This is a genomic window from Aquimarina gracilis, assembly GCF_035285365.1.
Classification (GTDB): domain Bacteria; phylum Bacteroidota; class Bacteroidia; order Flavobacteriales; family Flavobacteriaceae; genus Aquimarina; species Aquimarina gracilis.
The window spans coordinates 542,022-718,999 of sequence record NZ_JAYKLX010000001.1 but is presented as its reverse complement, the minus strand read 5'-3'; the positions used below and the strand labels follow the sequence as shown (position 1 = coordinate 718,999).

Sequence of the window (176,978 nt, the reverse complement as noted above, 5' to 3'; positions counted from 1 at the left end):
TATCATAATGGGTTCTTCAATGCTTCCATCGATATTTTGATCAATCGATAGCATGAATAACTCATTAGGTAATGATCCTTCTACCGATACCGGGAAGGTATAATTGGTATGTTGCCCCTTGATAGAAAGATGCTTTATTTTATCAATATAAATAGAGACCCCGTTATCTTTAATTTTGTTTATACTATGCACACTTTTTGTTGGCATTTTACTCTTCAAATTTGACATGATATCAGGAATCTCTTCTTTGGAAACAAAACCTTTTTTATGAAAAATCGAGTTTTGGGGGGTGACTGTTTCGGTTACTTGTTCGGTTTCTTCTAGTAACAATTCTTCTTCTTGACATCCTGTAAAAATTGTCAAAAATACCATAGTTAGTGTTGTTAGGGTATAGCCTTTAAAGTAATGTTTCATAATGATTTGTGATTTTTTCTTTATTACTTAATCTGTTTTACTAGTCCAACACAAACATAAAAACAACACTATGATACAATGTCCAGAATATTGTTCAAAACAAAATATTGGACAAACTTATTTATGGCTAGAGCGAAAGGCTGATGGTGTTTTTTGAGTTTCTTTTTTAAAGGCCATATAGAAGTTAGATTTAGAATTGAAGCCCGATTCGTAACCTATCGCTTCAATTGTATAGTTTTTATATTCCGGATTAAGAAGTATTGTTTTTGCATTTTCTACTCTTAACTGATTTATGAAATCTGTAAAGCTTTGATTGGCATTTTTATTAATAATTTTAGACAAATGACTTGTACTTACATCAACTTTTTTAGCCACAAAATCTAAATTCAAATTAGGATTGAGGTATAACTTATTATTTATAATTGAGTTTTTAACTTCAACAAAAAGATCATCTGGGACTTGAGATACTTTTAACTCGGAAGGAACTGTTTTAATAATATCATTTCTTATATCTAATCTTTGATTAAATATTTGTGTTTCAATAATTCCCTTATATACTATCCAGTATACCAAAAGAGAAATAATAATCCATAATGGATAATATGTACTTAGATCGTCTTCGAATCTAGCTATATCATCTTTGATTACAAATACCCATGAAACACATACTATTATACCTATAATCAAAGCTTGTTTTAACCATTTGGTTTTTGCTTTTATCTTTAATAAATCATAACTAGACTTTGATTTTTCATATTTATGGATTTCTAACAGAATAATAGCAATCATTACAATAGAAAAAACAAGGGATACATATTCTTCGACGGTAAGTAGAAGATGTATAGAGACATCGGTTAATGTAATTAAATTGAAAGTTATTATTGCTCTGAATAAAAAACTCAATATAAAAGGTAGAAAAATGAAACTAAGTATCTTCTTCGAAGATTCTAGTTGCAAATATTTATCTACAAAAATGTAAAACATTGGCATTATTAGAAATTCAAAAGGAACATGAAAGAATAGTTTTTCTACCAATTCAACATCAATCAACCAATATTGAAAGTTATTAAGTGAAAGTGCTAATGCCGTAAACACTAGAAAGAAGTTTGCCTTAAATCTAAAGTTTCGATTTAAAAATACAATGAGACCAAAAACCGGCCCTTGAAAAATCCCAATGAGAATAATGATATTAAATATATTGAAGTTTAAATCTTGGCTCGCCACGGAATAGGTTTTAAGTTATAAAAATATAAAAGACTAGTTAATAGCCAGATTAAGCTTTAGTTATTTTGACTGAAAACTTAATTGTTATATTTTGTTTTACAATAATACTAAGCCCCAGTTTCATTTTTTGAAACTCGGGTTGTTGATACTGTTATTGTTGTGTTAAATATATTATTAAAGCATAATGAACGGTGTTCCCAATACGAGATTAATAAATATTGTATTCCTATATCTCATTGCATTCCCCATACCATGGCGCCCCGTAACCAAATTACCTCTCCACAGCAATTGATCAAGCCTTCCCGTAACCTTACATACCCGTCCCGGGAGGTATAATACCTCCCTGGGAGGTTGCCAGGTAATTTCTGGGGCAGTACATAGGCTTCCCGGGCTCCGGGAACGACTTTGAATGCTCCGGGAAGGTGCTTGCAAGTGCTGTGGGGCACTTTTAAGATGCTGGGAGACCAAATAATTGATACGGGAAACGTATAGCGAGCTCCGGGAAAGCGGTTGTACCCTACGGGAAGGTACTCACATATGCTGTGGAGCCTACAGAAGGTTACAAAGACACTATTTTAAGGACCAAAATGAAGAAAAAAATCCCGGGACCTTTACATTAAGTCCTGGATTGTGATTGTAATATACAGGATGATGATTTCTATGCTCGGGAGGCATATTGTTTTCTAAAATATTGACTCATATAGCCCTTAAAACGTTCTGGATCGTTTTTTGAAACTAGCTCATTTTTTCTCAAAAATATTTGGCAACTATGGAAACCCGTAAAAATAATTGAGAAGAATTGTTGATTTTTGGGAAGAGAGAGGTGATTTAAGTATGTATTTATAAATGGAAAGTAAAGAATATATATCCTTTATACACTTGTTGGACACAATATGGAAAAAATGAAAATCAGAAATTCTAAAGATGCATTACTCTTTTTTTTAAGTGAGAAAAAAAAGACTCAATTCTTAGTGAATGAATTGGGAATAATAATGCTTATGCTGAGCTGTCTTCTTTGGCTCATATTCTTTTATCTTGGTTACCAGTTTTTATTTTTCACGATAGCAATCCAAATTTCTTTATTATTTATTGGCTTTAAAATGATTTCTACAGAAAAGGACAGACAGACAGAAGCGGAATATATGGTTCATAAAATATATAAAGAAAATGAAAAGAGAGGGATATATTACCAAAAAAGGTTTGAAAGACTTTTCAGAAAATACTTTTCTAAGGGAGAATATTTTGCAGATAACCCAAGAAGGCAGGTAGAAGTAATATTGGAAGAATTAAATAGTCAAAGACTTGACAAAAACGAAAAAGCAGAATTAATTGATATGTTGAACTATTTCTTATACGAATATTATGTTGAATAGTATCGTCGCATTTTTCAGTAGACGACCAAATTTGGGACGAATTAAAATAATATTATTTCCAGTATTGGTTGGAGGTATAAGTTTTGATTGGTTAGTAGGCTATAATTTTGCTAGCAAACAACTTGAAGTATCATCAGGTACGGATGAAATTTTGATTCCAATTTTAATGGTTAGTATTTTTATAATTATGCTTTTTGCAAATCTTTGGGATAGACATCGAGAAAGGAAAATTATCGAAAAAAAAATAGAATTACTTGACAAACCAAGTACAACTGAAGCAATGAAAATGGAAATATTACGTCAAATAGACCAATAAGTACTGTGCCCAACAAAGAACTGAGTTAAAAAACAAGTCTTTTTACGCTAATTTTGAAACAAAATTCTCATCATAAGACAATACCCCAACAAAAAGCGATAGGTCTTTTAATTTTTAAAAATACGTTTCAGAATCCTTAATACTCATCATCATCCCCGCCGGGGGATCCACAGTTGCGATCAAACAAACAGGAGATGGCGAATTGAATATCAATAGTGATGGGTTGGCAAAAGGAACGTATTTCTATACAATATATGTAGGGAGCAGAAGAATAAATACTAAGAAAATGGTGATCGAGTAATAAGGCTATCCATTTTGTTCGCGATTACAGAGGTTGGGAACCGAAATGTATACGATACCCGCTTAATTATTTGAGTGGGTATTGATTTTGATATAAGCGTTGTAAAAAAATCATTATGGTTGAAAAGATAATATGATGTATTTTTGGGAAAAGACCAGCTAATTCCCAAAAAATTATTTGTTGAAAATAACTTTCGTATATATAAGTGCCTTTTTACTATCCTTTTCGATGTATTCGCAATCTCACGATAGTATCGCAAATGTTTTGAAGGATAAAATCGAAAAAGCAACTACCGATTCTGCTCGAATTGGTTATCAAATCGAATTGGTAAAACAAATGCACCGATTTGATGTAGATACCTCGAGGATAATCCTTAACGAGGTATTTGCATTTTTAAAAGAACAAGATAAAAATGAGTATTATCAAAAAAGCGAAGCACAGGCATTAAATTATTTAGGCATATTAGACAGCAAACAAAGTAATCCAGAAAATGCGCTGACCAACTATTTAAAAGCACTTGGTATAAGTGAGATCATTCAGGACTCTGTTACCATTGGGTTGACGTTGCATAATTTGGGAATGTTCTACAGACGCCAGAAAGATTTCAAAAAATCTAAACAATATTTTAAAAGTGCGATTACAATTAAAAATAAGTTAGCCGATGTGGAAGAGCTTGCTTTATCACATCATATGTTAGCAGTTACTTACTATCTCAATAAACAAAATGATTCTAGTCTTATTCATATTTCAAAAGTAAAAGCCTTGCCTTGTTCTAAATCCAGAATAGCTAAGGCCAATGGTGGTTTAGCTGCCATTTATTATAGTAATAAAGAGTTTGATAAGGCTATTGCGATTTATAAAGAAAATGTAGGGATTTCAAAGAATATAAAGGATCAAAGTGAATTAAGTGTAAGTTACCTAAATGTTGCCGTATTGTATAATGCACTTAACGAATATGATAGAGCACTACCTTATTTGGATAGTGCTATAACAGTCGCTAAAAAGCTAAAAAATAAAGAGTTATTACTCAAGCAATATTATAGCAGAAGCAATCTTAATGAAACGCGGAAAGAGTATCAACAAGCATTAGAAGATTACAAAATTTACAAAGTGTATAATGATTCGATCAATGATACAGAAAAGGTTAAACGCATCACAGAATTGGAACTCAATTATAAATTTGAAAAAGAAAAACAAGCCGATCAATTACGTTTAGAAAGTGAAACTGCCAAAAAACGATTGTATCTTATCTTATTGGCTATAGCACTTGTTTTAGGAGGTATTATTTTTTGGTTAACTCGTAAAAATGCAAAGCATCGCATCGCCTTATCGAAAAATAAGCTAGAACAAGAACAGCTAGAGAAAGTGAAAGCCGAGCTTGCTCTGATAACTCAGGAAAAAGAACTTAAAAAAGTAGTGGTTGATAGTTCAATACGTCAAGAAGTACTCAACAAGACCTTGGGTGATATTCGCGAAATTATTCGGCTTGAGAATGAAAAAGAACGTGTTAAGGCATTACATTCACTATCTGCTTCGTTACTTTCAGAAAAAGCTACCAAAAAAATAACCACTGATTTGCAATCCTATCTCAATAAAGTAAGTCGAGATTTTAAAGTGATTTTGGATAAGCACTTCCCACAATTAAAAGAAAAAGAAAAAGAATTACTGAGTTTGATGACTTTGGGACTCAATTCTACCGAGATAAGCAAACTTCAAAGTACTACGGTTTCGGCCATAAAATCTTCCCGCTCACGTATCCGCAAAAAAATAGGGGTAGACTCCAAAGAAGATATTATAGCGTTTATTAAAAAAACCAAAATATAATATACGAACCTTGAGCCTGTCGAAGGGTGATATAGTATTATTTACTTCCATCAGTATAACAAGGTTTTTGTACGCTTATTAAACACTTTTAACGCTACGATGGGTAGATTGCAACCCTTTTGCAACCCCTTATAATCAATACTTTTCTTAAAATAATCTTAATTTTGCCCACGATTTTTATAAGAATCGAACAACTCAAGTTGCTCGTATTTGATCAAAAATCACGCTCAAAATCTAGTATAACAATAACATACCCCTTATGAAGCACTTTTACATTGCACTATTTTTTATGGTCAGTTTTGTGAACTTATCAAACGCGCAAAACGAATTTATTACCACCTGGCAAACCACTACTGCCAATGAAAGGATAACGATCCCTACTATCGGTTCTGGATATAACTATACGGTAGATTGGGGAGATGGCACAATCGAAACCAGTCGTACCGGAGATGCCACTCATGAATATACGACTGCAGGAACACAGACCATAAAGATTAGTGGTGATTTCCCTAGAATATATTTTAACAATAATGCAGATGCTGATAAAATACGTACTGTTGAACAGTGGGGAAACATTGCCTGGACAAGCATGGAGAATGCATTTAATGATTGTAATAACCTAAGAATACCAGCTACAGATGCTCCAGATCTTTCTAATGTAACTAGTTTAAGAAATGCCTTTAGAGTATGCAGGTCATTAAGTAACGAAGATTTTTCATATTGGGATGTTTCAAACATTACCAATATGGGTTTTGCCTTTTTTGCTACTAATTCTTTTAATGGAAATCTAGATACTTGGGATGTAGGTAGTGTTACCAGTTTTTTGGGCATGTTTTCTCAAAGTGCATTCAATCAGGATATTTCTAATTGGAATATTGGAGAACGTGTTACCGGAACTATAAGGATGGGAATTATGTTTCAGCTAAATAGACAGTTTGATCAAAACTTAGGCGATTGGGATCTGGGTAAGGTCACATCTATGAATAACATGTTTTCGAACACTTCACTTTCTACAGAAAATTATGATGCTACATTGATTGGTTGGGCAACAGATTCTAGTGGTGTCTCAAATGATGGAGTTGATGACATTCCTTCAAACATCGATTTTAATGCAGGTTCGAGTACCTTTTGTTTAGGAATAGAACCAAAAAACACGCTAACATCAGCACCCTACAATTGGACTATTACTGATGGAGGTACCACATGCGCGGCAACAGATTTCTTTATCACCACTTGGAGCATAGCTAGCAATAATGAAGAAATAGCACTTCCTATTGTAGATACGGGACTTGATTTTGCAGTAGACTGGGGTGATGGTATTATTACTAATGAAACGGAAGAAGCCTATCATACCTATGCAAACGCTGGTACATATACTATTCGCATTTCTGGTAATTTTAATCAGATTCGTTTTAATGGTAATGCAGATAGTAGAAAAATTCAAACGATCGAGCAATGGGGAAGTAACAAGTGGACCTCTATGGAAAGTGCATTTAAGGGTTGTGGATCCTTAGAAATAAATGCAACCGATGCTCCTGATCTTAGCGATGCAACCTCCATGGAGAGTATGTTCGAAGATGGTTCCTGTATTGATAATGGTGGAAATATAGGAAATTGGAATGTAAGTGCCATTAGCTCCATGAACAGTATGTTTCGTAATGCGTTTATGAATGAGAATATCAATACCTGGAATGTTAGAAGTGTAAAGAGTATTGATCATATGTTTCAGGCTTGTGAAGATTTTAATTATACTTTGGATCAATGGGTTACTACGAATCTAGAATCAGCAATAGAAACTTTTGCTGATGCGAAGTCTTTTGATCAATCATTAGGGGACTGGGATATTAGTAATGTATCAGATTTTACAGATATTTTTACTAATGGTACGGGCATGTCTGATCAAAATTATGATGCTACACTTATCGGTTGGGCGACGTTGGAAAGTGGAGAATCTCTTTCTTTAAATGTTTCCTTTGGAGCTGGAAATCTAAAATTTTGTTTGGGAGAATCAGCTAGAAATCTATTAACATCATCAACATATAACTGGTCAATTACTGATGGTGGTTTTGGATGTGATTTTACAAATGCCTTTATCACTACGTGGCAAACTACGACTGCAAATGAATCGATTACTATACCAACTACAGGTAGTGGATACAATTATGCAATAGATTGGGGAGATGGTATTATTGAAAGTGGATTTACAGGAAATGCGACGCATGAATATGTTAATGCCGGAACTTATACAGTAAGAATCATTGGTGATTTTCCTAGAGTTTTCTTCAATGATAGAGGAAATAAAAATAAAATTTTAACTGTAGAACAATGGGGTACTATAGCCTGGCAGTCTATGGCACAAGCCTTTAATGGTTGTGCTAATCTTAAATTAAATGCCACCGATACTCCTAATCTTAGCGCAGTAACAACTACCCGACGGATGTTTGCAAAAAACACCAATTTTGAAGATTTACAAAATGTGATAGGTGCCTGGGACACCGGAAATGTAGAAGATATGAATTCGATGTTTATCGAGTCCGGTTTTAATCACGATATCGGAAATTGGGATGTATCTAACGTACGAAGTTTTGATGGGATGTTTTATGTATGCCCTAATTTTGATCAGGATTTAGGGAGTTGGGATATTAGTGAAGCCGTATCCATGAGATCTTTTATCGGAACAAATAGTTTGGCTACTAATAATTTTTCTACAGAAAATTATGATAAAACATTAAAAGGATGGGCAACATTGGATGCGGGAGAAACCAGAATTCCTCGTGATGTATATGTATCTATTGATCTTACCCGATATTGTGATGCTTTTGTGGAGCGATTTCAGTTAATAAATGACTATAATTGGAGAATTTCTGATTTGGGAGTAGGGTGTCCTGAAGAGGAGAAATTTATTACCACTTGGCAAACTACTACGACTAATGAAACTATTACGATACCAACTTTTAGTGGAGAATCCTATCGTTATGTGATTGAATGGGGAGATAATACGGCAGAAGCAGTAACCACGGATACAGCACCATCACATACCTATAGGAATGCTAGGGCTTATACTATAAAAATTACTGGTGATTTTCCGAGAATTTATTTCAATAACTCGGGAGACAAAGAAAAAATCTTATCCGTTGAACAATGGGGAGTACAACCATGGACTTCTATGGCAAATGCTTTTAGGGGATGTACTAATCTGAAATTAAATGCTGATGACGCTCCGGATTTGACTCTTGTTACTTCTTTATATAGAACATTTTTGGATTGTACAAATCTTGAAGATTTAAAAAATAATATAGGTACTTGGAATCTAGAGAACGTAACTACGATATCCAGCCTATTTGAAGATACACCGTTTAACGAAAACATCAACGGTTGGAATGTAAGTAAGGTTGAGGACTTTTCTAGTATGTTTAAAAATAATACGGAATTTAATCAACCTTTAAATAACTGGAATACTGAGAAAGCGAATGATCTAACCAATATGTTTGATGGAGCAACAGCTTTCAATCAACCTATTGGAATGTGGAATGTAGCTCTGGCGCAATATTTTGATTTTATGTTCCTAAATGCAACTACTTTTGATCAAAATCTTGCAGCATGGGATATAAGTAATACAAGCAGGGATTCAATGGATGGTATGCTTATAGGTTCGGCAATGTCTCAAACAAATTACGACGCTACGCTGATAGGTTGGGCAACCTTAGAAACTGGAGAAACAAGAATTCCGACAGAGGTGAAATTAGATGCTAGTACTTTTTATTGTTTAGGAGAAACTGCAAGAAACACCCTAACTAGTGCTCCATATAATTGGACAATAAACGATGCAGGAAAAGGTTGCCCTGAAGATTTCTTTATCACTACCTGGCAAACTACTGCGGCTAATGAATCCATTACCATACCTACTACAGGGAGTGGATATGATTATACAGTAGATTGGGGAGATGGTACGGTGGAAACTGGATTTACAGGAGATGCAACCCACCAATATGTAACCGCTGGAATCTATACTGTAAAAATTATAGGAGATTTTCCCAGGATTAGTTTTAGATTTAATTTTGAAAACCAAGAGAAAATCTTATCCGTTGAACAATGGGGAGTACAACAATGGACTTCTATGGAAGGTGCTTTTTCACGTTGTAGTAATTTGGTAATCAATGCAATTGATGCCCCAGATCTTAGTTTGGTAACCAGTATGCGATGGATGTTTGAACAAACTACTGCTTTGGTAGATAATGGTGGTAACATGAGGAATTGGGATGTGAGCACTGTTGAAATGATGACTTCATTGTTCAGCCGCTCAAACTTTAACGAAAATATAGATTCATGGAATGTAGCCAACGTAAAGAATTTCTCATCTATGTTCTTTAGGAATGTTCGTTTTAATCAAAATCTTAATTCCTGGAATACAGCTATGGGAGAACGTTTCGGTTCTATGTTTGATGGAGCAACTGCGTTTAACGGTACTATCTCAAATTGGGATACAGGCGAAGCAACAAGTTTTGCAAATATGTTTAGAGATGCTATTGCATTTAACCAGGATATCAGCGGATGGGATACCAAGAATTTAGGTAATATCAATAATACTTTTGAGAGAGCCACAGCTTTTGACCAAGATTTGGGGGGTTGGGATATTAGTTCTTTGGTAGAAAATACGAATTCGATTCAGCATATGTTTAGTAATTCGGGTATGTCTACTGAGAACTATGATGCTACGTTAATAGGTTGGGCTAGATTAGATGGTGGAGAAACTAAAATTCCGGTGGGAGTAATTTTTCATGCAGAAGGAATACCGTATTGCGTAGGAGAAACTGCTAGAAATACCCTAACGAGCACCCCGTATAATTGGACAATTACAGATGCAGGAAAAGGTTGCCCTGAGGATTTCTTTATCACCACCTGGCAAACTACTACAGCTAATGAATCGATTACCATACCGACTAAAGATTCAGGATACAATTATAGGGTAGACTGGGGAGACGGAACTATTGAAAGTGGTTTTACTGGAGATGCTACCCATCAATATGCAACCGCAGGAACGTATACTGTAAAGATCGTTGGAGATTTTCCTAGAATCAACTTTGATAATACTGGAGATAAAGACAAAATAAGATCGATAGAACAATGGGGAAATATACAATGGTCTAGCTTTAGAGAAGCCTTTTATGGCTGTGAGAACTTGAAGTTAAATGCTGATGATATTCCAGATTTTACACAAGTTACTGAATTAACCAGTATGTTTGGAGAATGTACAAATTTTGAGGATCTTAAAGATACTATTGGTTCCTGGGATATGTCTACCATAGAGTATATTCATGGTATGTTCTATGAGTGTTCTATTTTTAACGAAGATATTAGTGGTTGGGTATTTACGAATCTTTTAAGAACTGATTCTGCTTTTGAAGAAGCATTAGCATTTAATCAGGATATTTCTAATTGGAATATGGCTACGGTTACAGATATGGCATATATGTTTTATAATGCTACTTCATTCAACCAACCTGTTGGTAATTGGGCCTTAGGAACTGTAGAATATATGTATGCTATGTTTTACGGAGCTACTTCATTTAACCAGGATTTAAGTAATTGGGATTTTAGTCAGGTTCAGGATATAGAAGAGTTATTTTGGGGAGCATCCTCCTTTGACCAGGATCTATCCAGTTGGGATATTTCAAGTGTAACAAACATGAGTGAAATGTTTACAGGTTCTGGAATGTCGCAAGAAAACTATGATAATACCTTAATTGGATGGGCAACCGTAGAAACAGGAGAAACCCAAATTCCTGCAAATTTAACGTTAGATGCCGATGCTACCTATTGCCTAGGTGAAGCAGCAAGAAATACATTAACGAGTGCTCCTTATAATTGGACCATCAACGACGGAGGACTAGGTTGTATACCACCTGTAATTATGCTACTAGGCGATAATCCACAAATTATAGAAAAAGGTACACCTTATATCGAGTTAGGAGCAGAGGTAACCTATGGTGCTACAGTAACCATTACGGCTACATCGGTAAATACTAATCAAGTGGGTAGCTATACTGTTACCTATGACGCAGTTAATCCCGTATCTGGTATTTCTGCAGACCAAGTAACAAGAACTGTTGAGGTTGTAGATACCACAGCACCTGTAATTACTTTAACCGGTGCCAACCCACAAATCATAGAGAGAGGAGCAACCTATACTGAGTTAGATGCTACTACCGATGACGGTAGTACTGTCATTATTGATGCTTCGACAGTGAATATGGATGTAGCAGGAAGCTATGAAGTGACCTATAACGCTACGGATGCATCAGGTAACAATGCCGTTGAGGTAATTAGGACCGTAAATGTAGTGGATACTACGGCTCCTATAATTACTTTAATGGGAGACAATCCACAGACTATTGAGTTAGGGTCAGGGTATACCGAGTTAGGTGCTACCATCGATGATGGAGTAACCAATGTAATCATCAATACTTCCGATTTTGTAGATGCTGTAGGTAGCTATACAATACGCTACAATGCTACGGATGCTTCAGGCAATGTAGCTACCGAAGTTGCCAGAACAGTCAATGTAGTAGACACTTGTCCGCTGGTAAGTTTACCTGCCAACAATTTTGGGATTACTACCGCTAGCGAGACTTGTTTGGATAAGAATAATGGTATGATCAACATCACTGCTGCTAACGAGTTAGATTACATAACGACCATTGATGGTATAGAGCATAACTTTACTTCCTCATTAGAAGTTAACAATTTGACGCCAGGTACCTACCCAGTATGTATCACAGTAGCTGGATTTAATAATTGCGAACAATGTTTTGAGGTAGTGATCGAGGCCGCCGAGAGTCTAGAAGGTAAAACGAGCCTACAAACCGATACCTCGACCAGCAAAATGTTGGTAGAAATCGCTACCGGAACTGTACCATATACGGTAATGATCAATAATGAAATGGTAGGAACGTATACCACCAAGAGTTTTATAGTGGATGTACAACATGGCGATGAACTTGAGGTTTCTTCAAGTTTGGCTTGTGAAGGGAAGCTATCTACCAAAGTGACTCTAATCAATGAAGTTAGTCTAGCTCCAAACCCAACGAGAGGTAATGTTACCCTTAGTCTTCCAGATAGTAAACTCCAAACGATCGATGTATCGATTTATAATGGACTGGGTGTTGAGGTTTCTTCAAAAGAGTATACGATTACTTCAGGACAAGTGATGTTACCTATGCAAACCTTACCACAAGGAGTGTATTTTGTAAGACTTGAAGCAGGAGCCACTTTTAAAATTGTAAAACAATAAAACGAGAACAATGACGAAAAGTATAAAGATATATATCGCTTTATTGAGCACAGCACTAGTACTATCTTGTAGTGGCGATGATGATGGTGGTCCGCAGATAGATCTTTCGAATGCCGATCCTACGATCCCAAGTTTGATATTTCCAACTAATAATTTAACGTGTACCAATATAGATTTAACATTTTCATGGAATGCTGCTACCGATAGTGATGGGGATACGATTAGTTATGTGATCGACATTTCGACAGATAGTAGTTTTGATACGATCGCCTTTACGGTAACCACGACGCAACGTAACAGGACATTCAACCTAGACAAGGGAGTAACCTATTTTTGGCGTGTAAAGGCCATGGACAATAAAGGGAACGAGAGTGATTATTCGGCCACCCAATCGTTTTTCACCGAGCCAGATGCAGCTGTAAATACACTGCCTAATGCTCCAGAAGTAGTAAGCCCAGAGATTGGATCTCGAGTATCGGAAACAACAATTACTTTAAATTGGAATGCGAGCGATGCTGATGGAGATACACTAGTGTATGATGTGTATTTTGGAGATACAGATTCCCCAGCATTGGTAGCCGAAGCTATTGACGTATCTACATTGGATGTATCGGTATCCTCGGGTACTACCTATTACTGGAGAGTAGTAGCAAAAGATCCAAACCAAAGTGCCACCATGGGACAGCTTTGGAACTTTAGAACAGAGTAAATAGTACCCAAATAGGGAAGGATTATGGAGGTAAGGGGCCATAATCTGCTTTTGTATAAACCACTCAATACTATTGGGTGGTTTATCTAAACCCCTCAGGGAAACCCGCAATTTCTATGTCCCATACCAATGGTAATATATAATAAATCAATACAGTAGCTACCAAAATAGAAACGATATTCATCCAGAATCCTGCTTTCATCATTTTTGGGATGGTAAGTAAGCCTGAGCCAAAAACAACGGCATTGGGTGGAGTGGCTACTGGTAGCATAAAAGCACAAGACGCTGCTATGGTTGCTGCGATCATCAGGAAATAGGGATGTACATCTATGGATAATGCAAGGGCAGCCAGTACAGGCATCAACATTGCTGCTGTAGCGACGTTAGAAGTGATCTCGGTCAAAAAGTTGACAACCGCAATAATTGCCAAAATCAATAATATCGCAGGAAGAACTTTGAACAGCGTTAATTGACTACCGATCCATTGCGCAAGGCCAGAAACTTTGAATCCTTCGGCTAGGGCGAGTCCTCCTCCAAACAATAATAAAATTCCCCAAGGGATGGTTTCTGCGGTTTGCCAATTGATAATGCCTATTTTTCGTTTTTCTCCCGAAGGAAGAATAAATAAAGAAATCGCTCCGGCAATGGCAATTAATGTATCATTAATTCCGGGAAGAATCTTTTTTAATACAAATGGGCTGGTGATCCAACATAAAGCTACGACAATGAACACGAATAATACCGATTTTTCTTGATAGGAGATTTTACCTAATGAGGTTAATTGCTCTTTGATGGCTTTTTTACCGCCCGGAATTCCTTCGATAGTAACTGGAAACACTACTTTTGTTAAGTAAAACCATCCAATGGTAAGCATCAAAATAGAAAACGGCAACCCCAACATCATCCATTCTGTAAACGAAATGGTTTGTCCATAAATCTCTTCAACAATACCAACAAAAATGACATTTGTTGGTGTTCCAATAATGGTGGCAACACCTCCTACAGAGCAACCATAAGCAATAGCCAACATCAATGATCGTCCCATACTTTTTTTTACCTCTCCTTCAGCTTTGATCTGAGAAATAACAGCAAGACCTATGGGAAGCATCATCACTGCCGTAGCGGTATTAGAGATCCACATACTTAAAAAGGCTGTTGCCATCATAAAACCTAGGATCACTTTGTTCCAATTACTACCAATTTGATAAATGATGGTAAGGGCTATTCGTTTATGAAGATTTGTCTTTTCTATAGCTACTGCCAGAATAAATCCGCCTAGAAATAAAAAGATCATTTGGTTGGCAAAAGCACTTGAGACCCCTTTTACGGTCATAACGCCTGTTAAAGGGAAAAGAACGAAGGGGAGAAGGGCGGTAGCCGAGATTGGAATAGCTTCGGTAATCCACCAAATGGCAATCCAGGTCCCAATGGCAAAAGTGGCAATACCTTCCTTTGATAATCCCTCAGCCCTAAAAAAGAGCAAAATAAGTATGAAAAGAATAGGGCCAGCAAAAAGTCCAACAGTCTTTGCCTTCATTTAGTATTGGTTTTAGATCTTTATTTTCAGAACAGATATTGTGAATTTACTGTAAATATTCGGATCTGTTTTAAAAAGATATGTTGAATTGTTCACTTTGTGCTATGTGGTTGTAAAAAAACGGCTCTTTGTTAGAAATGTAAGAACCGTTTTTCGACGTAATTAACTCAATTATAAAATAAGTCTTAGAAGGTATATGAAACTCCAAACGAGGACCTAAATCCATAATAACTTATATCCCATACCCTGGATTCATTGCCCAAGTATTCAATTTGGGGTGCATCGTTAATGTTCTGAATTTCAGCATATATTCTCCATTTTTTCTTTATAGTATATGAAGCATTGGCATCCAATTGAAGTCTTTCGGCTCGTATAACATCGCTATCACCTGGACTTAATCGATCTCCGCCAATTTGTTCAATACGCTCATCCTGATAGTTTGCCGTAAAACGGGCAGATAGCCCGCCTTTATCAAAGGTGAGTGCAGCATTGGCTGTATGAGGAGACTGCCCCGGTAACCTACGTCCATCAACTCCGTCAATAGTAGCGTCACTATCGGTATAGGTGTAGTTAAGATAGATTCCAAAGTTACTTAAGAAACCAGGTAAGAATTTAAAATTACTTTGGATATTAACTTCAGCTCCTAGCACTGTAGCACCATCGCCATTATCCGGTTGAAATACTAAAAATCGATCCCGCTCTTCCTGTGTAAATATATCTGCTCCTGGAAACTCATCTCCTGTTTGGATCTGAAATACGCGAACAAAACGGAAATCCTTGATATCTTTATAAAATACACCTCCCGATAAAATTCCTACAGTCCCCAAGTATCTTTCAAATAAAAGATCAAAATTGTTTGCCGAAGGTGGTTGAAAGTTAGCGTTTCCAACTTCAATTTCATCATTTTCGTCAAAAATCTGTAAAGAGGGGATAACATCATCAAAATTAGGACGCGAATACCCTTTGGTATATGCCAGTCGTAAATTAGTGAAATCATCAAGTTCATATTTTACTTGAAGATTTGGTAAAACAAAATCATAGGATGATCTATCTGAAACAGGGGTAACTGTTAAACCGCCATCTGCGTTTGGATCTTCATCTCTTACGATATTAGCGTCATAGTCAAGGTTTACTGATTCGTATCGCACCCCAGCTAGGATGTTAAATTTGCCTGTTCTAAGTTTACCCATGAAATAAACTGCGTCTGTATTTTCATTGGCAGCATATAAAAAGTTACTTGTTTCTTGGCGTCCTTGCTCTTCGTTTAACTCAAAATCCCCTATATTTGCAAAGTAAAAGTCTGAAAAAAGGCCAGGATCAACAGAGGCTCCGTAGTTATAGTTTCCATCTAATAGGCCGGTACGCACTAATCCTGGGGTGTTAAACTGTGCTATTGTTATGTCTTGATCTCCTTCATATTCGAAAACATTAGTGGCACCACTTCTGTTTAGTCTTGTAACCCGGTTTTTATAACCTGTTTTAAGGGTTAAAAGAGAGTTGTCTAAAGTGATAGGAAGTTCAAAGTTAATTTTTGCTGTACTGGCGGCATTTTTAACGATACGATTATAAAATTGAATATTCCTATAATCATCAAATAAATCATCATCAAATTGATCTCCTGGTTGCCCTCCAACAGGGAAAATTTGTGGAAAATCTGGATCTGCCAGACTTATTTGCATATCTACATCGGTTCCATCGGCACGAATTTCACCTCGTGTTCCATTTTCATCTCTTTGTCCAGTAGAAAATGCATACCCGGGTACGATTTCTAAATTACCAACTTTAAATTGGGCATCGGCATTTAAACTTATAGTATATCGATCTACGACACGATCTCTAAATCTTTTACGGGCTCTCGCTTCGGTACTAAGGTCTGGTGCCTCACGTTCGCCATTTCTAGGTCTAAATTGTGTTCTTTGTCTTAGTTCATCTTCTCGTAAAAAACTGTAGAACCCCTTAACTACGATAAAATTATCATTGTCGAATTGATAATCGCTCGTGAGTGTTACACCTATCCGAGACCGGTCGCTAGCAAGAGGTCGTAAATTAAGGTCACTTAGATAAAACTGTTCACCATTACCATCATCAAAATCCCGTGTTCTCCATCTTCCTTCAATACGGTCTTCACCACCTTCTCTTCTGTAAAAAGAGACATTACCCATTAAACCAAAAGCTCCGTTTGGATTCTTGTCATTTACTGCAAAACGCTGGTCAAGCTTGAATTTTCCTATAAAGTTTACTCCTTCAGTTAAATCTACATAACCACCACCCAATTCGGCTTTTACACCCAATTTTGTTCTTCTTGCTTTTGGAGAAGAAAGATTAACCGAACCTCCAATAGCATCACCATCCATATCGGGGGTGATTGTTTTGGTAACTTCAATTTGACTTAATTGATCAACAGGGAATTGGTATAATCCAGAAGTACGATTATTACTTGTACCCGTATTTTGAAGTTGCTCACCATTTATTGTTACTGTGGTATAATTTTGTGGAGTACCGCGAATTGAGATGGCGTCTCCTTCCCCTTGATCAAGGTCTATATTTACACCAGGAACTCTTTGCAAGGCATCAGAAACGTTTAGATCCGGAAAACGACTTATAAGATCTGTCGAAATAACATTTTTGATATTATCTGCTGCTCTTTGAATGTTTAAGGCCCTTCTTTGCCCTTCAAGGTTGGCCGAGATTACAACTTCGTCTAATCCAAAGGTTGATTCCTCAAGCATTATCGTAATATTGTTAGGGTCGCTGTAATCTGATACATTAACTTCTCTGGTTTCAAAACCTAAATATGTAATAACTAATACTGCAGATGAAGGGTTGTCATATACCAAATTGAATTTACCATCAAAATCTGTACTTGATCCTATTGAGGTGCCCTTTATCACAACTTCTGCTCCAGGAAGAGGCAGGTTATCGATATTTTCCCGAATTGTTCCCGAGATTGTTTGTGCCAAAACTCCAGAAGAACAAAGTAGGAGTAATGATAAAATCGGTAAAAAACGTTTTTTTGATTTCTGGATAGTTTTTTTCATACGTGTTTGGTTTTGATTATTTTTTGAGGGTAGTGTCTTTGTTGTTTTTTAGTCCTAATAAGGGTAATTTAGTTTCTTTTCAAAATAATTGATGCAATCGATTGCATAATGTTATTTAAGAATAATCCTTAGAATAGCAACCATTTTTATGATTAAAAAAGTTACACAAAAGAGAATTTGGATGTAATCGGGGTATTTTTTTGTTAAATATGAACAATCGATTGCACAACATAATAAATGGTTTAATTTATATGAACACTAATTCACTTGTCTAAATAACAAAAAAAACCTCAATTATTTGATATTATGATTATTTAAGTGTTAATTTTTACGAAAAAAATAATAAAAGTATATTTTACGATAAAAAATAATCAATAAAATAAAGATTTTAGTTAGAAAAACATAAAAAAAGAAAGGTTAATCCATAACGGAAATATATCATAAATGACTAAAAAACAGAAGTTTTACATGAAATCTATTATGAAACTCTATATTTTTTTATTAGAGCTGGATCCGGATCCATCCCTAAACCAATTTTTGAAGGCGCATCTATATATCCATTCTGTATAGGAAAAGCTTCTAAAGAAGGATTAAAATCACGAGCTTTTGCCGGATATGTTTCAAGTATTAAGGCGTTTGAAATGGAAGCTACTGCATGTACATTCATATGGGCGTATCCATGGGGTGCCACGGGAATATGATAGGCAGAGCACAATGCAGCTATTTTTCTCATTTCTGTTAAGCCACCTCCTTTAATGGTATCGATATTTACAATGTCGCATGAATGATTTTCTACCAAATCTCGGGCACCCCATCTTGTATATTCGTTCTCACCGGCTACAATGGGAATATCTAACTCTTCACGCACTTCGGCATTGCCTCTCCAGTCATCGGGGGCAACAGGTTCTTCGAACCAGTAAAGATCAAGATCTTCAACCAAGCGTCCAAATCGGATAGCTTCATAGGCCGATCTATAGCCATTATTGGCATCTACCATTACTCTTGCATCTGTTCCCAATGCTTTTACTACTGCTTTTACACGTTCTGCATCGGCTTTGGCATCAAGATAACCGATTTTCATTTTCACGATTTTGTATCCTTCTTTTACATATTCTTCCATTTCCTTTACAAGCTCGGGAATGCCTTTGTTGTCAGCATAATAACCGCCAGCAGCGTATACGGGTATCTTTTCTCTATACGTACCCAATACTTTATGTACGGGCAGATTAAGCGCTTTGCCCACAATGTCCCAAACACAAAGATCTACACTACCAATAGCATGTATTTCTTTTCCTTTTGCGACAGGTTTTCTGTTGTGATAGAACATATGATCCCAAATCTGCTCGGTATTCATAAGGTTCATTCCCTTAATTTTTTTTATAAAACTTAGCACATCTTTGCTAGCTCCTTTTATAATAGCGTATCCCGTTATATTCTGATGGGTAGTTATTTTTAAGAATGTGGTAGAAGGTGGTTTTCCTCCGGATTTTTTAATTGCGTTCCAGGATAGGGGAGTCGCTTTGTCGAATTTAAGTTTAATAATTTCAGCATCTTTAACCGTAATTTTGGTTAATGCCGTTTTAGCAGAACTTTTAAGAGGGGTATCTATTTGCGACAAATACCGTTCACCTGCAATCAAAGGGCTTGTAGCAAAAATTCCCAATCCTGCAGTTGTAGTCTTTAAAAAATCTCTCCTTTCTTTCATGATGTTTTGTTTTAAAATCATAACCAAATTCGAGATTTATGAATGAAGTCAAAACAGATTTCATTTGGTAGTTATCACTAATTATGATTATGATAGATGTTTATTTCCTTAATTATTTCATCCTTGAGTGTTGGGATCTCACTAAGATTTTTACCCCAAAGCATTTCGTTTTCTAATACTTTTTGAATAGTTATATCAAGGTCTTTGTGTTGCCAAACTTCAGAAAAGAAGCTTAGTATATTTTGATCATCCTGTAAAGGAATGTCCTGATTTTCAAAATTTTTGCCACGATAAAATAAGATTAAGTAGGCTAATGACCGTACCAGGTTTTTGGGGAGTTTTTGATTGAGTTCTATATATTTTAGAAGAGAGGGCAGTACCCGAACTTTGAATTTCGAAATTGAATTCAGAGCAATACTTATCAATTGGTGCTTTACAAATGGATTTTTAAATCGCTCGATCACAGAGTTGGCAAAAAGAATTAGTTCTTCTTCAGGGAGGTCCAGAGTAGGTATAATCTCATCAAATATAACTTCATTTACAAACGGTGCAGTTTTGAGGTGTTCTAAAGTTTCTTTTACAGTTTGCATGCCACTAAGATATCCAACAGGAACCATTGCTGTGTGTGCTCCATTAAGTATTCGTACTTTTCTGGTTCTATATGGTGTTAGATCTGAAACGAACTTTATACTTAATTCAGCCTCTTTGGCCGGGAATTGATTTTCTATTGATTTGGGAGACTCAATGACCCACAAATGAAAAGGCTCTGTTTTTACAACCAGATTGTCTTTGTACCCAATCTTTTTTTGGATTTGTTCAATAGTATCATGCGGAAACCCGGGAACAATCCTATCTACAAGGGTATTGCAAAATACTATACGATTTTCCAACCATATTGTAAAACCTTCAGGCAACTCCCAAAGTTCTATATATTTTAAAATGGCTGATTTAAGCTTGTCACCATTGCGATCAATTAATTCACAAGGAAGAATGGTTAACGGTTTACTTTGAACATCTTTAAAATGAAGGAACCTGTAGTATAAAAGAGCCGTTAATTTACCTGGAAAAGTAAGAGGTAAGGTTTCGAAGCTCTTATCGTTGGGGTCAAAAATAATTCCTGCCTCGGTAGTATTTGAAACTATAAATTCTAAATCCTTATTTTTTCCTAGTTTTAAAAAAGCTTTGTAATCTTCAAAAGGATTAATGGCTCCTCTCACACATGAGATTAATTTGGTGTATTGAACTTTTTCACCATTTTGTAACCCTTCAATAAGAACATGGTATAGTCCGTCTTGTTCATTAATAAGATCACCAAGCCCAGTTTGTATGGGTTGAACTATCTGTATATCTCCATTAAAATCTGTTTTTTCGTTAAAAATTTCGATAATCCAATCCACAAACCCGCGCAGAAAATTCCCTTCACCAAATTGCAGTACTTTAATGGGCCTTTGCGTTGTAGCTTTATATGTTGTTCTGTTCAGGATTTTCATAATACTTCATTAAAAACCAAAATATTCTTTTGCGTTATGATAACAAATGTCACTTGCAATTTTTCCCAGCCATTTTTCATCTGCAGGTAATTCTCCATTAGCAACATCGGCACCAATAAGGTTACAAAGAATACGTCTGAAATATTCGTGACGAGGAAATGATAAAAAGCTACGAGAATCGGTAAGCATACCAATGAAACAACTCAATAAACCAAGATTCGAAAGGCTGTTAATTTGTTTTTCCATACCATCTTTTTGGTCCAGGAACCACCAGGCAGAGCCAAACTGTATTTTGCCTTTTATACTGCCATCATTAAAATTTCCGATCATGGTAGCCATAACTTCATTATCTGCAGGGTTAAGATTGTATAATATGGTTTTGGTTAATTGGTCACGACTATCCAAAAGGTTTAGAAATTTACTTAGACTGACGGCCTGGGAAAAATCTCCTATAGAATCAAATCCGGTATCCGGGCCCAATTTTGTAAGCATTCGCTGATTCGTATTTCTAAGGGCACCAAGATGAAATTGTTGTACCCAACCTTGTGCATGATACATTTTGCATAAGTGCCATAAAGTCTCAAATTTGAAATAATTTATCTCTTCAGGGGTAAGTTCTTTTTTGCTCTTTAATTTTTGGAAAAGAGTTTCAATATCATAAGTACCAGGTTCAAAAAAGAATAGCTGTTCTAATCCATGGTCAGAAAGCCTACACCCATGTTTATGAAAATATACGATTCGGTCATTTAGTGCATCGATCAGATCTTGATATTGCAGGATTTCGATGCCACTTGCCTCGCTCAAGGTTTCAAGATATTTAAGATATTCTTCGGGATGGTGTATGGTATATGCTTTATCTGGCCTAAATGTGGGTAATAATGTCAATGCTATGTGGTTTTTATATGCTTCCTGATGATGAATTAGGGAATCTGTAGGGTCGTCTGTAGTACATACAACTTCTACATTCATTAAAGAAAGTATACCTTGGGTGCTATGACTTTTTTGTCGGAGCATCTCTGAAGATTTTTCGAAAACAGCTTTCGCATTTTCGGAAGATAAAAGGTCATTAATTTCAAAGTGTCTTTTTAGCTCAAGGTGCGTCCAATGGTACAAAGGATTTCTTAAAGTATAGGGAACAGTTTCTGCCCATTTTAGAAACTTTTCTTCGTTAGTGGCGCCACCGGTAATATACTTTTCATTAATTCCAAGTGTGCGCATTGCCCGCCATTTATAATGATCGCCTACCAACCATGCTTCAGTACAATCTTGAAATTGAATGTCATTTGCAATGTTTCTTGGAGATAGGTGACAATGGTAATCGATAATAGGCAAGTCCTTGACAATATCATGATAAAGCTTTTTTGCAAACTCATTCTGTAAGAGAAAATTTTCAGTAATGAAGCCTCTTTTTGAATAATGCAATCGATTGCTCAGTTTGTTGGAATCTATGTTCATATTTTCATTCATAGCAGTTTAATTTACTTCCCTGATTTTAAGGATGAATCCCGAATAATCAATTCGGGTTGCAATACCGTTTTTTGAGGAATAAATTTCTTTTTCTTAGCCTCTAGAATTTCAAAAAAGGATTCGGCTGCGGCTTGTCCCATTTCAATCGGAAACTGGCTTACCGTAGTAAGTGAGGGGTCAGTGAACGAAGTAAAAGGCTCATTACTAAACCCAACAAGAGCGACATCTTCTGGGACTTTGACTCCATTTTCTTTAAGTATTTGCAGGGCTCCAACAGCTGCATAATCACTCGCCGAGAAAATCGCATCAAACTTTTTATGACTTGCTAACAATTGTTCGGTGCAATTGCGACCATCGACTAATTGCATATCGCTTTGGTAGACTAGCGACTCGTCAAATGGAATATCGTTATCTCTCAAAGCTTCAAGGTATCCTCTATATCTTTCTTTGTAGATATTTACCTGTTTAAGATTCGTGAAATGAACTATTTTTTTACACCCTTGCTTGATTAGATGTTCAGTTGCTAGGTATCCTCCAAGATAATCGTCGATAACTACCTGACTTGTTCCTACTTCATTGGTAGTCCTGTCAAAAAGAACCAGAGGAATTCCTCTTTCCATCAAATCCTTATAATGTTCAAATCGATCGGTGTTTTTTCCTATAGACACCAAGACACCATCCACTCTGGCGTTTAATAGGGCATTAAGCGTAGCTATTTCATTGTCGACATCCTCATTAGATTGACTTACAATTACCCTGTAGTTTAGTTTATTGGCAACTTCTTCTACCCCCCTTATTACTGAGGAGAAGAAAGATCTATTTATGGTGGGTACAATAATTCCAATAAGTTGACTTTTTCCTTTTCTTAAAGCGGCGGCTAGGTTATTGGGTTGATAATTTAGGTCTTTGGCCATGCCCAAAACAGCTTTTTTTGTCGCTTCACTTATTCTGGGATTATTATTTAATGCACGTGAAACAGTAGAAGCCGTTATATTGAGCTCCTTTGCGATATCGTGTATTGTTGCTTTTTTAGATGCCATACTTTTATAGGATACAAATATCAGGTTTGAAATCCTAAAATGAAAATTATCGTTTGCATATTTGATTTAGCAGAACAAATATCGAAAAAAAGATGTAATCGATTGCACTAATATTTAGGTTTTTTATAAATTATTTAAAATAATGATTGCGTTTTATGCAAAAAAATGCGTAATTCGTAACAAATTATTAATGCAAACGATTGCACAAAATAATATTTATTTAGATACTTTTAGCAGTTCAATAATACTCAATAGTACCCTAAACAAATTATTTGCATGATTTTATTGTCTTAGAAATAGCATAACAAATAATATGAATTAAATAAAAGGGAAAAATGGGCTTAGAATATTTTTTTAAACGAATTTCACTAATTCTGATGAGTATTGGATTTTCGCAAACAATTTCTGCAATAGAAAATGTTTGGAGTATTAATACAATAGAAACAAGAATACAACAAGAATATGCAGTAATTAACGGAAGAATAATCGGGCCGGAAAATGATGTGCTCCCAGGAGCTTCAGTAATCATTAGATCTTTAGGAATAGGTTCTTCTTCAGATTGGGATGGATTATTTACTCTAAATAGAGTTCCTCTAGGAAGACACATAGTTGAGATCTCATATCTAGGGTTTGATACGTTTACTAAGGAAGTACAGATAACCGCAGGAGGAACATTAGAAGTTAATTTAGGAGATATAAAGTTAGCACCAACTACTAATCAACTTGGAGAAGTTATTGTAACGGGCAGTATTGAAGGGCAACAGAAAGCTTATAATTTACAGCGTTCCTCGGATAATATAAAAACGGTGGTTTCTGCGGATCTGATTAACAGATTTCCAGATATCAATGTCGCAGAGGCAATGCAGCGTGTCTCAGGGGTAAGTATCGAACGTGATGGAGGTGAAGGTTCCATCGTGAAAATTAGGGGGACCCCTCAAAATTTTACAACAATTTCGATTAATGGTGAACAAATACCCCCAACTGATGAAGAAGGTGCTCGATCTGAATCTTTAGATTTAGTATCCGCAGATCAGTTGGCATCCATGGAGGTTAGTAAGGCGATCACTCCAGAAATGGATGGGGATGCTATAGGAGGGGCTATTAATCTAATTACCCCAACAGCACGAGGAGAAAAGGCACAATTTAGGACTACCATAGGAGGGGGTTATAATAACTTATTTGATAAAGGAAGTACCACTCTCAAGTTCAGGTATGATCAACGTTTTGCTGACAATAAATTTGGTGTTTTATTTGGGACAAGTTATTATAATACAAATAACGGAGACGAGCGTTATCAAGCTACTTATCGGTTTAGAAGGATCGGTGATTCAGATGATCCGAATTCTTTCGAGGATTGGGTGATTGATGATTTTCGTTTGCGTCCGGTTCAAAGAGAAAGAGATCGCATAGGAGCAAACGCCACTGTAGACTATAAATTCAATAATAACTCTAAAGTATTTGCAAAATTGATCTACAGCAAGCTGGATGATCGAACCTTAAGAAGGCGAATTCGATTCAGACCCAGAAATAATTACGATGACCCTCTAAACCCAGGGGTCGCTAATAATATAGAAGTACGAAGAGATGTTAATGACAAGATAGTGGACCGAGAGAATATCACCTTTTCTTTTGGCGGTGATCATGCACTGGGTTCCCTTGCTAAATTAGATTATGGCATTACCTATACTACTTCGCAGAGAGAATTAGAAAGTTTTCGATATACATTTCGACAACGCGGATTAACAGTGAATTTTGATCGTAGCGATTCCGATTTTCCGGCAATTACTGCTTTAGAAGGTGATCTGCAAGACGATAGTGCATTTGATTTTTCTTTCCTACAACGGGATATTCCAATCATAAACAAAGGTAAGAATACCTCTGCTCAACTAAACCTGGCATTTCCTATTCAGGTTGGGAATAACCAAGGTGAAATAAAAGTAGGGGGTAAATATCGAGGAATTGAAAACATAAGAAGAAGAACTCTTGTTCAGTATGGTTTTGATGGAGATTATACTCTTGATGAGGTGTCAGATGGATTTAGTGGAACAATTTTTGACGATCGGTATGAAATGGGAAGCTTTCCCGAAGCAAACGCATCCAATCAGCATTTTGTCGATAATTTTCAAAATTATGAGATTAATGAAAGAATAACAAGAAGCAATAGTGATAGGTTCTTTTATAATGCCAATGAAGATGTTTTGGCGGCCTACGCGCAAGGGAAAATGCAATTCGATAAATTTCGTATTCTGGCCGGAGTGCGATATGAAAGTACAGAAGTAGAGTATGATGCTTTACAAATTATTGAAGACGGGCGTGAGCCTTCAAGACCTATCGATGGGGGGAATGATTTTGATTTTGTATTACCCATGGTACATCTAAAATATGCATTTACAGATAGGACTAATCTTCGTCTATCATATACCGAGTCCTTTGCACGCCCCGATCTACAGGATCTGGTACCCAGACAAAATTTAAGCTTTGAAAATTTGGTTATTTCTACAGGTAATCCAGAGCTAAACCCAGCCTCGGCCCAAAATGTAGATTTGTTGTTTGAACATTATTTTAGAAGCGACGGGATCATATCCGGAGGCTTGTTTTATAAAAAGGTAGAAGACTTTATATTTGATCAGGTAAGTGATATTGATGATCCTGGAAATCAATTTGATGGCTGGAGGCAAACCAAACCAGTTAATGGTGATGAGGCTAATCTGTACGGTGTTGAAGTAAATCTAGCAAAAAAGTTCACTTTTCTATCGGGATTCTTATCGGGCCTTGGAGTGAATCTTAATTATACCTATGTGCAATCTGATAGTAGTTTTGATTTTTTTAATGAAGATACCGGAGAAACTAATACCAGAGAGGATGTTCCATTTATAGGACAGGCAGATAATCTATGGAATGCCGCCTTGTATTATGATAAAGGAGGATTTACCAGTAGGCTATCCCTAAATTATAATGGAAAGTCATTACTGAGTTTTACAGATAACCCAGAGCTTGATTTTTATGTTGAAGAACGATATCAACTAGACGTTAATGTTTCTCAAAAAATAATGAAAGGGTTAACCGTATTTGCTGAATTTGTGAATTTATTGGATGAACCGTCAATAGAATATCAGGGGTTAAGAAGTAGAGTGACAAATTATGAATCTTATGGTTGGTTTTCTAGGTTTGGGATCAACTATAATTTTTAATACTCTTAAATTATAATAGGTTATTTAAGTTATACATAGAAATATCCTAAGATTAGATTTGTTAGTTTGTTTATTGTCTTATTCGGTCCATGTTGATTTCATGGACTGATTAGGACTAAGTTTTAAAGTAAATTAGGTGAAATTAATTAGTCCAAGATACCATATGGAGATAAGAATTTTAATACTTCTAATACCATCTGCAATAACTATGGGTTTTGCGCAAAACCCAAAATTAAGGCTAGATGAAAATTATAAATCCAAAATAGAAGTGTCTCTTAATCAGGCCATCCAACACACAAGTGAAGCTATGCTTGATGAAAACGGAATGGCCAAAGGTGACTATCATATCATTACCGGAGAATGGAAAGCATATGAAGCCGCTTGGCATACGGGACAAGCCATTTATGGTTTATTAGAGGCGTATCAGGTGACAGGTAATCAAAAAGCACATGATGAAGCTATTCGAGCGGGAAAATGGTGGGTAGGTTTACAGTTTCCCAAAGGGCATAACCTTGAAGGTTACTTAAATGCCAAACACGGAAACAAATTAGGAGATTTAATCAATACTACAACCATTGCAGATGGTACTCCGGGTTTATTTAACCTAAGCGATATTACAAAGGATAAAACATATGCCGATGTGGCTACCAATGCAGGCGCTTGGATTTTGGATCATCTCTATATTCCCGAAGAACGACTTAGCTATAATATCGTAGATGGAAAAACAGGAGAGATCTGGAAGGATCGTAGCCCGCATGAGCAACATCAAAACTTGCCTTTTAATATCAAACATGTAGCCCGCCCCAACGCCGAAGGATATCTATGGAAAGATATGTATGTTCATACTGGAGAGGAGCGATACAAAGATGCATTTCTTGAGATTTGTGATAAACTTATAGATGATCAATCTAAAAATGGTTGGTGGATGGATTTTGAACCTAATGATCCAACAACTGGTAAAGTGCATGGTCGTTTTAATACCTGGAATGCCGAAGCATTGATTGAGGCCTATACACTTACTAAAGAACAAAAATATTTGGATGCAGCTTTAAAAACTGCCAAAGCACTAGCCAAGGTTCAAGATAAAACCGGAGTGATATGGTACAGCAGTTATCTAAACGGAAACCACGACAAACGCAGTCCGTGTGGTAGCGCAGCCAGTTTTGCTGGTATTTTGTGGTTGCAGCTATACGAATTTGGAATCACTGATTTTGAAGAAAATATAAAGAGAGCATTAAACTTTACGCTAAAAAATCAATTTAGTAAAGACCATAAAGATCCAAACTTGGCTGGAGCGTATTATGAGATTAGACAAAAAGCCAAAAAAGACGGTACGTTTCAGTTGTATTATCGAGATATAGCTACAAGTTTTGGAATGCGATTTTTAAGTAAAGTATATCAAAGTGCATATAAATAAAACATTTGAATAATGAATAAACTATTTCCTATACTTATTCTCATAACTGCCATCGCTTGCAAAAAGAACCAGAGTGAGCAAAGTAGTTTTGATGAAAGTTATGCACGTGCCAAAATTGTTACCGCCTGGAATGAAACCATGCCTAATATTTTGAAACAAGTTATTTCTCCTTCATTTAAAGATACGACATACTCAATTTCTGATACGTTAAGCTTTAGAAGTACTCTTAACAAAGTAATCGAACAAATATCGGTAAATGGTGGAGGAACTATTAAAGTTGCACCGGGTAATTACTTCGTAAAAGGTTCAATTTTCATGAAATCTAATGTTAATCTTCACATTTCTGAAGGTGCAATTTTAAACTTTTCTCCAAACCCTTCGGATTATTTACCTATGGTAAAAATGCGTTGGGAAGGGACTTTTATTATGAATTATTCTCCGTTGATTTATGCTATTGATCAGGAAAATATAGCCATCACTGGTAAGGGAAAAATAGATGGGAATTGTGAAGAGGTTTGGGCGTCCTGGAAAAAAAAGCAAAGGCCTGGTAAGATGCGTGCCCGTCAAATGGGAAATGATCAAATACCTATAGAAGAGCGTGTTTTTGGAGAGGGATACTTTCTACGTCCTCCGGGAATTCAGTTTATCAAATGCAAAAATATTCTTCTTGAAGATTTTACTATCAAAAGTACCCCATTCTGGACGATCAATCCAATACTTTCTGAAAATATTACAGTTCGACGCCTTAGTATTCAAAAAGGAACTACCAATGACGATGGGATTGACCCCGAAAGTTGTAAAAATGTATTAATCGAAAACTGTACAATTAATACACATGATGATTGTATTGCAATCAAGGCGGGTCGCGATCAAGATGGGTGGAAATATCCTCCCTCAGAAAACATTGTGATCAGGAATAATGATTTTACCAATATTGTGGGTAGTGGATTTTGCATTGGCTCAGAAATGTCTGCCGGGGTTCGCAATGTATTTGCTGAAAATAATACCCTTCGCGGGAGTGATAAACATGCTTTTCAATTTAAAAGTAATCCTGATCGTGGAGGGTTTATCGAAGAAATATATATGCGAAATATGAAAGTACTGAACCCCGTAAAATATGGTTTCGAATTTACTACAGACTACAAAGGGTGGCGGGGTAATGCATATTTTGTAAAGTACAATAATTTTTACTTTCAGAATATAACGCTCGAAGAAGCTTCAGCAATTTCAATCAAAATCAATGGTCGTTCAGAAGAAAACATTCAGAAAGTATTTATGGAAAATATTACCGTAAAAAGATCTCCAGCTCCAGTAATTGCAAATTTTACCCAAGACCTATTATTGAAGAATATTTCCGTTAACGGGAAAATGATTTCAGATAAAGATATCACCACAACCACAGAAAAGAAATAAGTTATGTTGGATAGACGTAAATTCCTTAAAAAAACAGCAACCGTTGGAGCTGCAGCAGCTACACTTCCTATAATGGCTTGTGCAGAAAATCCAAAAGAAAAAGCTGCTACATCAGAACAAATAAAAACTAATGGATTGTATGTTCCCAAGAACATAGAAGAAGAAATTAGTTCAAGGGTGAAAAATAAATTGACTTCTCCGGTGATTATCGATAAAATCGAAGTGGTCGTGGCGCGTAAACGTTATTTTACCCGTATTACCGATAAAGAAGGTAATCAAGGAGTGGCTGCCATGAATTCAGGTCGTTTTAAAAGTACAGAAACGATTTTTAAAAAACTTGCCGCAGCCAATTTTATTGGTAAAGATGCTAGAGAAGTAGCGCATTTGCCGAATGATATTCTTAAAGTCGAGCGTAATTATAAATTTGTTGGATTACCTTATTGGAATGCTATCGGTACCATCGAAATTGCCATTTGGGACTTATTGGGTAAGCTTACGAATAAACCCGTTCACCATTATTTAGGAAAACAGATTAGAACAGAATATCCAGTATATATTTCTAGCCTTGAAAGAGAAAAACCTTTTGAAGGAGAAACTGAACGAATTCAAAAAACAGTTGAAATCACAGGGGCTACGGCAACAAAAATCAAGATCGGTGGTCGTATGAAAAATATTGAACCTTTTATCACCCGAACCAATCAATTTGTACCTCATGTGCGCAAAACCTTTGGAGATGATTTTACCATTTATGTAGATGGTAATAGCTCGTATACTGCAAATGAAGCGATCGAAGTACTAAAAATGTTGGAGAGTTATGATGTAAAGTTCTTTGAAGAACCCTGTTACTGGCAGGATTTGTGGTCTCATAAATTAGTCAAAGGAGCATCAACGACCTGTGCCATTGCAGGGGGAGAACAGGACAGCAGTTTTGATCAATTTAAACTTATGTGCGAGATTAAAGCCATGGATATCCTACAGCCAGATGTCTACTATCACGGTGGAATTGTAAGAACGCTTAAAATATCTCATATGGCTGCGCATTATGGTGTCGGTTTTACTCCGCATTCACCAAAGGCAGGTCCCATGGCCGCAGCACCAAACCAGGTGTTTGCCGTTTGTCCTGTCTTAACAGCACATCAGGAATATCGAGTTGGAGGTGAAGAAAAACAAAAAAGCTGGCACACTCCTGTACTGCCAAAAAATGGTAATATCTCAATTTTTACAGCTCCAGGATTAGGGATCGAGTATGCCAATGATCTTTGGAAAGAAGAAAAAATATACTGGACTTCAAATGATGCTTAAAATACAAATCAAATGAGAAAAAATTCGACTTTTTGTCCAACTAATAAAGGGCTGCTACTATTTTTGTTTTTGGCAGTTGCTTCTTCAGTTTTTGCCCAGACACCATTATTACAGAATGTATACAATCGTAAGAGCACTTCGCTTAATGGAAATTGGAAATATGTAATTGATCCTTATGAGACGGGATATCGAAATCATAGAAATTGGAAACCTTTTGATCAAATGGAATCTACGCGTAACTCGGCGAAACCCTATTATACTGATAAGGTTATTACCGAACGATGGGATCGAGTTGAATACAACTTTAATACTTCTGCAGAAATCAAAGTTCCGGGCGATTGGAATTCTCAAGATAGGATACTATTGTATTATGAAGGCTCACTTTGGTATCGAACCAAATTTGATTATACGATTGGGGATAATAATAGACTCTTTATTTACTTTGGAGCCGCAAATTATCAAACCGATGTATATGTAAACGGACAAAAAGTGGGGCAACACCTTGGAGGCTTCGATCCTTTTAATTTTGATATCACCGATGTTGTTAAACCTAAAGACAATTCTTTGATGGTACGTGTAGATAATCGAAGAGAAAAACACAGAGTACCCAATTATACTACAGATTGGTGGAATTACGGAGGAATCACCAGAGATGTGAAGCTGGTAGAAGTACCTTCAACGTATATTCAGGATTATTTAATTCAATTGGATAAGGATAATCCCAAAAATATAAAGGGATATGTGCAATTAGCCGGGAACTCTTTAAAAACCAATGTTTCTATTAACATTCCAGAAGCCAAAATCAACTTCTCTGCAACAACAGATCAAACAGGTCGGGTATATTTTGACATTCCAGCGAAAAAAATAAAGAAGTGGTATCCTAAACGACCAAAATTATATAATGTAAAGATTCAGGCAGATATTGATACACTTGATGATCAAATTGGTTTCAGAACTATTGAGGCTAAAGGACCAGATATTTTGCTTAATGGCAAATCTATTTTTCTTCGAGGGATCAGTCTTCATGAAGAAAATCCAATAAAAATTGGTCGAGCTAGATCTATAGAAGATGCTAAAATGCAAATGGGTTGGGCAAAAGAGCTAAACTGTAATTTCATTCGGCTGGCGCATTATCCGCATAACGAAAATATGCCAAGACTAGCTGATAAACTTGGCCTTTTGCTTTGGGAAGAAATTCCTGTGTATTGGGGTATTGATTATGAAAATCCAGAGGCTTTTAGCCAGGCTAAAAGTCAGTTAGAAACTATGGTGCATCGAGATAAAAATCGAGCGAGTGTGATTGTTTGGTCGGTAGCAAATGAAACTCCCGATACCGAATCAAGATTAGAATTTCTTCGTCAGCTTAAAAAAATAGCTACCAATATTGATAATACTCGTTTCATCAGTGCGGCCTTAGAGCGCAATGAAAAAGATGTGCAGGATGTCGTAAAAATCCCAGATCCTTTTGCCGAAGATGTAGATATGCTGGCATGTAATGAGTACATTGGTTGGTATTCTGGATTACCAGAAAAATGTGATAAAGTTACCTGGCAATTGCCAGTGGATAAACCTTTTTTTGTGAGTGAATTTGGCGGGGGAGCACTTTACAATCATCACGGAGATAAATTGACCAGATGGACCGAAGAGTATCAGGAATATTTGTATCAGGAACAGATTAAAATGCTCAAAAAAATATCAACACTTCGTGGAATGACTCCTTGGATATTGGCAGATTTTAGATCCCCTCGTAGAAATCTACCCATTATTCAAGATGGTTGGAATCGAAAAGGGTTAATTTCAGACGGAGGGTTTAAAAAGAAAGCGTTCTATGTGTTAAAAGCGTATTACGATGAGATGGAAAAGAAGTATGCCTATCAAATAAAAGATTAAGTTATTTATGATCCCACGATTGGTCATTCTGGTAATGGTTTTAGGTTTCTTTTCTTGCCAAAAGGAAAAGAAGCAAGAAATTACTTCTGGAAAGTCTCAGAAACCAAACATTATTCTCATTCTAGCTGATGATATGGGTTGGTCGGATTTAGGATGCTATGGTAGTGAAATTAGTACTCCAATTTTAGATAGCTTGGCCTATAATGGGCTTCGATTTACTCAGTTTTATAACACTTCAAAATGTTTTCCGTCCCGAGCTGCTTTGCTCACAGGTTTATATGCACAACAAGTAGGTGCGGGGCGTACCTGGAAAAATCCATGGGTCAATAATACTACAATTGCAGCCTCATTAAAAAAAGCGGGATACCTAACCTGGATGTCGGGTAAACATCATGGTATAGATGTGCCAACCGATATTGGATTTGATAAGTATTATGGCTTATTAAGTGGTGCAGCTAATCAATTTAATCCTGGAAACCAGCGTCCCGGAGAAGCTAAACCCGCAAGAAAACGTATTCGACCTTTTTATATTGATGGGAAACGACATGAACCCTATACACCAGATAGTACCTATTATTCTACTGATGCGTTTACAAATGCGGCTTTGAAATGGATAAATGCTTCGGCAAAAGAAACAAAACCATTCTTTTTATATCTTTCTTATACCGCTCCTCATGATCCTTTGATGGCATGGCCAGAGGATATTGCCAAATATCGTGGAAAATATATAGTCGGGTATGATGCAATAAGAAAACAACGTTTTACCAGGCAAAAAGAACTAGGTTTGATTCCCGAAAACTTCAAAATTTCTGCTCCTACTCACATGTTCTGGGAAGATCTCTCTGAAGAAAAAAAGGATGAGGAAGACCTGAAAATGGCAATTTATGCAGCTATGATAGATCGAATGGACTATAATATTGGTCTGGTGATGAATGCACTTAGAGAGCAAAAGAAACTTCAAAATACGATTGTGCTATTTCTTTCAGATAATGGTAGTAGCGCCGAAGTTGTTAAAATCGATGGTGACGGTAAAATAGGAACAGTAGGACAATGGACCTCTTTGGGTAGTGATTGGGCCAATGTGAGTAATACTCCTTTCAGAATGTATAAAAACAATAGTTACGAGGGAGGAATCAATACTCCGGCAATTGTGAGTTGGCCTAAAATTAATGAAAGAGGAAAAATAGATGATACATTCTATGGACACTTTATAGATATTTTTCCAACACTTTTGGATGCGACCGGACATAGTTACCCCAAAACTGATAGTATTTTGCCTTTAGAAGGGAAGTCATTTGTAGATCGATTAGAATTAGCTTCTGGTGACTCGAAAAAAAGACATAGTCGACCATTGTTTTTTCAGTGGAAAACCGGAGCCGCTATGCGTCATGGTGATTGGAAGATCGTTCGTGAAGGTACTGAACAATGGGAATTGTATAATCTGGCTGAAGATGCCGGAGAAACTCATAATTTGGCGCAACATATACCAGAAAAAGTGGCAGAAATGGACAATGCATTTAAGGCTTGGCAAAAACGGGTAACAACAGATGATTAATTTAAAATAGATTAAAAAATAGCTCGATAACTCCTATTTGTTTTGTAAAGTCTTTCTAATAACAGTCATACTTTTTTCTGGAAGTTCAACATTGGCAGGATAGTCAAAATAACAGAACATTTTCGGTTTTTTTCGGAAAAGATTTTCAATTTCCAAGGTTAAACTTTCTGTACTTTCTTTAGTATAATTTCGATGATCCAAAATTTGAATGTCATGTGTTATATATCTTAATCCTTTAATATTGTTTGTATTTAAAGAGGTTGAATCCGTATGGTACCAATCTATTGTTTTTTCAGAACCAAAATGATCTTTTATGTAAAAATGTAATCCAGAAAAAAACTGTTCATATTTTTCTTTTGAAATAAAACTTTGGTGTAGTTTACACTGATACCATAATATGCCATCAAACGCAAACCCTTCAAAACATTCTTTCAGTTTCTTTTTTAGGTATTCGATAGTTCTTTTTTCCAAAATAGAAGCTACAGGTCCCAAATTAGTAATCAGGTGTTTGCTTTCAGAGTTTTTCAAACAAGAATCCATATTCTTTACCGCAAAAACACTTGGAAACTGTGAAACACCTCCTAAAACATTACACCAACCATCAGGCAAAACGTATACCTTGAGACCATGTTTTTGAGCAACAGAAATTACTAATACAATATTTTCTTTGGCGGCTTTATAATCTTGTTCGATAACATTTAATGTAATACTATGTGCTCCTGTGCTTTTAATACGAAGTATATCTTCTTCAATTTGCCAGGGGACAAAGGTATATGCATACTTACCGAAGTAGAAGCAATTGATTTCCATGTTTTAAATAGTTATTTGTTTCTGGATGCTTCAGGCGAAGTTTGATCCTTTTTGATGCCTTTATGTCGATTTTTGTTAAGATTTGGATCTTCACCCATCCATGTCCAAAGTTTGATTAACCCATTTTGATGGGCACTTACCAAGAAACTTCCATCTTTATTGAAATCAATGTATTCTGCATGATCACCGGCCCATACCTGCGCGGCAATTCGAATTTGATCGACACTATACCCTTTTATATCTGAAACTCGATAAAGAAAAATATGCGGATCATGCCCTGTAAAAGCAATGTATTGCCCATTGGGATGCCAGGCTACGGTTTCAATTTTTTTACCCATGTGCGAAAAAGACTTTTTGATTTTACCTTTTTTCCAGTCGATAAGATGAATAGTGCCTTTTACCGGTTTATTTTGAGCGGCAATTATATATTCTCCATCTGGTGAAAAGCCTCCTGCGGTAAAGACGACATTTTCATTGGTGAAAAATTCTTTTTCCAACGACCAATCCGAAGTGTTATACACCTTTACCCCGGCATGTCCTAATGCTATGATATACTGATCATCTTCAGTAAAAAATAACTCATTGATTGTGCTTCCATAATCTATATTGGCCACCTCTTTACGGGTATTCATATCATATACGCGAAGAAAGCCTTGTTTTTTGCCATCTTTGTTATAACTGTATTCTTCACCAGTGGCCAGTAACATGCTGTTATTGGACCAAATAAGCCCATCAATACCTTGATTGTGTTCTAAGGTTTCTACTACTTTTCCTGTCTCAGCTTCATAAATAGTAGTCTTGAAATCTTCACTACAAGCAGCAACATATTTATTATCGCTAGACCAACCCACTCGCTCAATCTCTGCAGGGTGATAAGCTCTCCATAATTCGGCTCCATCGCTAGTTCGCCACATGACAACACTATAGTCATATTTGGTACCACTTACAATGAACTTTCCGTTGGGGGAGAACTCGGCACTTTCTACAGAACCAGGCTCACCTAGAGCATCTGCTACTCGCGACCACACAGGCTCAAGACGTAGTTGATAATCTAGATAAGGTTGTTGCGCAAAAGTGATTACTGAAGTCAATAAAAGAAGAAAAAAATTTGCTTTCATAAGGATAGTTTTACAGATGTTTTTTTAAATAACTTGTGATTAGTTGCATTGCCTTGTCGGGTTCGTTACAACTTCTGGGGTAATAGTAATAGGCAAATTGATCGGCCATGGCAATAATAGTGTTCAAATATTTTTCGAGAAGGGGGTATTCGTTTGGTGTGGTTTTAAAATTTTCAATAAGCACCATGCTTTTTAACCCTTTTTCATGTGCTTTGGTTACATATCGATGCCCCACATTGCCTTGGCCTAATATGAATTTTTTGCCTGTATATGTTTCGGGTCTTTCGGTATTTGGATAAGCTCGACCATCGGCTCCATAGTAGTCAAGATGCCTGATTTCTGAAGCTTTTTCGATGAAAGAATCTGTTAAATAGGGATAGGCAAAAAAGTTAATCGTTTTACCGCCATGTTCCTTGCGAATATGATCATTTAACTGTGAAATAAATTCGCAATAATTTGCTTCATGGGTTTCAATCACAGGATTTGTTCCCAGTGCTTCTGTGGCCTTTGGCGAATAGTCTAGCTGGTAGGCTTTAGGTTCATCCCAAACAATGCCATCAAGATCCCAGGTCGCGAAAGTTTTATTCAGATATTCAATGAAAAAATCGAATACCTCGGGATAGTAGATGCTACAAATTGGACCAGAACTATGGAAATATGGCCTTCCTTTCTTATTTAACGACCATGTATGAGGGTTTTTGGCTGCAAAAATACTGGGCATTTTTGGAGCCCCGGCAAATACTCCTGCCCATCTACTAGTAACAAAAAAAACTTTGATTCCTCTTTTGTGCGCTTGGGTAACTATAGCTTCTATATTTCGTTCTGAAGTGCCAAAATCTACTTCAGAAATTGCCATGGTTAGGGCATTGGTGCCGTGATCGGCCATCCATTGCATATCTGTCGCTATATGTGATGGATTATAATGGAACGTATTGGCCCGATAATAGAGGTTATTGATCAAACTAGGTTTCTTTCTCTTTTTTGAATCCATGCTACAGCCATAAGGAATCCCAAGAATTGAAGTTCCAATGGTTCCAAGGGTTGTTATTTTTGCAAAATCACGTCTTTTCATTAGTGTATTTTTCTAACAGATGAATAGCTAGCCTTGCGTCATAAGGCCGTTTAACCCCTTCAGTCTTATTGGCTAATTTTTTGAACTTATCAATGAAGATTTCTGGAATATCTTGCATAGTCTCCATGGCATTAAGTGCTTGAACCCGGATCATTAATTGTTCATGATCCAAGACATTCAATAAATACTCATACGCATACTTTTTTTCATTTAATCCATATAGAATTTCTGCAAGGACAATACCTACAGATGGTTTGGTTTTAAAAATGAGTTGTTTGATTTCTGGAACTGCTGGAATTGCAATATGCTTAAGGTTTTGTAGCCCAATAGCGGCCCAGTATTGCTTAATGGGGTGGCCACTTTTAAGAGTTTCTATAAAGTGATTCAGGTTGTCTTGTTCTAGTGACCCAGCTGCTTCAGCTAGCGCTATAATTTCTTTTATTGGATACGAGTACGAGGAGTGTGAATAGTTGTTAATAAGTGTGCTATCATTTATTTTCTGAAGGATAGCTTCTGGAATAAATCCCGTATCGCGATTTTCGATTTGCCAATTCGTTAGTGCATCAGATAATTTGGTTTTTGCTTCAAGAAGCGATGGTTCTTGCGCCAAGTTTTTTAACTGATATGGGTCATTTATAATGTCATATAATTCTTCAAAGGGTCGTTTTTTAAAAAATGAAGATTGGGTAGGGTTTGTTTTGTTATCCAAATAGGCCTTATACCAACTTTGCATCCCTTTGGATTTCCATAGGGTTCGAATATATGTGCCATAGGGTTTATGAGGTAAATAATTTCGAGTATATCGATAACGACCATTGGTAACAGTACGAACCATATTGATTCGCTCATCCATTCTTCCTGCAAATCCGAACGCCAAGTTTTTTTTACTTTCCGGATCCAAAAAAGAGTTACCTTGGAATTGCTCGGGAATGTCTTTACCAATGAGTTTCATCAAAGTAGGGGGAAAGTCGATAAAACTTACAGGCCTGCTAACTTTATCGCCCGCTTGATACTGAGTTAGATGATTAAATTTTTTGGGAACTTTAACGATTAAAGGAACTTGTAATCCTTGTTGAGTAGCAAAACGTTTTGTTCCGGCTACAGGACCACCATGATCGCTATAATAAAAAACAATAGTATTTTCTAAAAGCCCTTCATTATCAAGTTCATTCAAAATCATTCCAACTTGGGTATCCATATCTTGTAATCGATCATAGTATACGGCATAATCCGATCGCATTTCCGGAGTATCAGGATGATATGGATATAATTTTACATTATTAGGTTGATGGTTTCTGGGGATACTATCTCGGTGTAAACGACTTTCATGTGAATCATGAAGATTAAAGATCGCAAAAAATGGTTGCCCCTTTTTTCTGTTTTTATACGTTGCTCTTTTACTACTCTCATCCCAAGCTTCAGTTTGATCGTTGGTATTGTAATCTTTTTTTGCATTGTTTGAAGTGTAATACCCTGCTTTTTTCAGAAATTGAGGATAAAACTTTATACCATCGGGAATCTTATAAGTGGATCGCATATGTTGAGTTCCTAGACCTGAGGAATACATTCCGGTAATAAGAGTGTTTCTCGATGGGGCACAAACCGGAGCATTGCTATAGGCATTTGTAAAAAGAATTCCTTCAGAAGCCAGCTTGTCAAGATTGGGTGTAGTTGCAATATTATCTCCATAACAACCTAACCATGGGCTATTGTCTTCAGAAACTATCCATAAAATATTAGGTAGTTCTTTGGACAGATGGGATATGCTTTTATCTCGTTTGCATGAGCTTAAGAAAATGAAACAAAAACTGATATATACGCAAGTTTTTTTCATAGGTTATCTTTTTTATCGACCAATACCGCAAAGCTTACATGAATATTACCGGTCATGGGATCTACAATCAATTCACGTTTTCTGTTGGTACCATCACAAGTGTTTTTATTACATAAATAAGAGCCTCCAGCCAGCCTTATCTGTTGCGAGTTTTCAGGGGTTGTTATCTCCCATACATTTCCTATCAGATTTACTGTTTTGGCAGGTAAAATACTATCGAAAAAAACATTGATACGTCGATGATCTTTTGAAACAATTTTCCAATACTCATTATATGTTGGTAAACGAGTTCCCGACCATTGGCAATAGGCTACTGCATCATTATAACTTACTTGGGTAACAGGATTTTCTATCTTTGCGGGGTGAGTGCCATCTGGTAGTCGCCAAGTAGCCTTAGGAACAGTTTTAAAATCATATACAGTTTGTTGAACAATTGACCAACCAAATTTTTCAGCATCGGTTATATATCCTGTTGCTTCAACAAATTTGGAAAAATCTTGTACCGTAACGGGGTATAATATTTGTTCGTTTTCACACGAAATTTGGAAAAGCCCAAAGAAGATAAACAGTATTTTAAGAGTAACTTTCATCTTTTTATATCATTTCATTCCGCCAGCAATCCCTAGTTCCAAACCACGCAGTTCGGCAAGGCCTTTTAATCTTCCTATTGCGGTATAGCCTGGGTTACTTTTTTTGTTAAGATCATCAAGTATTTGGTGCCCATGATCAGGACGCATAGGAAGGGATCTTTTGATTTTTTGTTGCATTAGTAAGAGTTCCCTCATTACTTCATACATAGGTACATCACCTTCTAAATGATTTGCTTCATAAAAGTTACCTTCTGGATCTCGTTGGGTACTTCTTAAATGCACAAAGTGAATATGGCTTCCGAAATCTCGAATCATTTGAGGAAGATCATTATCCATGCGCACACCAAAAGACCCAGTACAAAAGGTGATTCCGTTATAGATACTAGGGTTTTGGCTAATAATTCTCCGTACATTTGATGAGGACCCTACAACTCTGGGTAATCCAAATATGGAAAAAGGAGGGTCATCAGGATGAATAGCCATATAGACTTTGTGCTCTTCGGCAATTGGAATAATTTCATCATGAAATAATTTCAGATTTTCAGAAAGAACATAATCATCAATTTCTTTGTATGTGTCCAGAGTTTGTTGAAACTGTTCTAAGGAATACCCTTCTTCAGCTCCTGGAAGCCCGGCAATAATGGTTTTGGTTAACACGTCTATTTCTTCATTTGAAAGTGTTTCATAATAGGCTTTTCCTTTTTCTAGTTGCTCTTTGGTGTATTGAGATGTTGCTTTGGGACGTTTTAAAATAAAACAGTCAAAAGCAACCAAAGCTTGCATTTCAAAACGTAAAGTCCAGGCACCATTGGGTAATTGATAATTAAGATCTGTTCGCGTCCAATCTAATACGGGCATAAAATTGTAGCAGACAATGCGAATTCCTTCAGAGGATAAGTTTTTTATGGTGTCTTTGTAGTTTTCAATATAACTTTTGAAGTTCCCTCTTCTTGTTTTAATGGCTTCATGAACAGGAACACTTTCCACAACAGACCATGACAGACCTGCATCTTCGATGATCTTCTTGTATTTACGAATTTCTTCAATACTCCAGACTTCTCCGTTAGGAATATGGTGCAATGCTGAAACAACACCAGTAGCTCCCGCTTGTCGAATATTGGATAAGGAAACTGGATCCTTTGGGCCGTACCATCGCATGGTTTGTTCTAGATGTATCATTCTTTCATATGTTATTGTTCGTTAAACTCCCGAATAGGCGTTAAACCCGCCATCAACTGGTATGATCGTTCCGGTCACAAATTTTGAAGCCTCACTGCTTAACCAATGCAGGGTTCCTAATAATTCTTCAGGTTTTCCGAATCTTCCTATGGGGGTGTTATCTACAATTTGTTGTCCTCTTTCTGTTAAGTTTCCATTCTCTTGGGTTAATAAAGTTCTGTTTTGCTCTGTTAAGAAAAAACCTGGAGCGATTGCGTTAACGCGAATGCCTTCTCCATATTTTTGACAAAATTCGACAGCTAACCATTGCGTTAAATTGTCAATGGCAGCTTTGGCTGATGAATATCCCATTACTCGGGTAAGGGGTCGTTGAGCAGACATTGAAGAAAAATTAACGATGATTCCTTTATTTTCATTTAGAAACAAGGGTAATAGTACTTTAACAGGTAAGAAAGTTCCTAAATAATTAAGCTCTATGACTTTTTTCAGGGATGTTGTATCGCTATCTAAAAGCGTTTGATCTGGTGTTATAATAGCACCAGACATATTACCTCCGGCAGCATTGATAAGTACATCAATTTTTCCAAACTGTTTTTTGAGTTGCTGTTGTACTACATTAAGTTGGTCCTCGTTGGTGACATCTGTAAGCATAGGAATTGCAATTCCTCCTTCTTCTTTTATTTCATTGACCAAACTATCCACTTTAAGTTGGTTTCTTCCCAAAGGGATAATTTTGGCACCTTGTCTTGCCAAATATTTTGCGATTACTGAGCCCAATATGCCTGTTGCTCCGGTAATAACAATAATTTTGTTTTGTATTGAGAATAAGTCTGACATGTATTTATTTTAAAGAGATATACCTCGTTTCCAAGGGATAAAATCATCTTGATCTAGCTTTTGTGCTTTTGTTTTAATAGTTCCACTTGCTACCTGGATAACAAAATTCAGTAATTCTTCGCCCATTTGTTTAATCGTTTTGGTACCATTTATAACTCCACCTGTATCTACATCAATAATGTCAGGCATTCGTTCTGCAAGTGAAGAATTCGAAGATATCTTTATTACAGGTGCAATTGGGTTTCCTGTAGGTGTTCCTAATCCAGTAGTGAATACTATTAAGTTTGCTCCTGATCCTGCCAGTGCTGTAGTGCTCTCAACATCATTACCAGGTGTACATAGTAAGTTTAGTCCTGATTTTTGAGCATATTCTGCGTAGTCAAGTACATCTACTACCGGAGAGGTTCCTCCTTTTTTGGCTGCTCCCGCACTTTTCATGGCATCGGTAATAAGACCATCCTTAATGTTACCGGGACTTGGGTTCATATCAAAACCAGATCCTACAGCTTCTGCAGAAGCTGCATAAGACTGCATGAGTTGAATAAATTTATCGGCAATCTTTTGATGGGTACATCTATTAATTAGCTCTTGTTCAACTCCACAAAGTTCAGGAAACTCAGCGAGCATGGTTTTTCCTCCTAATGCAACCAGCAGATCTGAAACTTGACCTACAGCCGGATTAGCCGATATCCCCGAAAAACCATCAGAACCGCCACATTCTAATCCAATGGTAAGTTTTGAAAGTGGAGCAGAGGTTCTTTCAATTTTATTGACTTCTATGAGGCCCATAAATGTTTGTTGTATGGCTTTGGTAAGCATTTGTTGCTCTGTTCCTTCTTGTTGTTGTTCTAAGATGAACAATGGTTTTTCAAGATTTGGATTTATACTTTCAAGCTTATCTCGAAGGATAGAAATTTGTGCATTTTGACAACCCAAACTCAAGATTGTAGCTCCAGCTACATTGGGGTTATTAATATATCCTGCTATTAGTGCGCATAACATATCAGAATCTTGCCGAATACCACCACACCCTCCTTGATGCGTTAAAAACTTGATTCCATCAATATTTTTAAGAAGAGGTTCAGGCTCTGGAATTTTGTTAGCAAGATTCAAATTTTTAATATCATGGGGTTGACCATTTTTATAGAGTGAAGCCATCTGGCGAACATAACTCTTGTATGGATTTGGTTTTGAAAAGCCTAATTCTTCAAGAAAAGCTTGTTTCATAGTTTCTACATTTCGATTTTCGCAGAAGACTAATGGAATTACAATCCAATAATTAGCAGTTCCTACTTGACCATCTTTACGGTGATATCCTAAGAAGTTTTGATCTTTCCATTTATCAATATTTGGTGGTGCCCATGATTCAGTTTTTAATTTGCCGGAATAAGTATTAGCATGATGTGATACATTTTGAATGGTTAATGCAGTTCCTTTTTTTATTTGAGTAGTAGCCTTGCCAACCAGGTTGCCGTACATAATAATTTCTGTTTCTGCGGCAATAGTATTTTGAGCAAACTTGTGTTTTGCTTTAATGCTCTCTTGTAGTATTACTTCATCACCATCATGTTGTATTTTATCTCCTTTTTTGAGATCGGTTAATGCTACAAGAACATTATCATGTGCGTGTATTTTTAGAATTTTATGATTCATTATAAATTAAAATTACTATATTGCGCAATCGATTGCACAATTTACATAAAAAAGTACAATTGAGAGCAAGAAAAAGTTAAATTTTCTAAAACTGTACCTTTATAAGAAACTCTCTTACAATGAAAAAGAGGATAATTACTATAGGAGAAGTATTGATGCGTTTGGCTACTACTGGTCATAACCGCTTTTTTCAGGCGGATGATTTTAAGGTGCATTTTGGGGGAGCAGAAGCAAATGTTGCGATTTCATTGTCATGTTTTGGACAGCAAACTTCACATATAACCGTTTTTCCTGATCATGATATTGGCAAAACAGCTTCAAATTATCTTAAGAAGAATGATGTTGATACCTCGAATGTAAAGTTTTTGGATAAAGGAAGAATGGGATTGTACTTTCATGAAAAAGGAGCTATGCAACGTTCTTCTAAAATTATCTACGATCGCTTTAATTCTTCTTTTTCTTTTATTGAAGCTATGGATTTTGACTGGGATGCTATATTTAGAGATTCAGATTGGTTGCATTGGACAGGGATTACTCCCGCAATTTCTGCTACAGCAGCCAAATTTTGTAGTACAGCAATAATGAAAGCAAAGGAACACGGTTTAACCATAAGCGGCGATATAAATTATCGAAGAAACCTTTGGCAATATGGCAAAACACCAAAAGATATAATGCCAGAACTTATTGCTAATACTCATATTATTATAGCAGGTTTAATAGATTTTGAAAATTGTTTGGGGATTAAAAAAAACAGTTTCGAAGAGGCTTGTTATGTAACCTGCGAGAAGTTTGCCAATATTCAGAAGATTGCGACAACCCGACGTAAATCGGTTTCGGCATCGGCCAATAGGTTATCTGGGGTTCTCTATGATAACGGAGATGTGTATTTATCTAAGGAGTATGAAATGTTACAAATAGTAGATCGCATTGGAGGAGGAGATGCTTTTATGGCCGGATTGATATATGGTTTGTTGTATAAAGGAAATCAAGACGCTTTAGAGTTTGCTATTGCGGCTTCGGTATTAAAACATTCGATATCTGGTGATGCAAATATGGCAAGTGTAGAAGAGGTAGAAAAATTAGTTCGAGGAGAAAACATAGGTAGATTATTAAGATGATAAGAGTAACAAAAAAAGAAGATATTATTTTAATAATGGAAAGTACGGGAATGATACCTGTATTTAATCATGATGATATTGAAATCGTAAAACGGGTTTTAGACATATCATATCATGCTGGTGTGCGCATTTTTGAGTTTACAAATAGAGGAGATAATGCCCTTGAAGTTTTTACTGTATTGTCAAGGTATGCCCATAAATATGATGATCTTATTCTAGGTATTGGAACTATTTTTGATTCGAAAACCGCACTAAAGTTTTTAAACGTGGGGGCCCAATTCATTATTTCTCCAGCCTTGGTATCAGAGTTGGCGGATTTTTCGAAGGGAAATAATGTCTTGTGGATACCTGGTTGTAGCACCGTGTCAGAAGTATATCGGGCTACAAAATTAGGGGCTCCATTGATTAAAGCTTTTCCAGGTAATATTTTGGGACCTGCTTTTGTTAAAGCAATTAAATCTGTATTGCCAAATGTGAAAATTATGCCTACCGGAGGGGTTGTTCCTTCTAGAGAGAACCTCGAAGCCTGGTTTACTGCTGGAGCTAATTGTGTAGGGATGGGATCACAACTTTTTAAGAAAGAGTATTTAGAAAAAGAGAATATGGATCAACTTTCATCGATGATACGAGATACCTTTCTAATGATAAACGAGATTCGAAAGTAATATGAGATTTAAACGATTGATAGGGGCTTTTGGTTTGCTATTCCTTTTTTCTTGTCAACAAGACAATGATGTAAAAGTATTGCGTTTGGCACATGGGTTGGATACAAATCACCCTGTACATAACGCTATGATAAATCTAGGTGAAAATGTAGCAGTAAAATCTGGCGGAAAGCTCATTGTAAAAATATATCCAAGTGGGCAACTAGGAGCAGAACGAGAATGCCTGGAGTTATTACAGATAGGAAGTCTTGATATTACCAAAGTTTCTGCCGCTGTGTTAGAAAATTTTGTAACAGATTATAAGATATTTAGTATTCCTTACATTTTTAGAGATAAATCACATTCTCACAAGGTATATGATAGTGCGGTTGGGAGAGAGTTTTTGCTGAAAGGAGAACCGTATAGGCTTCGAGGATTATGTTTTTATGATGCAGGAAGTAGAAGCTTTTATACCAAAGAAAAAATGATCCATACACCAGATGATCTCAAAGGCCTTAAAATTAGGGTACAAAAAAGCAATATGGCAGTATCTATGGTCGAGCAGTTAGGAGGCTCCCCTACACCTATATCCTGGGGAGAGCTATATACAGCATTACAACAAGGAGTAGTCGACGGAGCAGAAAACAACCTACCCAGTTTTCATTCTTCAAAACATTATGAAGTTTGTAAATTTTATAGTTTGGATGAACATACGGCTGTTCCTGATATTTTATTAATAGGTACCGAAAGTTGGAATCGTTTAAGCCAACAAGAACAAAAATGGCTTCAGGAAGCAGCTAATCAATCGGCTATTTATCAAAGAAAAGTTTGGGAAGAAGCAGAACAGAGAGCTTTAAAGGTAATTAGAGATGCAGGGGTAGAGGTGGCATATCCCAATAAAACTCCTTTTGTAAGAAAAACCAGGAGTATCAAAGATATTTTTAAGGAGAATCATGAAGCAATGCGATTAATTGAAGCGATAAAATCTATTAAATAATGAGAGGGATAATAGACAGAACTTTAGAACGGTTATTAATTTTAATTATTTCGGTTATGTTAATTGCTGTAATTTGGCAAGTGATTTCAAGATATTTAATAGGAACTCCTAGTACATTAACCGATGAAATTGCGAGCTTTTCCTTGATATGGTTAGGTCTTTTTGGAGCGGCTTATGCAACGGGTAAAGAACTTCATTTGGCTATTGATCTAATTTCGGTCAAGACAATTCAAAAGTACCCAACACTATTTTCTGCTATTGTAACCTTTTCGGTATCCATATTTGCATTGTTTGTGATGGTTATAGGCGGACTTCGGTTATGCTGGATTACATATACTTTGGACCAACGGTCTGCGGCTTTAGAAATTCCGCTAGCGTACATTTATTTAGTGGTACCGGTAAGTGGATTGTTAATCGTGTATTACAGTCTGGATATTTTTGTTAAGAAACGCAATCTGGCGAAATCCTAAAAATATGGAATATACAGAAGCTTTATTATTGGTTATAAGTTTTTTAGTTTTTCTGTCATTGAGGGTGCCTATAGCATATAGCATTGGTCTTTCGGCATTGTTGACTTTAATAATTTCAATGCCATTTTTACCTTCGGTAACTACCCTGGCACAACGTATGGCAACTTCATTAGATAGCTTTGCTTTATTGGCCATTCCTTTTTTTATCTTGGCAGGGCAGGTTATGAATCGAGGAGGTATAGCACATCGTTTAATAGAGTTTGCAAAGGCAATTGTGGGACCTCTACCAGGCGGATTGGCTTTTGTAAATATTATAGCCTGTATGCTATTTGGAGCAATATCGGGTTCTGCCGTGGCTGCAGCTTCAGCAATAGGAGGGTTTATGAATCCTATGATGGAAAAAGAAGGATATGACAAGTCTTTTAGTGCGGCGGTAAATATTACAAGTGCTACCACCGGCTTAATTATTCCGCCGAGTAATATTTTGATTATTTATTCACTCGCAAGCGGAGGTGTATCTATTGCCGCCTTATTTTTAGCAGGTTATATCCCTGGAATTTTAATTGGTTTGGCTTTAATGATAGTAGCGGGGATTTATGCTTTTATCAAAAAGTACCCTACAGAAAAAGCGGTGGGATTTAAGATATTTATAAAAAGATTTCTTGATGCATTACCAAGCTTATTACTGCTTGTTGTTGTCATTGGTGGAATAGTCGCCGGAATATTCACGGCTACCGAAGCTTCGGCAGTAGCAGTGGTCTACACATTTGTATTGGCATTTGTTTATAAAGAAATAACAATAAAAGATGTACGACCAATTTTATTGGAAACTACCAAAACTACCGCTATTGTAATGTTACTTATTGCTACTTCAGTAGCCATGTCCTGGGTGATGTCTTATGAAAACATTCCACAAGAGATTAGTGCGGCGCTACTAGCAGTAAGCGATAATCCTATAATTATTTTAATCATCATTAATCTTATTTTATTGTTTGTTGGAATATTTATGGATATGACTCCGGCGGTATTAATTTTTACCCCTATTTTTCTACCAATTGTAACCGATATAGGAATTGATCCAATACATTTTGGGATTATTATGATTATGAACTTATGTATAGGATTATGTACACCACCCGTTGGTTCTGTTCTTTTTGTGGGCTGTGGCGTTGCAAATTTGAGTATTCAAAAAGTAATACGTCCTTTACTTCCTTTATTTATTGTAATGATAGTAGTGTTGGTGGTAGTTACGTATGTGCCAGAATTAAGTTTGTGGGTACCTAAATGGTTTGGTTTCTAGTATTACAGCTTAATTTCTGTATCTGTTTTTGCGGCTTTATAGATAGCTTCTACAATTCTGATATCTTTCATTCCTTCTTCTCCTGGGACCATAACAGGGGTATTATTTAAAATCGATAACGCATCATCATCCATTTGTAGAGCCTGCTGATTTCTTACCGGAATATTAAGTAAGGTACCATCGCTGGCTTTTCCCTGCACTCCTGCATACATCGAAAAAGGAGCCAGTGTATACCACCCATTTTCACAATCAACATAGAGCTCGTGCATAGATTTTCCCACACTGGTTTTACCAAAGGCAATAGCTCCTGAAGGAAATGTAAGCGTAAAATGAGTGGTCTCATCAGTTTCAGTAAAAATATCAGGTCTGGTAGTCATTTGTTTTGCCGAAACCGAAATGGGTTCCTCCCCGGTAGTGTATCTTGAGGCATTAAGGGCATACACACCCAAATCATACATGGTACCGCCTCCTAATTCTGAATCAAGCCGCCAGGTGCGTGCTGGATTGCCAACATTATACCCAATTTCTGCTCTAAGGGTTTTTATATTTCCATAGGGTTTTGTCTTAGCCCAGCCTATAATAGTTTTTGTGTTGAGCTCATGCTGCATACGATACCCAATGGTAAGTTTGACCTTGTTTTTTTTACAAGCTTCAATAATAGACAGACATTCGACTTCGGTTTTTGCCATTGGTTTTTCGCACCATACATGTTTTCCGGCATTGGCGGCTCTAATGGCATATTTGGCGTGTAATCCTGTTGGAACCACAATATAGATTACATCAATCTCAGGATTATTTGCAATCTCATGCATAGTGTCATAACTATATACATTTTGATCAGGAATACTATATCGTTTTTGCCATTTGGGAATTTTCCAGGGACTTCCGGTTACAATTCCAGTAAGTTTACAATGTTTGGTGATTTGTAAGGCTGGAGCAAGAACGGTAGAACTGTAATTTCCTAAACCAACTAAGCAAACACCAATCTGTTTTTGCCCTGAGTTCGAATATAAATTTGAAAGGGGTAACAAGCTATAACCTAAAGCCAAGCCTGTACTTTTTATAAAGCTTCTTCTGGTAATACTCATAACGGTTGAGTTTTATTGATAATTTTCTTAACCTTCCTTTGGTGACTATACTATTGAAGTTAATATCTAAATGTCAATATATTGAGAAACAGTTCGTTCACTTTTTATCTCGCCTGTATGTTTTGTGCTTGCTTTTTCGAATAACAATACATGCACTTCTTCTCCATCTTTGGTAGAAGGGCAATGCTCTACTCCTTTGGGAACAACGATAAGCTCTCCAGCTTCAATTTTTACAGTTTTATCCCTAAATTTCATATACAACGTTCCCTTTACTACCTGGAATAATTCATCTTCATCATCATGTTTATGCCAGACAAAGTCTCCTGATAATTTGGCAAGGTATATTTGGTTATCATCTACCATGGCAATGCGATGTGGATGCCATTGTTTGTCAAACTTTGAGAATTTCTCTTTGATGTTGATCGCTTCCATAAAAATTGAAAATTTTAAAAGAAACAAGTTACTTATTTCCTTTGTGATGCGGATACTCGTTAACGTTTCTTTAAACCGTAAAGCAGGATTAAAGGGGATTAAAAAATAAAATTATAAGTCTCATTTTCAGTATTTTAGTGTAAACTTAAAACCTGATATTATGAAATCTTATACAAGTATGTTCATCAAAAGACTACATTTTGTTTTATGTGGTTCATTCATTTTTTGCACAGTAACGGCACAGACCGTTTTTGAAAATGTTTCTGATCAAATTCCGCAGTCGGTTGTAACTGGAACCGATACTGTAGATGCCGATCTAATGGATATAGATGGTGATGGAGATCTCGATATTTTTATTGTCGAAGGAACCACAGGCTTTGAAGGCCGTTATAACCGACTCCTATTGAATGATGGGAATGGAGTTTTTACAGACGTATCAATCAGTAATTTGCCTTTTTTGCCTAGACCGGCGAATAGCTTAAGTTCTGATTTTACCGATATTGATGCCGATGGAGATGTAGACATTGTTGTGGCAAATTTGGGACCAACACAATTATTGCTCAATGATGGTAATGGCAGGTTTGTCGATGCAAGTAGCAGTAGACTTCCTGCCCCGCCACCTAATATTCTTAACGACATTTCTACCGAAATTGGTTTTAATGATGTAAACCAAGATGGAAGATTAGATGTTTTTGTAACCAATGAAATACCTCCAATTCCTGATATAGGACCAGGGGGAGCTCAAAACTTTCTATACCTTCAGAATGAAGATGGGACCTTCATGGATGCCTCATTAGATCGTTTGCCTAATGTAAAAAACCAAAGTGCAAGCTTTGCTTTTGGAGATATTGATGGGGATTTGGATGAGGATTTGGTAATTGCCAATGTGGGGCAGAACCAAATTTTGATTAATGACGGCAACGGCTTTTTTACTAGTGAAACCGACTCCAGAATTACTCAACAAAACACAACCAGTAGAGCGTTAATTTTAGTAGATATAGATGGCGATAATGACCTGGATCTTGTTGTGGCCAATAGCAACCTTGAGCAAAATCAAGTTTTCATTAATGATTCAAAAGGCGTTTTTGAAGAAACCACTCAAATAGCATTACCTATTAAAAATGATACTAGCAGTGATGTAAAAGCTTTTGATATCAACTTTGATGGTCATTTAGATCTTGTTTTTGCAAATTCTGTTCCGAATCCGAGTGGCCCTGCAACTGGAGGCCATCCATTGGCCCCAGCACCAAATATTGTTTATCTAAATAATGGGCGAGGTGTTTTTAACGATGCCTCTTCAGAATTTTTACCCATGAATAATGATATTAGTTTTGATATTGAAATTGGAGATGTAAATGGCGATCGGTTGGACGATATTCTAGTGTCGAATGCCAACGATGGTGAAGAGCAGTTGTATGTGCGAGGTTTACTGCCTCCAACAAGTTTTAATAGGATTATACCTTTTCTAACATGTGTTACCCAAAAGGGAAACGGTGTGTTTACGGCAACTTTTGGATATGCTAATTTTAATGAGGAAGCAATATACATTCCAGATGGCCCTAGAAATATGATAGTAACAGATATGGATCAAATATCAGAGTTACCTCCAGTCGTATTTTTACGGGGTATTATAAAAGAAGCTTTTGAAGTAACCTTTAAAAATGGAATTACCTGGAATTTAAACACCAAAAGAGCGACTGCAAGTCCATTTTCTTACCCCTGTAATAATGATGGAAACGATACTTATAATGGCCGTAGAGAAGTGGTTAAAGATGTAAAAAGTTATCCTAATCCGTTTTCTAACCAAACCAGTATTCAATTCAATTTAAGTCAAAAAGGTAATATAAAAATTGTGCTATATAACCAATTTGGAAGAGTTGTTAAAACCATAGCAAATACTAGTTTTAATAAAGGAAAGCATATTTTAGGATTGGATGCCAAAACGTTAGGACTTACTCCAGGAGTTTATTTTTACAAGATAACAGCGGGATCATATGATACAATAAAATCTCTTGTTGTTATGTAAGCTAGTACGATAAATACCGATAGGTTATACTAACATCTATCGGTATTTAATAAAATTATTTCTCGGCCTGGAATAGAGCACTTATTTCTTCTGTAATACGTATGGGTCTTAAAGTTTCTTTGTGTAGTAAGCACCATGTGGTTTTTGCAGAAACGAGCGTTTTATTGGATTTGGAATTAATGATTTTGGTGTGTCGTTCACTTTTTACCCCTTTGTGATGGTCAATCCAGGTTTGTAAAGTGATGATATCGTCTTCAAAAGCTGGATTGTGATACTCTATAAAATGATTAAGTACGACCCAGACATATGTGTTTCTAATAACATCATTGGCTTTGGATTCCCAATGTTTTTTTGCAACATTTTGTACCCATTGTAAATAGACAACATTATTTACATGGTTCATATCGTCTATTGCAGATTTGGTAACTGTAAATTGATATTCGAAGATATTGGATTTCATAAATAAGGAGTACTTTAAAATTAAAGATACTTGATATAAAATTTAGGATTCTAAATAAATCCTTAAAAAGGTTAAAGTTGTTCTTTACAAGTAAAATTAATTATAAATTTATATTTCATTAACCATCAAATATATTATATGAAAAACAATCTTCTAAACATCGTTGGTGTAACCATTTTGTCTAAAGATAGACAACGTATGGTTACAGGAAAAGCAGGAATTGATTTATCGTTATGCGGTTGTTCCTGTAGTGGATCTGTAACTGGTCCAAAGTATTGCGAGGACTTCATTGCGTGTCCGCAAGTACATACTTGTTAAGGCAAGTTAGCTGTAAAGAAACTTTTATACCTTAAATTAATAAAGCCTGTTTAACTTTATAAATGGGCTTTTGGTATTTTTAAAGTTAGAACCCTAAAATAAGCTTAGCGATATAAAAGAATAAGAATATTCCAAATATATCGTTACTGGTAGTAATAAATGGACCTGTGGCAATGGCTGGGTCAATACCTCTTTTGTCTAGTATAATGGGTACAAAAGTTCCTATAAGGGCTGCAACAATAATTACGCATAGCATTGATATGGCAATGGTAAAACTAAACAGTAAATCCATCCCGTCGAGCAACCCAAAAAGAATTACCAAAACACCTAATGTTACTCCGCTAATTAAACTAAGTCCAATTTCTTTAATTAACCTGTTAAGCAAACTACCTTTTACATTATCATTGGCCAAACCTTGTACAATAATTGCGCTAGACTGCACACCTACATTTCCTGCCATAGCTGCAATAAGAGGTGTGAAAAAGAATAGTTCTTTATACTTGGCCAAAGCTACATCAAAACTTTCCATGATAAAAACACTACCCAGACCACCAAAAAGACCCAAAACCAACCATGGTAATCTTGCACGAGTTAATTCCCATACACTATCATCGGCTTCGACATCCTGCGAAATACCCGCTGCTAATTGATAGTCCTTTTCGGCTTCATCTTTAATAAAGTCTACGATATCATCAATGGTAACTCTTCCTACCAATACACCTTCATGATCAACTACAGGAATCGCTTCGAGGTCATATTTTTGCATTACACGAGCTACTTCTTCACCTTCAGTATCTACATTTACATAGTCTACTTTGGGAATATATACATCACTAATATGAGCTTTCGCTGGAGCAGTAAGCAAATCCTTCAAAGATAATCTTCCCTTCAATTTATCTTCTTTATCTACCACGTAGATAGAATGAACTCGGGTAACATTTTTTGCTTGTCGTCGCATTTCTCGAACACACCCGGCAATGGTCCATGTTTCTTTTACACGTACCAATTCTTTTGCCATTAATCCTCCAGCAGTATCCTCACCATAAGAAAGGAGTTCTTTGATATCCTCAGCATGTTTTTCATCTTCTATTTCTGCAATTACTTCTTCTGCAAGTTGATCTGGAAGCTCTGCTACAACATCGGCAGCATCATCGGTATCCATTTCTTCCAGCTCTTCGGCAATCTCTTTGGCAGAAAGATTCTCTAAAATTCGTTCTCGAAAATCTTCTTCAAGCTCCATTAAAGCTTCAGAAGTTTTTTCACTTTCCAGTAATTTAACCAGATAAGTGGCTTCGGTAAGATTAAGTTCTGAAAGTACTTCTGCAACGTCGGCAAAGTGAATTTCGCTCAGCATTTCACGCAGTTCTTTATCACCTTCAGTCTTGATAAGGTGCCTCACCTGTTCTATAAGATCATTAGAAACCTGAAATTGCATAGCGTGATTGTTTGGTGAACCGTTGTACAAACGCCCACAAAGATAACCAAAGAATTTAATTGGGCTTTACGATCCCGTTAAATCAATTTATCTTCTTGATTTTTCTATTATAGTTGACAATTCGATAAATGAATTAACCGATAATTGCTCAGGGCGTTTATTGAAGATATCCATTGATTTTATTTCTTCAGAAAGATTCAGCGTTTTTAAGCTATTTCTTAGCGTCTTGCGCCTTTGCCCGAAAGCTGTTTTTACGACTGTAAAGAATAATTTTTCGTTACATGATAATGTGTATTCCTCTTTTCTAATTAGCCTTAAGACACCACTATCTACTTTTGGAGGTGGATTAAAAACGCCTGGCGGAACAGTAAACAAGTACTCTGCATCATAAAATGCTTGAGTAAGTACTGATAGAATACCATAAGCTTTACTGCCTTCTTTTTCGCAAATTCTTTGCGCTACTTCTTTCTGAAACATACCGGTAAACTCAGGAATACGATCTCTATGTTCGAGAGTTTTAAAAACAATCTGAGAGGAAATATTGTAAGGGAAATTACCGGTAATGGCAAATTGTTCATTAACAAACAAGGTATCAAGATCAAATTTTAAAAAATCGGCCTCCAGGACTTTGAAGGAGTTGTCTCCTTTGATAATTTTGCTATACTCAAGACGGAAGTTAGTGTTGAGGTATTCGATGGATTCTGTATCAAGATCCATGGCAATAAGATTTACCTCTTTTTGAAGTACATATTTGGTAAGGACTCCCATTCCTGGTCCTATCTCTATAACGTTTTGATATCCATTCAAAGTAAGAGTGTCTCCAATTTTTTTGGCAATGTTTTCGTCTTTCAAAAAATGCTGACCGAGATGCTTTTTGGCTTTTACGGCAGTTTTTTCTGAATTTTTATGAGTGTTAGATGGATATGTTTTATTCTTTTTGTGTTTAGTCATGTTGTTCACTCACAATTTCTAATTCAGTTCTGAACGCCACAAATTTACCCTCAAAGCGTTTTGATTTTGACCTTAACGACTCGGCATCTTCATCATAATACTTCTGTAAAGTCTCTTTATTTTTTGTAGTGTATTGAATAGAGTAGGTTATACCACCCATTTCTTCTTCAACCAAAACTTTGGTCATTAAGGCCTTACTGAATTTTCCGGTAGAAAGCATTTCTGGGATATGCTCATTTTTCATCCAATTGAGCCATTCGCCGTGCACGGTTTCTTCTATATTAATGGTTACGTTGTATATGTACATATCAGTTATTAGTCTGTAGTAGTTAGTTTGTAGTTTTTCTTTTTAATTAGTTATGATGTTATTTCGGTATGAATTTTACTCACTATTTGTTGGACTTGTTTCTTGTATTTATCTTCATTTAATTCATTGGGATTTGGGTAGTTAAAGCAACTGTATCTGCAAGACTTGAGGAATACTCATAAACATCTGTTACAGATACTCCATACCAAATTGGTAAAACTATTCTTTCCTTTATTAACATTTCATGAGTGACGATTGAATTAAATTCTTTAGCTGTCCAACCTGGATTATTCAAAAATTTGGTGCTAAAATAAGAATGCATTTTTTCATGTTCGTTAAGATACTTTCATGACAATTAACACACGGCTAACAACTATAGACTAATAGCTAACAACTAATTAATGGCGTCTCCACGCAATGTTCGGTATTTTTTTCGTGAATCCACAAAATAAATACTATCGGCATGATTAAAAATTACTTTTTCATAAAGCTCTTTAGCTTTTTCAGGCTCTCCGAGCTCATTTACATATAATTCGGCCAACCAATAATAAGCATCATCAACCAAGATGTCATCACCATAAAATTCTATGATTTTTAGGTAGTTTACCTTGGCTTTTTCATATTGTTTTTCTTTTTCGAATAGCTTTGCCTGTCGCAAAAAAGCTTCATCTTCTATTTTCTCGCCTCGGTGCTCATTTAGAATCTTTTGATAAGTCGCTATAGCTTCTTCATTTTTATTTTGGAAAGAAAGAAGATCGGCTTTAGCGAAAACCTTAAGTGCAGTTTGGGTCGAGTCCTCCAGAGAATTGTCACTTATAATCAGGCTCAGTTCCATGGCATCATTGGCAATAAGTTGAGATGTAGAGGATTTTAAGACATCGAGTTGTGTTTGTGCCCATTCGAAATCACCTTTATAATAACTGGTTTTTGCAACTTTGAATCGAGCATCCTGCGCCAAGAAATTGTTTTTTAATGCATTTTGAACCTGGGTGTAATAGATTAATGCCTGATTAAACTTTTGATCGAGAACAAGAATATCGGCAATTTTCATTTTGACTCTTGACGATTGAAACCTGGAAAGTCGTTCTCTTTTAATAAGATCTTTTAGAAACCGAATTGCTTCCTGTTTTCGATCCATATTAAATGCCAAAAAATGGGCATAATCTACTTGTAAACCTATAGTTTGTCGAGATTTTCCGTATTCTTCAAAGACAGAATTATATTTTTCTACGATAGCTTTATATTCTTTTTTATTTGCATTATCAACTTTGGCTTTTAGAATTATTTTGTGAGCGGTGAGCTTCATATCTTTGGATACCGGGGTTTCAAGAATATAATCAAGAATCTCTGTTGCCGATTTGGTATCCTTTTCTGAAATTGCAATTCTCGCCAAATCAATAATCCCTTGTGGTCCTACATCATTACGCTTGTAAATGGCTTTTTCATGAATGAAAGCTTTTTTAAACTGCTTTTGTTGTATGAATAACCAACTTAGCATTTCATTATATAAAATATCGGGGTTTTGTTGTAACCTTTTAATCAATAATTTTCTGAATATAATATTAGCCTCGTTGGAAGGATCTTCTTGTATATAGTCACTAAAATTGCGTTGTACAATATTAACATAATTGGGCTGCATTTGTAAAAGTGAAAGGTAGCTATCAAACATTTTTTCTAGCTTTCCTTGTTCGCCATAAATTTTGGCGAGCTGTACATTAAAATTTGCTCTGGGGTTATTTTGCATGCCCAATTCATAAATCTGAGCAGCCTGATCCAACAGGCTATATTTTTCAAAAGCCTGTGCCAAAGAATAGGCATGATTTGCATCATTGTTTTTATAGGCTGTAACGGCTTTATCATAATACGTTTTTGCCAATTCGGATTTTCCTTGTAGATCAAAATGATGCCCTAATTCTACCAAAAGTTGAGCATTATTGGGGATTTGCTCGATTCGTTTTTTTAAAACACTTTCGGCCTCTTCAAACTGTTCAAGTTGTTGATAAGATTCCACTAACCCAAGTAAATAACTAGTCCGACCGGGGTTTTTATCATATAATTTTTGATAAATAGATAACGCTTTTTCATATTGCCCCTGTTGTGCATAGTTTTTTGCAAGTTGCTCGGATTGTCCCACAACCGAAAAAGTCACAAACAAAGTGATATAAAAAAGGATAAGACGCATTTTGCAAGTTTTTATGTAAAGATAGCAAATAGTCTTTAGTAGTTGGTTTATAGCGGTTAGTAATTCATAAAACTAACTATTATTACGATTAGTCTATCCATTCGAACCCGCAATATGGAACCAATACGTCTGGTATTTTAATGCCCTTGGGAGTTTGATAATTTTCTAAAATACCGGCTAGTACTCTTGGTAGTGCCAGAGAACTTCCGTTAAGGGTATGTGTTAATTGTTTTTTTCCATCATTATCCTTGAAACGTAATTTTAAGCGATTGGCCTGGAAAGATTCAAAATTAGAAACAGAGCTAATTTCTAACCATCTATCCTGGGCCGTAGAAAACACCTCAAAATCAAAGGTAAGAGCCGACGTAAATCCAATATCACCACCACATAAACGTAAAATTCGATACGGTAACTTTAGTTCCCTCAAGATGCCTTTTACATGTTCTACCATGCCATCAAGAGCTTGGTAAGAATTTTCTGGTTTTTCGATACGCACAATTTCTACCTTATCAAATTGATGCAGACGGTTTAATCCACGAACATGAGCGCCATATGAACCGGCTTCTCTTCTAAAACATGGAGTATAACCTGTACAGCAGATAGGAAGGTCCTTTTCTGTTAATAGATCACCTCTAAACATATTAGTTACTGGGACTTCGGCAGTTGGTATTAGATATAGGTCATCTCCCGTAACATGATACATTTGCCCTTCTTTATCGGGCAATTGTCCTGTGCCAAACCCTGATGCTTCATTCACCAAATGAGGTACCTGATATTCTCTATACCCCGCCTCGGTATTTTTATCCAAAAAATAGCTGATTAGTGCTCTTTGTAATCGCGCTCCTTTTCCTTTGTAAATAGGAAAACCAGCTCCGGTAACTTTTACTCCCAACTCAAAATCAATGATGTCATATTTTTTTGCAAGTTCCCAGTGGGGTAGTGCTCCGTCTTCAAGTTTAGGGATATCTCCTTCTATGAAAACTTCTTCATTGTCCTCATCACTTTGGCCATCAGGCACAGTATGATGTGGAATGTTAGGGATTGTATATAAAAGTTCAGAAAGCTCATTTTGTATCTCTACAAGTTGTGTAGAAAGCTCTTTTGAAGTTTCTTTTAGTTGCGCAGTTTTCTCTTTTAAAAGATTTGCTTTTTGCTGTTCTCCATTTTTAAACAACATTCCAATTTCTTTGGAAAACCTATTAGAATCTGCTAGTACATTATCCAATTTTGCTTGGGTTGCCCGTCGATTTTCATCCAATTCGATTGCTTTGTCCAAAACCGGAGCAGCATCAAAATTACGTTTTTTTAAGGCTTTGATATAAGCTTCTTTATTTGCTATGATTTGTGATACTACTAACATGATTTCTTTTTTTTGTAGGTTTTATCGCAATGAAGGAGCAAATTTAAATAAAAGTGTGGGTTTAGCGTAATTAAAAAAAATGAATTTAAAAGAATTTGATTTATTCTGAATCATACTTCAATATCCAGGGATTGGTTTTAAAATAATTCCAAGGTACATTGGCAAGATCCACTTCGGGGTCAATGAATTTTTTACGTTTTTTCCCATTTACAGATACGCTACTTTTTACATATACCGATATGTCTTTTCCCTCTTCGGCATATTTTTTCTTAAGATACTGGGCAAATTGCCACATAAAATCAGGTTTTGTGTTTACCGAGCGAATTTGCTTTTTTGAAAGGTATTGTTGCTTGTTGATGTATTCTTTTTTTGCTTTAGGGTCTTTATTGTCAATTAAATAAAAGTTGGTAATGCCAGATCTGCCGCGAAGCATCATACGCCAGCTTAAACGATGCCCTTCTTCAGTCCAAAGTACATCTCCCGGAATTGTCCAATGACGCAACGGCAAAGCAATTTGAATAACAAACCAAACAATAGATAATGGGATTAATACTTTTTTATATGACGGGACTATAATTTCGTTTTTATCATAAAACACTTTCTTTTTCATAAAAACCCTATGTATTTTCTCTTTTGAAAAGAAAAATACGGTAAATGCCAATGACAGATAAGGAAATATGCCTATTTGAAAAACAATTGAATTGAACAAGTGAAAGAAAATACTGAAACAAAATGCTGCGAACCGGGTCCTTTTCCAAAGTAATAAAGGGATGATTAATAAATCAAACAAAATACCAAAGTAAGCGACACTTACATGGGCCCAGTGACCTTGCAATATTGGACCAACTATAGGGTAATATGCTCTCCCGGCCATCAAATTTTTCGCTACTGTAAAATCAAGCCAATCTGGATATAGTTTTGCGACAGAGGCATAGGTATAAACAATCCATAGCTGTGCAATGATTGCCAAGACAATCCACCGTGGCATTGAAATTTTTTTCAGTTTTGAATTTTGTTTTACGTCTATAGAAAAATAGTTCCCCGCGGGCAAGATACTCATGATAATACAGAGCAGTAGTAATAAGTAATAATGATTGTTGTATGATGATTTCTGCATAAAATATACACCTGCCCACATTAAGGTATATCCTATCATGCTCCAACGGTATTTGTACCCTGCCATAACCAATAGACCGAAGATTCCCATGATAGCAAAATAGAAGTACATACCATTTCCCGGTAAAGGTTGTAAAAAATCAAACCCTATAAAATTGAAGGTAAATTCAGGTTCTATAAGCGTACGTTTTACCCAGCCTGTAAAGATCGCTCCAATAGCCTCTGCGGCAATTAGAAAGCCAAAAAAGACTCTAAATATGATTAAGGAACTGTTATCTATGTGAGTGAACAACCAACGATTGATCATACCAAAGAGTTTATGTATTCGCGAGAAAAATCTTCATCTTGTTGCATGGCTTCCTGTAATTGATCTACAGAATCAAATTTTTTCTCATCTCTAATTCGTTTTAATAGCTCAATTTGAATTTTCTTTTCATATAGATTAAATGAAGCATCAAAAAAGTGAGTTTCGATACTTTGTTGTGTGCCATCTACGGTAGGATTTGTACCAATGTTCATCATTCCAAAATATAATTTGTTATCGATTTTAGATTGTACAATATATACTCCATTTTTTGGAATAAGCTTATAATCTTCTTTGATATGTAAATTGGCTGTAGGATAATTTAGTTTGCGACCTAACTCTTTTCCTTTCACCACTTTTCCGGTAAGCATAAAGTTGTATCCTAAATAAGTGTTGGCTTTGGTAATGTCTCCTTCTAATAGAGCTTCCCTTATTTTTGTAGAACTTATAGCTACGTCATCGATATCTTGCTTGGATATTTCTTCGACAGTAAAGTTATTTTGAATACCGTATGAAGCAAGGTCTGTGATATTCGAGTTACGATTGCGCCCAAATCGGTGATCATATCCAATAATAACATGTCTAACATTAAGGTGCTCTACAAGCATTTGATCTACATATTCTCCTGCCGTAAGTCTAGAAAATGGCTTGGTAAAAGGATGGATTACCAAATTATTTAAACCTGTTTTTTCAAGAATCTGGGTGCGTTCTTCTATAGTGTTAATAAGTTTAATCCCAGAGTCTTGTTGAAGTACCATTCTGGGATGAGGAAAAAATGTAAGAATTACAGATTCCAAACCGTGGTTTGAGGCGCTCTCAACCAAACGTTCAATAATTTTTTTATGACCTATGTGTACACCATCAAAAGTACCTATGGTAACAACCGATGGCACTTCATTATCGTATGTGTCTGCACTATGATATAGTTTCAAGAAGTGTTTTTTTTGAATTATAAAATTACGGAAATGTTGGGATACATTTCTTTATTTTCCGTTAAAGATATTCATAGTATTCGCAAGACCAGCTGTAGTAAAGGACTTTATAAGCTCAATTCCTTTCTCTATTCTTTCTGGCATAGCGCTTTCTTCATCGTCATTCCATTCACCAAGCACATAATCTACTTGTCTGCCTTTGTTGAATTCAGCGCCTACACCGAATCGAAATCTGCTATATTTTGATGTGTTTAGCTGCGCTTCGATATCCTTAAGACCGTTATGACCGCCTGCACTACCTTTTGCTTTTAATCGTATGGTGCCGAAAGGAATATTAATATCATCTGTAACCACTAACAAATTTTCTAAAGGCACTTTTTCTTTTTCTAACCAATATCGAACTGCTTTCCCACTTAGATTCATATAAGTATTGGGTTTTAGCAGAATAATAGTGCGTCCTTTAAACTTATAAGTGGTAATATCTCCAAGTTTTTTTGTTTCGAATTTTAGATCTTCTGATTTTGCTAAGGCATCAAGAATTCTAAAGCCAATATTATGACGGGTATTGTGATATTTGGGACCTATATTTCCCAAACCTGCAACAAGAAATTTTTTCATAGAATCTTCCTGGGTTTCCTTTTTTTCTTTTGAGAATAATTTTCTGAAAACAGAAAGCATATTGTTTATGTTTTGCGTGAGGGATAGCAGCGGCATACTTTTTTGCTTCCTGAGGTTTCACATTGAGTTTATCGAAGTGCTCTCGAAGGATGCAAAAAAGATACAGCGTATAGCCCGACCGCAGTGTAACGAAGGGCACGCCCTCAAAAATCTTTGTAAAAATAAAAAAAGCATTCTGAATTGAGGTCAGAATGCTTTTGTATTATACTAGAGATGTAAGATTAAGCTTCAGCTGGAGCTTCTGCTGCTGGAGTTTCTCCTTCTGCAGCTGCTTCATCTTCATCTTCATCGTCTGCAACAGCAGTACGAGATGTTTTAACCATACAAATTACAGTGTTATCTGGGTGTAGGATAGTGAACTTGTCACTTGCTACATCGGTAACATATAATTTGTTTCCTATCTTAAGTTGTGTAATATCTCCTTCGATTACATCTGGTAAATCTTTAGCAAAACCTTTTACTTTAATACGTCTAAGGTTGAAGCGTAGTACACCACCATTTCGAACACCACGAGAGTTTCCTACCGTTCTGAATGGAAGTTCAACGGTGATTGGTTTATCATCGAAGATTTCAACAAAATCGATATGTAAGATTTTGTCTGTTACAGGATGAAATTGGATATCCTGAAGGATTGCGTTTATTTTTGTGCCATTATCTAACGCTATTACCACGGTATGAACGTCTGGAGTGTACACTAAGTTTTTGAAAGCAATTTCTGGAGCTGCAAAGTGTACAATAGTGTCTCCACCATAAATAACACAAGGTACCTGTCCAGCATTACGTAGGGCTTTAGTTGCTTTCTTGCCCACGCTTTCTCTTTGAGATGCGTTGATAGTTAATGATTTCATTTTAAAATTTATTAATTATTAATTTACATTATAAATTTAGAGCTAATAGACTCATTGTGATGCACTCGGTGCATTACATCTGCAAATAAATTTGCACAGCTTACCACTCTAATTTTATCACTTTTTTGTTTTAGAGGAATGGAGTCGGTAACAATCAATTCTTCTAATTTTGACTGCTCTAATTTTTCATAAGCGTTTCCAGAAAGAATAGGATGGGTACATATAGCACGTACACTTTTTGCTCCTCTTTCTATCATTAGATCTGCAGCCTTGGTTAAGGTCCCGGCAGTATCTACCATGTCATCTACCAATACTACATTTTTACCGGTGACATCCCCAATTAATTCCATATGCGAAATCACATTGGCCTTGGCACGTTGCTTATAACAAATTACAACGTCGCTTTTCAATGCTTTAGAATATGCATATGCTCTTTTAGACCCACCCATATCTGGTGATGCAATAGTTAGGTCTTCGAGGCCTAAAGATTGCAGATAAGGTAGAAAAATAGTTGATGCAAATAAATGATCTACCGGCTTTTCAAAGAACCCCTGGATCTGATCGGCATGTAAATCCATTGTAATAATTCTCGTTGCTCCTGCTGTTTCCAGCATTTTTGCAATCATTTTTGCCGCAATTGGCACCCTAGGTTTGTCTTTACGATCTTGGCGAGCCCATCCATAATAAGGCAATACCGCCGTAATATGTCTTGCCGAAGCTCTTTTTGCCGCATCCAACATGAGCAACATTTCCATAAGGTGATCAGAATTAGGGTGGGTAGACCCAATAATAAAAACTCTAGATCCTCTTACAGATTCTTCAAAAGAAGGTTGAAACTCACCATCACTATATGTTGATGTAATTACATTGCCCAGTTTGGCGCCGTAGGCAGCTACGATTTTTTCTGCTAGTTCGGTACTTTGACTACATGCAAAAAATTTTGCTTCGGTAACTCCAGTTGGCATAAGGTAAAATGTTGTATTGTAATGAGTTAAAACTTATTTTTTGAAAACAAGATGCAAATTTAAAAATTTATTTCAACTCTAGCTTGTATTTTATTACTTATTTGATGGTTTGGAATAAATATTTTTTTTATTTTGCCGTCCAATTCAATAAGAAATGCTCAAGTGGCGGAATTGGTAGACGCGCTGGATTCAAAAGTTTACGTGTTTTTAATTGGAAATATTGTTTATATATTTGTATTTCAAATCGTTAAAGTAGGTGTTTTGCAACTTGATTTTTTTGAGGTTAAATATAGGTTAAACAATGGATATTATGCTCGAGTGGCGGAATTGGTAGACGCGCCGGATTCAAAATCCGGTTCTTTCGGGAGTGTGGGTTCGATTCCCACCTCGAGTACTAGAAACCTCTAAAATCGTTTGATTTTAGAGGTTTTGTTGTTTTTTAGGGCAACGAATGGGGCAACTTTTGAATTGGATAATTTATCTTGATGTTAATTAAAAGCAGAAAAAAAGAGTTAAATGTAAGTCATAAGACTTATATTTGATACATGAATGCAAAAGTAGTTTTTAATAAGCTAATTGAGAAAATAACAGGAGGTAACAAGCGGCAATTTGCAAATATTGTCGGTAGAAATAAGCAGCAAATATATGATTGGAGTAGTGGTAAAAGAAACCCTACTTTAAATAATTTTATTGACATGCTGCTTATTTTAAGAGAAAAAAAATATGATTTGGATTTAAAAACAATTTTTGAACATAATAATATAAAGATGGATAAAGGAAACCTTAGAAAAGTAGAATTCCCAAAGGAAATAAAAGGTGTTATAGACTGTGGAGGAAAAGGATATTTTCATATGTGGGTTATTAGGAACGAAGAACCAATCGCCTTAGTAGAGGCGGAAGATGGTACTTTGAGAGAAATACATGCAAGAAATATAACTTTTGTTGACTACTTTACAGAGTGGAAAGAAAAACAAGCTAAAGCATTAGGTGTTGATGTGGAAAAGTTTAATTCTATGTATGGAAATTAAAAAAATAGTTTTTAACTCCATAAAGGCTCATTCCGCCAATTAGGTTTCATTCCAAGAGCATCTGGATCTACGTTAGGATGTTTTTTTAACAGGGCATCTAATTTTGATGCAAAGGTATTGCCAGGCTGTACTGTATTTAACAAATACTTCATTAAACACAGATGTACATATAGTTTATTAAATTGTCTTGGTACATTTTCTATTTCAAGTATCCAGGGATTAGGTGGTTTTGGCAACAATTTTGGAGCTCCAGGTAAATTCCTGTTCCAAAGTCTGGAATGATGTGCACAGTAGTTACGTATTTGTGCTATGGATTGTAACCAACTAGGCAAGAAGGTGTGATTTACAGTGCCATATTCTTTTGCAATTTTATCTTTGGCTTTTACGGTATTTTTTAAATTTCCATAAAGCTTAGATAAAGCACCAAAACTAGTTTGTTCTAGGGATTTCCAAGCAGGAGGGAAGCGTAAATCATCCCTATGTTTTTTCCTATGATTTTTGATGGTTGGATCTTTAGAACGTGATAATTCTTCCTCAAGATTGGATAGCGTTTTCACAAGTGCCATACTATCGGTAAATAAGTCAAAGTTTTGAAACCACCAGGGATCTACCTCGTGCGATAAATGATAAATTAGTTTAGTCCTTAAGCTTATTTCTATTTTTTCGATAACATCAAAAAGAAGAATTCGTAATTCTCTATCGAAATTATAGAGTGCAATAACATCAGAAAAACGACTATTTTCCTTAAAAAGATGTTGCTCTTTGTCATATTGCATAGAATGCCAATATTCGCCTAATCTATAATAACTTATATGAGAAAGGTAGTGTTCAGCGTTATCTTCGGGAGTAATATTTAGACCTCTGTCCTTAAGCTTTTGTATCTGTTCTTCTATTGTGGTTGGGTCTTTTTTAAACATACTGATGATAAATGGGAAAGGTCTATAAAGCAAAAGACACACCCTGGGACGCTGTTCTTATGATGTAGCGTGGTGTGTACTGTTATTGCAAATATATACTTTTTATATCTTTTTTTGTCGTTTTTAACAATATTTTTTCTTTGCCTACTTATGTAAATCTAACAGATAGTCTCTGCAAATTCAATTTACCTACGCTTTTCCTAGCTTTCTTTCTTGTTTTAATTTTTTGTTCTTCTTTCAACAGATCTTTTGCATAATCTACAGACATACAACAAATATTACCAAAAGAACCCTCTCCATTAGCTTGTAATTTATAGGCATTAATGAAATTATGATAAGCTTTAATCGCTTTTCGACTGTTCTTTGCTTCTAACAGAGTTCTGTACGAAGATACTCGATATTCTTCAACAAAGATATCATTCACAGATTCTTCCAGCATTTTGTCTGATATAGAAACTCCTTTGTTAAGTTTTGAATTAAATTCTTTTCTTCTTTTTCTAGAGTTCGTTCTATCAATAACATTTCTTAAATCTCCTTTTTTGTATGCAATATAATCTTGTTGATTTTTTGCAGGACTAGCACCTAGTGAATCTCCATTTTCATCTGGATGGTATAACCAAAAACCTTTTTTAAGTCTTTTCTTTGTTTTTCTTGGTAACCTGAATTTTTTAGTCATAAACTTTTAATATTTGTGCTTGAATTGTCAAGCGTACCAAAATACACGTATTTTTTCAGCAAGCGCAGCCCCAAATCTACCAAAACTAATACTATGAAATGAATGGAAACTTTTAGAATGGAGGGAACATATGATCTTCTGGATCTTGATCTGCTTCATCGAAAGGATTCATCTTTTGAGTGAAATTAATGAAATGGAACATGGCTTCTTGACAATCAAAAATGCCTCAAAAATGCCTTCGGGTTGTTCAAAAAAGTTTTTGTTATAGAGTAATGTTCGGTATCTTCCAAAGCTGTCTGTTGCATCCCTACTTCTGTAATTTCATAAATACATGCATCTGGATAGGCCATTAGCATTGGAGAATGCGTAGCTATTATAAATTGAGACATGTGTTGCTCTAAATGATTTTGTAAAAAATAGATAAAGGCCAATTGCTTTGCTGGCGATAAGGATGCTTCAGGTTCATCGAGTAAATAAATTCCTGGAGTAGTTACCATTTCTTGCATAATATGCATATACGCTTCGCCATGTGAAAAAGCATCTAGTTCTTGTCCATAATTCTTTCTTACCCGACGTAACTGATAATTAGCATTATCTTTCATTTCTTGAATTATGTTTTGAGGCACTTCGTCTTGCAACTCTAACATCTGATTATGCAAGTTAACATCTTGCCTATGAACACTATTAAGGTAATCCCCAAAGTCTTCTGCTCTAAAGAAAAATCCATTAGCTCGTTGAATAGTCCAATTTATTCCTAAAAAGGGTGTTAACTTTCTTGCTGCATCAAAGCATTTCTTATCATAAGTATATCCATCCATATGAGGTAGTTGCAATCTATATGCAATAGTCTCCAGTAAAGTTGATTTACCTGAGCCATTTTCTCCAATTAAAAATGTTATAGGATTCGTAAAGTCAATAGCCTTGGCATGCTTTACTGCGGGAATGTCAAAAGGATAAGGATATGTCCTTTCTGTATTGAGCTTTATGGATGATAGGTATGGCAACGGATTACGATATTTTTATGGTAAAGTTAATATTTAAAACGAGACTAAACCAAGTTAGCGAAATGAAACAAGCAAAGATTTGAGATAAGGTAGCGTAGCGGACTTAGTGAGAATTTTGCGCAGTTGAATGAGATAAGCTTGGTTTTATTGACCTAGAGCAATGAATGTACTTACTTGTATTAAAAAAACCGTTTCAAAAGAGCTTTAAACTTGTTTTAATTCTCTTTTGAAATGAAATAAACGAAGTGCGTTAGATTTATAAAGAGTTTAGATTTTTCAATTAAAGGGGGTGTTTACGGCAAGCATAGCGTATTCGCAACAGTACTTAAAACTAATCAGAAGCTAATTCTTGAAGTCTCCTTAAAATATAACCTTTATCCAACCCATTTTGTTTTGCCCAAGTAATAATCATATTAATGCGAGGTGCGTTAATCGAATCGTTGACAAAATCAAATATGCCTGTTTTCTCTAATTCATTAACCCAAATGTTGTAATCTTCATATAATTTATGGAACATATGTATATATCCTCTATTTAAATGACTTCTTGATTTACTCTTTATCTTTCTGTCACTGCCAAAATAGCGACCTCCCCTGACATTCGAATAACCATAATTTTTAATATATCTTAAAGTAACCAAATCTTCAACAATTAGGGCTTCCTTCATTCTTTTAGTATTAGTTTCGACCTCTTCAATTACCTTGATAGGCTTGTATTTTTTACACCAATTTGCACCTTGATAATCTTGCCCTTGATGTTCTTCAAATCTTCTTCCTATTTCGGTGGTTATTCCTATATAATATTTATCATTTTCTAATAACAAAACATAAACAAACCATACAGCTTTAGCTATTCTGTTTATTATTTTTCCAGAATTTAATTGATTAATTGATTTTTCCATTCTAAATCAATTTATCTACGCTTTTTCCTAGCTTTCTTTCTCTTTTTGAGCAGTTTTTCTTCTTTCAACAAATCTTTAGCATAATCTACAGACATACAACAAATATTACTAAAAGAACTCTCTCCATTAGCTTGTAATTCATATGCATTGATGAAATTATGATAAGCTATAATTGCTTTTCTACTATTCTTCGCCTCTAATAAAATTCTGTACGAAGATACTCGATATTCTTCAGCGAAGATATCGTTCACATATTCTTTTAACACTTGATCTGATATCAAGATTTCCTTATTTAGCTTACTCCAAAATTCCTTACTCTTTTTTCTAGAATTTCTTTTGTCAAACAAATTTCTTAATTCTCCTCTTTTATATGCATTGTGATCCTGTTGATTTGTTGCTGGTCTAGCATTTAGAGAATTTCCTTTTTGATCAGATGGATATAACCATAAACCTTTTTTTAATTTCTTTTTGGTCTTTCTTGATAGCCTGAATTTTTTAATCATATTTTTAAGGTTTTAATATATTACCCTTATGTCAGTTACATTTTTTGCTTATCCTTTACAAACATTGAAGGTTGCTTATACCATTTTATTTTTTCCTGATATACCAGACAAGTTAAATTCTTGATAGAAGCTTTATATTTTTCTTTAATGTCCCAAATAATTTCCCAATCTATGGCAGTTGAGTTTTCGAATAATTCTAATATTTCTCTCCTAAGATTCTGATTAACTTTCATATTTCTTAAATCACGAATCTCATGCTTCCCATCGGTTATCAAAAACCCCATTCCATTTTTCTTACAGTAATGTTTCATTGCCTTCCATTTTGACCAATTTAAAAAAAGTCCCATTTTATTTAACTTTTTCACCTCTCCTAGTACACATGAACCGTTTTTTAACTGATAATAAAAATCAGGGTAATAAGGATAAAAATAATCATTGAACTTATACTCTATCTTTAATGGCTGGAAACCAAAATCTATAACATCACTTGATAGTTCTAAAGAAGTAAAAAAATCAAACTCTAATTTTGATTCATAAAATATACGTTTATTACATTTTGGGCTAAAATAAGATCCCGATGTTCCATGTCTTTCTTCTGAAGATTTATTTAAAATTATCCTTCTAGTTGGATTCTGAAAATCTGTTGGATCAATCTTAGTATTGGGAATTGATAACCAAATAGCCTTTTCCAATATTTTGGTAGAAACTTTATTTATAGTTTTTCTCATCTTCAGAAATTAAGAGTTGGTATTGAAAAATTAATAAATTCCCCTAAAAAAATCAAATTTCAGTACAACATGTCGAATTGTACTGAAGTTCGCTAGGGTTCATTCCTATTTTTTTATGATAGTTCTTACTTCCTCATAAGATATAGGATAAAAATCATGACAATCTACACCAACATCTAGTGATTTCTTTCTATTAAACCCTTTCAATGTTCCGTGAGAGTGACCGAACAAATGAAAGGAGCCACTATATTTTCCTTTCCAGGACATTAAAGGATAATGCATCATAACAATAAGCTGATTATTTGCTGGATCTGGATCAGGTAATTTTAATTCATAATAATCTTTTATCCACTCAAATCAATCTTTACAATTTCGATTTAGATCATCATGATTTCCTTTGATTAAATGAATTTTACCATTTAGGCGTTCCAAAATTTCTAATAGTTTCCCTGATGCCATTAATCCGATATCGCCTAGATGATAAACAATATCATTCTTTTTAACCTTTTCATTCCGTCTTAGGATCATAGTTTCGTTCATTTCTTCAACTGATCGAAAAGGGCGTTTGGCATGTTTGATTATTCCTTTATGTCCAAAATGATGATCAGAAGTAAAGAATATAGTACTCATAGTAATCAAGATTCTTTTGTAATTGATATTGATTTAATCTTTCCGTTTAACTTGTTCTTAGGGTTCTCCTTGCAGTTTCCTATATGATTTCGATAAGCACTAACTGATTTCTGCAATTGTCCGCAATGAGGACAGGTAAGTTTTTCGTTGGCTTCTTCAAGACTACTTATAGTCCTTTGTAGGCTTTCTTTAGTCTTGGATAGTTCTTCTTTAGACTGTTGGAGGACTAAGTCGGACTTATCCAGGTCTTTGAGTATACTTTCATTTTCATCTTTTAGTTTTTCGTAGTCTTGTTGCTGCAGTTCTAGGTTATAGATTTGATTATACTTTTTTACAAATAGATCTGCATATAAATAATCAATTAGTCCTAAAAGCAGGCACATAAACACTGTGGTCAGATACCAATTGAGTGGTTTTATCTCTGCAGAAAAAACATCAAAGAATAGCAAAGTCATAAAGAAGCTACAGAAACCAAAGATTTCTGGGAAACCTACTTTGTATTTGTGTTTTAATAAATTGGAATTTACACTCGTTAATAAAAGCGGAAAGGCCACAGCAATCCCTAGCATTATAGAAGCAAATAACTTTAGGTTTTCATTCATATACTCTGGTAATACTCGATAAAACAGAACTCCTGCGTCTACAATGAATGCAATAAGTAATATGAGCATTGGTATCAATATAGCTTCTAATGAGTTCAAGAATTTTGCAATCATTTTTCTAAATTTTTATTCTGCTTGAGTAAAGTCTGCAGATAATTAATAATGGCATCGTTGAAGTTTATATTTTCTATAGGATAATGATGTTCTTCGTAATCTCCGATAAGCTTAGCTAATTTCTCTAGCTTTTCAGTTTCTTTTTCATCTTCGGTGTCAAATATCACCTCTAGTCTTTGAATACATTTAACATATTCTTCTTTGGTTATTATTCTTTTCATCTCTATTATTTTTGTAATTGATTTTTCTCCCTTTTCACGCAATGCTGTGTTAGTGTTTTCGGAAGTATGGAGAAAAGCACTAACGCTGCACATCTTTCGATCAGCTCTTTGGATTCATCGAGGTACGAGTGAATACAATGTGCTGATTGAAAACATGTATACTCTATATTTTGCTTAACGAAGTGAAGCAAACAAAGATTCCTGGTAAGTGCCTGTATAGGCCTTAACAGGAATTTTGTGCAGTGGATCGAGGTAAGTGAAATATAGATTCCGTTTTTACAGTTTACCAAATAGCACCAAACTAGACCGATCTTGGTGCTTGAAATTGGAGTTTCTACCTGATGTTTTGTTAAATTTCAGATGAGTTATTTGATACTGGTCTAAAACTTTATCCAGTTTTGCGGTCATAGTTGCTGATCCCATAAAGTCATTCTTATCCTTATGATATAGAAAATCAAAAGAGAATACTATTTCATAGGCGTTACCTTGTTCCTCCCAATCTTTAACTGACAAGACCTCATGTATTCGTATATCTAAGATCTTTTTGAATTTTAATTTTCTACAGTAGTTTGGATATTGATCACATCGTTGATAGAACATATCTTTTAAATTATCCGAAGCATTAAATCGTTCAGGAAAAGATTTTATGATTGATTTATGAATTAGACTTTGTACATTATCGTACTTTAAATCTTGAGCTCTTAATATCTGTGATATACTTATTAAGATGTAGGTAATTACTATTATTTTTTTCATTTTTTAATACTTTAGTTTATTACTTATTTGTGATAATCAACATTGATAGATTTTTCATATGTAGCTCCGTTAGAATCTCTAAAATGAAAGGTTACTATACCACTTCTAGGCGAAACAACACCTAGTTGTTTAAGAATGCCTTTATTAGAAATTCTATTGCCAATAGACCATTCAAATCCTTGAGCGATGTTGTCCGCACTACCACTCATATTATACATTAAGTCTCCTAAATCCATTGATGTGATGTACAAATAATATTCGATTTCTTGTTCTAGATTTTCTGGACGTTGAACGAAGTAGGTGAAATTTAAGTCCCATAAATAAAAACCAGCCATTGGATCTGGTGTCATTACTACTTCAAAATCTGTGAGTAACGTTTTAAAATTGATTGTTTGAGATCTAACGATTCCGTTAGAAGCTTCAACCACAAACTCTATATCATCTTCTTGAACAAGAGTTCCTTTAAATTCTCCAAATGTTATTCCTTCCTGTACTTCAAATTTTCTATTTTGTAGAATCAATTCATCTTGATTATTAAGTTTTATTTCGCCTTCTACATTTTTGAAATAAGCTTTGTAGGTTAGGCTATCTAACCCTTTTTTCTCTATTTCGATATTAAAAGAAGTAGTTTCATTAATATAGTTTTCAGTTTTATCAAATAAGATTTTGAGATCAAAACCTACTTTTTCAACAACTATGGGAATAGAAACATTCTTTGAAACACCATTTGAAGCTTTGACTTCAATAGTTATAGCTCCGGATCCTATTTGATGTCCTTTGTATTTGATAGTAGTAAAACCTTCTTGTATATTGTCTAGAATCTCCCCTTCTGAATATACATTTCCATTAACGGAAAGCTCGCCTTCAATTCCGTTTTCAAATAACTTTAGCGTATAAGTAAGTTGTTCAGTAATTGGTTTAATGGTTTCTATCAACAGGTTAAACTCTATTGTTTCATTTATGATTGATGATTCCTGGCTTGAGTAGATAGTAACCTTAAAGTCTGTGGGTTCTAATTTTCGTATTTCAATTTCTGTTTCTTCGCACGATAAAATTGATATCGCTAAACAAATTAAGATGAATATTTTTTTCATGATTTTAAAGTTTAATGATTAGACCTGCTCCTAGTAAAAATTTGGTTTTTCCTATTTCGCTATTTGGATGATAGAAATGTGTATATCGCACAATGACTGATAAATGCTTGAAAAGTTTTATATCTGCTTCCATTGCTCCATATAACCCATATACAGTTCCATCTTTTGTAGAAATCGATTCTAACGGTTGTAATTGAATTTTGGATTCATCGATAGATTCTTGCCCTATAATTCCACCAGCACCAATAGAAAATTGAAATGCGTTTGTTTCGCTGCTTAAGTATGGAACACTAATGAAGTAACCAAGGTTTAAGGAAAAGACTTCAATAGGAATATCGTATCCCGTCTTATTCTCTTCTATAAAACCTGCATAACCACTTATCTCATAGTGTCGATCTAGATTTTTGTTTGGAAAATATTTGAAGCCAGTAAGTAATCCATACCCATTTTCTGCATATCCTCCCAAAGCAAAGAATCCATTTTTTTGTGATGCTTTTTGATCGCTTTTATCAAGATTTACAGAAGAATTATTGGTGCTTTGTGCCAAAACTATGGAACAGCAAAATATGAATGCCATAGATATTAAAATCGTGAGTTTTCTCATTTTTTCTTTTTTTTAAGTATTAGTAATTTTCGTTTTATTTAGGATATAGTATCCCCTCTGTAGGCTCCCTATCTAATAGGTTTCCTACCATGTTATTTTCTTTATTTCATGGATTTTTAGATAATTATAGAGTTATTGAAGTCTATTTTCCGCTAGTAAAATTTTTATAACTGTTTCCCAATTTTTACATTGTTTTGAGCCATAATGCAAAATTCTTCCTTCAAAATTTTCTTGCCCTTTACCAGACTTATGATCATCTACTAAATAGTCACCCTTTAGGAGAGATTTATTGGAACAAATGATAAGTTTTGAAACAAAATCAAATCCTAGATATTCTTCAATCCAGATTCGCTTTTCAGTATAGGATAGTGGATTGTTTTCTGAAGGAGCTGTAAGGATATAAATTTGATAATTATTTTGGTCCAGAACCTGTATGCCTTCCAAAGCCCCATAAATAGGTTTTAGTTTTCTGAAAAAATCAAATTGAGATTGTGGATAATGATTTTCGGGATTACGGCTCAGAGCTCTTCTATGAGCTTCTGTGTAATTACAAATAACATCATCCATATCAATGTATACTATTGGTTTCATTTTAGTACTGGATTAAATTGGTATTCTCCCCTGAATTCTGGATTTTCAAAATGCTTCGGCTTTCAGCAATGATGTTGTGATAGTTTTCCTTGTTTAATCTCTCAGTAGTTCTTAATTGAAATTGATAGTCAACATCAGTATTATGGTCACCTGCAAATTTTGCCTTCAAAATTTCTTTCTTGTTACCTTCTGCAATTACCCCATAGAATTCACCTGGCTGTAGATTCATAACATCAGTGACTTTCACTCGATCTCTCTCCTGAAAGCTTTCGCTAATATTATTACTAGATGAATTACCGTGATCCATTAATAAGCCAGATTTGTAACTATTACCTCTGCTTACGGTTGCGTATTTTTTGTCTGCTTTTCCGAATAATTCTGATACTACTTTCGCAGAATTTTTATTGACAACACGTCCGTAAAACTGATTCCCTAAGTTTGATATCATTACTTGTGCTTTCTCGTGGCCGTATTTATCATAAAGCTGATGTATGTCTTGAGCGCTATAAACGGTAGCAACCTTATTTGAACGAGCTGTAGCCGGAATTTCTTCAAAACCCTTGATGTAGAGCGTAGGAGCTTCATCGAGTATTATTATAGATTTATGTTTATTGGGCTGGTTCATCTGTTTGGATGCTACTGAAATGATTAGTGAAATTACCGGAGCATAGGTTTGAGATAAGGTGCTTTCATTTACAATAGAAATAAATTTAGGATCCTCCGGATCATTAATATCCAGATCAATATCATTTCCCGAGAGGATCCAAAATAAGTCAGGGGTATTTAATTTTGATAAATTTGCTTGTAGTGTGCTGATTACACCTGCTACTTGTTTTGCAGCATCATTTTTTAAAGCTTGGCGCACACTAGCTACCATTCCTGCAGTTTCATCATTTTGTGCAACTACATCCAATATTGGAGTAATATCATTATTTAGAATAAGGCTTACTATATGAGGTAAGGTGCAGAATTTAGGATGTTCTAATTTTAAATACCAGATTAAACCCGTTAAAACACTTTTGGCATCCATCATGAAGTAACTTTCATTTTTAATACTTGCAGGAGATAAATTGTACATTAAAGTTTGCGCATATTCATGTGCATATGCGGATTTTTTCATTAAGTCAGGGTTTAATGGATTAACTCTGATACTCCTAGTTGCATCTTTGAAATTAATTAAATAAGGAGTAATATTCTCGCATGATTGGTAATGATGAAACGCATAGCCCCAAAGATCATCTTTTAAATCATATAATATTCCTGCATAACGTTTTTGGGCACATTGCGCGATCATTGGAAACATGAAAGATTTACTCTTGCCGGCACCGCTCCCCCCTTGGATGTAAATTCCCCTGAAAGGGTTGGAAAGAATAAGATCTCCTTTATTAGTATTGAAAACAAATGCATTAGACATATCCTTATTTACCGTATCATTTTTCTTTTTTTCGGACTCTTGCGATTTTCTCTTTTTATAGATTTTGACTCCCCAGGTAATCCCATATATTAATCCTACGATTATGGGAGAAATCAATAAGGTAAGTATAAGACTTAGAAAAAATCTAATATTGAATTTCCTGCTCAAGTATATGGCGGAAAATAAACAACCGAGTCCATATGCTATTATGTGTATTCTGTCATATGATATTTCCATTTTAGTATGATATTTGATTAATATTATCTCTCTGATTTTCTTTTTCTATCAATGATTTCATTGCAATTTGCTCTTCGATACACCCGTTTTTTAAAATTCTATGGGTTTCAAACTTTTCTTCCAGACTTCTTGAATAGCCAAACATCTTGTCAAAAGAATCTTCATTGAGCTGTTTCCAGTTTGATCGATCAAACCCTCCGGAACGTTTTATTCCGTTTAATGTCAGCTTGTCACTTTTTCTAGCGTTAGTTCGAGGACTTAGGTTGATTCTTTGATATTTATGCATTCTGCTCACTGTGATATGCACATGAGTTTGTAAACCGGGTTTAATAGCACCACTTTTTTCTTTTCCTTTTATTACTTCATCTTCATAGCCTTTGTATCTTCTTTGATGTTCAACCTTTGCAAACCAAGAAATATCTTTGTAGGTTATATTTTTATTGAAATTCTTAGCATAATTCATCATACATTTTCGAGAATAGGATCGTATTGCTTGATTATATTTTTTATACTCTTCTTGGTTTAGATCTTTTACATCCCTGATTTCTTTGCCAGATACCAATTTGGCGATATGCTTTAATTCTTTTTCGCTTAGATTGATCGTTAAGGTGAAATACCTATCTACATTTTTCCGTAACCCTTTACCTTTTGCATTTGTGTCTATCATATCTATGGCTTTTATGGTTGATATTTTGTCGTTGTCTTGGTTAAAGAAGAACTGTTGTCTTTCATGTTGGTTCTGCTTTATATATTCTTGGTTTTCCTTGTTCAAGTAGAAACCATACTTTGTGCAACTGCCTTTATTATCACCTGATGTTTTATGTACAATACTAACCGGCATCTAATACATTTTGAATTGATCGTGCTAATCCACTTCGATCTTTGTCCAGATATTCAGCCAAGACCAAAAGAGCATGTTGTTGTATTTCATCTTTCTTTTTAATCTTTGAAAAAATGGTGTTTAGATCATTAACTAATTTGCTTAATAGTTCTTCAGATTTTTTTCCATTTTCAAGAACTTTTGTTTGTAGCGGATATAAAATTTCTGATTCTTGTGTTTTAAAAAATGAAACAATTCTCCTATCAACCACCTTTATCATTTCTGAAGCGCTCTTACCTTTTATGGCTTGGGGATCTGTTCCCGTTTTTTTGAAAAACAGAATCATATCAGCCGTAAAACTTCCAATACTTCTATTGTGTTCATCTGCCAGTTTTTTAAGATCTCTATGACTTGTGCTATCTATGATTATGCTTTTCTTTTTCATGTTAGAATGATATGTTTTATGATAATTGATTTTGATTATCAGTGATTTACGGGGTGTCTTATAGTTTTTTTATAAACCGTTATAATTCAGAAAATATCCACAATCGCAGGCTCTGCCTGCTTTTAGCCTGCTGCAGGCACGAGCGGAATCATGCGTTAGCGTGATTCCTGCTCGCTATTCTGAAAAAGAACACGCTTCGCCTTCGCGTGGTCTTTTTTGGAATCTTGTGGCGAGGGAGAAAAAATTAAAATCTCTTACTTTCTCCACCAAGTTCAAGTACATTGAACATCTGATAGAAACGATCATACAGTCTGGTTCCGTACCGGTTTTTTATATCCTCAAAATTGAGGTTTGATGTTACAAACGTTTTGGTTCCTTTCTGCAAAAATTGATTATATCTCAGTTCCATTATTCTTCCAAAAATGTCTTCCTTTCCAAAATTCGAAGCTTCTTTTTCCGCTCCTAAATCATCAAACATAAATTTGCCTTTTGAAAAATATTGGATTACATAATCCGTTTTGCCACTTTCTGCCAGATTAAATTGCTCTACTACTTTTTGCGTATAAACTATTGGAGTCCAAACTTGTTTTAAACTATATTCTTTGGAGACGTTTTGCATGATTTTGAAAGAGGATGTTTTCCCTGTTCCTTGAGAACCAAATACAAATAATCCTTTCCGTAATTCACCTTTATGGCTAGTTTCAAAATCTGGGTCTTGAGAAAAATATTTACAAAAAATGTTAAGGAAACTCTTATTATCTTCATTTACAATAAAATTTCTATTCTCCAGTAAATAGTATTTCTTTGCTTCGGTATTGAATAATTCTTTTAATTGTGCTGTCATAATAAATCTTTCTTTTTTTGGCGGAACTTTTTTTCTTTTTTGAAAGGTCAAAGTTGAATTATTAATTATCTGATATATTGATTTTGGCTCCATTTTCTCTCCCTTAAAATCACTTGATAATATTCCCTCTTTTGTTGTTTTTTTTCTTTAAAGAATTAAAGTCTTTCTTTTTCTTATGTATAGTATTAGTAAACTCTTTATTACTAAGTGTCGGGTTTTTTCCGTCACCATTTTTTACCGTACCCGTATTTTTCCGACACGGTAAAACTATTTGCGGTTTTGAATACAGTATGTAAGTATTTGCTGTGAATTTTCCTGATATTCTTTTTTGTTTTTCCTTTACAACCCATCCTGTTTCTACAAGCTCTTTTATGTATTTCCTTAAAGTGTCTACTGAATACCCTAAGGCTTTCGATAACTGATAATTGTAAAAAGTCCAGTCTGATGGCTTAGAGGACATATACACAAATAGAAATCTCGCCCGATCTGAAATATTATTATTGTTTATCAGTTTATTAGGAGATATTGTAAAGTCCTTTTTTATATTATTTAAAATACCATTCATCTTACAGGATTTGACTCAGTTTTTCTATTGCCTATCTGCGACTTGATTGAATTAATCCAGGATTTTTTCTAGCCAGCTTCAATAACTCTGACTTTGAAAAAAAGATTGATCTACCTATTTGATAGTATGGGACTTTGCCTTTTTTCTTCCAGCTTATAAGACTAGTAACAGAGATGCCAAGGAACTTGGCAGCTTCTTTTTGAGTTAAACGATCCTCTTCTGGACTAATCGATAAATCATCTATAGTTTCAGTTTTACGAATTTCGTTAAGGATAAGACGAACAGCTTTTACCAAGTCATCTTTGCTGTGGGTATAAAAAAGTACATTGCCCATAGTTATATTTATTTAAGTTTAACTAGGGCTAAATTCTGATTAAATACCTTCAAAACTTATTTACCCAAACGTTTGGGTAAATAGCGGTCAATATTTAAAAAGGATATAGTAAGTAAAATTTTAGGCTTTAGGTTTTCTTGAAGTAGTTGAGGGAAGCTTGAATTTCTTTTGCCAACTCAACCTGACTATTAGAAGACAATTGCTTTCTGATGGTTTGGTAACTTATTTGCGTTTCGAATGAGAAGTAATCAAGAATAACTCTAGTGATTTTTCTATCACTATTTATTTTTCGAGAATTGATCAATATATCATTGTTCTTTAAATATTTGAATAGTCCTATTAAATCCTGAACTTCTTCTTTTGAGAGAGTGTGATCTATTTTTTTATTGCTAAGTTTATTTTGCAGATAATGGTCGTCAGGCATTTCTTTTTGATAAATAACATTTGTGGTTACAAAATGACTCATATTAATGTTTGGAAACCATTTTTTCTGATAAGACGATAACAATTTTAACAAATCTCGCTGCTTATAAATAGAATTTAAAATGAGTTTAGTTTTATTCATTTTCTGAACATTATATTCCTGCTCAATATTGTCAATACGCTCAATGCTATTAGCTTTTCTGTATTCATTCAATTTTGAAGTGTCCATGCTCTCAATAAAATTCTCATATTCCTGAAGTGGAACTGAAAAATCTAAAGAAGATATCAAAAATTCATTATTAGAAATACTTATTCCCCTTCCTGTGCTTTCATTTACATAAAACCTCATATGAGTATTACCATTTTCATCCGTTTCAAAACCTGCAAAAGGATCCTCCAGAAAATCAAAATCTGGGAAATCGGAAAAATCAATTGTATTTTTCTCTAAAATCACTAATGGAAGTTGTCTGATACATTCTAAGTAATAGTTAATTTTAAACTCTATCTCTGAATCCTCGGATAAGGATAATTCATGTAAAATGATTTCCTCCCAAAGTTGTTTTTCAATGAAAAGTAGGCTAATTTCTATCAGATTATACTTGTCTAGAATAGGAATTCTACTATTTATTAGACTCTTATATGAATAAATAGAATATTTTTTTCTTAAACGATGAATACACATTGAGAACGATCTACTTACAGTTAATTGCAATTCCAGATCATTATCAATTTCCATCCAAAATTTATTTATGTATTTGACTATGAAAATCAGTTTATCTTTGCCATTGTAATTTCTTAAATCAGATATAAAAATATCTGCTACACTTTCTTCTGTCATAGCTATTTGGTATTATTAACTTTATCCCAAGTATTATCCATTTCCTGTCGTTTCAGATCCTCAGCAATTTTTACATATCGCCTGAACGATTCTTCTTTCTTATGACCAGTAATATTACGTACCACCATTTCCTTCATACCAAGTGCAAGGCTATTGGTTACAAAGGTCTTACGAGCCGTATGGCTCGTGATTAGATCATGCTTTGGAACCGTTTTGTCAATTCGTTTTTGCCCAACATATCTTGTAATTGTAATAGGAGTATTGATTTCAGCCTTCTCACAACACTCTTTTATGTACTTATTGAATTTCTGTTGTGAAATAATGGGCAACGGCTCACAAATTGTATCTTTATACTTTTCAAGAATAGCTTTAGAAAATCTATTTAAAGGAATTCGGGTATTATTAGCCCTAGTTTTTTGAATAGTTAGTGTAATTGCATTTTCAGAGATATTAGAAGGTTTAAGTGAGCTAGTATCACTTATTCGTAATCCTGTAAAGCAATTGAAACAATATACATCTCTTACCTGGCTTAATCTGTTTGATTCGAACTCATGATTGTAGAGTGCCATTAGCTCATCCATTGTTAGGTAGATGATCTCTGTTTCATCAATCCTAACTTTAAACTTTTTGAATTTGAGATTGTCATGATATTCTTTGTCATATGACCATCTCATAAAAGTGTTCAACACTTTTATGATAAAAGCTAAATAACTGTTCTTGTTTTTTCGGTCTAGAAAGGTGTAATCCTGTATTTTTTCAAAGAAATTATTATCAATAGATTCAAAGGTTAACTTATATCCGGTTGACGTTTCAAAATCCTGTAAAAAATTGCGAGTAGTAATGTAAGATTTAATAGTCCTAGGGACTTTTACTGATTTACTTGTTTCTATAAATTCTTCAAAAGAAGGGAAGAAAAAGTGCGCGAGTTCAACCTTTTCAATTCCGGAAGCAAGTTTTTCCAAAATATATTCTTTAGTAGGAACAATGTTATTCAGAAGAACATATCTACCAAGCTTCTTTACATTAGCTTCAAGCTCATCAATAATCTTGTTGTATTCTATGTAGTTATTGTATTCTTCTTTTTTCTTTTGGGCTTTAATTCTTTCTTTTCTGGCATCCCAGTTGCTTTCAGAACATTTTACGCCTTTTACAGCTTTAAAAATTTTAAACCCATTAGTGGCAATGACCATCCTAATAGGGGCAAGTCCTGCTTTACCGATTTTGTCTTTCCTTAAATGAAATGAAACTTGCATTCGTATTTAGTTTGATATAAATATACTAAATAGGGCAACAAAAAGGGCAACTTTTTTGAGTAAAAATTGATTTTATTTCGTTTCAATTTATTTCAAATATATTATATATATTGGTATTTAAGGGTTTAAAATGATTTAAGTGTGATTAAAAATAAAGGTACTCCCACCTTGAGTACACAAACCTCTTGAATTTTCAAGGGGTTTATTTTTTATAGTTCAATTGCAGAAGTGAATCTTAAAGAGATATTTAATTATATAGCGACTTTTATTCCTTAAGAAGTTGATGAAATAAATCTGCTAATCTTATCTCTATAAACTTGACAATGTGTTTGTTAGGTTTTTGATTTTGATACATTGAGAAAACTTTTGAAGCACTTTGTTTTTTTAGATTCTTCATTTCTCCTTTAGGATTTTCAACATCTTCTAGCTTTAAGTTCCACTTTAATAAGGATTGCAAAAGTTTATTATGTGATTCGTATCGCTTTTCAAGTATTTTTTGCCGTTCTAAATCTTCTATATTTTTTTCTTCTGCACTATTAATTTTACCACTCACGATAGTATACTCATCACGAATCTGTCGATCTATTTCTCTTGCTTCTTGGATTAATTTAAGATACGCTTCATATATTTTTTCATTATAGAATGTTGCAAAATCAAAATACTCATTTAAAGCTTTAAGGTAGTTTAGAGCTATTTCTTTATATACTTTCTTGTCTTTTTCCTGTGTTTCGATCAACTGGTCTGCCAATTCTGTAAGCTTGCCCTTATTATCCTTAACAAGATGAGCAAAACCTTCATTTTCTGGCAATATCAATAATTTTGGGGTAATTGCCTTTGGTACATTCTCATATTTATACTTTCTGTATTGAATTCTAATTGTATCGTTTTCTTCTTTTGGTTTTTTGGTTCTCTTTTTGAAATTAAGTTTAGGCTTTTTTAACCCAAAAGCATAATTGTAGGCAAAAGTTGCCGTGAGTTCACTCAAATTACTGGTAGTATTACTCTGTCTAAATAATTGAATAGCATTGAGACTAAAGTTATGTTTTTCTTTAAGAATATAACTAACCGTGCCTCGAAGATTTATAATACTTACGTTTGAAGCTTTACTTGTTGTATTATTATAGCTTGCAGAAAATCTTGTATTCAGTGTTTTTTTAAGGTAACGTTTGCCAATACCTATGGTTGGTCCCCATGTGGTAGACTCTTCTCTACCAATAGTGTTATAAGTTCCGTTAACTGAAGTATTAATAGTCAGGTTTCTTTCTGAAAAATTTATGGTATGCCCAATATTCATGTTATGAAATGTAGATGCGTCCCCTAATCGTACAATGCCTCCTTGCTCATTAAAAACATCATTTAAAGAATAGTTTGTTACTAGATTTTGACGAGCCGTTTTTTTTGTGGAAAGAAGGTAATTGACTGTTACTGTTGCGGTTTGTGATAATTGTCGGTAATCCAAATCTTCGATTTGCTCATCAAAAATATCACTATCGTTAATTTCGTCAAATTGATTGGGTTTGATATTCGTAAATGTACTGAAATTAGAGTACGAGCCTGTTATATTTAATCTTTTTGATAATGACAATGTTGCATTTAATGATCCGACGGTGCGATTGGTATTATTCGCCTTTAGATTATCGAGATCATCTCTTTGGTATCCAATATTAAGAGCCAAAGCCAGTTTGTTGTTAAAAAACGTATTGGTCGCATCAATAGTGATATTTTCAAAGTCATTATTGAAAAAATAGGCACCCAGAGTTTCATATCCCGGATCGATACGTTCATATCCAATACCAAGGTTTACCTTCCCCAATACATAGCCCAACCTAGTTTTGAGAGCGCTGTAATATTCTGTTGAAGCACGGTTATTAAAGAAAAGGGCAATAGGGGAGAAGGCTGAGGCGTCAATTTTTTCGGCTCTTGTGTCTTTTGTAATTGCGGTATTTGCATATTCTGCCTGTAGATCAAAGTGTTTTCCGAGTTTTGCCTTACCTTCTATACTTATTACCAAGTTTTCTTTGGGCAGCACTCCTTTTTCTTCTGGAATCACAGATAAAGAATTGATGTCGTCTTTTGCATAAAAACCTGTAAGCCCAAGCGTATATTCATTTTTTTGAAATTGAGTTTTAATACCATATCCCATACGATTAAATGCCGGTACTGTTCGTGTATCTTCATCGTCTTCGGTAGCTTTAAGTAACCGACCAGACATAGCACTTATTTTGAGTGTTCCGGAAGGAGTAAGATCAATACCTGCACCTGTAAACTGATGCCCATTAAGTGTATAAGGCGAAAATGTCATGTTCACATTACCAATATGCCCGGTAATCCATTTGTATTTTGGATGCAGACTAAGTCGATTAAAGTTAAAAGGCAATTGATATCCTAAATTTTCTCCTTGATTAGAAAAACTATATGAAATAGGTATCGAAAAGCTATAAATGTTTACGTTCAAAACTCCTTGCAAAAAGTAAGTGTAGGGCTCTCTACTTTGGTTAAGGTTGGAATTATAATACACTCCACTGGCAGACAATTGACCACTTAACTTAAAAGGTTTGGCACCAGTAATTGCATCATAATCTAGGGATTGCGTATGGGCAATAGAAGAGATAAGCAACAGTATGTATGCTAGCTTTTGCAAGAGAATAATAATTTTCTGTGTTTGTTAATTTAGATACTTCAAGTTCAAAACATTCTCTATTTTGCCAAGTCTTTAGGATAATATTGGTGGTCTCTAAAATTACTATCATTCAATGCCATGATTTTGGTAACTGCTGCTGATTCGAAGCTCCAATAGCCGTAATATAAGTCAACCTTGCTCTTATGGGCATCATAAAACCCTGTGTGTTTGTGGTAAAAGTCTTTTTCTAAAAACTGACCTACATACTTTGTTGCCTTTGATAGATCACTTTGTACAACTGCTTCGTGTAAGTTTTTATACACTTTAAAGACTACCGATTTTGGGGCATACCCAGCATCTTTTTTTTGTATGCGATTTGGAAGGCGCACCTTGATGATAAACTCATAGAGGTTATCTCTAATATTATCTCGATCAATAATACCAACTACTGTTTCAAAATCGGTGTCTGAAACATCTAAAAGGTATGCAAGGGATAAAATACGAAGCATTCTTTCATATGGCTCTAACATATATTGATCTAAATAGACTATTTCTTTACCAACCTTTTCTTTGACTTTTGTATTTGTTGGGCCCCACTCGGCTGGTAAATGTTTAATAATTTCACTAATTGACTCTTTCAAATTGACTATGGGGTCACCTTTGGAATATTTAGCTACCAAAGTTTCAAGCCTAAAACCAAAGTTTCTGAATTTTGCTCTTTCAACCTTATTTTCTGTAACTTTTCCTGATAAAAGAGCTTGCTCATTAAGTGCTATAAGATCATTTTTCTCTATTATGAATTTTTCAAAGTAGTTTATATCTTTCACTATATCTCTCATAAAACCTCTATGGATTAAAATTTCCTATTCCTCCCATAATTACATAACCCTCTTCGTCTATCAGCCTATAAGTAACCGTACCGTCAGGTGCTACTCTTGCCAGAACCCTCTTATAATCACTATTGAGAATAGTTTGGGCTAGTTGTTGATTACCGATAGCATTTGCTAACTCGCCTGGACGTTCAATCCAATCATCACTCATCTGTCTGGGTAACCCTGTACTTGGGTTGGCACTTTCTAACTTTGCAGAACCGTACTTTGCCTCTACAATGATATAGCTACCATCTGGAGCGCGGTAAACACCATCAATACCATTATGACCTGGAGCATTTATATTATTAATTCTAATTTGTAATGATTCATAGCCTTTTATATTCAGGTCTAAATCTGCTCCGACCTCTCCAAAATTTCCTTTTCTAGATTGTGATGCCGAAGCAATATTATGCGCATATTTATTTATAATGGAGCTTTGAACTATGTTTTCAAGGTTTCTTCTCGCTACATCATCAACGCCTAAATCATCTAACCTTTTCCATCCATCTACAAAATCGGCATCAAGATTTCTACTTTGTGAAGGTAAAAGATTTCCGAAATCCCTTGTAAATCGAACGGCTTGACCACCAGCAAAGTCCGACATTTTATCTTTAACCGCATCAGGAACTCTCGCATAAAGATTCAAAATATCGCTGTTGTTTCTTATAGTATTTGCGCCTACCGAATCATAGAGTTCCTTAAATTTTATGAAACCATTGTCGTCATTTGTGATAAAAGATCGGAAGGGTTCATGGCTAGATCCCTGCATGATGCCAGCTAAATCATCTAGCCAGCATTCCTCTTGTGCATAACTTTGCCCAATGCCTAAGAGCATTAGCAAAATCAGTCCGTATTTTTTTAGTTGATTTTTCATAATTCTTTATAATTATCTACAACGAGTAACTCTATTATTGGCAGGATTACTTCTAAATTTTATATATCCTTCTATAAATTCATCATTGACATTATCCAATATGTTTGGGTTAGGAAAGTCAAGCCTAAAAATCTCATGAAGTTCCTCTGGAATTTTATCAATAATGTTAGGATTTCTGATAACTGTAGTTGTTGCCCGGCCATATGAAGTTTGTAATAACCTTAGATCATTTTCACTTATTCGACCACCATTATATAGCGCAGTTAAGTCTTCATCAATGCTGCTTCTCAATGTTGCTAATGCTTCAGGGCTTGGGGTTTTTACAAAAAATGCTGGGAATGAAGTGAGCATAGAGGTTATCTGTATTCTAGAGCGTAACACAGGATCAATTGCGTCACTATTTAAGGCTGTCACTAATGCACTAGCACTTGAGGCAGCAATCTCACTGGCCAGTATAGTTTTAGCAGCATAATGACCTGATAAACGGAATACCCTAACAGCACCGTTTACAAATGGAAAAACTACTGATACTACATCGAGAGTAAGAAAAGCACTATTCCAAATTACGGTACGTTGATTACTTTCACTCATCGCATAGGCTTGTATGGCAGGAATCATTAAAATTTCACCCTGCCTTTGGCGTTGCCCTAAAAAGTCAAAACTACCGCTTACATGTACCAATACAATATCATTATAATTGTATACATCATTTCTAAAAGTTGCTCTACCTCTTCTATTTGTGCTTACAACATTCTTTATTACAATTTTGTTTTGATCAAGTTGAGCGCTAAAATTTTCAAATTCAAAAATATTAGCCTCCAATTGAAGCATTTGAGATGGATCAATAAAAGGGATTTCTTGCTCTACGGTAATAACTCCTTCTGGTAATTTGACCGGTTTTCCTTCACCTGTTGCCATGATTTGCATTCCCAACCAAATTGAAAAATCATTAAAAACTTTTGGTTTAAGTCTATCTTTTATAGTGGCAAGACCAATATCTTCTAGAACTCTGAAAATAGAGGTGTCGGTAGCGTCAAAACTGCCCAACATTTTCATTAAACTATTATCGACATCAACGATACTTTGTGAAGTACTATCTGTTCCTTGTGTATCTGAATAATTACAATCTTGATTGAAATAAGCTGATATAAAAGAGAATCTAACCTCTTTATTAATATTCTTTAATGTTTCAGTATTTTCATTTTGGTTGATATGTTGAATAACTTCAGCAACGTTACTACAATTAACTGAACCAATTCGATTCCAAAATTCGGAATTGTTTTCGCCACTAATGTTGATGTAATAAAGAAATTGCTCGTAAAATATCTTTAAGAAATCATCAATATTAGATCTTAAATAGATTTTATCCAGATCATTCGTTAAGGCATATCTATGCCAAGTACTTCTATTGTATAAATAGTTATCTTCGATAATAAATTCTCCATTTTTGAACAAGATGTAGTTTTTATTAATATGATCTTCAAAGTCTAGTGAGGGTAATATCCATGATATTGTGTTATTTGGTAGTGATATATTCTGTGAGTTATGATCGGAGTTGACAGGTGTCGTACTTATATAATTTGGATTCCTAATAAGAGTTAGGTAGTCAGCTACAGTAAATAGTGCAAATTGCTCTCTATATTGGTTTCTAACAGTAGCGATCTCATAAACAATTTTAAAATCATTGATGCCTGCTGTCATGTCTGGATCCCTCAGCATATCTATAAATAAATTTAAAATGCTAGGTATTTGCACCTTTTGATTATCAGTGATCCCATCTATAGAAATCGAGACATGTTGTAAGGCTTCCAAAACAACTCCTTCTAGTCGATTGAATTTATTTTTAACGATCAGGTTAAAAACTTTCCATTTTTCATCATTGGATAACTGAAAAACCATTTGTGATAAACGATAGATAAAAACACTATCCTTACTTTCTGAAATTTCAGGAAAACCTTCATTAGTAGTTTTTGCAATGGTATTGCCAATAGGTAGTCCCTGATTGATACTGAAGAGTTGCTTCATTAAAGCCTCTTCTTGATCGGTGGGAACTAACCGCAGCAATTTCACTATTGCCCTTTCTGTTTGCTGAGGTGTGCCAAAATCACGCTGTAACATGGCAGTTGTAAGTAGTTTTGATATTTCTTCATAGGCTAATTCCTTTAGGGCACATTGATTAAGGTTATTTATATATGCAATGAGATCAGGAGTTGAAACCAGTTGCATATCATTAGAAATGGTGATCTCTTTAGCCAGGTTTTGCAACAAAAACACCTCTGGAATAGCAATGTTGCCACAGTCGTCATCTGTACAACCTGCTTTGCCAACATAAGAGATCCCTTGTGGTAAGTCATCTTTTGATACATTAAGATTTAATTGAATTTGATTATTGATTAAATAGTTCTGCCTTATGTTTGCGAATGTTGTTTGATAAATTTCATTATTCTCACAACTACCTTTATGCCAATATAATTGTATCGCTGCGCCAGTTGATGCTTCACGTACATTAGGGTTTCTATTGCCTTCGAAAAAGTAGTCTCCTTTAGTGGCATCCCATTCGTATAACCTATCATTTTCAAAAATGGCAAATGCAGCTCCATTACTGTAAGCTGGGATTTCTTCGGTAAAAACAATACCTCCTTCACCTTCATAAGTGATAGGATATCCGTTTGGTGCTAACATTGAAACCGTCAAAGCAGCGTCCTCTTCATCCTGAAATAAATACAACCGAAACTCTGGGTTATGAATTTGCGACCAATCTATATGTGATAGGCGCATTCCATTTCCATAATCCATCAACCAATCTGTGCCCGATTGGGTTGTGTTGAGCTTTTTAAAGGGGTGTTGTAAAGCAAAGGCTCCGTGCCCTAATTCGTGTGCTAAAGTTCCTGCCAAGGATGATTTCCCTTCTTCTTTTTGAGAGAGATTACCAGAAAACACAAAACCAAATTGACGTTTCAACGGCATAAATCCGGCAACGCTAGCTCGGCTAGGGCGTATGTCATTACCAAAAACAAATACATAATACGATTTACGGTCTACAAGGCGACTTGCCTTAAATTGGTTGATCAGCGCTTTTTGATCGCTTGTATAATTGGAAAGATTTCCTGTTTCACCAACGCCAATTATAGTTTTATCGATATTTATACTTCCGGCAATATTGACGTTAAGCGTAACTGAAGCTTGTTTGAATATTTTGTTTATCTGTGATCCTAGCACGTCAGCTCCAGGTAATGCAGCTCCATTAACCGGTATAAATGTTACATTCACGTTCTTGTTTGCCAAATGCCACTGTGAAAATACCCCTGCAATTTTCTGTTTTTCACTATTGTTTTTGGGTTGAAGAGTCGCATAAATATTTTCATGCTCAAAAGTGTAGTATCCTTTTAGCCTAAGCGTGATTATATTGTCATCATAAATTTCATAATCTACTTTTTCTCCATGAATGGTTTTTATGACCAGATCATTGATAGCAAGATTTGGGTCGGTTATAGTAACCTTGGCGCGTACAATGTCGGTATCCCCATTTCCAACCGATTTATTGATAATGGTATATGGGTTGCCTTGTGCATCTTTAATTTGCTTATAATATTTACCAAGTTTAGCTACTTGACCATTTGGGATTCTATCAAAACCATAGGCATAATCATCGTACTCTAAAAATTCAACTTTGATGCCTTGGGCGGTAAGTTCAATTACTTCACCAGTACTATTTACACCAGCAGTATTTTGTGCACTTATTGGGCCTCCGGGGGCCATTTGTCCTCCTTCTCTAATATTACCATCGGCATCCACATGAAAAATGTCTCTTGAACCGTCGGGATTAGTATCCATGATGGTCACATCATCACCTCCTGGATATTCTATCGTGGCACCACTAGTAGGGTTAGTAATTACAATACTGCCATCGTCTGCTATGCTTATATGTTCTATGGTGATATCATAATCCAGATTAATGTTGCGGAGATCATTATCTCCTTCAAAAACATCAAGTATTTCGTTTACCGAAGCTAATCCACCCCATTTTTTATCATAATCGGTCTCTACAATACCATCGATTAATTGATAGTCGGTATTAATTTTGATATTTTCGAAACTCACTTTAATTCGAGTATCATTGAGATAGGGTACCACAATATACCCCCAACCAGAGAATGTTTTTTCTTGATTTCCTGATGTGCCAAATTCCTCTTCGGGGGTATTTTCTTCATCTTCATTTTCTTTTGGTGCTTTTGGTATTGTACTATTGTAAGTGGCGTTTCCTTGTGTTATTTCTTTGACTGTTACGGGGAAATCTCCTGCAGTAAAGGTTTCATTAATGACCAATTGCTGAATGCATTCTTGATTTGCAATTTCGATTTCAGGGGTGATTCCACAATTGTAAACCGTATCACTATCCGAATTGGGAAGCGTAGTAGTAAACTCATAAATTTGGGAGTAGGTGTAGGGGCCGTTTTCTATACACTGACCACCAACTCTAAATTCGTAGGTGGTACCAGGTTCTAGATTGTAAATTGTTGTGCTTTCATTTTGTGTTCCGGCATTAAACCAATTTCCACTTCCTGCATCTTTTTTTCGGTATTGTATATCGTACAATCTGTGACCTACACCTTGCCAATAAATCTTTTCGGTAGTATTGTTTTTAGACTCTGCTATAATGAGTTCGGGTTCTGCACAACTTCCTGTATATGTAAAATGATGAATTTCACTATATCCGTCATTTTTAAAAACTGAAGTTTCACTGATTCCATCGCTTACCATGGCTCTTACTCTCCAACCATAGTTTTTATCGGGTAGCAAAGCAGGCTCTGCAGGACCATACAACAGCGTAGTGGCAAAAGTAGTAGTCTGGTATAAGGGTCGCCCGGCCAGAAAAGCTGCTTGTGGATCCATTTGGGTGTCCCATAATTCGGTAAGTGTAAACTCATAAGAAACATTGGTTGCATTAAGATGACGAGGAGTCCATTGAAAAATGATATTTTGTGGTTCTTTAAATAAAACTTGTTCTCCTCGACTTGGTAGATTTAAAAATGGGGGATCATTAAGAACTAAATACACCGGAACACAACTTTTGCGAGATATTCGTCTTCCTGAAAAAACATCGTATACTTCAAAACAAAACTGATACAAACCTTCAGGCAAAGGAGTATTGTATTGCTGAGGAGATATCCCAATTAAATTTTGTAACAAAAAATTAGCTTGTAAATCTATATTTGATAAGCGTAGAGGCACCCCACCATCTAGAAAAATAGGATTACTTCCTACTACGACATCATTATTTTGGACGGCCAGTCCTGCATTGTTTTCCAGGAAGAATTTGAGCCGGACTTGTACATTAGACTCATTAATATCGGTAAGTAATAAATTAACGATTAGTTTTTCGGTGCTTGATGTTGCGTATTCTGAAAGTTTCAAGCTATATGGGGGTAAAACCTGTGGGCTTACCTGAACAGGAAATACCTGTGCATTAATCCATATCGGAATAAAAAGTAAGAGAATTAGAGTTTTATATGAGTATGGTTTCATATGATTGCGCTTTTCTTCTATAGATTTGTGGATTCCTTTTGTACTTTTATATCAACAATGATATATGAGTTTTGCCCATCGCGGACAAACTGCTTTATCTTAATGGCACCTTTCTTACCTTCTTGTGTTTGAAAAAGCACTACTCTGGGTGCTTCAACATTATCAAAACTTTGCAACCCACCGGGAGTTTCTTCAATAGTAAGGTCCCGTAACCTAGCATCGTTCTGCAAGGCATCAAACTCTTGTGCCGATAGTGAAGCTATACAATTACATAATTCTTGAGAGTTAATGAATACCGTATTCTTTGGATTTTGTAAAGGTTCAAAAGTAGTTTCAGATAGCCGATCCGGACTAACAAACCTATTTCTGGTGAACTCCTCATTTAACCCAAAAAATACAAGGTCAATAGTTTTTCCAATTTCATTATTGATTTCATTGTTTGTATAGGTCTCACGGTCTGCAATGCTAAAAAAACTTCCTATTGTGTTAGATGTATGTGCGGTGTTGATACCAAGCCTAACATCTGTAAAGGTTCTAAGATTTGTATTGGCAAAAACCTCTATTGTTTTTTCGGTAGTTTTACTATCTTTTCCATTCGAAGAAGTTAATGTTATCGTTTGTATCCCAGGATCTGTGAAGATAATCTCTGGATTTTCATCATTAGTAGTTGATGTTGCTGCACCTGTAAAGCTCCATTGAAAAGAAGTAGCACTAATCGAATTATTCTCGAATTGAATACGCACCGGAACTTGGTAATCGTCATCTTCAAAAGCTGGTTGATATCCGAAGTCTGACAGTAATAATGGTGCAACTGTAACTGTTTTTTGAAGGTCATACGTTTCCCTTCCGTTGCTTACTTCTAACATAACTTGATGCTCTCCCGGATTAACGAAAACGACTTCTCCAGGATCTCTTTCTGAAGAGGTGGGTGGAGTACCCTCATCAAATGTCCATGAATATGTTGTTGCTCCAGTAGAAGTATTAGTAAACGTATAAACAGCCGGAGAAAAATTATCTACCAGGTTATTGATTTCAAAGTCTATGACAACAGGTTCATCTATTCGTATTTCTATCAATTTACTATCTCTTGAGCCGTCCTGATTGCTTCCTATAAGTTCGATTTCGTATGTGCCTTGTGATTCATATTGTATTACTCCTGGATTTCGATTTACCGATCTTGATGGTGATCCCCCTTCAAATCTCCATTCGTAATCTTCAGCGCCTTGGGTTCTATTAAAAAACACAATTTGCACAGGGACAGAAAAATCATCGTTGAACACCTCAAATTCAAAATCTACAACAACAGGTATGGCTTCCTCTTTTACGCATCCACAAATACATCCAAGGATTAAAAAGCTCATTATTTTTTTCATAATAGTTTATAATACACTAATCTATTTGGTTACAATCTTTTAAAAATCAGTATTACTTATCTGAATATTAATTTTCGTGTTTCTGACCCATTAGGAGTTTCTAATAACATGAGGTAGACCCCTGTGGATAATGAAAGCGAATAATCCAGCAAGAATTCTTTATCATCACTTTCTTTCCGCTCGTGCATGGTGGCTCCAGATACCAGGTCAATAATTTTGACATTGATGTTGGAGTTATCTTTTAAACTAATTTTAGTTTTGAAAGCACCTGTATTAGGGTTTGGATATAAGATGAACTCTTCGATAAAGTTTCTTCTAATACTTTCTGAAGATTGAGGTGCTTCAAGACCAGGTTGAACCAAAATGTTCTTTTCAAAATCCTGATAACACTCTCCTTGGTACGATCTCATGTTAATAGTATATGCTCCCTCATTTTCAAATCTTAGGACTAATTCTTCGTCTTTTTTTGAAATGATTTCTGTTCCTTCAGGAACACTCCATTCTACAATTTCTCCTATGGGATTACTTACATTAACAAGAATGACATCTTCATCGGTATAGGCCTGAGTCGTGATATAAAAGTTTGAGTCTATAGGTCTATCAAAAGCCTCTACGATTACTTCTCCAATTCCTGTGCAGCCAGATCCCGTAGTAACTGTGGCTGTATATGTTCCTGTTTCGGTTAATGAAACAATGTTGTCCGAACTAGTGAAACCATTGGTACTGGTCCAGGAGTACAAGGCCTCGGGATCATCGATGCTAATATCAAGTACTAATGATTGATCTCCACATAACGCACGATTTCCTCCTAGATTCACTTTTACAGGTTCTGGATTGCTTAATGTTTCTTCGTAAAACGTCCTGCATCCGGCAGCATCTATAATTTCGACTCTATATGTTCCTGCAGATAACCCTTGTAAATTGTTAGAAGTAACACCCGTATTCCACAAATATGTGTAAGGAGGCATACCTCCCGTAACATTTATACCGATTTGTCCGTCATTACCTTCAAAACATGATGGAGGAACTACTATTGTAGGTTCTATTACAATATCATTGGGTTGTTCAATTACAGCAGTACCTTCTATTTGACAACCGTTGGCATCAGTAACAAAAACGAGATAGGTTCCTGCAATCAGGTTGTTTATGGTTTTAGTCGTTTTTCCATTACTCCATTCATAAACATAAGGAGCAACACCTCCAGTTACTATAGCTTCTAATGTTGCATTGTCCCCACTAGAACACGTAACATTACTTTTCATAAACTCAATCTCCAAGACTTCTGGTTGTGGAAGATATTCTACTACATCGATGGTTTCTGATATAGTGTAGCTTTGCGAACCATCTGCATTAATAATAGGAAGATAAGTCCCTAACCTGATACCATTCTTATCTGTAACATTTAAGGAATAGTTGGTTGCTGTATCTAAAAAGTCTATATAAGCATCATTGTTCGAAATTTCTTGCCAGGTCCCATCAGGCAATTGTATTTTCCAATCATAAAAATAGGGCACCAGTTCTCCTTCGGCATTTGTAGGTACAGGAACACTATAATCTGGATTTTCTATATCGAAAGGAACTCCTCCTGTTACAGTCGCTACAAGGACCCCATCTTGAAATTGATCTGCAACTCCATCATAATTGGTGTCTATGTTATCACTATATGTATTGGTGGCATTACAGGATATCGGAACGACTCGAATGCTTATTTCTATTGGTGGTGGTTGCAGTAACGTGATAGATTTGCTGGTCATGGTACACCCTTCTTTATTAGTTGCAGCGCTATAGTTTGCATCGCGCGCAACTATGGTATATTGACCGTCTCCTACACTATGTAAAGTGACCAAATATCCTTGCCCTTCGTTATAGATAGCATTTGTGGTGGTAATGACATTGTTATTTTCATCCCTCCATTCAAACTCATAACGATCTCCATTAATTGCGGTACCACCGGTTATTGTCGCTAGAATTCTACCATCTTCAAAACCATGTGCGGTTGGCGCATTTAAAATCTCTGTAGTCACAAATAGTGGTGCTTCTGGCTGAGAAATCACTACACGTTTAATGATTTCTTCTCCTAGAGTTATTTCTCCATTTAGGGTAGTTTGTCTTTTTGCCACACACTCATTGCCATCTCTAATTTTGATATAATATGTGCCCGGAAAAAGGTTTTCTACAATATGTTGCGCGGATTCAGCAAAAGAAGTCCACTCATTTTCGTCCCAGGCTTCATCTTCTTTTCTTAACAAGTATTCATAATCACCAATTCCTCCAACGGCATTGATTGTTATTGAACCATCTTGCCCCCCAAAGCAGAATACATTTGTAGTATGATCGGCCGGTTCATCAACAAAAGCAACAGGATCTGGTCTATTAATTACAAAAGTCGCCGAGTGGTTTGGCGCTCCGGTAAAATAGGTTTCTCCGTAATAAGTCCCTAAAGCTTCAATTAAAAAGTTTGTAGTACTAGGCGGGAGATTGTCTATTGTAAGTTTATTTTCACTATCGAAAGCACTAATATTGTTTGCATTGGCAATTATATCTCCATCTGGATCGGATTGGTCGGATATACTAAACCCAAACAAATCTCCCTCACGAAGCGGTCTATTAAAAGTTAAGGTTACCTCTCCGTCTTGGGCATCATAACAACTTACCGGTTTAGTAGCCACATCGATAATGTGTGGTGCTGATCTGCGAATTTGATAACCTACTATATTCTGTGTACCTTCATTATCACAAGCAGAGGTTCTAAAGAAGATTTCTTTTCCGATTACTGATTCGTCGAATATGTCTGCTAAAATAATTTCGAGAGTCGGGCTGGGTACTCCTGGTAAATCAATCCATTCAAACGGTGGTGTTCCTTCTAAAAAGCTGTATTGCCAATTATAAACATTATCATTAAAACCTTCTTGTGCACTTAGCGAGGTAACGTCTTCATATCCTATAATATTAGATGCCGTAGGTCGTATCACTTTGGGCATTGGTGTAACCTTATAATCAAAAGAAAGTGTTAATCTTGTGTCGCCATTTCTACTTTCAATACTTTCGTAAAAGGTGCCGCTATTGCATGGTATTTGTTCATCTGGATATATATTAAAAGTTCTTCGGGCTCGGTTTCGACTTCGCCCAAATCTACATCCTAATCTGCTCGCATCCCTTCCAAACATACGGACTTCAATTCGTTCTAAATCACCTTCTAAATAAAAAACCCTGCTTTCGAACCTCTTTGCTCTTCTTGCGCTATTTCTCTCTAATGTTTTTCTTGAACCGTCTTTCATGATTGCAGTTACTCTTATACTACCAGCACATCTACCATCTCTGTATCTGGGATTTCTGAAGAAATAATCACTTATATTAATCTTGGTCATTTGATTGTAGTCTCGAATACGTTTGCTAATTACATTTGACGTGTCGCTAGCGTCACAAGGCGCTACCCTAAAAAAAACTTCTCTACCAATTACAGATGCATCCAGAAAATCTATCATTCTAATATTTAATGTATGATTGGGCGCTCTAGGTATGTTTATCCAATCATCAAAACCGTTAAAACCATATTGCCACTGATATATGTTTTCATTAAAGTCTTCGTCTGCAGATAATACAAAAGACTCTTCATAACCAATGACATTGTCCTCGATATTAAAGGTGCCATCAATATCTATTTGAGGATCTGGAATCACTTGATAATTAAAAGAAAAGGATTGCGTTACTTGATCAGTGTAGTTATTGGCATGGGCAATAGAGCTCATAAGGCAAGCATTTGGGTCGACAGGTATTTGGTATGTTTCTCTTATGATCTCATTACCATTTCTACATCTAGTAAAAAAATTACCCGGTACTTGATCTCTTGCATATACAGAAACATCTAACCTATTAACTACTCCTTGCAAAAGGTATTCTCGGTCTTCAACATTGGTAGTGCCAGAGTAATCTATAAAAGTCCTGGAAGGTTCTCCGCTACTAAAATGTGCTGTTACTCGTAAGTATTCATCACATCTACCGTTATTAAATGTAGAATTATATTGATAATCACTAATTTTTATCCTTGTTTGCTGTGCGAAAAGAGTGCAAGAGAATATGATAAAAAGAAATCTTAATGAATTTTTGCTAATTGTTTTCATAATTTAAAATTCTATTTCTTTGGTTTTTATTTCAGAATGATCACCATTGGCTGTAATTGCTTTAATGTGATACACGTATACATTGTTTGGAGAGACCGATTTGTCCTGTATTTTATTGATCGATCCCGAAATTTGTTTCCACAAAACTGGCTGTTCTTCTTTTTTGGATTTGTAGATTAGTATCTCAACTATGTTTCGTGATGTATTTCTCCAATTTAGGTCTATTGCATTATTGGTTCGATCGGCTATTGCAGAGAATCCTTTTATTATGTTAACATTTGGAGATGTGTTTTTATATACTACGGTAACTGGTGTAGAGGGTTCAGACATAAGCTTACTAGTATCTTGTGCAAAAATGGCGTACCTGTATTTTGTGTTTGATTCAACGTTGTTGTCTACAAAAGTTGTTTCGTTTTTGGTTTCAAATAATAATTCCCAACCTTTTTCTGATTCTTGTACGTTTTGCCTGTACAACTGATGATATAAGACATCACTGCTACTACTTTTTATCCACTCAAGAAAAACTCCATCCCCATTTAATTTGTAATCTTTAAAAACAGGAGATGAAGGAGGTACAACATCGGGTTTTTTAAGCTTTATCTTTTCCGAATACTCAGAGGTATTAAACCTTTTATCTACAGCAACCACTTGATAAAAAATGTTACTATTTAAAGACTTAATTTGTACGGTATCTCGAAAAGTATTTTGAGGTATTGGAGAAATTGTGATTTGCGAAACTTCTTCGTTTTCCAAATTGCTTCTGAAAACCCGATAACCTAATAAATCCTGTTCAATGTTGGCTTGCCATTTTAAGATTACAACGCCCAGAGAATCAATTACTCCTGCCAAACCGGTCGGAGGCTTAGGGGGAGTTTCGTCTATGGTTTGTACAAAAGTTGATAGTGATTCTTTTTTTTGATTATTTTTTCCAATGGCAGTAACGGTAAAGTAATTAGAGGAGGTTAGGTTTAGGTATCTTGTTTTTCTATCTCCGGGTAAAAGCTTTTTTACAACTTGAAAGGGTGCGTTTTTGCTTTTAGACCAGTTTAGTTCAAACCCTACGATCTCTTTTTCTGCTTCTTTTGGGAATTCCCATTCTAAAACCACTGAATCAGAACCCTCTAATTCATATTTCAAAATTTGTGGTGTAGCGGTCAATTTTTTGATACCTTTTGCTGAAACCACTTGTGATGGCTGGCTTTCTTCTCCAAAAGGGGAGATACCTTTTACTCGATAGTAATACGCTTTGTTATTTTGAGAAAGTGTGTCAATATATTGCATACGCAGTCTATCACTTTGTGGTGTTTTATTAAGGTTTACCAAGGGTACATCTGCGAGTCGCTTAAAATCAATTCCGTTCTCTGATCGTTCGATATAATATGTGGTAAATAAGGATTTAAACATCTCATAATCCCAGGTTAATAAAATGATTTTATCATCTGGAACTGCAATAAGGTCCAATGGGGCAGGTAGTGGTTCTGGTGTTATGGATTTTATTACAACAGAACCTGGGTTGATATTTTGCAACTCTTGTGGCACTGCCGCTTTAACTTTATAAAGATATTCTTCACCTGGAACGATAGATGTATCTTCATAAGCCAGGGCCGCCATTTTTGCTGCTTCAAAATTCATGTCTGCAGCAAAAAGTGCAAACGAAAATCGTTGTTCTACTTCTTTTGATTTGTTTACAATTTGGGCTAAGGCTCCTTCATCTTCCATTCCGTCGACTTCGAAACTTTCTCCGTATAAAGCCTGAGCTAAAATTGCGGCATAATCGTTATTTTCTGCTAAATCCTGCCATGATTCTAGTGGTTTTGGAACCAAAGGTTCCTGTGTAAGTACTTTTTTTTCTGGAGGTGAAAGCAATGCCCCATTTCTGGAAATAGTAAACCGTTCTATCTGGTATCCATAAGTATTAGCTTTTATCCATGAAGAGGGTGTTGTAGTGGCCCATCGCAATAAAGCTTTATTATTTTGAACCCTGGCAATTGCCTGTACACTGTGGTTCAGAGTAACACCCTGAGTAAATACAGTTGAAGATAATAGAGAGGTAACCAAAAGGCAAAGACATTGAAGTCTTTGTAGTTTGTTTAATGTTACTTTCAATATTTTGTTTTTACACCACATTTTATGAGTCTTTTGTACGTGTTAATTACCTTAAAGACAAAGGGTTCTTAAATCTATAATTAGCAAAAGAACCTCTTATTCCTCCTGGTAATACGTATTGTAATTTCACTGTATACTTGCCAAAAGGCATCAGTTTATAATCTTCATTTATTATACTAAGCTCTGGGGCATCACTATTTAGTATTCCGTTTGCATAATCATTTATTACTCTGTCTCGAATACTTATGTAGTCATTATAGTAAGCATTCGGGAGGTTGTATCGATATGGAAATCTTGTCGTTCGCCAGGAAAGATTTGTGTTATTTTCAAGGCTTGTTACATAATTACTTAAAATTGGTAAAGCTCTTTTAGGTCGAAACCCTAGAACATCAGGATTTCGATTTATACTGTAAGTGCTTCCGATAGGGAATTTTTGATATAGTATTGGATCAATATCTTCTTTAAAATATACATCATTAAGATCAGACTCTATGGTTACCAAGGCCTTGTTTTCGGTGTAATTTGTCCCTTTTAACTCAACTAAATCAAACCCTTCATGAGTATTGATCTTGGAGGATAAAAAAATCACCTCTGATGAAATTTTCCCCCAATTATCTTCTTTAACATCTATACTTTTTATTTTATCGGCAAACGTTTTATAAGCGCTGGCGTAAAAGGCGTAAGTAAGTCGTTCGATTTCTCCTTTTTTAGTTACATCTTGAGCGGTATTTCGTTTAATTTTGATAGTATTTCCCTCTTCAAAATCTTGTTGTTCTACTGTTGTTTGATCAGTATTTTGACTATTGTCAACTCTTGAAGAACTTACTACTACCAGTTCATAAAGTTCATCTCTATTAATAGCTGGTAAATCGTAATGTATTGTATTATCTGCTTTATTATAATCAAGTTCAACTTTTTGTGTATCTCCGTTTTGACCATTAAATTTTACTGTGCTTTTCCATTTTTCATTTTCAAAGAGGTAATCCTGCCCTTGTTTTAGTTTGATATAAGCTTTATTGTATTCATTGCTATAAAAATGTTGCTGATCAACCACTGGATAAGAATATTGTATATTGTGTAGCGGAATATGATTGGGGGCTGTTCCTGTTGTAAAATTGCGCTCTTCCGTTTCTAAAGCTTTGTTTCCATTATCTAGTATCGTTTTAAAAACGCCACCAATTTTTTCTTGGAAACTAACTTCTACTATTGCTTTTAACTTTGTGTTTGGCGGTAAAATATCTTGAGGAACAAAAGTTACGCGATCACTTCCTGATCCCCAATTTAATGTTCCTTCAATTTTTTCTTGTGCCTCATTGGTTACTATAAATTTCTCGAGAATTACTTTGTAAGTTTTGTCACCATCATCTTCGGGAATTATTATTGGTCGATTTACTTTTAGGGCAAATGTAGCTTGAGGTGACGTAAATACATCTACCTCTTGTTCATCTTTGATAGGTGAAACATCTGTGATCATTTTAATACCATCGATAGGAGATTCATCTTCGAAATCACATTTTTTACCAATGGTTACCCTAAATCTGAAACGTCCACTTACCAATCCGCCCAAAACATCAAAGTCACCCGACATGTATCCGCGCATCCAGAATGGATTAGGGAGCTTGGCTTGCATCAAAACGGCTGTTCCTCCTTTAAATATTCGTATTTTCTTTTTCTTGAAAAATAATTTGACACGAATACCCACTTCTCCCTGTAAATAGGCATAGGCCTGCCCATTGGTATACCATCCGTTGATCCCAACTTTTCTTCCTGTATTTGAACAACGTGCTTCTCCATAGTTTTTCATCATTAGATCAAACCCTATTCCAGCACGGAAACGTGCATAAAACATTAAAAACTTAATGTCGCCAGTATCTACATGAAGATCTGAACCAAAAGCAAAACCACGACCTTTGCCCAAAGCGTTTTCATCCCGCATATAGTCTAATGAACTGGCTTCAACCCCTAGTATTTCTGCAACTACGGCAGGTGGTGGTGGGCTGCCTAGTATCTTAGACCCGGTCATGAAATATCCTCCCACACTTGCAGAAATAGGACCAATTCCCATTTTGAGGCCGATGCGGTCTTTGGGAGTTCCCAAATACATATACCAATCGTTTTTGTCTACATAAATTTCAGCCCATCCCGCTCTTCCATCACTTCCTCTACCTCGAAGAACACTTCCAATGTTCACATATGCATCGGCGATTGCATGAAAAGCATCATTTGCAAAATCAAATTCGATTCCTATATATCCACTAATGGCTCCGTCATCAACATTGGTGCTTCTAGGATATTCTTGAGTAGCTTTGTCAAAGAACGTCTTCGTAACCTTATGATCCTCTATTTGATTAATAGCTTCATAATCAACAACTTTAGCTAATTTCCCTTGCATCCATGTCATTGGATTATCATATTTAAAAGCTTTCATCATTTGAGCTTCTCCATAAAACCCAAGCTTGTTTACTCCTCCATTTTTATTAAACTCAATTTCGAAACCCGCGCCTATTGATATTGTATTTGGATTGGCGATCGCGCCAAAAGTCATTGCTTTGACTCCCAATCCCGAGTTTTTATTTGGGATATACGATAATCCAGAAGGAGCGAATACTTTTTCGGTGCCCGGTGCTCTGGTCATTCTATAAAATGCACCTCCTGCAAATCCATTAATTTCAAAAGGAGCTACAACAGGAATTTTAAAACCGTGTACGGCTCCATCTACATACCAATATCTAAATTCTTTTTTTCCGAAAACGGCAGTAGATTCAACGGGACCAATTCCACCAAATTTGGCTTTTACAGTACCACTAAAGCCATTACCATATGTATCGTCATTATCTCTTATATATAAATCACCTTTAAAGGCAACTCCCCCTAGATTTACATCTAACTCGATTCTAGAATATTCTATACCATCGTATTTCCAGTTTTGTCTACCTGTTGATGTTTCATTCTTGGCAACGATTCCCAAACGTGTTGTTGAACTAAACCCTTTATCCGATTCTCCCATCAAATTGATCATTAGATCAAAATCCAATTGCGCATTACTGTCGTTTGCAGTTAGCTCGATATCATTAATAGAAACTGGAAAACCAGCTAATTCTACTTTGTCTTTATATCCAAAATATTCGACTGAAATAAGTGGTGTTTCGGTTTGTAGCATCAAACCTCTAAACTCGATGCCTTTAAACTTTACTACACCGTCACTTCCTTCTATTTCTTTACCTTCATCTATTAAGGATTTTTTCTGGCTTGCAGAGATGGCCATTCTTCCGTTCAGAATTGCTCTCGGTCTAAACTCATCATCAACAACAGCAAGCTCTATTCTAGAATCTTCTAATAGTTGCGCTTTGGCACTAAACACATCAAAGTCAATTGTTTTTCCAGTAGCTACCGACATCATAAATTCTTCCTCAGAGATAAGCCCCCGATATTTCAATCCTATTTTGGCATTTTGTACACTATCTTGTTTTTGAATTTGTTTTATTTCTTTGTCTGAAATAGGTAAAACTAATTGTCCTTCAAAGCCAGCCCCGGCCAGGTGATTCGAAACCAGTTCTATTGTCATCTTGTCAACAGAGTAGGCCCAACCATTTTGATCAGAGGTTACTCCCTCATCCAAAGGAATTAGGTTGTTGATAGAGAACTCTCCAGACACACCATGGCTATCCAAGATTAAGTGAGCGGCCTCAAATGATACTCTCTGATCACGTTCATTTCTGTTTTTAAATGCTTTTGGGAGTCCAATTTCAAGAGATTCTATATACACACCTCGCCAAGTATTAGGATTAGGTAATAGCCATCCTTTATCATGATATACCTGAGGAAAACTCACATTTTCTGTTCTCAAATCACTAAAATCGAAAATGGCTTTGTTGGCAGAAAAGGTGAACTTATCTTTTTGATTGGCAATAACAAATGGGGTAAGGTTAATTTCAACTAGAAAATCATTCCAACCTGATGCAACTGCCTTAAACTTACCTCTAACTCTATTTGGTATTTGTATGGGTTCTTTAAGTGCTCCTTCATACTTTATGGTTTCTTGAGTGTCCAACTCACCATTTTTTAAGGGCAATACTATATTTCTTGAAAACTGCACTTCTCCTTGGATTTGCATTTCTTCAACTCCATTACAATTAATTTTGATGTAAGTTTGGTTTTCAACATTGGCTGTTTCATAATCGAATCCTCCTTTGAGCATCATCAACCAATTTCCCCCACTGAAAGGGATAAAAATATCTCCTAATAACACTAAACTACCACCTTCATAAATACCTCCTTCATGGGATAATTTTACATTATTTGCACCAAAAAACAACTCTACTGGCAATCCATCTTTATCCGTTTGTGGTAGAATAACTTTAGCAAAAACTAATAACTCAGTATAATCTTTCGTAAAAGAGGCTTTCATAAAACCAATTTGATATTCTATCTCATTAATTTTATGCTTAATTCCGACAGGTAGAACTTGGATATCGTCATTTGAAAATGATGAGATCCACTTTCCTGTACTGTCGATTTCTTTAAATCCTTCAGCCGCTTCTGACCTTGCATCATTTACACTCGCAGACATTTCATAAAACCCTGGTTCTATGTTGTCATGACTATTTTTTTGGATAGTATGTCTGTTCAGGTTTTTCTTTACAGGAAATTTTTTATCTAATTCGGGGAATTGAAATAATGTTGGGATAGATTTTTTGCCTTTCGTAACTGTAATTGGCTTGATTGTTTTTATCGATAAGGAGTCTCCTGTCGATCCACAACAAAGTATGGGTAATAGAAATATGAAGATTTTAAACAATTTTGTTTTCATGGGTTTGTTTCGATTTGTGAAGAATAGGATTTGGACGAAAGAAAATCTATGATCAATCAAAAAAGAAAATCACTGATCTATGAACAATAGAAAAGACATGGGTTTTTTGGTTTTAGAGTTTTGTGCCTGAAAATTAGCCAGGAATTTCAATAAAAAAGGTTCAAATTATAATTTGGCACATGTAATTCTCAGGAAATAGAAGCAATAAATATAGTTTCTACACATTATCCAGAAGTAATAAAGCGGTCAAAGACTTTGTAAACGCAAAGAATAACAGAGAGAGAGATTGATTAATATTTACTAGAAATAAGTTCAAATCAATATTTTTGGTTTCAAATTATTGACTTGTTGAAAGAGAATTTTTTTTCTGAAATTCTGACGGAGTAAGTCCAACCAGATTTTTAAATACCCTGTTAAATGATGTTTTGCTAGGAAATCCGGCTTCATATCCAATAGCCAGGATTTTGTAGTTTTCGTATTTTGGATTTTTTATCATTTTTTTTGCCGTATCAACTCGATATAGATTGATAAAGTTGTTGAAATTCTTTTGAAAGCAAACATTTAAAATTTCTGAAAAAAGATGTACGCTCATGTTTAAGTTATCTGCAATATCAGATTGTTTAATCTCATGATTCAAAAAGGGCTTTTCTTTTTCCATATAATTTAAGATAAGCTCCATATATCGTTGTTGATCTTTTTGAGGAATTGAAGATTTTTTGGGCTGTGTAGTTGTTTCTTTTTCTGGTGTTTGCTGTTTTTGAATCTTTACAGCCAGAGCATTTAGTTTATCTTTTAGTGCTTCGTTTTCGTTTTGCAATAATAATTTATCTCCTTGTAATTGTAAAGACTCTTGAGCAAGTTTTTGGCGTCTTTTATAATAAACAACCGAGGATACAATTAATACAATGATTAAAACTACTCCTGCAAAAATGGATGCCCTTTTTTCCTTGCTTAGAAATAGTATAGATTCTTTTTGTTGAGATATTATGTCAGATTTTATTTCAGATTCTTTTTCTAGTTTTAATCGCTGGGCTTTGGAAAGCGTTTTTAGGTACTTCCCTCGGGTTTCAGTATAGGCTTTCTGTTCTTTTAATGAGTTTTTCAAATCATTTAATGACTCATATACTTTAGATAGGTGATCATGCGAGTCCATTTTTATTTTTAGAAAATTTCCTGCAATAGCAATTTCTTTGGCTTCCTTTAAGGGGGCCAATGCTCGAGAAGGTTTTTTTAAGCCGATAAATGCATTGGCAATGGTCAATTGGGTTAGGGCTTTACTTTCTATTGATTCTTTGGCAGTAATAAGTCCTAAAGTTTGGGTACTATTCTCAATTGCATCCTCGTATCGATTTAATTTTATATAACACTCTGAGATGTTAATCATTGCCCGTATCAAATTGTCATTACGATCCATTTTGATTGCCAAATCTTTTGACAGTTCCATATACTTTAAAGCATTTTGAAACTTTTTTTGATGTAGATATGCGGTCCCCAATACACTATAAGCAACATTATAAAACGGAACCGGATCATCTTGATTTTTGGCCAACTCGATCACATTTTTCATGGTTCTTATAGCCATTTCATCATTGCCTATCGCTATATGCAGGTTCCCTAAATTAACCGCTATTAGAATTTTCACATAAGAATCTTCCGGTAGTGTTAGGGCTAGCTCTTCGGCTTGAAGATAGGTGTCTAAGGACTGCTCATATTGATCCGTTTGTTGATAATAAATTGCGATATTGACCAGCGTACGAATTCTTGTCTCTTCTAGATGATTTGCTTCAGCTATAACCAAAACAATGTCACTATAATCTTTAAAAGCTTTTAAATCCCCGGCTCTATAAGCTTTTCTGGATAAAGATTTATACTTCGCAACACTATCTTCTACAGCAATAATTTTTTGATTATATAAAGAGCGATCATTGTTAATTCGATCCTGAGCAGAAGTTATAGAAAGTGGAACTAGTATATAAATTATTAGAAACAGGAGCTTTTTCATTTAATTTGAACCTTGTTAAGACGACATTGTTTTATGCAAAATAGATTAAAGATACTATTTTAAAATAGTTCTTAAGGGGTTTTCATCGTTGTTCTAAAAGGTTTTAAGTTAACGAGTAAATTAACATAAAACCTAAACGTTTAAACCATAGCTGTAAACAAAGTGTTGTATGGGTAATACTAAAAATATAGGGATATACACCATGTTTATGCAAGATTTTTTAGCTTTAAACTAGTGTGTAAACAGTTACTTGTTTACAGGATTATTTTAATAGGTAATCAGCGATATCCGGTCCTTTTTTTCGCAGTTTATAGCTCGTAAAGCGATAGGGTGTTTTGCATCGTATCTTTTCTTGCTTCGGTAGAAGATTACTTTTGCAGATACCATATTCTCTATATTTTCGACAATAACTAATTCAAGTTAAACATAGGTGTAAAAAATATGATCTTATACATACTTTATTATATATTACTAAAAACGCTCATGTGTTATAAATAAGGTATTTATAGAAGTTAAGGATTACTATGGTTTAATAAAGTTTATAATACGCTGGATTCAAAATCAAGTTCCTTCGGGAGTGTGGGTTCGATTCCTGCCTTGAGTACAAAAACCTTCTAAATTAATTTAGAAGGTTTTTTTATTAAGCGTTTCTACTGAATTAATTTGATGCAATAAGGTTACTTTTGATAACTGATCTTGCCTTGGTCAAAAAAAATCATTGATCAATAAAAACCTTAAATACGTTCTCCTTTTTATCCATATTGGTGCTAATTTTAAGAAAGTATACTTCTTTTTTTGCGAGAATTGGTAATTCTAAAGCGATATTACCATTGGTTACATTTTGGGCTTTTGAATCATAAATTCTTGCACCGGTTATAGCATAAAATCTTACGCGTGTTTTAGCAATCTGATTGTTGTTGAAATTTATAAAAAGTGTAGAGTTTTCAATGCGGTATTCCAAATTAAGAGATGTTACATCAATAAGTTCTGGTTCTTCTATAATATCAGGAGTACCGGTAGGTGGAGGGAGTGTGCCTAATTCATACCATGTAGGGCCATCATTGGTTACATCTATGGCTTGAGGCTTCTCGGGTAAAGAGGTTAATTGTTTTGGGGACTCTATAGGGTCGTATCCTATTCTTCCTTTGGTCGAAGCGATACCTTTTTCGAACTCTATTACCGCACTTCCTTTTGTTTCATGTTTAATGGAAATCAAAAATGTAGTATCAGTTTCTTGTAAATTGGTTGAAATTTGGTGTTGATCTTTTGTGGCTTTGGTTTGAATAACATTTAAAAAGTAAACGATCCCTTCATTACTATTTTCGATTTGAATTCTATGGGCATCATCCTCTCTATCACGACAATGTCCACATCCTTCTACCTGAGTTTCATTAATTATGGATATTTCGCGATTTGTGGGTAATAAAATATCAATAATTGCTTCGTGATCATTATTAATTACCGAATATCTTCTCTGTGTTAATTGAACAGGAGCTCCCTGAGTGTGTAATAGTGATGTTTTTATTTGATTTTCATTTTCAACAGATTCGGTTCTATCAAAGACTACAAAAGTTTCTAGAGGCTTAATGAAAATGGTTTCGCGCTCAAACTTTTTAACGTTTACATTACTACTGAAAGTAGGATTGTCATAGTTTTTGTAAGCTGGAGTTAAATCATTTGCAGCATAGAAAAAATAATCATGACTCATTAATCGATCAACATTTTCAGTAGTATGACCTGCTGCGGTTGAGCCTTTTTTACCAAATAAAATTGTGTTTTTGGCAAGTGTGTTTTGAACATCAATACCTTGAGTCCTATCTCCGTCATAATTAGGTATCTTCCAACTACTGCCGTAACCTCTACCGCTAGGAGGGATAATTAAATAACGATTACCTCTTGCAATTGTAAATGAACCGGCATCCATATGCTCATGCCCTCCTAAAGGTGGTTTTCCCAATTGGATATGAATCGCCGTAGCATCTTTTTCCCAGGAATTTCTCGTATATCCATAAGGTGTATGTCCTCCATATGGAGCAAAATAGTCAAGAGGAAGTTCTGACAAACTAGCCTTTGGAAGATCACTTGTAACAGCTTCTACGAATTTATACGGAGGATAATTATAATTAAAAAATTCCAGTTTATCTACCCAGGCTTTGGCATATTGCGATAATTTACCATCATCCTTTCGAATTAAGGCTTGTAATAACATAAAATGGGCATAGCCGTTTCGATAGGTTTGGCTCCATTCGTTGACATTCATAAAGACTGCTGCATCTCCGTATGGAAAAGGTAACCAAAATGAATCCTCTTGTGACGCATTAGGGGTAACATATGCCCTATCGGGAGCTACATTATATAAATTAAAACCAATAGTTCTTCTAAAATAATCGGTTTCTCCAATATAATCATACCCGGCATTAATCAATGAAACACCTGTATATAAGTGGTAACGTTGAATTGCAACATTATAAGATGTACCTTCCGATTGAATTCCGCTAATTCCTCCTTGGTTAGCATAATTTTTGAAAACATTCCATCTGTCAATTAATCCGTGATTAAGCATGTCTATAGCAAAACTTCTATTCTCATGATATAGCAGAATCCCGGCATATATAGAGTTTCTGGTATAGCCATGAAAGAAATTGCTTCGGGGTTGATCAATCCCTCCCCAGTCTGCAGTATTCCAAAGAGGAATGAAATCTATTATTGACCTATAAAACTGATTCCACTCTTCGTTTGTTAATTCTGCAAAACACCAATCTAGAACCAGAAACAAGCCATCACCATACCATCTACAGCGATTACATGTGCCTGCTCCATTTTCAAAATTTTCAGACTCAATTTCCTGAAGCGCCAATTTTGCCCATTCAATAGCTCTTCTGGCATAGTCTCTTCGTTCGGCATCAGATTTCATGTTTTCAGATACCAAGTATGCAAATGCTAATTCTATGGCTTGCGATCCATCATATATCGAAAGAACTTCTTTTCGGGTAGGTTCAAAAGGGTTTTGCAGATACCAGTTTTTTGCTTTTTCTAATAACTCAACATTCCAAAATATTCGTGGATGTGTGATTGAGATATCCAGATCATCTATGGGTTTATTTTGTGCTTTTAAACTATTTGATAGTATTAAAAAAAGAATAAGTAAAATAAATTGCCCTGTGGGTTTTAAAAAATAGAATTGAGGTTTCATAGTATAACATATAAAGTTAAGTGACTTAAAAAACTAAGAACATACCTTTTGTATGGTATTTTCGATAGTACATAAATGTAAAACCCCTTTGGAAAGCATTAGTCCTAAAACTTCATAATACTAAAAATTAATACTCTCCTAACACTTACCTATATCCAATTAAAAATGAGGTTATGTTTTTTTAGATCTAAAAAAATCACTCAATAACTCTTTTAATGGTTTACATCATTTGGATAACAGTTCCAAAATTTTTGCATGTAAACTGTAATTAATCTTGTTTACTATATTTTTGTTTTAATGTTTTGATATTCAGCACTTAATGAATTTATTGTTTACATAATTCAAATTTTTAAGCTTCGATTGTCTACCTAAATAGTACATCTGGTTCACTTTTAATTTAAGAGCTGTTCACGTAGAGTGTACTGTGTTTTCTACTCCCCTGGTTATACCTCTTATTAATTTTGTCGAGTCACCAAATCGGAACGCTTAATTTTTTAATACCTGAAAAGTTGGAATTTGTTTTAAACATAATCATATACACTTTGCACCTAATAAAAATGGTAGCTCTTATTATAGTTCTTTCTGTAGCGGGATATGTGTTTTTTATTATTCTCGAGAATAATAAAAAACAAGGTGTGCCCATTGGAAGAGCTTATTTTAGTTTTCATCCTAAAACTATATTGACTCTTTTATTTGTATTGCAGCTAAGCATTGTGTTTTCAGGTATGTACTTCGTTATAGATACGGAGGTAATACATTTGAGTTGTTTTTCATATCTGTTGGGAGCAACCTTAGTTTCAGGTTTAAATTTTATCTATTCTAGAAGACTTTTCTATAAAAATCAATCGGAATTGGAGATCCTGAAATATAGAAAACAGGTCGATAAGGAAGCGACCAAAGAAATTGGAATACAAAATCCAAAGATATTCCCATATAAAGAAAATGCCGTTTTCAAAAAGTTTATGACCCTGATAACTGAAGAAAAAATATATACCGATGCGTTGTTAAGCCTTGACAAAACAGCAAAAATGCTCGGTATAACAGCGGGGTACTTATCAAATATCCTCAGTGAAAACTCCAGTAAAAATTTCTCAGAAATCATCGGTTATTACAGGACAGAAGAAGCAAAAAGGATGTTAAAGGATGAACGATTTGATAGCTATACTATACTATCCATAGGCTACGAATCAGGATTTAATTCTAAATCTTCTTTTTATAAGACTTTCAAGAAAAATACAGGAATGACACCTAACCTGTACCGAAAGAAAAGGAAGTTTAGGAATCTTGTATTAACGCTGTTTTCACTTGGATAAATCTTAAAATATATAACAAAACCAATTTTAATATTAATGATATGGATTTTAAAAAAAATCTTGAAATGAAGCTGGAACATTTAAAGAACGAATATTCCTTAGGAGAAAAAAGATTAATCGAGCTCGACAAAGAAACTATGAACCTTAAAAGTACTATGCTTCGAATCAGTGGAGCGATTCATGTTATTGAAGAAGCTTTTAATACACAAAAAGAAGAAGGTTCAAGCAAAAAGTCAACATCCAAAAATCAAAAATCAACAAAATAAAATGCAGTCAATTTTCTGCATAAGTATTGATACTAATAACTATGAGTAATTCACCTATTTCAAAAATACCAATTCTTTTACTTCCTTTAAAACTAGAGACCAGGTTTATAAACATTGGAAATAATAGAGTCCAATTGTGGATACGAGTTTTTCCAGATCAAATTTTCTTAGAAAGTCATGAGAAATTACTCAATCCTCAAGAAAAAACAGATGTATTGCATTTCAAAACTCTCGAAGACGATGCTTCAAAAAGACTGTTTTGGGAAGAACTGGTTGCCAAATATGGAGTATATCGGGCGTCTTGGTTAGTCCAAATTACAAATGAGGAGTTAAATAGCCAAGAACCTTTAGAAAATCAGGAAACTATTTTTAAGTTTAATTGGTTACCCCGTAAATTTAATTTCTATTTATATAAAAAGGGGGATACAACCAATTTACCAACATATACAGATAATGGATCATTGATAGATCAAAATGGATTAACAGCGCTTGGACAGGGGGATGAATGGATACAAGATTTTGATCTTGCAGTTGAACAGGGAATGGGAATCAGAATATTGTTAGACCAAGGAGATGATTTGGAATTTGAAAGGATTATCGTGACTGGATTTAGGTCAAATGATAATACATCAGTTCAGGGTCAAGGACTTTCTAATCTATTAGATAATCACAGATATACTGAAGGGTTCTCTTTCTTAGAATTTGGCACGCCAACCAATAACTCTGAAGATGTAAGTAGTGGGCATTCTATACGTGAGGAGTTTGAAGTAAGAGATAGTTATGAGTATGCCGTAGAAGGATTGGAGTTAGAACCAGATAATTCGCAACATATCGAACACATTCAAATAGCATCTGCAGGGAAAAATTTGGCTACAGCTTTAGGTTTTGATACCAGTAGTATGGAGCATGTAAAAAATGCAAACTCATCCCCGGATACTCTCGAAGAATTATATCAAAAAGCTACGTGGTTTGCTATGGGAGCGCAACCCTTGTTCATGCTATTTGGAGAGCAGATTTCGAATGAAACACATGAATCTGTCTGGAAACACTATTCTAAATACGTAAAATCAAAAGGAATATATCGACCTATAAAAATTGGGAATCAACCTTACGGTATTCTTCCGATAATGAATGTTAGTGAGATTGACATCCCCGTGCCGGATAATCTTTTTGATAAGATGACCAAAATATTTGCGCAACTTTTGATAAAATGGATAGATATGGTACATCATGAAGAGCATAAAGTACCACGGTTAACAGGAGATGATACCCAGGAAACTGTTCTTGAGATTTTAAGTATGCAAGAACATTCTCATCAATTTCAAATAAGAGCGCTTAAATACAATGCTTTTAGGGGTAGAGCCTATGAATTACTAACAGAGAGACCAGATAATCAATCGATTACAGAGTATTTGGAAAACCTTGGCGAAGAGTATAGTATAGTACAGGATAATGTGAGTTCTTTTTCAGAGCTGATAGGCCTTAATAGCGAGGAGCTAACTACAGAAGTGGATAAGATATTAAGAGCACCTATAGTTAGTTTTACAGAGTTAGATGCCAAAGTAATAAAATTTAATGAGGGTGAAGCTATGGTATCTACAATCGAGGGATTAGAACAAGAAACTCAAGATACTTTCTCTTTGGTAGATCAGGATCTTTCAGGTTTCCAAGAATTAATAAATGATTTGATTGCCGAAAATCACCAAGGTTTGGTTCAATACAAAGGAGAATTAAACTTGTTTGTGGATCTTTTTCTAAGAAGTTATAGCAATGCTATGCAGCTTTATCATAGAGATGTGGTGTTTGATCTTCCTTTTTCTGAAACAGCTCAAGATGCAATATATACTTTAGGGGATATAAAAGAATCCGTAGGGCAGGAAGTAAGTAAAGGTGATGTAGTTCTTGAGATACTTGATAATGAAGGAAGTAAAGTTGCCGATATTAGGGCTCCATTTGACGGGGTTATTAAAAAGCATTATTTCAATCAAGGTACAAATGAAGAAATTAAACCGGGGACTATTCTGTTTACTGTACTAAACGAGGAAAAGCGTAATGAAATTAAGGCTTTATTTATAGAATTAGGCCAAAAAATAATAGAGGTTAGTAATCAAATTCCGGAAGGTGAAGAGAGGTTCGAAGCACAGGTAAATGCAATTCGCAATGTTATCGATTTAAATAGTTATCGCGTTGACGCATGGATAACTTCATTAGCAGCTTCAAAAATTGAATCCTTGCGAAAAACTGCTAATCATGATAGAGGAATATATTTTGGAGCCTATGGATTATTAGAAAATTTAAAAGTAAATGGTAATGTCACATCTTTAGAATCAATGACCGATGTAGATAATAAATTGGGAGGTATAATTCATACGCCCACTACTGCCCAAAATATCACTTCCTCGATTTTTAAAAACCTATTTTTATCTCATGAACATGAGGAAGTAAGTAACCCCTTTACTACCAATTTAACTTCCGACAGAATACAAAAGGGAGAAAAATTACTCGAGGGTATTCGACAAGATCAACAATTGGAAGCACTTTTGGGGTATCAATTAGAAAGACATCTACAGGATGAAAACCTACATAGTGAAATATATAACCTTAGGGAAGAGTTTCCATTGTTTCAAAATGTAACAGATGGCGATAAAGGATTTGTAAACCTAAGTGTGATCGATGGGTTAAAAGCAATCAGAAATAAGGAAAGTCTTCCAAATTCAATATCAGATCAAAACAAAACTAGGGTTATAGCACTTATAGAAAGACTTGAAGATACCTTGGATGCTAGTTTAGATATGTTATTCTATGAGGCAGGTTATCAAGTAACACAAGGTAATTTAAGTCAAGCAGCTGCGGCTATCGATGCAACCAAAGGAGAACTAGAACCCCCAGAGATTGAGTCTATAAAAACCCGTATACCTGGTACAGCAATTAATCATAAGTTAATTATGGTGCTTCCAGAAATTAGTGATGAATATACTATTGATCATCCTCGGGCACTTTTAGAACCTTCTATAGAGAAGTGGTTAGAACAATCTATAGGAGATATGAGTAGTATTCATTGTTTGGTAGAGTTGTTCGACACTGTCGAAGAGACCAATACTCCAATACAAACTATAGAAGTGGCTTTATCGGATCTTGAAATAAGTTATTTAGATTTACTTTCGGTAAGTGATGAACCTATCTCAAATGGAACAAGTGAGTTAGAACTTAGAATCCATAGGTACGTTAAAGAACAACTTCCAGATCTACCCGAAAGTATTCAATTTGTAATTACCAATAATGAACAGGATTTCAGGTCTTTGAAGAATGCCCTGCAAGTTATCCACCATTCCAAAAAGCTATTACAAAACAGTAGATATTTAGATATAAATGATCTAACTACTGAAGATGAACATATTTTAATTAACAGAGAAGCGCTTGATCATATAAAAACAAACAGATTAGGGGTACTATTACAATCCCTGCAAGAAATAGTAGCTGCAGATAATATTGATGCAACCCAGTTGATGTTTCTTTCAAAATTTGATATTGAAGAAGCAAAAACGGTTCTTGTCGATGTAGATAAGGTTAATCTAGTGCAATTAAAAGCGGTTATACAAGAAAAGATAGATTCTATAAATTCATTACTTGATAAGTATGAAACCGAGGAGGATTTCTTAACTGCTTTCAATTATTTAAAACAGTTGTCAAAACTTCTTTTCGGAAATGATTTCAAATTGCTCCCACCGGTAGTAGCTTCAGATCATTATAAAACTGGAGTTAATTCGGAAAATCAAAAATTTCTAATAGGAAGAAAGGAAAATAATACTACTAGTCAAGTATGGGGATATGAGCGTATCTTTAATTGGATACAAGGTTTGGCTCAAGTAAAAGAAAACGTTGAGTCTTTTGAAGAGTGGTTGATGGTTCATTCAACATGGTCAGGTGTTTCAAATCATACCTACAAAATCCTTCAAAATCCTTCACAAGTCAATTATCCCTGGGTTGGACTTTCAAAAAAAGAAATAGATGGACTTCTTGATCAGGAGTATGAATCTTTACCAACGTTTGTAGATCCGTTAACTGGAGAATCTTACCCGCTAGCCAATGGTGATTATTATCCCGATAATACAGATAGTAGCATTCTTTATATGTCAGAGGGAGAAACATTACAAGCATCTGTTTTCGGGTTAGTAATAGAAGAATTTGCCGAGCATATTCCAAATGAGCAGGCAAATACTGGATTAAGTTTCAATTATGACACCCCTAATAATGAACCTCCACAAGGGTTATTATTGGCGGTACATCCAAGAGCAACCGAAAATGATGTGTTTGACTGGGAAGAGTCCCACTTAAGAGATATTCTATACGATACAATGGATTTATACAAAATACGAATGGTAGATATAGAAGGGATAAAAGAGTATGGGTATGTATTACCTATGACATATTGGTTTAACATATCGTCAAAAAAATAAAATAATGAGTTTATATCACAAGATAAAAAGAAACCTGTTTCCTGTAAATGAAGGTCCGGTAAAATTTCCTCCGCAATTCAGAATCGAGGGTAGATCTCGGGATGCAAATAATAAATCCGGATTAGAAATGAGAGTGGCAGACCCACTTTGGATGCTAGGCAGACAGTGGCAATTCGGAGAGTTTAATGCCGAGGATAATGGCTCGCCAATAAGTGCACAGGCAAATTTCAGAAAGCAACAAATTGATGCGTATTCCTTTACCGGATTCCAAAATCCAAAAAGTTTAGAAGGGGCACCTTTAGAGCCCAAAGTTGAAGCAGTCAAGATCAACCCTAATGATTTAAGAAGTAAAGTAAGAATTGGTCAAAAAATAGCGTCGTTGATTAAGGATATGATACCTTTTGATGAGGCCAATGATTTAATCGCTGGCCTACAAGTAGAGTTTCCCTTACAACCATTAGGAGAAATGGATCAGAGATCTTCAAAATTCTTTGATCTTATGTCAGTAAAGGTTATTGATGGCGGTCAGTTATTAAGTGCTATTGAAAATGAAACTCTACCATCTGATTATGCAGCACAACTTTCTGAAGTTATTGATCGATTGAAGAATTGGTATAAAGAGTTGCATGTAGAGCCCGACGAACATTCTTCTTGGAACCCAAAACATCTTGCTCATGAGTTTAAGGTACATGGGCCCGATAACACTTCGATAAAAGCACCAGATTATCAAAACGGTCACTTAGACTGGTACTCTTTCGATAGTGCAGGCGTAGATATAGACCCTGATGAGCAGACACAAAATACCGAAAATTTTATGCCAACAAGGGTTTCGTTTGCTGCATCTCCAGATAGGCGATTGTTTTCTTTTGAAGATAACATTCTTCAACTCGATGAAATGGATATGGATGAATCCGATTTTGTAAAACTTCTCATATCCGATTTTACACTTACTTCAGATAATGACTGGTTTACTATTCCATTGCAAATGAAATTAGGAGAAATGTGTTGGGTAAATCACATTGATGTAAAAGATGTCTTTGGGATAACCACCAGAATTAAGAATAACGAGCAAACTGTACGATTAAATGGTAATGGACTTAAGGTGTGGGATGCCTTTAAAATACGTAAATATGATGCTTTAAATGGCCGTTTACCAGGAGAACCGCTTTTTAATAAAAAAGAACACTTTTTGTACTTACCCCAGGTAACTACTTTCAAACAAGAATCAAGACCACTTGAAGAACTTCTGTTTTTGAGAGACGAATATGCCAATATGGTATGGGCTGTAGAGAAAACAGTTTCTAATGGCATGGGTAAACCTACAAACGGATATGATTTGCACCTTGAATTAAACGGTCCTTTTGTGGGTTCAGGGATAGAAGAACAAAATAATAGTAGTATTCCAAGATTTAGATTAGGATCACCGGTTCCTTCCAATTGGATTCCATATTTACCTTTTCATATAGAAGATAATGTAAAACACATTGAGCTCAGAAGGGCTGTAATGGTTCGTAATGATATAGATACCGAATTGGCTGATATCAACCCTATTTCTAGTCTGGCCCAAAATGATATTACTACTATTCGTGAAGAGGCAATACCGCGAGAAGGAGTACGAGTACAACTCACCAAGCAAAGAGCAAGAGCCGCAAATGGAAAAACATTTGTTTGGCTCGGCAGAAAAATATCTGTAGGAAAAGGAGAAGGAAGTAGTGGTTTGCAGTTCGATAAGATTGAGAACCGATAATGACGCTTTAATTTTTTAAAAAAGTAAACAATGGCAAAAAAAATAAACTATTTCAGGTCGCATGTACGACAGGGAATGACTACCATAGCAGACCATGATAACACTGGTAAAAGAAGCAAAATAAACATTAACCTTAAAGTAAAAGAGACCAACCTGAAAGATAATACTTCTGCCAATTTACAGATAGATAAAGAAGTATCTATATTAGGCCCTGGAGATGTAACCGGGTTAAATACCAAGATTATTTCAAAGGCTTTTCCAAATAAAAACACTAGTAATTTTGAACCCTCTCAGGTGCCTTTTATAGAGTTTTCTGAACCTGATTTTGTCTGGAGGTACAGTTGCAAAACAGTGAATGAAGGTCAAAACTGGATTCCCTGGTTGTCTTTGATCGTATTGCAATCTGGAAACAATGAAGATGCAGAATTTACAGAAGAAAGAAGTACATCAAAGGATCTTCCACCGAGAATAAGAATAAAAAGCAATGCTGTGTTACCCGATTTAAACCAGTCCTGGAGGTGGTCTCATGTCAATACAATTCAAACAGAAGGATTAAGTCCGAAGGAGCTTGAAAATAAAATCAAAAACGCCCCGGATCAAGTAATCTGTAGACAAATATGTGCCAGAAGATTGAAACCCAATACTGCATACAGAGCTTTTTTAATTCCAACATACAAAATAGGAGCAGAAACAGCCCTTGGCAACTCAAATGAAGACATCGATAGAAGAGCTCTTCTTTGGGACGAACCTTCTGAAGCAATAGGATCAGTAATGCCATATTTCTATGATTGGAAATTTAGAACAGGTGATGAAGGAAATTTTGACACTTTGGTTAAAAAAATAGTGCCAAGAGAAATTCAAAATCTGGGCTCAAAAACTATCGATTTTAGTAATCCAGGGTATGGAATAGATGAACCAGATTTCATTTTATCCATCGAATCGGCGCTTACAGGAATAAATGGACAAGAGGGTAACGACCCTATGCCAGTTGAGAAAAAACAACAGTTGGCAGAGCTTTTTAATCGAGGTATTGAACATAATAATGAAGAAACCATCCTACGAGTTACCCCACCAGTTTATGGAGAATGGTATGCAGGCAAGCAAAACAGTTCAGAAAAAGTTAATGTAGACCGTAATGAGTGGTTGGAAGAGGTAAATCTTGATTTTAGATACAGAACGATTGCCGGATTGGGTGTAGAGTTTGTTAAGAAAAATCAGGAAGGCCTAATGAAATCTGCCTGGCAGCAATATAATAAAGTTAAAAAAGTAAATCGGGAACTCAATCTAGGAAGGTTTGGTAGAGAACTTTCTGGATGTATGAATAAAAGGTTAAAAGAATTACAACCTCATAATTATTTTAAATTGTCGCTACCTCTACAAAACAAAGTCTTGATCGAGGGAGAAGGTAATGAACCAAATACTACGATAGCACCATACCTCAAAGCCAGCCATATAACAGATCATTTAACTCATAAAAAGGTTAGAAAATATCTCAATAAAAGGAAAGGGATTCGTACAGGGGACGCCTTGGTTCAAGTAAAAGATAGTCATTTAGTGAGTAAAAGTTTTAGGGTCGAAGGGGTGAAGCGATACACCCATCAAGGAACTCCTAGTAATTTCTATCAAAAAAGTGAGGATTTTCTTGAAACAGAATGGGTAGATAACATTGTTGAAAAAACCAAAGGAGCAATGGATCCCAATAAACATATTGTGGATAGAATCAAACAAAGAACAAAGTCGTTTAGAGGGCGCGAGAAATTACTGAATCAGTTGTCTGATAAAGAGGACGAGCTTAGACCAGTAAAATGGTATCCAGAATTTCATCAACCCATGTATCATTATCTTAAGGGGTTGTCTGAAGAATATATCCTTTCGGGATTAGAGAATATACCTATGAATACGGTAGGATTGCTACAATCTAATCGAAAATTTGTCGAAGCTTTTATGCTAGGGTTAAATCATGAAATGGCGTCAGAGCTGCGGTGGAGAGAATTTCCAACCGACATGAGGGGGAGTTATTTTAGAAGTTTTTGGGATACCACAATATATTCTTTGGATCCTGAAGAAAAACAAAATTTTAGGAACACCAATTATGGCCAACAACTTTTACAACAGCTTACGATTCAATTTGGGAATGCTTACAACACTTTTGAAGAAATAGAAGCTGCATATGTCGAGCCAAATCCTGATAGTACTCAAAAACAAGTAGCAACTCTATATGAAGAAGCTGTAGAAAAATGGTTGTTAACGCGTGATGAAGATAAAGATATCGCGCAGATTTCAGAGTGGAGTACGGCTTCAAATTTAGGAAACCACCCTGTTGATGGTAAACCCAATGCCAATCAAGAAAATCAAAATCAGACGGTCATTTTATTACGAGCAGAATTGTTGCAAAAGTTCAATAATGTACTCATATACCTTGTTCCTAAAAACGCAAATGGAAAACCAGATTTCACAAATTCTGAAAACCGAAAGTTTCCCATTTTTGAGGGAGAAATAGGAGCAGATATTGTATTTCTTGGATTTGACTTAGTAAGTGCTGATGCCGAAGACTATTTCTTAATTTTTGAAGAACGTATCACAGAGTTGCAATACGGTTTGGATGTAACAGGTGATGCCGAAAATATTGGATGGGAAGATTTTGCTGGCCATGAAGAAGGGGAATATTTAGACGGTAAATTACCTGGTGGTGATAGTAACTGGAATAATCCCGCTTTTATAGGGAATGTAATGACTAGAAAACAGACCCGAGTAGCGGTAAAGCTATCTACACTAATATAGTAATACCAACTAAATCACCCAAAACAAGAAACCTTTTTAAATAGAAGATAAGTTAAGTGGAGATAAGCTGCTTAATGCTTCAAAATATATTGAAAATGAGCGTTATACCAATAAATATTATTAGAGGCGAAAGAATTTTTAATAATATACAAGAATACCCTTTACCATTAAAAGATGGAGTAAAGGATTATTTAATAAATCTTACGTCACCCTCCGATGGTTATGGAATAGCCGGAGAAGCTTTTTTTGATTTATTCTACCCAAACCATGTGGTGCATCGAGTGGCAAATCTCGAAGATATGATTGATTTTTTGTTTGATGAGATTCAATCAAAAAATATTAATCAAATTCGTGAACTTGTAATACTTGCACATGGAAATCGAACTACATTAGCGTTACCCCTTATCAACAATTTAGGTGGAAAAAACAAAAAATTTAAGTATTTCTCAGCGGGGTCAATAAAAAATCTTCAAGTAGCTTTTTGGGAGGGTGCACCAGAGTTTAATGATTTCAAAAATAAAAGAAACGAAGTAATCAAGAAGTTTTTAGATGATTCTTGGATTACTATCAGATGTTGTCGATTTGGATATGCCTTTGATGCAATGCATGGATTGTATTCTTTTTTTGGAGGAAGGGCAAATGTATATGCGCCAATGGAATATCAGTACTTCAGTTCTCACGAAAGAATTGGACAAGATAAAAAATTTACTTCGAGGTTTGATTTTTTTGATCATTTGCAATTGCAAGGATTGATACCTAGAAATGAGAATTATTCCTTTACAAGAACTCAAAAAGTATTAAATGAATTAATAACACCCGGTAAAGCAGGAGAGCCCTTCATTTTATCAAATTATACGTTGCAAGGAAATAATGTTACCGAAGGTAATAAGGTTGAATATGATTCTTTGATAAATTCGTTTAATGATCATGTTTTACCTGACAATGTTAGGAAAAAATTTCAACTAAAGGACTTATCATTATCAGAAGATATTGAAATTAGAGTACATCGTAATCATTGGTTGATTTTTGACGGGATTACCTTAGAAGTTGAGCTTGAAGGTGAAGTTTTTGAAGAGCATATTTATAATGTATTATATAGAATTGAAGATGAATATCACAATTTTATAAATGATGAAAACTATACTAGAATTCTAAAGGTATATTACAAACTTATTGATAACGCCACATTACCATCTGTACCGTATCAGTTTTTTGCGAATGAGCATCAGGATGAAAAGTTGAGAGGTAAGCTTTTTGAATTAGGTTCCTATTTTATTGACCTTGAAGAAGGGGAATTAGAAGACGTAAATGAGTTTGAACGATATCAAAGATTTGTGGAACTTCTTGATGGGCTTCCCTCGCTGGAAATAGAAGGAGAAGAGCCTATTAGTCTACTTGATGAATTTCAAAATGAAGGTTACCCTTTAACAAACCCTATAATACGACGAATTCAAGAAAACCCTCCAGTCTGGAAAATTACTCATGATAAAAATGAAAATAACAATATAAGTGAGTTCTTTGTTGAAGAAAAAGTAGAAAACTTTCTTTCATCTGCAACTAGACTGATTGTTCGGGTTTCGTTAACTGAAAAACAGATAGATTCTCTTTTAACTTATTATTCTACAGATTGTAACACGCCAGGAACAGAGTTATTGGCATATTTAGATAGGCATAGTAAAGAAGAACTCCTTGACTTTATATATTATTTGCGATCATCCTATAAAAAAGGAAATGCATTTTATTTACGCAAAGCTCAAGAAGCTTTAATGAGAAAGTTAGATTTTTTTCATTTTTTTCAAGAAACAGGAGAGTTTGAAAAAACAAAATACGATTTGCATCATCCGTGGGTTTCATTGACTCCTTTAGAAGTAAAACATAGTACAGAGAATGCATATCCTCCTCATAACGTTTGGAAAGAAGTAAAATCTTCGACAAAGCATGATAAAGATTTTGAAACAGATCTTTTTATGGAGAAGGAACTTCCATTTGGAGAAGTAATACAAATAGAACTTAAAGCAGGGCCAGAGGATTCTAGATTTATAGATCAAAATAGTCCTCGAGATAAACCAATTCCAACATTTAAATTTTTAGAAAAAGAAGATCTGAATTTTGTAGAACTAAGCGATGAAGGAATGCTGAGAGAAATAAATTGCGAAACGTTCCAACAATTTATAGATGTTTTGGTAGAAAATCAAGATAAGACCAGGGAGGAGCTTATGGAGATATTAAAGACGGTTTATATAGAAGATAACAGCACAATATACGATTATTGGTCTTCTAACTATTATTTTGCCACGTTCGAGTTCGCTTTTCAGATCATTGATATGACAGTTTCTTTTGGTAGAGCAACCGGTGTTGGTTCGTCAATTACAGTAACAGTTTCCAGAGCGACCGGAATAATGTTTGGACTCGGACTTGCGTTTAATTTTGTTGGTGGTTTTTTGATGTTTAAAGATTTGGCTACTGCTATTCAAGATGGTCAGGAGAGATATGAGAAAGTTGGCGTTGTAACAGGGGTTCGAGAATCTGCCAGAATCATAAATGCGATTGGTTTTGATATGTTAACCAAAGGAGAATCTTTCCCTGACGATTTTAACATGCGAGTTTTAGCATATGAACCTGAAAATGCACATGATTATCATTTAAAAATTAAGATTAGAACACCATTTCCTTCTTGGATTTCTTATTTCATATACGGATATGCAGCAGGCTTGGATTTGGGACAGAAAATTGTGCTCGAAGAATTGAAAAACTACAAGGCGATATTCTCAAAACTTCTTGCAAAAAAAGGTCTAGGACATTGTCAATCAAAAATTTTGATTGATTCTGGTTTGGTAGATGATAATAAAATGAAAGCTGTTGTTTTATTGGCGTTAGGTAAAGCTATGATGGATCAAGCCACTTATAGCAGTATTGACATTTTAGCTATTCCAGAATAAACTGAACTATAAAAAAGAACAAAATGAAAAAGCAATTAGAATATTTATATATATCCCTTGAAAAAATATTAACGCCTTTACAAGAAGATATAGGTTCTCTAGAAGGTCTAGAACATCTGTTTTATTCTTATGGATGGGATATAGAATTAAATGACGAAATTCATAATAGGATTGACCAAGTATTGGTGTTTAAAGAACCACTCAATGAGTTTATAGAAAAGGCCAGGGAACTAAAAACAAAAAAAGAAGAAGATACTTTAGAGCTTTCGGATATAAAATCGTTGGCAGAACAAGGCAAAGATATCTTACAGTTAATTTCTAAATTTGAAATTGGCGATTTTACGGAATTTGAAGGACCTTTGGCGGAAAGTGATTTTTGGGGTAGTATTGCCGATCATTTGCTGGATGATCTTATGGTAAGTTACCTAAAGCAGTATGTGCCTATAGCTTATGCATTATTCCAGTTTTTTAGAATTATTCGTTTTGAAGAAAGAGACCCTCAAGAAGAGTTTAGAATTCCTTACACCAAAACAATACTTGATTGGGGTCAATTGGTAAAACTGGTGACCAACCCATTGCAAGCTTTTAAACAGTATTATCAATGGGGGCAACAGCCCGTTGGTTTAAAACATTTAGAATTACTGCAAAATTTACAGCAAACACTAGAGTTTTTTAAAGTATCTTCAGATGTAATAATACCTTCAGACGAGTTTTTAAATAATCCAGAACATAATCCTACAGAAGGCTATAATAGGGTGCATGGTGTCATGGAATTGTTTGTTAATGTATTTCACGGGATCAGAACAGAGTTTTCCTCAGAAATTCCAATAGAACTGCCTCCTAATATTCCTGAAGAGGTTTCAGTAATTACAGAATTAGGTTTGGTCATAACACCGATTCCAGAAATAGGATCTAATGAGGCACCTTCTGGATTTTTAATTAAACCTATATCAAAAGGAGAGGTAGGGCAAGAAATTATATTGAATGAAGATTACAAATTAAACTGGCGTTTAGGAGCGGATACATCTGATCTTCTTACCTTCAAGGTTTTTCCTAACCAAGCTGGATTGGAAACAGGTGAGTTGGATGTAAATGCCGGTTTTGAGATTAAAAGTACATTTTCAGAACCTAAAATTATTATCGGTCAGAAGGATTCTACCAGGTTAGAAGTTAGGAATATAAACCTGGATTTTAATGTAGAAGGATCTCCGGATGATCTGGAAACCAAATTAGAGGTAAGCTTTGAGGGTAATCCAGGGTTAAATGCAGTTATAGATTTTGAAGAATTAGATGGATTTTTAGGTAGTTTCATAAAAAGTAGTCCTATCGAAGGCGGTTTTTCTCCTGAAATTATATGGTCAAATAAAAAGGGAATACGATTTAATGGAAATCCTTCTTTCGATACAAAAACAATTTTGAATAAGAAAATTGGCCCTGTAGATGTAGATGATTTTAACTTTTCATTGGACCAGAAAGAAGGCAATAATCAGGTAAGCCAGGCAAATATGGGCTTCGGGCTTTCAGGAAGTCTTGGTCCAGTTAATTTCACAATTGAAGATATTGGAGTGTCTTTAAATGGTATTCCATACAACAGACAAGAGCTCATCGATCAGTCATTTACAAATCCTTCAGTAATTTTCGGAAACCTAGGGTTAGACTTAGACTTCAAACCCCCTCATGGCATTGGGATAAACTTAGACTCGTCAATTATAAGTGGCGGTGGTTTTTTAGAATACGATCAAGATAGTGGTGATTATTCTGGAGCGATTAGTGCGAGATTAGGTTTAGATAGTTTAGAAATCGATGTTGCAGCAGTAGGCTTAATTAGCACAAAGCTTGCCAATGGTCAGGATGGTTTTTCGATGTTAGTGAGCTTAAGCGCTTTATTTACACCTGGGATTCAATTGGCTTTCGGTTTTGTACTCAACGGAGTTGGCGGTTTACTAGGGATACATCGCACTATGAAGGTAGATGTACTGCGAGATAAAGTTAAAAGCGGTAACATAGATAATATTGTGTTTCCGAAAGATGTATTAAAAAATGCATCCAAGATTATAAGTGATCTACGGGGGGTATTTCCAGAGCAAAAGAATCATTATGTAGCAGCTCCTTTTTTTAAGATTGGGTATGGTACACCCACAGCTTTAGAGTTGGATCTGGGTATTTTGGTAGAATTACCATTTAAAGATCGTGTTATTTTATTAGGAAGCTTGGCAGTATACTTGCCCAATAAACAGGCAAATAAACAACTAGGTGAGTTACATGCCGATATTTTTGGAGATTTTAATTTTGGTGCCTCTTATGTATTGATAGAAGGAGTTTTACGAGATTCTCAGATTGTAGGTATTCCATTATCGGGTGGTTTTGCTTTTATGTTAGATTGGAGTGATACTCCGCAATTTTTAGTATCGCTAGGAGGGTATCATCCTCGATATAAACGACCAGATCGTTTTCCAGATGTTAAACGTTTATCAGCTTTGATTAAGCGTGGCGATATATTTAGGCTAAGTTGCGAATATTACCAGGCAATTACTTCAAATTCGTATCAGGTTGGATTAACGGCAGATGCGCTGTTAAAGAAATCCGGAGCCAAAGCTGTAGCTTATTTAGGCTTTAATGCATTATTTCAGTTTGATCCATTTTATTTTGAGAGTGATATTCGCCTTTCGGCCGAGTTGAGCTACAAAAGAAGAACATTTGCAGGAGTCGACCTAAACTTTTTGCTAAGTGGTCCCCGCCCTTGGAAAGCACAAGGTTATGCCAAAGTTAAAGTGCTATGGTTCTCCTACAAATTTAAGTTCAATGAGAGCTGGGGAGGTAGCCAGGATCCTGTTCCGGCACTCATGAGTCCAGAAGATCTGGGAGAAAAGCTAGGCCATGAGTTACAACAGCCTAGTAACTGGAGTAGTAAATTACCAAAAGATGTATCGACTTCAGAAAGTTTACGCAGTTTTGAGGAACTAGAATCCGAAGGTGATGTATTCTTATACCCTTCAGGTCATTTAGAACTACGCCAAAAGTTGCTTCCGTTCAATAAGGATATTAGCAAGTTTGGTAGTAGTTATATGACGGCTAGAACGAAATATGTAATTGAGAGTTATTCGTTTGCAGGAGGTGATGATATAGCGGTAAGAGACCAAAATAATTTAAAAGAATATTTCTCAAGAGGTCATTTTGAGGATTTAAATGATCAGGAAAAGATTGCTCATCCAGATTTCGATTTAATGCCGGCAGGGGTACAATTGTTTATCAAGGAGGCATCATATGACATTTCTAACCAGGGATCTGAAGGTAATTTTAACATCGAAGTTATAGAGTTGAAAGAAGGAGCAGGTGTCGCCTTAGAAGACGAGTCGATTCATTGGCAACAAGAAGGTGTGCAGAATATGGCTTTATATAGTAAAAAGAAGCGCAGGAAATCATGGGATACTTTTGAGATGATCGAAGAGCTACCCACATTAAAAGATAGAACGTACAGAATCCTATCAAAAGATGAATTACTCCCTCCAGAGAGTATAAGTGATAGATATTTTGATAGCTATACAGAGGCGAATGATTACTTAAAGAACAATTGGTCAAAGACCGATCAATACTCATGGCAGATATTAGAACGAGTACCAGAAGATGGCCAACAGGCCACAACATAGTAATAGAAAATTAAAATAATAATAAAAAATAGAAAAGATGATAAATTTTGATGAATTAGAAATTAGTGGTGAAGGCGATGATACGTTCTTGACATCAGAAAAATGGAATGGCTTATTGAGAGATGTAAGAAGTTTTTTTGATGCAGAAAATGATATTAATCTCGGGGATCATAAGCTATCCTTAGGATCTGGTCTTGCCGATACAAAACTTGCTCTTTATAAAGGGGGTACCGTTTATGGATTGGGGATACAATCAAATCGATTTACCTTTAATTTAGGACATAATGGGGCAAAATATGCCTTTTATAATAAAGATTCGGATCCTAAGACTGAGATTTTTACTATTGAAGGCGAAGGTAACATTGGTATAGGAGATTCAAATCCAAACCATAAATTGTCATTGGGTACAGATTCTGCAGATGTTAAAATTGCTCTTTATGAAAACGGAGGAAATGTATATGGGCTTGGATATAATAGCAGTAAGCTTACTTTTAATATAGGATCTAGTGGGGGGCGTTATGCTTTTTATAATGATAATAATGGTACTTCAAGAAAAGAAATTTTTACAATCAAAGGAAATGGTCATGTTGGTATTAATCATACAAACCCAGGTGTACCTTTGGAAGTTAAAGGAAGAATCTTCGGGGACAACATAGGTGCATTAGATTTTATGGATACTCCCCATATAAAAACAAAAAAAGTACAGTCGCACAATAATATTCTTCAGATTAATCCTGAAGGAAATCCAGTTCAAATAGGTAGGAATAGAGAGGAACTAGCTCTGGATATTAGAGGGCATGTAAGAGTATTGGGGGAAACTCCAATACAAATTCATAGAATTACTGGAGTCCAATCAGGGGTAGATAAATTGATAAAACATGGTACAAAATCATTTAATGATAGTGAATATAATGCCTGTGTTGTAGGTTATAAATCCAGTATTCATAATGGAGAAATTAGTGTTCTTAGAATAAAAAGAAAAAGTGGCAAGTATTATATAGAGTCAGTTTATGGTGGTAACCATACTATAGATGTCGATGTAATGATAACAAGATTTGGGATAAGTTTTGCCACGGGAAACTAACAAATTTAAAGAATTAAATAGTTCAGTTTTTGTTTGATTAAGTTGATCAAAAAGGAATCGGCTGGGTGACGGGGTTAATATTTTATAATTAAGTTGATTAATGTGAATCTTGTTTACATAGTCCCCGGCTGGTAACCTTTTTGTAATCCAATTTCAAGAAGCATATCCAAAAGGAATGTTTAGAAAATATTGATTACCCCTTTTTTTCCTACTTATCTTTCAGAAAACAAGAAAAGAGGAATAGAGTTTCCCCAAGTTTTATCCCCTGGCCTCTGAATATCTTTAAGATAGTACTCCCATAACATTATCCAATAAGATACCACGGGCCAGAAGGGAAAAATTTGTATAAGGATTAATTCTAAATCAAAAATTAAAAAAGGAAAAAATGAGATATCGGATACATCTTCAAGTTTTAAAAACTAAAATGCACATAATTTTTATAATAATTTCTTTACTGCTGGCAAGATGCTATAAATCTAACAATAACTCCATAAAATTGGCAACGTATCAATATGCGACAAATGATCGAGTTAATAATTTAGAGCCATTATCTGTTGAGATGGAAAATACTTTAAATAGAAAAGTTACAATACATAGTTATCCCACTGTTGATTCTTTGATCAAAGGTATTACTGCAAATGAAGTAGATGTTGCCTTTATCAATACCCTAGGATACTTAACACTTTTTCAGGAAAAACAAATTATGAAACCTGTAGCTTCTTTTAAAATAAAAGAAGATGCTATAAATAACTATAAATCAGTTTTATTAAGTAATAACGATAGTATTACTAGACTAGTTGATATTATTGATAACGCAAAAAACCTTTCAATCTCTTTAGTAAAGAAAGGGTCAACATCTGGAAATTTTATTCCTAGAGTTCTATTTAAATCACTTCATCTAAAATCACTGGAAGAAGAGTTTAAGTCTGTTTCTTATGCAGGTAATCATACTGCAAATTTTGAAAAATTGCTCGAAAAGAAGGTGGATCTATGCACCATTGGAAGTAATGAATATTTCAAGCAAATTGAAAATGATTCAACTTTGAAGCACCAAGTAAAACTTGTTTGGATTTCAGGGGAAATTCCTTTAGGTCCAGTTTTGGTAAATAATAATCTTGAAGAAATTGAAAAGGAAAAAATAACCAGAACTTTATTACAGCTTCATTATAATAATGTAAAGGCATTTGAAAGAATAAAATCTGGTTGGTCTGAAGCAAAGCAGGCAGATCGTTTTCATCATGTTTCTCAAGAATACTATAATGCTTTTTTTGCCCAATTTAATATAGGTAATGATCAAGAAGTTTTTTGATATTATAATACACCAGTATATTCGTTTTGCGATACGTGTTTTTACATTATTATTAGTAAAATAACTCGTAAGCTTAAAAAGCTATCCTCAACATACTTGTTCTTTGTATCACAATAAAAATCATTCTAATTGACACCTTTTTACATGCTTAGTTTCTAAAAAGCATAACAGATTGGTTATAATTTTTAGTTAACATATAAATCTAATTTTTATGAAAGCAGTTTTTCAAACATTAATACTTCTATCAATATTAATAGTAAATGCTCAAAAAAGTGATGATTCAAATATCGTCTACAAAAATAAAAATGGTGAAATTATGACCAAAGAAGCTGTAGAAAAACTTTTTAAGAGCGGCCCTGTTAATATGAAAACCATCTCTAAAGAAAATGGTGAAAAGGAAGTTACACTTTCAAGAACAGATATAGAAGAGCAAAAAAAACTACTTAAATCAAGGAATGAGACTATAAAAAAGCTTTACTATACAGTTTTTCCAGATTTTGATTTGGTTACTACCGCAGGATTGAGATTAAATCAAAGAAATCTAAAAGGTAAGATTACGGTAGTAAATTTTTGGTTTACTACCTGCGGCCCGTGTGTTAAAGAAATACCTTCTTTAAATTACTTGATGCAAAAATATAAAGATGAACCAATAGAGTTTTTGGCATTTACATTTAATAAAAATAACGAAGTACGGAAGTTTTTAAAAGAGAATGACTTTAGTTATAAACAACTGCCAGATGCAAGAAAAATCATTAAAGAATTAAAAATTACTATTTATCCAACCCATATGGTTCTAGACAAAAATGGAATAATTCAAGAAGTCATACTGGGATGGAAAGAAGATGTTGACAAAAAAAATACGGCGACAATAGAACATATAAAGAAGGAACACTAAAATTAATCGATTTTGTCCTTTAACTAAACAAAGCCAAACATTTTAGCTTTGTTTTGATAATAAAATATTTAGATACATACAGGAATAGCAAATTTCAAGCGATTTTTGGTCTTAAGTTACCACCTGGATAAAGCCCAACATAGATCAAGTCATTTTTTAGTATTGTTATTGTACCAAAACACATTTGTCTTTCTAAAATAATTTATGAAACATATTTACTTGGTTTTATTTTTCAACTATTTGGGATTTTTTTAGACAAGCAAGCAATTAATCTATCAATAATTTAATTTTAATTATCATGAAAATTACGAGAATCATTTTTTTAATCATCATTACATTATTCATTTTAGCTTGTAATAATGATAACGACTATTCCGATCTATCAGAGTCAGAAACTATACTTTTGAAAGTCATCGGACGTGGCACGGTATTAGGTCAACCTAAAACTATTGTACACCCAAAGACAGAAGAAGAATTAGAGGCCAATTGCTTTTTAATGGATTTGGTAGACCCCGATACCGAAGAGATAATAGGGACTCTTCAAGATTGTGTGCTAAGCATGCTGGTGCCCAGTGATGGGACCATAACATCAGAAGTCATTACTTCCATAAACATTAACCAACGAGGAACTATTCAAGCAGAGAATTTAGTATTTCATGAAGTACGATCTCCAATATTAGAATTTAATTTTGATACCTCATTTACGCCAACCGAAAATAATGTTATGAGCACAACTTTGGAATTTGAAGGTATGAAAGGAAAAGTTTCTTTGGAAGGAGAGGCAAATCTTTCACAATTACAAGAGGGTATAATTACTTTTAATAATCTTTTCACAATTGAACTCGAGAAATAATAAATAACGAGACTGGGTTATCCAGTCTCGTTAATTTGTAATTTAAAGATTTCTCCCTTAGAAGAAAAGACACCCCCCGTTACCTCCAACTCCAGTACATCTACCAATAGCACAAAATTCGCCTCCAGGATTTTGATTACAACACTTACGACCTCTTTGAATACATCCATAACCAGCAGCTCCTGCAATGTTTTGTTGTTCTTTTTTACTCAGGTTTTTCACACCTTTTAAATCTAAAATACTTTTCATTTGTAAATATTTATAGTTAATAAATTGTGTAAAGGGTTTTCCTTTACAATCGTGAAGTTATATCATCAGGTTTCATCAAGGTCTCAAAAATGGATGTTTCTTATAAATTAATACCATTATCTTATAATATGATACTAATGTTACACTTACTCTTTGCAAATGCTTTTTTTAAAGGGACACTGGATATTAAAATCTCCATTTTTTATTGAATATGTATAATCAATTAATCTTATAGTGCTATGTTAATTTTTGTTTAATGAATTAAATAAATAGTTAAACAATTTTGTAGCTTTGAATTGAAAGAAATTAAAATTGCTATGGAAATTGAAAATGAAACGCAAATAATGATTAACGGAAATACCCCCGAATTAAATGGATTTACTTATGATGAGATAGGAGACGATCATATGTCTACAGGCGTCGATACACCTATGAAACAAAATGCTTTCGATATGTCTGATGACGATAAAAAGATTCGCATCGCCGAATTATTTGCAGAAATTATGGACGTTATGGGGCTGGATTTAACAGATGATTCCTTAAGAGGTACTCCGAATCGTGTTGCAAAAATGTATATCGATGAAATCTTTTCTGGGTTAAATCCAAAAAATAAACCCAAAGTCGCATTGTTTGATAATAAGTATCAATACAATCAAATGCTTGTTGAGAAAAATATCACGTTCTATTCTAATTGTGAACATCATTTTGTTCCTATTATTGGTAAAGCTCATGTAGCCTACATTTCTTCGGGAAAAGTAATAGGACTATCCAAGCTTAACAGAATAGTACAATACTTCGCAAAACGCCCGCAGGTGCAAGAGCGATTAACGAATCAAATAGCTTTAGAATTGAAGAAAATCTTAAATACCGATGACATTGCTGTAATTATTGATGCCAAACATTTATGTGTATCATCAAGAGGGATAAAAGATGACACCTCTGCAACAGTTACTACATATTATGGAGGTGCTTTTAATAGCCCAGATAAAATAGCCGAATTACAAAACTATATTACTCAGTAAACTGTCTTTAATTTTTTAATTAGAAAATTATGTTTGGATTATTCAAAAAGAAAAGTGAAGTAGAAGTGCTTCAAAAAAAATATGAAAAAGTAATGGGTCAGTGGCATAAACTATCCACTGTCAATAGGGCAGAAAGTGATAAAAAATATGCCGAAGCCGAAGAAATTCTAAGAAAAATAGAAGCTATTAAAGCGAAATAATTCAGAACTTTAGGTTCCTATAAATTAATAGTTTTATGAACTTCAAGTATTTTCTCGGGGCCTTAATTTCGGTTCCTCTATTACCAGTCATGTATTTTCAAGGGGTGCAAATTCGGAAAAATGTCCCCATTCTGCCCGAAGCGAAAGGAACTGAAGGCTTAAATCTGCAGAGTTCTCAAAAAAAACTTAGAATACTTTTTATTGGCGAAAGTACTATTGCAGGAGTAGGTGTCAAGACGCACCAAGAGGGGTTTGCAGGCACATTGGCAAACGAGTTGGAAACAAAACTTGATGTAAAAATTGAGTGGAAGGTTTATGCAAAAAGTGGGTATACTGCCAAAAATGTTACCAGAAAAATCATTCCGAAGATAAAAGAAAATGAAGTCGATGTCATAATAATTGGTTTGGGAGGTAATGATACTTTTACGTTGAACACACCATGGAAATGGAAAAATGACATTCGTGATTTGATTAAAACGTTGCAATCCAGATTTAAAAACGTAAGTATTATCTTTACCAATATGCCTCCTATTAAAGAGTTTCCGGCTTTTACAAAGCTAACAAAATTTGTACTCGGAAATTTGGTAGAGATTTTAGGAGAAGAACTTGAAGGAGTAGTTTCTAATTTTGAAAATGTTTTCTATTACTCTCAGACAATTACTATAGAAAATTGGATCAAAAAAATGAACATTGATGCAAAACCCCAGGATTTTTTCAGTGATGGTGTCCATCCTTCGAAGCTTACCTATCAAACCTGGGCAAAAGACTTTTCTAACTTTATATTGCATGATATAGCGATTAAAGGGAATCTTGAACAACGAATAAAGATATGAAATGAGTATCCAGCTGGCCAGTTTAGTTTTTGATTTTGGAATGGTTGTACTAATTTGGATTGTGCAATTGGTTGTTTATCCTGGTCTTAAGTTTTATCAAAAGAATGATTTAATACAATGGCATAAAAGATATATTATCAAGATTGCATATGTGGTAATGCCTTTAATGATAGGGCAGTTAAGCTTGGCAATTGTTAAAGTGTTTACAATGTTTAGTCCGGATCATCTGATTATTTTGGCTTTAATTACATTCGTTTGGATTTCGACATTTTTCCAGTTTTTGCCAATGCATAATCAAATTTCATTTGGGGATTCAGATGATTTAATTTTAGATCAATTAATCCGAAAAAACTGGTTTAGAACTGTTTTACTAATCTTGGTTTTTTTAGGAAATCTTTATGGCTTTATAGGTTGACCTACTTAATTAATTTCTTTAAAATTAAAAATGAAAACTCCACTTCTTGTATTTAATACAAAGGGTATATACTGTCAAGCGGCAGATGTATACATTGATCCATGGAAAAGAGTGAATAATGCCATTATTACCCATGGGCATGCAGACCATAGCCGATGGGGGCATAAAAAATACATTACTCATCATACCAACATTCCAATAATCAAACATAGGTTGGGAGACATCAATGTAACCGGAAAAGAATATGGAGAAACTTTTATGATCAATAATGTAAAATTCTCATTGCACCCCGCGGGTCATATTGTAGGAAGTTCGCAAGTTAGAGTAGAACATAAAGGCGAAGTATGGGTGTTTACTGGGGATTACAAAATTGAGAATGATGGTATTTCGATTCCCTATGAGTCAGTTAAGTGCCATACTTTTATTACCGAATGTACATTTGGATTACCTGCATTTCGATGGGTACCTCAAGATGAGGTTTTCTATGATATCAATTCCTGGTGGGCCTCAAATCAGGTCGAGGGTAAAACGTCAATTTTGTTTGGTTATTCGCTGGGTAAAGCACAACGATTAATAAAACACCTTGATACTTCAATTGGTAAAATATATACACATGGAGCGGTAGAAAATATGAACAATGTAATTCGGTCAATAATAAATCTACCCAAAACAACATTGATTACAAAGGATACATCAAAAGAAGAACTCAAGGGTAATATTGTTGTGGCGCCCCCAAGTGCTCATGGTACTACTTGGATACGTAAAATGGTTCCTTTCGAAACTGCTTCAGCCAGTGGTTGGATGACTTTTCGCGGTGCTCGTCGTAGAAGAGCCATAGATAAAGGTTTTGTATTGTCTGATCATTGTGATTGGCAAGGGTTACTTTCGGCCATAAAAGATACCGGGGCCGAAAAGATTATAAGCACACACGGTTATACTGAAATATTTTCAAGATACTTAAGAGAAATAGGTTATGATGCCCGAACCGAAAAGACGCAATATGAAGGAGAATTAAACGAATTGGATACTAGTAAGGAAAGCGAGGTGAGTACTTGAAGCGATTCGCAGATTTGATCAAGAAATTAGATAGCACCAACAAAACCAACGTTAAGGTCGATGCATTGGCTTCTTATTTTCAAGAAGCTCCCGATACCGATAAAGTTTGGACCATTGCAATACTCTCACATCGTCGTCCACCAAGGCCAGTAAATACAACATTACTTCGTACATGGGCTTCCGAGCTGTCGAATATTCCCCTCTGGCTGTTCGAAGAATCATATCATATTGTTGGGGATTTGGCAGAAACTATTGCTTTGGTAGTGCCAACTTCAGAAAAAAAGACAGAAAAAAGTCTAACACAATTCTTACAAGAAATAATAACCCTTAAAAAGAAAGCCGAAACAGAAAAAAAAGAATATTTACTTGAAAATCTTAAAGAGCTTAATTACTATGAAAGATTTGTATTTACCAAGTTGATTACCGGTGGTTTCAGGATTGGGGTAAGTCAAAAGTTGATGACCAGGGCTTTATCCAAAGCTACTCAAATAGATGAAGATGTTTTGGCTTATAAATTAATGGGGAATTGGGATCCCAATACGATTTCTTTTCATGACTTGATAATTGAAGAAAAAGCTTCCGATTTTTTATCCAAACCCTATCCTTTTTACCTTGCTTATGCTGTAGAAAATGAAATTTCAGCATTGGGAAATGTAAATGATTGGAGTGTAGAACATAAATGGGATGGTATAAGAGCCCAGGTGATCGTTCGGGAAGGTAATTTGTTTGTTTGGAGCCGTGGAGAAGAGCTGGTGACCGATAAATATCCAGAATTTTATCAATTTGTAGATCAAATAGCGAATGGTACCGTGATCGATGGCGAAATTTTACCCTTTCCCAATGGAGAAATAGGTACTTTTAATGATTTGCAAACCCGAATAGGAAGAAAAACAATCTCAAAAGCATTACTTACCAAAACTCCCGTAATTTTAAAAGCATATGATGTATTAGAATGGGATGGAAGGGACGTTAGAAATTTGCCCTACGATAAAAGACGAGAATTACTTGAGAAGTTATATGAAAATTATCTTTTAAATCGGATAGCATCCGACAATACTACGCTTCAGTTATCAGAAAAATTCTATTTCAATTCCTGGACAGAAGCAGAAAATGAAAGAGCCAAGTCTAGAGAGCATCGCAGTGAAGGCTTGATGCTGAAACGAAAGGATTCAGCGTATCAAGTTGGACGTAAAAAAGGAGATTGGTGGAAATGGAAAGTAGATCCCTTAACTATAGATGCTGTCCTTACCTATGCCATGCGAGGACATGGGCGCCGATCAAATTTATTTACAGATTACACCTTTGCACTTTGGGATCAGGGACAAAAAGAATTGGTGACTTTTGCCAAGGCATATTCTGGATTAACCGATGAAGAATTTCGGCAAGTAGACGCTTGGATCAAAAAAAATACAATAGAACGTTTTGGTCCCGTGCGTAGTGTTACTCCAGAATTGGTTTTTGAAATTGCTTTTGAAGGCATTGCCCTTTCCAAAAGGCATAAAAGTGGTATTGCTACGCGATTTCCAAGGATTTTGAGATGGCGACAAGATAAAAAAATACAAGACGCAAATACTTTAGAAGATTTAAAAGCAATGATTCCTTCAAAAGATAAAGGGAATGAATAGAAAAGAACTTCAACAAATAGCAATGGGTTGGTTTGAACAGCAAGGCTGGGCTCCTTTTCCGTTTCAGAAACAAACATGGATCGCTTTTTTACAAGGAAAACATGGATTGCTTAATGCTCCAACAGGAAGCGGAAAAACCTATGCCCTTTGGGTGGCTATTGTTCTAGAATACATCAAAAGAAATCCTGAATATTCTACCAAACATAAAAAAGGATTAAAAGCTGTTTGGATAACCCCTCTTAAAGCGCTTTCTGTAGAGATTAAACAAGCTGCCGAGCGTTTTGTAGAGGGCATTGGAGTACCACTTACCGTGGGAATACGAACTGGTGATACAGATCAAAAAGAACGAGCGACCCAAAAACGAAAAATGCCCGATTTGTTGATTACCACACCAGAGAGTCTTCACCTTCTGTTATCTTCAAAAGGATATGATGAGGTATTCCAAGATGTTTTTGCTATTGTAGTTGATGAATGGCATGAACTTTTGGGTAGTAAGCGAGGTGTCCAGATGGAACTTGCGCTATCCAGATTAAAAACAGTGTCGCCAAGATTACGAATTTGGGGAATTTCGGCAACCATCGGTAATTTGGATCAGGCTCGAGAAGTGCTTTTAGGACCAAATTCGAATACTTTGCAAAATTCGGTATTGATAAAAGCCAATATCAATAAAAAGATCAAGGTAAAATCAATTCTGCCCGAGGCTATGGAAACCTTCCCGTGGCGCGGTCATTTGGGCCTGCATTTGTTGGATGAGGCGATTCCGATAATCAAAAATAGTCGATCCACCTTGCTTTTTACTAATACCAGAGCACAATGCGAAATTTGGTTTCAGAAAATCTTAGAAAAATACCCCGAATTTGCAGGTGAAATTGCTATGCATCATGGTAGTATAAATAAAGAAACTCGACTTTGGGTAGAACACGCTATTCGTGATGAAACGCTAAAAGCAGTCGTATGCACTTCGAGCCTTGATCTGGGAGTCGATTTTGCACCTGTAGAAACAATTATTCAGATTGGAGGCCCTAAAGGGGTTGCCCGTTTTATGCAACGTGCAGGGCGCAGTGGCCACCAACCAGGTAAAGAAAGTGTAATCTATTTTCTACCTACGCATGCCATCGAACTTATAGAAGCTTCAGCACTGCAAAAGGCAGTTCTAAAAAATGAGATCGAAGACAGAATACCTTATCTTAATTGCTTTGATGTTTTGGTGCAATATCTTACCACTTTGGCGGTGTCCAATGGCTTTTATCCAGAAGAAATACTTCCCGAAGTGCAAAGTACTTTTTGTTTTCAAACATTGACCCGCGAACAATCTCAATGGGTGCTTAATTTTATCACTATTGGGGCGCAAAGTTTGCAGTCGTATGATGAATATAAAAAGGTAGAAATTGAGGCCGATGGAAGATTTAAAGTGAATAGCAGGGCCGTAGCTATGAGGCATCGACTTCAAATAGGGACCATTGTAAGTGATGCAATTATGACGGTAAAATACCTCAAAGGGGGATATTTGGGATCTATTGAAGAATGGTTTATCTCAAAATTAAAACCTGGAGACGTATTTACATTTGCTGGGCGAAATCTTGAGCTTTTTAAAGTAAAGAACATGCAGGTTTTGGTTAGAAAATCAAATAAAAAAACCGCAAAAGTACCAAGTTGGATGGGTGGCCGAATGAGCTTCTCTTCAGAAATGAGTGAGTTACTGCGTGAAGAATTATATATGGCCAATGCAAAGACAGGGAAATCAAAAGAATTAAAGGCCTTATCACCTATTTTTGATCGTCAACAAGCAGAAAGTATCATCCCCGGGCCCAAGGAATTTTTGATTGAAACATTTAAAACTCGAGAAGGGTATCATGCCATTTTTTATCCTTTTGAAGGACGATTTGTGCATGAAGCGCTAGGAAGTTTATTGGCGTATCGTATAAGCTTGCTATCGCCGATTACTTTTTCACTGGCTTTTAATGATTATGGATTTGAACTGCTATCCGATCAGGAAATTGATATGCAACAAGTTTTGGATAATGATCTTTTTACCACGCAATTTTTGCATAGCGATCTGCGTAAAAGTCTTAACGCTACAGAAATGGCCAAAAGAAAATTTCGCGATGTTGCAGTTATTTCTGGACTTGTATTTACTGGATATCCCGACAAAATGCTTAAAAGCAAACACCTGCAGTCGAGTTCGCAGTTGTTCTTTAATGTTTTTAGGGATTATGAACCCGATAACTTACTGTTTCAACAAGCTTTTACCGAAACTTTTGAACATCAGTTAGAGGAGGGAAGATTGCAAAAAGCCTTGCAACGCATTGAAAATCAAAACATAATTTGGAAACCCTGCAAGAAACCCACTCCCTTTTCTTTTCCGATTATAACCGATCGATTACGAGAAAAACTTTCATCAGAAAAATTGGCAGATCGTATAAAAAAAATGACCACACAATTAGAAAAACCTTAGTTTTAAGTATATTGCAAGGACAGATTTACATCTGAGGGGGGTGAAAACAAAAATAATTAAAAATCATAGACAGACCTTTGAGCTGCATCCGAGTGGTGCTGCATATTGGCATGAATTTAACATGCTTTTAATTGCAGATGTACACCTGGGTAAGGTGACGCATTTCAGAAAACACGGAAGTGCTGTACCTCAATCTGCAATACAACACAATTTTGACCAATTAAATACAGTACTTCAACATTTTCAACCTGAAGTATTGTGTTTTTTGGGAGATTTGTTTCATAGTTACTTGAATAGTGAATGGATTATATTTGCAGAATGGGCCAACAAGATAGAGTCCAAAATTATATTGGTGAGTGGTAACCACGATATCATTTCACCCATTAAATATGAAGAATTAGATATTCATGTTACCGATGCGTGGAAATTAGGATCCATATACCTTACGCATGAGCCCAAAACCGAAGAAAACTTCTTTAATGTTTCGGGGCATGTACATCCCGGGGTTCGATTACGCGGGACTGCAAAACAATCACTTAGTATTCCCTGTTTTCTTAAAAAACCCAACCAAATGATTTTGCCTTCTTTCGGTACATTTACAGGTAAACATATTGTTACTCCCACCGAAAATGATCAGATTTTTGCAATTGCCCATGATGAAGTAATTGAAATAATATAATGTCGTAACTTTATTGAAAAAGACAATTTGATGAAAAAGAAAAAACCAGATCATATTGTGTACGATGAAGATAACGAAAGGTACGATGCGGGTTTAAAACCTTATGCTACAGATTTGGGCGCTCCTGCAATTACGACAAATGATACTGCCGCGTGGAAAAATGCTAATATTAATAAAGTAAATAAACAGATTAAGGCAAAGTATGAAGAATTAAAGGCAGAATACGATGCTTTGATCACCAAATTTGAATACAACAATCTGGTGTATAGTGCCAAATTTAATTTTGAGCCTGTAGTGGGAGAGGTTTATCATCTATATAAGAATAAAGAAGAAAGACCTTTTCTATCAATAATTGCACCTACCGAATGCTCCTTTGAACATTTGGGAAGTTTTCGGCTTAATGCAGAAAAAATGTGGGAGAGTTTATGATAAGATTTTCAAACTCCTAAATTATTCTCATTAATTTAATGCGGTCAAACCAAAATCAAGACACATGGCAAAAATAGTTACTGAAATTAGTGATGAGTTAAAAACATTTATTGCCGAACAAAAAATTTTCTTTGTGGGCACCGCAGCCGAAGAGGGTAGAGTGAATGTTTCACCAAAAGGAATGGACACGTTGCGTGTTTTGAGTTCTAATAAAGTGATATGGCTCAATCTTACTGGAAGCGGAAACGAAACCGCAGCGCATTTACTAAAAAAGAACAGAATCACCATCATGTTTTGTGCTTTTGAAGGAAAGCCAATGATTTTACGTCTTTACGGAACTGCAAATATATACCATGATAGAGATAAAAAATATCATGAATATATTGATCTCTTTCCTAAAATTGTTGGAGCAAGGCAAATCATAGAATTTGAGGTAGATACAGTACAGACTTCTTGTGGATATGCCGTGCCTTTAATGGAGTTTAAAGAAGAGCGCGGTGTTCTTAAGTCTTGGGCCGAAAAACAAGGCGAAGAACGACTTAAAGAATATCGTAAAGAAAAAAATAGTCTCAGTATCGATAATTTTGAAACGGGAATTTAAAAAACCAGGGTTGTTTTATTCTAGTTTTACAAAGAAACGCCAACCAAAACTCCAATTCCAACACCACCTAAAGCAAAAAGTACTTTTTCAAATGCACTTTTCCTGCGTTGACGCTTGGTGTTTTTTTCGATTAATTCTAAGCTATTATTCGCTTTTTCAAGACTATTTATTGTATAGTCTAAGGCGCGTTGCGTGTTTGATAATGTGGCTTGAGTTCTCTTGTAGATCTCCAAATCGAGACTGTCTGAAGCTTTAAAATTAATTTTCAATTTGCGCTCGAGATCAATGTTTCGACTTAATGTTTTGGTATATTTTTCAATTAAATCTTTGGTCATTTTATCCTGATTAAGCGTGCTAAGGTAGACCTCTCTAATTGCCGAAAAAGATTTCTTATTAATAAGATAAATATCTGGGGTTCGAAATATATATAAACTGTCCTTTTTTACTGTAGGAGCCTCTCCTTCATAATCTGCAAATGATGCCGGGATTTCAATAATTTTTAATGAATCAAGATCCTGGCTATATGTGTACGAAATAATAAAGGTTAAAAAAAAGAAAAAATATTTTTTCATAATGTTTCAATTGAGATTGAATTATAATTTACTAATTGAGAATTTAAAGATTTTGAAACCTATTTATTTACCCCCAAAGCCTTACCCGCTATTAATCGATCTTCGATCAATTGCTTCTTATTTAATCGTATAGAATCTTTGATGCGTTGTAGCTCATCCCAGTCTTTGGCATTTTTTCTTCTGAAATCCAGGATTAGCGAATCGCGTTCATGAATGAGGATGTCTTTTCTGATTTTCATTTTTTCGAATTCCTCCTTAGATTTTTTTAACTCGGCTTGCGTGTTTTTTAAGGTCTCTTCAGATTCATTTAATTTTTCCTTGGTTTCATTTATTTGTTGTTGAACCACTTTCCAATTGGACCCGGAACTAAAGCTCATATATCCAATTATAACCAAAAATAAAAGAGCCACAATCTGTAAGATTGTATTGGTGTTGATGTTTTTCATTGGTCGTTTTTTGCGTTAAGACTTTGTTTAAAAGCTGGTCAATGCTAGATGATGAGTAAAAGTAAGTATTTTATTTTTTTTCTGGGCAGGGAATAAACCCCTAATCCATGTAATTTCAGTATTTATTGGTCTAGAGTTCGAATCAAATGTTATAATTTATTAAACTTGTGATAAGATTTTTCATCAATTTTATTGTTGTAGGATTTAATTGTACATTAGACCCAACCTCAAAAACCCTAAAATATGTCAGAATTTTGGCTTTATGTAAAGCTTGGCTTTGGTCATGTGTTGGATTGGACCGCCTATGATCACATCTTATTTTTAATTGTCCTCACAGTAGGATATACTTTCGATAATTGGAAACGAATATTGATACTGGTAACCTTGTTCACATTGGGACATACCATCTCATTGTTTCTTGCCGCCTATAATATCGTTTCGGTAAATTCAAGGTTGATCGAATTTTTAATACCTCTTACCATTCTTGCCACAGCAGTTTTTAACCTGTTAACATCTAAAGGTAGTTCTAGAAGCGGCCGAATTGGAGTTTTATATGGCACAACAATCTTTTTTGGATTAATCCATGGATTGGGGTTTTCAAGTTATTTTAATGCTATTAGCAGTAATGTTAGTTCCAAAATTTTACCATTAATAGAATTTGCTTTGGGTATCGAACTTGCACAGATTATCGTAGTTGTTATTGTGGTGCTTTTAAGTTTTGTGGTACAAACATTTTTCAGGTTTTCAAAACGAGATTGGATACTTGTAGTTTCTTCGATTGTTATCGGAATGGTGATCCCTATGTTAATAGCAAATAAAATTTGGTAATTATCTGGTATTTTCAGTTGTATTTGCCACATGGTAATAATATATTCGTACTTTGATTGTTAAGATAATATTAGTCATTCTACCCTATGTCCAAAAAGAAACAACTTAAGTATGATAAGGCCTATTTAAGAATTGCAAGAGAATGGGGGAAACTATCGCATTGTAATCGAAAAAAAGTTGGTGCGGTTATTGTTAAGGATAGAATGATAATCTCTGATGGGTTTAATGGAACTCCAACAGGTTTTGAAAACCCATGCGAGGATGAAGAAGGATATACAAAGTGGTACGTATTGCATGCCGAGGCTAATGCAATTTCTAAGGTGGCGTCGTCTACGCAATCCTGTAGAGGAGCAACCTTATATATAACGTTATCACCATGTAAGGAGTGTAGTAAATTGATTCATCAGGCCGGTATAAAACGGATTGTGTATCAAACAGCATATAAGGATAACTCTGGACTGGAATTTCTTGCCAAAGCCGGAGTTGAAATAGAACAGATTACGGATTTAGAAGATTAATGGGATATTCAAAAAAATACTTACCGTTGTTTTTGGGATTGGCAGTAGGAGTTGGAGTGTTTTTAGGTAGTAAATTAGACTTCAGTAACCCTTCGGCCAAGTTGTTCTCTTCGAATGCCAAAAAAGAAAAGCTGAATCGGCTTATCGATTATATCGACTATGAATATGTAGATGATATCAATACCGATAGTATTGTTGAGGTCACCGTAAATAGAATTTTAGAAAATCTGGACCCACATTCGGTTTATATTCCGCCAGAAGAGCTAGAAGGGATTACAGAAAGTATGCAAGGCGATTTTATTGGTATTGGGGTAACTTACTATCCCTATAGAGATACTATATCGGTTATAAATACTATTAAAGGCGGTCCCAGTGAAAAATCTGGAATCAAAGCCGGAGACCGAATTTTAATGGCCGATAACGACACACTGTATGGAGAAAGTTTGCTGAGGGATAGATTGGCCGATAAACTTAAAGGAGAATTAAATAGCCAGGTACAACTCAAAGTATTTAGAAAAGGTAAAGGGATATTTGATGTTCTGGTTAAAAGAGGAAGGGTTCCCCTGCAAAGTGTCGATGCCAGCTATATGTTGGATGAGAATCTGGGCTATATAAAAGTCAATCGGTTTGCAGAAACCACCTATAAAGAATTTAAAAGATCGTTGGATTCTCTTAAAAGTGAGGGAGCACAAACAATGGTTATAGATCTTAGAGATAATGGAGGTGGATTTATTGCTCCTGCCCTAAAAATGGCAGACGAATTTCTTGAGGACGATGTCTTGATTATGTTTACTAAAAACAAAAAAGGTTCCATAGAAAATAACTTTGCAACGCATAGGGGAAACTTTGAAGAAGGTAAAATTTATGTATTAATAAATGAAAACTCTGCTTCGGCAAGCGAGATTTTTGCTGGTGCTATTCAGGATAATGATCGGGGAGTTATTATAGGAAGAAGGTCTTATGGTAAAGGTCTTGTACAAAGAGAAATGGCTTTGGGTGATGGCAGTGCAATACGATTAACCATATCTAGATATTATACCCCAACGGGTCGCTCTATACAAAAACCATATACCAATGGTAATAAAGAGTACTTTAATGAGTATATGGAGCGCTATAAAAATGGAGAATTGCAAAATGCAGATAGTATTCAGGTTGCCGATTCTTTAAAATTTAAAACCCCCGGAGGCAAAACCGTATATGGTGGTGGTGGAATTATTCCGGATATTTTTGTAAGTAAAGATACTACCAGAGTAGGAGAGACCTTGAACTATCTTTTACGTTCTGGTAGAATGAGCCGATACGTTTTTGAAGAATTAGATAAAAGACGAAGCTTTTATAATGCACTTACCGAAGAAGAATTTAAAGAAAAAGTAGTCATCGATAATGAGTTTGCAGAAGGCTTTATAACGTATGCCCGAAGATTGGGAATGGAGATTTATTTGCATAATTATCAAGAACAACTAAAAAAGTATCTTAGAGCTACTATGGCTCAGCAACTTTTTGGAACAAATGCTTTTGAAAAAATTATAAACAAAGATGACCCCATGATAAGCAGGGTTATAAAAATGTCTAAAGAAAAGTAATAATTACCCCACATATGTCAGAAATACAAGAATACTTGGTTGCTATTGCAATTTGTTCACCTCTTTTTTTCTTTATTATTGCAGTCGCATTTAGATTACTTGATAATAGTGCTGCAATTTTTTTAAAACACGATATTCTCGTAGAGACTTCTTATGTGTCGGCAGATGTAATAAGAGAACATATCAATAGTTCTGAAGATCTTAAACTCAAAAAAGCATTAAAACGAGCATTGGTATTTAGAAAATTACATAACCTATTTATGATCTTAATGGTTATATCTATTCCTCCAGTAATTATAGCGTGTTTTTTTCTCTTTTAAGAAAAAAACACTTTAGTAGCTTTATTTTCCTTTTTTCTTCTGCTGAATTTTCTTGGAAATCAACAAAATTGATAATAGCATAATAACACAAGCCGGAGCAAGAACTCCTATAAGTGCCGTTTTGCTCTCTTCGGCTAGTATGTCATCAAAATTAAGATGTGTCGCGTTATAAATCATTAATCCCGTTGCGATAACCATCAATGTGTAAATGAAATATTTCAAAATAATCTACTATTTATAAAGTTCAGAAGGTTAAAATAAACCTTTAATATTGGTTGCAAATAATTTTACTGCTATTGCCAACAAAATTACTCCAAAAATCTTTCTAATGACATTGATCCCTTGCTTCCCCAGGAATCGTTCAATTTTTCCGGATGATTTTAGAACAATATATACAAAGATGATATTAATAACAATAGCTACTACTATATTTTCGGGATGATATTCTGCTCTTAACGATAATATTGAGGTCATTGTTCCCGCGCCGGCGATCAAAGGAAATGCTAATGGTACAACAGCAGCCGTTTCAGGTTCGTCATCCCGATATAGCTGGATACCCAGAATCATTTCTAGTGCCAAAAAGAAAATGATAAATGCACCGGCTACAGCAAAAGAATTTACATCGATTCCGATAAGATTAAGTATGTTTTTACCAACAAAAAGAAAGACAATCATCAATATGGCTGCTACAATTGAGGCTTTCTCGCTTTGTATGTGTCCAACCTTTTTTCGTAGATCAATAATAATAGGAATGCTGCCTACAATATCAATTACGGCAAAAAGAATCATACTGGCGGTAAGGATTTGAGTAACGTCAAAGTTCATGAGTTGATGGTTTCAAATTTGTGCAAATGTAAGCGACTTTATGTAATAAAGGTATTATAAAAAGCTGAATAAATTGTAAAAATATATTTGTTAAGAATTATCTTTGCCTAATGTTTCAACTTGGAAAGACTATAATTTCTGAAGAGATTATTCAAAAGGATTTTGTGTGTAATCTCTCGGCTTGTAAAGGAGCTTGCTGTATCGATGGTGAAGCAGGAGCGCCTCTTGAAGAATCTGAAATTCAAAAACTCGAACGGGTGTATCCTATGGTGAAGCCGTATTTGCGCAAAGAGGGGATAGCCGCAATCGAGAAACAAGGTGTTTACATAAAAACCGATACTGGTGAGCTCGAAACTCCTTTAATCGATGGGGCAGATTGTGCTTATGTGATATTCGATGATAGCGGAACTGCAATGTGTGCTATTGAAGAGGCTTATAACCAAGGCGAAATAGATTGGAAAAAACCCATTTCTTGTCATTTGTATCCTGTTCGAGTACAAAATTATACCGAGTTTTCGGCTGTAAATTACCATCGTTGGGATATTTGTGATGATGCATGTACATTGGGAAAAGAACTTCAGGTTCCTGTTTATAAATTTGTAAAAGAAGCACTTATTAGAAAGTTTGGTGAAAATTGGTATGCCGAACTAGAAAAAGTGGCCCAAAATCTGAAAAAATAGATTGCTCTATTAGTTAAAAGCACATTTTTTTTACCTTTTTTTTGTTAAAATTTATGTCAAAAACGAATTACGGTTTAGCCGTAATTTGCTCGTTAATGACCACCGCGTTTTGATATTGAAAAAACGTGTGAATAAGTGTGAAATAAGGTGCTGCGAGGGTTGCTAACATAGATGTTGATATCTTTTGTAAACTTGATTAATGATTTGATAATCAGGTGGTTAAATTGTTATTGTGGTTTTGTAAAATTGACCTGCCAATTTTCTTCGTGTTGAAAACTTTGTTGAAAACGTTTACTAACTTTCAGTAGAACTTCTTTTGTATTTTTTGATCTTTGTAAGACCCTTTAGAAAGAAAAAATTCTTAAAAAAAACAGCTAAAAAAATTGAGATGAGTGCCGTAGAACCTATTTTGCAAGAAAATAAAGACCGATTTGTAATTTTTCCAATTCAACATCACGATATTTGGGAGTGGTATAAAAAATCGGAAGCAAGTTTTTGGACTGCGGAAGAAATCGACTTACACCAGGATATCACAGACTGGTCTACAAAACTTACCGATGATGAGAGGTATTTTATCAAACACATCTTAGCTTTTTTTGCAGCATCTGATGGAATTGTAAATGAAAACCTTGCCGAAAATTTTGTTAATGAAGTGCAATATAGTGAGGCAAAATTCTTTTATGGTTTCCAAATTATGATGGAGAACATTCATTCTGAAACATATTCGTTATTAATCGATACCTATGTTAAAGATGAAAAAGAAAAAGATAAACTTTTTAAAGCAATCGAGAATTTTCCGGCAATCAAGAAAAAAGCAGATTGGGCACTAAAATGGATCGAATCGGATTCTTTTGCAGAACGATTAATTGCTTTTGCAGCGGTTGAGGGAATCTTCTTTTCTGGTGCATTTTGTTCTATTTTCTGGTTAAAGAAAAGAGGATTAATGCCAGGGTTAACATTTTCAAACGAATTAATCTCAAGAGACGAAGGAGTTCACTGTGATTTTGCAGTACATCTTCATAACAATCACTTGGTAAATAAAGTGCCAAAAGAAAGGATTCGCGGGATTTTGGTGGATGCACTTAATATTGAAAGAGAATTTATTACAGAATCACTTCCCGTAAGTTTGATTGGTATGAATGCAAACTTGATGACGCAATACCTAGAGTTTGTTACCGATCGCTTATTAGTTGAATTAGGTTGTGAAAAAGAATACGGTACTGCAAATCCGTTTGACTTTATGGATATGATCTCGCTGCAAGGAAAAACCAATTTCTTTGAAAAACGAGTTTCAGAATACCAAAAGGCAGGAGTGCTTAACAAAGATACCGAAGACAATAAAATAAGTTTTGATGCAGATTTTTAATTGACTTGTCATTCCGGCGAAGGCCGGAATCTCAAATTAGTGCACAAAATTTATGATATATTCATTCTGAGCTAGTCGAAAACATTTCTTCTGTTTAATTCAGGTTAGCTCAGTTTGATAAAGCTTTGAAAAAAGCAATACAGAGTAAGGGATACGAAAGTCAAGTTGTTGTATTTTACTTGTAGAATCGACCTAGCTTTAAAGTTAGGGGGTTTCTTTTTAGTATGTATTTTTTAGGGAAATAAAATGCAAATGACTGATTTTCAGAATACAAAAAATTAGTAACACGAATTAACATCAACTTCTTCGTAAGAAGAAAATTTTAAAACCAAAAAGACGTATGTATGTAGTAAAAAGAGATGGGCGCAAAGAACCAATAATGTTCGACAAGATTACCGCAAGGGTAAGAAAATTATGTTATGGGCTTAACTCACTGGTCGATCCTGTAAAGGTAGCAATGAGGGTGATAGAAGGACTATATGATGGAGTAACGACTAGCGAATTGGATAATCTGGCTGCAGAGATAGCTGCAACAATGACTATTACACATCCTGATTACGCAAAACTAGCCGCTCGTATATCTGTTTCTAACTTACATAAAAATACCAAAAAGACATTTTCTGAAGTAGTTACTGATCTTTATGAATATGTGAACCCACGAACTGGGAAAAAAGCACCTTTAATTTCAGACGAAGTATATGAAGTAATCCAGGCCAATAAAGAGAAACTGGATTCTACCATCATCTACAATCGCGATTTTGGGTATGATTATTTTGGTTTTAAAACATTAGAGCGTTCTTATTTACTTAAAATTAATGGGAAAATTGCCGAGCGTCCACAGCATATGTTGATGCGAGTTTCTATTGGTATCCATCCTAATGATTTGGATGCAGCTATAGAAACCTATGAGTTGATGTCTAAAAAATATTTTACACACGCTACGCCAACACTATTTAATTCGGGTACACCAAAACCACAAATGTCATCTTGTTTCTTGTTAACAATGAAAGATGACAGTATAGATGGTATCTACGATACGTTAAAGCAGACTGCCAAGATTTCACAATCCGCAGGAGGAATAGGTTTGTCTATTCATAACATACGTGCAACTGGGTCTTATATCGCTGGCACAAATGGAACTTCAAACGGAATTGTACCAATGCTTCGTGTATTTAATGATACAGCGCGTTATGTAGATCAGGGTGGAGGAAAACGTAAAGGGTCTTTTGCGATCTATGTAGAGCCATGGCATGCTGATATTTTTGATTTCTTAGACCTTAAAAAGAATCACGGTAAAGAAGAAATGCGAGCACGTGACCTGTTTTATGCAATGTGGGTGCCAGATTTATTTATGAAACGGGTGCAGGATGATGCCGAGTGGACGTTGATGTGTCCTAACGAATGCCCTGGACTGTTTGATATGCATAGTGATGAGTTTGAAGAAACCTACACACGATATGAAGCTGAAGGAAAAGGACGCAGAACCATAAAAGCACGTGAGCTTTGGGAAAAGATCTTAGAATCTCAGATCGAAACAGGAACACCATATATGCTGTATAAAGATGCTGCAAACCGCAAGTCGAATCAGCAAAACCTGGGTACGATCAGATCGTCAAACTTATGTACAGAGATCTTGGAGTATACAAGTGAAGATGAGGTTGCAGTATGTAACTTGGCTTCGATTGCGCTACCGATGTTTGTAAAAAACGGAGAGTTTGATCATAAAGAACTTTTCAGAATCACAAAACGTGTGACCAAAAACCTGAATAGAGTTATAGATCGTAATTACTACCCAGTAAAAGAAGCAGAAAATTCAAACATGCGACACCGCCCCGTTGGATTAGGTGTGCAAGGATTGGCAGATACATTCATCCAATTGCGCTTACCATTTACAAGTGATGAAGCAAAGAAACTGAATCAAGAGATTTTTGAAACATTGTATTTTGCTGCCGTAACTGCTTCTATGGAAGAGGCCAAAGCAGATGGGCCATACGAAAGTTACAAAGGTTCTCCAATATCAAAAGGAGAGTTTCAATATAACCTTTGGGGAATTAAAGATGAAGAATTAAGTGGTCGCTGGGATTGGGCAAAGCTGCGTAAACAAGTGATTAAAAACGGAGTACGTAACTCGTTATTGGTAGCGCCAATGCCGACAGCATCTACATCTCAGATTTTAGGAAATAATGAAGCGTTTGAGCCATATACAAGTAACATCTACACCAGACGTGTACTATCTGGAGAGTTTATCGTAGTAAACAAACACCTTCTTGAAGATCTTGTGAAGTTGGGGCTATGGAACGACGAACTTAAAGATGCGATAATGCGTGCCAATGGATCGATCCAAAACATTGATATCATTCCGCAAGACCTAAAAGATCTTTACAAAACCGTTTGGGAAATGAGTATGAAAGATATTATCGACATGTCTCGTCATAGAGGATACTTTATCGATCAGTCGCAGTCGCTTAACTTGTTTATGGAGGGCGCTACGATGGCAAAATTAACCTCGATGCATTTCTATGCATGGAAGAGTGGATTAAAAACAGGGATGTACTACTTAAGAACAAAATCTGCGGTAGATGCAATCAAGTTTACACTTAAAAGTGAAAAGAAAGAAGCACCACAAGCAGAAAAGGTAGCGGTAGCTGCGGCACAAGTAATGGAGGCACAAGCAGCCAAAGAACAGCCAAAGCAAGCACCTGTTTCTCCAGAAGGAACTTCATTAAGCCCCGAAGAGCTTAGAGCATTAATCGCTCAATCAAAAGAAGCCGAGGGAGACGATTGTTTAATGTGTGGGTCATAAGACCTAGATTTATATAGGGTAAAAGGGAAGCATCGTTAAGAGCTTCCCTTTTTGTATATTCGAATTTTGACAAAAAATGCTAAGAATATAAAAACTAAAATGCTAAAAGTTGAATTTGGATGAAAGTAAATGATTTGTGATGTTCAATGTTGCATAATATTATATTTATCAACATGTTTGTTAAGAACTATGCTAAATAACTATATTTGTTTTTGCTAAGTATTGTGAAATTTGGAAACTAAAAAATTTAAACGATTTGATTTAAAATTACCTCAGCCAAAATTTGGTGGTGAATTGACTTCGTTAGTGCTAGAACTTGAACACTTAAGACGGTTACAATTAGAGGGAACTACTAATCCTTACATTTTTTTTCAACTAAAAAAACTTTTTCACACCTTAGAAAGTATTGGTTCTGCTCGTATTGAAGGTAATAATACTACGATATCTCAATTTATTGAAACTCAATTGGAAGATAGACCATTTGTTAATGAAAAGGTTGAAGAAATAAGGAATATCGAAAGAGCGATGCGTTGGGTTGATGAAATAGTTAATGAACAAGAAATAAATAGAGGTTTTATAAGTGAATTGCATAAAATAATTGTTAGCAATTTGACCCCACCTCCTGATGGAGAGGGAGACTACAATCCAGGAAATTATAGAAAACACCAAGTAGAGATTAATGGAACCGATCACATACCTCCACCGGGTTATCTAGTTGAAGAATTGATGGATGAACTTCTTGAGTTTATTAATAAAGATGTACCTGCACAATATGATTTATTGAAAATAGCAACCGCTCATCATAGATTTATGTGGATTCACCCTTTTGGAAATGGTAACGGAAGAACTGGTCGTTTGTTTACATATGCTATGCTTGTTAAAACCGGATTTCAAGTAAATATTGGACAAATATTAAACCCTACGGCAGTATTTTGTATCGATAGAGACAAGTATTATGAACTATTATCAAAAGCTGATACGGGAAATGATTCTGATATTGAGAATTGGTCGATTTATGTTTTGAGTGGTTTGAAAAACGAAATAGAAAAAATAGAAAAACTAACTGATGAACAGTTTGTTTTAAATAACCTGTTATTACCATCATTAAGTTATTCATTGAAAATGAAATATATAGATGAAGAAGAATTTTCAATATTAAAAACAACAGCACAAAAGAAAGTAATTCAGGCAGGAGATTTGAAATCAATACTAAAAGGAATACATCAGACAACGATTTCCAGAAAAATAAGAAGTTTGCGAGACAAAAAAATGCTTGAAGCAGAGTCTAAAAATGGAAATAAGTATCATTTGAACTTTGTTAATAATTTTCTGATAAGAGGAATGATAAATGCACTTGGGAATGAAGGCTATATTCCTCTTAATGAGTAAATAAGTGCTTATTTTATAATATAATATGATGAACTGGGAACAACTCCTATCGCTAAAAAGATATGGAGATAAGAATAAAAGATTACGTATAGAGCAAGATGAAACACGGCTTGGTTTTGAAGTAGATTATGACCGAATTATCTTCTCGTCGGCATTTAGAAGCCTGCAAGATAAAACCCAGGTGATCCCACTGTCCAAAACCAGTTTTGTACACACAAGATTGACCCATAGTTTAGAAGTATCGGTTGTGGGGCGTTCTTTGGGTAGAGCAGTAGGGAAACAAATTCTAGAAAAACACCCACATCTTTCTACCATACATGGATATCGTTTTAATGACTTTGGAGCCATCGTTGCGGCCGCGGCATTGGCACATGATATTGGTAATCCTCCTTTTGGGCATTCTGGAGAAAAAGCGATAGGAGAGTACTTTAAAACCGGAAGCGGAATTCGATATAAAGACCAACTAACCCCAAAGCAATATCGAGATCTAGTCGATTTTGAAGGGAATGCCAATGGTTTTAAAATTCTTACCGAATCCAGAGAAGGGATCGAAGGAGGTCTAAGGCTATCATATGCTACTCTGGGAGCTTTTATGAAGTATCCGAAAGAATCCCTGCCTAAAAAACCAACAAAACATATTGCTCACAAGAAATTTGGATATTTTCAGAACGAAAAAGATTTTTTTGAACAAGTAGCCAAAGAGGTAGGATTATTAACTCATAAAGTAGGTAACGAAGTTACCTACAGCAGGCACCCTTTAACTTTTCTGGTCGAAGCAGCAGATGATATTTGTTATACAATCATAGATTTTGAGGACGGTATCAACCTGGGATTGATAGAAGAAGAATATGCTTTGGAATACCTAATCAAGCTGGTAAAGGACACTATTAACACATCAAAATACAACAATCTGGTTACTACTGCAGATCGTTTAAGTTACTTACGATCATTGGCCATTAATACGTTGATACAAGAAGCGGCGGGGATTTTTATCGAAAACGAAGAAAAAATACTGTCTGGCCAGTTTGATACAGCTTTGATTGATAAAAGTAAATATGATGCTCAGATTAATGATATTATCAAGATTAGTATCGATAAGATCTATCAAAGCCAAGAGGTGATTGAAAAAGAAATTGCAGGATATGAGATTTTGGCTACTTTATTGGATCGATACTGTATAGCAACAGATAATTATAGTCTTGATAAGGCTTCAAATTATGATAAACTTATTTTAAAAGCCGAAGGCGATAATTTTGATTATACCAATGAAGATTTGTATACAAGATTGATTGGTGTGTGTAAATATGTGGCCAGTTTAACCGATGGCAATGCCCTTTTGAAGTTTCAAAAAATACGTGGATTACAGGTATAAAAAAACTACCTAAGAGCTTTCTTAGGTAGTTTTTTAATTTTCTTAAAAGCTATTTAATTATAACTTTCTATATGTTTCTGTATATACGGTTATTTCACCAGGAGTTTCTTCATCTCTATATTCGATCATTAATGTATCTCCATTTAAAGTAGTGATTGTAGCAGTTTCTGTTTCTGTAACAGTTCCTCCGTCAAAAGTAAAAGTAAGTGTTTCTCCAGATAAAGACCACTTAAATTCATCTGTATTAGGACCGTTACAAATTGTTTGACCATTTGTTACTGTAGAATTGTAAAATATGCTTACTAATGTACCGTCTGTTCTAAATTCATAAGTGTCTTGTAAGTCACACTCATCAAGCGTTTCTGGGGTTCCATTTTCTGCAGCGGCAGTCCATTGCCATGTTCCGATAAGATTGGCTTCAGAGATCCCTGGGGCATCATCATCGCTGCTACAAGAAGTAAAAGTCGCCGCAATAAGTAAAATAAATACACTTAATTTTTTCATAATAAATAGATTATAAGGGTTAAAACGACTGCGAAATAACAATTTTTAAATTTGAATGCCAAAAAATTACAGCGCTTTGTCCTGACTTTCCGGAATATCGGCCTTTTTAACCCTGATATAAGCTTATGAAATAGGTATTTAAATGCAACTCACAACAGTTTTTTAACGGTCTTTGCAATTTTCTCTGAAGAAATACCGCAAATATCCTGTAATTCTTCTACGGTTCCATGTTGAATAAAATAATCTGGCACCCCAAGGGTAACGATTTTATTTTTGAAATCATTTTGGTTTGCAAAGTCTATTATGGAGCTGCCAAATCCTCCATTTATAACTCCGTCTTCGATTGTGATAATGGTTGAATATGTTTTAAGAATTTCTGTTAGCATTTGTGTGTCCAGAGGTTTAATAAAACAAAAATGATAGTGTCCTATTCTTTTTTCTGAGGCTATAGATGCCAAGGCTACAACAACATTATGAGCTACGGTTCCGGTAGACATAATGGCAATTTCGTCTCCTTTTTTAAATTGTTTTGCTTTTCCAATTTCAATAGATTTAAAAGGAGTTTTCCAGTTTGGGATATGGCCTCGTCCCCTGGGGTATCTAATTGCTATTGGATGTTCTAGCTTCAAAGAAGCGGTATACAAAAGATTACGCAACTCAATTTCATCAGATGGAGCGGCTACAATCATATTGGGTATGCAGTTAAGATATGCAATGTCGAAAACACCATGATGGGTTGCCCCATCGGCACCTACAATTCCTGCTCGATCAATACAAAATATCACCGGTAGGTTTTGTAGGGCTACATCATGAATCACCTGGTCATAAGCTCTTTGCAAAAAGGTTGAATAAATGGTGCAAAAAGGCACCAAACCTTGTGTCGCCATGCCTGCGGCAAGGGTTACGGCATGTTGTTCTGCAATACCAACATCAAATGCCCGGTCAGGCATTTCCTCCATCATATACTTTAATGAACTACCCGTGGGCATGGCAGGAGTAATACCAACAATGTTTTCATTGGATCGTGCAAGTTCTAAAATGGTATGTCCAAATACATCCTGAAATTTAGGAGGCAGTCCATTATTGTTTTTAGGGATTAAATCTCCTGTTGAGGCGTCAAATTTGCCGGGAGCATGATATTTTATCTGGTTTTCCTCGGCCTGTTTTAGTCCTTTTCCTTTGGTTGTGATTATGTGTAAAAGTTTTGGGCCCGAGGTGTTTTTTAATTTTTCTAAGGTGTCTAATAAGGATGGTAAGTCATGTCCATCAATGGGACCGAAATAATTAAAATTTAAGGATTCAATGATGTTATTTGTTCTGGGTTTGACTCCCACTTGAGCTTTGGTGAGGTATTCTTTAAGAGCTCCAACGCTAGGGTCGATCCCTATAGCATTGTCATTAAGAATAACAAGGATGTTGGTGTCAGTGACTCCGGCATGATTAAGCCCTTCAAAAGCCATTCCGCTGGCGATAGAGGCGTCTCCGATTACGGCGATATGTTGTTTTTTGCTATTTCCTTTAAGTTTTGAGGCAATGGCCATACCCAATATTGCCGAGATAGAGGTGGAAGAGTGCCCCACACCAAAAGTATCGTACTCGCTTTCATTTCGCTTTGGGAAACCACTAATGCCATTCAATTGTCTGTTGGTGTGAAAAACATCTTTTCGGCCTGTAAGTATTTTGTGCGGGTATGCCTGGTGTCCAACGTCCCAAACCAAAAGATCACTAGGCGTGTCAAAAATATAATGTAATGCTATGGTCAGTTCTATTACGCCCAGACTTGCTCCCAGGTGTCCTTCTTTGGTGGCAACGATGTTGATCACAAAATCTCGCAATTCTTTGGCCAGTTGGGGTAACTGGTCTCGAGATAGTTTTTTAAGATCTGATGGATATTGAATATTTGAAAGTAAGGATTGCGCCATACCACAAAAATACTATTTTGGTTGGGTTCTTAGTAAACTTTTATTTACTAGCTTTACTGGATAATCGAGATTTAAATACATAGGGCAAGCCCTGAGTATAATTTACCTTAAAATCACTTTTATGCTGAACCCTCTAGATGACACCTATTACATGAGAAAAGCCTTGCAAGAAGCAGAGTTGGCGTATGAAAAGGATGAGGTGCCTGTCGGTGCTGTAATTGTAGTTGCCGATAGGATCATTGCCAGAGCACATAATTTAACAGAACTGTTAAATGACGTTACTGCTCATGCCGAAATGCAGGCAATTACGGCAGCTTCAAATTTTTTGGGCGGCAAATATCTTAACGAGTGTACACTTTATGTTACGCTAGAACCCTGCCAAATGTGTGCAGGTGCACTGTATTGGAGTCAAATAAAGAAGATTGTATATGGAGCAGTTGATGAAAAAAGGGGGTGCACTGCGATGGGAACAAAACTTCACCCCAAGACCGAAATGATCGGAGGAGTATTAGAAAAGGAATGTAGTGAGATTATAAAGCGTTTTTTTATTGAAAAACGGAACCTTAATTAAAAGTCTTTTCTAGAAGTATGAGGAATACTATTGCAGAACGAATACAAGATTTTCTTAAGCAATTTCCACCTTTTGATATGCTTACAAAAAAGGAGTTATTGTCTGTTTCTGCTCAGATTCGAGTCCTGTATGTCGAAAAAGGAGATTATATTTTTAAGCAAGATACCTCATGTCACGATGAGTTTTATATTGTAAGAGAAGGAGCTGTTGGGCTTTATCGAGAAGTGAATACCGAAGAGAATCTTGTTGATGTTTGCGATACTGGAGATTTGTTTGGACTTCGAATAGTTATTGTAAAAAAGAATTATCGCATGTCTGCAAAGGCCGATGAAGAGGCTATAGTATATGCGATTCCGGCAAAGGCTTTTGAACCGTTTATCGAAGAAAATAAAGAAGTAAATAGATTTGTCTTAGGTACTTTTGCTGCGCATGCACGCAATTATTATACAGAAACCGAAAAGGGAAAAAGAATAGATAATACCATTTCTCTTGAAGTAAAAAATGATATTTCTGAACTTAGAAGCATTTCATATCACAAAAAACCCGTGACCTGTTTACAAGAAGATGCCGTGGTTGATGTTGCCAAAAACATGACCAAAAAAAAAGCTGGTTATGTCATCGTGGTTGATCAAAACAAGTATCCAATAGGAATTATTACCGATGAGGATATAAGAGCCAAAGTAGCTACAGGTTTATTTTCTTTAGAATCTAGAGTTTCTGAAATTATGGTTGCCCCGGTATTTACATATTCCAAAAAACTTACTACTGTTGAAGCACAGGTTGCTTTGATTAAGCATGGGATAAATCATTTATGTATTACCAAGGATGGCACTCGTAATTCTAAATTAATTGGTATTCTTTCAGAACATGACCTTCTTGTTTCCTTTGGAAAAAATCCTTCGGTTTTGATCAAGGAAATTAAAAGAGCAAAGAAGATCCAAAGACTTCGATATATACGGAAACAAGTAGAAAAATTGCTTAAATCCTATTTAGAACAAGATATACCCACACCTCATCTTCTTAATATCATATCAGAAATCAATGAAGCTTTGGTAGTGCGTATTGTCAAACTATCTTTAAAAGAAATGAATGCTAAACCCCCGGTTAAGTTTAGTTTTATGGTATTAGGGAGCCAGGGAAGAAGAGAACAACTATTGCTTACCGATCAGGATAATGCGTTGGTTTTTGAAAATGTAGCTGAAAAAGATTATGAGACCACACAACGTTATTTTCTGGAGCTGACCAACAGGATTACAAAAGGATTGCACACGATAGGATATGAATATTGTCCGGCCGAAATGATGGCGAGTAATTCAAGATGGTGCATGTCGCAGGCCAAATGGGAGGACCAATTTAAAAGCTGGATGACTACTCCTACTGAAGAAGGTACGTTATTGTCATCGATATTTTTTGACTTTCAGTATGTGTATGGAGATTCTAATTTGGTTGATAGATTGGCCGAGGTAGTCTTTGAAGGCGTTAATAAAAGTAATCGATTTTTAGGACTTTTGGGAGTTAGTGCTTTGCAGAAACCTTCGCCTTTGGGGTTTTTTAAACAATTTTTGGTAGAACAAAATGGCGACCATAAAGATACTTTTGATATCAAAACCAGAGCCATGATGGTTTTGATAGATGCCGCCAGGATTTTGACACTTTACCATAATCTGAAAGGAGTAAACAATACATTACAGCGTTATCAAAAGCTTGCTGAACTGGAACCAAAAAATGCAGCGGTGTTCGATAGTTGCGCCAAAGCGTTTAGGGTGCTTATAAAATTTAGAACAAGACAAGGATTGCTTCAAAAAGATTCTGGGAGGTTTATAAAACTCAATACGCTCAGTAAAAAGGATAAGTTAAGGCTTAAAAGATGTTTTAGGCCTATTCGTGATATACAGGAATTGTTACGGGTTCGTTTTCAACTTAAGTCATTAATGTAAATGCAACTTTGGTCAAAAAAAAATAATAAGAATTCTCCCGATTTTTGGAAAAAATATAGTGCTCTTTTTGATGGGAAAACAAAACAAAAATCTTGGGAAGAAACGCGTTTTGTGGCTTTTGATACAGAAACAACAGGTTTTGATTTTGAAAAGGATCGTGTGCTGTCAATAGGAGCCGTTGGAATTAAAGACAATAGCATCAATGTAGCAGATCAGCTCGAACTGTATCTTAAACAGGAAATCTTTAACCAGGATACTGTAGAGATTCATGGAATTCGTAAAAATGCAGATTTAGATCAGATTTCAGAAGAAAAAGCATTGCAATGGTTCATAGAATTTATAGGAGATTCAATTTTGGTTGCGCATCATGCAAGGTTTGATACACAAATGATTGATAAAGCCTTAAAACGAAATGGTTTAGGTGCCTTGAAAAATAAAGTTTTAGATACAAGTACGCTTTTTAAACATACAAAACACCAAGTCTATCGTAATGATTTCAATAGACCTTACAGTCTTGAAGAGTTATGTAAAGATCTTAAAATTTCTGAAAGTGATCGGCATACCGCATCCGGGGATGCATTTATTACAGCCTTGGCTTTCTTGAAAATTATCTCAAAACTCAGAAGAGATAAAAAAATACAAAAGCTAAAAGACCTTTTTGCCTTGAGTAGTTAGTGGTTGTTAGTAGTTAGTAGTTGTGTGGCACCCGAAACCCAAAACCCGATACCCAAAATGAGTAGTCAGGAGTCGGCAGTCAGCAGTCAGGGGTTGAGTAACACCCAAAATCCGAGACCCGAAACCCGATACCCGATACCTAAAACCTTAACACTTTGCAACGCTTATAAGCAGGATGCGTCCTTTATTGGTAGGATTCCTATTATTTCTAAATGCAAAAAATTACGCTATTTCTTTTTCTATTTGTTGTAGCCTTGGCACATGCACAAGAGGCTTCAATGCTTGGGGGTAGGATAATGGCTGATTCGCTACAATCGGATGCTATACATGTAATAAATAAGACAAAAGAGATAGGAACCATAAGTGATGCATCTGGGTATTTTGAAATAAAAGCTACAAAAGGAGATACATTGGTGTTTTCTTCTATTCAGTATGCTTTAAAACAGCATATCGTTGGGGATGACGATTTTATATCGAATACGCTAAAAATTAAATTAGAGCCCTCGGTCAATCAATTGGACGAAGTTTTGGTTCGACAGTATAGTTTAACGGGAAAGTTAGAAGACGATCTTCAGGAAATACCAACGTATACCGAGAATTTACCTTTTTGGAATGCAGGAGAACTGGAACAAATGGGTGTGTCGGGTTTCAACGATGCACAATCTCCTGTAAAAAACTTAGTTCTACAGGACGAGATGGAGGCAACCCCAATAAACTTAATGAGCCTGGTAAATTTGGTTGCAAAATCCCTGAAAGGAAAAGGGAAATTGACAACTCCGAATTTTGAGATTGTTGATTTTTATGATGAAAAGTTCATTGTTGAAATACTTGAAGTTCCTGAAACCGAATATTATAATTTTATTGATTTTGTAAATGAGGATGCCCGAACAGCTTTTGTGTTAAAGATGGACGACCAATTAAAAATTCTCGAATATTTGATGCACCAACGCGATGTTTTTATTGAAAAGTATACCCTCAAAAATTAAAAAATATCTCAGTTTCAGAAAATGAAACCAGGATATGAAAGTATAAGGCTTCATTTAATTTAATGATATGAGCAAAATATTTTAGCGGTACTTTCTTAAGACCAGCTTTTTTGATTTGTGCCCCGAGCCAAGTCGAAGGATTCGGTGATAGAAAAAAGAAAGTAAGGGTCAAAAAGGTAGGTCCAATAGGAATAATGGTACTACCAATGCGTCAACATAATAATGCAAAGGATCATTTTGATCCTTTGATGTACTAACCAAGGTAAGTTGGGTTGTCAAAAAGGTAGGTCCAAGAGTCCTAGAGGTACTTCGAGACGGTAACAAGGTAACTCGAAGCGTTAAAATCACAGCTCGAAGCACCTATGCAGGTGGTTCGAATCATCAAAAAGGTAGTGCGAAGCGATACTGAGGTACTTCGAACCACCTTTTTTTGGATCGGCACTCATCTGTCTATCAAAAATAATCGATAAAACATCGCCTCGAAGCCGCAATTTATCAAAAACAAGGATCAAAAGATCAAAACGAAGCGGTAAAGTATCGCGTGCAAGTACCAAATTATCAACTCGAACCACCTTGGCACGGCCTCGACCCCATATTGAGGAGGGGGTCGACCTTTGTTTGGTTAAAGAATGATCGTACTTCAAAAAGTATATGTCTCAATTTTTTGAAGCTATAGAATGGAATTTACGTTTCTCCTGGTGGCGCTGTTCGTTTTTCTACTATTTCTGTGTAATTAGACATACGGATACAATATCATTATTCATTCGAGAATTACAAAAGATTAAGAACTCTATGAGTAATTTTAATAAAACTTATTTTAAAAGTTTTACATTTATCAAAAAGAAATCTTGATGAAAATATTCGTTGGACTACTATTATTGTTCGGTACAATTAGCTGTACCCAAAAAAATACTAAAGACCTGGATTATGTAATCAACAAATTCAATGAGAACGCTAATCAAATTAGGAATGTTGAATACAAAATACACAGAATTGATACTTTCCCTAGAGCAGGATTGGTTTGGGATAATAGTGGATATGCGTATGCGGAAAAGCAAGTTGAAGACACCATTTTTGGAATATCATTTTATGCCAAACGATTTGATATTAATAAAGAATACATTTATAAGAACTCTATAGGTTATGAATTTGATGAAGAAAAAAAAGAGTTTAAAAACGAAAAAGGAGCTATTGGATTTTTAGGAAAACCTGGAGGTCAAATGATTTCTCTGAATATTTTTAAATTAGATTCAATGTATTCAAATATTGAGTTATCAACTAATCCTTCTTACTATGTTTTAAAATATGAGTTTGAAGACGATACTATTTATAATGTTACTCAAGTAACAAAAACACTATACTTAAGAAAAAAGGATTTTTTTCCAGTAAAAATTATTCGAAGATCAAAAGTGTTGGATAATAGTTCTGCATCATATTTGACTTTTTCAAACATCAAAGTGAATACAGGAAATAATCACAAAATCGACAGCTTAATTGAAAATAAAATAGTTACCTATAGTAGGATAAATGAAAAAACTAAAAAACGTAATCGTATAATTGGGAAACCAATCTCTACTATTTCACTTCCAAATCTAGAAAATGATACTCTAGTTCACCTGGAAGTAAACAAACCTATTTTATTAGATTTTTGGGAAACTTGGTGTGGCCCGTGTATTGCTTCATTGCCTAAAATAGAAGAACTGGCTATAAAATATTCAAACGACATACAAATTATAGGGATCGTGAGTGAAGATAGGGAAAATGCACGCAAACTTATCAAGAAAAAAAATATAACTTTTTTGAATGTATTAGGGAACAATAATCTTCTGAAACAATACAATATTAACAGTTTTCCAAGGTATATTTTGATTGATAACAGCGGAATCATTCAAAAAGAATACTTTAGTTTTTCCAAGCAAATAGAAAAAGATATTAATAAACTAACTTCTATTGAATAATGAAGCTCAAGTTTAGACAACTGGCCTTTTTGCTTTTGTGTTGTTTATCAATCGTGTTTTTAGTTTGGTCTAAACAATGGATTATTTTTTCAATTCTTATATTAATTTTTGATTCACTTACAACTAAATTCATACCTAGATTTTTAATAAAAAAATTTAATGTTAAAGTAAATGAAGTATTAAAATACTTTTGGTATCTATTTGTAATCATTTTCGTAGCTATATTTTGCCGAGTATTTTTCTTTGAACTGTATTTTATTCCTTCCAGTTCAATGGAAAAAGAATTATCTCAAGGAGACATTGTTATTACTGAAAAATTGAGTTTTGGACCAATTCTACCAAGTAATAAAAGTGAAATACCATTTGCAAAACTTTTGTTCAAGCTTGAAATTATGACAAATAAACCTAACCAGAGACTTCGAGGCATCAGTGAAATAAAAAGAAATGATATCGTTGTTTTTAAAAGAAAAAAGGGAAACAGAACTTACATAAAACGAGTCATAGGCATGCCAAATGATACACTTCAAATAAAAGACAGTAAGGTTTTCATAAATAGTAGTTTACTGCCAGAAGATAAGAATTACACTTTTGAATATAAATTTAGAGATAATAATGTCATGAAACAGCTATTCTTGCTTTCTAATGAAGAGTATCAAAAATTTGGCTTGAAAAATAAAATAAAACGAAATATTTACCCTCATTTTTCTGAAGTAGAACACATTTTTCCAAAAGAAAAGATATTTGACTGGAATAGAGATAATTATGGTGGTATTTGGATTCCAAAAAAAGGAAAAACGGTACTATTGAATAAAGATTCCTTCTTATTTTATAGGAGTATAATTGAGCAAGAAACAAATAAAAAAATTAAATACATTGAAAACTCGAATTCTTTTTTGTTTGATGACAAAAAAATAGAAAAGTATACTTTTAAATATGATTACTATTTCATGTTAGGTGATAATAGACATTTTTCTAGAGATTCAAGAATGATTGGCTTTGTTTCAGAAAATTTTATTCAGGGAAAATTATTATTTAAAATTTAAATAATTTATAAAACTTAAGATGAGCTCAGTATATAAAACTAAATTCGACAAAAGAAAAACGAAAATCCTTTTTTGCTCATAATCCGGTAATCCCTGTGTATCCATCTGAGTAACTACGTTATGATTTTTTCTTGATATCCAAGTAGTAGTTCTTCCAGTTTTTGGGTATTGTGATCAGGTAATTTTTCTAAGGTTTCCGCTAGCTTTCAAAATCACATATAACTTTCCCTTCGTCCCTTTTTCAATCAGTTTCAGCACTTTTTTTAGAATAAATGATGTATTAAGAATAAAATTTGAAATAAACTACCTCTGGAGTGAAGCTTACGAGGCGTTCATTGGAAACAAATTTTCAATTTCGAGGTTAGCTTCAGCGTTATTATACCCTTTATGTGGTGCCAATAAAAGTAAGTCTAAGCCTAAAAACATAAATTATGGAGCGTTGTACAATTCAATTGACAAATACTGAAAAGTGTTTTTTAAAATTATCAGTTCTCAATTGTGCTGAACAAAATATCGCAGATTTCCTATCGCTTGGAAAGAATGATTTAGGCTTTATTCAAAGAACACTAAAAAAAATCAACACTTAGGATTGGATGTTTTTAATACAAAAAGCGTTTGACTTGGAATTTTAAAAGAACATGATTATGCTGATCAAACAGCATTAGGATACATAAAACAGAAAATACTATCCTATTCAAATTTTAATAGTATGTTGATTGTTTATGATACGTTACAAAGCGGTAAAATAGATTCGGTATCGGTAAAATGAAATGCTAAATGAATTAAAAGTATCAAATATTACTTACTATAGTTTAACTTAAAAAAATGAATAAACAAATTTTAAAATTTTATACATTATTTGTTGTTGTATTTCTCTCTTGTAATGTGGATAAAGCAAATAATAAAATAGGCAAGAAAGAAATAGTAAAGCTCAATATAACAGAAGAACCGAAATCAATAGAAGGTGAATTGATTGCAATAGAAGGCTTTGTGTCTCCTAATAGAATGAATCTTCAAGATTCAATTTTATTTGTCAAAGATTCTAGAGCAGAAAAATACATTCACCTGGTGGATTTAAAAAATAAAATGAGATTAACATCCTTTGGGATTAAAGGTAAAGGACCTGGAGAATTGCTAAGTGCATCGTCTATGGATTTTTATGGGAACAGGTTATGGGTTCATGATTTAACTCTAGGCAAGTTTGTTTCATTTGATAAAGATTCTATCTTAAATAATTTAGACGGCTCATATAAATATACTGACGAAATTCAATTTAAAGAAAAAGCACGTCAAAATCACAATCCTACTTGGTTGAATGACTCCACTACTATAAGCACTACATTTTCCGAATCTATGAACAGATTAATTTTGACAAATAGTCAAGGAAAAGTGTCAGACGAAGTCTTTGAAATGATTCCTCCTCAAAAAAAAGATACCCCAAGAGCTATTCATAACCAATCTTACCAAGGGAAAATTCAAAAACATCCAAGTCAAAATAAAATCGCTGTTGTTAATAGATATTCTGACCTATTAGAAATTTATGATTTAGAAAACGAAACATCAAAATTGATTAAGACGCATCAAAATTTCACACCTATTTACGAAGTAATCAAAGCTGACGGTAACTTAATAATGGGGCAGGATGAAACTACAAGATTTGGTTGTATTGATATTTCTGCAACGAATGATAAAATATTTACGCTGTATTCTGGAAGAAAAAGGGGTGAAGGTTTTGCAAATTATGCCAATAAAATATATGTATACGACTGGAAAGGTAATTATTTAAGCTCCTATCGAATACCCGATTTGGCTATTGGTATTCTTGCCCAAAATAACAACACTCTTTTGACTCTTGAATATAATAAAGATGGAATGGGAATGCTAAAAAGATATATATTAAATGAAAAATAAGATATATACTGTTTTCACTATAATACTACTTACAGCAACTATATTTATAGTCTACTCTAAATTTAATTCAGTCCAAAAGAACAAACAATTAAATGAGGTTTTATTGACCAGGCACTATAGTGTTCAAAAGCTATGGCAAAACAGAGAGTTGAAATTTCCTAAGCTATTATATAATTTAAGAACCCAAGCAAAACTTGAAGACTTTTTAAGTAAAAATAAAAAAGAGTTTACAATCATATCCTACTTGAATGCAGATTGCTCCAATTGTGTGACAGAATTAAATAAATGGACATCTTTTTTAGACTCCAACCCTGTATTATCTGAAAGGACTGATATTGTGTTCATCGCATCAAGTTCAAATATAGAGCTGTTTAAATACCAAGTTTATGATAAAGCAAAATTTGAATACAACATTTTCTTTGATAAAAAAAATGAATTTGTAGAATTGAATAAAATTTCAACAATCAAAACTTACCAAACATTTTTACTCAAGAATGAGAAGATACTTTATCTCGGTTCACCTATTAGGGATAAATTGTTTGAAGAAGAATTAAAGCAAATAATAATTAATTATTAAATCAATAAGTTATGAAAAAAGCATTTTTAACAATTTCTACTGTTTTTACTTTGACACTTATGTTTAGTGTTAATTTTCGAAACAATGATTTAGTACAGAACTCTGCCTTTGCTGATGGGATCTGTTGTTCAGAATCAGGGTCAATATGTATAACTTTACCAGATTATATCTACATGTCCTCAGGTTCTCCTTGTGGTTCTTTTGATACTGATGTTTGATTTTTGGAGTATGGAGGTTCATTTAGACATTAGCTATAATACCTAAATAATTATAAATCTTTAAAACATAAATATATTATGAAAAAAGTGTTTTTAACAGTTTCTACTGTTTTTACTTTGGCACTTATATTTAGTGTTAATTTTCAAAACAATGATTTAGTACAGAATTCTGCTTTTGCAGATGGGACCTGTTGTCCAGAAGAAGATTCGTTATGTCGATTAAATGGTGAATGGAATAGGGATTATTACTACAAGACATCGGGCTCCTGTTCGGGTGATTCTGATTTTTGATTTCTACTATTGAGCTCAACTAGGGCATTAACTTTAGTTACTTAGTAATTTTAAATATTTAAAACATAAATTATGAAAAAAACTTTTTATTATACGTTTATTCTTTTTGGCTTTGGTCTTACGTTCTCATTAGATAGTGAAGATTATAATCTAGTAAAAAAAGAAGCATTTGCTGGACATACTTGTTGCCCTGAAGATGGCTCAACTTGCCCAGCCGGCTCTTCAACTTTAACCGATTATTACAAAAAAAGCGAAGGCTCTTGTAATTCTGATGGTGATAGTGATTATTGATTTTTTTAGTATTGAGTACAATTAGGGTATTACTTTAGTTCGCTAGTAATTTTAAATCCTTTAAACATAAATTAATTATGAAAAATTTATTTTTTAGTTGTTGTATAATTTTGGTTTTGACTCTCATGTTTTGCCTAAAATATGAAGACAAAAGTATTACTAATAACTTAGCCTTTGCCGAAGCAGGCTGTTGTCCAGAAACGGGATCCATTTGTGGTTATAATGGTAAAAACACAGAAGATGAATATTATACAACAAATACTGGAATCTGTTCTACTGATTCTGATTATTGATTTTTTTAGTGTTGAGTTCAATCAGGGGCATTGACTTTAGTTATTCTATAATTATAAATCTTTAAAACATAAATTATGAAAAAAGTATTTTTAATAGTACTAGGAGTTTTCTCCTTATCTTTATTATTTAGTCTTAGATTAGAAGATTCTAAAATAATCAAAAATTCAGCATTTGCGGATGGAACTTGTTGTCCTGAAGATCACTCTTTTTGTGTTGTTGATGGTGATTCTGCAGGTAGGCATTATTTCAAATCCTCTGGAAGTTGCAATGATGATGAAACCGATTTTTGATTTTTCTAGTATTGGGTTCAGTTAGAACATTAATTCCTAAAAAATTATAAATCTTTAAAACATAAATCATTAAAAGTTTTTTTAATAGCAATGGAGGTTTCTCCTACTGTGATTGTTAGTCTTAAGTTTACAATTCTGAAACAATCAAAATCTCGCTTTAGCAGACAAAAATTGATGTGCTGAAGACTTCTGTCAGTGGTAAGTATAATGATGATGTGTTATATCCAATCATTACTTCAAACCTTCTAGAAGTTTTTCTGATGGCAGTACAACATACATAGTTAATTTGGTAACTATTTTTTAGACAAATTAAAATGCTATTATATCAATAAAGAAATGTATGATAGCATTTTTTTACATTTATTTTCGTTATGATTAAATCCAAATGTATTGTTTTATTAATTTTTTTACTCTCAATTTCTTGCAAACGGAACAAGGGTTCTGGAGGTACTGATAATCTTGAAGCGAAAGAAGAAATATTAAAAGTTGAATACAATAAAGTAAAAACAAAAAAGGTACTCTACAAAGATTTTAACTTAGGTCTTAAAACTAGAGGTAAAGTCTTTGCTCAAAAGAAAGTGGGTTTAAAATTTAAACTGGATGAAAAAATATCTAAGATTTATGTTAGTAATGGTAAAAAAGTTTCTAACAGTCAAATAATAGCTCTGCAAGAAAATACTACTTATAAAAATAAAGTTATCAAAGCAAAAGAGCAATTAGAAAGAGCCAAAATCGATGTAGAAGATATCCTAATTGGCTTTAATTATGCTTTAAGAGATTCTTCTAATATTCCAAAACCTATCTTGGAAATGGCAAAGAACAGAAGTAATTACAATACAGCTATTTCTAATTTAAACGAAGCGAACATAGAGTTTGCATCAACAATATTAAAATCACCAATTAACGGCATTGTAGCTAATTTAGAGACTAAAACTCACAGTTATCCGGATAATACCGAGCCATTTTGTATTATTATTGATAATTCTGTTTTAGAGGTAGAGTTTAGCATAATAGAAGATGATTATGTTTTCTTAAGTAAAGGACAACCTATTGAAATCTCAACGTTATTAGACGAAGAAGTGTTTAAAGGAGTTATCACTGAAATTAATCCTATGGTCGATGAAAATGGTATGATTAAGGCTAAAGGAGTTATAAAAGATGTGCCTAGTTATATTATTGATGGGATGAATGTAAATATCATCATTAAGAAGGTAATTCCAAATAAATTATATGTGCCTAAAGAAAGTGTAGTTTTAAGAGATAATAAAAAAGTAGTTTTCACCTATAAAGAAGGGAAAGCAATATGGAATTATGTAGAAACGTCCTTAGAAAATTACGAATTTGTTGTCGTTGAAAAAGGTTTAAAAAAGGATGATGAGGTTATTTACTCTGGTAATGTAAATTTGGCACATTACTCTAACGTTGTTAAACAGAATGAATGAATGGCGTCAAAATTTTCTACGACTCTCTTCTTTTTCTAAAATAATATTATTCACTGTTTTAGGATTAATAGGGATTACGTTTATTTCTTTTCTGTCTATTAGATTACAACCTCAACAAAACATTCCTGTAATATCTATCGATTATTCATGGGTTAATCAAAATCCTAGAATAATAGAAAGTGAAGTGACCACTAAAATTGAGCGATCCATATCCAAAATGGATAATCTAATTAATGTTAGTTCAGTTACTTCAAAAGGACAAGGGAGTATTCGCTTAGAATTTTCAAAAGACACAGATTTAGACAAGGCATCACTTTATATATCTTCTATTGTTCGACAAATATATCCTTCTTTTCCCGAAGGAGTATCTTTTCCTAATATTAGTAAGCACGGAATAAATAAAACGGATAAAGAAGTGTTAATGTCTTTAGCTATAAGTGGCGATCTCTCTAAGAAAGCGTTAAAGACTTATACGGAAAACATTATTACTCCCCAATTAGTAAAAATTAAGGGAATAACTGAAGTAGAACTGTTTGGCGCACCCAAATATAGCTATGTAATTACATGCAGAAATTCTAAAATTGAAAAATTTAACCTTAATATAGACAATGTTAAATCGCTTATAGTCAATTTTTTAAAGAGATATAATTTAGGAGTAATCCAACATAAAGGTATAAATACTAATATTCAAGTAGATTTTGGTCAAAAGAACAATGACATTTATGACATATTAAATATCCCTATTATTACTAAAAAAAACGAAAGCATACTATTGAAAAATATCATTACTATAAGTGAAAAAGAAGATAAACTTCAGGGGTACAAAAGATACAATGGGTACGATGCGCTAACTATTTACATATCTACTGAAAAAAAGGAAAATCAATTGACGATTTCGAAAAAATTACGAAATAATATTGAAATTCTTAATGAAATATTGTTAAAAGATAATGTGCAAATAAGCATTCTCTATGATTCAACAATAAAACTAAAAAGCGAACTAAATAAGGTTTTATATAGAATTTCATTTTCACTCGGAATACTTCTTATTTTCGTTTTTTTTATCAATCGCAATTTCAAATATGTTTTTCTTGTTTTAACAACGTTAGTTTTAAATATTTTATTTGCTGTTATTTTTTATTATACATTCTCTATAGATATTCACTTGTATTCTTTAGCTGGATTAACAATATCTCTTGGAATTATAATAGACAATACAATTATAATGATAGACCATTTAATTAACAGTAAGAATAAAAAGGTATTTATCTCAATTTTGGCAGCAACCATAACTACTGTTGGCTCATTAATAATGGTTTTTTTTATAAAAAAAGAGTATCAGCTCTATCTTTTGGATTTTTCTTGGATTATCATTATTAACCTTATAACTTCATTATCAGTTACTTTCTTTTTAGTGCCTTCACTAATTGAGAAAGTAAGACTTAAAAAGAAGTCAATTAATTTTAGCAAAAAGCGTAAAATCTTTAAGCTAACAAATAGATACAAAAAAGTTGTTGAAATATTAGTAAGAAAACGCAAGCTAGTATTCATTTTTTTTATTTTTTTATTCGGCCTGCCCTTATTTTTATTGCCTGAAGAAATTCAGGAAGATACCAAACTTATTAATTCGTTAAACCTTATTTTGCAAAGTGATTTTTATAAAGAAAAGTTATTCCCAAATTTCAAACATTTAGGAGGTACATTATACACTTTTTTGAAGAGTACTGAAAAGAGCTCATTTATAAGTTCACCAAAAAGACTTTCAATAAAAATAAGAATTTTTAATCCTGAAGGAGGTACTATCAATCAATTAGATAAGGCTGTAAAATCTTTCGAGAAATCACTTTTCAGTTTTAAAGAAGTAGATTTTTTTCTAACCGAAGTTGAAGATGTTAATAATGGGTTTATCAAGGTTTTCCTTAAAGAAGAATATGAAAACACAGATGTACCATATACCCTGAAGAACAAGTTAGAAGCCATTGCTATACAAATTGGAGGTATGGATTGCTCAATTTTTGGTGTTGGTCAACCATTTAGTAATAGTGGAAACTTAGTATCAGATGCTACAATAAAGTTAAAAGGCTATAATCTAGATGATTTACTGCAATTTGCTTCGGAAATAAAAGATAAAATCTTATTAAAACATCCAAGAATTAGTAATGTCAAGATTAGCAGTGAAAAATCTTTTATTCTTAAAGAAAAGTATGAATATGTATTAAATATTAGAAAATCAGTAATAAATAATAATGAAATAATAAATAGTATAAAATGGAATTCAGGTAACGAAATATATATTCATTCCTTAAATAACCAAAAAGTGACCATAACAGGTAGCAATGACTACTTGTCAATATTCGATTTTAAAAAAAATACTATAACACATGATTCTACATCATTTTCTGTTGGACAAATTACAGATATTCAAAAGAAAAACGTTGTCAATAATGTTGTTAGAAAGAATAACAATTATGAAGTCTATTTGGACTATAGTTTTGCAGGGACTCATTTTCTTAACAATTCTGTTAATAAAGAACTCTTAAGAGAAATAAATATCCAATTACCAGTAGGATATGAAGCATTGCATCCAAATGAGGAATATTTTACAGAGAAGAGCGACTATCTTTTCCTGAAAATTACTCTAATTATTTTTTTAATCATTTATTTTATTTGCGCCATTTTATTTGAGTCGTTAACATTACCGTTGGCTATCATATTAACAATTCCTTTTTCATTTATAGGAGTATTTTTAACATTTAGCTTATTTGATATTCCTTTTGATCAAGGTGGACTGGCTTCTTTTATTATGCTAAGTGGAATTGTTGTAAATTCTTCTATTTATGTACTTAATGAGTATAAAAACATAAAAAGAAAAGGAGCATCAAATTTATCAAATTACATTAAGGCAATTAGTATAAAAATAACTCCAATTTCTCTAACCATAATTTCAACTATTCTAGGCCTACTTCCTTTTGTTATGATAGAAGGCAATGACTTTTTTTGGACTTCATTTGCATATGGAAATATAGGAGGGCTTATATTTTCTTTTATAGTAATTCTATTTTTTTTACCGGTTTGTTTAAAGCTAAATACCCAAAAGTTTGATTGAATTTTTAATTAAAAGACCAATAGCAGTTATCATGGCCTTTTTGGCTTTTGTTTTGATAGGTTTAGTCTCATTAAGAGTAATGCCTATAGCACTAATGCCAGAAATTGATATCCCTCATTTAAAAATTCAAATTAACGAACCTGATTATTCATCGTATGAATTAGAAAATTTAATTGTAAATCCAATAAGAAGACAGCTACTACAAGTACCTAGACTAGATAATTTAAAAAGCAAAACTTCTAATGGAAAAGCTATTATTGATTTAAATTTTGAATATGGGATAGATATAGATTATGCATTCATCGAAGTGAATGATAATTTGGATAAAGTGATGAGCTCTTTCCCAAAAGAAGTGAGTAGACCAACATTAATAAAGTCAAGTTCTCTTGACATACCATTGTTTTTTATCAATATTCCTTATCCAAAAAAAGAATCAAAAATTAGTTTTTCGAACTATATCAATAATACAGTCAAAAAAAGACTTGAACAAAATAAATCTATTTCATATGTTGATATCACAGGGTTAGTATTTCCGGAGATTGTTATTTCCCCGAATTTGCATGCATTGGAGAGGTTAAGTATTTCCATAAAGGATATTGAGAACACCATAGTTGAAAATAACTCACAACTTGGAAGTTTTAAAATAAAAGATGGTCATTATGTTTTGGATGTTCTATTTGAACCAACACTGAGAGATATAAAGAGTATTAAAAATCTTTATGTAAAAAGCGAAGATGGGAGATATCAGATAGGAAAATTAGCCAAAGTTTCTTTGAAACCAAGAGAGCGAAAAGGATATTTTTATAATAATCAAAAAGAAGCTTTATCTCTAGCAGTTTTCAGCAAAAAGAATATTAAAATTTATGAAACTAAAAATGAGGTTGTAAACTATTTAGAGCAATTAAAAAAGGATAAACCTGACCTTAGTTATTCCATAAGTGAAGATCAAACCGATCTTTTAAAGTTGTCTATCAATAATCTTGTTTACAGCATATTAAGCGGAACTATTCTAGCAATTTTTATCGTATTTGTGTTTATTAGAACGTATAAGCTTGCCTTAATTATAGGTATAGTTATACCAACAGCATTGATTATAAGCTTAGTATTCTTAAATATCTTGGACATTACTATTAATATTGTATCCCTATCTGGATTGATAGTTGGAATTGGGATGATGATTGATAATTCATTGATAGTTATTGATAATATCACACAATATAGAATTAAAGGAAACACCTTTTTAGAGTCTTGTTCTAAAGGAGTATATGAAATTATAAAACCTCTCTTATCCTCTCTTCTTACTACCTGTGCCGTTTTTATTCCTTTAATTTATCTCAGTGGTATTTCCGGAGTTTTATTTTATGATCAAGCTATTTCCATAATTGTAAGTTTAACAATATCTTACTTAATCTCAATAATTTTATTACCAACCCTTTATACACACTTGAAAATTAAAACTGATACCATTGTCTCCAACGCTATCAATAAAAATTATCTTAATTCTTTCGATTTCTTATTTAAAAGAAAGAATACTATTATTCTTTCAAGCATTATAATATTGGCTATAGGTATTTTTGTTGTTATCATAATAGACAAACAAAAACTACCTAATATTAGATACAGTAATTTTGATTTAATTGTTGACTGGAATGAGCCAATTAGTACTAAAGACAATCTAAAAAGAACTCTAGAGTTAGGAAAAGCGATAGAGAATCCAAATTCAAAATATATAGGAGAACAAGATTTTTTATCTCTTGTTAAAGGGTATTTAGCCTCTGAGGAATCTTCTTTATTTATTAAATTAAAGTCCTATGAAGAAAGTCAAAAAGTTAAGGAAAAAGTAGATTTGTTTCTAAATAACAACTACGACAAATCAATCTTCACAATAAGAAATTCCAAAAACTTATTTGAACAAATATTTCCAAAGGAAGAAGTAAATCTTCTCGCCAGAATACCTGTCAACTATGCATCCGATATAGATAATTTAATTAACGAATTAAATGTGAGATTCCCAAAAACGAAAATTACAACTCAACAAGAAGTTAGTCACATGAAAATAGAGATTGACATAAACAAATTGTCAGTTTATAGAGTTGACTTGGAAGCATTATTAATTAAACTACAATCAATTTTAGGTGCCAATAAAATCAGCATTTTAAAAACCACAAATGAGTATCTACCAATTGTTATTAGAAATGATGATGAAAATCAATTATCTAATATTAAAAACCTTTCTATTCATAATAGGGAGTCTGTCAAAATTCCTTTGAGAAGTCTAATATCCTTAAAAAATCGTAAACAAAGGGAAAATTTATATTCAAATATGGATGGCAATTATATTCCTTTGATAATAGATACAAAAAATGAAGAAGAGGTAATTTTATTTATGAAAAACAAAATAGGTGTTGACTTAGAATTTGAAGGAAAGTATTTTGAAAATAAAGATTTCATTAAACAGTTATCTATAGTTCTGATAATTGTTGTTTTACTATTGTATTTTATTCTAGCAGCACAATTTGAATCTCTTATTCAGCCTATTATAATCCTATCAGAAATACCTCTTACTTTAAGTGCGTCTATTATAGTTTTACAACTTATAGGGATTTCATTAAATATAATGTCAATGATAGGCTTAATAATAATTTTAGGTATAGTTATTAATGATTCAATATTAAAAATTGATGCAATAAATAAATCCAGATTTTTATCAAATATGTCTGTTATAGAAGCAATTCATAATGCAGGTAAAAAAAGATTAAATGCTATTCTTATGACCAGTTTAACAACCATATTCGCAATGGTGCCAATATTTTTTTCCTCTGGAATAGGATATGATCTGCAAAAACCATTTGCCTTTGTAGTAATTGTTTCAATGGTGATAGGAACAGTAGTAAGCATATATTATGTCCCAATAGTTTATTGGTTTTTTGGAAAAAAATAGAAAATGAATTATAAACAAATTATAATATTTTTTTTAACATCAATGACTTATGCGCAAGATAATACTCCAAGTATTAATTTGTCATTAGAAGATGCTATAAATTTAGCAAAAAAACAGTCAATAGATTTTCTATCTTCAAAAAACAATTCAGATATAGGCTACTGGGGGTATCAATCTTATAAATCAACTTTTTTTCCATCTATAAATATTAATGGAGTTTTACCAAATTATCAACGATCAATTAATAGGATAACAGCAGATGATGGAACTGATATTTTCATTAATCAAAATCAAGCTTTTTCCTCTCTTTCGTTGGAAGTATTACAAATAGTTCCTTTTACGGGAGGAGAGTTTAGTATTTCATCGTCATTAAACCGTATAGATGTTTTTTCATCACCAACGATTACCAACTATTCATCAACACCTTTATCTATACAATATTACCATGAATCGCTTTTTTACAATCCATATAAGTGGCAGAAAAAAATTCAACCTTTAATCTTTGAAGAGTTTAAGAGAGAATTCCAGGAACAGTTAGAAGGTATTTCTTTGAATACTACAATCTTATTTTTTGATTATCTTTTAACAAAAGTTAAATCTAAAAACGCTTTAACTAATAAAACAAGTCAAGATACCATTTATAAGATATCAAAAGGAAGATTTAATATCGGAAAATTATATGAAAATGATTTACTACAGTCTGAGCTAAGTTTATTAAATGCTGAAGAAGAACTAATTAAATCTAAAAATGAATTAAAATTAGCTAAACAGGCTTTCCTGAACCAGTTAGGGATAAAGGAGAATGTTAACTTATCATTAATCACACCAGAGGAACTCAACTTCATAAAAATAGACTCAGTCAAATTGTTTCAAAAGGCATTGGCAAATAGAAAACTATTAATTGAGCAAAATCGCAAAGTCCTTGAAGCAGGGCAAGAAATTGCTAAAATACGAAGCGATAATATAAAGTTAGGGGTAGCAGGAAATTTCGGTTTAAGTCAGCGAGATGAACTTTTAAGTCAGGCTTATTCAAATTTATTATCTCAACAGAATTTTTCTTTAACAGTATCTGTACCCATATTTACTTGGGGAAAAAGAAGAGCAGAAAAAAAAATAGCTGTAAGTAATCTTGAGCTTACAAAAAGTAAAAATGAACAAGAATTACTAAATGTTAAAAGAGAATTGAGTGTTAAATATTTAGAATGGAATCAATTAGAAATATCTTCCAAAATTTCAAAAAAAGCTTGGGAAATTGCGGCAAGAAGATATAACTCGGCAAAACGTAGATTTTCTATTGGTAAAGTTTCAATAACAGAGCTTAATATAGCCCAGAAAGAAAAAGATGATGCCTTATATAATTACTATCAAAGTTTGAGGGAATACTGGGAGTTATATTATGAGATTAGGAAATTAACTCTATACGATTTCATAGAAAATAAGAACATTTATGATATAAATAGTAATTAGTGATTATAATAGTACTGTAGCTAAAACTGCAATTCACTCTCTTTTTTATTTTAAGCTCTCCCTAATTAGAACTGTTCGTTTTTCTACTATTTCTATAGAAGCAAAACAAAACTTGAACTTATTGAATTTAATGAAAACTAAAAAAAGCGCTACAAGAGTAGCGCTTTTGAAACCTAGTATTGTATATCTTAACCGTGAATTACGCGCACATTTGCCGCTATAACTCCCTTTCGTCCTTCTTCTTCTTGATATTCTACTTTGTCACCTTCGTTCAAAGCATCTCCATCGATACCCGTGGCGTGAACGAAAATGTCCTTTCCTGTTTCGTCGTTGGTAATAAATCCGTAACCTTTTGATTCATTAAAAAATTTAACTGTTCCTTCCATTGTAATAAAAATAAAATAAATATTGAGTTCTAAAGTTAGGCCTAAATATTTTAGGAATCGTTATGAAAATGTGAATATTTTCAAATTTATCTTTTTCGGCGCTCCTTTTCTTTTTCGTATTCCCTCATTTTATTTAGGTTTTCTTCGGTTAGCATATAATCTTTTACTTTCTTGTTTTTCCATCTGTGATAAATAAACATTGGCATTAAAATAAAGGAAGCCGCAAGTATTCCCATACCAACAAATTTATCTCCCGTTATATGATCGCCTGTGTTTTTAAAATAATACCCAACGCATACAAGTATGACTATACTAATAAAAAGAAATCGAATTACATATTTCATGTGGCACTAATAATTGTAGAGGTTCATCCTATAGATGTAGTATCTCTCAGTCTAATTACATAAAAAATTATCTTGTAAAATTAATCAACTTTCTGCGATATGAAGTCAGAAGTTTTGATTTTGAAATAAATCCAACATATTTCCCATCTCTTACCACAGGAAGATTCCATACGCCAGTATCCTGAAACTTTTGCATTACGGTTTTGGCATTATCTTCTTCATACATAATTAAAGTAGAGGTTTGAGACATAAGAGTATCTACTTTTACTTTATGATACATAGTGATATCAAACATGATGTCTCTAATGTCATCCAAAGAAACCATTCCTATCAAATTATTTTGCTCATCGGTAACCGGAAACAAATTTCGATTTGATTTTGCTACAGCCTCACTCAAAAGTTGTTTAAGGGTGTAATTTGGTTTTACCGCTATAAAATTGGTTTCTATGCAATCCTCAAGATTCATCAATGTTAACACCGTTTGATCTTTATCGTGAGTTAATAGATGACCTTGCTCTGCAAGTTCGGTTGTATAGATATTGTGTTCCATCTTATTTTTAGAAATAAAGAAAGATATAGAAGTGGTGATCATCAACGGAACAAATAGCTCGTAACTCGAAGTGATTTCGGCAATTAAAAATATCGAGGTAAGAGGAGCATGTAATACCCCGGCAATAAGTCCGGCCATTCCTAGAAGTGTAAAATTAGATTCTGATACTTCGAGTCCCAATCCAAGATTATTAATGACTTTAGATACTACATTACCTAGGGCACTGCCCATAACCATTGTAGGAATAAATATTCCCCCGGATCCTCCGGCTGCAAATGTTGCGGTCATGGCCACAGCTTTAAAAATGGTAATTCCGGTTAATAAAGCGATAACTATCCAAATGTTTTCTGTAATGCTATCAAAGGGAGTTTGGCCAATTGCAGTGTAATGGTCACCGTGTAATAGATCGTTGATAAACCCTAGCCCTTCACCATAAAGTGGCGGAATAAAATATAGCATAATACCAATAGCGAGACCTCCGATAAGCAATCGATGAATCTTTTTTGAAAAACGATTAAAGAAGTGTGAAATCCCAAAGTACATTTTGGTAAAGTATATCGAAGCTATAGCCGTGCCCACCCCCAAAATGATATAAAAAGGAGTGTCATAAATGTCAAATTTTTCGATCACATCAAACCTGAACAAAACTTCATCACCAAGAAAAAAGTAGGAAGTAATTATGGCAGATACCGAGGCAAAAAGTAAAGGGAGTAGTGAAGCCAAAGTAAGGTCTAAGCTAAACACTTCGACAGCAAATACCAATCCTGCCAAAGGCGATTTAAAAACAGCAGATATAGCACCGGCCGCGGCACAACCAATAAGTAAAAAGCGGGTTTTACCACTTACTTTGAATAAAGTGCAGATATCCGAGCTTAACGTTGATCCTGATCCTATCGCAGGCCCCAAAAGCCCTACAGAACCCCCAAAACCTACTGTAATAGGAGCAAGGATTAAGGGTAAATAACCGTGAATAGGTTTTATGATACCATCTTTTTTGGATAAAGAATGTAAAATTAAGGGTATAGCAGACCTAACATCTTTTTTAATAATGAATTTTGTAAAAACATAAACGATTAATAAACCTATAACAGGAATGATGAAGTAAAAAGAAGTTTGCCACGAAAGAATATCACTTTCGAGCACCATTTGAATAAGGT

Annotated in this window: 136 protein-coding genes and 1 tRNA gene (1 of these 137 only partly in view); 66 read left to right on the top strand and 71 right to left on the bottom strand. The window is 34.6% G+C overall.

Annotated elements, in window-relative coordinates:
* Both U6A24_RS02915 and U6A24_RS02910 read right to left on the bottom strand, forming a co-directional pair.
* Window positions 1-414 (bottom strand): hypothetical protein (locus U6A24_RS02915; protein ID WP_324178438.1); only part of this gene is annotated, 414 nt, incomplete at its 3' end.
* 117 nt (window positions 415-531) lie between these two features.
* Entirely contained in the window at window positions 532-1,638 is a 1,107-nt protein-coding gene (locus U6A24_RS02910; protein ID WP_324178437.1) for a helix-turn-helix domain-containing protein, read from the bottom strand.
* Between the two features lie 902 nt (window positions 1,639-2,540).
* Between U6A24_RS02910 and U6A24_RS02905 the strand changes: the two genes are divergently transcribed.
* From U6A24_RS02905 to U6A24_RS02885, 6 genes are all read left to right on the top strand, one after another.
* On the top strand, window positions 2,541-3,011 hold the full coding sequence (locus tag U6A24_RS02905; protein WP_324178436.1) for a hypothetical protein: 471 nt from the start codon (window positions 2,541-2,543) through the stop codon (window positions 3,009-3,011).
* 31 nt (window positions 3,012-3,042) lie between these two features.
* Window positions 3,043-3,327, top strand: a complete 285-nt coding sequence (locus tag U6A24_RS02900; RefSeq protein ID WP_324178435.1) for a hypothetical protein — start codon at window positions 3,043-3,045, stop codon at window positions 3,325-3,327.
* Between the two features lie 139 nt (window positions 3,328-3,466).
* Window positions 3,467-3,628 carry a T9SS type A sorting domain-containing protein gene (locus tag U6A24_RS23190; protein WP_407653997.1) on the top strand — a complete coding sequence of 54 codons (162 nt, stop codon included), beginning with the start codon at window positions 3,467-3,469 and terminating at the stop codon, window positions 3,626-3,628.
* Between the two features lie 180 nt (window positions 3,629-3,808).
* Complete coding sequence (locus U6A24_RS02895; RefSeq protein WP_324178434.1) at window positions 3,809-5,452, top strand: tetratricopeptide repeat protein; 1,644 nt, start codon at window positions 3,809-3,811, stop codon at window positions 5,450-5,452.
* A gap of 259 nt (window positions 5,453-5,711) precedes the next feature.
* Window positions 5,712-12,743, top strand: a complete 7,032-nt coding sequence (locus U6A24_RS02890) for a BspA family leucine-rich repeat surface protein (protein WP_324178433.1) — start codon at window positions 5,712-5,714, stop codon at window positions 12,741-12,743.
* Between the two features lie 10 nt (window positions 12,744-12,753).
* A complete protein-coding gene (locus U6A24_RS02885; RefSeq protein ID WP_324178432.1) occupies window positions 12,754-13,452 on the top strand; it encodes a fibronectin type III domain-containing protein in 699 nt (232 codons plus the stop codon).
* A gap of 82 nt (window positions 13,453-13,534) precedes the next feature.
* On the opposite strand, the gene U6A24_RS02880 is transcribed toward U6A24_RS02885, so the two are convergent.
* The 6 genes from U6A24_RS02880 to U6A24_RS02855 form a co-directional block, all read right to left on the bottom strand.
* A complete protein-coding gene (locus U6A24_RS02880) occupies window positions 13,535-14,989 on the bottom strand; it encodes an SLC13 family permease (RefSeq protein WP_324178431.1) in 1,455 nt (484 codons plus the stop codon).
* Between the two features lie 185 nt (window positions 14,990-15,174).
* Complete coding sequence (locus U6A24_RS02875) at window positions 15,175-18,027, bottom strand: TonB-dependent receptor (protein WP_324178430.1); 2,853 nt, start codon at window positions 18,025-18,027, stop codon at window positions 15,175-15,177.
* A 478-nt stretch (window positions 18,028-18,505) separates the two neighbouring features.
* Window positions 18,506-19,732 carry a mandelate racemase/muconate lactonizing enzyme family protein gene (locus U6A24_RS02870; RefSeq protein WP_324178429.1) on the bottom strand — a complete coding sequence of 409 codons (1,227 nt, stop codon included), beginning with the start codon at window positions 19,730-19,732 and terminating at the stop codon, window positions 18,506-18,508.
* Window positions 19,733-19,809: 77 nt separating this feature from the next.
* Entirely contained in the window at window positions 19,810-21,222 is a 1,413-nt protein-coding gene (locus U6A24_RS02865) for a tagaturonate reductase (RefSeq protein WP_324178428.1), read from the bottom strand.
* Window positions 21,223-21,231: 9 nt separating this feature from the next.
* Window positions 21,232-22,677, bottom strand: coding sequence for a glucuronate isomerase (gene uxaC, locus U6A24_RS02860; protein WP_324178446.1), 1,446 nt, complete (start codon window positions 22,675-22,677; stop codon window positions 21,232-21,234).
* Window positions 22,678-22,700: 23 nt separating this feature from the next.
* A complete protein-coding gene (locus tag U6A24_RS02855; RefSeq protein ID WP_324178427.1) occupies window positions 22,701-23,729 on the bottom strand; it encodes a LacI family DNA-binding transcriptional regulator in 1,029 nt (342 codons plus the stop codon).
* Window positions 23,730-24,064: 335 nt separating this feature from the next.
* Between U6A24_RS02855 and U6A24_RS02850 the strand changes: the two genes are divergently transcribed.
* From U6A24_RS02850 to U6A24_RS02825, 6 genes are all read left to right on the top strand, one after another.
* Entirely contained in the window at window positions 24,065-26,920 is a 2,856-nt protein-coding gene (locus U6A24_RS02850; protein ID WP_324178426.1) for a TonB-dependent receptor, read from the top strand.
* Window positions 26,921-27,056: 136 nt separating this feature from the next.
* Window positions 27,057-28,337: a glycoside hydrolase family protein gene (locus U6A24_RS02845; RefSeq protein ID WP_324178425.1), complete on the top strand. Its 1,281-nt coding sequence runs from the start codon at window positions 27,057-27,059 to the stop codon at window positions 28,335-28,337.
* 12 nt (window positions 28,338-28,349) lie between these two features.
* Window positions 28,350-29,750 carry a glycoside hydrolase family 28 protein gene (locus U6A24_RS02840; RefSeq protein WP_324178424.1) on the top strand — a complete coding sequence of 467 codons (1,401 nt, stop codon included), beginning with the start codon at window positions 28,350-28,352 and terminating at the stop codon, window positions 29,748-29,750.
* 3 nt (window positions 29,751-29,753) lie between these two features.
* Entirely contained in the window at window positions 29,754-31,052 is a 1,299-nt protein-coding gene (locus tag U6A24_RS02835; protein ID WP_324178423.1) for a mandelate racemase/muconate lactonizing enzyme family protein, read from the top strand.
* 12 nt (window positions 31,053-31,064) lie between these two features.
* Window positions 31,065-32,942, top strand: coding sequence for a glycoside hydrolase family 2 protein (locus U6A24_RS02830; RefSeq protein WP_324178422.1), 1,878 nt, complete (start codon window positions 31,065-31,067; stop codon window positions 32,940-32,942).
* Window positions 32,943-32,949: 7 nt separating this feature from the next.
* The gene (locus tag U6A24_RS02825) at window positions 32,950-34,497 is read left to right on the top strand and encodes an arylsulfatase (protein WP_324178421.1); all 1,548 of its coding nucleotides are present in this window, start codon (window positions 32,950-32,952) and stop codon (window positions 34,495-34,497) included.
* A 33-nt stretch (window positions 34,498-34,530) separates the two neighbouring features.
* On the opposite strand, the gene U6A24_RS02820 is transcribed toward U6A24_RS02825, so the two are convergent.
* From U6A24_RS02820 to U6A24_RS02785, 8 genes are read right to left on the bottom strand one after another with little or no spacing between them, the layout of a single operon-like run.
* On the bottom strand, window positions 34,531-35,307 hold the full coding sequence (locus tag U6A24_RS02820) for a hypothetical protein (protein ID WP_324178420.1): 777 nt from the start codon (window positions 35,305-35,307) through the stop codon (window positions 34,531-34,533).
* Window positions 35,308-35,318: 11 nt separating this feature from the next.
* On the bottom strand, window positions 35,319-36,425 hold the full coding sequence (locus U6A24_RS02815) for a WD40 repeat domain-containing protein (protein ID WP_324178419.1): 1,107 nt from the start codon (window positions 36,423-36,425) through the stop codon (window positions 35,319-35,321).
* Window positions 36,426-36,435: 10 nt separating this feature from the next.
* Window positions 36,436-37,497, bottom strand: a complete 1,062-nt coding sequence (locus U6A24_RS02810) for a hypothetical protein (protein ID WP_324178418.1) — start codon at window positions 37,495-37,497, stop codon at window positions 36,436-36,438.
* Window positions 37,484-39,331: a sulfatase family protein gene (locus tag U6A24_RS02805; protein WP_324178417.1), complete on the bottom strand. Its 1,848-nt coding sequence runs from the start codon at window positions 39,329-39,331 to the stop codon at window positions 37,484-37,486. The genes U6A24_RS02810 and U6A24_RS02805 overlap by 14 nt, the downstream gene beginning before the upstream one ends.
* Entirely contained in the window at window positions 39,328-39,921 is a 594-nt protein-coding gene (locus U6A24_RS02800; protein ID WP_324178416.1) for an SUMF1/EgtB/PvdO family nonheme iron enzyme, read from the bottom strand. Before U6A24_RS02800 ends, U6A24_RS02805 begins: the two co-directional genes overlap by 4 nt.
* 9 nt (window positions 39,922-39,930) lie before the next feature.
* Complete coding sequence (gene uxuA / locus U6A24_RS02795) at window positions 39,931-41,100, bottom strand: mannonate dehydratase (RefSeq protein WP_324178415.1); 1,170 nt, start codon at window positions 41,098-41,100, stop codon at window positions 39,931-39,933.
* 21 nt (window positions 41,101-41,121) lie between these two features.
* On the bottom strand, window positions 41,122-41,937 hold the full coding sequence (locus U6A24_RS02790; protein WP_324178414.1) for an SDR family oxidoreductase: 816 nt from the start codon (window positions 41,935-41,937) through the stop codon (window positions 41,122-41,124).
* 9 nt (window positions 41,938-41,946) lie between these two features.
* Window positions 41,947-43,590: a UxaA family hydrolase gene (locus U6A24_RS02785; RefSeq protein WP_324178413.1), complete on the bottom strand. Its 1,644-nt coding sequence runs from the start codon at window positions 43,588-43,590 to the stop codon at window positions 41,947-41,949.
* A 119-nt stretch (window positions 43,591-43,709) separates the two neighbouring features.
* On the opposite strand from U6A24_RS02785, the gene U6A24_RS02780 reads away from it, so the two are divergent.
* Genes U6A24_RS02780 through U6A24_RS02760 form a run of 5 tightly spaced genes read left to right on the top strand, consistent with a single transcriptional unit; the run spans window position 43,710 to window position 48,119 of the window.
* Entirely contained in the window at window positions 43,710-44,708 is a 999-nt protein-coding gene (locus U6A24_RS02780) for a sugar kinase (protein WP_324178412.1), read from the top strand.
* Window positions 44,705-45,373: a beta/alpha barrel domain-containing protein gene (locus U6A24_RS02775; RefSeq protein ID WP_324178411.1), complete on the top strand. Its 669-nt coding sequence runs from the start codon at window positions 44,705-44,707 to the stop codon at window positions 45,371-45,373. The genes U6A24_RS02780 and U6A24_RS02775 overlap by 4 nt, the downstream gene beginning before the upstream one ends.
* 1 nt (window position 45,374) lies before the next feature.
* Entirely contained in the window at window positions 45,375-46,349 is a 975-nt protein-coding gene (locus U6A24_RS02770; protein ID WP_324178410.1) for a TRAP transporter substrate-binding protein, read from the top strand.
* Window positions 46,349-46,819 carry a TRAP transporter small permease gene (locus tag U6A24_RS02765; protein WP_324178409.1) on the top strand — a complete coding sequence of 157 codons (471 nt, stop codon included), beginning with the start codon at window positions 46,349-46,351 and terminating at the stop codon, window positions 46,817-46,819. Before U6A24_RS02770 ends, U6A24_RS02765 begins: the two co-directional genes overlap by 1 nt.
* 4 nt (window positions 46,820-46,823) lie before the next feature.
* The gene (locus tag U6A24_RS02760; RefSeq protein WP_324178408.1) at window positions 46,824-48,119 is read left to right on the top strand and encodes a TRAP transporter large permease; all 1,296 of its coding nucleotides are present in this window, start codon (window positions 46,824-46,826) and stop codon (window positions 48,117-48,119) included.
* Window positions 48,120-48,121: 2 nt separating this feature from the next.
* On the opposite strand, the gene U6A24_RS02755 is transcribed toward U6A24_RS02760, so the two are convergent.
* Both U6A24_RS02755 and U6A24_RS02750 read right to left on the bottom strand, forming a co-directional pair.
* Complete coding sequence (locus U6A24_RS02755) at window positions 48,122-49,207, bottom strand: Gfo/Idh/MocA family protein (protein WP_324178407.1); 1,086 nt, start codon at window positions 49,205-49,207, stop codon at window positions 48,122-48,124.
* Between the two features lie 66 nt (window positions 49,208-49,273).
* Entirely contained in the window at window positions 49,274-49,639 is a 366-nt protein-coding gene (locus U6A24_RS02750; protein ID WP_324178406.1) for a cupin domain-containing protein, read from the bottom strand.
* A gap of 160 nt (window positions 49,640-49,799) precedes the next feature.
* On the opposite strand from U6A24_RS02750, the gene U6A24_RS02745 reads away from it, so the two are divergent.
* Window positions 49,800-51,665, top strand: a complete 1,866-nt coding sequence (locus U6A24_RS02745; protein WP_324178405.1) for a T9SS type A sorting domain-containing protein — start codon at window positions 49,800-49,802, stop codon at window positions 51,663-51,665.
* Window positions 51,666-51,720: 55 nt separating this feature from the next.
* On the opposite strand, the gene U6A24_RS02740 is transcribed toward U6A24_RS02745, so the two are convergent.
* Window positions 51,721-52,125 carry an acyl-CoA thioesterase gene (locus U6A24_RS02740; protein WP_324178404.1) on the bottom strand — a complete coding sequence of 135 codons (405 nt, stop codon included), beginning with the start codon at window positions 52,123-52,125 and terminating at the stop codon, window positions 51,721-51,723.
* Between the two features lie 138 nt (window positions 52,126-52,263).
* Between U6A24_RS02740 and U6A24_RS02735 the strand changes: the two genes are divergently transcribed.
* Complete coding sequence (locus tag U6A24_RS02735) at window positions 52,264-52,443, top strand: hypothetical protein (RefSeq protein ID WP_324178403.1); 180 nt, start codon at window positions 52,264-52,266, stop codon at window positions 52,441-52,443.
* 85 nt (window positions 52,444-52,528) lie between these two features.
* Here the strand turns inward: U6A24_RS02735 and mgtE are convergent, their stop codons facing one another.
* From mgtE to U6A24_RS02685, 10 genes are all read right to left on the bottom strand, one after another.
* Entirely contained in the window at window positions 52,529-53,878 is a 1,350-nt protein-coding gene (gene mgtE, locus U6A24_RS02730; protein ID WP_324178402.1) for a magnesium transporter, read from the bottom strand.
* Between the two features lie 87 nt (window positions 53,879-53,965).
* Window positions 53,966-54,829, bottom strand: coding sequence for a 16S rRNA (adenine(1518)-N(6)/adenine(1519)-N(6))-dimethyltransferase RsmA (rsmA, locus tag U6A24_RS02725; protein WP_324178401.1), 864 nt, complete (start codon window positions 54,827-54,829; stop codon window positions 53,966-53,968).
* Entirely contained in the window at window positions 54,822-55,136 is a 315-nt protein-coding gene (locus tag U6A24_RS02720) for a DUF4286 family protein (protein WP_324178400.1), read from the bottom strand. Before U6A24_RS02720 ends, rsmA begins: the two co-directional genes overlap by 8 nt.
* 394 nt (window positions 55,137-55,530) lie before the next feature.
* Window positions 55,531-57,318, bottom strand: a complete 1,788-nt coding sequence (locus tag U6A24_RS02715) for a tetratricopeptide repeat protein (protein ID WP_324178399.1) — start codon at window positions 57,316-57,318, stop codon at window positions 55,531-55,533.
* Window positions 57,319-57,406: 88 nt separating this feature from the next.
* The gene (gene serS / locus U6A24_RS02710) at window positions 57,407-58,678 is read right to left on the bottom strand and encodes a serine--tRNA ligase (RefSeq protein WP_324178398.1); all 1,272 of its coding nucleotides are present in this window, start codon (window positions 58,676-58,678) and stop codon (window positions 57,407-57,409) included.
* A gap of 100 nt (window positions 58,679-58,778) precedes the next feature.
* Complete coding sequence (locus U6A24_RS02705) at window positions 58,779-60,101, bottom strand: HTTM domain-containing protein (protein ID WP_324178397.1); 1,323 nt, start codon at window positions 60,099-60,101, stop codon at window positions 58,779-58,781.
* Complete coding sequence (locus U6A24_RS02700; protein ID WP_324178396.1) at window positions 60,098-61,030, bottom strand: bifunctional riboflavin kinase/FAD synthetase; 933 nt, start codon at window positions 61,028-61,030, stop codon at window positions 60,098-60,100. The genes U6A24_RS02705 and U6A24_RS02700 overlap by 4 nt, the downstream gene beginning before the upstream one ends.
* Before the next feature lie 51 nt (window positions 61,031-61,081).
* Window positions 61,082-61,708, bottom strand: coding sequence for an aminoacyl-tRNA hydrolase (pth, locus tag U6A24_RS02695; RefSeq protein WP_324178395.1), 627 nt, complete (start codon window positions 61,706-61,708; stop codon window positions 61,082-61,084).
* 221 nt (window positions 61,709-61,929) lie between these two features.
* Complete coding sequence (locus tag U6A24_RS02690; protein ID WP_324178394.1) at window positions 61,930-62,556, bottom strand: 50S ribosomal protein L25/general stress protein Ctc; 627 nt, start codon at window positions 62,554-62,556, stop codon at window positions 61,930-61,932.
* A gap of 23 nt (window positions 62,557-62,579) precedes the next feature.
* On the bottom strand, window positions 62,580-63,521 hold the full coding sequence (locus U6A24_RS02685; protein WP_324178393.1) for a ribose-phosphate pyrophosphokinase: 942 nt from the start codon (window positions 63,519-63,521) through the stop codon (window positions 62,580-62,582).
* 312 nt (window positions 63,522-63,833) lie between these two features.
* On the opposite strand from U6A24_RS02685, the gene U6A24_RS02680 reads away from it, so the two are divergent.
* Window positions 63,834-63,915: transfer RNA gene (locus tag U6A24_RS02680), tRNA-Leu, on the top strand.
* 151 nt (window positions 63,916-64,066) lie between these two features.
* Entirely contained in the window at window positions 64,067-64,549 is a 483-nt protein-coding gene (locus U6A24_RS02675; RefSeq protein ID WP_324178392.1) for a hypothetical protein, read from the top strand.
* Between the two features lie 11 nt (window positions 64,550-64,560).
* On the opposite strand, the gene U6A24_RS02670 is transcribed toward U6A24_RS02675, so the two are convergent.
* The 32 genes from U6A24_RS02670 to U6A24_RS02515 form a co-directional block, all read right to left on the bottom strand.
* On the bottom strand, window positions 64,561-65,466 hold the full coding sequence (locus U6A24_RS02670) for an Abi family protein (protein ID WP_324178391.1): 906 nt from the start codon (window positions 65,464-65,466) through the stop codon (window positions 64,561-64,563).
* A 148-nt stretch (window positions 65,467-65,614) separates the two neighbouring features.
* Window positions 65,615-66,142: a hypothetical protein gene (locus tag U6A24_RS02665; RefSeq protein WP_324178390.1), complete on the bottom strand. Its 528-nt coding sequence runs from the start codon at window positions 66,140-66,142 to the stop codon at window positions 65,615-65,617.
* A 215-nt stretch (window positions 66,143-66,357) separates the two neighbouring features.
* The gene (locus tag U6A24_RS02660; protein ID WP_324178389.1) at window positions 66,358-67,146 is read right to left on the bottom strand and encodes an AAA family ATPase; all 789 of its coding nucleotides are present in this window, start codon (window positions 67,144-67,146) and stop codon (window positions 66,358-66,360) included.
* Between the two features lie 331 nt (window positions 67,147-67,477).
* Window positions 67,478-68,047 carry a GIY-YIG nuclease family protein gene (locus U6A24_RS02655; RefSeq protein ID WP_324178388.1) on the bottom strand — a complete coding sequence of 190 codons (570 nt, stop codon included), beginning with the start codon at window positions 68,045-68,047 and terminating at the stop codon, window positions 67,478-67,480.
* Window positions 68,048-68,058: 11 nt separating this feature from the next.
* On the bottom strand, window positions 68,059-68,550 hold the full coding sequence (locus U6A24_RS02650) for a hypothetical protein (RefSeq protein WP_324178387.1): 492 nt from the start codon (window positions 68,548-68,550) through the stop codon (window positions 68,059-68,061).
* 35 nt (window positions 68,551-68,585) lie between these two features.
* On the bottom strand, window positions 68,586-69,278 hold the full coding sequence (locus U6A24_RS02645; RefSeq protein ID WP_324178386.1) for a TnsA endonuclease N-terminal domain-containing protein: 693 nt from the start codon (window positions 69,276-69,278) through the stop codon (window positions 68,586-68,588).
* A gap of 105 nt (window positions 69,279-69,383) precedes the next feature.
* A complete protein-coding gene (locus tag U6A24_RS02640) occupies window positions 69,384-69,563 on the bottom strand; it encodes a hypothetical protein (protein ID WP_324178385.1) in 180 nt (59 codons plus the stop codon).
* A gap of 72 nt (window positions 69,564-69,635) precedes the next feature.
* Window positions 69,636-69,908: a metallophosphoesterase gene (locus tag U6A24_RS02635; protein WP_324178384.1), complete on the bottom strand. Its 273-nt coding sequence runs from the start codon at window positions 69,906-69,908 to the stop codon at window positions 69,636-69,638.
* 5 nt (window positions 69,909-69,913) lie between these two features.
* On the bottom strand, window positions 69,914-70,624 hold the full coding sequence (locus tag U6A24_RS02630) for a hypothetical protein (protein WP_324178383.1): 711 nt from the start codon (window positions 70,622-70,624) through the stop codon (window positions 69,914-69,916).
* Window positions 70,621-70,845: a hypothetical protein gene (locus U6A24_RS02625; protein WP_324178382.1), complete on the bottom strand. Its 225-nt coding sequence runs from the start codon at window positions 70,843-70,845 to the stop codon at window positions 70,621-70,623. Before U6A24_RS02625 ends, U6A24_RS02630 begins: the two co-directional genes overlap by 4 nt.
* A 276-nt stretch (window positions 70,846-71,121) precedes the next feature.
* Complete coding sequence (locus U6A24_RS02620) at window positions 71,122-71,601, bottom strand: hypothetical protein (RefSeq protein WP_324178381.1); 480 nt, start codon at window positions 71,599-71,601, stop codon at window positions 71,122-71,124.
* A gap of 23 nt (window positions 71,602-71,624) precedes the next feature.
* Window positions 71,625-72,695: a hypothetical protein gene (locus tag U6A24_RS02615; RefSeq protein ID WP_324178380.1), complete on the bottom strand. Its 1,071-nt coding sequence runs from the start codon at window positions 72,693-72,695 to the stop codon at window positions 71,625-71,627.
* 4 nt (window positions 72,696-72,699) lie between these two features.
* Entirely contained in the window at window positions 72,700-73,299 is a 600-nt protein-coding gene (locus tag U6A24_RS02610) for a conjugal transfer protein TraO (protein ID WP_324178379.1), read from the bottom strand.
* Between the two features lie 132 nt (window positions 73,300-73,431).
* Entirely contained in the window at window positions 73,432-73,890 is a 459-nt protein-coding gene (locus U6A24_RS02605) for a 5' nucleotidase, NT5C type (RefSeq protein ID WP_324178378.1), read from the bottom strand.
* A 1-nt stretch (window position 73,891) separates the two neighbouring features.
* Window positions 73,892-75,421 carry a type IV secretory system conjugative DNA transfer family protein gene (locus U6A24_RS02600; protein WP_324178377.1) on the bottom strand — a complete coding sequence of 510 codons (1,530 nt, stop codon included), beginning with the start codon at window positions 75,419-75,421 and terminating at the stop codon, window positions 73,892-73,894.
* A gap of 121 nt (window positions 75,422-75,542) precedes the next feature.
* Window positions 75,543-76,382 carry a DUF5712 family protein gene (locus U6A24_RS02595; RefSeq protein WP_324178376.1) on the bottom strand — a complete coding sequence of 280 codons (840 nt, stop codon included), beginning with the start codon at window positions 76,380-76,382 and terminating at the stop codon, window positions 75,543-75,545.
* Window positions 76,372-76,806 carry a BfmA/BtgA family mobilization protein gene (locus U6A24_RS02590; RefSeq protein WP_324178375.1) on the bottom strand — a complete coding sequence of 145 codons (435 nt, stop codon included), beginning with the start codon at window positions 76,804-76,806 and terminating at the stop codon, window positions 76,372-76,374. The genes U6A24_RS02595 and U6A24_RS02590 overlap by 11 nt, the downstream gene beginning before the upstream one ends.
* 244 nt (window positions 76,807-77,050) lie before the next feature.
* Window positions 77,051-77,650: a P-loop NTPase family protein gene (locus U6A24_RS02585; RefSeq protein WP_324178374.1), complete on the bottom strand. Its 600-nt coding sequence runs from the start codon at window positions 77,648-77,650 to the stop codon at window positions 77,051-77,053.
* Window positions 77,651-77,759: 109 nt separating this feature from the next.
* The gene (locus U6A24_RS02580) at window positions 77,760-78,215 is read right to left on the bottom strand and encodes a helix-turn-helix domain-containing protein (RefSeq protein WP_324178373.1); all 456 of its coding nucleotides are present in this window, start codon (window positions 78,213-78,215) and stop codon (window positions 77,760-77,762) included.
* A 31-nt stretch (window positions 78,216-78,246) separates the two neighbouring features.
* Window positions 78,247-78,549: a helix-turn-helix domain-containing protein gene (locus tag U6A24_RS02575; RefSeq protein WP_324178372.1), complete on the bottom strand. Its 303-nt coding sequence runs from the start codon at window positions 78,547-78,549 to the stop codon at window positions 78,247-78,249.
* A gap of 127 nt (window positions 78,550-78,676) precedes the next feature.
* Window positions 78,677-79,810: a hypothetical protein gene (locus U6A24_RS02570; RefSeq protein WP_324178371.1), complete on the bottom strand. Its 1,134-nt coding sequence runs from the start codon at window positions 79,808-79,810 to the stop codon at window positions 78,677-78,679.
* 2 nt (window positions 79,811-79,812) lie between these two features.
* Window positions 79,813-81,063 (bottom strand): site-specific integrase, encoded by a 1,251-nt coding sequence (locus U6A24_RS02565; protein WP_324178370.1) that lies wholly within the window; start codon window positions 81,061-81,063, stop codon window positions 79,813-79,815.
* A 265-nt stretch (window positions 81,064-81,328) separates the two neighbouring features.
* A complete protein-coding gene (locus tag U6A24_RS02560; protein WP_324178369.1) occupies window positions 81,329-83,704 on the bottom strand; it encodes a porin family protein in 2,376 nt (791 codons plus the stop codon).
* A 56-nt stretch (window positions 83,705-83,760) separates the two neighbouring features.
* Window positions 83,761-84,522 (bottom strand): PoNe immunity protein domain-containing protein, encoded by a 762-nt coding sequence (locus U6A24_RS02555; RefSeq protein ID WP_324178368.1) that lies wholly within the window; start codon window positions 84,520-84,522, stop codon window positions 83,761-83,763.
* Between the two features lie 7 nt (window positions 84,523-84,529).
* Complete coding sequence (locus tag U6A24_RS02550; protein WP_324178367.1) at window positions 84,530-85,429, bottom strand: hypothetical protein; 900 nt, start codon at window positions 85,427-85,429, stop codon at window positions 84,530-84,532.
* A 12-nt stretch (window positions 85,430-85,441) separates the two neighbouring features.
* Window positions 85,442-90,955: a fibronectin type III domain-containing protein gene (locus U6A24_RS02545; RefSeq protein WP_324178366.1), complete on the bottom strand. Its 5,514-nt coding sequence runs from the start codon at window positions 90,953-90,955 to the stop codon at window positions 85,442-85,444.
* A gap of 17 nt (window positions 90,956-90,972) precedes the next feature.
* The gene (locus U6A24_RS02540) at window positions 90,973-92,328 is read right to left on the bottom strand and encodes a PKD domain-containing protein (RefSeq protein ID WP_324178365.1); all 1,356 of its coding nucleotides are present in this window, start codon (window positions 92,326-92,328) and stop codon (window positions 90,973-90,975) included.
* Window positions 92,329-92,384: 56 nt separating this feature from the next.
* On the bottom strand, window positions 92,385-96,449 hold the full coding sequence (locus tag U6A24_RS02535; RefSeq protein WP_324178364.1) for a T9SS type A sorting domain-containing protein: 4,065 nt from the start codon (window positions 96,447-96,449) through the stop codon (window positions 92,385-92,387).
* A 3-nt stretch (window positions 96,450-96,452) separates the two neighbouring features.
* Window positions 96,453-98,555, bottom strand: a complete 2,103-nt coding sequence (locus tag U6A24_RS02530) for a fibronectin type III domain-containing protein (protein WP_324178363.1) — start codon at window positions 98,553-98,555, stop codon at window positions 96,453-96,455.
* Between the two features lie 46 nt (window positions 98,556-98,601).
* Window positions 98,602-103,365: a hypothetical protein gene (locus U6A24_RS02525; protein WP_324178362.1), complete on the bottom strand. Its 4,764-nt coding sequence runs from the start codon at window positions 103,363-103,365 to the stop codon at window positions 98,602-98,604.
* A gap of 337 nt (window positions 103,366-103,702) precedes the next feature.
* Complete coding sequence (locus U6A24_RS02520; protein WP_324178361.1) at window positions 103,703-105,367, bottom strand: tetratricopeptide repeat protein; 1,665 nt, start codon at window positions 105,365-105,367, stop codon at window positions 103,703-103,705.
* A 715-nt stretch (window positions 105,368-106,082) separates the two neighbouring features.
* Window positions 106,083-108,560: a hypothetical protein gene (locus tag U6A24_RS02515; protein ID WP_324178360.1), complete on the bottom strand. Its 2,478-nt coding sequence runs from the start codon at window positions 108,558-108,560 to the stop codon at window positions 106,083-106,085.
* A 557-nt stretch (window positions 108,561-109,117) separates the two neighbouring features.
* Here U6A24_RS02515 and U6A24_RS02510 point away from each other — a divergent pair.
* The 11 genes from U6A24_RS02510 to U6A24_RS02460 all read left to right on the top strand — a co-directional run bounded on the left by U6A24_RS02510 (window position 109,118) and on the right by U6A24_RS02460 (window position 129,851).
* On the top strand, window positions 109,118-109,873 hold the full coding sequence (locus tag U6A24_RS02510) for a helix-turn-helix domain-containing protein (protein ID WP_324178359.1): 756 nt from the start codon (window positions 109,118-109,120) through the stop codon (window positions 109,871-109,873).
* Between the two features lie 41 nt (window positions 109,874-109,914).
* Entirely contained in the window at window positions 109,915-110,139 is a 225-nt protein-coding gene (locus U6A24_RS02505) for a hypothetical protein (RefSeq protein WP_324178358.1), read from the top strand.
* 41 nt (window positions 110,140-110,180) lie between these two features.
* Window positions 110,181-114,596 carry a hypothetical protein gene (locus U6A24_RS02500; RefSeq protein WP_324178357.1) on the top strand — a complete coding sequence of 1,472 codons (4,416 nt, stop codon included), beginning with the start codon at window positions 110,181-110,183 and terminating at the stop codon, window positions 114,594-114,596.
* 4 nt (window positions 114,597-114,600) lie between these two features.
* The gene (locus U6A24_RS02495) at window positions 114,601-116,343 is read left to right on the top strand and encodes a hypothetical protein (RefSeq protein ID WP_324178356.1); all 1,743 of its coding nucleotides are present in this window, start codon (window positions 114,601-114,603) and stop codon (window positions 116,341-116,343) included.
* A 30-nt stretch (window positions 116,344-116,373) separates the two neighbouring features.
* The gene (locus U6A24_RS02490; protein WP_324178355.1) at window positions 116,374-119,124 is read left to right on the top strand and encodes a hypothetical protein; all 2,751 of its coding nucleotides are present in this window, start codon (window positions 116,374-116,376) and stop codon (window positions 119,122-119,124) included.
* Window positions 119,125-119,219: 95 nt separating this feature from the next.
* The gene (locus U6A24_RS02485) at window positions 119,220-122,063 is read left to right on the top strand and encodes a hypothetical protein (RefSeq protein ID WP_324178354.1); all 2,844 of its coding nucleotides are present in this window, start codon (window positions 119,220-119,222) and stop codon (window positions 122,061-122,063) included.
* A gap of 23 nt (window positions 122,064-122,086) precedes the next feature.
* The gene (locus U6A24_RS02480; protein WP_324178353.1) at window positions 122,087-125,710 is read left to right on the top strand and encodes a DUF6603 domain-containing protein; all 3,624 of its coding nucleotides are present in this window, start codon (window positions 122,087-122,089) and stop codon (window positions 125,708-125,710) included.
* Window positions 125,711-125,747: 37 nt separating this feature from the next.
* Window positions 125,748-126,794 carry a hypothetical protein gene (locus U6A24_RS02475; RefSeq protein ID WP_324178352.1) on the top strand — a complete coding sequence of 349 codons (1,047 nt, stop codon included), beginning with the start codon at window positions 125,748-125,750 and terminating at the stop codon, window positions 126,792-126,794.
* A gap of 385 nt (window positions 126,795-127,179) precedes the next feature.
* Entirely contained in the window at window positions 127,180-128,103 is a 924-nt protein-coding gene (locus U6A24_RS02470) for a phosphate/phosphite/phosphonate ABC transporter substrate-binding protein (protein WP_324178351.1), read from the top strand.
* A 211-nt stretch (window positions 128,104-128,314) separates the two neighbouring features.
* Complete coding sequence (locus tag U6A24_RS02465; protein ID WP_324178350.1) at window positions 128,315-128,998, top strand: TlpA family protein disulfide reductase; 684 nt, start codon at window positions 128,315-128,317, stop codon at window positions 128,996-128,998.
* A gap of 298 nt (window positions 128,999-129,296) precedes the next feature.
* On the top strand, window positions 129,297-129,851 hold the full coding sequence (locus U6A24_RS02460) for a hypothetical protein (RefSeq protein WP_324178349.1): 555 nt from the start codon (window positions 129,297-129,299) through the stop codon (window positions 129,849-129,851).
* A gap of 57 nt (window positions 129,852-129,908) precedes the next feature.
* Here U6A24_RS02460 and U6A24_RS02455 read toward each other — a convergent pair whose 3' ends face one another.
* A complete protein-coding gene (locus tag U6A24_RS02455) occupies window positions 129,909-130,100 on the bottom strand; it encodes a hypothetical protein (protein ID WP_324178348.1) in 192 nt (63 codons plus the stop codon).
* A gap of 344 nt (window positions 130,101-130,444) precedes the next feature.
* Between U6A24_RS02455 and folE the strand changes: the two genes are divergently transcribed.
* The 10 genes from folE to U6A24_RS02405 all read left to right on the top strand — a co-directional run bounded on the left by folE (window position 130,445) and on the right by U6A24_RS02405 (window position 139,415).
* Window positions 130,445-131,122 (top strand): GTP cyclohydrolase I FolE, encoded by a 678-nt coding sequence (folE, locus tag U6A24_RS02450; RefSeq protein WP_407653995.1) that lies wholly within the window; start codon window positions 130,445-130,447, stop codon window positions 131,120-131,122.
* 29 nt (window positions 131,123-131,151) lie between these two features.
* Window positions 131,152-131,322 (top strand): Lacal_2735 family protein, encoded by a 171-nt coding sequence (locus U6A24_RS02445; protein ID WP_324178347.1) that lies wholly within the window; start codon window positions 131,152-131,154, stop codon window positions 131,320-131,322.
* A gap of 35 nt (window positions 131,323-131,357) precedes the next feature.
* Complete coding sequence (locus tag U6A24_RS02440) at window positions 131,358-132,155, top strand: SGNH/GDSL hydrolase family protein (RefSeq protein WP_324178346.1); 798 nt, start codon at window positions 131,358-131,360, stop codon at window positions 132,153-132,155.
* Window position 132,156: 1 nt separating this feature from the next.
* Entirely contained in the window at window positions 132,157-132,570 is a 414-nt protein-coding gene (locus U6A24_RS02435) for a hypothetical protein (protein WP_324178345.1), read from the top strand.
* A 30-nt stretch (window positions 132,571-132,600) separates the two neighbouring features.
* A complete protein-coding gene (locus U6A24_RS02430) occupies window positions 132,601-133,626 on the top strand; it encodes a ligase-associated DNA damage response exonuclease (protein WP_324178344.1) in 1,026 nt (341 codons plus the stop codon).
* On the top strand, window positions 133,623-135,251 hold the full coding sequence (locus tag U6A24_RS02425) for an ATP-dependent DNA ligase (RefSeq protein WP_324178343.1): 1,629 nt from the start codon (window positions 133,623-133,625) through the stop codon (window positions 135,249-135,251). Before U6A24_RS02430 ends, U6A24_RS02425 begins: the two co-directional genes overlap by 4 nt.
* Window positions 135,244-137,706 (top strand): ligase-associated DNA damage response DEXH box helicase, encoded by a 2,463-nt coding sequence (locus tag U6A24_RS02420; protein ID WP_324178342.1) that lies wholly within the window; start codon window positions 135,244-135,246, stop codon window positions 137,704-137,706. Before U6A24_RS02425 ends, U6A24_RS02420 begins: the two co-directional genes overlap by 8 nt.
* Before the next feature lie 40 nt (window positions 137,707-137,746).
* Complete coding sequence (gene pdeM, locus U6A24_RS02415; protein WP_324178341.1) at window positions 137,747-138,385, top strand: ligase-associated DNA damage response endonuclease PdeM; 639 nt, start codon at window positions 137,747-137,749, stop codon at window positions 138,383-138,385.
* A 30-nt stretch (window positions 138,386-138,415) separates the two neighbouring features.
* On the top strand, window positions 138,416-138,814 hold the full coding sequence (locus U6A24_RS02410) for a DUF2452 domain-containing protein (protein ID WP_324178340.1): 399 nt from the start codon (window positions 138,416-138,418) through the stop codon (window positions 138,812-138,814).
* Window positions 138,815-138,878: 64 nt separating this feature from the next.
* Window positions 138,879-139,415 carry a pyridoxamine 5'-phosphate oxidase family protein gene (locus U6A24_RS02405; RefSeq protein WP_324178339.1) on the top strand — a complete coding sequence of 179 codons (537 nt, stop codon included), beginning with the start codon at window positions 138,879-138,881 and terminating at the stop codon, window positions 139,413-139,415.
* Between the two features lie 26 nt (window positions 139,416-139,441).
* Here the strand turns inward: U6A24_RS02405 and U6A24_RS02400 are convergent, their stop codons facing one another.
* Entirely contained in the window at window positions 139,442-139,987 is a 546-nt protein-coding gene (locus U6A24_RS02400; RefSeq protein ID WP_324178338.1) for a hypothetical protein, read from the bottom strand.
* 59 nt (window positions 139,988-140,046) lie between these two features.
* The gene (locus tag U6A24_RS02395) at window positions 140,047-140,433 is read right to left on the bottom strand and encodes a hypothetical protein (protein ID WP_324178337.1); all 387 of its coding nucleotides are present in this window, start codon (window positions 140,431-140,433) and stop codon (window positions 140,047-140,049) included.
* Between the two features lie 243 nt (window positions 140,434-140,676).
* On the opposite strand from U6A24_RS02395, the gene U6A24_RS02390 reads away from it, so the two are divergent.
* The 4 genes from U6A24_RS02390 (at window position 140,677) to U6A24_RS02375 (ending at window position 143,682) form a co-directional block, all read left to right on the top strand.
* Complete coding sequence (locus U6A24_RS02390; protein WP_324178336.1) at window positions 140,677-141,261, top strand: HupE/UreJ family protein; 585 nt, start codon at window positions 140,677-140,679, stop codon at window positions 141,259-141,261.
* A gap of 86 nt (window positions 141,262-141,347) precedes the next feature.
* Window positions 141,348-141,779 carry a deoxycytidylate deaminase gene (locus U6A24_RS02385; RefSeq protein WP_324178335.1) on the top strand — a complete coding sequence of 144 codons (432 nt, stop codon included), beginning with the start codon at window positions 141,348-141,350 and terminating at the stop codon, window positions 141,777-141,779.
* Window positions 141,779-143,362: a S41 family peptidase gene (locus U6A24_RS02380; protein WP_324178334.1), complete on the top strand. Its 1,584-nt coding sequence runs from the start codon at window positions 141,779-141,781 to the stop codon at window positions 143,360-143,362. Before U6A24_RS02385 ends, U6A24_RS02380 begins: the two co-directional genes overlap by 1 nt.
* Before the next feature lie 14 nt (window positions 143,363-143,376).
* Entirely contained in the window at window positions 143,377-143,682 is a 306-nt protein-coding gene (locus tag U6A24_RS02375; protein WP_324178333.1) for a hypothetical protein, read from the top strand.
* A 21-nt stretch (window positions 143,683-143,703) separates the two neighbouring features.
* On the opposite strand, the gene U6A24_RS02370 is transcribed toward U6A24_RS02375, so the two are convergent.
* Together U6A24_RS02370 and U6A24_RS02365 are read right to left on the bottom strand one after the other, a co-directional pair.
* Window positions 143,704-143,904, bottom strand: a complete 201-nt coding sequence (locus tag U6A24_RS02370; RefSeq protein ID WP_324178332.1) for a hypothetical protein — start codon at window positions 143,902-143,904, stop codon at window positions 143,704-143,706.
* A gap of 30 nt (window positions 143,905-143,934) precedes the next feature.
* The gene (locus U6A24_RS02365; protein ID WP_324178331.1) at window positions 143,935-144,507 is read right to left on the bottom strand and encodes a MarC family protein; all 573 of its coding nucleotides are present in this window, start codon (window positions 144,505-144,507) and stop codon (window positions 143,935-143,937) included.
* A gap of 110 nt (window positions 144,508-144,617) precedes the next feature.
* Here U6A24_RS02365 and U6A24_RS02360 point away from each other — a divergent pair, with 110 nt between their 5' ends.
* The 5 genes from U6A24_RS02360 (at window position 144,618) to U6A24_RS02340 (ending at window position 152,117) form a co-directional block, all read left to right on the top strand.
* Window positions 144,618-145,187 carry a DUF3109 family protein gene (locus U6A24_RS02360; protein WP_324178330.1) on the top strand — a complete coding sequence of 190 codons (570 nt, stop codon included), beginning with the start codon at window positions 144,618-144,620 and terminating at the stop codon, window positions 145,185-145,187.
* Between the two features lie 388 nt (window positions 145,188-145,575).
* Window positions 145,576-146,553 carry a ribonucleotide-diphosphate reductase subunit beta gene (locus U6A24_RS02355; protein WP_324178329.1) on the top strand — a complete coding sequence of 326 codons (978 nt, stop codon included), beginning with the start codon at window positions 145,576-145,578 and terminating at the stop codon, window positions 146,551-146,553.
* Between the two features lie 340 nt (window positions 146,554-146,893).
* Window positions 146,894-149,356: a ribonucleoside-diphosphate reductase subunit alpha gene (locus U6A24_RS02350; protein WP_324178328.1), complete on the top strand. Its 2,463-nt coding sequence runs from the start codon at window positions 146,894-146,896 to the stop codon at window positions 149,354-149,356.
* Window positions 149,357-149,587: 231 nt separating this feature from the next.
* Entirely contained in the window at window positions 149,588-150,745 is a 1,158-nt protein-coding gene (locus tag U6A24_RS02345) for a Fic family protein (RefSeq protein WP_324178327.1), read from the top strand.
* Window positions 150,746-150,773: 28 nt separating this feature from the next.
* A complete protein-coding gene (locus tag U6A24_RS02340; protein ID WP_324178444.1) occupies window positions 150,774-152,117 on the top strand; it encodes a deoxyguanosinetriphosphate triphosphohydrolase in 1,344 nt (447 codons plus the stop codon).
* A gap of 57 nt (window positions 152,118-152,174) precedes the next feature.
* Here U6A24_RS02340 and U6A24_RS02335 read toward each other — a convergent pair whose 3' ends face one another.
* Entirely contained in the window at window positions 152,175-152,621 is a 447-nt protein-coding gene (locus U6A24_RS02335; RefSeq protein ID WP_324178326.1) for a lipocalin-like domain-containing protein, read from the bottom strand.
* Between the two features lie 149 nt (window positions 152,622-152,770).
* Window positions 152,771-154,543, bottom strand: a complete 1,773-nt coding sequence (dxs, locus tag U6A24_RS02330) for a 1-deoxy-D-xylulose-5-phosphate synthase (RefSeq protein ID WP_324178325.1) — start codon at window positions 154,541-154,543, stop codon at window positions 152,771-152,773.
* Window positions 154,544-154,664: 121 nt separating this feature from the next.
* On the opposite strand from dxs, the gene U6A24_RS02325 reads away from it, so the two are divergent.
* The 15 genes from U6A24_RS02325 (at window position 154,665) to U6A24_RS02255 (ending at window position 174,541) form a co-directional block, all read left to right on the top strand.
* Entirely contained in the window at window positions 154,665-155,114 is a 450-nt protein-coding gene (locus U6A24_RS02325; protein ID WP_324178324.1) for a nucleoside deaminase, read from the top strand.
* Between the two features lie 17 nt (window positions 155,115-155,131).
* Complete coding sequence (locus U6A24_RS02320) at window positions 155,132-157,051, top strand: DUF294 nucleotidyltransferase-like domain-containing protein (RefSeq protein WP_324178323.1); 1,920 nt, start codon at window positions 155,132-155,134, stop codon at window positions 157,049-157,051.
* Window positions 157,052-157,726 (top strand): 3'-5' exonuclease, encoded by a 675-nt coding sequence (locus U6A24_RS02315; protein WP_324178322.1) that lies wholly within the window; start codon window positions 157,052-157,054, stop codon window positions 157,724-157,726.
* A 212-nt stretch (window positions 157,727-157,938) separates the two neighbouring features.
* Window positions 157,939-158,712 carry a carboxypeptidase-like regulatory domain-containing protein gene (locus U6A24_RS02310; protein ID WP_324178321.1) on the top strand — a complete coding sequence of 258 codons (774 nt, stop codon included), beginning with the start codon at window positions 157,939-157,941 and terminating at the stop codon, window positions 158,710-158,712.
* Between the two features lie 851 nt (window positions 158,713-159,563).
* On the top strand, window positions 159,564-160,670 hold the full coding sequence (locus tag U6A24_RS02305) for a TlpA family protein disulfide reductase (protein ID WP_324178320.1): 1,107 nt from the start codon (window positions 159,564-159,566) through the stop codon (window positions 160,668-160,670).
* The gene (lepB, locus tag U6A24_RS02300) at window positions 160,670-161,713 is read left to right on the top strand and encodes a signal peptidase I (protein ID WP_324178319.1); all 1,044 of its coding nucleotides are present in this window, start codon (window positions 160,670-160,672) and stop codon (window positions 161,711-161,713) included. The genes U6A24_RS02305 and lepB overlap by 1 nt, the downstream gene beginning before the upstream one ends.
* An 825-nt stretch (window positions 161,714-162,538) precedes the next feature.
* Entirely contained in the window at window positions 162,539-163,624 is a 1,086-nt protein-coding gene (locus tag U6A24_RS02295) for a BF3164 family lipoprotein (protein ID WP_324178318.1), read from the top strand.
* A complete protein-coding gene (locus U6A24_RS02290; RefSeq protein WP_324178317.1) occupies window positions 163,614-164,201 on the top strand; it encodes a hypothetical protein in 588 nt (195 codons plus the stop codon). The genes U6A24_RS02295 and U6A24_RS02290 overlap by 11 nt, the downstream gene beginning before the upstream one ends.
* 296 nt (window positions 164,202-164,497) lie before the next feature.
* Window positions 164,498-164,710, top strand: a complete 213-nt coding sequence (locus U6A24_RS02285) for a hypothetical protein (protein WP_324178316.1) — start codon at window positions 164,498-164,500, stop codon at window positions 164,708-164,710.
* Between the two features lie 72 nt (window positions 164,711-164,782).
* Window positions 164,783-165,001 carry a hypothetical protein gene (locus U6A24_RS02280; RefSeq protein ID WP_324178315.1) on the top strand — a complete coding sequence of 73 codons (219 nt, stop codon included), beginning with the start codon at window positions 164,783-164,785 and terminating at the stop codon, window positions 164,999-165,001.
* Window positions 165,002-165,369: 368 nt separating this feature from the next.
* Complete coding sequence (locus U6A24_RS02275; protein WP_324178314.1) at window positions 165,370-165,585, top strand: hypothetical protein; 216 nt, start codon at window positions 165,370-165,372, stop codon at window positions 165,583-165,585.
* Window positions 165,586-165,956: 371 nt separating this feature from the next.
* Entirely contained in the window at window positions 165,957-167,027 is a 1,071-nt protein-coding gene (locus U6A24_RS02270; RefSeq protein WP_324178313.1) for an efflux RND transporter periplasmic adaptor subunit, read from the top strand.
* Complete coding sequence (locus tag U6A24_RS02265; protein ID WP_324178312.1) at window positions 167,020-170,133, top strand: efflux RND transporter permease subunit; 3,114 nt, start codon at window positions 167,020-167,022, stop codon at window positions 170,131-170,133. The genes U6A24_RS02270 and U6A24_RS02265 overlap by 8 nt, the downstream gene beginning before the upstream one ends.
* Window positions 170,126-173,074, top strand: a complete 2,949-nt coding sequence (locus U6A24_RS02260) for an efflux RND transporter permease subunit (protein ID WP_324178311.1) — start codon at window positions 170,126-170,128, stop codon at window positions 173,072-173,074. Before U6A24_RS02265 ends, U6A24_RS02260 begins: the two co-directional genes overlap by 8 nt.
* Window positions 173,075-173,077: 3 nt before the next feature.
* Window positions 173,078-174,541 carry a TolC family protein gene (locus U6A24_RS02255; protein ID WP_324178310.1) on the top strand — a complete coding sequence of 488 codons (1,464 nt, stop codon included), beginning with the start codon at window positions 173,078-173,080 and terminating at the stop codon, window positions 174,539-174,541.
* A gap of 188 nt (window positions 174,542-174,729) precedes the next feature.
* Here U6A24_RS02255 and U6A24_RS02250 read toward each other — a convergent pair whose 3' ends face one another.
* The 3 genes from U6A24_RS02250 to U6A24_RS02240 all read right to left on the bottom strand — a co-directional run.
* The gene (locus U6A24_RS02250; RefSeq protein WP_248330371.1) at window positions 174,730-174,927 is read right to left on the bottom strand and encodes a cold-shock protein; all 198 of its coding nucleotides are present in this window, start codon (window positions 174,925-174,927) and stop codon (window positions 174,730-174,732) included.
* Window positions 174,928-175,013: 86 nt separating this feature from the next.
* Window positions 175,014-175,271, bottom strand: coding sequence for a hypothetical protein (locus U6A24_RS02245; RefSeq protein WP_324178309.1), 258 nt, complete (start codon window positions 175,269-175,271; stop codon window positions 175,014-175,016).
* A 67-nt stretch (window positions 175,272-175,338) separates the two neighbouring features.
* A protein-coding gene (locus U6A24_RS02240) for a chloride channel protein (RefSeq protein WP_324178308.1) crosses the window boundary here: on the bottom strand, window positions 175,339-176,978 show its 3' portion. The gene runs 148 nt beyond the window's last position; 1,640 of the gene's 1,788 nt are visible here — the last part of the coding sequence; its start codon lies beyond the right edge, outside the window; it ends in the stop codon at window positions 175,339-175,341.

Bases quoted from the DNA above. Each gene is read 5' to 3' on its own strand.
- U6A24_RS02265 (WP_324178312.1), top strand. From the start codon at position 167,020: ATGAATGAATGGCGTCAAAATTTTCTACGACTCTCTTCTTTTTCTAAA.
- U6A24_RS02310 (WP_324178321.1), top strand. From the start codon at position 157,939: ATGCAAAAAATTACGCTATTTCTTTTTCTATTTGTTGTAGCCTTGGCA.
- U6A24_RS02555 (WP_324178368.1), bottom strand. From the start codon at position 84,522: ATGAGAGATATAGTGAAAGATATAAACTACTTTGAAAAATTCATAATA.
- U6A24_RS02360 (WP_324178330.1), top strand. From the start codon at position 144,618: ATGTTTCAACTTGGAAAGACTATAATTTCTGAAGAGATTATTCAAAAG.
- U6A24_RS02465 (WP_324178350.1), top strand. From the start codon at position 128,315: ATGAAAGCAGTTTTTCAAACATTAATACTTCTATCAATATTAATAGTA.
- U6A24_RS02305 (WP_324178320.1), top strand. From the start codon at position 159,564: ATGAAAATATTCGTTGGACTACTATTATTGTTCGGTACAATTAGCTGT.
- U6A24_RS02320 (WP_324178323.1), top strand. From the start codon at position 155,132: ATGAGGAATACTATTGCAGAACGAATACAAGATTTTCTTAAGCAATTT.
- U6A24_RS02245 (WP_324178309.1), bottom strand. From the start codon at position 175,271: ATGAAATATGTAATTCGATTTCTTTTTATTAGTATAGTCATACTTGTA.
- U6A24_RS02585 (WP_324178374.1), bottom strand. From the start codon at position 77,650: ATGACAGCACAATTAAAAGAATTATTCAATACCGAAGCAAAGAAATAC.
- U6A24_RS02850 (WP_324178426.1), top strand. From the start codon at position 24,065: ATGGGCTTAGAATATTTTTTTAAACGAATTTCACTAATTCTGATGAGT.
- U6A24_RS02385 (WP_324178335.1), top strand. From the start codon at position 141,348: ATGTCCAAAAAGAAACAACTTAAGTATGATAAGGCCTATTTAAGAATT.
- U6A24_RS02785 (WP_324178413.1), bottom strand. From the start codon at position 43,590: ATGAATCATAAAATTCTAAAAATACACGCACATGATAATGTTCTTGTA.
- U6A24_RS02455 (WP_324178348.1), bottom strand. From the start codon at position 130,100: ATGAAAAGTATTTTAGATTTAAAAGGTGTGAAAAACCTGAGTAAAAAA.
- U6A24_RS02790 (WP_324178414.1), bottom strand. From the start codon at position 41,937: ATGTCAGACTTATTCTCAATACAAAACAAAATTATTGTTATTACCGGA.
- U6A24_RS02500 (WP_324178357.1), top strand. From the start codon at position 110,181: ATGAGTAATTCACCTATTTCAAAAATACCAATTCTTTTACTTCCTTTA.
- U6A24_RS02440 (WP_324178346.1), top strand. From the start codon at position 131,358: ATGAACTTCAAGTATTTTCTCGGGGCCTTAATTTCGGTTCCTCTATTA.
- U6A24_RS02375 (WP_324178333.1), top strand. From the start codon at position 143,377: ATGTCAGAAATACAAGAATACTTGGTTGCTATTGCAATTTGTTCACCT.
- U6A24_RS02615 (WP_324178380.1), bottom strand. From the start codon at position 72,695: ATGAAAAAAATATTCATCTTAATTTGTTTAGCGATATCAATTTTATCG.
- U6A24_RS02770 (WP_324178410.1), top strand. From the start codon at position 45,375: ATGAGATTTAAACGATTGATAGGGGCTTTTGGTTTGCTATTCCTTTTT.
- U6A24_RS02775 (WP_324178411.1), top strand. From the start codon at position 44,705: ATGATAAGAGTAACAAAAAAAGAAGATATTATTTTAATAATGGAAAGT.
- U6A24_RS02820 (WP_324178420.1), bottom strand. From the start codon at position 35,307: ATGGAAATCAATTGCTTCTACTTCGGTAAGTATGCATATACCTTTGTC.
- U6A24_RS02620 (WP_324178381.1), bottom strand. From the start codon at position 71,601: ATGAAAAAAATAATAGTAATTACCTACATCTTAATAAGTATATCACAG.
- U6A24_RS02750 (WP_324178406.1), bottom strand. From the start codon at position 49,639: ATGGAAGCGATCAACATCAAAGAGAAATTCTCAAAGTTTGACAAACAA.
- U6A24_RS02875 (WP_324178430.1), bottom strand. From the start codon at position 18,027: ATGAAAAAAACTATCCAGAAATCAAAAAAACGTTTTTTACCGATTTTA.
- U6A24_RS02865 (WP_324178428.1), bottom strand. From the start codon at position 21,222: ATGAAAATCCTGAACAGAACAACATATAAAGCTACAACGCAAAGGCCC.
- U6A24_RS02390 (WP_324178336.1), top strand. From the start codon at position 140,677: ATGTCAGAATTTTGGCTTTATGTAAAGCTTGGCTTTGGTCATGTGTTG.
- U6A24_RS02765 (WP_324178409.1), top strand. From the start codon at position 46,349: ATGAGAGGGATAATAGACAGAACTTTAGAACGGTTATTAATTTTAATT.
- U6A24_RS02545 (WP_324178366.1), bottom strand. From the start codon at position 90,955: ATGAAACCATACTCATATAAAACTCTAATTCTCTTACTTTTTATTCCG.
- U6A24_RS02475 (WP_324178352.1), top strand. From the start codon at position 125,748: ATGATAAATTTTGATGAATTAGAAATTAGTGGTGAAGGCGATGATACG.
- U6A24_RS02815 (WP_324178419.1), bottom strand. From the start codon at position 36,425: ATGAAAGCAAATTTTTTTCTTCTTTTATTGACTTCAGTAATCACTTTT.
- U6A24_RS02625 (WP_324178382.1), bottom strand. From the start codon at position 70,845: ATGAAAAGAATAATAACCAAAGAAGAATATGTTAAATGTATTCAAAGA.
- U6A24_RS02640 (WP_324178385.1), bottom strand. From the start codon at position 69,563: ATGATGCATTATCCTTTAATGTCCTGGAAAGGAAAATATAGTGGCTCC.
- U6A24_RS02525 (WP_324178362.1), bottom strand. From the start codon at position 103,365: ATGAAAACAAAATTGTTTAAAATCTTCATATTTCTATTACCCATACTT.
- U6A24_RS02715 (WP_324178399.1), bottom strand. From the start codon at position 57,318: ATGCGTCTTATCCTTTTTTATATCACTTTGTTTGTGACTTTTTCGGTT.
- U6A24_RS02470 (WP_324178351.1), top strand. From the start codon at position 127,180: ATGAGATATCGGATACATCTTCAAGTTTTAAAAACTAAAATGCACATA.
- U6A24_RS02885 (WP_324178432.1), top strand. From the start codon at position 12,754: ATGACGAAAAGTATAAAGATATATATCGCTTTATTGAGCACAGCACTA.
- U6A24_RS02495 (WP_324178356.1), top strand. From the start codon at position 114,601: ATGAGTTTATATCACAAGATAAAAAGAAACCTGTTTCCTGTAAATGAA.
- U6A24_RS02800 (WP_324178416.1), bottom strand. From the start codon at position 39,921: ATGAAAGTTACTCTTAAAATACTGTTTATCTTCTTTGGGCTTTTCCAA.
- U6A24_RS02670 (WP_324178391.1), bottom strand. From the start codon at position 65,466: ATGTTTAAAAAAGACCCAACCACAATAGAAGAACAGATACAAAAGCTT.
- U6A24_RS02590 (WP_324178375.1), bottom strand. From the start codon at position 76,806: ATGAAAAAGAAAAGCATAATCATAGATAGCACAAGTCATAGAGATCTT.
- U6A24_RS02595 (WP_324178376.1), bottom strand. From the start codon at position 76,382: ATGCCGGTTAGTATTGTACATAAAACATCAGGTGATAATAAAGGCAGT.
- U6A24_RS02760 (WP_324178408.1), top strand. From the start codon at position 46,824: ATGGAATATACAGAAGCTTTATTATTGGTTATAAGTTTTTTAGTTTTT.
- U6A24_RS02905 (WP_324178436.1), top strand. From the start codon at position 2,541: ATGAAAATCAGAAATTCTAAAGATGCATTACTCTTTTTTTTAAGTGAG.
- U6A24_RS02290 (WP_324178317.1), top strand. From the start codon at position 163,614: ATGAAAAATAAGATATATACTGTTTTCACTATAATACTACTTACAGCA.
- U6A24_RS02535 (WP_324178364.1), bottom strand. From the start codon at position 96,449: ATGAAAACAATTAGCAAAAATTCATTAAGATTTCTTTTTATCATATTC.
- U6A24_RS02565 (WP_324178370.1), bottom strand. From the start codon at position 81,063: ATGCAAGTTTCATTTCATTTAAGGAAAGACAAAATCGGTAAAGCAGGA.
- U6A24_RS02855 (WP_324178427.1), bottom strand. From the start codon at position 23,729: ATGGCATCTAAAAAAGCAACAATACACGATATCGCAAAGGAGCTCAAT.
- U6A24_RS02605 (WP_324178378.1), bottom strand. From the start codon at position 73,890: ATGAAACCAATAGTATACATTGATATGGATGATGTTATTTGTAATTAC.
- U6A24_RS02510 (WP_324178359.1), top strand. From the start codon at position 109,118: ATGGTAGCTCTTATTATAGTTCTTTCTGTAGCGGGATATGTGTTTTTT.
- U6A24_RS02490 (WP_324178355.1), top strand. From the start codon at position 116,374: ATGGCAAAAAAAATAAACTATTTCAGGTCGCATGTACGACAGGGAATG.
- U6A24_RS02745 (WP_324178405.1), top strand. From the start codon at position 49,800: ATGAAATCTTATACAAGTATGTTCATCAAAAGACTACATTTTGTTTTA.
- U6A24_RS02735 (WP_324178403.1), top strand. From the start codon at position 52,264: ATGAAAAACAATCTTCTAAACATCGTTGGTGTAACCATTTTGTCTAAA.
- pth (WP_324178395.1), bottom strand. From the start codon at position 61,708: ATGCTTTCTGTTTTCAGAAAATTATTCTCAAAAGAAAAAAAGGAAACC.
- U6A24_RS02880 (WP_324178431.1), bottom strand. From the start codon at position 14,989: ATGAAGGCAAAGACTGTTGGACTTTTTGCTGGCCCTATTCTTTTCATA.
- U6A24_RS02630 (WP_324178383.1), bottom strand. From the start codon at position 70,624: ATGATTGCAAAATTCTTGAACTCATTAGAAGCTATATTGATACCAATG.
- U6A24_RS02825 (WP_324178421.1), top strand. From the start codon at position 32,950: ATGATCCCACGATTGGTCATTCTGGTAATGGTTTTAGGTTTCTTTTCT.
- U6A24_RS02840 (WP_324178424.1), top strand. From the start codon at position 28,350: ATGAATAAACTATTTCCTATACTTATTCTCATAACTGCCATCGCTTGC.
- U6A24_RS02315 (WP_324178322.1), top strand. From the start codon at position 157,052: ATGCAACTTTGGTCAAAAAAAAATAATAAGAATTCTCCCGATTTTTGG.
- U6A24_RS02650 (WP_324178387.1), bottom strand. From the start codon at position 68,550: ATGATTAAAAAATTCAGGCTATCAAGAAAGACCAAAAAGAAATTAAAA.
- U6A24_RS02805 (WP_324178417.1), bottom strand. From the start codon at position 39,331: ATGAAAAAAACTTGCGTATATATCAGTTTTTGTTTCATTTTCTTAAGC.
- U6A24_RS02435 (WP_324178345.1), top strand. From the start codon at position 132,157: ATGAGTATCCAGCTGGCCAGTTTAGTTTTTGATTTTGGAATGGTTGTA.
- U6A24_RS02830 (WP_324178422.1), top strand. From the start codon at position 31,065: ATGAGAAAAAATTCGACTTTTTGTCCAACTAATAAAGGGCTGCTACTA.
- U6A24_RS02685 (WP_324178393.1), bottom strand. From the start codon at position 63,521: ATGCCAACTGGAGTTACCGAAGCAAAATTTTTTGCATGTAGTCAAAGT.
- U6A24_RS02400 (WP_324178338.1), bottom strand. From the start codon at position 139,987: ATGAAAAAATATTTTTTCTTTTTTTTAACCTTTATTATTTCGTACACA.
- U6A24_RS02720 (WP_324178400.1), bottom strand. From the start codon at position 55,136: ATGTACATATACAACGTAACCATTAATATAGAAGAAACCGTGCACGGC.
- U6A24_RS02580 (WP_324178373.1), bottom strand. From the start codon at position 78,215: ATGAATGGTATTTTAAATAATATAAAAAAGGACTTTACAATATCTCCT.
- U6A24_RS02460 (WP_324178349.1), top strand. From the start codon at position 129,297: ATGAAAATTACGAGAATCATTTTTTTAATCATCATTACATTATTCATT.
- U6A24_RS02520 (WP_324178361.1), bottom strand. From the start codon at position 105,367: ATGAAAAAGCTCCTGTTTCTAATAATTTATATACTAGTTCCACTTTCT.
- U6A24_RS02335 (WP_324178326.1), bottom strand. From the start codon at position 152,621: ATGAAAAAATTAAGTGTATTTATTTTACTTATTGCGGCGACTTTTACT.
- U6A24_RS02705 (WP_324178397.1), bottom strand. From the start codon at position 60,101: ATGATCAATCGTTGGTTGTTCACTCACATAGATAACAGTTCCTTAATC.
- U6A24_RS02540 (WP_324178365.1), bottom strand. From the start codon at position 92,328: ATGAAAAAAATAATGAGCTTTTTAATCCTTGGATGTATTTGTGGATGC.
- U6A24_RS02255 (WP_324178310.1), top strand. From the start codon at position 173,078: ATGAATTATAAACAAATTATAATATTTTTTTTAACATCAATGACTTAT.
- mgtE (WP_324178402.1), bottom strand. From the start codon at position 53,878: ATGCAATTTCAGGTTTCTAATGATCTTATAGAACAGGTGAGGCACCTT.
- serS (WP_324178398.1), bottom strand. From the start codon at position 58,678: ATGTTAGTAGTATCACAAATCATAGCAAATAAAGAAGCTTATATCAAA.
- U6A24_RS02515 (WP_324178360.1), bottom strand. From the start codon at position 108,560: ATGAAACCTCAATTCTATTTTTTAAAACCCACAGGGCAATTTATTTTA.
- U6A24_RS02690 (WP_324178394.1), bottom strand. From the start codon at position 62,556: ATGAAATCATTAACTATCAACGCATCTCAAAGAGAAAGCGTGGGCAAG.
- U6A24_RS02835 (WP_324178423.1), top strand. From the start codon at position 29,754: ATGTTGGATAGACGTAAATTCCTTAAAAAAACAGCAACCGTTGGAGCT.
- U6A24_RS02675 (WP_324178392.1), top strand. From the start codon at position 64,067: ATGAATGCAAAAGTAGTTTTTAATAAGCTAATTGAGAAAATAACAGGA.
- U6A24_RS02295 (WP_324178318.1), top strand. From the start codon at position 162,539: ATGAATAAACAAATTTTAAAATTTTATACATTATTTGTTGTTGTATTT.
- U6A24_RS02275 (WP_324178314.1), top strand. From the start codon at position 165,370: ATGAAAAAAGTATTTTTAATAGTACTAGGAGTTTTCTCCTTATCTTTA.
- U6A24_RS02755 (WP_324178407.1), bottom strand. From the start codon at position 49,207: ATGAGTATTACCAGAAGAAGCTTTATAAAAAGTACAGGCTTGGCTTTA.
- U6A24_RS02505 (WP_324178358.1), top strand. From the start codon at position 109,915: ATGGATTTTAAAAAAAATCTTGAAATGAAGCTGGAACATTTAAAGAAC.
- U6A24_RS02420 (WP_324178342.1), top strand. From the start codon at position 135,244: ATGAATAGAAAAGAACTTCAACAAATAGCAATGGGTTGGTTTGAACAG.
- U6A24_RS02780 (WP_324178412.1), top strand. From the start codon at position 43,710: ATGAAAAAGAGGATAATTACTATAGGAGAAGTATTGATGCGTTTGGCT.
- U6A24_RS02445 (WP_324178347.1), top strand. From the start codon at position 131,152: ATGTTTGGATTATTCAAAAAGAAAAGTGAAGTAGAAGTGCTTCAAAAA.
- lepB (WP_324178319.1), top strand. From the start codon at position 160,670: ATGAAGCTCAAGTTTAGACAACTGGCCTTTTTGCTTTTGTGTTGTTTA.
- U6A24_RS02395 (WP_324178337.1), bottom strand. From the start codon at position 140,433: ATGAAAAACATCAACACCAATACAATCTTACAGATTGTGGCTCTTTTA.
- U6A24_RS02740 (WP_324178404.1), bottom strand. From the start codon at position 52,125: ATGAAATCCAATATCTTCGAATATCAATTTACAGTTACCAAATCTGCA.
- U6A24_RS02485 (WP_324178354.1), top strand. From the start codon at position 119,220: ATGAGCGTTATACCAATAAATATTATTAGAGGCGAAAGAATTTTTAAT.
- U6A24_RS02810 (WP_324178418.1), bottom strand. From the start codon at position 37,497: ATGAAAAGACGTGATTTTGCAAAAATAACAACCCTTGGAACCATTGGA.
- U6A24_RS02430 (WP_324178344.1), top strand. From the start codon at position 132,601: ATGAAAACTCCACTTCTTGTATTTAATACAAAGGGTATATACTGTCAA.
- U6A24_RS02645 (WP_324178386.1), bottom strand. From the start codon at position 69,278: ATGAGAAAAACTATAAATAAAGTTTCTACCAAAATATTGGAAAAGGCT.
- U6A24_RS02665 (WP_324178390.1), bottom strand. From the start codon at position 66,142: ATGACTAAAAAATTCAGGTTACCAAGAAAAACAAAGAAAAGACTTAAA.
- U6A24_RS02350 (WP_324178328.1), top strand. From the start codon at position 146,894: ATGTATGTAGTAAAAAGAGATGGGCGCAAAGAACCAATAATGTTCGAC.
- U6A24_RS02890 (WP_324178433.1), top strand. From the start codon at position 5,712: ATGAAGCACTTTTACATTGCACTATTTTTTATGGTCAGTTTTGTGAAC.
- U6A24_RS02570 (WP_324178371.1), bottom strand. From the start codon at position 79,810: ATGACAGAAGAAAGTGTAGCAGATATTTTTATATCTGATTTAAGAAAT.
- U6A24_RS02270 (WP_324178313.1), top strand. From the start codon at position 165,957: ATGATTAAATCCAAATGTATTGTTTTATTAATTTTTTTACTCTCAATT.
- folE (WP_407653995.1), top strand. From the start codon at position 130,445: ATGATTAACGGAAATACCCCCGAATTAAATGGATTTACTTATGATGAG.
- U6A24_RS02365 (WP_324178331.1), bottom strand. From the start codon at position 144,507: ATGAACTTTGACGTTACTCAAATCCTTACCGCCAGTATGATTCTTTTT.
- uxaC (WP_324178446.1), bottom strand. From the start codon at position 22,677: ATGAACATAGATTCCAACAAACTGAGCAATCGATTGCATTATTCAAAA.
- U6A24_RS02280 (WP_324178315.1), top strand. From the start codon at position 164,783: ATGAAAAAAACTTTTTATTATACGTTTATTCTTTTTGGCTTTGGTCTT.
- U6A24_RS02550 (WP_324178367.1), bottom strand. From the start codon at position 85,429: ATGAAAAATCAACTAAAAAAATACGGACTGATTTTGCTAATGCTCTTA.
- rsmA (WP_324178401.1), bottom strand. From the start codon at position 54,829: ATGACTAAACACAAAAAGAATAAAACATATCCATCTAACACTCATAAA.
- U6A24_RS02355 (WP_324178329.1), top strand. From the start codon at position 145,576: ATGAGTGCCGTAGAACCTATTTTGCAAGAAAATAAAGACCGATTTGTA.
- U6A24_RS02285 (WP_324178316.1), top strand. From the start codon at position 164,498: ATGAAAAAAGTGTTTTTAACAGTTTCTACTGTTTTTACTTTGGCACTT.
- U6A24_RS02325 (WP_324178324.1), top strand. From the start codon at position 154,665: ATGCTGAACCCTCTAGATGACACCTATTACATGAGAAAAGCCTTGCAA.
- U6A24_RS02250 (WP_248330371.1), bottom strand. From the start codon at position 174,927: ATGGAAGGAACAGTTAAATTTTTTAATGAATCAAAAGGTTACGGATTT.
- U6A24_RS02575 (WP_324178372.1), bottom strand. From the start codon at position 78,549: ATGGGCAATGTACTTTTTTATACCCACAGCAAAGATGACTTGGTAAAA.
- U6A24_RS02410 (WP_324178340.1), top strand. From the start codon at position 138,416: ATGAAAAAGAAAAAACCAGATCATATTGTGTACGATGAAGATAACGAA.
- U6A24_RS02655 (WP_324178388.1), bottom strand. From the start codon at position 68,047: ATGGAAAAATCAATTAATCAATTAAATTCTGGAAAAATAATAAACAGA.
- uxuA (WP_324178415.1), bottom strand. From the start codon at position 41,100: ATGATACATCTAGAACAAACCATGCGATGGTACGGCCCAAAGGATCCA.
- U6A24_RS02635 (WP_324178384.1), bottom strand. From the start codon at position 69,908: ATGAGTACTATATTCTTTACTTCTGATCATCATTTTGGACATAAAGGA.
- U6A24_RS02405 (WP_324178339.1), top strand. From the start codon at position 138,879: ATGGCAAAAATAGTTACTGAAATTAGTGATGAGTTAAAAACATTTATT.
- dxs (WP_324178325.1), bottom strand. From the start codon at position 154,543: ATGGCGCAATCCTTACTTTCAAATATTCAATATCCATCAGATCTTAAA.
- U6A24_RS02380 (WP_324178334.1), top strand. From the start codon at position 141,779: ATGGGATATTCAAAAAAATACTTACCGTTGTTTTTGGGATTGGCAGTA.
- U6A24_RS02480 (WP_324178353.1), top strand. From the start codon at position 122,087: ATGAAAAAGCAATTAGAATATTTATATATATCCCTTGAAAAAATATTA.
- U6A24_RS02610 (WP_324178379.1), bottom strand. From the start codon at position 73,299: ATGAGAAAACTCACGATTTTAATATCTATGGCATTCATATTTTGCTGT.
- U6A24_RS02870 (WP_324178429.1), bottom strand. From the start codon at position 19,732: ATGAAAGAAAGGAGAGATTTTTTAAAGACTACAACTGCAGGATTGGGA.
- U6A24_RS02340 (WP_324178444.1), top strand. From the start codon at position 150,774: ATGAACTGGGAACAACTCCTATCGCTAAAAAGATATGGAGATAAGAAT.